This is a genomic window from Pannonibacter sp. XCT-53, assembly GCF_009915765.1.
Taxonomy (GTDB): domain Bacteria; phylum Pseudomonadota; class Alphaproteobacteria; order Rhizobiales; family Stappiaceae; genus Pannonibacter; species Pannonibacter tanglangensis.
Window position 1 is genome coordinate 113,464 of sequence record NZ_JAABLQ010000003.1, and the last position, 223,061, is coordinate 336,524.

General features: G+C 67.5%; 211 protein-coding genes (1 of these 211 running past the window's edge). 111 read left to right on the forward strand and 100 right to left on the reverse strand.

The window, feature by feature from the left end; all coding sequences use genetic code 11:
* A protein-coding gene (coaBC, locus tag GWI72_RS17520) for a bifunctional phosphopantothenoylcysteine decarboxylase/phosphopantothenate--cysteine ligase CoaBC (RefSeq protein ID WP_161709498.1) crosses the window boundary here: on the forward strand, positions 1–408 show its final stretch. 798 nt of this gene lie to the left of the window's left edge; 408 of the gene's 1,206 nt are visible here — the last part of the coding sequence; the start codon falls outside the window, past its left edge; its stop codon occupies positions 406–408.
* 9 nt (positions 409–417) lie between these two features.
* Here coaBC and GWI72_RS17525 read toward each other — a convergent pair whose 3' ends face one another.
* The 10 genes from GWI72_RS17525 to GWI72_RS17570 form a co-directional block, all read right to left on the reverse strand.
* The gene (locus tag GWI72_RS17525) at positions 418–600 is read right to left on the reverse strand and encodes a DUF2256 domain-containing protein (protein WP_209000182.1); all 183 of its coding nucleotides are present in this window, start codon (positions 598–600) and stop codon (positions 418–420) included.
* Between the two features lie 2 nt (positions 601–602).
* Positions 603–2,249: an FAD-binding domain-containing protein gene (locus tag GWI72_RS17530; RefSeq protein ID WP_161709500.1), complete on the reverse strand. Its 1,647-nt coding sequence runs from the start codon at positions 2,247–2,249 to the stop codon at positions 603–605.
* A 108-nt stretch (positions 2,250–2,357) separates the two neighbouring features.
* Positions 2,358–2,867, reverse strand: coding sequence for an MmcB family DNA repair protein (locus GWI72_RS17535; RefSeq protein ID WP_161709501.1), 510 nt, complete (start codon positions 2,865–2,867; stop codon positions 2,358–2,360).
* A gap of 107 nt (positions 2,868–2,974) precedes the next feature.
* The gene (locus GWI72_RS17540; RefSeq protein WP_161709502.1) at positions 2,975–4,075 is read right to left on the reverse strand and encodes a hypothetical protein; all 1,101 of its coding nucleotides are present in this window, start codon (positions 4,073–4,075) and stop codon (positions 2,975–2,977) included.
* Positions 4,076–4,201: 126 nt separating this feature from the next.
* A complete protein-coding gene (locus GWI72_RS17545) occupies positions 4,202–5,986 on the reverse strand; it encodes a SulP family inorganic anion transporter (protein ID WP_161709503.1) in 1,785 nt (594 codons plus the stop codon).
* Positions 5,987–6,154: 168 nt separating this feature from the next.
* Entirely contained in the window at positions 6,155–7,048 is an 894-nt protein-coding gene (locus tag GWI72_RS17550; RefSeq protein ID WP_161709504.1) for an MBL fold metallo-hydrolase, read from the reverse strand.
* Positions 7,049–7,058: 10 nt separating this feature from the next.
* Positions 7,059–7,508, reverse strand: a complete 450-nt coding sequence (locus GWI72_RS17555; RefSeq protein ID WP_161677668.1) for a DUF6691 family protein — start codon at positions 7,506–7,508, stop codon at positions 7,059–7,061.
* Positions 7,509–7,511: 3 nt separating this feature from the next.
* Positions 7,512–7,943, reverse strand: a complete 432-nt coding sequence (locus GWI72_RS17560; protein ID WP_161709505.1) for a YeeE/YedE family protein — start codon at positions 7,941–7,943, stop codon at positions 7,512–7,514.
* 108 nt (positions 7,944–8,051) lie between these two features.
* Entirely contained in the window at positions 8,052–10,073 is a 2,022-nt protein-coding gene (locus GWI72_RS17565; protein WP_161709506.1) for a bifunctional DedA family/phosphatase PAP2 family protein, read from the reverse strand.
* A 184-nt stretch (positions 10,074–10,257) separates the two neighbouring features.
* Complete coding sequence (locus tag GWI72_RS17570) at positions 10,258–10,704, reverse strand: arsenate-mycothiol transferase ArsC (RefSeq protein ID WP_161677665.1); 447 nt, start codon at positions 10,702–10,704, stop codon at positions 10,258–10,260.
* 229 nt (positions 10,705–10,933) lie between these two features.
* Between GWI72_RS17570 and GWI72_RS17575 the strand changes: the two genes are divergently transcribed.
* Positions 10,934–11,311, forward strand: coding sequence for a rhodanese-like domain-containing protein (locus GWI72_RS17575; RefSeq protein ID WP_161709507.1), 378 nt, complete (start codon positions 10,934–10,936; stop codon positions 11,309–11,311).
* 100 nt (positions 11,312–11,411) lie between these two features.
* Here the strand turns inward: GWI72_RS17575 and GWI72_RS17580 are convergent, their stop codons facing one another.
* The 6 genes from GWI72_RS17580 to GWI72_RS17605 all read right to left on the reverse strand — a co-directional run bounded on the left by GWI72_RS17580 (position 11,412) and on the right by GWI72_RS17605 (position 16,648).
* Positions 11,412–12,050, reverse strand: coding sequence for an HAD family hydrolase (locus GWI72_RS17580; protein ID WP_161709508.1), 639 nt, complete (start codon positions 12,048–12,050; stop codon positions 11,412–11,414).
* An 87-nt stretch (positions 12,051–12,137) separates the two neighbouring features.
* Positions 12,138–12,497, reverse strand: coding sequence for a carboxymuconolactone decarboxylase family protein (locus GWI72_RS17585; protein WP_161709509.1), 360 nt, complete (start codon positions 12,495–12,497; stop codon positions 12,138–12,140).
* A 103-nt stretch (positions 12,498–12,600) separates the two neighbouring features.
* Positions 12,601–14,190, reverse strand: coding sequence for a CHASE domain-containing protein (locus tag GWI72_RS17590; RefSeq protein ID WP_161709510.1), 1,590 nt, complete (start codon positions 14,188–14,190; stop codon positions 12,601–12,603).
* 283 nt (positions 14,191–14,473) lie between these two features.
* Positions 14,474–15,529: a sensor histidine kinase gene (locus GWI72_RS17595; protein WP_348272715.1), complete on the reverse strand. Its 1,056-nt coding sequence runs from the start codon at positions 15,527–15,529 to the stop codon at positions 14,474–14,476.
* 85 nt (positions 15,530–15,614) lie between these two features.
* Positions 15,615–15,779 carry a DUF1328 domain-containing protein gene (locus GWI72_RS17600; protein ID WP_161677660.1) on the reverse strand — a complete coding sequence of 55 codons (165 nt, stop codon included), beginning with the start codon at positions 15,777–15,779 and terminating at the stop codon, positions 15,615–15,617.
* Positions 15,780–15,853: 74 nt separating this feature from the next.
* Positions 15,854–16,648: a response regulator gene (locus GWI72_RS17605; RefSeq protein WP_161677659.1), complete on the reverse strand. Its 795-nt coding sequence runs from the start codon at positions 16,646–16,648 to the stop codon at positions 15,854–15,856.
* Between the two features lie 177 nt (positions 16,649–16,825).
* Between GWI72_RS17605 and GWI72_RS17610 the strand changes: the two genes are divergently transcribed.
* From GWI72_RS17610 to GWI72_RS17620, 3 genes are all read left to right on the forward strand, one after another.
* Positions 16,826–17,011 carry a NepR family anti-sigma factor gene (locus GWI72_RS17610; RefSeq protein ID WP_161677658.1) on the forward strand — a complete coding sequence of 62 codons (186 nt, stop codon included), beginning with the start codon at positions 16,826–16,828 and terminating at the stop codon, positions 17,009–17,011.
* Entirely contained in the window at positions 17,008–17,610 is a 603-nt protein-coding gene (locus GWI72_RS17615; RefSeq protein ID WP_161709511.1) for an RNA polymerase sigma factor, read from the forward strand. Before GWI72_RS17610 ends, GWI72_RS17615 begins: the two co-directional genes overlap by 4 nt.
* A gap of 165 nt (positions 17,611–17,775) precedes the next feature.
* A complete protein-coding gene (locus GWI72_RS17620) occupies positions 17,776–19,971 on the forward strand; it encodes a PBP1A family penicillin-binding protein (protein WP_161709512.1) in 2,196 nt (731 codons plus the stop codon).
* 22 nt (positions 19,972–19,993) lie between these two features.
* Here GWI72_RS17620 and GWI72_RS17625 read toward each other — a convergent pair whose 3' ends face one another.
* From GWI72_RS17625 to rph, 7 genes are all read right to left on the reverse strand, one after another.
* Positions 19,994–20,728 (reverse strand): M48 family metallopeptidase, encoded by a 735-nt coding sequence (locus GWI72_RS17625; protein ID WP_161709513.1) that lies wholly within the window; start codon positions 20,726–20,728, stop codon positions 19,994–19,996.
* Between the two features lie 596 nt (positions 20,729–21,324).
* Positions 21,325–21,744: a DUF2852 domain-containing protein gene (locus tag GWI72_RS17630; RefSeq protein WP_161709514.1), complete on the reverse strand. Its 420-nt coding sequence runs from the start codon at positions 21,742–21,744 to the stop codon at positions 21,325–21,327.
* Positions 21,745–21,844: 100 nt separating this feature from the next.
* On the reverse strand, positions 21,845–22,750 hold the full coding sequence (locus GWI72_RS17635; protein ID WP_161677653.1) for a glutaminase: 906 nt from the start codon (positions 22,748–22,750) through the stop codon (positions 21,845–21,847).
* A 357-nt stretch (positions 22,751–23,107) separates the two neighbouring features.
* The gene (gene phaZ / locus GWI72_RS17640; RefSeq protein ID WP_244314416.1) at positions 23,108–24,697 is read right to left on the reverse strand and encodes a polyhydroxyalkanoate depolymerase; all 1,590 of its coding nucleotides are present in this window, start codon (positions 24,695–24,697) and stop codon (positions 23,108–23,110) included.
* Between the two features lie 345 nt (positions 24,698–25,042).
* Complete coding sequence (gene hemW / locus GWI72_RS17645) at positions 25,043–26,200, reverse strand: radical SAM family heme chaperone HemW (protein WP_161709516.1); 1,158 nt, start codon at positions 26,198–26,200, stop codon at positions 25,043–25,045.
* Positions 26,197–26,838 carry an RdgB/HAM1 family non-canonical purine NTP pyrophosphatase gene (rdgB, locus tag GWI72_RS17650; protein WP_161709517.1) on the reverse strand — a complete coding sequence of 214 codons (642 nt, stop codon included), beginning with the start codon at positions 26,836–26,838 and terminating at the stop codon, positions 26,197–26,199. The genes hemW and rdgB overlap by 4 nt, the downstream gene beginning before the upstream one ends.
* A gap of 10 nt (positions 26,839–26,848) precedes the next feature.
* On the reverse strand, positions 26,849–27,562 hold the full coding sequence (gene rph, locus GWI72_RS17655; protein WP_161677649.1) for a ribonuclease PH: 714 nt from the start codon (positions 27,560–27,562) through the stop codon (positions 26,849–26,851).
* Positions 27,563–27,781: 219 nt separating this feature from the next.
* Between rph and hrcA the strand changes: the two genes are divergently transcribed.
* Both hrcA and GWI72_RS17665 read left to right on the forward strand, forming a co-directional pair.
* Positions 27,782–28,828 (forward strand): heat-inducible transcriptional repressor HrcA, encoded by a 1,047-nt coding sequence (gene hrcA / locus GWI72_RS17660; RefSeq protein WP_161677648.1) that lies wholly within the window; start codon positions 27,782–27,784, stop codon positions 28,826–28,828.
* Positions 28,829–28,919: 91 nt separating this feature from the next.
* Positions 28,920–29,729: a molybdopterin-synthase adenylyltransferase MoeB gene (locus tag GWI72_RS17665; RefSeq protein ID WP_161677647.1), complete on the forward strand. Its 810-nt coding sequence runs from the start codon at positions 28,920–28,922 to the stop codon at positions 29,727–29,729.
* A gap of 103 nt (positions 29,730–29,832) precedes the next feature.
* Here GWI72_RS17665 and secB read toward each other — a convergent pair whose 3' ends face one another.
* Positions 29,833–30,318: a protein-export chaperone SecB gene (secB, locus tag GWI72_RS17670; RefSeq protein ID WP_161677646.1), complete on the reverse strand. Its 486-nt coding sequence runs from the start codon at positions 30,316–30,318 to the stop codon at positions 29,833–29,835.
* Between the two features lie 166 nt (positions 30,319–30,484).
* On the opposite strand from secB, the gene GWI72_RS17675 reads away from it, so the two are divergent.
* The 4 genes from GWI72_RS17675 (at position 30,485) to GWI72_RS17690 (ending at position 36,341) form a co-directional block, all read left to right on the forward strand.
* Positions 30,485–31,852, forward strand: a complete 1,368-nt coding sequence (locus GWI72_RS17675; RefSeq protein WP_161677645.1) for an ActS/PrrB/RegB family redox-sensitive histidine kinase — start codon at positions 30,485–30,487, stop codon at positions 31,850–31,852.
* Between the two features lie 49 nt (positions 31,853–31,901).
* Positions 31,902–32,459 (forward strand): ActR/PrrA/RegA family redox response regulator transcription factor, encoded by a 558-nt coding sequence (locus tag GWI72_RS17680; protein WP_161677644.1) that lies wholly within the window; start codon positions 31,902–31,904, stop codon positions 32,457–32,459.
* A 277-nt stretch (positions 32,460–32,736) separates the two neighbouring features.
* On the forward strand, positions 32,737–34,527 hold the full coding sequence (locus tag GWI72_RS17685) for an MliC family protein (protein WP_161709518.1): 1,791 nt from the start codon (positions 32,737–32,739) through the stop codon (positions 34,525–34,527).
* Positions 34,528–34,655: 128 nt separating this feature from the next.
* On the forward strand, positions 34,656–36,341 hold the full coding sequence (locus GWI72_RS17690; RefSeq protein WP_161709519.1) for a methyl-accepting chemotaxis protein: 1,686 nt from the start codon (positions 34,656–34,658) through the stop codon (positions 36,339–36,341).
* An 81-nt stretch (positions 36,342–36,422) separates the two neighbouring features.
* Here GWI72_RS17690 and coaA read toward each other — a convergent pair whose 3' ends face one another.
* From coaA to hisB, 7 genes are all read right to left on the reverse strand, one after another.
* The gene (gene coaA / locus GWI72_RS17695) at positions 36,423–37,388 is read right to left on the reverse strand and encodes a type I pantothenate kinase (RefSeq protein WP_161677776.1); all 966 of its coding nucleotides are present in this window, start codon (positions 37,386–37,388) and stop codon (positions 36,423–36,425) included.
* A 100-nt stretch (positions 37,389–37,488) separates the two neighbouring features.
* On the reverse strand, positions 37,489–37,812 hold the full coding sequence (locus tag GWI72_RS17700; protein ID WP_161677641.1) for a phosphoribosyl-ATP diphosphatase: 324 nt from the start codon (positions 37,810–37,812) through the stop codon (positions 37,489–37,491).
* A gap of 54 nt (positions 37,813–37,866) precedes the next feature.
* Positions 37,867–38,646: an imidazole glycerol phosphate synthase subunit HisF gene (hisF, locus tag GWI72_RS17705; RefSeq protein ID WP_161677640.1), complete on the reverse strand. Its 780-nt coding sequence runs from the start codon at positions 38,644–38,646 to the stop codon at positions 37,867–37,869.
* On the reverse strand, positions 38,643–39,386 hold the full coding sequence (hisA, locus tag GWI72_RS17710) for a 1-(5-phosphoribosyl)-5-[(5-phosphoribosylamino)methylideneamino]imidazole-4-carboxamide isomerase (protein ID WP_161677639.1): 744 nt from the start codon (positions 39,384–39,386) through the stop codon (positions 38,643–38,645). The genes hisF and hisA overlap by 4 nt, the downstream gene beginning before the upstream one ends.
* Before the next feature lie 21 nt (positions 39,387–39,407).
* Positions 39,408–40,061: an imidazole glycerol phosphate synthase subunit HisH gene (gene hisH, locus GWI72_RS17715; protein WP_161709520.1), complete on the reverse strand. Its 654-nt coding sequence runs from the start codon at positions 40,059–40,061 to the stop codon at positions 39,408–39,410.
* Positions 40,058–40,558 (reverse strand): DUF2628 domain-containing protein, encoded by a 501-nt coding sequence (locus GWI72_RS17720; RefSeq protein WP_161709521.1) that lies wholly within the window; start codon positions 40,556–40,558, stop codon positions 40,058–40,060. The genes hisH and GWI72_RS17720 overlap by 4 nt, the downstream gene beginning before the upstream one ends.
* A gap of 12 nt (positions 40,559–40,570) precedes the next feature.
* Positions 40,571–41,164: an imidazoleglycerol-phosphate dehydratase HisB gene (gene hisB / locus GWI72_RS17725; RefSeq protein WP_161709522.1), complete on the reverse strand. Its 594-nt coding sequence runs from the start codon at positions 41,162–41,164 to the stop codon at positions 40,571–40,573.
* 233 nt (positions 41,165–41,397) lie between these two features.
* Here hisB and pyrF point away from each other — a divergent pair, with 233 nt between their 5' ends.
* Complete coding sequence (gene pyrF, locus GWI72_RS17730; RefSeq protein WP_161677635.1) at positions 41,398–42,126, forward strand: orotidine-5'-phosphate decarboxylase; 729 nt, start codon at positions 41,398–41,400, stop codon at positions 42,124–42,126.
* A gap of 43 nt (positions 42,127–42,169) precedes the next feature.
* On the opposite strand, the gene GWI72_RS17735 is transcribed toward pyrF, so the two are convergent.
* Positions 42,170–42,640: an Lrp/AsnC family transcriptional regulator gene (locus tag GWI72_RS17735; protein ID WP_161677634.1), complete on the reverse strand. Its 471-nt coding sequence runs from the start codon at positions 42,638–42,640 to the stop codon at positions 42,170–42,172.
* 119 nt (positions 42,641–42,759) lie between these two features.
* Here GWI72_RS17735 and GWI72_RS17740 point away from each other — a divergent pair, with 119 nt between their 5' ends.
* Together GWI72_RS17740 and GWI72_RS17745 are read left to right on the forward strand one after the other, a co-directional pair.
* Positions 42,760–44,208, forward strand: coding sequence for an aminotransferase class V-fold PLP-dependent enzyme (locus GWI72_RS17740; protein WP_390806909.1), 1,449 nt, complete (start codon positions 42,760–42,762; stop codon positions 44,206–44,208).
* Positions 44,209–44,293: 85 nt separating this feature from the next.
* Positions 44,294–45,253, forward strand: coding sequence for a methylated-DNA--[protein]-cysteine S-methyltransferase (locus GWI72_RS17745; RefSeq protein WP_161709523.1), 960 nt, complete (start codon positions 44,294–44,296; stop codon positions 45,251–45,253).
* Positions 45,254–45,271: 18 nt separating this feature from the next.
* Here GWI72_RS17745 and polA read toward each other — a convergent pair whose 3' ends face one another.
* The 3 genes from polA to GWI72_RS17760 form a co-directional block, all read right to left on the reverse strand.
* Positions 45,272–48,274, reverse strand: a complete 3,003-nt coding sequence (gene polA / locus GWI72_RS17750; RefSeq protein ID WP_161709524.1) for a DNA polymerase I — start codon at positions 48,272–48,274, stop codon at positions 45,272–45,274.
* Positions 48,275–48,430: 156 nt separating this feature from the next.
* On the reverse strand, positions 48,431–49,459 hold the full coding sequence (locus GWI72_RS17755; RefSeq protein ID WP_161709525.1) for an acyltransferase family protein: 1,029 nt from the start codon (positions 49,457–49,459) through the stop codon (positions 48,431–48,433).
* A gap of 104 nt (positions 49,460–49,563) precedes the next feature.
* Positions 49,564–50,076, reverse strand: coding sequence for an FxsA family protein (locus GWI72_RS17760; protein WP_161709526.1), 513 nt, complete (start codon positions 50,074–50,076; stop codon positions 49,564–49,566).
* A 214-nt stretch (positions 50,077–50,290) separates the two neighbouring features.
* Between GWI72_RS17760 and GWI72_RS17765 the strand changes: the two genes are divergently transcribed.
* The 16 genes from GWI72_RS17765 to GWI72_RS17840 all read left to right on the forward strand — a co-directional run bounded on the left by GWI72_RS17765 (position 50,291) and on the right by GWI72_RS17840 (position 66,284).
* The gene (locus GWI72_RS17765; RefSeq protein WP_161677629.1) at positions 50,291–51,004 is read left to right on the forward strand and encodes a Tim44/TimA family putative adaptor protein; all 714 of its coding nucleotides are present in this window, start codon (positions 50,291–50,293) and stop codon (positions 51,002–51,004) included.
* Positions 51,001–52,224 (forward strand): murein transglycosylase A, encoded by a 1,224-nt coding sequence (gene mltA / locus GWI72_RS17770; RefSeq protein WP_161709527.1) that lies wholly within the window; start codon positions 51,001–51,003, stop codon positions 52,222–52,224. Before GWI72_RS17765 ends, mltA begins: the two co-directional genes overlap by 4 nt.
* On the forward strand, positions 52,221–52,802 hold the full coding sequence (locus GWI72_RS17775) for a Smr/MutS family protein (protein ID WP_161709528.1): 582 nt from the start codon (positions 52,221–52,223) through the stop codon (positions 52,800–52,802). The genes mltA and GWI72_RS17775 overlap by 4 nt, the downstream gene beginning before the upstream one ends.
* A 124-nt stretch (positions 52,803–52,926) precedes the next feature.
* Entirely contained in the window at positions 52,927–53,298 is a 372-nt protein-coding gene (locus tag GWI72_RS17780; RefSeq protein ID WP_161677626.1) for a helix-turn-helix domain-containing protein, read from the forward strand.
* A gap of 119 nt (positions 53,299–53,417) precedes the next feature.
* Complete coding sequence (locus GWI72_RS17785; protein ID WP_161709529.1) at positions 53,418–56,228, forward strand: [protein-PII] uridylyltransferase; 2,811 nt, start codon at positions 53,418–53,420, stop codon at positions 56,226–56,228.
* 13 nt (positions 56,229–56,241) lie between these two features.
* The gene (gene murJ / locus GWI72_RS17790) at positions 56,242–57,813 is read left to right on the forward strand and encodes a murein biosynthesis integral membrane protein MurJ (protein WP_161709530.1); all 1,572 of its coding nucleotides are present in this window, start codon (positions 56,242–56,244) and stop codon (positions 57,811–57,813) included.
* 155 nt (positions 57,814–57,968) lie between these two features.
* Positions 57,969–59,048 (forward strand): tryptophan--tRNA ligase, encoded by a 1,080-nt coding sequence (gene trpS / locus GWI72_RS17795; RefSeq protein WP_161709531.1) that lies wholly within the window; start codon positions 57,969–57,971, stop codon positions 59,046–59,048.
* A gap of 57 nt (positions 59,049–59,105) precedes the next feature.
* A complete protein-coding gene (locus GWI72_RS17800) occupies positions 59,106–59,426 on the forward strand; it encodes a YbaB/EbfC family nucleoid-associated protein (RefSeq protein ID WP_161677622.1) in 321 nt (106 codons plus the stop codon).
* A 118-nt stretch (positions 59,427–59,544) separates the two neighbouring features.
* Positions 59,545–60,153 carry a recombination mediator RecR gene (gene recR, locus GWI72_RS17805; protein WP_161709532.1) on the forward strand — a complete coding sequence of 203 codons (609 nt, stop codon included), beginning with the start codon at positions 59,545–59,547 and terminating at the stop codon, positions 60,151–60,153.
* A gap of 72 nt (positions 60,154–60,225) precedes the next feature.
* Positions 60,226–60,894, forward strand: coding sequence for a sulfate transporter family protein (locus tag GWI72_RS17810; RefSeq protein WP_161709533.1), 669 nt, complete (start codon positions 60,226–60,228; stop codon positions 60,892–60,894).
* A gap of 222 nt (positions 60,895–61,116) precedes the next feature.
* Positions 61,117–61,515: a succinate dehydrogenase, cytochrome b556 subunit gene (sdhC, locus tag GWI72_RS17815; protein WP_161677619.1), complete on the forward strand. Its 399-nt coding sequence runs from the start codon at positions 61,117–61,119 to the stop codon at positions 61,513–61,515.
* A gap of 10 nt (positions 61,516–61,525) precedes the next feature.
* Positions 61,526–61,909 (forward strand): succinate dehydrogenase, hydrophobic membrane anchor protein, encoded by a 384-nt coding sequence (gene sdhD / locus GWI72_RS17820; RefSeq protein ID WP_161677618.1) that lies wholly within the window; start codon positions 61,526–61,528, stop codon positions 61,907–61,909.
* A 5-nt stretch (positions 61,910–61,914) separates the two neighbouring features.
* Positions 61,915–63,741 carry a succinate dehydrogenase flavoprotein subunit gene (gene sdhA, locus GWI72_RS17825; RefSeq protein WP_161677617.1) on the forward strand — a complete coding sequence of 609 codons (1,827 nt, stop codon included), beginning with the start codon at positions 61,915–61,917 and terminating at the stop codon, positions 63,739–63,741.
* A gap of 9 nt (positions 63,742–63,750) precedes the next feature.
* Positions 63,751–64,596: an FkbM family methyltransferase gene (locus tag GWI72_RS17830; RefSeq protein ID WP_161709534.1), complete on the forward strand. Its 846-nt coding sequence runs from the start codon at positions 63,751–63,753 to the stop codon at positions 64,594–64,596.
* Between the two features lie 55 nt (positions 64,597–64,651).
* Complete coding sequence (locus GWI72_RS17835) at positions 64,652–65,434, forward strand: succinate dehydrogenase iron-sulfur subunit (RefSeq protein WP_161677615.1); 783 nt, start codon at positions 64,652–64,654, stop codon at positions 65,432–65,434.
* A 28-nt stretch (positions 65,435–65,462) separates the two neighbouring features.
* A complete protein-coding gene (locus GWI72_RS17840) occupies positions 65,463–66,284 on the forward strand; it encodes a nucleotidyltransferase domain-containing protein (protein ID WP_161709535.1) in 822 nt (273 codons plus the stop codon).
* Positions 66,285–66,374: 90 nt separating this feature from the next.
* Here GWI72_RS17840 and cysK read toward each other — a convergent pair whose 3' ends face one another.
* Positions 66,375–67,340: a cysteine synthase A gene (gene cysK, locus GWI72_RS17845; RefSeq protein ID WP_179956229.1), complete on the reverse strand. Its 966-nt coding sequence runs from the start codon at positions 67,338–67,340 to the stop codon at positions 66,375–66,377.
* Positions 67,341–67,594: 254 nt separating this feature from the next.
* On the reverse strand, positions 67,595–68,044 hold the full coding sequence (gene dut, locus GWI72_RS17850; RefSeq protein WP_161677612.1) for a dUTP diphosphatase: 450 nt from the start codon (positions 68,042–68,044) through the stop codon (positions 67,595–67,597).
* 170 nt (positions 68,045–68,214) lie between these two features.
* Here dut and GWI72_RS17855 point away from each other — a divergent pair, with 170 nt between their 5' ends.
* Positions 68,215–68,994 carry a dioxygenase family protein gene (locus GWI72_RS17855; RefSeq protein WP_161709536.1) on the forward strand — a complete coding sequence of 260 codons (780 nt, stop codon included), beginning with the start codon at positions 68,215–68,217 and terminating at the stop codon, positions 68,992–68,994.
* Positions 68,995–69,047: 53 nt separating this feature from the next.
* Here the strand turns inward: GWI72_RS17855 and GWI72_RS17860 are convergent, their stop codons facing one another.
* From GWI72_RS17860 to GWI72_RS17885, 6 genes are all read right to left on the reverse strand, one after another.
* A complete protein-coding gene (locus tag GWI72_RS17860; protein WP_161709537.1) occupies positions 69,048–70,364 on the reverse strand; it encodes a bifunctional folylpolyglutamate synthase/dihydrofolate synthase in 1,317 nt (438 codons plus the stop codon).
* Positions 70,365–70,531: 167 nt separating this feature from the next.
* Complete coding sequence (gene accD / locus GWI72_RS17865) at positions 70,532–71,428, reverse strand: acetyl-CoA carboxylase, carboxyltransferase subunit beta (RefSeq protein WP_161677609.1); 897 nt, start codon at positions 71,426–71,428, stop codon at positions 70,532–70,534.
* Positions 71,429–71,469: 41 nt separating this feature from the next.
* Positions 71,470–72,297: a tryptophan synthase subunit alpha gene (gene trpA / locus GWI72_RS17870; RefSeq protein ID WP_161709538.1), complete on the reverse strand. Its 828-nt coding sequence runs from the start codon at positions 72,295–72,297 to the stop codon at positions 71,470–71,472.
* 447 nt (positions 72,298–72,744) lie between these two features.
* Complete coding sequence (gene trpB / locus GWI72_RS17875) at positions 72,745–73,980, reverse strand: tryptophan synthase subunit beta (protein ID WP_161677774.1); 1,236 nt, start codon at positions 73,978–73,980, stop codon at positions 72,745–72,747.
* A gap of 14 nt (positions 73,981–73,994) precedes the next feature.
* On the reverse strand, positions 73,995–74,654 hold the full coding sequence (locus GWI72_RS17880) for a phosphoribosylanthranilate isomerase (RefSeq protein WP_161709539.1): 660 nt from the start codon (positions 74,652–74,654) through the stop codon (positions 73,995–73,997).
* 200 nt (positions 74,655–74,854) lie between these two features.
* The gene (locus GWI72_RS17885) at positions 74,855–77,137 is read right to left on the reverse strand and encodes an NADP-dependent malic enzyme (RefSeq protein WP_161677606.1); all 2,283 of its coding nucleotides are present in this window, start codon (positions 77,135–77,137) and stop codon (positions 74,855–74,857) included.
* Between the two features lie 155 nt (positions 77,138–77,292).
* Between GWI72_RS17885 and mutS the strand changes: the two genes are divergently transcribed.
* Both mutS and GWI72_RS17895 read left to right on the forward strand, forming a co-directional pair.
* Positions 77,293–80,058, forward strand: coding sequence for a DNA mismatch repair protein MutS (gene mutS, locus GWI72_RS17890; RefSeq protein WP_390806922.1), 2,766 nt, complete (start codon positions 77,293–77,295; stop codon positions 80,056–80,058).
* 206 nt (positions 80,059–80,264) lie between these two features.
* Positions 80,265–81,434 (forward strand): MFS transporter, encoded by a 1,170-nt coding sequence (locus tag GWI72_RS17895; RefSeq protein WP_161677605.1) that lies wholly within the window; start codon positions 80,265–80,267, stop codon positions 81,432–81,434.
* Positions 81,435–81,508: 74 nt separating this feature from the next.
* Here GWI72_RS17895 and GWI72_RS17900 read toward each other — a convergent pair whose 3' ends face one another.
* Both GWI72_RS17900 and GWI72_RS17905 read right to left on the reverse strand, forming a co-directional pair.
* Entirely contained in the window at positions 81,509–82,153 is a 645-nt protein-coding gene (locus GWI72_RS17900; protein WP_208995955.1) for a DUF2799 domain-containing protein, read from the reverse strand.
* 106 nt (positions 82,154–82,259) lie between these two features.
* On the reverse strand, positions 82,260–82,793 hold the full coding sequence (locus GWI72_RS17905) for a DUF2244 domain-containing protein (protein WP_161677604.1): 534 nt from the start codon (positions 82,791–82,793) through the stop codon (positions 82,260–82,262).
* Between the two features lie 22 nt (positions 82,794–82,815).
* Between GWI72_RS17905 and nth the strand changes: the two genes are divergently transcribed.
* Positions 82,816–83,709: an endonuclease III gene (nth, locus tag GWI72_RS17910; protein ID WP_161709540.1), complete on the forward strand. Its 894-nt coding sequence runs from the start codon at positions 82,816–82,818 to the stop codon at positions 83,707–83,709.
* Positions 83,706–84,272: a GNAT family N-acetyltransferase gene (locus GWI72_RS17915; RefSeq protein ID WP_161709541.1), complete on the forward strand. Its 567-nt coding sequence runs from the start codon at positions 83,706–83,708 to the stop codon at positions 84,270–84,272. Before nth ends, GWI72_RS17915 begins: the two co-directional genes overlap by 4 nt.
* A 40-nt stretch (positions 84,273–84,312) precedes the next feature.
* Here the strand turns inward: GWI72_RS17915 and irrA are convergent, their stop codons facing one another.
* On the reverse strand, positions 84,313–84,750 hold the full coding sequence (gene irrA / locus GWI72_RS17920) for an iron response transcriptional regulator IrrA (RefSeq protein WP_244314404.1): 438 nt from the start codon (positions 84,748–84,750) through the stop codon (positions 84,313–84,315).
* 372 nt (positions 84,751–85,122) lie between these two features.
* Between irrA and fabA the strand changes: the two genes are divergently transcribed.
* From fabA to fabI, 3 genes are all read left to right on the forward strand, one after another.
* On the forward strand, positions 85,123–85,629 hold the full coding sequence (gene fabA / locus GWI72_RS17925) for a 3-hydroxyacyl-[acyl-carrier-protein] dehydratase FabA (RefSeq protein WP_161677601.1): 507 nt from the start codon (positions 85,123–85,125) through the stop codon (positions 85,627–85,629).
* Between the two features lie 117 nt (positions 85,630–85,746).
* Positions 85,747–86,964: a beta-ketoacyl-ACP synthase I gene (fabB, locus tag GWI72_RS17930; RefSeq protein WP_161677600.1), complete on the forward strand. Its 1,218-nt coding sequence runs from the start codon at positions 85,747–85,749 to the stop codon at positions 86,962–86,964.
* A gap of 58 nt (positions 86,965–87,022) precedes the next feature.
* On the forward strand, positions 87,023–87,835 hold the full coding sequence (gene fabI / locus GWI72_RS17935) for an enoyl-ACP reductase FabI (RefSeq protein ID WP_161677599.1): 813 nt from the start codon (positions 87,023–87,025) through the stop codon (positions 87,833–87,835).
* Between the two features lie 170 nt (positions 87,836–88,005).
* Here the strand turns inward: fabI and GWI72_RS17940 are convergent, their stop codons facing one another.
* Positions 88,006–88,584: an SH3 domain-containing protein gene (locus GWI72_RS17940; RefSeq protein WP_161709542.1), complete on the reverse strand. Its 579-nt coding sequence runs from the start codon at positions 88,582–88,584 to the stop codon at positions 88,006–88,008.
* A 372-nt stretch (positions 88,585–88,956) separates the two neighbouring features.
* Between GWI72_RS17940 and GWI72_RS17945 the strand changes: the two genes are divergently transcribed.
* Positions 88,957–89,943 carry a 2-hydroxyacid dehydrogenase gene (locus GWI72_RS17945; protein ID WP_161677597.1) on the forward strand — a complete coding sequence of 329 codons (987 nt, stop codon included), beginning with the start codon at positions 88,957–88,959 and terminating at the stop codon, positions 89,941–89,943.
* Positions 89,944–90,356: 413 nt separating this feature from the next.
* Here the strand turns inward: GWI72_RS17945 and dnaQ are convergent, their stop codons facing one another.
* From dnaQ to GWI72_RS17970, 5 genes are all read right to left on the reverse strand, one after another.
* The gene (dnaQ, locus tag GWI72_RS17950; RefSeq protein WP_161677596.1) at positions 90,357–91,079 is read right to left on the reverse strand and encodes a DNA polymerase III subunit epsilon; all 723 of its coding nucleotides are present in this window, start codon (positions 91,077–91,079) and stop codon (positions 90,357–90,359) included.
* Positions 91,080–91,290: 211 nt separating this feature from the next.
* Positions 91,291–91,878 (reverse strand): dephospho-CoA kinase, encoded by a 588-nt coding sequence (gene coaE, locus GWI72_RS17955; RefSeq protein WP_161677595.1) that lies wholly within the window; start codon positions 91,876–91,878, stop codon positions 91,291–91,293.
* Complete coding sequence (locus GWI72_RS17960; RefSeq protein ID WP_161709543.1) at positions 91,875–92,717, reverse strand: shikimate dehydrogenase; 843 nt, start codon at positions 92,715–92,717, stop codon at positions 91,875–91,877. The genes coaE and GWI72_RS17960 overlap by 4 nt, the downstream gene beginning before the upstream one ends.
* Positions 92,714–93,307 (reverse strand): Maf family protein, encoded by a 594-nt coding sequence (locus tag GWI72_RS17965; RefSeq protein WP_161677593.1) that lies wholly within the window; start codon positions 93,305–93,307, stop codon positions 92,714–92,716. The genes GWI72_RS17960 and GWI72_RS17965 overlap by 4 nt, the downstream gene beginning before the upstream one ends.
* A 25-nt stretch (positions 93,308–93,332) precedes the next feature.
* Positions 93,333–94,181, reverse strand: coding sequence for a pyruvate, water dikinase regulatory protein (locus GWI72_RS17970; protein ID WP_348272717.1), 849 nt, complete (start codon positions 94,179–94,181; stop codon positions 93,333–93,335).
* A 421-nt stretch (positions 94,182–94,602) separates the two neighbouring features.
* Here GWI72_RS17970 and hemE point away from each other — a divergent pair, with 421 nt between their 5' ends.
* The 9 genes from hemE to GWI72_RS18015 all read left to right on the forward strand — a co-directional run bounded on the left by hemE (position 94,603) and on the right by GWI72_RS18015 (position 104,820).
* The gene (hemE, locus tag GWI72_RS17975; protein WP_161677591.1) at positions 94,603–95,631 is read left to right on the forward strand and encodes a uroporphyrinogen decarboxylase; all 1,029 of its coding nucleotides are present in this window, start codon (positions 94,603–94,605) and stop codon (positions 95,629–95,631) included.
* Positions 95,632–95,641: 10 nt separating this feature from the next.
* Positions 95,642–96,070 carry a protoporphyrinogen oxidase HemJ gene (gene hemJ / locus GWI72_RS17980; RefSeq protein WP_161709545.1) on the forward strand — a complete coding sequence of 143 codons (429 nt, stop codon included), beginning with the start codon at positions 95,642–95,644 and terminating at the stop codon, positions 96,068–96,070.
* A gap of 269 nt (positions 96,071–96,339) precedes the next feature.
* A complete protein-coding gene (gene rho / locus GWI72_RS17985) occupies positions 96,340–97,605 on the forward strand; it encodes a transcription termination factor Rho (protein ID WP_161677589.1) in 1,266 nt (421 codons plus the stop codon).
* A gap of 119 nt (positions 97,606–97,724) precedes the next feature.
* On the forward strand, positions 97,725–98,279 hold the full coding sequence (locus GWI72_RS17990) for a GNAT family N-acetyltransferase (protein WP_161709546.1): 555 nt from the start codon (positions 97,725–97,727) through the stop codon (positions 98,277–98,279).
* A gap of 410 nt (positions 98,280–98,689) precedes the next feature.
* Positions 98,690–100,042: a tRNA uridine-5-carboxymethylaminomethyl(34) synthesis GTPase MnmE gene (gene mnmE / locus GWI72_RS17995; RefSeq protein WP_161709601.1), complete on the forward strand. Its 1,353-nt coding sequence runs from the start codon at positions 98,690–98,692 to the stop codon at positions 100,040–100,042.
* A 378-nt stretch (positions 100,043–100,420) separates the two neighbouring features.
* Positions 100,421–102,295, forward strand: coding sequence for a tRNA uridine-5-carboxymethylaminomethyl(34) synthesis enzyme MnmG (mnmG, locus tag GWI72_RS18000; protein WP_161709547.1), 1,875 nt, complete (start codon positions 100,421–100,423; stop codon positions 102,293–102,295).
* A 13-nt stretch (positions 102,296–102,308) separates the two neighbouring features.
* The gene (gene rsmG, locus GWI72_RS18005) at positions 102,309–102,977 is read left to right on the forward strand and encodes a 16S rRNA (guanine(527)-N(7))-methyltransferase RsmG (RefSeq protein ID WP_161677586.1); all 669 of its coding nucleotides are present in this window, start codon (positions 102,309–102,311) and stop codon (positions 102,975–102,977) included.
* On the forward strand, positions 102,977–103,801 hold the full coding sequence (locus GWI72_RS18010) for a ParA family protein (RefSeq protein WP_161677585.1): 825 nt from the start codon (positions 102,977–102,979) through the stop codon (positions 103,799–103,801). The genes rsmG and GWI72_RS18010 overlap by 1 nt, the downstream gene beginning before the upstream one ends.
* Before the next feature lie 92 nt (positions 103,802–103,893).
* A complete protein-coding gene (locus GWI72_RS18015) occupies positions 103,894–104,820 on the forward strand; it encodes a ParB/RepB/Spo0J family partition protein (RefSeq protein ID WP_161677584.1) in 927 nt (308 codons plus the stop codon).
* A gap of 163 nt (positions 104,821–104,983) precedes the next feature.
* On the opposite strand, the gene holA is transcribed toward GWI72_RS18015, so the two are convergent.
* The 3 genes from holA to leuS are packed head-to-tail and all read right to left on the reverse strand — an operon-like array spanning position 104,984 to position 109,216.
* Positions 104,984–106,027: a DNA polymerase III subunit delta gene (gene holA, locus GWI72_RS18020; RefSeq protein ID WP_161677583.1), complete on the reverse strand. Its 1,044-nt coding sequence runs from the start codon at positions 106,025–106,027 to the stop codon at positions 104,984–104,986.
* Between the two features lie 14 nt (positions 106,028–106,041).
* Complete coding sequence (locus GWI72_RS18025) at positions 106,042–106,617, reverse strand: LPS assembly lipoprotein LptE (protein ID WP_161709548.1); 576 nt, start codon at positions 106,615–106,617, stop codon at positions 106,042–106,044.
* Positions 106,604–109,216, reverse strand: a complete 2,613-nt coding sequence (gene leuS / locus GWI72_RS18030; RefSeq protein WP_161709549.1) for a leucine--tRNA ligase — start codon at positions 109,214–109,216, stop codon at positions 106,604–106,606. The genes GWI72_RS18025 and leuS overlap by 14 nt, the downstream gene beginning before the upstream one ends.
* A gap of 226 nt (positions 109,217–109,442) precedes the next feature.
* On the opposite strand from leuS, the gene GWI72_RS18035 reads away from it, so the two are divergent.
* The 3 genes from GWI72_RS18035 (at position 109,443) to acs (ending at position 112,606) form a co-directional block, all read left to right on the forward strand.
* The gene (locus tag GWI72_RS18035; protein WP_161709550.1) at positions 109,443–110,111 is read left to right on the forward strand and encodes a YggS family pyridoxal phosphate-dependent enzyme; all 669 of its coding nucleotides are present in this window, start codon (positions 109,443–109,445) and stop codon (positions 110,109–110,111) included.
* A gap of 28 nt (positions 110,112–110,139) precedes the next feature.
* Complete coding sequence (locus GWI72_RS18040; RefSeq protein WP_161709551.1) at positions 110,140–110,538, forward strand: DUF1761 domain-containing protein; 399 nt, start codon at positions 110,140–110,142, stop codon at positions 110,536–110,538.
* Between the two features lie 130 nt (positions 110,539–110,668).
* A complete protein-coding gene (gene acs, locus GWI72_RS18045) occupies positions 110,669–112,606 on the forward strand; it encodes an acetate--CoA ligase (RefSeq protein WP_161677578.1) in 1,938 nt (645 codons plus the stop codon).
* A gap of 367 nt (positions 112,607–112,973) precedes the next feature.
* On the opposite strand, the gene GWI72_RS18050 is transcribed toward acs, so the two are convergent.
* From GWI72_RS18050 to trmD, 5 genes are all read right to left on the reverse strand, one after another.
* On the reverse strand, positions 112,974–114,422 hold the full coding sequence (locus tag GWI72_RS18050; protein WP_161709552.1) for a pilus assembly protein TadG-related protein: 1,449 nt from the start codon (positions 114,420–114,422) through the stop codon (positions 112,974–112,976).
* 142 nt (positions 114,423–114,564) lie between these two features.
* A complete protein-coding gene (locus GWI72_RS18055; RefSeq protein ID WP_161677576.1) occupies positions 114,565–115,122 on the reverse strand; it encodes an HNH endonuclease in 558 nt (185 codons plus the stop codon).
* A 413-nt stretch (positions 115,123–115,535) separates the two neighbouring features.
* Positions 115,536–116,948 (reverse strand): 3-isopropylmalate dehydratase large subunit, encoded by a 1,413-nt coding sequence (gene leuC, locus GWI72_RS18060; protein WP_161677575.1) that lies wholly within the window; start codon positions 116,946–116,948, stop codon positions 115,536–115,538.
* Positions 116,949–117,257: 309 nt separating this feature from the next.
* The gene (gene rplS / locus GWI72_RS18065) at positions 117,258–117,719 is read right to left on the reverse strand and encodes a 50S ribosomal protein L19 (RefSeq protein ID WP_161677574.1); all 462 of its coding nucleotides are present in this window, start codon (positions 117,717–117,719) and stop codon (positions 117,258–117,260) included.
* A gap of 275 nt (positions 117,720–117,994) precedes the next feature.
* Positions 117,995–118,747: a tRNA (guanosine(37)-N1)-methyltransferase TrmD gene (trmD, locus tag GWI72_RS18070; protein WP_161709553.1), complete on the reverse strand. Its 753-nt coding sequence runs from the start codon at positions 118,745–118,747 to the stop codon at positions 117,995–117,997.
* A 211-nt stretch (positions 118,748–118,958) separates the two neighbouring features.
* On the opposite strand from trmD, the gene GWI72_RS18075 reads away from it, so the two are divergent.
* On the forward strand, positions 118,959–119,477 hold the full coding sequence (locus GWI72_RS18075; protein ID WP_161677572.1) for a VanZ family protein: 519 nt from the start codon (positions 118,959–118,961) through the stop codon (positions 119,475–119,477).
* On the opposite strand, the gene rimM is transcribed toward GWI72_RS18075, so the two are convergent.
* The 4 genes from rimM to ffh are packed head-to-tail and all read right to left on the reverse strand — an operon-like array spanning position 119,423 to position 122,347.
* On the reverse strand, positions 119,423–119,980 hold the full coding sequence (rimM, locus tag GWI72_RS18080; protein WP_161709554.1) for a ribosome maturation factor RimM: 558 nt from the start codon (positions 119,978–119,980) through the stop codon (positions 119,423–119,425). The genes GWI72_RS18075 and rimM overlap by 55 nt on opposite strands.
* A gap of 60 nt (positions 119,981–120,040) precedes the next feature.
* Positions 120,041–120,409 (reverse strand): 30S ribosomal protein S16, encoded by a 369-nt coding sequence (gene rpsP, locus GWI72_RS18085; protein WP_161677570.1) that lies wholly within the window; start codon positions 120,407–120,409, stop codon positions 120,041–120,043.
* Between the two features lie 19 nt (positions 120,410–120,428).
* Complete coding sequence (locus GWI72_RS18090) at positions 120,429–120,713, reverse strand: chorismate mutase (RefSeq protein WP_208995966.1); 285 nt, start codon at positions 120,711–120,713, stop codon at positions 120,429–120,431.
* Positions 120,714–120,766: 53 nt separating this feature from the next.
* A complete protein-coding gene (ffh, locus tag GWI72_RS18095; protein WP_161677568.1) occupies positions 120,767–122,347 on the reverse strand; it encodes a signal recognition particle protein in 1,581 nt (526 codons plus the stop codon).
* A 484-nt stretch (positions 122,348–122,831) separates the two neighbouring features.
* Here ffh and GWI72_RS18100 point away from each other — a divergent pair, with 484 nt between their 5' ends.
* Together GWI72_RS18100 and GWI72_RS18105 are read left to right on the forward strand one after the other, a co-directional pair.
* Positions 122,832–123,215: a VOC family protein gene (locus GWI72_RS18100; protein ID WP_161709556.1), complete on the forward strand. Its 384-nt coding sequence runs from the start codon at positions 122,832–122,834 to the stop codon at positions 123,213–123,215.
* A gap of 259 nt (positions 123,216–123,474) precedes the next feature.
* Positions 123,475–124,917, forward strand: a complete 1,443-nt coding sequence (locus tag GWI72_RS18105; protein WP_161709557.1) for a TrkH family potassium uptake protein — start codon at positions 123,475–123,477, stop codon at positions 124,915–124,917.
* Between the two features lie 9 nt (positions 124,918–124,926).
* Here GWI72_RS18105 and ureG read toward each other — a convergent pair whose 3' ends face one another.
* From ureG to GWI72_RS18155, 10 genes are read right to left on the reverse strand one after another with little or no spacing between them, the layout of a single operon-like run.
* The gene (gene ureG / locus GWI72_RS18110) at positions 124,927–125,544 is read right to left on the reverse strand and encodes an urease accessory protein UreG (protein WP_161677565.1); all 618 of its coding nucleotides are present in this window, start codon (positions 125,542–125,544) and stop codon (positions 124,927–124,929) included.
* A complete protein-coding gene (locus GWI72_RS18115) occupies positions 125,541–126,311 on the reverse strand; it encodes an urease accessory protein UreF (protein ID WP_161677564.1) in 771 nt (256 codons plus the stop codon). The genes ureG and GWI72_RS18115 overlap by 4 nt, the downstream gene beginning before the upstream one ends.
* An 8-nt stretch (positions 126,312–126,319) precedes the next feature.
* Positions 126,320–126,937, reverse strand: coding sequence for an urease accessory protein UreE (locus GWI72_RS18120; protein WP_348272718.1), 618 nt, complete (start codon positions 126,935–126,937; stop codon positions 126,320–126,322).
* Positions 126,934–127,536: a glutathione S-transferase family protein gene (locus tag GWI72_RS18125; RefSeq protein ID WP_161677563.1), complete on the reverse strand. Its 603-nt coding sequence runs from the start codon at positions 127,534–127,536 to the stop codon at positions 126,934–126,936. Before GWI72_RS18125 ends, GWI72_RS18120 begins: the two co-directional genes overlap by 4 nt.
* A gap of 54 nt (positions 127,537–127,590) precedes the next feature.
* Positions 127,591–129,303, reverse strand: a complete 1,713-nt coding sequence (gene ureC, locus GWI72_RS18130) for an urease subunit alpha (RefSeq protein ID WP_161709558.1) — start codon at positions 129,301–129,303, stop codon at positions 127,591–127,593.
* A 49-nt stretch (positions 129,304–129,352) separates the two neighbouring features.
* Entirely contained in the window at positions 129,353–129,754 is a 402-nt protein-coding gene (locus tag GWI72_RS18135; RefSeq protein WP_244314406.1) for a lysozyme inhibitor LprI family protein, read from the reverse strand.
* 59 nt (positions 129,755–129,813) lie between these two features.
* The gene (locus GWI72_RS18140; protein WP_161677560.1) at positions 129,814–130,119 is read right to left on the reverse strand and encodes an urease subunit beta; all 306 of its coding nucleotides are present in this window, start codon (positions 130,117–130,119) and stop codon (positions 129,814–129,816) included.
* On the reverse strand, positions 130,116–130,304 hold the full coding sequence (locus tag GWI72_RS18145; protein WP_161709560.1) for an LPXTG cell wall anchor domain-containing protein: 189 nt from the start codon (positions 130,302–130,304) through the stop codon (positions 130,116–130,118). Before GWI72_RS18145 ends, GWI72_RS18140 begins: the two co-directional genes overlap by 4 nt.
* A gap of 8 nt (positions 130,305–130,312) precedes the next feature.
* Positions 130,313–130,615: an urease subunit gamma gene (locus tag GWI72_RS18150; RefSeq protein ID WP_161677558.1), complete on the reverse strand. Its 303-nt coding sequence runs from the start codon at positions 130,613–130,615 to the stop codon at positions 130,313–130,315.
* Positions 130,616–130,644: 29 nt separating this feature from the next.
* Positions 130,645–131,598, reverse strand: coding sequence for an urease accessory protein UreD (locus tag GWI72_RS18155; protein ID WP_209000173.1), 954 nt, complete (start codon positions 131,596–131,598; stop codon positions 130,645–130,647).
* Positions 131,599–131,961: 363 nt separating this feature from the next.
* Here GWI72_RS18155 and GWI72_RS18160 point away from each other — a divergent pair, with 363 nt between their 5' ends.
* Positions 131,962–133,353: a serine hydrolase gene (locus GWI72_RS18160; RefSeq protein WP_161709562.1), complete on the forward strand. Its 1,392-nt coding sequence runs from the start codon at positions 131,962–131,964 to the stop codon at positions 133,351–133,353.
* 33 nt (positions 133,354–133,386) lie between these two features.
* Positions 133,387–134,694: a CobW family GTP-binding protein gene (locus tag GWI72_RS18165; RefSeq protein ID WP_161709563.1), complete on the forward strand. Its 1,308-nt coding sequence runs from the start codon at positions 133,387–133,389 to the stop codon at positions 134,692–134,694.
* Positions 134,695–134,698: 4 nt separating this feature from the next.
* On the opposite strand, the gene tesB is transcribed toward GWI72_RS18165, so the two are convergent.
* Positions 134,699–135,562: an acyl-CoA thioesterase II gene (gene tesB, locus GWI72_RS18170; RefSeq protein ID WP_161709564.1), complete on the reverse strand. Its 864-nt coding sequence runs from the start codon at positions 135,560–135,562 to the stop codon at positions 134,699–134,701.
* Between the two features lie 199 nt (positions 135,563–135,761).
* Here tesB and GWI72_RS18175 point away from each other — a divergent pair, with 199 nt between their 5' ends.
* The 12 genes from GWI72_RS18175 to GWI72_RS18230 all read left to right on the forward strand — a co-directional run bounded on the left by GWI72_RS18175 (position 135,762) and on the right by GWI72_RS18230 (position 145,249).
* Positions 135,762–137,006, forward strand: a complete 1,245-nt coding sequence (locus GWI72_RS18175; protein WP_161677553.1) for a ubiquinone biosynthesis hydroxylase — start codon at positions 135,762–135,764, stop codon at positions 137,004–137,006.
* A gap of 55 nt (positions 137,007–137,061) precedes the next feature.
* A complete protein-coding gene (locus GWI72_RS18180; RefSeq protein WP_161709565.1) occupies positions 137,062–137,940 on the forward strand; it encodes an SDR family oxidoreductase in 879 nt (292 codons plus the stop codon).
* A gap of 100 nt (positions 137,941–138,040) precedes the next feature.
* Entirely contained in the window at positions 138,041–138,238 is a 198-nt protein-coding gene (locus tag GWI72_RS18185) for a twin transmembrane helix small protein (protein ID WP_161677551.1), read from the forward strand.
* 90 nt (positions 138,239–138,328) lie between these two features.
* A complete protein-coding gene (locus GWI72_RS18190) occupies positions 138,329–138,904 on the forward strand; it encodes a cob(I)yrinic acid a,c-diamide adenosyltransferase (RefSeq protein ID WP_161677550.1) in 576 nt (191 codons plus the stop codon).
* A 31-nt stretch (positions 138,905–138,935) separates the two neighbouring features.
* Entirely contained in the window at positions 138,936–139,640 is a 705-nt protein-coding gene (locus tag GWI72_RS18195; protein WP_161709566.1) for a rhomboid family intramembrane serine protease, read from the forward strand.
* Between the two features lie 216 nt (positions 139,641–139,856).
* Entirely contained in the window at positions 139,857–140,606 is a 750-nt protein-coding gene (locus GWI72_RS18200; protein ID WP_161677548.1) for an electron transfer flavoprotein subunit beta/FixA family protein, read from the forward strand.
* Positions 140,607–140,633: 27 nt separating this feature from the next.
* Entirely contained in the window at positions 140,634–141,572 is a 939-nt protein-coding gene (locus GWI72_RS18205; RefSeq protein ID WP_161677547.1) for an electron transfer flavoprotein subunit alpha/FixB family protein, read from the forward strand.
* A gap of 239 nt (positions 141,573–141,811) precedes the next feature.
* Entirely contained in the window at positions 141,812–142,693 is an 882-nt protein-coding gene (locus GWI72_RS18210; protein WP_161677546.1) for a 3-hydroxybutyryl-CoA dehydrogenase, read from the forward strand.
* Between the two features lie 21 nt (positions 142,694–142,714).
* Positions 142,715–144,223 carry a class I adenylate-forming enzyme family protein gene (locus tag GWI72_RS18215; RefSeq protein ID WP_161709567.1) on the forward strand — a complete coding sequence of 503 codons (1,509 nt, stop codon included), beginning with the start codon at positions 142,715–142,717 and terminating at the stop codon, positions 144,221–144,223.
* A gap of 57 nt (positions 144,224–144,280) precedes the next feature.
* On the forward strand, positions 144,281–144,478 hold the full coding sequence (locus tag GWI72_RS18220) for a hypothetical protein (protein WP_161677544.1): 198 nt from the start codon (positions 144,281–144,283) through the stop codon (positions 144,476–144,478).
* 268 nt (positions 144,479–144,746) lie between these two features.
* Positions 144,747–144,986: a hypothetical protein gene (locus GWI72_RS18225; protein WP_161677543.1), complete on the forward strand. Its 240-nt coding sequence runs from the start codon at positions 144,747–144,749 to the stop codon at positions 144,984–144,986.
* A gap of 59 nt (positions 144,987–145,045) precedes the next feature.
* The gene (locus tag GWI72_RS18230) at positions 145,046–145,249 is read left to right on the forward strand and encodes a hypothetical protein (protein WP_161677542.1); all 204 of its coding nucleotides are present in this window, start codon (positions 145,046–145,048) and stop codon (positions 145,247–145,249) included.
* A 69-nt stretch (positions 145,250–145,318) separates the two neighbouring features.
* Here GWI72_RS18230 and tlpA read toward each other — a convergent pair whose 3' ends face one another.
* Positions 145,319–145,984, reverse strand: a complete 666-nt coding sequence (gene tlpA / locus GWI72_RS18235; protein WP_161677541.1) for a thiol:disulfide interchange protein TlpA — start codon at positions 145,982–145,984, stop codon at positions 145,319–145,321.
* 57 nt (positions 145,985–146,041) lie between these two features.
* Here tlpA and argH point away from each other — a divergent pair, with 57 nt between their 5' ends.
* From argH to GWI72_RS18255, 4 genes are all read left to right on the forward strand, one after another.
* Complete coding sequence (argH, locus tag GWI72_RS18240) at positions 146,042–147,427, forward strand: argininosuccinate lyase (RefSeq protein WP_161677540.1); 1,386 nt, start codon at positions 146,042–146,044, stop codon at positions 147,425–147,427.
* Between the two features lie 126 nt (positions 147,428–147,553).
* Positions 147,554–147,787, forward strand: coding sequence for an LPS translocon maturation chaperone LptM (gene lptM, locus GWI72_RS18245; RefSeq protein WP_161677539.1), 234 nt, complete (start codon positions 147,554–147,556; stop codon positions 147,785–147,787).
* A 37-nt stretch (positions 147,788–147,824) separates the two neighbouring features.
* Positions 147,825–149,099 (forward strand): diaminopimelate decarboxylase, encoded by a 1,275-nt coding sequence (lysA, locus tag GWI72_RS18250; RefSeq protein ID WP_161677538.1) that lies wholly within the window; start codon positions 147,825–147,827, stop codon positions 149,097–149,099.
* Between the two features lie 100 nt (positions 149,100–149,199).
* Positions 149,200–151,830 carry a TIGR02302 family protein gene (locus GWI72_RS18255; protein WP_209000174.1) on the forward strand — a complete coding sequence of 877 codons (2,631 nt, stop codon included), beginning with the start codon at positions 149,200–149,202 and terminating at the stop codon, positions 151,828–151,830.
* Between the two features lie 149 nt (positions 151,831–151,979).
* On the opposite strand, the gene GWI72_RS18260 is transcribed toward GWI72_RS18255, so the two are convergent.
* From GWI72_RS18260 to GWI72_RS20230, 3 genes are read right to left on the reverse strand one after another with little or no spacing between them, the layout of a single operon-like run.
* Positions 151,980–152,375: a response regulator gene (locus tag GWI72_RS18260; protein WP_161677536.1), complete on the reverse strand. Its 396-nt coding sequence runs from the start codon at positions 152,373–152,375 to the stop codon at positions 151,980–151,982.
* Between the two features lie 2 nt (positions 152,376–152,377).
* Positions 152,378–152,938, reverse strand: coding sequence for a hypoxanthine phosphoribosyltransferase (gene hpt, locus GWI72_RS18265; RefSeq protein ID WP_161677535.1), 561 nt, complete (start codon positions 152,936–152,938; stop codon positions 152,378–152,380).
* Positions 152,935–154,182: a zinc-ribbon domain-containing protein gene (locus GWI72_RS20230; protein WP_244314407.1), complete on the reverse strand. Its 1,248-nt coding sequence runs from the start codon at positions 154,180–154,182 to the stop codon at positions 152,935–152,937. Before GWI72_RS20230 ends, hpt begins: the two co-directional genes overlap by 4 nt.
* Before the next feature lie 183 nt (positions 154,183–154,365).
* On the opposite strand from GWI72_RS20230, the gene ftsE reads away from it, so the two are divergent.
* The 4 genes from ftsE (at position 154,366) to GWI72_RS18295 (ending at position 157,923) form a co-directional block, all read left to right on the forward strand.
* Positions 154,366–155,025 carry a cell division ATP-binding protein FtsE gene (gene ftsE, locus GWI72_RS18280; protein ID WP_161677534.1) on the forward strand — a complete coding sequence of 220 codons (660 nt, stop codon included), beginning with the start codon at positions 154,366–154,368 and terminating at the stop codon, positions 155,023–155,025.
* 25 nt (positions 155,026–155,050) lie between these two features.
* A complete protein-coding gene (locus GWI72_RS18285; protein ID WP_244314408.1) occupies positions 155,051–156,262 on the forward strand; it encodes a cell division protein FtsX in 1,212 nt (403 codons plus the stop codon).
* A 133-nt stretch (positions 156,263–156,395) separates the two neighbouring features.
* The gene (locus GWI72_RS18290; RefSeq protein ID WP_209000175.1) at positions 156,396–157,028 is read left to right on the forward strand and encodes a YdcF family protein; all 633 of its coding nucleotides are present in this window, start codon (positions 156,396–156,398) and stop codon (positions 157,026–157,028) included.
* 124 nt (positions 157,029–157,152) lie between these two features.
* Positions 157,153–157,923, forward strand: a complete 771-nt coding sequence (locus GWI72_RS18295; RefSeq protein ID WP_161677532.1) for a lysophospholipid acyltransferase family protein — start codon at positions 157,153–157,155, stop codon at positions 157,921–157,923.
* 8 nt (positions 157,924–157,931) lie between these two features.
* Here GWI72_RS18295 and GWI72_RS18300 read toward each other — a convergent pair whose 3' ends face one another.
* Positions 157,932–158,450, reverse strand: a complete 519-nt coding sequence (locus tag GWI72_RS18300; protein WP_161677766.1) for a gamma-glutamylcyclotransferase — start codon at positions 158,448–158,450, stop codon at positions 157,932–157,934.
* Positions 158,451–158,692: 242 nt separating this feature from the next.
* Between GWI72_RS18300 and GWI72_RS18305 the strand changes: the two genes are divergently transcribed.
* Positions 158,693–159,730 (forward strand): DUF2125 domain-containing protein, encoded by a 1,038-nt coding sequence (locus tag GWI72_RS18305; protein ID WP_161709570.1) that lies wholly within the window; start codon positions 158,693–158,695, stop codon positions 159,728–159,730.
* Between the two features lie 147 nt (positions 159,731–159,877).
* Here the strand turns inward: GWI72_RS18305 and GWI72_RS18310 are convergent, their stop codons facing one another.
* Together GWI72_RS18310 and GWI72_RS18315 are read right to left on the reverse strand one after the other, a co-directional pair.
* On the reverse strand, positions 159,878–160,381 hold the full coding sequence (locus tag GWI72_RS18310) for a Crp/Fnr family transcriptional regulator (protein WP_161677530.1): 504 nt from the start codon (positions 160,379–160,381) through the stop codon (positions 159,878–159,880).
* A gap of 26 nt (positions 160,382–160,407) precedes the next feature.
* Positions 160,408–161,091 carry a response regulator transcription factor gene (locus GWI72_RS18315; protein ID WP_161677529.1) on the reverse strand — a complete coding sequence of 228 codons (684 nt, stop codon included), beginning with the start codon at positions 161,089–161,091 and terminating at the stop codon, positions 160,408–160,410.
* Between the two features lie 154 nt (positions 161,092–161,245).
* Here GWI72_RS18315 and GWI72_RS18320 point away from each other — a divergent pair, with 154 nt between their 5' ends.
* From GWI72_RS18320 to ftsY, 5 genes are all read left to right on the forward strand, one after another.
* Positions 161,246–161,797 (forward strand): L,D-transpeptidase family protein, encoded by a 552-nt coding sequence (locus GWI72_RS18320; RefSeq protein ID WP_161709571.1) that lies wholly within the window; start codon positions 161,246–161,248, stop codon positions 161,795–161,797.
* A gap of 96 nt (positions 161,798–161,893) precedes the next feature.
* A complete protein-coding gene (gene ypfJ / locus GWI72_RS18325) occupies positions 161,894–162,778 on the forward strand; it encodes a KPN_02809 family neutral zinc metallopeptidase (RefSeq protein WP_161677527.1) in 885 nt (294 codons plus the stop codon).
* A 135-nt stretch (positions 162,779–162,913) separates the two neighbouring features.
* The gene (gene dapF / locus GWI72_RS20235) at positions 162,914–163,825 is read left to right on the forward strand and encodes a diaminopimelate epimerase (RefSeq protein WP_161709572.1); all 912 of its coding nucleotides are present in this window, start codon (positions 162,914–162,916) and stop codon (positions 163,823–163,825) included.
* A complete protein-coding gene (gene mtaB, locus GWI72_RS20240) occupies positions 163,822–165,090 on the forward strand; it encodes a tRNA (N(6)-L-threonylcarbamoyladenosine(37)-C(2))-methylthiotransferase MtaB (RefSeq protein ID WP_161677525.1) in 1,269 nt (422 codons plus the stop codon). The genes dapF and mtaB overlap by 4 nt, the downstream gene beginning before the upstream one ends.
* A gap of 47 nt (positions 165,091–165,137) precedes the next feature.
* Positions 165,138–166,331 carry a signal recognition particle-docking protein FtsY gene (gene ftsY, locus GWI72_RS18340; protein ID WP_161709573.1) on the forward strand — a complete coding sequence of 398 codons (1,194 nt, stop codon included), beginning with the start codon at positions 165,138–165,140 and terminating at the stop codon, positions 166,329–166,331.
* Between the two features lie 117 nt (positions 166,332–166,448).
* On the opposite strand, the gene GWI72_RS18345 is transcribed toward ftsY, so the two are convergent.
* Complete coding sequence (locus GWI72_RS18345) at positions 166,449–166,835, reverse strand: hypothetical protein (protein WP_161677523.1); 387 nt, start codon at positions 166,833–166,835, stop codon at positions 166,449–166,451.
* 307 nt (positions 166,836–167,142) lie between these two features.
* Positions 167,143–167,646 (reverse strand): GNAT family N-acetyltransferase, encoded by a 504-nt coding sequence (locus tag GWI72_RS18350; protein ID WP_208995964.1) that lies wholly within the window; start codon positions 167,644–167,646, stop codon positions 167,143–167,145.
* Between the two features lie 214 nt (positions 167,647–167,860).
* Here GWI72_RS18350 and yddG point away from each other — a divergent pair, with 214 nt between their 5' ends.
* The 3 genes from yddG to GWI72_RS18365 all read left to right on the forward strand — a co-directional run bounded on the left by yddG (position 167,861) and on the right by GWI72_RS18365 (position 170,062).
* Positions 167,861–168,760, forward strand: coding sequence for an aromatic amino acid exporter YddG (yddG, locus tag GWI72_RS18355; RefSeq protein ID WP_244314409.1), 900 nt, complete (start codon positions 167,861–167,863; stop codon positions 168,758–168,760).
* Between the two features lie 78 nt (positions 168,761–168,838).
* Entirely contained in the window at positions 168,839–169,723 is an 885-nt protein-coding gene (locus tag GWI72_RS18360; protein ID WP_161677521.1) for an HpcH/HpaI aldolase/citrate lyase family protein, read from the forward strand.
* Between the two features lie 135 nt (positions 169,724–169,858).
* Positions 169,859–170,062, forward strand: a complete 204-nt coding sequence (locus GWI72_RS18365) for a DUF1737 domain-containing protein (protein WP_106754526.1) — start codon at positions 169,859–169,861, stop codon at positions 170,060–170,062.
* Positions 170,063–170,185: 123 nt separating this feature from the next.
* Here GWI72_RS18365 and leuD read toward each other — a convergent pair whose 3' ends face one another.
* The 3 genes from leuD to GWI72_RS18380 form a co-directional block, all read right to left on the reverse strand.
* Positions 170,186–170,791, reverse strand: coding sequence for a 3-isopropylmalate dehydratase small subunit (gene leuD, locus GWI72_RS18370; RefSeq protein ID WP_161709574.1), 606 nt, complete (start codon positions 170,789–170,791; stop codon positions 170,186–170,188).
* Between the two features lie 50 nt (positions 170,792–170,841).
* On the reverse strand, positions 170,842–171,792 hold the full coding sequence (argC, locus tag GWI72_RS18375; RefSeq protein ID WP_161677519.1) for an N-acetyl-gamma-glutamyl-phosphate reductase: 951 nt from the start codon (positions 171,790–171,792) through the stop codon (positions 170,842–170,844).
* Positions 171,793–171,936: 144 nt separating this feature from the next.
* Complete coding sequence (locus GWI72_RS18380; RefSeq protein WP_161709575.1) at positions 171,937–172,506, reverse strand: peroxidase-related enzyme; 570 nt, start codon at positions 172,504–172,506, stop codon at positions 171,937–171,939.
* Positions 172,507–172,594: 88 nt separating this feature from the next.
* Here GWI72_RS18380 and GWI72_RS18385 point away from each other — a divergent pair, with 88 nt between their 5' ends.
* Both GWI72_RS18385 and GWI72_RS18390 read left to right on the forward strand, forming a co-directional pair.
* A complete protein-coding gene (locus tag GWI72_RS18385) occupies positions 172,595–177,397 on the forward strand; it encodes an NAD-glutamate dehydrogenase (protein ID WP_161709576.1) in 4,803 nt (1,600 codons plus the stop codon).
* A 147-nt stretch (positions 177,398–177,544) separates the two neighbouring features.
* A complete protein-coding gene (locus GWI72_RS18390) occupies positions 177,545–178,900 on the forward strand; it encodes an MFS transporter (RefSeq protein WP_244314410.1) in 1,356 nt (451 codons plus the stop codon).
* A 65-nt stretch (positions 178,901–178,965) separates the two neighbouring features.
* On the opposite strand, the gene GWI72_RS18395 is transcribed toward GWI72_RS18390, so the two are convergent.
* The 5 genes from GWI72_RS18395 to htpX all read right to left on the reverse strand — a co-directional run bounded on the left by GWI72_RS18395 (position 178,966) and on the right by htpX (position 187,625).
* Positions 178,966–181,068, reverse strand: a complete 2,103-nt coding sequence (locus tag GWI72_RS18395; RefSeq protein ID WP_161709578.1) for a methyl-accepting chemotaxis protein — start codon at positions 181,066–181,068, stop codon at positions 178,966–178,968.
* 173 nt (positions 181,069–181,241) lie between these two features.
* The gene (gene purH / locus GWI72_RS18400) at positions 181,242–182,858 is read right to left on the reverse strand and encodes a bifunctional phosphoribosylaminoimidazolecarboxamide formyltransferase/IMP cyclohydrolase (RefSeq protein ID WP_161709579.1); all 1,617 of its coding nucleotides are present in this window, start codon (positions 182,856–182,858) and stop codon (positions 181,242–181,244) included.
* A 116-nt stretch (positions 182,859–182,974) separates the two neighbouring features.
* Positions 182,975–184,729, reverse strand: coding sequence for a heparinase II/III family protein (locus GWI72_RS18405; RefSeq protein ID WP_161677513.1), 1,755 nt, complete (start codon positions 184,727–184,729; stop codon positions 182,975–182,977).
* Positions 184,730–184,857: 128 nt separating this feature from the next.
* The gene (gene rsmB / locus GWI72_RS18410; RefSeq protein WP_161709605.1) at positions 184,858–186,210 is read right to left on the reverse strand and encodes a 16S rRNA (cytosine(967)-C(5))-methyltransferase RsmB; all 1,353 of its coding nucleotides are present in this window, start codon (positions 186,208–186,210) and stop codon (positions 184,858–184,860) included.
* Between the two features lie 386 nt (positions 186,211–186,596).
* Positions 186,597–187,625, reverse strand: a complete 1,029-nt coding sequence (htpX, locus tag GWI72_RS18415; RefSeq protein ID WP_161709580.1) for a zinc metalloprotease HtpX — start codon at positions 187,623–187,625, stop codon at positions 186,597–186,599.
* 357 nt (positions 187,626–187,982) lie between these two features.
* Here htpX and GWI72_RS20245 point away from each other — a divergent pair, with 357 nt between their 5' ends.
* The 6 genes from GWI72_RS20245 to GWI72_RS18445 all read left to right on the forward strand — a co-directional run bounded on the left by GWI72_RS20245 (position 187,983) and on the right by GWI72_RS18445 (position 195,603).
* The gene (locus tag GWI72_RS20245) at positions 187,983–188,207 is read left to right on the forward strand and encodes a DUF1674 domain-containing protein (protein ID WP_179956246.1); all 225 of its coding nucleotides are present in this window, start codon (positions 187,983–187,985) and stop codon (positions 188,205–188,207) included.
* 95 nt (positions 188,208–188,302) lie between these two features.
* Entirely contained in the window at positions 188,303–189,532 is a 1,230-nt protein-coding gene (locus tag GWI72_RS18425) for an aminotransferase class I/II-fold pyridoxal phosphate-dependent enzyme (protein WP_161677511.1), read from the forward strand.
* Complete coding sequence (locus GWI72_RS18430; RefSeq protein WP_161709581.1) at positions 189,529–192,558, forward strand: DNA translocase FtsK; 3,030 nt, start codon at positions 189,529–189,531, stop codon at positions 192,556–192,558. The genes GWI72_RS18425 and GWI72_RS18430 overlap by 4 nt, the downstream gene beginning before the upstream one ends.
* 125 nt (positions 192,559–192,683) lie before the next feature.
* Positions 192,684–193,391, forward strand: coding sequence for a LolA family protein (locus GWI72_RS18435; protein ID WP_161677509.1), 708 nt, complete (start codon positions 192,684–192,686; stop codon positions 193,389–193,391).
* Positions 193,392–193,411: 20 nt separating this feature from the next.
* Complete coding sequence (locus GWI72_RS18440; protein WP_179956230.1) at positions 193,412–194,506, forward strand: ATP-dependent carboxylate-amine ligase; 1,095 nt, start codon at positions 193,412–193,414, stop codon at positions 194,504–194,506.
* A 212-nt stretch (positions 194,507–194,718) separates the two neighbouring features.
* Positions 194,719–195,603, forward strand: coding sequence for a protein-methionine-sulfoxide reductase heme-binding subunit MsrQ (locus GWI72_RS18445; RefSeq protein WP_161709582.1), 885 nt, complete (start codon positions 194,719–194,721; stop codon positions 195,601–195,603).
* A 45-nt stretch (positions 195,604–195,648) separates the two neighbouring features.
* On the opposite strand, the gene acnA is transcribed toward GWI72_RS18445, so the two are convergent.
* Complete coding sequence (acnA, locus tag GWI72_RS18450) at positions 195,649–198,327, reverse strand: aconitate hydratase AcnA (protein WP_161709583.1); 2,679 nt, start codon at positions 198,325–198,327, stop codon at positions 195,649–195,651.
* A 547-nt stretch (positions 198,328–198,874) separates the two neighbouring features.
* Between acnA and GWI72_RS18455 the strand changes: the two genes are divergently transcribed.
* From GWI72_RS18455 to GWI72_RS18490, 8 genes are all read left to right on the forward strand, one after another.
* The gene (locus GWI72_RS18455) at positions 198,875–201,667 is read left to right on the forward strand and encodes a bifunctional aconitate hydratase 2/2-methylisocitrate dehydratase (protein ID WP_161709584.1); all 2,793 of its coding nucleotides are present in this window, start codon (positions 198,875–198,877) and stop codon (positions 201,665–201,667) included.
* Between the two features lie 279 nt (positions 201,668–201,946).
* Entirely contained in the window at positions 201,947–202,630 is a 684-nt protein-coding gene (gene ccmA, locus GWI72_RS18460) for a heme ABC exporter ATP-binding protein CcmA (RefSeq protein ID WP_161709607.1), read from the forward strand.
* On the forward strand, positions 202,627–203,298 hold the full coding sequence (ccmB, locus tag GWI72_RS18465; RefSeq protein ID WP_161677505.1) for a heme exporter protein CcmB: 672 nt from the start codon (positions 202,627–202,629) through the stop codon (positions 203,296–203,298). Before ccmA ends, ccmB begins: the two co-directional genes overlap by 4 nt.
* A gap of 128 nt (positions 203,299–203,426) precedes the next feature.
* A complete protein-coding gene (locus tag GWI72_RS18470) occupies positions 203,427–204,197 on the forward strand; it encodes a heme ABC transporter permease (protein ID WP_161677504.1) in 771 nt (256 codons plus the stop codon).
* Between the two features lie 4 nt (positions 204,198–204,201).
* Positions 204,202–204,441: a heme exporter protein CcmD gene (gene ccmD, locus GWI72_RS18475; protein WP_161709585.1), complete on the forward strand. Its 240-nt coding sequence runs from the start codon at positions 204,202–204,204 to the stop codon at positions 204,439–204,441.
* A 194-nt stretch (positions 204,442–204,635) separates the two neighbouring features.
* Positions 204,636–205,250, forward strand: coding sequence for a DsbE family thiol:disulfide interchange protein (locus tag GWI72_RS18480; RefSeq protein ID WP_161677502.1), 615 nt, complete (start codon positions 204,636–204,638; stop codon positions 205,248–205,250).
* A 109-nt stretch (positions 205,251–205,359) separates the two neighbouring features.
* Positions 205,360–206,169, forward strand: coding sequence for a DUF1223 domain-containing protein (locus GWI72_RS18485; RefSeq protein ID WP_209000179.1), 810 nt, complete (start codon positions 205,360–205,362; stop codon positions 206,167–206,169).
* 126 nt (positions 206,170–206,295) lie between these two features.
* Positions 206,296–207,183 carry a cation diffusion facilitator family transporter gene (locus GWI72_RS18490; RefSeq protein WP_161677501.1) on the forward strand — a complete coding sequence of 296 codons (888 nt, stop codon included), beginning with the start codon at positions 206,296–206,298 and terminating at the stop codon, positions 207,181–207,183.
* 413 nt (positions 207,184–207,596) lie between these two features.
* On the opposite strand, the gene GWI72_RS18495 is transcribed toward GWI72_RS18490, so the two are convergent.
* The 3 genes from GWI72_RS18495 to GWI72_RS18505 all read right to left on the reverse strand — a co-directional run bounded on the left by GWI72_RS18495 (position 207,597) and on the right by GWI72_RS18505 (position 210,348).
* The gene (locus GWI72_RS18495; RefSeq protein WP_161677500.1) at positions 207,597–208,994 is read right to left on the reverse strand and encodes an ammonium transporter; all 1,398 of its coding nucleotides are present in this window, start codon (positions 208,992–208,994) and stop codon (positions 207,597–207,599) included.
* Between the two features lie 105 nt (positions 208,995–209,099).
* Entirely contained in the window at positions 209,100–209,438 is a 339-nt protein-coding gene (locus GWI72_RS18500) for a P-II family nitrogen regulator (protein ID WP_161677499.1), read from the reverse strand.
* Positions 209,439–209,790: 352 nt separating this feature from the next.
* On the reverse strand, positions 209,791–210,348 hold the full coding sequence (locus GWI72_RS18505; protein WP_161709586.1) for a DUF924 family protein: 558 nt from the start codon (positions 210,346–210,348) through the stop codon (positions 209,791–209,793).
* A gap of 102 nt (positions 210,349–210,450) precedes the next feature.
* On the opposite strand from GWI72_RS18505, the gene GWI72_RS18510 reads away from it, so the two are divergent.
* Positions 210,451–210,687 (forward strand): sulfurtransferase TusA family protein, encoded by a 237-nt coding sequence (locus tag GWI72_RS18510; RefSeq protein ID WP_161709587.1) that lies wholly within the window; start codon positions 210,451–210,453, stop codon positions 210,685–210,687.
* A gap of 36 nt (positions 210,688–210,723) precedes the next feature.
* Here the strand turns inward: GWI72_RS18510 and GWI72_RS18515 are convergent, their stop codons facing one another.
* Complete coding sequence (locus GWI72_RS18515; protein WP_348272719.1) at positions 210,724–211,194, reverse strand: 4a-hydroxytetrahydrobiopterin dehydratase; 471 nt, start codon at positions 211,192–211,194, stop codon at positions 210,724–210,726.
* Between GWI72_RS18515 and GWI72_RS18520 the strand changes: the two genes are divergently transcribed.
* Complete coding sequence (locus GWI72_RS18520) at positions 211,160–211,618, forward strand: low molecular weight protein-tyrosine-phosphatase (protein ID WP_161709589.1); 459 nt, start codon at positions 211,160–211,162, stop codon at positions 211,616–211,618. The genes GWI72_RS18515 and GWI72_RS18520 overlap by 35 nt on opposite strands.
* Positions 211,619–211,629: 11 nt before the next feature.
* Here GWI72_RS18520 and GWI72_RS18525 read toward each other — a convergent pair whose 3' ends face one another.
* Positions 211,630–212,484 (reverse strand): phosphatase PAP2 family protein, encoded by an 855-nt coding sequence (locus GWI72_RS18525; RefSeq protein ID WP_161709590.1) that lies wholly within the window; start codon positions 212,482–212,484, stop codon positions 211,630–211,632.
* A gap of 62 nt (positions 212,485–212,546) precedes the next feature.
* On the opposite strand from GWI72_RS18525, the gene GWI72_RS18530 reads away from it, so the two are divergent.
* Positions 212,547–213,161 (forward strand): 2-hydroxychromene-2-carboxylate isomerase, encoded by a 615-nt coding sequence (locus GWI72_RS18530; protein WP_161677493.1) that lies wholly within the window; start codon positions 212,547–212,549, stop codon positions 213,159–213,161.
* Positions 213,162–213,247: 86 nt separating this feature from the next.
* Here GWI72_RS18530 and GWI72_RS18535 read toward each other — a convergent pair whose 3' ends face one another.
* Positions 213,248–214,402: a hybrid sensor histidine kinase/response regulator gene (locus tag GWI72_RS18535; RefSeq protein ID WP_161677492.1), complete on the reverse strand. Its 1,155-nt coding sequence runs from the start codon at positions 214,400–214,402 to the stop codon at positions 213,248–213,250.
* 176 nt (positions 214,403–214,578) lie between these two features.
* Here GWI72_RS18535 and GWI72_RS18540 point away from each other — a divergent pair, with 176 nt between their 5' ends.
* Positions 214,579–215,559: an AEC family transporter gene (locus tag GWI72_RS18540; protein WP_161709591.1), complete on the forward strand. Its 981-nt coding sequence runs from the start codon at positions 214,579–214,581 to the stop codon at positions 215,557–215,559.
* Positions 215,560–215,564: 5 nt separating this feature from the next.
* On the opposite strand, the gene gluQRS is transcribed toward GWI72_RS18540, so the two are convergent.
* A complete protein-coding gene (gene gluQRS, locus GWI72_RS18545) occupies positions 215,565–216,473 on the reverse strand; it encodes a tRNA glutamyl-Q(34) synthetase GluQRS (protein WP_161709592.1) in 909 nt (302 codons plus the stop codon).
* 366 nt (positions 216,474–216,839) lie between these two features.
* On the opposite strand from gluQRS, the gene GWI72_RS18550 reads away from it, so the two are divergent.
* The 6 genes from GWI72_RS18550 (at position 216,840) to GWI72_RS18575 (ending at position 222,485) form a co-directional block, all read left to right on the forward strand.
* Positions 216,840–217,490 carry a DNA-3-methyladenine glycosylase family protein gene (locus GWI72_RS18550; RefSeq protein WP_161709593.1) on the forward strand — a complete coding sequence of 217 codons (651 nt, stop codon included), beginning with the start codon at positions 216,840–216,842 and terminating at the stop codon, positions 217,488–217,490.
* A 135-nt stretch (positions 217,491–217,625) separates the two neighbouring features.
* On the forward strand, positions 217,626–218,393 hold the full coding sequence (locus GWI72_RS18555; protein WP_161677488.1) for an energy-coupling factor ABC transporter ATP-binding protein: 768 nt from the start codon (positions 217,626–217,628) through the stop codon (positions 218,391–218,393).
* Between the two features lie 7 nt (positions 218,394–218,400).
* Positions 218,401–219,039 carry an energy-coupling factor transporter transmembrane component T family protein gene (locus GWI72_RS18560; protein WP_161677487.1) on the forward strand — a complete coding sequence of 213 codons (639 nt, stop codon included), beginning with the start codon at positions 218,401–218,403 and terminating at the stop codon, positions 219,037–219,039.
* A gap of 160 nt (positions 219,040–219,199) precedes the next feature.
* Positions 219,200–219,763 (forward strand): biotin transporter BioY, encoded by a 564-nt coding sequence (locus GWI72_RS18565; protein WP_161709594.1) that lies wholly within the window; start codon positions 219,200–219,202, stop codon positions 219,761–219,763.
* Positions 219,760–221,349 (forward strand): AMP-binding protein, encoded by a 1,590-nt coding sequence (locus GWI72_RS18570; RefSeq protein WP_161709595.1) that lies wholly within the window; start codon positions 219,760–219,762, stop codon positions 221,347–221,349. The genes GWI72_RS18565 and GWI72_RS18570 overlap by 4 nt, the downstream gene beginning before the upstream one ends.
* Positions 221,346–222,485: a thiolase family protein gene (locus tag GWI72_RS18575; protein WP_161677484.1), complete on the forward strand. Its 1,140-nt coding sequence runs from the start codon at positions 221,346–221,348 to the stop codon at positions 222,483–222,485. The genes GWI72_RS18570 and GWI72_RS18575 overlap by 4 nt, the downstream gene beginning before the upstream one ends.
* Positions 222,486–223,061 lie beyond the last annotated feature (576 nt).

The following is a 223,061-nucleotide window of genomic DNA, read 5'->3' on the forward strand; positions in this document are numbered from 1 at the left end:
CCGGCGGATGCCGCCGTCATGGCCGCCGCCGTCGCCGACTGGCGGGTGGCCGCGGAAGGGGCGGAAAAGATCAAGAAGGACGGCTCCGGCCGGCCGCCCGCGCTGGCCCTGACGGAAAATCCCGACATCCTGGCAACCGTCGGTCATCTGGGCGACCGGCGGCCGAGGCTCGTCGTCGGCTTTGCGGCAGAAACCGAAAACCTCATTGCCAATGCGCAGGCCAAGCTGGCGCGCAAGGGCGCGGACTGGATCGTCGCCAACGATGTCAGCCCGGAAACCGGCGTGATGGGCGGCGACGCCAACACGGTGCGCATCGTCTCGGCAGCCGGCGTGGAAGACTGGCCGACGCTGGACAAGGGCGAGGTCGCGCGTCGTCTCGCCGCGCGGATTGCCGCCGCTTTGGCCTGAGACGACGGTTTAAGCGCCGGGCGTGGCCTGCTTCCGCTCCTTGCTGCCACGCTCCTTGCTGCCACGCTCGTTGCGGCAGCGGTCGGAGCAGTAGCGAACCTCGTCCCACACCTTTTCCCATTTCTTGCGCCAGGTGAAGGGGCGGCCACAGGTGACACAGGTCTTCTGCGGCAGATCGGATTTCTTGCGCATCTTCATGTGATCTGGCCTGCCTGAGCGGGGTCGAGATGGGGCTCCGGGTCGGATCCGGCGGAGGCAGGTTCGGCACCGGTTGCAAACAGGCTGAGCTGTCCATCCGGAGCCGCCTTCGTCCGCCCCTTGCGCGCGGCCGGGACCCCTTCGCTGCGCTGACCGCGGTTGGCGATGCCGGCCTTGCGGCTGCCGTGGCGGTCCTGGATCCGGTCCGCCTCGCGGTGGAACTCGCGCTCCTTGCGCAGGCCCCAGACCCGGTCGCGGGCCGCGCGGGCGGCCGCCAGTGGATCGACGATGGGCTCGGGATAACGTCGGCCCAGCAGCGCCGCCGCGCCGCCCCAGGTCCAGGGTGCATGAAGGAAGGCATCCGGCACCTCGGACAGTTCCGGCACCCAGCGGCGGATGAAGACGCCCTGCGGATCCTGGTCCTGCCCCTGCTTGACCGGGTTGTAGATGCGGATGGTGTTGATGCCGGTGGTTCCGGACTGCATCTGCACCTGTGGCCAGTGGATGCCCGGCTCGTAGTCGGTGAAGGCCCGCGCGAGATGTTCGCCCGGGGCCCGCCAGTCCAGCCAGAGATGATAGGCGGCCACGGCCATCAGCATCGCACGCATGCGGAAGTTCATCCAGCCGGTGGCATTGAGCGCGCGCATGGTCGCGTCGACGAAGGGCAGGCCGGTCTCGCCCGCGCACCAGGCCGCGAGCCGGGCGGCGTCGGGTTCGCGCGGGCGCAGGCCGTCGTGGGCGCGGTGGAGATTGCGGAACTCCAGCTCGGGCGCATCCTCCAGCTTCTGCATGAAGTGGCAATGCCAGTGCAGGCGGGACAGGAACGATCCGACCGCGCCTTGCCACTGGCGCGCGGCGCCGCTATCGCCACTCTCGACCAGGGCGCGCAGCCGGTCCTCGGCCCGCTGCGTGACCTCGCGCAGCGACAGGGTGCCGAAGGCCAGGTGCGGCGACAGCCGCGAACAGGCATCGAAGCCGGTGACCGGGCTGGACATGGCGGCACGATAGGTGCGGCCGCGCTGGGTCAGGAAGCTGTCGAGGCAGGCAAGGCCGGCCCGGCGGCCGCCGCGCTGGCGGCCGGGGCAGGGGTCGGAGGCAAGGCCCAGGTCCTGCGCCGTCGGCAGGGGACCGGGTTCGATGCCGGGCAGCGGCGTCAGCGCCGGCTCGGGCAGCAGCGGCTGGCGCATGTCGCGGTCCCAGCGCTGCGCCCAGCCGTTTCGGCTCTTCAGGCGGCGGATGACGCCGGTCTGGCGGGGCTCCTCCCAGGGAATGCCGGCCTCGCGGCAGAAGGCCTTCACCGCCAGGTCGCGGGCATAGGTGAAGCTGTTGCCGGTTTCCTCGTGCGACCAGAGGGTGGCGATGCCACGCCGGGCGTGCAGGGCGCGCAGAACCTCCACCGCAGCCCCCTTGCGGATGATCAGCGGCTGGCCAAGGCGGGCCAGATCCTGCCGCAGCTCGTGCAGGCACTCGGCAAGGAAGGCGTGATGCCGGCCGGAGGCATCCGGTTGCCGCCAGAGATCGGGCTCGACGATATAGAGCGGCAGCACCGGGCCCCGCCGCGCGGCCTCGACCAGCGGCTGGTGATCAAAGCTGCGCAGATCGCGCTTGAACCAGACGACCTGCAGGGGCGGAAACTCGGTCATGGTACCGGCTACGGAACACCAGGGAGGCGGCACAGCCGCAAGGATGGAGATACAACCAGCTCTCGCGCGTCTACGCAGGCCGGCCCGCGGAGGATTACCGGGCGTGCCTCAGACTGACCCGGTGTGGAAACGGGCATCCGGATCGATCAGGTCATGCAGCCGCTGGGCTGCGTGCCGGGCAAAGCGCAGGGTCACTGCCTTGCGGGTGGCCGCCGGCAACGGATGGCTTGGCGCCTCGCGCAGGATGTCGGCCGAAAAGCCGTCGGACAGGATCAGGCCCGCGTCTTCCGGGAAAATCTCCTGCGGCACGTCGGGATGGGTGGCGAAATAGAGCCGGTCGCAATGGGCGCGGTAATCCGGCCATTTGCCGTCGGCGCGGAAGTCGGCGATGGACGACTTCACCTCGACGATGACCAGCTCCTGCTTCTGGCCGAGCGCGATGAGGTCTGCCCGGCGGCCGGAGGCCAGCGTCAGTTCGGGCAGGCAGACAAAGCCCTGCAGGCGCAGGAGCCGGGCGGTGCCGCGCCAGACCTTCAGGGCGGTCTCGGACTGGCGTCCGTCCGTTAAGGGGTCGTCGAGGGCAATGCGATTGCCGGAAGAGGGGACCGTCAGACTCATTCCCTATTTGTTCCCTTCCCGTTCGCAAAAAGCAAGCGCTGTTCCCGGCAATTCTTATCAAGCTTGTTCGGATTTTTCCGGTTTCGGCAAGAGATGCCCGGCGTGGTTCAGCCGCGCCCCGTCTCGGCCGCCGCGCGCAAGGCGTCGATGCGCTCGTCCGGCCCGAAGGTCTCGCGGCAGTCGGCCAGCAGCGCAAGGGCTGCCTCCGTCCGGCCGAGCGCCAGCATCCATCCGGCCCGGGCCAGCGGCAGATCCTTGCGCCAGCGCTTCGGCAGGCCGTGCAAGGCCGGATCGCGGGCGATGGCCGCTTCCGCTGCCTGCATCAGGTCAACAGCGAGGGCAAGATCGCCGGTGCCAGCGGCCGCCTCGGCCCGCAGCCGCAGCAGGCCGGCGTGGCCCGGTGCGAGCGCGGCCAGCGCGTCAAGCTGCTCAGGCGTCAGCCGTTCGCCGGCCGCCAGCGCCTCGCCGGCGGCCGCAAAGCCCGCGTGAAAGGCACGCGGCAACGGCCGGATCAGGCCCCGCGCCGCCAGCTCGTCCTCCGGATCGCGGTCGAAGGTGCGGGTGATCTTGCGAATGACGTTCAGCGTGTAGAGGTGGTCATGGCTGGCGTGGCAGGAGGCGAGATCGAACAGCCGGCCGCCCAGTCCCTGCGCCAGGACCCGCGCGACCCCGGCGCTGTCGACCGGATCGAGGTGCCCGAAGTAAAGATGAACGGGATGGACAAGCTCCCGCCGCAACCCGTCAAGGGCTGGGTCCAGCGCCAGCGCCCCGGCCGGGGTGCCGGGATGGGGCAGGCCATAGAGCGCGCTCTGGCTGCCGGACCGGCCCAGCTCCAGCTCAGGGCCGAAGGCATGGATCGCCCCGTCACCCCGGCGCAGGCCGGTGACCAGCGCGGCGTATCCGCCCATCGAGGCGCCGTAGTGAAGGATGCGCTTGGGGCGGACCACGTCGATGGCCGCCGCGATGGCGGCGTCGATGGCCTCCTCCTGGCCCAGATACCAGCCGTTGCGCGTGTCGTTGAGGAACAGGCAGGCGTGGCGGGTGGCGGAGAACATCCGCTCCAGACCGAACTTGCCGTCCGGCACCCGCACCTGCGAATAGACCACGACAAGCAGGCCGCTGCTGCCGCCGGACACGAGGCGATGGCGCAGCCCGGGCGCAGGCTCTGCGCCGCCGGCGGAGGGAGATCGTGGGTCGCGGACGGTCATGATCTTCCCTTGCCCGCCGACGCCGGGAAAAGCAAGCCGGGCGGCATCGGCCGGCGCGGCCCGGACGTCGGACGAGGGGGATGGGGACGAGAGGGATGGGAACCGGGGGATGGGCAACGGACCGGATCAGATTTCCGGACCGCTCCAGAGATCGCTCGTGGCCGCCTGTTTCGGATTGCGCGATTCCGCCACATGCGCCGTCTGCGGATCGAGGGTGCAGAAGGCCTGATACTGGGTCAGGAAGACCTGACCGGTCAGGTGCTGCAGAAAGTCGGTGCGCTGCAGGCGGTCCATGACCGGCCCCTTCACTTCCGACAGATGCAGGCTGACGCCGGAATCCTTCAGCCGCTGGTTCAGCTCCTCGAGCGTCTCGAACGCGCTGGCGTCGATGACATTGACGGCCGGGCACATCAGCACGACATGCCGGATCTCCGGCCGCTCCGCGACCAGGCCGAGGATGCGATCCTCCAGATAGCGGCTGTTGGCGAAGTACAGGCTTTCATCGACACGCACGCTCAGCACGGTGCGGCCGGTCAGGACCTTGTGCCGCTGCACGTTGCGGAAATGCTCGGTGCCGGGAACGATGCCGACCACGGCCATGTGCGGCCGGCTGGTGCGGAAGAGATAGAGCAGCACCGACAGGACCACGCCCGAGGTGATGCCAGCCTCGACACCGACGCCGAGCGTGACCAGGATGGTGGCCGCCATGGCCGCAAAGTCACTGCGGGAATAGATGTAGGTCCGGCGGATGGCCTTGAAGTCCACCAGCGACAGCACCGCGACGATGATGGTGGCCGCCAGCGTCGCCTGCGGCAGGTTGGCCAGCAGCGGGGTCAGGAACAGGGTTGCCAGCGCGATGCCGACGGCGGTGAAGGCTCCGGCGGCAGGGGTCGCGGCGCCCGCGTCGAAGTTCACCACCGAGCGGGCGAAGCCACCGGTCACCGGATAGCCGCCGGAGACCGCCGAGGCGATGTTGGCTGCTCCGAGGCCGATCAGTTCCTGGTCCGGGACGATGCGCTGGCGCTTCTTGGCCGCCAGGGTCTGCGCCACGGAAACGGATTCCACGAAGCCGACGACCGAGATGAGCAGCGCCGGGCCCGCCAGCTGCAGCCACAGCGCGGGATCGAGCGGCGGCAGGGTCGGCATCGGCAACCCGGTCGGGATGTCGCCGACAAGCTTCACGCCCTGCGCGCCGAGACTGAAAAGCGTCGCAGCCAGGGTGGTGGCCGCCACGGCGACGACCGGACCGGCCTTGGCCAGACTGTCGGCGAGGCGCGGGTGCAGGCCCGCCGAGAGAAGCAGGGGCTTGAGGCCCTTGCGGACCCAGAAGAGGAAGGCGGTTGCCGTCACGCCGATCGCCAGCGTGATCAGGTTGGTCTCGCCGATGTGGCGAACCAGCGCGACGGCGATCTCCACCAGCGTCTGGCCGTCGGCCTTGATGCCGAGGATGTGCTTCAGCTGGCTGGCGGCGATGAGCAGGCCGGAGGCAGTGATGAAGCCCGAGATCACCGGATGGGAGAGGAGATTGGCGAGAAACCCGAGCCGGAACAGGCCCATGGCCACCAGCATCAGGCCCGAGAGCAGGGCGAGGGCGATGGCCGCGCCGAGATACTCCGGCGTGCCCTGGGCGGCGAGCTCGCCGACAGCTGAGGCCGTCATGAGCGACACCACGGCGACCGGGCCGACCGCCAGCGCCCGGCTGGTGCCGAAGATGGCATAGGCGACGAGCGGCAGGATGGAGGCATAGAGCCCGACTTCCGCCGGCAGGCCCGCCAGAAGCGCATAGGCCAGCGACTGCGGGATCAGCATGATGGTGACGATGACCGCAGCGATCAGGTCGTTGGCCGCCGTGTCCCGGCTGTAGGTGCCGGCCCAGTCGAGGATCGGAAAGAAGCGCCGCAGCGACGTCATGATGGGGAAGGCCTTCCTGGAACCGGATCTGCGCCACCGGCAGGCTGAGCAGAACGGCACCCGCCCGCTGGCCGCCGCCCTCCGAAGGGGAGACGCGGCCCGGCGGGCGAAGCCGGTCCTTTCGGGATCGTGCAGCTTTTGCGCGGCGCCGCAAGCGGGCGGCGCAGGTCAGAGACCGTTGATCGGCACCTTGAGGAACGTGCGGCCGCTCTCGTCCTTGGGCGGAAGCTGGCCGGCACGCATGTTCACCTGCAGCGACGGGATGATCAGCTTGGGCATGTCGAGCGTGGCATCCCGGGCGGTGCGGAAGGCGATGAACTCCTCGCGCGTCTTGCCGCCGCCGACATGGATGTTGTGCGCCTTCTCCTCGCCAACCGTCGTCTCCCACTGGATGTCGCGACCGTTCGGGCCGTAGTCGTGGCACATGAACAGGCGCATGTCGTCCGGCAGGGACAGGACCTTCTGGATCGAGTCATACAGCGTGCCGGCATCGCCGCCGGGAAAATCGGCGCGGGCCGAGCCGCCATCCGGCATGAACAGCGTGTCGCCGACAAAGGCGGCATTGCCCATGACATGGGTCATGCACGCCGGCGTGTGGCCGGGCGTGTAGAGAACAAAGCAGGACATGCCGCCGATGCTGTAGGTGTCGCCATCGGCAAACAGGCGGTCGAACTGGCTGCCGTCGCGCTGGAACTCGGTGCCTTCATTGAAGATCTTGCCGAAGGTCTCCTGCACGACCGTGATGCGGTCGCCGATGCCGATCCTGCCGCCGAGCTTGCCCTGGATGTAGGGGGCTCCGGACAGGTGGTCGGCATGGACATGGGTCTCGATGAGCCACTCGAGGCTGAGGCCCTGCTCGCGGATGAAGGCGATGATCCGGTCGGCGGAGTCGTAGGTGATGCGGCCGGCGGCATAGTCGATGTCCATGACGCTGTCGACGACGGCGCAGGCATTGGACCCGGGATCCTTGACGACATAGCTGATCGTGTTGGTGGCCGGGTCGAAGAAGGCGGTGACCTCGGGTGTCACCGCCATGTTCACGGGAAAGAACTGCGTGCTCATGCGGGTCTCCTCAGGAGGGGCGGGCGTCGGGAGCCAGTTTCTGGCGGGCCTGCAGCATGCCGATCAGGCGCGCCGCCAGCATGCCCGCGACGACGGCCGCAAAGGCGATCAGCGGTGCGGTCTCGCCGGTGCCCAGCGCCGGGACCAGCCCGCCCGGGCAGAAGCCGGACAGGCCCCAGCCGATGCCGAACACGGCCGCTCCGCCGATCAGGCGCAGGTCGAGATCCTTGCGCGTCGGCACCAGGAAGCGCGGCGCCAGCAGCGGCTGGCCGGTGCGGAAGACCAGCCGGTAGCCGATGGCGGTCACCATCAGGGCGCCCCCCATGACGAAGGCGAGGCTCGGATCCCAGGTGCCGGCGATGTCGAAGAAGTTCAGCACCTTGGCCGGATTGGCCATGCCGGCCAGCAGGATGCCGAGGCCGAAGAGCAGACCGATGAGGAACGCGGACAGACTGCGCATGGCTCAACCTCCGAACACGTGACGGACAAGAAAGACGGTGATGCCACCGGTGGCCATGAAGGTCAGGGTGGCGGCGATCGAGCGGGCGGACAGCCGCGACAGGCCGCAGACGCCGTGACCGCTGGTGCAGCCGGAGCCGAAGGTCGCCCCGAGGCCGACCAGGAAGCCGCCGGCGACAAGGGCGAGCGTGGAAACGGGAACCTCGACCGCCGGCATGGCGCCGGTGGCGAGCAGCAGGACGGACGGCGCGGCGATCATGCCGAGCAGGAAGCCGGCCCGCCAGCCCTGATCGGCCTCGCCGGAGCCTGGCAGCAGGCCTCCGAGAATGCCGGTAATCCCGGCAATGCGGCCATGCACGGCCATCAGCAGAACGGCGGCGAGACCGATGAGCAGACCGCCTGCCAGGGACAGCAGCGGGGTGAATTCGGTTGGCATCGTGGCACCCTCGTCAGACGCGTGGCAAGCCTGCCGGGCAGGCTTTCATGGATCTGAATATACGAAGCGCGCAGCCGGTCGCCAAGGCTTATTTTCAAAAAAGTGAAACTATTGTCCGGACACGGCCGGCAGGTCGCGCAGCAGGACCGTCTGGGTTCCGTCCGGGCGCGTGCGCACCTCGGCTCCGGGCAGCGTTGCCACCGGATTGTCGGCCAGCGTGGGCGCCTGCAGGTCGATCTTCGGGCTGGAGAACTCGCCGAGCGGATGCAGGATCTCCTCGCGCAGCAGACTGCCGGTGTAGAGCGTGCGCTGCTGGCCATCCGCCTCGATGACGTAGCTGGTGGGCCACAGACGCAGCACCCAGCGCTTGCCGGTCGCGTCGGCCTCCGGCTCGTCCCGCATCAGCGCCAGGGCGGCATAGCGGCCGTTGTGGGTGCGCGGCAAGGTGGGAAGATCCTCCGGACCGGTCTTGCCCTCCACGAACCCGGCGGCAGACTTGACCGACCAGCCCGGGGGGCGGCTCCAGCCCTGCGCCTCGAGCGTCGCGGCAAGGCGGTCGAGCTGACCGGCATATTGCAGCACCAGCGGTTCGGAGAACTCGCCGTTGAGGCCGATGCGGCGGCCGGAGACGACGGACCAGCCACGGGCCAGCCAGTCGGCCTCGGACAGGGTCTCTTCCTGCGACACGGGGCTGTAGCGGACGAGCTGGGCCGGCAGGTTCTGCGTGATGTGCCAGGTGCCGATGCCGGTGAGGGCAAGAGCGACAATGCCGGCCAGCACGCCGCGCCCCACCTTCTCGTTGCGGATCGAGCCGAAGACGAAGGCAAAGACGGAGACCATGGCGGTGCCGAACAGCAGGCCCGCGACCACGTCCGTGGTCCAGTGAACCCCGAGATAGACCCGCGAGAAGCCCATGGTCAGGACATAGATCGCCGTGACCGTGAACACGCCCGCCTTGGCCCAGGCCGGGCGGTCATGGGCAATCAGCACCGCGATGATGCCGAAGAGCACGGTCGTCAGCGTGGCATGGCCGGAGGGGAAGGCGTAGCCATGCACGCCGTCTCCCAGTTCCATCGGCCGGGACCGCAGCACGATCGACTTCATCAGCGGCACGAACAGCGCCGTGCCTGCCATGGCGATCAGGAACCCGGTGGCGCGGCGCCACGCCTTGCGGAAGAACAGGTAGCCGGCCACCACCACGCTGAGCAGGAAGATGATGAAGCCATCGCCCAGCATCGTGACCGGAACGAGGATCTGGTCACCGATCGGTGTGCGCAGGGTGTCGAACAGGTTGCGGATCGCCACGTCGGCCTGGACGAAGCTGTCGCCGGGGCCGACCTCGCTCACCAGCCAGAAGAAGCTCGGCATGGTGACCAGCAGGATGGCCACCGAAGCCAGCATGCCGACCGACCGGGGATGCTCCGGATCGAAGGTGCGCGCCACCCACTGGGACAGGCGGTCGGGCCGGCGGGCGAACCAGCCGACCACCGCCGCATGGGTGCCCGGGAACAGCGGCATGACGATCTGGATGAGCCAGCGGCCGAGCATGACGATGACGAACAGGATGACGCAGAGCCCGCCCAGCACCATCGCCAGACGGCCGGAGACCTCGCCGATCGCGCTCAGGACCGTTCCCGCCAGGAACCCGGGACCGAGATGGACGATGGACCAGGCAATGGCCGAGGTGACGTTGACGAAGGTGAAGTACCAGACATTCATGCCGGCCATGCCGGCGATGCCCGGCACGATCGACTTCACGCCCGGCACGAAACGTCCGATGAAGACGCTCTTGCCGCCATGCTTGCGGAAAAAGGCTTCGCCCTGCTCCATCAGGGCTGGATAGCGCGACAATGGCCAGAGCCCGCGCAGCCTGTCCTTGTAGATGCTGCCCACCCAGTAGGAGATCGCATCGCCGGCAATGGCGCCGAGGGTCGTCCAGATGAAGATGGTCCAGGCGTCAAGCTTGCCGAGACCCACCAGCGCGCCGGCGCCGACCAGCACGACCGTGCTCGGAACGAACAGGCCGACGATGAACAGGGCTTCGCCCATCGCGATCAGGAACACGATGAAGCCTGCGAGCTCCGGGTTTTCTCCCAGGAACGTCACGATCTGGTTCAGATACTCGGTCAAGTCCTGTGTCCATGCGTAGGCCGGGCGCAGGAACGTCCTGCAACACGCTCAGAAACTGCGCGTCCAGGCCGGTCCTCTCCTGTCGCTGCCTGCATATAGGCAGCCCGGCGGGGGCTCAACAGGTATGTAGCACACGAAGGTTTCACTAAAGTGCATGGTGGCCGGTCCCGGTCGGGCCCGGCCATCAGGCGCGTCGCAGCAGCGCGTCGCCGGGCAGGGCCGGATCCTGCACGATGCGGTCGATGCACTGGCGGATGCGCCGGAAATACTCTGCACAGGCCGCAGGACTGGCGGTCAGGGCCCCCGAGGTGATTTCCCACAGGGTCTGACGCGGGCTGCCGCGCCAGTGCGGCTGCGCCGAGGCAACCGACGTGGTGAGCGCCACCACGCGGTCCGGCTGCGGCGCATGCGGCAGCAGGAAGATGTCCCAGCTCTTCGGCATCAGGCCGCCATGCGCCAGCCCGTGGTCCGAGAGCAGGCGGAGGGCCGCCGGATGCAGGCTCTCGGTGGGCGCGGGACCAGCCGAAAAGGCCCTGATCCGGTTGCCCCCGATGGCATTGAGATAGGCTTCCGCCAGCGGACCCAGCAGGGCATTGTCCGGGCAGACGAAGAGGACCGTGGCAGTGCGCATCTGAAGCGTCTCGAATCGGGGTTCCACGCGCGGTCTGTTTACGGGCAGGCGGCAACGCGCATGTGACAGCAGGTTGACGTAAGGGCGTTTTTTCGCGGCTGGCGGGAAAGGCCGCCGCCTCGGGCCGGCCGACCGGCGGCGGGGCCCCGGCGCACGGCTGCGGTCGACGGCTTGCATCCCTATTGGTTTCAAGTATATGAAATAATGAAACCAGACCCGGAGAGCCTGCATGTCCACCCGCGAAACCATCGGAACCGCCGTCCTCGAAACGCTTGATGTCGAGGAAGCGCATGCGCTGCATCTCGCCAATGCAATCGTGCTGATCGACGTGCGAACCCCGGCGGAATACGGGTTCGAGCATGTGGCCGGCGCGCTTCTGGCACCGGTCTCGGATTTCGATCCGGCCCGCCTGCCGGAGGGCGGGGCGCGACCCGTCGTGCTGATCTGCGGCTCGGGCATGCGCTCGCGGCGCATGGCGGAGCGCTGCATCGAGGCAGGGTTCTCCCATGTCCGCCATGTCGGCGGCGGGTTCAGTGCATGGAAGGCAGCGGGATACGGCTATCTCGGCACGGACACGGCAACGGGCGCGCACGTCCCCCGCCCCTAGTCCTTCAGGCCCTGACGCCCGGCAACCGGCCCCGGCAGCCCGGCCGCGCCGGGCCACGGGAGGTGTCTGCGGTCGGCTCAGGGGCCGGGCAGGGCCGGTGTCAGATGAGGCCTGCCTTGCGCGCGCCGGTCCAGATGTCGTCTGCGAGGTGATGCGCGAAGTGCCCGTCGGACGGCAGGAGATCCGGCACCTGGACGACCACCATGCCGGCCAGCATGGCGGCCTCGGCGCCGGTCTCGCTGTCCTCGAAGGCGACACAGCGGCGCGGGTCGACGCCGAGCAGCTCGGCAGCACGCAGGTAGGGATCGGGAGCCGGCTTGCGCCGTGCCACATCTTCAAAGCAGACAACCGAGGCAAAGCGGGTGTCGAGGCCCGCGTGTTTCAGCTTGGTCCGCGCGCTGTCGCGCCGGCTGGAGGTGGCGATGGCGCGCGGCAGTCCGGTCGTGTCGAGCGCGTCCAGCAGGTCGTTGACCCGTGGCCGCAAGGGAACGCCCTCCTCCGCAAAGATCCGCCGGCACTCGGCGCTCCAGGTCGGGATCAGCGCCGCCGCCAGGTCGGCGCCGAGATGATCGCTGAGGATTGCGAAGCTGGCCGTATCGTCCTTGCCGACAAGGGCGTGGAACAGGGCCTCGTCAGCGGAATGCCCCAGCGTCTCGAGGGCCCGGAGCCCGCCGCGCAGCGACACCTGCTCGGTGGAGAGAAGCGTGCCGTCCAGATCGAAGATCACCGCGTCATACATGCCGTTCGCCCTGCGGGCCCTCTTGCTGGCCCCGGAGGTGGGCGGGCCGAGAGGCGCGCGGCGGGCGAGATGCGGGCCAGGCGGCTGTCAGCCCGTCGGGGCGGAGGGTGCGAAGGCGTCAAAGGCCGCCAGCGCTTCGGCACCATAGATCATGGACGGCCCGCCCCCCATGTATACCGCCACCGCGATGGTCTCCAGAACTTCTTCCCGGCTGGCCCCGTATTTCGCAGCCGCCTTGGCGTGATAGGCGAGGCACCCGTCGCAGCGGGCGGTGATGCCGATGGCGAGCGCGATCAGTTCCTTGGTCTTGGAATCGAGCGCCCCGGCGCCGATGGCGGCCCGGGCGGTCTCGGCAAAGCCCTTTGCGACGCCCGGAATGCCCGTGCGCAACCGGGCCATGCGGCTGTCGGTCTCGGCGATGAAGGACTGCCAGTCGCTGACGGACATGCAAACTCTCCCCTGCAGTGCCGGCGGCCGGCGGCCGCGCTGTCCGGTCAGGGCTAGCAGGTTTGGCGTCAGGGCGGATTGACCTGCCTCAAGACGCAACCGTTCAGGCAAGCGGGAAGCGGACCTCGACCGTCAGACCCCGTTCGCCGAAGCGGCGCTCGATCGTGCCGTTCAGTTCGCCGCGCACGGTCGCGTCGATAAGACGGGTTCCGAAGCCCGAGCGTCCGCCCGCCGGCAGCGGGTCGGGTCCGTCTTCCGACCACAGCAGGCAGAGGACATCGGCGGGCCGTGCAGCCTCGATGCGCCAGCGCACCTCCAGCCGGGCGCGGCCCTCGCCGATGCGGGCATATTTCAGGGCGTTGGTGGCCAGCTCGTGAACCACCAGACCGAGCGCATGGGTGGCCTTCTCGCCGAGAACGACGGCGGGTCCGTCGATCTGCGCGCCCTCAAGGCCAGCCCCGAAGACCTGTTCCAGCTCCTGGGTGAGAAGATCCGCGAGAGCCGCCTTCTGCCATCGGGACCGGGTCAGCAGGTCCTGCGCATTGGCCATGGCCTGCAGCCGGGCGGAGAAGGAGGCCGAGAAGGCGTCGAGCGTGTCGGAATGGGCCGCCGTCTGACGCGCCATCGCCAGGATGCGGGCGATGGAGTTCTTGATCCGGTGCTTCATCTCCTGCAGCAGGAGGTCCTTGTCAGCAATCGCCTGCTGCGAGACGCGCTGGACCTCGCGCCTGGCCTCGACGGCCCGCATCTGGTTGCGGATGGACACGGCCAGCGCCGCGGCAAACAGCAGCGACACCGTGCCGAGGATGAAGGAGCGCCAGTGGGCAAGCGTGCGTGTGGCCGGCACCGCCTCGACGACGGAAATGGCCCAGGTGCGCCCGCCGACGTCGATCTGCCGCGTCACCGGTGTCTGCAGACGACCCGCCACCTGATCGTAGCCGTCCGACCGGTAGAGCGGGACCGGCTGGCCGCCCGTGACATCCCAGCTGTCGACCAGGACACCAAGCCCGGTCGGATGGTCGAGCGCCATCCGGTGCAGGTTGCCGATCCGGAACGGGGCATAGACGAAGCCGAGGGTCTGACCTTGCGCATCGCGGTACGGCACGTAGAGCAGGAAGCCGGTCTGCGGATCGACGCCGTTTTCCTGCACCAGCTCGACGGGGGCCGAGGCCTGCAACGTGCCCGTGTCGAGCGCCCGGCGCATAGCCTGGCGGCGCTTGTCCTCGCTGTACATGTCGAAGCCCAGCGCCCGGGCGTTGCGCTCGTCCTGGGGCTCCAGGAGAACGATCGGCGCGCGCCAGTCCTCTGCGGTGTCGGGCCAGACCTGCTGCGCGCGTCCGTAGTTGCGGAGCAGCTCCGCGCTGGCGGCGGCCTCCTCCCCGGTATGCAGCAGCCGGGCAAAGCCGATGCCCTGCATGCCGCGGCCCTCGTCCGTCAGGTCGAGGCCCTGCACGAAGATCTGGAACTCCGGCCGGTTGAGCGGACCGCCATTGGCCTCGAAATAGGACAGGGTCGCGGTCAGGAGGGCCTTGCGCTGCTCCACGCGGGCGCGAATGCGGTCCACCGCCTCATGGGCGAGAACGTCGAAGCGGCGCTGGTCGGCGATCCGCTCGGTCTGGAACAGCACGAGGGTCAGGACAAGACCGATCAGGGATGTGGCCACAAAGGCTGCGGCGGGCAAGTAACGCTTCATTTCGAGGACGGGGCCCCCACACCCGAGAGTTGGATCACCCTAGACCGAAGCCCTTCGGCGACAAAGGGCGTTCCGGGCGATGATGGCCGGGCGATGGCCCGCCGGGAACCTTCTGCCGCCCCGAACGTTGTGCCTGCGAGCGGTCCGCCGCTCGCGCGGGATCCACCGCCCCACCCGGATCTCGCGCAAGCACCCCGACCCCGCTGCCCGACCGGGCGCGGGCGGGGTGCGGTTGCCGCGGCTGCGGCGGGTGACGGGAGCCCCCGGGCTCAGCCGGCAGCCGTCAGGGCGCAAGGTCGTCATGGCCGTTCGCCGCCTGCGCCGGAAACACGAGACGATAGGACACGAGGCGCGGCGTGAGATGATACTCCGCGCGACCATCGACCGCGGCCGGCACCACCCGTTGCAGCACGGTGCTGCCGAAATGGGCCTCGGCGCGCGGCTCGGCCTGATCGGCACCCCGGGAAGCGGGCTGGGACAGGCCATGGCCGGGCGCCGGCGTGATGCTCTCCAGCCAGACGATCTCCAGCTTCTCGGTGCCGTCCTCCTGCACGCGACCGCAGCGGAGCGCGATCGGCGGACCGGACGACACCGCCGTGCCGAAGCTCACCGCATTGACCATCAGCTCATGCAGGGCAAGGCCGACATGCAGCGCCGCATTGGGATCAAGCAGCACATCCTCGCCGAGGATCTCCACGGCTGCACCGTTCTGCGGCATGTAGCGGTCGACCTGATGGCGCACCAGGTCGCGGAAGCGGGCTCCGTGCCAGTTGGACTGGGTCACCAGATCCTGCGACTGCGCCAGTGAATAGAGCCGCCCCCGGAACCGGGCGAGAAACTGGTCCAGCGTGGTGGAGTGACGGGCGGTCTGCGCCGCCAGGCTCTGGATGATGGCAAGCAGGTTCTTCGAGCGGTGGCTGACCTCGCGCAAGAGGGCGCGCAGAACCTTCTCGCGCCGGGTCTTTTCCGTCAGGTCGGTGATCGTGGTCAGCAGATGCCGGTCGCTGCCGAAGCCGTCGACCGGCTCGACGCGGAAGCCGAACAGCCCGTCCTCGCCCACGGCGGCCTCGAGACTGCGGGTCTCGCCGGATGCCAGAACATCCAGTTTCAGCAGGCGCAGGCGCGTCGCCAGGTCGTCGCCGAACAGGGCCGCATCGCTCGGCGCCCCATCCGACGGGTCGAAGGACCAGCAGGGGGGAAGGTTGGCAAGATACAGGTAATCCTGGGTGGCGGACTGCAGCAGGACACAGACGCCGGACCGCTCGAGCGCCAGCAGGAGATACTCCCTGAGCTGCGCCTCCGGCTGTCCGGCGCCCTGCCAGGTCAAGCGGTGGGTCACCTCGAAACTCCGGTTTCACGGCGATGAGGGCGGCACCGTCACGGGCCGCGCCCGGACCGCTGCCGCCCGGAGGCCGGTCGATGGATCAGGCCTTGCGGATCACGCCCATGACAAGGGAAATGACCAGGAAGACCAGAAACAGAAAGAAGAGGATCTGGGCGATGCCGGCCGAAGCACCGGCAATCCCGCCAAATCCGAGAACGCCGGCAACAATGGCAACGATGAAGAAGACAAGGGCATAGTACAGCATGGGGCTCTCCGTTGATGTCGATGCCGTGACAACGCGCTTGCCGCCTGGTTGTTCCCTTGACCGGCGCCGCGATGTCAGGCGCTGGCCCGGGCGCCCTGGTCGAAGAACAGCGCCTGACCGATCAGGGCCTTGACCATGTCCGGGTTGAACGGCTTGGTGACCAGGAAGGCCGGCTCGGGCCTTTCGCCGGTCAGAAGCCGTTCCGGGAAGGCCGTGATGAAGATCACCGGCAGGGCGACCTCGCCGAGGATCTCGTTGACGGCGTCAATGCCGGAGCTGCCGTCGGCCAGCTGGATGTCCGCGAGGATCATGCGCGGGCTGGTGCTGCGGAACAGCTCGACGGCCTCCCTGTGGGTCCGCGCGATGCCGCTGACGCGGTGGCCGAGCTGCTCGACCATCTGCTCGATGTCCATGGCAATCAGCGGCTCGTCCTCGATGATGAGGATGTCGGTGGAGACCTGACGGGAGATCTCCGCCCCGGCTTCCGCAACCATCGCCTCCAGCTCGGACGGCTCGACCGACAGGATCTCGGCCGCCTCCGCTCGGCTGAAGGCTTCCACCGACACCAGCAGGAAGGCAAGGCGGTTCTTCGGCGGAATTGCGGCCAGATACTCGGCCGCCCGCCGCTCCCAGACATAGGGCGAAGCGGTCGGCTCGACCTGGATCAGGGTGGAACCAAACAGCCCCGCAAAGAGTTTGTAGAGCGCGACCCGGTCACTGCTGGCCTCCGGCAGGATCCCGACATCGGCGATCAGCGCCTCGAGCGTGGCCGCGACATAGGCATCGCCGGATGTCTGCGACCCGGTGACCGCGCGCGCATAGCGGCGCAGATAGCCCAGATGAGGTGCGATGCGGGTGGAAAGCGACATGCGTTGGCTCCCTCTGCCTGCCGGGCGCGGCAGGATCGTGCAGGTCATGGTCCGGCCCGGCTGGCCGGGCGATCAGGGGTTCAACGGAGTCCGGCCAAAAAAGTTCCGGCGCCGCGGAACTTTTTTTGCGACCTTGCGTTTGTACCTCCAGATGAAGAACACGGATGCACGACACCCATGACCGAACGGACAGCGCTCGACGGCCAGAACACGGGTCAGCCCCCGGCAACCGAGGCCGCACAGCAGATCACCGACCGCTTGCGCCAGCTCTATGACACGGTGCAGGCCGAAGGAATTCCGGACAAGTTCCTCGACCTTCTGGAGCGGCTCGACGAGGCCGAGCAGAGGAGCCTCAGGAAATGAGCGCCGCCGACCCCAGCCGGGGCCAGTGCCCTGACCAGACCGTCGACCAGGGCACAATCCGGGCCTTCAAGCGCGACCTGCTGGCTTGCCTGCCAAGCCTGCGCGCCTTTGCCGTCTCCCTCGCCGGCAAGGCCGACCGGGCGGATGACCTGGTGCAGGACACCATCCTGAAGGCCTGGGCGAAGCAGGACAGTTTCGAGCCGGGCACCAACATGAAGGCCTGGCTGTTCACGATCCTGCGCAACGAGTTCTACAGCCAGATGCGCAAGCGCGGCCGCGAAGTGCAGGACTCCGACGGGCTGTTCACCGAACGGCTGGCCGTGCATCCCGCCCAGCACGGCACCCTCGACATGGCCGACTTCCGCCGTGCCCTGGAACGGCTGCCCGACGACCAGCGCGAGGCGATCATCCTGGTCGGCGCCTCCGGCTTCTCCTACGAGGAGGCGGCGGCGATTTGCGGCTGCGCGCTCGGAACCATCAAGAGCCGCGTGAACCGGGCCCGCAACCGCCTGCAGGACCTGCTGCAGGCCGGTGGCGAACAGGACTACGGGCCGGATGCCGGCACTGCCGCCATCACCCAGCGGGCCTTTGCCGGCTGAGGCTGGCGGCCCTGACGGCCAGCCGGGCCGGCCCGAAGCTCTGGCCAGCGCTCCACAGGGCCGGAACGCCACGAAGCCAACACCTTAACGCCGCCTTAAACCGCCGCTTCTAGTTTGAGCAAACGGGTGCAACAGAACCCAAGTCCTCAGGAACCGGCCGGAACCATGGCGCAGGGGCGCAAGAACGGAACGCGAATCGAGCCGACCTTCGACGGCAGCGATGCAGCCATCCTCGAGCTGCGTCCGTCGCCGCGCGACCGGGTCAGCGTCGGGGCGCCCGCACGCCGGCGTCCGCGCCAGGCCGAGCCGGAGCTGCCGGACGACGACGACAACGAGGTGGACGAGACACCGCGCAAGCCGAAGCGCGGCAGCAGCCGGCGCGGACGCAAGAAGGACCCGAAGCCCCGCCGGCGCGGCAGCTTTCTCGGCTGGCTGATCCGGCGGACGATCTACTGGGGCTTCGTGCTGTCGATCTGGGGCGTGATCGCGGTCGTCGGCATTCTCGGCTATTACGCCGCCCACCTGCCGCCGACGTCGGAATGGCGCGTGCCGGAGCGGCCGCCCAACGTGCAGATCGTGGCCGCCAACGGCGAGCTCCTGGCAAACCGGGGAGACACCGGCGGCGAGGCGGTGCGGCTGGAACAGCTGCCTCCCTATCTGCCGCAGGCCGTGATCGCCATCGAGGATCGCCGCTTCTACAGCCATTTCGGTCTGGACCCGATCGGCCTTGCGCGCGCCATGGCGGTGAACCTGTCGAGCGGACAGCTGGTGCAGGGCGGCTCGACGCTGACCCAGCAGCTGGCCAAGAACCTCTTCCTCGAACCGGACCGGACGCTGGGCCGGAAGGTGCAGGAGCTGGTGCTGGCGCTGTGGCTGGAGGCGACGTTCACCAAGGACGAGATCCTCGAAATGTATCTCAACCGCGTCTATCTCGGCGCGGGTGCCTATGGCGTCGATGCGGCGGCACGGCGCTACTACGGCAAGTCGGCGCGGATGGTGACGCTTGCGGAGGCCGCGACGCTGGCCGGCCTGCTCAAGGCTCCATCGCGCTATGCCCCGTCGCGCAACCCGAGGCTGGCCGCCGAGCGGGCGCAAGTGGTGCTCGCCGCCATGCGCGACACCGGCTTCATCGACGCGGCCGCTGCCCGCACCGCCATGAGCGAGCCGGCGGTGGTGGTGTCGATCCAGAACAGTTCCAGCGCCAACTACGTCGCCGACTGGGTGATGGACATGCTGCCGCAATATGTCGGCGCCATCGACACCGACATCATCGTCGACACGACCATCGACAGCACGATGCAGGACTCGGCCGAGATGGCGCTGCGCGGCAACCTCTCGACCCAGGGCAAGACGCTCGGGGTCAGCCAGGGCGCCGTCGTGGTGATGGACACGGCCGGTGCCGTGAAGGCGCTGGTGGGCGGGGCCGACTATGGCCAGAGCCAGTTCAACCGCGCGGTGTCGGCCCGCCGTCAGCCAGGCTCGGCGTTCAAGCCCTTCGTCTATCTGTCCGCGCTCGAAGCCGGCATGGCACCGGACACGCTCCGCCGCGACGAACCCTTCACCGTGAAGGGCTGGTCGCCGCAGAACTACACCAAGAAATTCTACGGCGACGTGACGCTCACCGATGCGCTGGCGATGTCGCTCAACACCGTCGCCGCGCGGCTGATGTCGGAGGTGGGGACGAAAACCGTCATCCGCACCGCGCAGCGCATGGGCATCTCGTCGCCGCTCGCGCCGAACCTGTCGCTGTCGCTGGGTACCTCGGAAGTCACGCCGCTGGAGATGACGGCCGCTTTCGTCCCGTTCTCGAACGGCGGTTTCGGCGTGGTGGCGCATGTGATCGACCGCATCCGCACGCCCGAAGGCCGCACGCTCTATGCCCGGCAGGGCAACGGCCCGGGGCGGGTGGTGGACCCGGGCGTCCTGGCGCAGATGAACTACATGCTGGCGCAGACCCTGATCACCGGCACCGGCAAGAAGGCGGTGCTCTACGACAAGCGTCCGGCCGCCGGCAAGACAGGCACCAGCCAGGAATTCCGCGACGCCTGGTTCATCGGCTACACGGCCAACCTGACCGCCGCCGTCTGGCTCGGCAACGACGACAACAGCCCGACGAAGAAGGCAACCGGCGGCTCGATGCCGGCGGATGTCTGGCGCGAGACCATGGAAGCGGCGCATCTCGGGCTGCCGGTGGCGGCGCTGCCGGGCGTGGCGGAGCAGATGATCCTCGAGGAGGGCCCCGCTCTCAGCGACGACGCCCCGCTGCCGCCGGGCGACGTCGGCTCGGGCAGCCAGCTGGTTCCCCCGCAGGACAACGCACCCGGCCCGCTCGATCTCATCGGACGCATCTTCGGCAACTGACCCGGCGCGAGGGGAGGTCTGCTCAGCCGTAGGTGTGCAAGGCGGCGCCTTCGGTGCGCAGCCACTGCCGCGCCGACGGCGTCTGCGGGGCCAGCCTGCGGCAGACCGCCCAGAACCGGTCGGAATGGTTCATCTCGACGAGATGCGCCACCTCGTGGGCCGCCACGTAGTCGAGGATCTCCGGCGGGGCGAGGATAAGGCGCCAGGAAAACGACAGTCGACCGTTGGAGGCGCAGGAGCCCCAGCGGCTGCGCGTGTCGCGCACGGAGATCGCCGTGGCCCGGCGACCGATCGTTGCCGTGTGCCGCTCGACCGCCGCCGTCAGGTCGGCGCGGGCCTGCCGCCGCAGCCAGTCCCCCACCTTGCGCGGGACATGGATCTCATCCCCGGGAACCAGCAGCTCAGCCCCGTCGGCGCCCGTCCCGGTCGCCACCAGCCCGCGCAGGCGGCCCGTGGCGACAATGCGATGCATGACCCCGCGCACCGGCACGCGCGAGCCGGGCAGGAACGGCGTGACGGCCGGCCGGGCGGCCATCTGCCCTTCGAGCCAGTCACGATGCCGGTTGGCGAAATCAAGCGCCGTCTCCAGCGACCCGCCACGCGGAATGGTCAGCACCGGTCCGGACGCATCGGCCGGCAGGCGCAGCAGGTAGCGGCGGGCGCGCGGATCCTGGCGCAGGCGGAGACTGACCTCGCCGCTGGGCAGCGCCAGGGTCACGGCCTCCGGAAGCTTGGCGCGGCGGGAACGGAAGAACATCGGGCTCCAGGGTTTCGGTGGGCTTGTCGAGAGGCGCAGGGAAGCCGGTGCGTCGGGGCATTCCCGGTGCCGTCCCAGAACATGCGTCAGTGCCGGCCCGGTGCAAGAGGGACGAGGATGAAAGGAAGACCAAAGGGGAAAGTTTGTGGGGACAGACGGGAGGAGCCGTCACCGGACACGCTCACGTCAGGCGCGGGCCCGTCCGGGGCCCGTTTCCGGACCGCTTCTGCCGTACGTCTGGCCGGCTCGGTAACGACGAAAGCGGCGCCTGGGGCGCCGCTTCAGACTGCCGACAAACCCTCGATCGTCATCCCGGCCCAGCTGAGCGTGAGCGAAGCGCCGAGCCGGGATCCAGATATCAGCCGCGCGAAGCGCGACACACCTGTCGGTCGCAAGTCGTCTCGAGGTGACGTGGTTTTGGGCTCGCTTGCGCTCGCACAGACATGCTGGATTCCGGATCTGCGGTTCGCGAAACGCTCACCTTGTCCGGAATGACGGAAAACTTTCGAAACTCCGAAATTTGACAGTCGTCTGAAGCGGCGCCGGGGGCGCCGCTTCCGGTCAGATCGGGTCTTCGCCGTGCGAGGACGAAGCCGTCAGCTCTTGTGCACGTCAACCTGGGTCTGGGTCGCGCGCGAGGCCATGAAGCGGTCGAACTCTTCCTGGTCCTTGGCCCGGCGCAGCTCGCGCAGGTAGCTGTCGAACTCGGCGCGCATGGCGTCAAGCTTGGCGCGCTCTTCCTCGATGCGCTTGATCTCGCGCTCGCGGTAGTCGTCAAAGGCGACGTTGCCGGTGCGGCCGAAGCCGGTGGTGGTGTTCATGCTGTTGAAGGTTCCCTTCATCGGACTTGCGTTCCACTGGGCCTTCGCGTCCCGGGCCATGGCCTGGAACCGGTCACCCCAGAGAATGTAGGCGAGCATCGCCAGGCCGAGCGGCCAGAAGACGATGAAGCCCAGAACCATCAGAGCGATGGTCGCCGGGGACCAGCCCGGGCGGATGACGGAAGATGCGGTCATGTCAGTTCCCTATCGGTTGCCTCGATGGCGAATCACGTGGGGGGCAGGGGGGCCGACTTCAAGAGCCGTTCCACTTGGGCAGGGATCTGCGGCCGTCACGTCAGCCGAACACCGACCATCCGGTGCGCCGGGCGAGGATCTCCATGGCCTCGGTGCCGAGACTTGAATTGCCGTAGCGGTTGAGCCCGGGCGACCAGACCGCGATCGAGGCACGGCCGGGTGCGATCGCGAGAATGCCGCCGCCGACGCCGCTCTTGCCCGGCAGGCCGACACGGAAGGCGAAGTCGCCCGAGCCGTCGTAGTGGCCGCAGGTCATCATCAGCGCATTGATGCGCCGCTGCCGCTCGCGGGTGAGCAGGCGGGGAAAGCCCTTGCCCTCGATGAGGAAGCGGCCCGCAAGCGCCAGCTGCCGGCAGCTCATGTCGATGGCGCACTGGTGGCAGTAGGTGCCGAGCACCTTGTCCGGGCCGTTCTGCAGATTGCCGAAGGAGGCCAGATAATGGGCGAGGGCAAAGTTGCGGTGGGCCGTCTCCAGTTCCGACCGGGCCACGGCCTGGTTGATGTGGATGGCCTCGTCATCCGCCGCCGCGCGGACGAAGCGCAGCAGATGGCCCAGCGCCTCGCGTGGCGTGGACCCGGCAAGATAGGTGTCCGTCGTCACGAGAGCGCCGGCATTGATGAAGGGATTGCGCGGAATGCCCTCCTCGCGCTCCAGCAGGAGCATGCTGTTGAAGCTCTGGCCGGATGGCTCGCGGCCGACACGCCGCCACAGCTGGTCGCCGACGCGCCCGAGCGCCAGCGCGAGCGCGAAGACCTTCGAGACGGACTGGATCGAGAAGGGCGTCTCGGCGTCGCCGGCCAGATGCAGGCTGCCATCGGCCATGGCGATGGCAATCCCGAACTGGTCGGGATCGACCTTGGCAAGCTCCGGGATGTAGTCGGCAACCGCGCCCCGATCGGTGCGGGTCGACAAGGTGGCGGCAATCTCGTCAATGAGGTCCTGCATGACGGCGGGCGCTCCTGGGGTCCGGGGGGCGGACAAGAGCACAAAGGATGCCGCTGGGGAAGCCTCACCAAAGGCAGACCGCCCCGAAATGCAAAACGGGCCGCCGTGAGGCGGTCCTCAGTCTGTTGACAAGCTCCGGCCTCACCTCCGGCATTCCGGCCAAGCGCAGCGCCGAGCCGGGACCGGAGAGAGGGCATCTATGTTTCAACCAGCTAACCCGGGAGAGACCCAGGCTCTCCGGTCCCGGATCTCCGCTTCGCTCTCGTCCGGGATGACCATCAACGGTTTGTCAGCAGTCTGGAAGGGCCGCCTTGTGGCGGCCCATCAAAGGGACAAGCTTGCGTCCGCGCAGAGCGGTCAGCCGACGGTTTCGGCCAGCCGGCGGGCCTGCTCGATCCAGTTGTCCCGGGCGATCCGGCCACGGAAGTCGAGCCGTGCGTCGAGTTCCTCGATCTGTGCTGCCGTGAGGCCGGCGATCTGCCAGTAGTGGAAGATCCCGGCGCCGTTCAGCGCCTTCTCCAGCTTCGGGCCGACGCCGGTGATGGCCTTGAGGTCATCGGCAACACCCTGCGGGCTGGCGAGCAGGATCCGGTCCAGCGGGTCGCCCTTGGCCGCGCGCGCCGGCCGCGCCGGCTGGTCCGGAGCCGCAGCTGCGGGCGCGGTGGTCGCCGGGGCCGGTGCCGGGGCTGGTGCCAGAGCGGCGGGGCCGGAGGGGCTTGCGGCGGCGGCGGCGGCACGGGCGACGCGGGCGCGGTTGTCCTGCGAATGGGTCAGGATGAAGTCGATCATCCGCGGCGCGATCTCGGCGCGGAAGCGGGATCCGTTGAAGACACCGTAGTGACCGACGTTCGGCTGCTCGTAATGGGCCTTCATGTCCTCCGGCAGGCTGGTGCAGAGATCATGGGCGGCGCGCGTCTGGCCGCGACCGGTGATGTCGTCCTTCTCGCCCTCGACCGTCAGCAGCGCCGTGTTGCGGATGGCGGAACAGTCGACCGGCGTGTCGCCATGGCGCATCGTCCCGCGCGGCAGGGAATGGTCGATGAACACCGTCTCGACGGTCTGGAGATAGAACTCCGCCGTCAGGTCCATGACGGCGAGATACTCGTCGTAGAACTCGCGGTGCTTCTCGGCGCTGTCGCCATCGCCCTTGACCAGATGCTGGAAGAAGTCGCGGTGGGCGATCAGATGCCGGTCGAGGTTCATCGACATGAAGCCGGAGAGCTGCAGGAAGCCCGGGTAGACCTCGCGCATCACGCCCGGATGCGGGAAGGGAACGGTCATGATCACGTTGCGGCGGAACCAGTCGATGCCCTTCGACATCGCCAGATCGTTGACCGCCGTGGGGGCGACACGGGTGTCGATCGGGCCCCCCATCAGCGTCATGGTCGACGGTGCGTAAGGGTCGTTGCGCGTTTCCATCACGGCAACGGCGGCAAGCACGGGCACCGACGGCTGGCAGACGGCCACCACATGGGTGTCCGGCCCGAGGAAATGGATCATCGAGATGATGTAGTCGATGTAGTCATCGAGATCGAACTTGCCCTCGGCCAGCGGCACCATGCGGGCATCGATCCAGTCGGTGATGTAGACATCGGCGCGCGGCATCATCGCCTCGACCGTGCCGCGCAGCAGGGTGGCATAGTGGCCGGACATCGGGGCGACGATCAGAACCTTGGGATCCCGGCGCGGACGCTCGAGGGCGCGCTCGAAATGGATCAGGTTGCAGAAGGGCCGACCCCAGACCACGCGTTCCCGGACCGGGACGCGCACGCCGCCGACCACCGTGTCGGGCAGGCCGAACTCCGGCTTGCCGTAGCGCCGGGTTGTGCGCTCCATCACCTCGCAGGCAGCGGCGATCTGGCGTCCCATCTGGGTGTGGGTGAGCGGGTTGAAGGGGTTCTGGAAATAGAGCCGGGTCGCATCGGCTGCGGCGCGGAAGGGCGCCATGGCCGCGTGATTGAACTCGTAAAGATGATAGAACGGCACCAATTCCGATCCTCTTTCGCTGGCCGGGAACGTTGGACGCTCCGCAGGCTCTGGCATCGCAGCAGGATAGGCCGAAGATTCACGTATCTTCAATAGCCGGTTTGTCGACAGCTTGCGCCCAGCCTGTTGATTATTCGTGAAGTTCAAGTCTGAAAGAGGAATACATCGGCTTCTATTTTGGCCGGAAAGTATGCCGCGCTGCAGCATGGCGCCTGGGCTAAAGTCGTTTTGATTGAGGCGCTTAGCCGGGTAATGTGACAGCCCGCCCGCCGTCACGAGGACAGGTGGTGGGCGGGTTGCAGGCGCTCAGGCGGCGAGATCGGCAACGACGGCGTCGAGCACAAAAAATCCGTCGCGGGTCGCGCGGAGGCGGTGGTTTCCGAGCATTTCAACCATGCCGTGTTCGAGGAGCGCATCGAGACGGCGCGGGTCGATGCGACGCCCGGCGAGTTTCTCGTAGCGCAGCAGGTCCACGCCTTCGAGCAGGCGAAGCCCCATCAACAGGTACTCGTCGCCCTGTTCCTCGTCGTTGAGCGGCAGGTCCTCGACCATGCCGTGGCCCCGCGCCTCGACATGCGCGAGCCAGGTCTCCGGATGGCGCTCGATGGCGGTCGCGCGCTTGGTGATGCCGAGCGACAGTCGGCCATGGGCACCGGGACCAACGCCGACATAATCGCCATAGCGCCAGTAGACCAGATTGTGCCGGCATTCGGCACCGGGACGGGCGTGGTTGGAGACCTCGTAGGCGGGCAGCCCGTGCGCCTCGGTCACCGCCTGGGTGACCGCATAGAACTCGGCCCCGAGATCCGGATCCGGCACGACAAGCTTGCCGGCCTGATGCAGGGCGAAGAAGGGCGTGCCCTCCTCGATCGTCAGCTGGTAGAGCGAGAGGTGATCGGCGGCCAGCGCGATCGCGTCGGCCAGCTCGCGCTCCCAGGCGGCCACCGTCTGGCCGGGCCGGGCATAGATCAGGTCGAAGGAAAGGCGGGGGAACGTCTCGCGGGCGGTCTCGATGGCGCGCCGCGCCCCGGCCACGTCATGCAGCCGCCCGAGCAGGCGCAGGTCCGCATCGTTGAGCGCCTGCACCCCGAGGGAGACCCGGTTGACGCCGGCCGCGCGATAGCCGCGGAAGCGCTCGGCCTCGACCGATGACGGATTGGCCTCCAGCGAGATTTCCGCATCCGGATCCAGCGACCAGTGGCGCGCGATTGCCTCGAGAATGCGCTCGACCGTGCGCGGCAGCATCAGCGACGGCGTACCGCCACCGAAAAAGATCGACTGGACGGTGCGGCCGGGGGTCCAGGCGGCGAAATGCGCCAGCTCGCGCTCGAAGGCGGCGACATAGCGGTCCTGATCCACCGCCTGGTGGCGGACATGGGAGTTGAAGTCGCAATACGGGCACTTGGCCGCGCAGAACGGCCAGTGCACGTAAATGCCAAATCCACCATCCGGCGCGCTGGTCATTCTTGCTCCAGGCAGGCGCGGGAAAAGGCCGCAAAGGCCCGGGCGCGGTGCGACAGGCCGGGCTTGTCCTTCGACCAGCCGTGCTTTTCCTCGGACGTCATCTCGCCGAAGGTGCGGGCGTGGCCATCCGGCTGGAACATCGGGTCGTAACCGAAGCCCTTCTCGCCGCGCGGGGGCCAGACGATCTGGCCCTCGACCTCGCCCCGGAAGAACTCCGTGTGACCATCCGGCCAGGCCAGGCAGAGCACGGCCACGAAGGAGCCACGCCGGCGCTCGGGCGTGGTTGCCCCGCGCTGCTGCAGCTGCTCCTCGACATTGCGCATGGCCAGCGCGAAGTCCTTGTCCGGACCGGCCCAGCGCGCGGAATAGATGCCCGGCGCCCCGTCGAGGGCGGCGGCGCAGAAGCCGCTGTCATCCGAGAGCGAGGGCAGGCCGGAGGCGCTGGCTGCCGCCACGGCCTTCAGCTCCGCATTGGCCTCGAAGGTGGTTCCGGTCTCGTCCGGCTCGGGCAGGTCCAGCTCGCCGGCCGAGATGACCTCATAGCCATAGGGGGCCAGCAGCTCGCGGAACTCGCGCAGCTTGCCGGCATTGTGGCTGGCCAGGACGAGCCGGCCGGGCTGCAGCTTGCGATGCGTCATGTCGGGCTCCTCAGAGGATCGCCAGCTTCTGCAGGTCGACGAGCCGGGTGATGCCCGCCTTGGCAAGGCCCATCAGCGCCGCCAGGTCGTCCTCGGAGAAGGGCTCGCCCTCGGCCGTGCCCTGGATCTCGACGATGCCGCCCTTGCCGGTCAGGACGAAGTTGGCATCGGTCTGGGCGGTGGAATCCTCGGCGTAATCGAGGTCGAGCACCGGGGCGCCGTTGTAGATGCCGCAGGAGATCGCGGCGACATGATCCTTCAGCACCTGCTTCTTGACCATTTCGCGGGCGCGCATCCACTCGATGCAGTCATGCAGCGCGACCCAGGCACCGGTGATGGATGCGGTGCGCGTGCCGCCATCGGCCTGGATGACGTCGCAGTCGATGGTGATCTGGTTCTCGCCGAGGGCCTCCAGATCGACCACGGCGCGCAGGGAGCGGCCGATCAGACGCTGGATTTCCTGGGTGCGGCCGGACTGCTTGCCGGCAGAGGCCTCGCGGCGCATGCGCTCGCCCGTGGCGCGCGGCAGCATGCCGTATTCGGCGGTCACCCAGCCACGGTTCTGGCCGCGCAACCAGGGCGGAACCCGATCTTCGAGGCTGGCGGTGCACAGGACATGCGTGTCGCCGAACTTCACCAGACAGGAGCCTTCGGCATGCTTGGCGACGCCGCGCTCCAGCGTGACGGGTCTCAGTTCGTCGGCAGCTCGCCGGGAGGGGCGCATGGTCAGCTCCATGGTTCGTGCAAGTTCGGGCCGAGGTCGGTCCGGCGTGGCCGGGCTGACTGCGGTGCCTGTCGCGCGCTTGTAGCCGCTGGCGCTTGCCGACGCAAAGGTCTGCTTGCGCTTGACGGCCGATTTGATCCTATATCTTTAACCGGAACGGACCGGGTGCGTGGTGCGCCCGGACCGGTGTCAGGAGACCCACGTGCACGAGAGGCTGGAATGGTGAGCTTGAGCGAGCTGGACAAGCGGTCTCGCGAGATCTTCCGCTCCATCGTGGAAAGCTATCTGGACACGGGCGAGCCGGTCGGGTCGCGCAATGTGGCGCGCGGCCTCGGCATGTCGCTCTCGCCCGCGTCGGTGCGCAACGTGATGGCGGATCTGGAACATCTCGGACTGCTCTATTCCCCGCACACCAGCGCCGGGCGGCTGCCGACCGAGACGGGGCTGCGCTTCTTCATCGACGCGCTGCTGGAAGTCGGCGACCTGTCGCGCGAGGAACGCGAGCGGATCGACGTGCAGGTGCGCGCCTCGGGCGGACGCAATTCCGAGCAGGTGCTGACGGAAGCCACCCAGCTCCTGTCGGGCCTGACCAGCGGCGCGGCCGTGGTGCTGACCCACAAGCAGGACATCCGCCTGAAGCATGTCGAATTCATCCGCATCGAGCCCCTGCGGGCGCTGGCGGTGCTGGTGGGCGAGGATGGATCGGTGGAAAACCGCATCGTCGACCTGCCCCCGAACCTGCCCTCCTCGGCGCTGGTGCAGGCGTCCAACTACCTCAACGCCCAGATCCAGGGCCGGACGCTGGCCGACGTGCGCCGCGAGCTGGAGCGCCTGCGGGAGGCCGACCAGGCAGAGCTGGACCTCTTGACGCAGAAGATCGTCGAGACCGGGCTTGCGGTCTGGGGCGGAGATTCCGGCGATGGCGACACGCTGATCGTGCGCGGGCAGTCGAACCTGCTCACCGACGTGGGGGCCGCCGAGGATCTCGAGCGGGTGCGGCTGCTGTTCGACGATCTGGAGAACAAGCGCGACCTGATCCAGCTTCTCGGGCTTGCCGAGAAGGGCGACGGCGTGCGCATCTTCATCGGGTCGGAGAACAAGCTGTTCTCCCTGTCCGGCTCCTCGCTGGTGGTGTCGCCCTACCGTGACCGCGAGCAGCGGATCATCGGCGTGCTCGGCGTGATCGGACCGACGCGCCTGAACTACGCCCGCGTCATCCCGATGGTGGACTACACGGCCCGTCTGGTCAGCCGTCTGGTGGGCTGACCGGCCGTCCCGCTGCCCCCTTCCGCTTTCCGCTTCCCCTTGTCCCCGATGGCCCGCCGCACGGCGACGGGCCAGTCCCCCAGGATCTCCGATGCTGTCGCCTGCCGAACTGGAACGCTACGCCCGCCACATCGTCCTGCGCGAGATCGGAGGGCCGGGACAGCAGAAGCTGAAGGCCGCGCGGGTGCTTGTGGTGGGGGCCGGCGGCCTTGGCGCGCCGGTGCTGCAGTATCTGGCGGCGGCCGGTGTCGGCACGCTCGGGATCGTCGACAACGACACGGTGTCGTTGTCCAACCTGCAGCGCCAGGTGATCCATGACACGGACCACCTCGGGGAACCGAAGGTGGCGAGCGCGGCCGAGGCGATTGCGCGGCTCAATCCTTATGTCACCGTCGAACCGCATCCCGAGCGGCTGGCCGGACACAACGCGCTGTCGGTCGTCGGCCGCTACGACCTGGTGATCGACGGTTCGGACAATTTCGCCACGCGCTACCTGGTCTCGGACGCCTGTTTCTTCCGGCAGAAGCCGCTGATCACGGCGGCGGTTGGCCGGTTCGACGGGTCACTGACGCTGCTGAAGCCGCATGAGCGGGGCGCGGACGGGTCGCCCAATCCGACCTATCGCTGCCTGTTCCCGGCGCCGCCGCGTCCGGGCACCGTGCCGGCCTGTGCCGAGGCCGGCGTGGTCGGCGCGCTGACCGGCATCCTCGGAACGCTGCAGGCCATGGAGGCGATCAAGGCCATCACCGGCGCCGGTGCGGGTCCGGTCGGACGGCTGATCCTGTTCGACGCGCTGGCGCTGCGGATGGAGGAGATCGCCTACCGCTGGTCGCCGCGCAACCCGCTGAACGGCGCGACAGCGCTCGGCTGGGCCGAGCTGCGCGCCGGGGATCCGGCCTGACCGGCGCATGCAAAACGGCCTCCCGGACAAAGCCTGGGAGGCCGCAAATGCCAGAAGGCAGGCCACTCATCCGGGCCGGCCTGTCAGGATGGTCGCCGCCGCCTCAGTTGGCGCGTTCGGCGAGATCCTGGTTCATCATGTTCTGACGATAGAGCTGGGCGAAGTCGATCGGATCCAGCATCAGCGGGGGGAACCCGCCGTTGCGGGTGGCGTCCGCCAGGATCTGGCGCGCGAAGGGGAACAGCATGCGCGGGCACTCGATCATGACGAACGGGTGCAGGTGCTCCTGCGGCACGCCGGTGACGCGGAAGAAGCCGCCATAGACCAGCTCGACGTTGAACATCAGGAAGTCGTCGCGCTGCGCGCGGGCGTTCAGCGAAAGGACGACATCGAACTGGCCGTCGCCCATCGGCTGCGCGCTGACGTTGACGGAGATGTCCAGCTTCGGCTGCTCGCCCTGCGCGAGCGAACGCGGCGCATTCGGGTTCTCGAAGGACAGATCCTTGATGTACTGGGCCAGGATGTTCATGCCCGGCATGGCGCCGTTTTCTTCCGGCGCTGCGGCGCCGCCTTCGTTGATGTCGGTCATCGTCACGGGTTCCGTCTTCTGCCACCCCTCGGGGCGGAATGTCGCGGGGCGTCCGCCGGGCCCCCTGGCCTGACGGTTCCTCGGAGGGCTGGCTAGCACGTTAAAGACCAGCGGCACAAGAGGACAGGCCTTGCCTTGGCCGGGAATCCGGCACAGGTATTGCCCCATGACAGACGAAGCAGAACCCGGATTTCTCCTCACCCACCGGCGGCTCAAGCTCGACACGCTGGTGCGCCTGCGCTGGCTGGCCGTCGGCGGGCAGACCATGGCGCTGCTGGTGGTCCATCTCGGCCTCGGCTATCCGCTGCCCGTGGCGCCGGCCTTCGCGCTGGTGGCGCTCTCGGCCTGGGTGAACGTGTTCCTGAAGATCCGCTCGCCCTCGACGCTGCGCCTGTCGGACCGGTCGGCCGCCATGCAGCTCGGCTACGACATCCTGCAGATGTGTGGTCTGCTCTATCTGACCGGCGGCCTCGGCAACCCCTTCGCCTTCCTGCTGCTGGCGCCGGTCATGGTGTCGGCGACGGGCCTGTCGGGCCGGCTGACCCTGGCGCTGGGCACGCTGGCCACCGTCTGCGCCACGCTGCTTGCCTTCTTCCACCTGCCGCTGCCCTGGCCGGTGGGCGCGGACTTCAGCCTGCCGCCGGTCTATTCCATCGGCATCTGGATCGCGCTGGTCTGTTCCCTGGCCTTCATGGCCGCCTATGCCTACCGGGTGGCCGAGGAGGCGCGCCAGCTGGCCGACGCGCTGGCCGCAAGCGAGCTGGTGCTCGCCCGCGAGCACCACCTGAACGCCCTCGACGGACTGGCCGCCGCGGCGGCGCATGAGCTGGGCACGCCGCTCGCGACCATCTTCCTCACGGCCAAGGAACTCACGCGTGAATTCGACAGCGGCGACCCGCGCGCCGAGGATGTGGCGCTGATCCGCTCCCAGGCGGAACGCTGCCGCGACATCCTGCGCCAGCTGACGACGCTGTCGAGCGACCGGGACATGCATTTCCAGCGCATGTCGATGGCGCAGCTCATCGAGGAAGTCTCGGAACCGCATCGCGGTTTCGGCATCGCGATCAAGGTCTCGATGGCCGGGGAGGGGGCCGAGCCGATCGGCTCGCGCAATCCCGCCATCCGCTACGGGCTCGGCAACCTGCTCGAGAATGCGGTCGACTTCGCCCGCAAGGAGGTCCAGATCAGCTGCACCTGGGACAGCCGCACCGCCCGCATCACCATCAGCGACGATGGTCCGGGGTTTTCCGCAGACGTATTGTCGCGGATCGGCGAGCCCTATGTCTCGGCGCGCGGGCCGCGCAGCGGCGCCGGCGCGACCGGCGGCGGGCTGGGTCTCGGCTTCTTCATCGCCAAAACCCTGCTGGAACGCACCGGGGCCCGGGTGAGCTTCGAGAACCGGACACCGCCCGAAACCGGCGCGATCGTACGCATCTCCTGGCCGCGCGCCAGCATCGAGGCCGCCGGCAATATGGACCCGGCGCGGGATTCCGGCCATAACTCGCGGATTGTTTCCGGCAGTCTGCTGCCCTGAACCGGGCAGATGTGTTGCGCGTATATCCAGAAACAGGAACTCGAGGACCATGACCGAACCCGAGCTTCGCCAGATCGAGGCCGACGACAAGAGCCTCCTGATCGTTGATGACGACAAGGCCTTCCAGACACGCCTGGCGCGCGCGATGGAAAAACGCGGCTTCGCCACCGAGACGGCAGAGAACGTGCGCGAGGCAGTGGCCAAGATCGCCGCGTCGGCCCCCGCCTTTGCCGTGGTCGACATGCGCCTTGGCGACGGCAGCGGGCTGGACGTGATCGAGGCCCTGCGCCAGCACCGGCCCGACGCGCGTGCCGTCATCCTGACCGGCTACGGCAACATCGCCACCGCCGTGACGGCCGTGAAGCTCGGTGCCATCGACTATCTTGCCAAGCCGGCCGATGCGGACGACGTGTTCATGGCGCTGACCCAGGACGGCGGCGAAAAGGCGATCCCGCCGGAAAACCCGATGTCGGCCGACCGGGTGCGCTGGGAACATATCCAGCGCGTCTACGAACTGTGCGAGCGCAACGTCTCGGAGACGGCACGGCGGCTCAACATGCACCGCCGCACGCTGCAGCGCATCCTCGCCAAGCGCGCGCCCCGCTGAGCCCACTCGACGTGGCCGTTTCGACGTGGCCCTCTCGACGTGGCTAGGTCGACGTGGCTCGGCGGAGGTGTATGGGCGACAGGTTCGGGCCAGCTTGCCGTGGCAGGTTCGCCCAAAGCTCGCCATGATCTGTTTCTACAGCGCGGCGACGGGCGCCTTTTTCTCCTGCCTGGTGCCTGTGGCATTGCCTGCGGCGATGCCGGGCGGCTAAATGCCGCCAACGAGGGGTGCGATCTCCTGCCGGGCCCGCCCCGGCGGGGCAAGTTGCGAGGGGCGCATGCGGTCGACGAAATGCGGCATCGGACCGGGTCTGGGGGCAATCGCTCTGGCGGGTCTTGCCGGAGCTGTTCTGCCTGTCACCGCCGGCGCCCAGTCGCTGCCGCAGCAGATCCAGGTCCAGGTCGTGCCGGCCGAACCGGGCATCCGCTCCATTCTCGTCAACAAGCGCTACCGGCCGATCATCTCGCGTGGCATCGAAGGCGCCGTCGTCGAGACGGTGACAGGCAATGTCGACGCCGGCTCGGTCGGCTGTGATGTCGAGCTGGAAGTCACGCTCGAGAACAGCCGGGTGCTGCGGCGCAATGCCGACATCTGCGGTTCCGGCGGCAAGGTCGTGGTGGATGTCAACCGGGACCCCGGTCCGGCCCGCCCCCGCGTGGTCGGCACGGAGGCCGCGACCCCGGCACGACCGGCCGGCTCCGCTCCTGCACAGGGCGGTGGCGCTTCGGGCACCCAGACGACAGGTCAGGGGAGTGGCCAGACCAGCGGCCAGACAGGTGGCCAGACAACGCCCCAGACCGTTCCCCAGCCGACCGGTCAGGCAGCGCCCGCAGCGCCGGCCGCGCCGCTGTCAGGGACCCAGACCGGCACGGCGGCAACCGCCCCGGCAGGGTCACAGCCGGCGACGGCGCTCCCCGGGGCCGCGCCCGTTGCGACCCCGCAGACCCCGGCCGGAGCGCCTGGCACCTTGCCGGCCACCATCACGGATGCGCTGGCCGGACAGCCCCCGCTGGCCCCCGCGCCGGTCGAGCGCGACTGGAGCGTCAGCGGCGTGCAATATGGCTCCCAGAGCGCCACGCTGCTGCACGCGGGACCGCAGGGCGTCGATCCGGATTTCCAGGCGACCTGCACGCTGCAGTCGGGAGTGGCCACGGTGCGGCTCATGCGCCCCTCGCCCGGCGTCACGCCGGGCGCCCGTGTCCCGGTGATCGTCAAGGCGGACGAGTTCTACGCCACCTATGATGCCGTCGGCAGCCAGGGCAGCCCGTCGCTGCCGGAATTCACCGTCAGCATGACGGATCCGCTCTGGGACACGATGGCGCGGAAGTCCCAGCTCGAGGTCATCCTCGACAACCTGCCGCAGGCGGTGTCGCTGCGGGGCAGTGCCCAGCCGGTGCGCCAGTTCGCGGCCGGCTGCGCCGAAGCCCAGCAGATCGTCGAGGAGAGCCGCGACCCGGCCCTTGCCAATGCGGGCGAGCTGTCCTGCTCCGAGTTCGGGGCGGTGCGGTCGCTGGACGGCGGTTTCCGGGGGCGCATGGTGTTCCGCAATGCCCGCAACGAGCCCGTGGACGTGTTCTGGATCGACTACTCCGGCAGCCAGCGTTTCTACGCAAGGCTGATGCCGGGTCAGGTGCTGGACCAGGAATCGATCCTGTCCAATGCCTGGCTGGTGACGAATGCCTCCGGCCAGTGCCTTGGCCTGCATGTCAGCCGCGCTCCGCGGCAGGACGTGGTGATCGGAAACCGGGCGGCCGGAACCCCGGGCAGCCCGGCAGCAGCCCCGGCCCAGCTGCCGATGCCGGCCGGCCCGCTGCCTCCGGCACCGGTCGGCGGCCTTGATACGGTCAATTACCTCTGCACGGCCGGAATTGATCTGCAGGTTGTATTCGACGCTGCGCGAGACGTGGCGGTGGTCACGGAGTTTGGGCAAATTTCGGTGACATTGCCCAGAGTTGCGTCAGGATCAGGGTTCCGCTACGCAAGCGGCGGATACACGTTTGCCGGGCAGAGAGACAATGCAACGTGGTCGCGCCCCGGCCTCTACGACGCTTTTTGCGGGCGAAACTGAAATATATTTCATTCCTTTCGCTATAACCCATTAAAATCTCTGAACTTGGCACCAGTACTATGGTCTATACGTAATTTCCCGTTAAGGGGTGACACGTAATACTCCCAGGCAGGAGCTGGGAGGAAATCATGGCTTTCAACAGACTGCCCCTCGTTTGGAAGATTGCGCTGCCGGTCACCGCCGGTTTTGTCCTGACCCTTGTTGTCGGCATTGTCAGCATGCTCGACATGCGGGCGTCGATGATCGGCCAGCGCGTGGAAACGGTGAAACACATCACGCAGGCGTCGCTGGCGACGATCAAGGGCTATCATGACCGGGCTCAGGCCGGGCAGATGAGCATGGACGAGGCCAAGGCCGCGGCCATCGCGGCCGTCGGCGGGCTGCGCTACGAGGGTGACAACTACGTCTTCGTCTTCGACTACAACGGCAACGTGATGTCCCATGCCAAGGCGTCGCTGGTTGGCACCAACATGATCGGCATGACCGATCAGAACGGCGTCAAGGTGATCGCGGGGCTGATCGACGTGGCCCGCAAGGGTGGCGGCGAATTCGCCTATCTCTGGCCGCGGGCCAGCGGCGATGTCCCGCTGCCGAAGCTGTCCTGGGCCGAAGGCTTCGCTCCCTGGGGCTGGATGATCGGCACCGGCGTCTACACTGATGATGTCGAGGCACAGTTCTGGCGCGAGGCTTCCATGATGATCGCCGTGACCGTCGGCGGCGCGCTGCTGCTGGTGGCCCTGGCAACGGCGGTCATCCGCAGCATCGGGCGTCCGATCACCAGCCTGACCCAGAACATGCGCAAGCTGGCTGATGGCGAGAGCAACATTTCCGTGGAGGGCGCCGGCCGGGGCGACGAGATCGGCCAGATGGCAGCTGCCATGGAGGTCTTCGTGCGCAACGAACAGGCCCGCAAGGCGCTGGAAGCCGACCAGCAGGCCCGGCAGGAAGATGCGGCGCGGCGCGGCGCGGAGGTGCAGCGCCTGAGTGGCGACTTCGACAGCCAGATCACCGCCATGATGGGCGTGATCGAGCAGTCGGTGAAGAAGCTGCAGGATGCCTCGCAGGAGATGATCCGCGGGGCCGAGCAGACCACCCGCCAGACCGGCTCGGTGACGTCTGCCTCCGAGCAGGCCGCCCGCAATGTCGAGACCGTCGCCGCCGCCGCCGAGGAGCTGTCGGCCTCCGTCGCAGAGATCCGCCGCCAGGTGCAGCAGTCGACCCAGATCGCCTCGAAGGCGGCTGCGGAAGCCAGCTCCACCAACAAGCGCATGAACGGCCTGTCGGAAGCCGCCGGCCGCATCGGCGAAGTTGTCAACCTGATCCAGGCGATCGCCGAGCAGACCAACCTGCTCGCCCTCAACGCAACGATCGAGGCCGCGCGCGCCGGCGAAGCGGGCCGTGGTTTCGCCGTCGTTGCTGCGGAGGTGAAGGAACTGGCCACCCAGACGTCCAAGGCGACCGAGGAGATCTCCAGCCAGATCTCGGCGATCCAGTCGGAAACCGAGAAGGCGGCGCAGGCCATCTCGTCGGTGACGCAGATCATCGACCAGATGAACGAGATCGCCGGCTCCATTGCCTCGTCGGTGGAGGAGCAGGGGTCCGCCACCTCGGAAATCGCCCGCAACGCCACCGAGGCCTCGCGCGGCACGATGGAGGTGACCTCGAACATCTCGGCCGTCTCGCGCGCCGCGGAGACCACCCGCGCCACCGCCGGCACCGTCGACGCGGCCGCCCAGCAGCTGGAGCAGAACGCCGGCCAGCTCCGCCGCCAGGTCGCCGACTTCCTCGGGGGGGTCCGCCGCCAGGCGTCCTGAGGCCCCTGACGCCATCTGCAGAAAGCCCCGCCGGTGCGACACCGGCGGGGCTTTCCTGCCTTTTGGGGGGCAGGTCCGTCGTCAGATCTTGCGCAGGGCGACCTTGGCGATGGTGTGGCTGGCGTCCTTGGTGAGGATCAGGTCGGCGCGCGGGCGGGTCGGGAAAATGTTCTCGCGCAGGTTCTGGAGATTGATGTTCGTCCAGATGCTCTTTGCCTTGGCGACGGCTTCCGCGTCGGTGATGCGCGAGTAGCGGTGGAAGTAGGAGTTCGGGTCGCGGAACGCCGTCTCGCGCAGCCGCATGAAGCGGTCGACGTACCACTTTTCCAGCAGGCTTTCGGGCGCGTCGATGTAGACGGAAAAGTCGAAGAAGTCGGAGACGAAGGGCACGGCACGGCCATCCTTCGGCAGCTCGCGGGTCTGCAGGACGTTGAGCCCTTCGACGATCAGGATGTCGGGCTTGTCGACGGTCACCGTCTGACCCGGCATGACATCATAGTAGAAGTGGGAATAGACCGGAGCCTGGACGTTGCGCTTGCCGGCCTTGATGTCGGACAGGAACTTCAGCAGCGCCGGCCGGTCGAAGCTCTCCGGGAAGCCCTTGCGCTGCATGAGGCCCTCGGCCTCCAGCACCGCGTTGGGAAACAGGAAGCCGTCGGTGGTGATCAGGTCCACCTTGGGGCTGGCCGGCCAGCGGGCAAGCAGCGCGCGCAGGATGCGCGACGTGGTGGACTTGCCCACCGCAACCGATCCGGCAATGCCGATGATGAAGGGCGTCTTGCCCTCCTCCACGCCCAGGAAGCGCTTGGTCGCCTGATGCAGGATCAGGGTGGCCTCGGCGTAATAGGCGAGGAGCCGCGACAGCGGCAGATAGACGCTCTCGACATCGGCCATGGAGATCGGATCGTTGAGGCCGCGCAGCTCGTTGACCTCGACGGCCGTCAGCGTCATCGGCGTGTCGGCGCGCAGATGGGACCATTCGTCCCGGCTGAAGACCCGATAGGGCGAGAGGTCCATGCTGTCGGCACGGGGGGCGGTCTGGTCCATCGCTTGTCCCGGGTTCATGCGTTCATCCGCGCATGGTCATGGTTGGCAGGCAGGACCCCGGGCCGCTGGTCCGGGGCGCGGCGGGTGCCGTCGGATGTCATCAGTCCGCCGGCCGCGACGCCTTTTCCTCGAGGCCCGTCCGCCCGGTCCGCGATGCCAGCTCCGCCATGACGGCAGACAGCGGCACGTCGCAGACCCGCAGCACGACGAGCAGGTGATACAGCAGGTCGGCCGCCTCGCCGGTCAGGCCGTCACGGTCGCCCTGCACGGCGGCGATGGCTGCCTCGACAGCCTCCTCGCCCAGCTTCTGGGCACATTTGCCGACGCCCTTGCCGACCAGCTTGCGGGTGTAGGATGTCTCGTCCTCGCTGGCCGCACGGGCGGCGACGATGGCATCGAGATCGGCCAGGGTGAAGGCGGTCATCTGATCAGCGTCTTTTCTCGTTCCTGAACGTCTTATACCGGATCCTGCGCGAGATCAGGTATCCATTCGCATAGGTATCCCGGCGGCAGCCATGTGTGCCTTGGCCTCGGCTATGGTGTAGGTGCCGAAGTGGAAGATCGAGGCGGCCAGCACGGCGGTGGCGTGACCGTCGCGCACGCCCTCCACCAGATGGTCGAGCGTCCCGACACCGCCCGAGGCGATCACCGGAACCGGAACCGCATCGGCAATCGCGCGGGTCAGCGGGATGTTGTAGCCGGCCTTGGTGCCGTCGCGGTCCATCGAGGTCACCAGCAGCTCGCCGGCGCCCAGCTCCACGACCTTGCGGGCAAACTCGACCGCGTCGATGCCGGTGGCGTTGCGCCCGCCGTGAGTGAAGATCTCGAAGCGATACGGCTCGCCCTCGGCGCTGACCTGCTTGGCATCGATGGAGACGACGATGCACTGGGAGCCGAACTTCTCCGCCGCCTCGCGCACGAAGTCCGGATTGGTGACGGCTGCGGTGTTGATCGACACCTTGTCCGCACCGGCGTTGAGCAGCTTGCGGATGTCTTCCACCTTGCGCACGCCACCGCCCACGGTCACCGGCATGAAGCAGGCCTCCGCGGTGCGGCGGACCACGTCATAGATCGTGTCGCGGCCGTCGCTGCTCGCCGTGATGTCGAGGAAGCAGAGCTCGTCGGCGCCGGCGGCGTCATAGGCCTTGGCGGCCTCCACCGGATCGCCGGCATCGACCAGATCGACGAAGTTGACGCCCTTGACCACACGGCCGTCCTTGACGTCGAGACAGGGGATGATGCGGGCCTTGAGGGTCATGCGCGGGCCTCCCTTGCCGCCCGGATCAGCCGCATCGCCTCGGCCGGGTCGAGCCGGCCGTCATAGAGCGCGCGGCCCGAGATCGCGCCCTCGAGGATCGCGCAATCGGGCTCCAGCAGGCGGTGGATGTCGTCGATGGAGGCAAGCCCGCCCGACGCGATCACCGGGATCGAGACTGCGCGGGCGAGTTCCAGCGTCGAGGGGATGTTGAGCCCCTTCAGCACGCCGTCACGGTCGATGTCGGTGTAGATGATCGCCGACACGCCAGCGTCCTCGAAGCGGCGGGCGAGATCGACGGCGGTGAGTTCCGACGTCTCGGCCCAGCCCTCGACGGCCACATGACCGCCGCGGGCGTCGATGCCGACGGCAACCTTGCCCGGAAAGGCCTTGCAGGCCGCCTTGACCAGCTCCGGATCCCGCACCGCGACCGTGCCGAGGATGACGCGGGCGATGCCCTTGGCAAGCCAGGCCTCGACATGGGCCAGCGTGCGGATGCCGCCACCCAGCTGCACCGGGTTTTTCGTTGAAGCCAGAATGGCGTCCACGGCGTCGCCGTTGCGGCTCTCGCCGGCAAAGGCGCCGTTGAGGTCGACCACATGCAGCCACTCGAAGCCCTGGTCCTCAAAGGTCTTGGCCTGGGCGCCGGGGTTGTCGTTGAAGACGGTGGCCTCGTTCATGTCGCCGAGCTTCAGGCGAACACACTGGCCGTCCTTGAGGTCAATGGCGGGGAAGAGAATCATACTGTCGTGCTCCCGCGCCGCTCAGGGCGCCCAGTCCAGGAAATTGGCGATCAGGCCGAGGCCAAGCCGCTGGCTCTTTTCCGGGTGGAACTGCGTGCCCACCATGTTGTCGCGTGCCACCATGGCGGTGAAGGTTCCGGCGTAGTCGAAGGTGGCCAGCCGGTGCTCGTCCTTCGTGCAGGCGAAATGGAAGGAGTGGACGAAATAGGCGTGCAGGCCATCGGGGCCAACATCGAGACCCTTGAGAACCGGATGGCTCTCCGGACGGACGGAAATCGTGTTCCAGCCCATGTGCGGGATCTTGAGCGCCGGGTCTGCGGGCTGCATGGCCGTCACGTCGCCGGCGATCCAGTCGAGGCCGGCCACGGTCTCGAACTCGAGCCCGCGCGAGGCCATCAGCTGCATGCCGACACAGATGCCGAGGAACGGCCGTCCCTTGCCGCGGACGGCGTCTTCCAGCGCCTCGGTCATGCCGGAGACCGCGTCAAGGCCACGGCGGCAGTCGGCATAGGCGCCGACGCCCGGCAGCACGATGCGGTCCGCCTTCGCCACCCGGTCGGGATCGGCGGTGACGAACACATTTGGCACCTGCGCGTGCTCGCGGGCCGCGCGCTCGAAGGCCTTGGCGGCGGAGCGCAGGTTGCCGGACCCGTAATCGATGATGGCGACGCTCAACGGATGCCTCCCTGGCCAAGCGTGAGACCGACAACCGGCTGGGTGCCGATGCGCGGAACGATGCCGCCCGCCGGCGCGGACGGACGGGGAGAAACCGGGCGCGGCGCCTGCGACCCCAGGAAATAGCGGATCTCGGCTTCCGGGAGGCTGCCGGCCTCGACCACAGCGACGAACCGGTAGCCGCGCCGCTCCAGCTGCCAGCGGCGCAGGGTGCCGGCCTCCAGGCCGATCAGCAGGCTGGCGCAGAAGGCCGCGACGCCGGGAACGGACGTGCCGAGCGCCAGCGTGCCGAGTTCCAGGCCCAGCGTCAGGACAAGATAGCCAAGAAACGGCAGCCAGAGCCGGTTCCACAGCATCCACAGCCCGGACAGAACGAAGGCCGGGGCGGAAAACCCGTCGCGCACGAACACGACCCGCTCTGCCGCACGCGGCGACGGCAGGCCGGACGGCGCGGCCGCATCCGCCTCGGGCGGAAGCATCACCATGTAAACGCTCATGTCTCGCCTCGTTCAGCCGCCGAGCTGGCCCTTGGTGGTGGGAACGCGGCCGGCCTGGCGCGGATCGACCTCGATGGCCTTGCGCAGGGTCCGGGCCACCGCCTTGAAGCAGGTTTCGGCAATGTGGTGGCAGTTGGAACCGTAGAGATTGGCGATGTGCAGGGTGATCCCGGCATTCATGGCGAAGGCGCGGAAGAATTCCTCGAACAGCTCCGTGTCGAAGTCCCCGACCTTCGGGCGCGGGAACTCCACCTGCCAGACCAGGAAGGGCCGGCCGGACACGTCGAGCGCGCAGCGGGTCAGCGCCTCGTCCATGGCCAGATGGGTGTCGGCGTAGCGGGTGATGCCGGACATGTCGCCCAGCGCCCGTGACAGCGCCTGACCGAGCGCGATGCCGACATCCTCGACCGTGTGGTGGAAGTCGATATGCGTGTCGCCCTCGGCGCGGATCTTGATGTCGATCAGCGAATGTCGCGCAAGCTGTTCCAGCATGTGGTCGAAGAAACCGACGCCCGTCGCCACGTCATAGGCGCCGGTGCCGTCCAGGTTGATCTCCACCTCGATGCGGGTTTCCTTGGTGTTGCGCGAGATCGTCGCTGTGCGCATCTGTTGTCCTTCCCTCTTCCGGTGCAAGGGCACCGGCGAAAACGGCGGTGTTTTAGCAGGGGTGGCAGGGCATTGAAACAAAAATGGACTGACCGGTCCATTGACCGCAAGAACCGGAAAGCTCCGGCTCGGTTTCCTTGCCGCCGCACGCAAACGACTGGCGGAAGCGCGGGGCTGCTGGTACTAGACCGCCACACCCGACGTTCCCTTCGCCCTGCCAGATGGAGCCTCCCATGACGCGCCGCAGCCGCTTTGCCCCGCAGTCTGCCACCGGACGCCTCGTGCTGCCTCTGGACGTGCCGACGGTGGCCGAGGCGCGGGACCTGATTGCGGCGACCAGAGGCGCGGTCGGCGTGTACAAGATCGGCATGGAGCTGCAGTTTGCCGGCGGCCTCGAGCTGGCCCGCGAGCTGGCGGGCGAGGGCATCGACGTGTTTCTCGACGTGAAGCTGCTCGACATCGACAACACCATCGCCAGCGCCGTGCGCAACATCGCCCGCATGGGCGTGCGTTTCGTCACGCTGCATGCCTATCCCAAGACCATGCGCGCCGCCGTGACCGCCCTTGAGGACACCGGCGTGACCGATCTCTGCCTGCTCGGCGTCACCGTGCTCACCTCGATGGACGAGGCGGACCTGGCGGCGGCCGGCTATGGCAAGCCGGTGCGCGATCTCGTCACCAGCCGGGCCGCGGATGCCCGGGCCGCCGGAATGGGCGGCCTCGTCTGTTCGCCGCTGGAAGCACCGCTGGTGCGGCCGCTGGTTGGCGAGGAGCTGGTGATCGTGACGCCAGGCGTGCGCCCCGCCGGCAGCGACCACGGCGACCAGAAGCGCGTGATGACCCCGGCAGACGCGATCCGCGCAGGGTCCGACTATCTCGTCATCGGCCGGCCGATCAGCCGGGCTGCCGATCCGCGCCGGGCCGCCGAAGCCATCGTCGAAGAGATTGCCTCGGCGCTGTGACCCTCTTGGACAGGTGGGACCGGGATCACGATTTCTGCCCGGTTTACCGTTCGCGCGTTTCCTGGATCGGCAGGGGCCGCTGTTCCTCGATGGCTTCCATCGCGAAATAGGACGTCACGCTGTCCAGTTCGACGCCTGCAATCAGGCGGCGATAGACCGCGTCGTAACTGGCCATGTCCCGGGTGACGACCTTGAGCAGGTAGTCATAGTCCCCGCCGATGCGGAAGAAGTCGATGACCTCGGGGATCGCCTGCACATGGCGGCGGAAGGTCTCGAGCCATTCGGCCGAGTGATGCCGGGTGCGGATCATGGCAAAGACCACCAGATCAAGCCCCAGCCGGGTGCGGTCGAGCTGCACGGTCTGGCCGGTGATCACCCCGTCCTTCTTCATCGTCTGGATGCGGTTCCAGCAGGCGTTGGGCGACAGGTGAACCTTTTCCGACAGCTCGCGCTGGGTCAGGCTGCCATCCTGCTGCAGCGCCTTCAGGATGGCCTTGTTGAACTGGTCAATCATTTCCGGGTTCCATCGAACAAATTTCAGGTCAATGATCTCCAGAGTGTGAAATTTTGGAATTCATCTCAAGAGGCATCGCATAAATTCTTGCGCATTCGCACTTTCGCAGGATACCCGCCATGCCGATGTCCCTCGCCGATTTCCGTGATCACCTGGCCGCAAACCCGTCGCTCGTTGACACGTTGCGCGCGGGCCTGATCGGCGAAGGCATGATGATCGAAGGGGCTTTCGGCCCGCGCAAGCTTGTCTATGCGGATTACACCGCCTCCGGCCGGGCCCTGCGGCAGGTGGAGGAGTTCATCCTCGCCGAGGTGCTGCCCTACTACGCCAACAGCCACACGGAAGCGTCCTGGTGCGGTGCGCGCATGACGCAGCTGCGGCGCGAGGCGCGGGCGCTGATCGCCGAGGTTACGGGCGCGGGCGAGGACTGCACCGTCATCTTCACCGGCTCGGGCGCGACGGCGGCAATCAACCGGGCGGCCAACCTGTTCGGCGTCGCGGGCCTTCATGGCACGACAGGTGACGACCGGGCGGCGGTCCTGATCGGCCCCTACGAGCATCATTCCAACATCCTGCCCTGGCGCGAGAGCGGTGCCGAGGTGATCGAGATCGCCGAGGCGGCCGAGGGCGGCCCCGACATGGCGCAGCTTCAGGCCGAGCTGATCCGTCTGGCCGGCCGCCCCCTCGTCATCGGCGCCTTCTCCGCCGCCTCCAATGTCACCGGTCTCCTGACCGATGTGGACGCAGTGACGCGGCTGCTCAAGGCACACGGGGCGCTGGCGCTGTGGGACTATGCCGGCGGCGGCCCCTATCTGCCGATCCGCATGAACTCCGGCAGCGACTGCGCCAGGGATGCAATCGTCGTCTCGCCGCACAAGTTCCCCGGCGGACCGGGGGCCTCGGGCGTCCTGATCATCCGCAATTCGGCCGTCCGGGCGGTGAAGCCGACCTGGCCGGGCGGCGGCACCGTTGCCTTCGTCTCGCCCTGGGCGCATGACTATTCCGCCTCGCTGGCGGCCCGTGAGGAAGCCGGCACGCCGAATGTCGTCGGCGACATCCGCGCCGGCCTTGCCTTCCTGATCAAGGATACGGTCGGCGAGGACTTCATCCTCTCCCGGGACAAGGCCCTTGCCCGGATGGCCTTCGCGGCCTGGGCCGGACACCCGAGCCTGAAGATCCTCGCGGGCGACAGGCAGGACCGGCTGCCGATCTTCGCCTTCCAGATCGAGGACGCGGCCGGCAACCGGGTGCATCCGCAGCTGTTCACGCGGATGCTGTCGGATTTCCACGGCATCCAGGCACGTGGCGGCTGCGCCTGTGCAGGCCCCTACGCGCACCGGCTGCTCGGCATCGACCAGACGCGCTCGGAAGAGCTTCGCGCCTCGATCCAGGCGGGCGAGGAGATGGAGAAGCCGGGCTGGACACGGCTCAACTTCAGCTACCTGATGGATGACGCCACCGCGCGCTTCATTCATGAGAGCGTGGCGCAGCTCGCCCGCGACGGCCAGGAACTGGCCAAGCTCTATGTCGGCGATCCGCGCACCGCGCGGTTCCGCAAGGCTGGCTGAGCCCTCGCATATCGGGTGGCTCAACCGGGGCAGGGCGGGGTAAGGTCGGCCAACATTCCGAACCTGACCCTGCCGAGTGCTCCAGATGGCCAATGCCTCCCAGTCCGACCTGTTTGCCGCCCCTGATCTGGCGACCGCCCGCGCCAATGCGGTCGGCGCCGAGCTGATCCCCGCCATCGCCACCGGCGAGGATGCGGCGCGGGACTATCAGGTCGTGCGCGAGACGCTGGAGCGCATCACCGAGACCTGGCGCGACCAGCCGCAGCTCGATGATCTGGCACGGCAGGTGGGCCTGCAGCCCATCCAGCTGCAGCGCGTGTTCTCGCGCTGGGCCGGGCTGACACCGAAGCAGTTCGTCCAGGCGATCACGCTCGACCACGCCCGCGCGCTCCTGCGCGATGCGGCCAGCATCCTCGACACGTCCTACGAGGTTGGCCTGTCCGGACCCGCCCGGCTGCACGACCTGTTCGTGACGCATGAGGCGATGACACCGGGCGACTACCGCGGCCGCGGTGCCGGCGTCACCATCCGCTACGGCTTCCACCCCTGCCCCTTTGGCCAGGTGCTGCTGATGATCACCGAGCGGGGACTGGCAGGCCTTGCCTTTGCCGATCCGGGCGAGGAAACGTCAGCCTTCGAGGACATGAGCAGCCGCTGGCCGGCCGCCAGTTTCGTCGCCGACCAGGAGGCAACGCTGCCCTATGCCGTGCGGGTGTTTGATCCCTCGGCCTGGGCGTCCGACACGCCGCTCAACGTCGTCTTCATCGGCACCGATTTCGAGATCCGGGTGTGGCAGACGCTGCTGAAGATCCCGATGGGCCGGGCCACCACCTATTCCGACATCGCCCGCAGCCTCGGCAAGCCCAGCGCGGCGCGGGCGGTGGGCACGGCGGTCGGGCGCAACCCGATCTCCTTCGTCGTGCCCTGCCACCGGGTTCTCGGCCGCACCGGCGGCCTCTGCGGCTACCACTGGGGCCTGACCCGCAAGCGCGCGATCCTCGGCTGGGAAGCCGGACTGACGGGGCCGGTGCTGCAGATGGGCTGAGCACAGGCCCCGGTCGGTTCAGTGTGCTTCGTCCCAGGTGTCGGCCGCGCGGGCATCGACCTGCAGCGGTACCGTGAGGCGGAGGGAGGGCTCGCAGGCCGTCTCCATGACCTGACGGATGACGGGGATGGCGCGGTCGACGCCGTCCTCCGCCACCTCGAAGATCAGCTCGTCATGGACCTGCAGCAGCATCTCTGCCGTGGATCCGGCCGCGGCGAGCGCGCCCTCCATCCGCACCATCGCCCGGCGAAGGATATCGGCCGCCGATCCCTGGATCGGTGCGTTGATCGCCGCGCGCTCGAAGAAGGCGCGCATGGACGGGTTGGACGTGTTCACGTCCGGATAATGCGCCTTGCGGCCGAAGATGGTGGTGACATAGCCCTTGTCGTGCACCTCCCGCTTCACCGCTTCCATGTAGTCGCGGATGCCGGGGAAGCGCTGGAAATACATCTTGATGTAGTCGCCCGCCTCGCCGCGCGAAATGCCGAGCTGGGCAGCAAGACCAAAGGCCGAGATGCCATAGATGATGCCGAAGTTGATGGCCTTGGCGCGGCGGCGGACCATCGGATCCATGTCCTTCACCGGCACGCCGAACATCTCGCTTGCGGTCATGGCGTGGATGTCGAGACCATCCGCAAATGCCTTCTTCAGCTGCGGAATGTCGGCGATATGCGCCAGCACGCGCAACTCGATCTGGCTGTAGTCGGCCGAGATCAGCTTGCGGCCCTTGTCGGCCACAAACGCCTTGCGGATCTTGCGGCCGGCTTCAGTGCGGACCGGAATGTTCTGCAGGTTCGGTTCCGACGAGGACAGCCGGCCCGTGGTCGTCGCGGCCAGCGAATAGGAGGTATGGACCCGCCGGGTCTCCGGGTTGATGAAGCCGGGCAGCGCATCGGTATAGGTGGACTTCAGCTTGGCCAGCTGACGCCACTCGACGATCCTGACCGGCAGCTCGTGTCCTTCCGCTGCCAGATCGTCGAGCACGGAGACCGAGGTGGACCAGGCTCCGGTCTTCGTCTTCTTGCCGCCGGGCAGGCCCATCTTGCCGAACAGGATGTCGCCCAGCTGCTTCGGCGAGCCGATGTTGAAGGTCTCGCCGGCCAGTGCGTAGATATCCGCCTCGACGGCCGCCATGCCTTGCGCGAAATCGCCCGAGAGGCGCGACAGCATCTGCCGGTCGATGGAAATGCCGCGCCGCTCCATGCGGGCCAGCACCGGAACCATCGGCCGCTCCAGCGTCTCGTAAACCGTGGTCATGGCCTCAGATGCCAGACGCGGCTTCAGCACGCGCCAGAGCCGAAGGGTCACGTCCGCATCTTCGGCGGCATAGGCCGTCGCCTTGTCGATCGCCACCTTGTCGAAGGTGATCATCGACTTGCCCGAGCCGGCCACGTCCTTGAAGGAAATCGGCGCGTGCCCGAGCCAGCGCTCCGACAGCTCGTCCATGCCGTTGCCGCCCTTGCCCGCGTCCAGCGCGTAGGACAGCAGCATGGTGTCGTCGAGCGGGCCGATGGCAACGCCGTAGCGCAGCATCAGGAGATAGTCATACTTGAGGTTCTGGCCGATCTTGAGGACGCCCGCGTCCTCCAGCAGCGGCTTGAGGACGTCTAGCGCCTCGCGCAGCGGGATCTGGCCGGGAACCAGACCGCCGCCGCCAAGCAGGTCGCCTTCGCCGTCGACATGGCCAAGCGGCACGTAGCAGGCCCGGCCGGGCCGTGTTGCCAGCGACACGCCGACGAGGTTCGCCTGCATGGCATCCAGCGAGGTGGTTTCCGTGTCGAAGGCAACGAGGCCAGCTTCGGTCGCCTCGGCGACCCAGGCCTTCAGCCGGTCGAGGTCACGCACGGTCTCATAGGCTGCGTGGTCGATCTTGAGGCTGCGGGCTTCGTCCTGCCGCGCTTCCGCGAGCGCGCGGGCCGTCATCAATCCGGCAGGAACGTCGGCCGCGACGGCTGCCGAACGCGGGCTTGCCGAGGCGTCCGGGAGATCGACGGATGCTGCGGCGTCGCCGCGTTCCATCTGGCGGCCCTTTGCATCAGGTGTGTGCCAGCCGGCGATCTCGAACTCGGACGGCTCGATATTGGCAACCTCGGCCCCGGTCGCATCGGCGACACGGCGGGTGAGGGTGGTGAACTGCATCGCCTTGAGGAACCCGACAGCCTGGGGCCCGTTCACCGGCTCCACGGCCAGGTCCGTCACGGGGATCAGGACCGGGACATCGGTCTTCAGCGTCACCAGCTGTTTGGAAATGCGGGCCTGTTCGGCGAATTCGATCAGGTTTTCGCGGCGCTTGGTCTGCTTGATGGTGTGCGCGTTGGCCAGCAGCGTTTCCAGATCGCCGAACTCGAGAATGAGCTGCGCCGCCGTCTTGAGCCCGATGCCGGGCACACCCGGCACATTGTCGACGCTGTCGCCGGCCAGCGACTGGACTTCGATCACCTTGTCCGGACCGACGCCGAATTTCTCGAACACCTCCGGTTCGCCGATGATCTTGTTCTTCATCGTGTCGATCATGCCGACGCGGGGACCGATCAGCTGCATCAGGTCCTTGTCGCCGGAGACGATGGTGACGCGCGCGCCCATCTCCGCCGCCTGGCGGGCATAGGTGGCGATCAGGTCGTCGGCTTCAAAGCCTTCCTGCTCGATGCAGGCCACGTTGAAGGCGCGGGTGGCGGTTCGGATCAGGCCGAACTGCGGGATCAGATCTTCCGGCGGTTCGGGGCGCTGGGCCTTGTAGGCGGGGTAAATGTCACTCCGGAACGTCTTGGACGAATGGTCGAAGATGACCGCAAAATGGGTCGGCTCGTCGCCCTTTTCCGGCGTCAGGCCTTCGGTCAGGAGCTTCCACAGCATGTTGCAGAAGCCGGAGACCGCGCCGACCGGCAGCCCGTCCGACTTGCGCGTCAGCGGCGGCAGCGCGTGATAGGCGCGGAAAATGAAGGTGGAACCGTCGACCAGAATGAGGTGGTCGTCAGCGGTGAGCGCGGGGGGGGAAGCATCGTTCGACATGGCGCGGATCATGCCCGCTTGGCCCGGAGGAAGAAAGACCGAATTGCGCGGGCATGGGGGCGCGGATCAGGCCCGCTTGGCCCAAGGCACGAAAGACCGAATTGCGCGGGCATGGGGGCGCGGATCAGGCCCGCTTGGCCCAAGGCACGAAAGACCGGATGCGCCGGGTCAGGGGACAAGGCGCGCCCAGGCGGGCCGCTCGAACAGGAACCGGCCGAGGCCGGTGCGCTCGACCAGCAGGAAAAGGATCACCGGTCCGGTCACGGCGGCAATCGTGACCAGCAGCGACAGCGTGCCGGTGTCGAACAGGCCAAGCTTCGGCAACAGCACCCGTGACGCCGCCATCGGGAAGAAGAAGGCCAGATAGATCACGATCGAATGCGCGCCGACCCAGGCAAGGGCAGCGGCCCGGCCGGAGGCCGCCAGCAGGCTGGACACCAGCACGATGGCGCCGCCCCCGGCAAGGCCGAGCAGCAGCGACAGGCCCGGCGCCTCGTGCAGCCCCGCCAGCACCGCCGCGCCGTTGAGCCCGGCCCAGAGCAGGATGCCGGCCAGCGACAGGCCGACGTGGCGCACCGCCAGATCGGCCAGCGCGAAGAGCCGCGGCGCCAGGATGTAGCCCGCGAAGAAATAGACGAAGCGCTCGCAAAAATAGTCGACGACATGGACGCCGGTCTCGACCGGGGCGATCTGCAGGAGCGCCGCGACGGCCAGTGTCAGCTGCCAGGGCACCCGCGCGTCATGCAGAAGCCGGGTCACGACGAAGAAGATGGCGAGGAGATAGATGAACCAGAGCGTGCCGAAGGGCTGGACGAGGGCGACGACAAAGCCGGCCAGCGTCGCCGCCGCTCCCTGTTCGGCGATGAAGACCGGGGCCTTCACGGCATACTGGATCGCCAGCCAGAGCAGATAGAAATAGAGATAGTGCAGGACCTTGCGGTCCAGATAGAGCCGCCAGTCCCGGTCCAGAACCTGGGCGACGAACAGACCGGAAATGAGGAAAAAGTCCGGCATGCGGAACGGCGCGGCGAACTGCACCAGCGGGTTCATCCAGCCGGTCTCGCCCTCGGCCGCCTCGACCCCGAGCACGGCGTGCATCATCACGACCAGGATGATGCAGATGCCCTTGGCGTGGTCGACCCAGGCGATCCGGTCCGGGACCGGCCTATCAGGACCATGTGTTGCAGGGATGATCATGCGCGCAACCTAACGCGAGCCTGTCGGCCTGTCTGTCGCCAGCTGCCGCGGGGCCGATCAAAACAGGCGCGCGCGGATCACAAGCCGGTGATCGACAGGCCCCGTCACGGCTGCGGGCCGTCGGGGCGCCAGGGGCTGTCGAGCGCCGGCCGCGCCGGCTGGCCGGCGGGTGCGTCGCCCGCCGGGCCCGGGCTCCGCTGCCACTCGTCCTGGTCGAGATCGACCACGGTGGGCCCGCTGCGGCCGGCCCGACGTGCGGCGATGATCGTCGCGCGGCTGGCCATCCGGCGCACCAGCAGGTCGCGCAGCGGCGGGATCAGCAGCAGCAGACCGACGGTATCGGTGATGAACCCGGGCAGGAGCAGCAGGATGCTGCCGGTCACCAGGAGCACCCCATGCAGCATTTCCGCGCCCGGAACGCGGCCGGCGTCCAGCTCCGCCTGCATGCGCCGGACCAGGGACAGGCCCTGATGGCGCAGCATCGCCGTGCCGGCAATCGCGGTGGCGACCGTCAGCAGGATGGTCGGCAGGACGCCGATGGCGCCGCCGACCCAGATGAAGACGGCAATTTCCGAAAGCGGAAGCAGGATCAAACCTGCGAGAACGAGAAAGGCCACGGATTACCCGACGTTGACTGTTGGCTAACCCGCACAAGATAGGGTGGCCGGGACGCGATTGCGAGCATCTCGCCGGGGCGGCCCAACAATGGTCTTGCTCTTGGCACTGGATGCTGGTTCAAGAGCCCCTACATTTAGAGGAACCCTGCCGGTGCGCCGGACACGCCGGAGCGCGTCGGAGCATGAGGCAGGGGATCAACAGCCGGTAGCAACCATGAGCGACGTTCTGGACATCTACAACATCATCCTCCTGGCACTGGCTGTCTTCGTCTTCTTCAAGCTCCGTTCGGTGCTGGGCAAGCGGACAGGCAACGAACGGCCGCCGTTCGATCCCTACTCCAAGCCGGCCCCCGACCAGCGCCAGCAGCAACAGCAGCGTGACAACGTCATCCCGCTGCCGGGCGCGGCGACGCCGGAGGCCAGCCAGGCCGAGACCGGCGAAGTGGTACTCGACAAGGTCGCGCCGACGGGCACGGCTCTCAATGCAGCCCTGCGCCAGATCCTGTCTGCGGACCGCAGCTTCGAGCCGGAGCAGTTCCTGCAGGGCGCGCGTGGCGCCTACGAGATGATCGTCACCGCCTTTGCCGAGGGTGACCGCAAGACGCTGAAGCAGCTCCTGTCGAAGGACGTGTTCGACGGCTTCGTCACCGCGATCAACGAGCGCGAGGCCCGCGGCGAGGTGATCGAATCCACCTTCGTCGGCATCAACAAGGCCGAGATCGTCGAAGCGGCACTGAAGGGCACAACCGCGCAGGTGACCGTGCGGCTGCAGAGCGAGCTGATTTCCGCGACCCGCGACCGCGATGGTCATGTCATCGACGGTGATCCGGCCAAGGTCAGCGAAGTCATCGACATCTGGACCTTTGCCCGCGAAACCAACACGCGCGATCCGAACTGGAAGCTGGTGGCGACCGAATCGGCGGAATGACGCCGCTCGCCCTGCGCCTCGGCGCCCTGTTCATCCTTCTGACCGCCGCCCTGGGCCACGCTCCGGGCGGCGCATTTGCGAAGCCGGGGAAGGCAGCACCCGTGTCCGACGAGCTGACATCACGCCTTGCTGCCATCGCCTTTTCCGACATTCCGGGCTGGACCCGGGACGACCATGCGGCTGCCCTCGCGGCCTTCCGGCGCCTCTGCGACCTGCGTGACGACGCCCAGCCGGGGGCACCCGCGACCGGTGCGCTGCAGGCAACATTGCTGGCCGAGCTGAAGCGCATCTGCGACCGGGCTCCGGCACCGGGCTCCTCCGCCGCCACCGCCCGGGCCTTCTTCGAGGACGCCTTCGTTCCGGCCCGGATCGCGGCGGAAGGCTTCGTCACCGGCTATTACGAACCGGAAGTCGCCGGCTCGCGGACGCGGACAGCACCCCATGCGACGCCGCTCTACCGGGCCCCCGAAGGATTGACGCTGGTGACCGACCGGAACCGTCCGGCGGGCTGGCCCGACGGGGTGACGCATGGCGTCCTGCGCCAGGGACGGCTGCAGGTCCTGCCCGACCGGCCGGCGATCATGACGGGTGCGCTGGCGGGTCAGGATCTGGAACTGATCTGGCTGAAGAGCCCGGTTGACGCGTTCTTCGTCCATGTCCAGGGCTCTGCCCGCGTGCGGCTGGATGACGGATCGGTGCTTCGGGTCGGCTATGCCGGCAAGACCGGCCATCCCTACACGGCCATTGGCCGGGTGCTGGTGCAGGCCGGCGAGGGCACGCCGGAAGACTTCACGATGACCGGGCTCCGGGCCTGGCTGGCGCGCAACCCGGATCGCATGGACTGGCTGTTCGCCCACAACCGCTCCTTCATCTTCTTCCGGATCCTCGAGGACATCGACCCGTCCGAGGGGCCGATCGGAGCGGCGGGTGTGCCGCTGGTGGCCGGACGCAGCATCGCCATGGACCGGACGCTGCACACGTACGGCATGCCCGTCTTCGTCGATGCCGATCTTGCCGGATCCGGACTTGCCGATCCGCGCTGGCAACGGCTGATGATTGCCGACGATACCGGCACCGCCATCCGCGGTCCGGCGCGGGGTGACCTGTTCATCGGCTCCGGCGAGGCGGCAGGCGCAATCGCGGGGGCCGTGCGGCATCCGGCCGACATGGTGCTGCTGTGGCCGCGACGGCTGGCGCACCTCATGGGGCGAGGCTCGTGAGCGGCGGACGGCGCAAGGGTCCGCGCAACCTCTCGGGCGAGGAACGCGAGCTCTGGACCCGGGTGGCCTCGACCGCGACCCCGCTGAAGACGACCGCCTGGCCGCCACCGGATCTCGTCCTGCCGCCGCCGACAGAGCCGCCGGCCTCGCCTGCTGCCGCTGCCCCCCCGCCGCAGACCGAGACCGCCATGCGGCCGGCTCCGGCACCGAAGGGACCGCCGCCGCTGGCGCCGATCGAGCGCCGGGTGCGGCAGAAGGTGGTGCGTGGCCAGCGTCGCATCGACGCGCGCATCGACCTGCATGGCCTGACCCAGCACCAGGCGCATGACCGGTTGCGCGGCTTCTTGCGTCTGGCGCAGCAGCAGGGCCATACATTCGTGCTGGTGATCACCGGCAAGGGCGGCAGCGGCGCCATGGCAGCCTACATGGACGAACGCGGCATCCTGCGCCGGGTGGTGCCGCAGTGGCTGGCGATGGCCGACCTGCGCGGCATCGTGCTGGGCTTCGAGGAAGCGCATCTGACACATGGTGGCGCCGGCGCGCTCTACGTGCGGCTGCGCAAGCTGAAGGACAGCTGACGGCGGCCGCCCGCGGGAGGCCATCGGTCTGGCCCGGGACCAGGCAAAGGGGCAGGATCAGGCAAAAGGTCGGGCCAGACGTCGGGCAAGCGTCACCGGGGACCGGGGGAATCAGGGAAGAAGCATGACACCGCTGGGGGCAAAACTGCGGGAGATGCGGGCGAAACGGGGCATCTCGCTGAAGGAGATGGCAGCAGGGCTTGCCGTCTCGAGTGCCTATCTGTCCGCGCTGGAACATGGCAAGCGGGGGAAGCCGACCTGGTTCCTCGTTCAGCGCATCATAACCTATTTCAATGTCATCTGGGATGAGGCGGAGGAAATCCAGCGCCTGGCCGAAATGTCCGATCCCAAGGTGACCATCGACACCTCGGGGCTGGATCCGCGGGCCACCGAGCTGACCAATCTGCTGGAACGCAAGATCGGCGGCCTGTCGCCGGACTCCCTCGACCATCTGCTGCACCAGCTGCGGGTCGTGGCTGCCCGCGACGGCGTGTAGACCGCAACGGCCCGAAGCCGCCTTGCCCCGTCCGGCGGCGGGGCTATTGTCGCGCTGACATGACCCTTGTCCCGTGCTGCCAGGCGGCACGGTGGAACGAACAGGATCCGACCCGGACCATGAGCCATCCCCTCGACACTTCCGACCTGATCGACGCCGATGCCCTGCGCGAACGGCTGACGGCCCTGACGGCGCCGCATGACGGGCTGGGCACGGACCGGAAGGTGCGCAGCGCCGTGCTGGCGGAGCTGAAGGCAGCCATGCGGGCAGGGCGCGAGGTGGCGCAGGCGCATCTGCGACGCGAAGGCGGCGGGCTTGCCTGTGCCCGCCGGCTCAGCCATCTGCAGGACGAGCTGATCCGGGTCATCTACGATTTCGCGCTGGCGCATGTGTACCGGATCACCAACCCGTCCTCGGCCGAGCGCATGGCCGTCGTGGCCGTGGGGGGCTATGGCCGCGGCACGCTGGCCCCGGGCTCGGACGTGGATCTGCTGTTCCTGCTGCCCTACAAGCAGACCCCCTGGGGCGAGCAGGTGGTCGAGTACATCCTTTACATGCTGTGGGACCTCGGCCTGAAGGTCGGCCACGCGACGCGCAACATCGAGGAATGCGTGCGGCTGTCACGCTCCGACATGACCATCCGCACGGCGATCCTGGAGGCGCGCTTCATCTGGGGCGAGGAAACCCTGTTCCAGGAGCTGCAGACGCGGTTCGATGCGGATGTGGTCGCCGGCACCAGTTCGGAGTTCATTGCGGCCAAGCTCGCCGAGCGGGACGATCGGCACAAGCGGCAGGGCATGTCGCGCTATCTGGTCGAGCCGAACATCAAGGAGGGCAAGGGCGGCCTGCGCGATCTCAACACCCTGTTCTGGATCGCCAAGTATCACTACCGCGTCCGACGCCAGTCCGAGCTCGTGTCGAAGGGCGTGCTGTCGCGCTCGGAGTACAAGCTCTTCGTCAAGTGCGAGGACTTCCTCTGGGCCGTGCGCTGCCACCTGCATTTCCTCACCGGCCGGCCGGAGGAGCGGCTGTCCTTCGACGTGCAGCGCGAGATCGCGATCCGGCTCGGCTACACCCAGCATCCGGGCCTGAAGGATGTCGAGCGCTTCATGAAGCACTACTTCCTGGTCGCCAAGGACGTGGGCGACCTGACGCGCATCCTGTGTTCGGCGCTCGAGGCGCAGCACGTGAAGTCGCCGCACAGCACCGGCTTCACCGGCCTGATGCTGCGGCTGAAGAGCCCGCGCGGCCCCTCGGCGCAGCCGATCCGCGAAGCCCCCGGCTTCATCGTCGAGAACGGACGCATCAACGCCGCCAGCGACATGGTGTTCCGCGAGGACCCCGTGAACCTGATCCGGGTTTTCCAGGTGGCCGACCGGCTGAACTACATCCTGCACCCGGAGCTGATGCAGCTGATCCACCGGTCCCTGTCGCTGATCAATGCGGCGCTGCGCGACAATCCGGAAGCCAACCGGCTGTTCCTGTCGATCCTGACGTCCCGCAATCAACCGGAGGCGACGCTGCGGGCCATGAACGAGGCCGGCGTGCTGGGGCGGTTCGTGCCGGACTTCGGCAAGGTCGTGGCGATGATGCAGTTCAACATGTACCACCACTACACGGTGGACGAGCATCTCATCCGCTCCATCGGCGTGCTGGCCGAGATCGAACGCGGCGGCGCCGAGGGCGAGAACCCGCTGGCAAGCCAGCTCATCAAGTCGATCCAGAACCGCCGCGTGCTCTACGTCGCCATGTTCCTGCACGACATCGCCAAGGGCCGGCCGGAAGACCATTCGATCGCCGGGGCGAAGATTGCCCGGAAGGTGTGCCCGCGGTTCGGCCTCAGCGCGGCGGAGACGGATACCGTGGCCTGGCTGATCGAGCATCACCTCGACATGAGCACTTACGCCCAGTCGCGCGACCTGTCGGACCGCAAGACCATCACCGACTTTGCCCAGATCGTGCAGAGCCTCGAGCGGCTGCGGTTGCTGCTGATCCTGACCGTCGCCGACATCCGCGCCGTTGGTCCGGGCGTCTTCAACGGCTGGAAGGGCCAGCTCCTGCGCACGCTCTACTACGAGTGCGAACCCCACCTGACCGGGGGCCACAGCCAGCTCACCCGCAAGGAAGTCGTTGCCGACGCCAAGGAACGGCTCCTGGAAAAGCTGACGCACTGGACGACGGTCGAACGCCAGTCCTACGTCGGCCGGCATTATCCCGCCTACTGGATGCGGGCGGAAATCGACCGGGCGGTCTCGCATGCGGAGCTGATCCGCCGGGCGGATGCGCGCAACGAGAAATTCGCCGCTGAAGTGCGCACCCACGCCTTCGAGGGCGTCACCGAGATCACCATCCTGGCGCCGGACCATCCGCGCCTGCTGTCGTCGATCGCCGGCGCCTGCTTCGTGACGGGTGCCAACATCGTCGATGCGCAGATCGACACGACGACCGACGGATTCGCGCTGGATTCGATCTTCGTCGGACGCGAGCTGCCCGATGATGCCGACGAGCGCCGACGCGGCGAGCGCATCACCGACCTCATCCTGAAGACCCTGCGCGGCGAGACACCCTTGCCGGAACATATCGCCAAGAAGGCGACCATGAAGGGCCGCATGAAGGCGTTCCGCGTGGCGGCCGAGGTGCTGGTCAACAATTCCTGGTCGGACAACTACACGGTCATCGAGGTCAGCGGACTTGACCGGCCGGGCCTGCTCTACGAGCTGACCCGCGCCATTGCCGGCCTCAACCTCAACATTGCCTCCGCCCATATCTCGACCTTCGGCGAGCGGGTGGTGGACGTGTTCTATGTCACCGACCTGACCGGCCAGAAGATCGCCAACATCAGCCGGCAGGAGACGATCCGCGAACGGCTGACGGAAGCCGTGGAGGGCAAGCCGGAGCCTGCGGCGGCGGCTGTCCCCGCGTCGGCGTGAGGATCCGTCTCCGATGAGCCTGCTGCGCCATTTCGCAACCGTCGGGGCGGCCACGCTGGCCAGCCGCGTGCTCGGCTTCGTGCGCGACGCCATGATGGCCGCCGTGCTGGGCGCCGGCCCGGTGGCCGATGCCTTCGTCGTGGCCTTCCGGCTGCCGAACCTGTTCCGCCGCCTGTTTGCGGAAGGGGCCTTCAACTCGGCCTTCGTGCCGCTGTTCGGACGGGCGCTGGAGGAGGACGGCGAGGCGCGGGCGCGGCAGGTGGCCGGCGAGATCGCCTCGGGCATGCTGTTCGTGCTGGTGATCCTGCTGGCCCTGGCCGAGATTGCCATGCCGGCCGTGGTCTGGCTGCTCGCACCGGGGTTCCTCGAGGACCCGGCGAAGTTCGACCTGACGGTGCTGATGTCGCGGATCACCTTTCCGTACCTGCTGTTCATGTCCATGCTGGCGCTGGTCGCCGGCATCCTGAACACCTATCACCGCTTCGCGGCGGCAGCCTTCGCCCCGGTGATGCTCAATGTGGTGATGATTGCCGCGCTGGCGGGCATCGTTATGTCCGGCGTGGTCGAGGAACGGCAGATCGGCCTCATCCTCTGCATCGGCGTGTCGGTGGCCGGTGTGGTGCAGCTGGCCGTGGTGCTGTGGGACCTGAAGCGGCTGGGCTTCCGCCTCAGCCTGCCACGACCGCGGCTGACGCCGGCGGTGCGGCGGCTCGTGGTGCTCGGCATTCCCGGCCTGATCGCCGGCGGCATCACCCAGATCAACATCGTTGTCGGCCAGGTGATCGCCTCGGCCCAGGCGAGCGCCAACGCGCTGCTCTACTACGCCGACCGGCTGTACCAGCTGCCGCTCGGCGTCATCGGCATCGCCATCGGCGTGGTGCTGCTGCCGAGCCTGACCCGCCAGCTGCGGGCCGGCGAGGATGCGCAGTTCCAGAAGACGCTGAACGGGGCGATGGAACTGTCCTTCGCCCTGACCCTGCCGGCCTCCGTTGCCCTGGTCGTGATCCCGGACGAGATCGTCTCGGTGCTGTTCGGGCGCGGGGCCTTCGATGCTGCTGCCGTAAGCGGCACGGCGGCCGCGCTGGCGGCGTTTTCCTTCGGCCTGCCGGCCTATGTGCTCAACAAGGTGTTCTCGCCCGGCTACTTCGCCCGGGAAGACACGAAGACGCCGATGTGGTTTGCCGGGCTCAGCGCCGCGGTGAACGTGGTCCTGTCGCTCGTGCTGTTCCCGACGCTTGCCCATGTGGGCATCGCGCTGGCGACCACCGTGGCCGGCTGGGTGAATGCGCTGGCCCTCGGCCTCGTGCTGTGGCGGCGCGGGCATTTCGAGCCGGATCTGGGGGTCCTGCGCAAGATCGGGCTGCTGGCGCTGGCCAGCCTGGTGATGGGGGTCGGGGTCCATCTGGCCGCCGGGCTGCTGTCCGGGGTGCTGGCCGGCCCCTCGCTCGCCGTCCGCGTGGGGGCGCTGGGCGTGCTGGTGGCGGGCGGCGTCGGCCTGTTCGCGCTGCTCGCCCAGGTGACCGGTGCAGCCGATCTTCTCGGTCTGGTGCGCCAGATCCGGCAGCGCCGCCGTCGCGCGGGCTGAGGCCCGGTTGCGGTCGCCGGCGGGGTCGGGCGACCCGGCCGGCCGGCTGCGGCGAACGCTTGCCTTGCGCCGAGGGCCGCGCCATAAGTCCTGCGGCATCCTGCCTTTCCCACCTTCAGGCCCTTCCAACCGGCCGACCGTTTCAGGGACTTCACATGACGGCGTTCCAGCCCCGCTGCTTCTCCGGTGTCCAACCCACCGGCAACCTTCACCTCGGCAACTACCTCGGCGCCGTGTCGCGCTGGGTGCCGATGCAGGACCAGATGCCGTCGATCTTCTGCGTGGTCGACCTGCACGCGATCACCGCCGGCTTTCCGGATGCCGGCGAGCTGACCAACGCGACGCGGGAGGTGACGGCGGCCTATATCGCGGCCGGGATCGATCCGAAGCGCTCGGTGATCTTCAACCAGAGCCAGGTGAAGGAACATGCCGAGCTGGCCTGGATCTTCAACTGCGTGGCGCGCATGGGCTGGCTGAACCGCATGACGCAGTTCAAGGACAAGGCGGGCAAGAACAGCGAGAACGCCTCGGTGGGCCTGTTCGCCTATCCGAACCTGATGGCCGCCGACATCCTCGCCTACCGGGCCACCCATGTGCCGGTGGGCGATGACCAGAAGCAGCACCTCGAGCTGACGCGCGACATCGCGCAGAAGTTCAACAACGATTTCGCGCCGCGAATCAAGGAGCTGGGCCTCGGCGTCGCCAATCCCTCGCCCTCGCCGGAGAGCCCGGACGAGATCTACCTGCCGCTGCCGGAGCCGATGATCGCCGGTCCGGCGACGCGCGTGATGAGCCTGCGCGACGGCACGAAGAAGATGTCGAAGTCGGACCCGTCCGACCTGTCGCGCATCAACCTGTCCGACGATGCCGACACGATCGCCAAGAAGATCAAGAAGGCCAAGACCGATCCGGAGCCGCTGCCGTCCGAGCTGGACGGGCTCAAGGGCCGGCCGGAGGCCGACAACCTGGTCGGCATCTATGCGGCCCTTGCCGGCAAGGCCAAGGAGGCGGTGATCGCCGACTTCGGCGGTCAGCCCTTCTCCGTGTTCAAGCCGGCGCTGGCCGAGCTGGCGGTGGAGAGGATCGCGCCGATGAACGGCGAGATGCGTCGCCTGATGGCTGATCCGGCGGAAATCGACCGGATCCTGCGCAACGGCGCAGAGCAGGCATCGGCCATCGCCGAGCCGGTGCTGCGCGACATGCGCAGGATCATCGGCTTCCTGGATGTACGCTAAGCCCGCCGACCCCATATGGGTCCGGTCGCTGTCGCGAACCGGACAAGGAGACGTACCATGGACTTCATGAAGATGATGAAGCAGGCGAAGCAGCTGCAGGAGAAGATGGGCTCCCTGCAGGAAGCCGTGGCCAACATCGAGACCGAGGGAAGTTCCGGCGGCGGCATGGTGAAGATCACCATCGCCGGCAAGGGTGAGATCCGGTCGATCAAGATCGACCCGTCGCTGCTGAAGGAAGACGAGGTCGAGATCCTCGAGGACCTGATCATCGCCGCCCACAACGAGGCCCGCGCCAAGGCCGAGGCCCTCATGCAGCAGAAGACCCAGGAGCTGATGGGCGGTCTGGGTCTGCCGCCCGGCATGAAGATGCCGTTCTGAGGTCCCGACAGGGAGCGAACGGGAGCATGAGCGAGCGCAGGGGCGGGAACCGGGACCGGATGGAGGTCCCGGCGGGTCTGCCCCGGCGGGGGACGAGGACGGGCAACGAGGACGCGCGATGGCGAACCGCAAGGTGGCAGGTCCCGAGATCGAGCGGCTGATCCAGCTGCTGGCGCGTCTGCCGGGCCTCGGGCCGCGGTCGGCGCGGCGGGCGGCGCTGCACCTCATCAAGAAGAAGGACCAGCTTCTGGTCCCGCTCGCCGACGCCATGGGCGTGGCGGTGGAGAAGGTCGGCGTGTGCTCGGTCTGCGGCACCGTCGACACCAGTGACCCCTGCACGATCTGCTGCGACGATGGCCGCGACCCCTCCCTTCTGGTGGTGGTGGAGGATGTTGCCGATCTGTGGGCACTGGAGCGCGCCGGCGTGCTCAATGCCCGCTATCACGTGCTCGGCGGCACCCTGTCCCCGCTCGACGGCATCGGGCCGGAGGATCTCAACATCGCCAGCCTGGTCGAGCGGGTGCGCAACGGAGCCATCGGCGAGGTCATCCTGGCGGTCAATGCGACGGTCGAGGGCCAGACGACCGCGCTCTATGTCACCGACCAGCTGGCCGGGCTCGACGTCACCGTGACGCGGCTCGCGCATGGTGTTCCCGTTGGCGGCGAACTGGACCACCTGGATGAAGGCACGCTGGCGCAGGCCCTCAAGGCCCGCACCCGGTTCTGAGCCGCCATTGCGCGGTGGCCGGGCCCTGCCTATGTGAAGCGCAGCGTTTTGGACGAGAAGGCTTCCGGACTGATGTTCACCGATGCTCTGCGCGCCTTTGGCCAGGTGTTTGAACCGCCGTTCCGGGCCATTCTCGGCAAGTCGCTCGCCTTCACGCTCGCGGTGCTGCTGGTGATCTGGATCGGCCTGCAGGCGCTGGTCGCCGGCTATGTCGACCTGCCCTATCCCTGGCTCGACGCCGTGCTGTCGATCCTCACCGGCATCGGGGCGATCTTCGCGCTCGGATTTCTGGTCGCCCCGGTCACGGCCCTGTTCGCCGGCCTGTTCCAGGACGACGTGGCGGAGATCGTCGAGCGGACCGACTATGCGGGCGAACAGCCAGGCCGGGCAATGCCGCTCGGCGCGTCGCTCGCCTCGACCGTCAAGTTCACTGGTATCGTCATCCTTGGCAACCTGCTGGCGCTGGTGCTGCTGCTGGTGCCGGGCGTCAACCTCATCGCCTTCCTGGTGGTGAATGCCTACCTGCTGGGCCGCGAGTTCTTCGAGTTCGCCGCAATGCGGTTCATGCCGCCGGCCGAGGCGCGTGCGCTGCGCAAGGCCAATTCCGGCACCGTGTTCTTCGGCGGACTGGTGATCGCGGGGCTTCTGGCCGTGCCGCTCGTCAATCTGGTGACCCCGGTCTTTGCGACGATCTTCATGGTGCACGTGATGAAGCGCGTCTCGTCCCGCAACAGGTTGTAATTTTTCCACTCTCCCGCATCGGTTTAAATCGATGGCAAATCTAATCGATTTTGTGCCGTAACCGGCCGGATCTATGCTGGCGGCGGTGAAAACCTTTTCAGATTTCGCCCTTAGGATACTTTGACGCGTCGGTTCGTTGGCGCTATTACGCCTCTAGACAACGCCAGCTGATGCTTACGTTTACGCAAACGTAAGGCTGGCGTCGGACGGGAGAGAAAGTCCATGCCGGATGTCGATATGAAGGGCAGCCGCCCTCTGTCGCCCCATCTTCAGATCTACAAGCCGATCCTGACGATGGTGATGTCGATCCTGCACCGCATCACCGGTGCAGCCCTGTACTTCGGGACGCTGCTTCTTGCCTGGTGGCTGATTGCCGCCGCCAGCGGCCCCGCCTACTTCGATTTCGTCAACGACCTGATGGGGTCGCTCCTCGGCCGTCTGGTGCTGTTCGGCTTCACCTGGGCCCTGGTGCATCACATGCTTGGCGGCATCCGCCACTTCATCTGGGACATGGGCGCGGGCTTTGGACGCGATGCCCGCGAGTGGCTGGCCCGGGCGACCATCATTGGCTCCGTTGCGCTGACGATCCTGCTCTGGGTCATCGGCTACATGGTCCGCTGAGGAGAGACGAATGACCGATATGCGCACCCCGCTCGGCAAGGTCCGCGGCCTCGGCTCGGCCAAGGAAGGCACCGAGCATTTCTGGCGCCAGCGCGTGACCGCGGTGGCCAACGTGTTCCTGATCTCGTTCTTCGTCGTGCTGGTGATCTCGCTGCAGGGCGGCAGCCATGCAGACGTGGTCGCGGCACTGAAGAACCCGCTGGTCTCGATCCTGCTGCTGCTCGTCATCCTGTCCGGCATCTATCACATGAAGCTCGGCATGCAGATCATCATCGAGGACTATGTCCACGGTGAAGGCGTGAAGTTCCTCGCACTGATGGCCAACATCTTCTTCTGTGCCGCAATCGGCCTCGGATCGGTGTTCGCGGTCGTCAAGATCGGCTTTGGAGGCTGACCCACATGGCCAAGACCTATGAATTCGTCGATCACACCTTCGACGTGGTGGTGGTCGGCGCCGGCGGCGCCGGACTGCGCGCCACGCTCGGCATGGCCGAGCAGGGCCTGCGCACGGCCTGCATCACCAAGGTGTTCCCGACCCGCTCCCACACCGTCGCGGCCCAGGGCGGCATTGCCGCCTCGCTGAAGAACATGACGCCGGACTGCTGGGAATGGCACATGTACGACACGGTGAAGGGCTCCGACTGGCTCGGTGACGCCGACGCCATGGAGTATCTCGCCCGCGAGGCCCCGAAGGCCGTGTACGAGCTGGAACATTATGGCGTTCCCTTCTCGCGCACCGAGGACGGCCGCATCTACCAGCGTCCCTTCGGCGGCCACATGCAGAACTACGGCGATGGCCCCCCGGTGCAGCGCACCTGCGCGGCGGCTGACCGCACCGGCCACGCCATCCTGCACACGCTCTATGGCCAGTCGCTGAAGAACAACGCCGAATTCTACATCGAGTATTTCGCGCTCGACCTGATCATGTCGGATGACGGCGTGTGCCAGGGCGTGATCGCCTGGAACCTCGATGACGGCACCATCCACCGCTTTGCCGCCAAGATGGTGGTGCTGGCGACGGGTGGCTACGGTCGCGCCTATTTCTCGGCCACTTCCGCCCACACCTGCACCGGCGACGGTGGCGGCATGGTCGCGCGTGCCGGCCTGCCGCTGCAGGACATGGAATTCGTGCAGTTCCATCCGACCGGCATCTACGGCTCGGGCTGCCTCATCACCGAGGGCGCCCGCGGCGAAGGCGGCTATCTGGTCAACTCCGAGGGCGAGCGCTTCATGGAGCGCTACGCGCCGTCGGCCAAGGACCTGGCCTCGCGCGATGTCGTGTCGCGCTGCATGACGATCGAGATCCGGGAAGGCCGCGGCGTCGGCAAGAACAAGGATCACATCTTCCTGCACCTCGACCACCTCGACCCGGCCCTTCTGGCCGAGCGCCTGCCGGGCATCTCGGAATCGGCGAAGATCTTCGCCGGTGTCGACGTGACCAAGGAGCCGATCCCGGTCCTGCCGACCGTGCACTACAACATGGGTGGCATTCCGACCAACTACTGGGGTGAGGTCCTCAACCCGACCGCCGGCGATCCGAACCGCATCCAGCCCGGCCTGATGGCCGTGGGCGAGGCCGGCTGCGCCTCGGTGCACGGTGCCAACCGCCTTGGCTCCAACTCGCTCATCGACCTCGTGGTCTTCGGTCGCGCCGCCGCGATCCGTGCCCGCGAGGTGGTGGATCCCAAGAGCCCGGTTCCGACGCCGAACGCGCGCTCCTGCGAGGAGATCATGGCCCGCTTCGACAAGACGCGGCATGCCAGCGGCGCGACGCCGACGGCCGTGCTGCGCGAGAAGATGCAGCGCGCCATGCAGGAAGACGCCGCCGTGTTCCGCACCCAGGAAAGCCTCGAGCAGGGCTGCAAGCGCCTGTCGGCGATCTGGGGCGAAATGGCCGACATCAAGGTCAGCGACCGGTCGATGATCTGGAACTCGGACCTTGTCGAGACCCTCGAGCTGCAGAACCTGATGGCCAATGCCATCACCACGGTCTACGGCGCCGAGGCCCGCAAGGAAAGCCGTGGTGCCCACGCCCGCGAGGACTACAAGGATGGTCCGCTGGGCGGCCGCGACGACGAGAACTGGCGCAAGCACACGCTGGCCTGGGTCGACGAGGCCGGCAAGGTGACGCTTGACTACCGTCCGGTGATCACCGAGCCGCTGACGCCCTATGAGCAGGGCGGCATCGACCCGAAGAAGATCGCCCCGAAGGCGCGCGTCTACTGAGGATCGGCCATGGCATCCGCGCTCGCCCGGCCCGACATCACCTCGCCCTTCGGCACCTACCGTGCCGAGGGACTGGTGAAGTTTGCCTGGGCGCTCGCGGATCGGCATGACCTGTCCGCAACCCTGCGCAAGATGATCCGTGCACGTGTCGCCCGGGTCTTTGCGGGGCCCTATGACGCGGTGGTGGAAGGCCTGCGGTTCCGTCTCTATCCGGGCGCCAACTACGACGACCGCAAGATGATGGCCAAGGGCCGGCTGCCGGAACAGGCGGAACACCGCCTGATCGCACCGCTGCTGCGCCCTGGCTGCGTCTTCGTCGACGTCGGCGCCAACATCGGCACCTACAGCCTGTTCGCCGCCGCCTGCGGCGCGGAGGTGCTGGCGGTGGAGGCCAGCCCGGACACCGCCGACAAGCTGGCCTTCAACCTCGCAGCCAACGACGCTGCGGGCGTCCGGCTGGTGCGCACGGCGGTCGGGGCCGAGGCGGGCGAGCTGTCCCTGTGGCGCGAGCCGTCGAACGCCGGCTTTGCCACGCTTGTCGAGGACCTGACCCGCGGCGAATGGGCCGGCAACTGGAGCGCCTTCCGCGTTCCGGTGCGCCCCCTGGCCGATGTGGTGACGGAAGCGGGCCTGACCGGCATCGACGTTCTGAAGATCGACGTGGAGGGGTTCGAGGACCGGGTCCTCGTGCCCTATCTCACGACCACAAGCCGGAGCCTCTGGCCCCGTGCCATCCTGATTGAAACAAACTGCCGGCCGCATTGGACCGAGGACTGCCTGAGCCTGCTCACGCACCTCGGCTATGAACAGGCCGGCGAAACCAGAGACAACATCCTGTTCAGCCTGAAGGACTGACGGGGAACCCTTTGGCCCGGACATCCATCCGGTGCCGTAACGCGGAGCGACGAGAATGGTTCAGCTGACGCTTCCCAAGAACTCCAAGGTGACCGAGGGCAAGGTCTGGGACAAGCCGAAGGGCGCCACCAACCTGCGCGAATACCGGATCTACCGCTGGAGCCCGGATGACGGCCGCAACCCGCGCGTGGACACCTATTTCGTCGATCTCGACGATTGCGGTCCGATGATCCTGGACGGGCTCATCTACATCAAGAACAAGATCGACCCGACGCTGACCTTCCGCCGCTCGTGCCGCGAGGGCATCTGCGGCTCCTGCGCGATGAACATCGACGGCACCAACACCCTCGCCTGCACCAAGGGCATGGACGAGGTGGGCAAGGGCGCGATCGCGATCTACCCGCTGCCGCACATGCCGGTGATCAAGGACCTGGTTCCGGACCTGACCCGCTTCTACGCCCAGCACCGCTCGATCGAGCCCTGGCTGAAGACCGTGTCGCCGGCGCCGGAAAAGGAATGGCGCCAGAGCCACGAGGACCGCGCCAAGCTGGATGGCCTCTATGAGTGCATCCTCTGCGCCTGCTGCTCGACCTCCTGCCCGTCCTACTGGTGGAACGGCGACCGTTACCTCGGCCCCGCCGTGCTGCTGCAGGCCTATCGCTGGCTGATCGACAGCCGCGACGAAGCCAAGGGCGAGCGCCTCGACAACCTCGAGGATCCGTTCCGCCTGTACCGCTGCCACACGATCATGAACTGCGCCCAGGCCTGCCCCAAGGGCCTGAACCCGGCCAAGGCCATCGCAGAGATCAAGAAGATGCTGGTCGAGCGTCGCGTCTGACCGCCAGCACGAAGGAAGGACCGGTATCTTGCAGGATGCCGTCGTCGCCGAGATCCGTTCGCGGCTGGAACAACTGGCCCGCCGCGAACGGGTGACCATCGCCTTCGCCATCGAAAGCGGCAGCCGGGCCTGGGGCTTTCCCTCGCCCGACAGCGACTATGACTGCCGCTTCGTGTTTGTCCGGCCGCTTGCCGAGACCTACACCCTGTTTCCCGCACGCGACGTGCTCGAGGAGCCGCTGACCGAGGTCTTCGACATCAACGGCTGGGAATTGTCAAAAGCCATCCGCCTGCTGCTGAAGGGCAACGCGGTCATCCTGGAGTGGCTGAACTCGCCGCATGCCTACGGGGAGGTCCCCGGGTTCCGCGACGCCATGCTGGCGCTCGCCGGTCAGGTTGGCGACCGCAACCTGATCGGCCGGCACTATTACTACCTGTGCCGCGAGCATGTCGGCCGCTGCTTCAGGGACCCGGAGACGACCGCGCTCAAGAAGCTGTTCTATCTGCTGCGTCCGCTCTTCGCCGTGCAGTGGCTCGACGCGCATCCGGATGCGGTCTACCCGCCGATGAACTTTCATGCGCTGCGGGCCGGCATCGATATCCCCGCCGCCGTGACCGACGAGATCGACACGCTGCTCGCCCGCAAGGCCGAGACCCGGGAACTGGGTGAGGGCCGCATTCCGCCGGTGCTGGCGAGCTACGCACTTCAGGCCTATGACCGGGCCGGGCACTGGCGACGCGCCGTTGCCGTCGATCAGGAGCGGCAGGTGCTGGCGGACCGCTTCTGGCGGGAGTGGACGGAACGCCTCGCGCCGTCCGGACTGGCCGTCCGGCCCGCCCGGGCCGACTGATCCCCGTCCCGCACCGCATCCCCCGACGCGCCGTCGCCGCTGACCGGGGCCCCCGTTGAGGCGCCCCGGCCGGGTGCGTGTCCGCCGCGCTTACTCCAGCCCCTCGAACAGGGCCGTCGAGAGATAGCGCTCGGCGAAGGACGGGATGATCACCACGATCGTCTTGCCGGCGAGCTCGTCGCGCTGGCCGACCTTGATCGCCGCCGTCAGCGCCGCACCGGACGAGATGCCGACCGGAACGCCTTCGATGCGCGCGACCTCGCGGGCCGTGGCAAAGGCCTCGTCATTGCTGACCTTGACGATCTCGTCGAAGACCGACGTGTCCAGCACGCCCGGGACGAAACCGGCGCCGATGCCCTGGATCTTGTGCGGGCCGGGGTTGCCACCCGACAGGACCGGGCTGTCGGCCGGCTCGACGGCCACCACATGCAGGCCCGGCTTGCGCGCCTTGAGCACCTGGCTGACACCCGTGATGGTGCCGCCCGTGCCGATGCCCGACACGAAGACGTCGACGCCGCCGTCGGTGTCGTTCCAGATCTCCTCGGCCGTGGTGCGGCGATGGATCTCCGGATTGGCGGCATTCTCGAACTGCTGCGGCATGACGGCACCGGGGATCTCGTCGACGAGTTCCTGCGCCCGGGCAATGGCGCCCTTCATGCCCTTCGGGCCCTCGGTCAGCTCGAGTTCCGCGCCGAGGATCTTGAACATCTTGCGCCGCTCGACCGACATGGTCTCGGGCATGACGAGGATCAGGCGATACCCCTTGGCGGCCGCGACGAAGGCGAGGGCGATGCCGGTGTTGCCGGAGGTCGGCTCGACCAGCGTGGTCTTGCCGGGCTGGATCCGGCCATCGGCTTCCATCGCCTCGATCATGGCGACGCCGATGCGGTCCTTGACGCTGGAGATCGGGTTGAAGAACTCGAGCTTGGCCAGAAGGTTGGCCTTTACACCATGCTTCTTGGCGAGGCGGTCGAGGCGCACGATCGGCGTGTCGCCGATGGTTTCGGTGATCGAGCCATAGATCCGGCCGCGACCGGGCTTCCTGTCGGTCATCATAGTCTCCTGATGCGGGCTGCGTGGCACCGGACATCCGGCAGGCGGCGTCTCCGCCAGCAGCTCAAGCGCTATGATCCAAGCCTAGGCCCGTCGGCGAGGCAAGACGAGATGCGGCATTTCCAAACCGGGAAACCCGGGAAAATGTTTATCCAGCCGGGGCCTGTCGCGGCGAATGGCTTGCCTGTCGCCGCGCGGACCCGGGATCGCACCAGCACCTGTATCGGCACCGGTATCGGCACCGGTACCGGCATCAGTCAGGCCGTTCCGGTCGAGCCGAACCCGCCCGCCCCGCGCGCGGTCGCCTCCAGGCTGTCGACGTCCACCAGCACCGCCTGCTGCACGGGGGCAATCAGCATCTGCGCGATGCGCATGCCGCGGCTGATCGTGAAGGGATCGTGGCCGAGGTTGATCAGGATGACCTTCACCTCGCCCCTGTAGTCGGCGTCGATGGTGCCGGGCGTGTTGAGCACGGTGACACCATTCTTGGCCGCGAGACCCGAACGCGGTCGCACCTGGCCTTCAAAACCCCGCGGGATCGCCATGGAGAGGCCTGTCGGCACGAGGGCGCGTGCCCCCGGCGCAAGAACGAGATCGCTTTCCACGGCCGCCTGAAGGTCGAATCCGGCCGCATCCGCGCTCTGGTACGCGGGCAGGGGAAGGTCGGCGGCATGGGTCAGGCGCTGGATCTGAACCGTCACGGTCATCGGAAACTCCGGTCTAGCAGGAAGCGCCTTGCTGGCAGGTCTGGCGCGCCGAGGCAAGACCGTTCTTCTGTTTCCATTTCGTGAACGAACTGTCGGAACCAAGGCGGCTTTATTCACGCGCTGACGAGGATTAGGCTCTCCGGCATGTTCGTCAGCTTGTGAGGCTCGCCATGACCGCGACCCAACCCGCCCTGTTCCTTGCCCATGGATCGCCGATGCTGGCGATCGAGGACAGCGCCGCGCACCGGTTCCTCAGGACCCTCGGCAGCAGCCTGCCGCGCCCGAAGGCCATCGTCATCCTGTCGCCGCACTGGGAAACCGAGGGGCTGCGGGTGTCGGCGCCGGGACATCTGCGCACGATCCACGACTTCGGCGGCTTCCCGCGCGCCCTGTTCGAGATCCGCTATCCGGCGGAAGCGCCCGAGACGCTGGTGGACGCGGTGATGGCGCGGCTGGGCGACGCCGGGATTGCCGCCAGCGTCGATGCCTCCTGGGGCCTCGATCATGGTGCCTGGGTGCCGCTGTCACTGGCCTTTCCCGAGGCCGACATCCCGGTCGTGGCGCTGTCCCTGCCGCTCGACTACGGGCCGGCCGAGCTCCTTGCCCTTGGTGCAGCCCTGAGCTCGCTGAGGGACGACGGCATCCTGCTGGTCGCCACCGGCAGCACCACGCACAACCTGCGCCTGATCCAGCCGAAGACGGCCCCGGCGGCCGACTGGGCCAAGGCGTTCGATGCCTGGCTCGACCAGGGCCTGCTGCCCGGCGAGCCCGGGCGGATCAGCCGGCTGGAGACCGCGCCGCAGTTCCGTCTGGCGCATCCGACCGAGGAGCATCTGCTGCCGGTCTTCTTCGCGCTCGGTGCGGGAGGAACAGGGGCCAGAGGCGAGCTGCTGCATCGCAGCTACGAATACGGCACCCTGTCGATGTCCTACTACCGCTTCGCGGCCTGATCCGGCCCGCCCTGATCCGACGGAGCCAAAGCCTGCGGGGCTTCGGCCCGCCGTCAGCGCGGCAGGGTGCCGTTTGCCGACAGAACGTCGCCCACCAGATAGAGCGAACCGCAGATCAGGATGCGCGGCGGCTCCCCGTCCCGCGCCGCACAGGCCCGGATGTCGGCCAGGGCCTGGTCAAGACTGTCGAACGGCGTGGCTTCCAGCCCGGCTGTCCGGGCAAAGTCGGCCAGCTCGAACGGATCGCGGGCGGAATTGGTGGAGTTGATCGGCACGGTCGCCACATGACGGACCAGGCCCTGGAAGGCACGGAAGAAGCCGATCGGATCCTTGGTCGTCAGCATGGCCGAGACCATGTACAGCGGCCGGGGGCTTTTCTCCTCCAGTTCGCCCATATAGGCGGCGATGGTGAGCGCAGCGCCCGGATTGTGTCCGCCGTCAACCCAGACCTCGGCCCCGGCGGGGCATTTCTCGAACAGCGCGCCGTGGCGCAGCAGCTCGAGCCGGCCCGGCCAGCGCACGGAGCGGAGCCCGCGGGCAATCACCTCCGGCCCGGGCAGCAGGCCGGCCGCCTTCAGCGCCGCGATGGCGAGGCCCGCGTTGCCGATCTGGTGCGCGCCGGGCAGGGCCGGAAGCGGCAGGTCGATCAGCCCGTCCTCGTCCTGGAACACCATGCGGCCGTTGTCGGCGCTGGCGGTGAACTCCTGACCGAAGCGCCCATGGGCGGAGCGGGCGCGGGCCGCCGCCCGGTCGATGACCCGCGTGACCTCGTCCACCTGCGCGGCGGAGACGGAGGGACGGCCGGGCTTGATGATCGCCGCCTTCTCGCCGGCGATCTCCGTCAGCGTGTTGCCGAGGAATTTCTCGTGGTCATGCGAGATGGAGGTGATGACCGAAACCAGCGGCGCGTCGATGACATTGGTCGCATCCAGCCGGCCGCCCAGCCCCACTTCCAGCAGGAGCACGTCGGCCGGCTCCTCCGAAAACAGCAGCAGGGCCGCTGCCGTGGTGATCTCGAAGAACGTGATCGGGTGGCCGTCATTCGCCCGCTCGCAGCGATCGAGCGCAGCCATCAGCTGCGGATCCTCCACGAAGGCACCGGTGCTGCCCAGCCGGATCCGCTCGTTGAACCGCACGAGATGCGGCGAGGTGTAGACATGACAGCGCTTGCCATCCGCCTCCAGGATCGCCCGCAGGGTCGCCGTGACAGAGCCCTTGCCGTTGGTGCCGGCCACGTGGATCACCGGCGGCAGGCGACGCTCCGGATTGCCCAGCGCGGCAAGCAGCCGGTGCATGCGGTCAAGGGACAGGTCGATCTGCAGCGGGTGCAGCGCGAGAAGACGGTCGAGGATGGCGGTAATCTGGTCCATGGCGCCCTTGAGGCTTCTGTGTCCGGCCCGGCCGGTCGGTCCGGATCGGGCCTGATATAGGTGTCACATAGAGAGGCGCACAGGGGCTGGCACGCCGCAGGAACGGGAACGGCCCGCCGTGTTCCATTCACGACGGGCCGCTCGGAATGTCTGGCCGTCCGGCAGTCTCAGGCCGCGACGGTGGGCAGCGGCGCGTCCAGCTCCGGCAACTCGATCTGCCGCTTCATCAGGATGCCGGCGAGGCGGGCAATGGTGGCCTTCATGTCGTGCCGCTTGACGACCATGTCGACCATGCCGTGGTCGAGCAGGTATTCGGCGCTCTGGAAGTCCTCCGGCAGCTTCTCGCGGATCGTCTGCTCGATCACGCGGCGGCCGGCGAAGCCGATGACGGCGCCCGGCTCGGCAATGTGCACGTCGCCCAGCATGGCGTAGGAGGCCGACACGCCGCCGGTGGTCGGGTTGGTGAGCACGACGATGTAGGGCAGGCGCGCCTCGCGCAGCATCTGGACCCCGACCGTGGTGCGCGGCATCTGCATCAGCGACAGGATGCCTTCCTGCATGCGCGCGCCGCCGGAGGCGACGAACAGCACGAACGGCGTCCTGGCCTGCACGGCGGCCTGCATGCCGGTCAGGATCGCCTCACCGGCGGCCATGCCGAGCGAGCCGCCCATGAAGTCGAAGTCCTGCACGGCGGCAGTGAAGTCCATGCCCTCGACCTTGCCGCGGCCGACATAGACGCAGTCGTCCTCGCCGGACCGGGTGCGGTACTCCTTGAGGCGATCGACATACTTCTTGGTGTCGCGGAACTTCAGCGGATCGATGGTGACGCCCGGCGTCGCGATGCGCTCGTAGCTGCCACCGTCGAAGAAGCTCTCGAGCCGCTTGCGCGCCGGCATGCGCATGTGGAAGCCGGAGTTCGGCACCACCCAGAGATTGGCCTCCAGATCGCGGTGGAACACCATCTCGCCCGTTTCCGGGCACTTGATCCAGAGGTTTTCCGGCATCTCGCGGCGCGACAGGAAGCTGCGCAGTTTCGGCCGAACGACAGTGTTGATCCAGTTCACGGCAAAATCCGTCCGTTGTTGATCGGTCTTTGGGTCCTGCCTCAGCGGGCGCGAGCCACGCCGCCGGCAAGCGACGACACGAGGTCGGTGACGGCTGCAACGGTGCGGTCCGTCGCCTTGCCGCTGGCATCCAGGCTTTCGCGGATGGCCTCGACCAGCACCGAGCCGACCACGACGCCATCGGCGTTGCGGCCGATCTCGGCAGCCTGATCCGCCGTCTTCACGCCGAAGCCGACGGCGACCGGCAGGTCGGTGTGCGCCTTGATGCGGCCGACGGCCGCCGCGACGCGCTCCGGATCCGCCGAGGCGGTGCCGGTGATGCCGGTGATCGAGACATAATACACGAAACCGGAGGTGTTCTTCAAAACCGCCGGCAGGCGGCGGTCATCGGTGGTCGGCGTGGCCAGGCGGATGAAGTTCAGCCCGCCCTTCATCGCCGGAATGCAGAGCTCGTCATCGGCTTCCGGCGGAATGTCGACGATGATGAGACCGTCGACGCCGGCGTCCCTCGCTTCCGCCACGAAGGCTTCCGGGCCACGGACATAGATCGGGTTGTAATAGCCCATCAGGATGATCGGCGTGTCCTGGTCCGACTGGCGGAACTTGCGGACCATGTCGAGGGTCCTGTTCATGGTCTGGCCGCCGGCCAGGGCGCGCTGGGTGGCGCGCTGGATCGGAACGCCTTCCGCCATGGGATCGGAGAAGGGCATGCCCAGTTCGATCACGTCCGCACCGGCAGCCGGCAGGGCTTCCAGAATGGCCTGGGAGGTGGCGAGATCGGGGTCACCGGCGGTGATGAAGGTCACCAGGGCCGGGCGGCCCTTCTCGGCGCAGGCCTTGAAGCGGCGGTCGATGCGCGTCTCGGTCATACGGCTTTCCATCCTGTGGCGGGTCACCCGGTGTGGGGCAGGCCCGTTCTGAGCGTGTGCGCGGCCGGAACGGCACCGGGTCTCGCGCAGGGTCCGGGGGTTGGATGTAGGGGGCGGGCAGGCCCTCTGTCAACGCGAGTCCGCCCTGGTGCTGAAGAAATGGCGAAGCCGGCACAGCACCGGCCCGGCGCTCTGGCCCTGCGGTCAGGCGGCCGGCGCGGACCAGAACCCGCACCGGCAGGGGAATAGGCGCACTCAGTGCACGCCTGGACGTGACATGAGGTCGGCCGCATCCTGCCTCGCCTTGCCGGCCCATGAAAAACCCCGCAGCGGGGTGCGCCGCTGCGGGGGTCCTGGATCGGAAGGCCAATCGACGGGCAAGTTGAAGGGCCAGTCGAAAGGTCAGACAAAAGGCAAGTCAGGCCGCCCTCGCAACGCGATGCGGCGTCAGAGATCGAAGCCCAGCATCTTGCCGACGGTGAAGACGTCCTTGTCGCCACGGCCGCAGAGGTTCATGACCACGATCTGGTCCTTGCGCATCTTCGGCGCGATCTTCATCACCTGGGCCAGCGCATGGGCCGGCTCCAGCGCCGGAATGATGCCCTCGACGCGGGTCAGGAGCTTGAAGGCTTCCATCGCCTCGTCATCGGTGATCGGGACATACTTCGCCCGGCCGATCTCCTTCAGCCAGGAGTGCTCCGGTCCGATGCCGGGATAGTCGAGACCGGCCGAGATCGAGTGTCCCTCGAGGATCTGGCCGTCGTCATCCTGCAGCAGATAGGTGCGGTTGCCATGCAGCACGCCCGGCTTGCCGGCGTTGAGCGAGGCGCAGTGCTCGTTGCCCTGCAGCCCGCGACCGCCCGCCTCGACGCCCCAGATTTCCACGCCGGCGTCATCGAGGAACGGATGGAACAGGCCGATGGCGTTGGAGCCGCCGCCGACGGCCGCGACGATGGCATCCGGAAGACGGCCTTCTGCTGCCAGCATCTGCTCGCGCGTTTCCTTGCCGATGACCGACTGGAAATCGCGCACCAGCTCCGGATAGGGGTGCGGACCGGCGGCGGTGCCGATCAGGTAGTAGGTGCTGTCGACATTGGTGACCCAGTCGCGCAGCGCCTCGTTCATGGCGTCCTTCAGCGTGCCGGCTCCGGCGGTGACCGGAACGATCTCGGCACCCAGCAGCTTCATGCGGAACACGTTCGGCTTTTGGCGCTCCACGTCGGTGGCGCCCATGTAGACGACGCAGGGCAGGCCGAAGCGGGCGCAGACGGTGGCCGTGGCCACGCCGTGCTGGCCGGCGCCGGTTTCCGCGATGATGCGGGTCTTGCCCATGCGCATGGCCAGCAGGATCTGGCCGAGGCAGTTGTTGATCTTGTGGCTGCCGGTGTGGTTCAGCTCGTCGCGCTTGAAGTAGATCTTGGCGCCACCCCCGAGGCCGGAGGCCTCAGAAACTTCACGAAGATGCTGGGTCAGGCGCTCGGCGTAGTAGAGCGGCGACGGCCGGCCGGTGTAATGGGTGTTGAGGTCATCCAGCTGCGCCCGGAAGGACGGATCCGCCTTGGCGTCATTGTAGGCCTGTTCCAGATCGAGGATCAGCGGCATCAGCGTCTCGGCGACATAGCGGCCGCCGAAGATCCCGAAATGGCCCCGCTCGTCCGGTCCCGAGCGCAGGGTGTTCGCCATGGTGGTCACTGTCGTCACTCCTTCACATCTTCCGCCGATCGAACGGCTGCCACAAAGGCGCGGATCAGTTCGCTGTCCTTGACGCCCTTCGCGCGCTCCACGCCCGAGGACACATCCACGGCCCTGGCCCCGCTCGTTGCGATGGCCGTGGCCACATTCGCCGGATCCAGCCCTCCGGAAAGCATGAAGGGGCGCGGAAGGTCAAGCGCCTTGAGGAGGCTCCAGTCATAGGCGACGCCATGGCCGCCGGGGACATCGGAGTCCTTCGGCGGCTTGGCGTCGAAGAGGATGTGCTCGGACACGGTGACATAGGGCAGGGCGGCGTCGAGGTCAGCCGCCTCGCGCACGCCGATCGCCTTGATGATGCGCGTGCGCAACATCACGCGCGCGGCGGCGCAGGCTTCCGGCGTTTCCTGGCCGTGGAACTGGAACAGGTCCGGCCGCACCAGCTCGTTGATGCGCTGCAGGCTGGGCAGGTCCATGTCGACCGACAGCGCCACGATCTGGCTGCGCCCGCGCGCGATGTCGGCAAGCCGGCAGGCGTCGCTCAGGGACACATGGCGCGGGCTCTTGGGAAAGAACACCAGGCCAACCATGTCCGCCCCGGCATCAACCGCCGCTTCCATGGTCTCGGGCGTCGACAGGCCGCAGATCTTGATGAGGATGCGGGACATGGGGCGCTTTCGTGCTGGGCGCCCTGACGGGCGCGACGGGTGACGCCGCAGGGACTGCGGCAGTCCCGCGGGCGGAGGCAAGATCTAGCCGGGGTCGGGCCAGTGTCGCAACCCTGCTGTCGCAACGCTGCTGCCGCATCCCGGCGCAGGATCGCGCCTGACCGGGTGCGGCCCAGGGTGCGGCAGCGGGTCGCGGCCCGTCAGGTGACGTTGTAGGCCGCGACAGCCGCCATGTTGACGATGTCGCTGTCCTTGGCGCCCATCGGCACGATCTGCACGGGCTTGTCGAAGCCGACGAGCAGCGGGCCGATCACCGTCGAGCCGCCCAGTTCCTGCAGCATCTTGGTCGAGATGGACGCAGAGTGGAACGCGGGCATGATCAGCACGTTGGCCGGGCCGGTCAGGCGGCAGAACGGATAGGGCGCCATCTTGTCCATGTTCAGCGCCACGTCGGCGGCCATTTCCCCGTCATACTCGAAGTCCACGCGGCGACGGTCGAGGATGCGCACGGCTTCCTGCACCCGCTCGGCACGCTCGCCCTTCGGGTGACCGAAGGTGGAATAGGCCAGCATAGCCACGCGCGGCTCGTAGCCGAGGCGACGGGCCACATGGGCCGCTTCCTCGGCGATGTCCGCCAGCTCCTCGGAATTCGGCATGTCGTGCACGGTGGTGTCGGCCACGAGCACCGTGCGGCCGCGGGCCAGAACCAGCGACACGCCGATGACGCGGTGGCCGGGCTTGGTGTCGATGCACTGGCGCACGGTGTCGAGGGCGACCGAGTAGTTGCGGGTGATGCCGGTCACCATGGCGTCGGCATCGCCGCGCGCCACCATGATGGCCCCCCAGTAGTTGCGGTCGTTGTTGACCATGCGCTGGCAGTCGCGCAGCAGGTAACCCTTCCGCTGCAGGCGGCCGTAGAGATACTGCGCGTAATCGGCGTTGCGGGTGGAATTGCGCGCGTTCTGCAGGCGGATGCCGGGCCGGTCGATGTCGATGCCCGCGCCCTGGGCCGCCGCCCGGATCTCGTCCTCACGGCCGATCAGGATGGCCTCGCCGAGGCTCTGGTTCACGAAGCTGACGGCCGCGCGGATCATCGGCTCCTCTTCGCCCTCGGCAAAGACGACGCGCTTCGGCATCTGGCGGACGCGGGTGAAGATGCGCTGCAGCGTGCCGGCCACCGGATCGCGCCGGGCCGACAGCTGGTGCCGGTACTGCACCATGTCGATGATCGGCTTGCGCGCCACGCCCGAGTCCATGGCCGCCTGGGCCACGGCCGGCGGGATGGTCGAGATGAGCCGGGGATCGAAGGGCACCGGAATGATGTATTCCGGCCCGAACTTCGGCCGGTTGCCGCGATAGGCGGCTGCCACCTCGTCCGGCACTTCCTCGCGGGCGAGTTCGGCCAGAGCCCGGGCGCAGGCCACCTTCATCTCCTCGTTGATCGTGGTGGCACGCACGTCCAGCGCGCCACGGAAGATGTAGGGGAAGCCGAGGACGTTGTTCACCTGGTTCGGATAGTCCGAGCGGCCGGTGGCGACGATGGCGTCATCGCGGATGGCGGCAACCTCCTCCGGGGTGATCTCCGGATCCGGGTTGGCCATGGCGAAGATGATCGGGTTCGGTGCCATGGCGCGGACCATGTCCTCGGTCAGCGCGCCCTTGACGGAGACGCCGAGGAACACGTCGGCCCCCTTCATCGCCTCGTAGAGGGTGCGGGCATCGGTGCGCACCGCATGGGCCGACTTCCACTGGTTCATGCCTTCGGTGCGGCCCTGGTAGATGACGCCCTTGGTGTCGCAGAGGATGATGTTCTCGTGCGGCACGCCCATCGCCTTGACGAGCTCGATGCAGGCGATGCCGGCAGCGCCGGCGCCGTTGCAGACCACCTTGACGGTCTTCATGTCGCGACCGGTCAGATGCAGCGCGTTGATCATGCCGGCGGCGGCGATGATGGCCGTGCCGTGCTGGTCGTCGTGGAAGACCGGGATATCCATCAGCTCGCGCAGGCGCTGCTCGATGATGAAGCAGTCGGGCGCCTTGATGTCCTCCAGGTTGATGCCGCCGAAGGAGGGGCCGAGATACCGGACCGAATTGATGAAGGCGTCGACCTCCTCGGTGTCGACTTCCAGGTCGATGGAATCGACATCGGCGAAGCGCTTGAACAGCACCGACTTGCCTTCCATCACCGGCTTGGAGGCGAGCGCGCCAAGGTTGCCGAGACCAAGGATGGCGGTGCCGTTGGAGATCACCGCGACCAGGTTGCCGCGGGTGGTGTAGTCGAAGGCACGGCTCGGATCCTCGGCAATGGCGCGGACGGGAACCGCGACGCCGGGGGAATAGGCCAGCGACAGGTCGCGCTGGGTGGCCATCGGCTTGGTCGGCGTGATCTCGAGCTTGCCGGGCTTGCCTTCCTGATGGAACAGAAGCGCTTCCTGCTCGGTGAAACTGATGCCGGTCTTGGGTGTCTTCTTGTTGTCGGACATGGTCGGGCGATCCTCTGGCAGGGCTGACGCGATCGCGTCGGCCGGGCAGAGCGACGCGGGGGACGCAAACCTTATCCCCTGAAAATTGCGGGCTCAAGGCAGCACAAGGCAGTAGGCGCCATGAAAGGACGCAGCCGCTTTGCTACGGTCCGGCCATGTCGCTTGAACCCAGCCAGGACACCCGCGCCGAGACTTCCGGGCCCGACGCCGCAGGGGCGGACCTGCGCGTGACGCCGATGATGGCGCAATACATCGAGATCAAGACCGCCAATCCGGACAGCCTGCTGTTCTACCGGATGGGGGATTTCTACGAGCTGTTCTTCGAGGATGCCGAAGTTGCCTCGCGCACGCTCGGCATCACGCTGACCAAGCGCGGCAAGCACCTCGGCGAGGACATTCCGATGTGCGGCGTGCCCGTGCATGCCGCTGATGACTATCTGCAGAAACTGATAGCCTACGGACACCGGGTGGCGGTCTGCGAGCAGATGGAAGACCCGGCCGAGGCCAAGAAGCGCGGCTCCAAGTCCGTCGTCCGGCGCGATGTCATCCGTCTGGTGACCCCCGGCACGCTGACGGAGGAACGGCTTCTCGAGGCTGCGGCGAACAACTTCCTGCTGGCGCTCAACCGCCTGCGCACGGGCTCCGGTCCCGACGACGCGGTCTATGGGCTCGCATGGATCGACATGTCGACCGGAAGCTTCCAGGTCGGCGAGAGCGACCTGCCTCGCCTGGCCGCGGACCTGGCCCGGATCGACCCGCGCGAGATCCTCGTTCCGGATGCCCTGTTGCAGGAAGCGGACCTGCGCCAGATCGTCGAAGGGCAGGGCGCGGCCCTGTCGCCCGTTCCGCGCGCCTTCTTCGACAGCGCCACGGCGGCCGACCGGTTGGCGGGCTATTTCGGCGTGCGCACCCTCGACGGCTTCGGCACCTTCTCGCGGGCGGAACTGTCGGCGGCGGCCGGCGTGCTTGCCTATGTCGAGAAGACGCAGCTGGGCGAACGCCCGCCGCTGGACCCGCCGGTGCGCGAGGCCGCGCGGGGCCGGATGCTCATCGACCCGGCAACCCGGGCCAATCTCGAGCTGATGCGGACCCTCGGCGGCGAGCGCCAGGGCAGCCTGCTGTCGGCCATCGACCGGACCGTGACCGGCGCGGGCGGGCGCCTTCTGGCCAGCCGGCTGGCCGGACCGCTGACGGATCCGGAGGCGATCAACGCCCGGCTGGACTCCGTTGCCTACTTCCTCGAGGAGGAAATCCTGCGCGAGGGCTTGCGGCGCGAACTGGCAGCCGCGCCGGACCTTGCCCGCGCGCTGTCGCGCATTGCCCTGCAGCGCGGCGGACCGCGAGACCTCGCCAGCATTGCCCAGGGACTGGAGGCGACGCGCGCCATCCTTGCGCTGCTCGACCGCGGCGGCGAGACGCCGGCGGAACTGACGGCCGCCCGGCGGGATCTGGCCGTCGCCCCCCACGCCCTCGGTGACGAGCTGACGCGGGCGCTGTCGGACGAGCCGCCCCTGCTGAAGCGGGACGGCGGCTTTGTCGCCTCAGGCTACAACGCGGATCTCGACGAGCTGCGCGACCTTCGCGATGCGTCGCGCAAGGTGATCGCACGGCTGCAGGCCGAGTATGCCGACGAGCTGGGCCTGCGCTCGCTGAAGATCAAGCACAACAACGTGCTCGGCTGGTTCATCGAGGCGCCGAGCGGCCAGTCGGAGCGGATGACGGCCGATCCGGCGCGCTTCATCCACCGCCAGACGATGGCCGGCGCGATGCGCTTCACGACAACGGAGCTGGCGGACCTGGAATCGCGGATTGCCAGTGCCGGCGAGCGGGCGCTGGCCATCGAGCTGGAGATCTTCGACCGTCTCGCCGCCGCTGTCGTCGCAGCCGGCGAGGCGATCAAGGCGGCCGCGCGGGCGCTTTCCGTGCTGGATGTCTCGGCCGCGCTCGCCAAGCTGGCGCAGGAGGACGGCTACTGCCGGCCTCAGGTGGACACGAGCCTCGCCTTCAGCATCGAGGGGGGCCGCCATCCGGTGGTCGAACAGGCGCTGCGGCGCTCGGGCGGCGACAGTTTTGTCGCGAATGACAGCAACCTCGGCCCGGCTGACGAGAGCATGGCGCATGGCCGCATCTGGCTGATCACCGGTCCGAACATGGCCGGCAAGTCGACCTTCCTGCGCCAGAACGCGCTGATTGCCGTGCTGGCGCAGACGGGCGCCTATGTGCCCGCGCGCTCCGCGCATATCGGCATGGTCGACCGGCTGTTCTCCCGGGTCGGAGCCGCCGATGATCTCGCCCGCGGCCGCTCGACCTTCATGGTGGAGATGGTCGAAACCGCCGCCATCCTCAACCAGGCCGGCGACCGCTCGCTGGTGATCCTGGACGAGATCGGCCGGGGCACCGCGACCTTCGACGGCCTGTCGATCGCCTGGGCGGCCATCGAGCATCTGCACGAGGTCAACCGGGCGCGTGCCCTGTTCGCCACGCATTATCACGAGCTGACGGCCCTGGCCCAGCGCCTGCCGCGACTGACCAATGCCACCGTGTCGGTCAAGGAGTGGAACGGCGACGTCATCTTCCTGCACGAGATCGTCCCCGGTGCGGCCGACCGGTCCTACGGCATCCAGGTGGCCAAGCTGGCCGGCCTGCCGCCGAGTGTGGTCGAACGGGCGAAGGCGGTTCTGTCGCAGCTGGAAGAAAAGGACCGCCGTGCGCCGGCCGAGACGCTGATCGACGACCTGCCGCTGTTTGCCGCACTCGCGCCCGCGCCCCGGCGGCCGGCTTCCCGCGCGGCGCAGTCCCCTGTTCCAGCCGCGCCCGTGCCGGATGTGCTGCAGGAGGCGCTGGACGGGCTGAACCCGGACGACATGAGCCCCCGCGAGGCACTCGAGGCCCTGTATCGTCTGAAGGCATTGAAGCCGTAACGGCAGCATCGAAAGACCGGCGCAGGCATCCGACGGACACGCCCTCCGGCTGATTGCATACCCATGTGCACGCTGCATGGGGCGCATTTAAATCCATTCAAAAAACGCACGTGCAAAGCCGGCAAATGGGGCTATCCTTTTTGTCCAGTCCCTGATTTGCAGCCTGCCGCCCCCGCCGGGCTGCCCCGCCTGAAACCGGTTTCCAGATGTCCTTCGTGCTGCAGCTCCCGCGTCAGGCGGTGCTGATCCTCCTGCTCGTGTTCTTCGGCGCGATGTGCACCTCGTCGCTCATTCCGGTGATGGGGTTCTTCATCGTCGAGGGCCTGGGTCAGCAGCCCTGGCAGATCGCGCTGTACTCCGGCATCGTCGCGCCGCTGACCATCGTGGTGAACCGGCTGCTGGGCGAGCGGCTGGACCGGATGGTCGCCGTGAAGCCGCTGCTCCTCATCTCGATCATCGCCTATCTGCTGATGGCGCTGCTCCTGTCCAGCCTGCCGCCCTTCTGGCTGCTGGTGGCGGTCGGTGCGCCGGTCATGGCGGTGGCCAATGGGGCCACCTCCACGGAATTCACCTACGGGCGCCTTTATGCCGAGCGGCACGGCATCGAGATCACCCAGTACAATGCCTGGCTGCGCATGGGCGTGTCACTGGCCTGGGTGGTCGGGCCGGCGATGTCCTTCATCACGATCGATCTGGTCGGCTTCCGGGTTGCCTACATGATCTCGGCCGGCCTGGCGGGGATCTGGTTCGTGCTCTGGCATCTGGCCGTGCCGAACGACTTCCGGGCGCCACAGCGGCCGCCCCGCCCGGTCGAGCTCGACGGCATCGACTGGTGGCTGCTGCTGGCGGCGCTGGTCTGCACGCTGATCGCCATCGGCAACGTGCTGTTCACGGCCGCAATGCCGCTGTTCTTCGTGCGGGAAGTGGGGCTGCCCGGCTACACGCCCGGCCTTGCCATCTCGGCGAAATGCGTCGTCGAGGTGATCGCGATCTTCAGCGCGGCCCGGCTGGCCGAGCGCTTCGGTCCGCGCGCCGTGCTGGCAGGCGCGGCCATCCTTGCCATCCTGACGTTCGCAGCCTTCGCCCAGGTCTCCAGCGTGCTGCAGGTGGTGATCCTCGGGGCAATCGAGGGCTACTATTACGGGCTCTTCGCCGGTGTGGCGATCTCGTTCGTGCAGAGCTACGCGCCGGACAAGCCCGGACGGGCCACGGCGCTGTTCATGAACTCGCTCTATCTCGGCGGCTTCATCGGCAATGTCTCGATGGGTTTCATCGCCGACGCCTTCAGCTTCCAGGCCGTGATCTACGTGGCGGCGGCCAGCGGCGTGCCGGTGCTGCTGGCGCTGGCGGTGCTGCGACCACCCCGCAGCACCTGATCATCCGGCCATCCGGCAGGACAGGCATGCGGGCATCCGGACGGCTGTGCGCCCGAAGGCCCGTCCGGATGACGTCAGCGGCCGTAGCCGGGGATGACGCGTGCCGCCTCGGCGTTCACCGCGATCTCGGTGGCCTGCAACTCCTGCTGCTTCTGCATGATCCGCCAGCGCAGGTCCTGGATCTCGAACCGGGCATCCTCGATGCGGTCGCGGGTGCGCTCCCGCGTGTTGCGGCAATTGTCGCGGTCTTCCGGCCGCACGCCGTTGCAGTCGGTGGTGTTGAGGGTGAAGCGGTCGCGGTCGATCTGGCTTTCCAGCGAGCGGACCCGCCCCTCGAGCTGCTGCACCTCGTTGCGGGCCGACCAGAGGCGGAAGCCGAGCTGATAGGCATAGTCGAAGGGACCGACCAGCGCCGGAGGGCAGATGTTGGACTTGGTGGTGCCGTTGCGGCCGAGATTGTAGCCGTTCATCGGCGTGCAGTAGATCTGCACGCCCTCCTGCCAGCCGGCGTAATAGGCCTGGGGATCTGGCGTGATGCCATGGCGGCCGCAGTCCTTCATGATGTTCTCGATGCGGGCGGCGGGGTGTCCGACGGACCCGTCCGCCCGCCCGAGCGCCACCCAGTCGCCCGCCTGACACTGTTCCTTCGAGACGGTCTCGCACCCGGCCAGGGCAAGCGCCAGCAGCGCGCCTCCGGCCATTGCCATCCAGAGCTTCATGGATCCCCCCAGGGTCTTGTTCTTGGCCGGCATCGTAAGGCAAGCGACCGTCGCCAGACCAGAGGCACGCTGGCATTTTTGGGGCGGATTGGGGGTGTGCCGCGGCTCAGCCGGCGAGAACCGGTCGACCGGCCTTGGCAGCCGCCAGCGCTGCGGTGAGCGCGCTGGCAAAGCTGGTGCGGTCGGGCGGATTGAGGAAGTCGCCAACCGGAACCGCCTGGCCCCGCGACGTCAGCAGGATGCGGGTCACGCCCTCATCCTCGAGCCGGTCCACCGTCAGCCGGACCCAGAAGGTGTTGAAGCGGAATTCCTGCCGTCGCTTGCCGGGACCGATCTTCCGGATCACAATCTCGTGAGCGTAGATGCTGACCTCCTCGCTTGCACGGGCTGCGGCGTAATTGAGCCGGAAGGCCAGCCAGACCAGAGCGATGTCGAGGCCGAAGAAGATGACGATCGGCCAGGCGCCGACGATCAGGAAGACCACCGCATGGCCAATGCAAAGCGCGCCGGTGCACAGCATCAGCGCGAGAAAGCCGTTGGGTCCGAGGGATCTGTACGGTGTCAGGACGGCCGAGAAGAACGGCCGCTCCTCCGTCACGTCGCCCCCGTCCGGCGCGTGTTTCGGATTGTCGCTCGTCATGAGCTCCCTTTATAGAGGAAGCATGAGCGAAGCAAAGACCTCCCGCCCCCGCCGCAAGACCGCCGATCCGGACCGCGCCGCCGCGCAGGGGGACAAGCCTCCCCGCACCAGGGCGTCCGCGCCGGCTGCCGGACGCCGCCGGGTGGCCCGGCCGCGCTACACCCGGGCCGAGGTGGAGGCGATCTTCGCCAGGTTCCACGCCGACAATCCCGAACCGAAAGGGGAGCTGGACCACGTCAACGCCTTCACGCTGCTGGTCGCCGTCGTGCTGTCCGCGCAGGCGACGGACGTGGGCGTCAACCGGGCAACGCGGACCCTGTTCCGGATCGCCGACACGCCGGAGAAGATGCTGGCCCTCGGGGAGGACCGGGTGCGGGAAGAGATCCGCACCATCGGTCTCTACAAGACCAAGGCGAAGAACGTCATCCTGCTGTGCGAGCAGCTCCTGCGCGACCATGGCGGCGAGGTGCCCGAAAACCGGGAAGCCCTCGAGGCGCTGCCCGGCGTCGGGCGCAAGACGGCGAATGTGGTCCTCAACATGGCCTTCGGGCATCCGACCATCGCCGTCGACACGCATCTGTTCCGGCTGGGCAACCGCATCGGCATCGCTCCGGGCAAGACGCCGCTGGCCGTGGAGCTGGCGATGGAAAAGGTCGTGCCCGCGCGCTTCGGCCTTCATGCCCATCACTGGCTCATCCTGCATGGCCGCTACATCTGCAAGGCCCGCAAGCCGGAGTGCCATCGCTGCGTGATCTATGACCTGTGCAAGAGCCCGGAACGCCAGGAGCTGGCCGAGATCCCCGACATCGCGCGGCGGACGGCGGCAGCCCAGCATGCGGATCAGGGTGTGGATCGGGACGTGGCCCAGGACGCGGACCTGGACGTGGACCGGCAGCTGGACCCGGACCGCGCATGAGCGGATCGCGGCCTTCCGCCTTGCCTCGCCTGGTGCCGCCGCGCAGCGCTCAGCTTGCCTTCCGGATGATCCTGCCGGCCGACGCGGCCTTTCTCCTGACGCTGATGACCGATCCAGCCTATTGCCGCTACATCGGCGACCGCGGCCTGAAGACGGTCGAGGATGCCCGCCGCTACATCCGCGAACACATCGCCACGCATCACACGCGCCACGGGTTCGGTCTCTGGATGGCCTCCACCCATGCCGGACGCCCGGTGGGCATTGCCGGTCTCCTGCAGCGCGAGCAGCTTGACGCACCGGACATCGGCTATGCCTTGCTGGCGGAGGCGCGCGGCCGGGGTCTTGGCCGCGAGGCGGCCTCGGCCATGGTCGCCCACGGGTTCGATGCGCTTGGCGCACCCCATCTCCATGCCGTCACCCACCCGGACAATCTGGCATCAAACCGGCTGCTTGCCGGTCTCGGCTTTCGTCTTGTCGAGGCTTCGTTCCGGATGACGCCGGAGGCTGCGCCCAGCCTGCTGCACCAACTGAAAAGGCCGGCCCCGCACGGGAACCGGCCCTGATCCAGTCGGATGGACGGGAAGGGGGTGCTGGCGTCCGGCGTCAGCGCTTCGGACGGACCCGCACCACCACGTCGATGCGCACGATCTCCATGCCCTCGGGGGCCTGCGGGATGCGGCCAATGCCGACGCCGTCATGGGGAATGTCGACGACGCGGTTCTCGCCCTCGATGAAGAAGTGGTGGTGATCGTGGACGTTGGTGTCGAAATAGGTCTTGGTGCCGTCGATGGCGACTTCCCGCAGCAGGCCGGCTTCGGTGAACTGGTGCAGGGTGTTGTAGACGGTTGCCAGCGACACGGGCACCCGCGCACGAACGGCTTCCTCGTGCAGGATTTCGGCGGAGATGTGCCGGTTGCCCTTGGAATAGAGCAGCTCCGCGAGGGCAACGCGCTGCCGGGTCGGGCGCAGGCCGGCGCCACGCAGCATTTCCGTCACGTCGTGACTGTGGTCGTCGGCCTCGTAGAAGTGATGCTCAATCATCTGCCTGTTCTGATCCGGGTTCGGTCCGTGACCTGTCGCGGCTCCCGTCCGGTCCGCAGGCGCCACCGGAGACGGATGCGCAGGCAGGGGACGTGAAACGGTGCGCAGCAGGCCGGCTGACGCGGGACTTTCACTACCTTTGCCATTTCTTGGGCCCCGAATGCAAGTTTTTCATGACCCAGCGGGATCAGCCCCCCGGTTTGCCCGGCGCGATGCAAGGCGGACGCGAGGTTCTCTCGGCAAAGCGACGATCTTTCGGAGCGGGGACCACTGTGTTAGGAAGGCCGTCGAACCTCTGAAGGAAAACCCCTCCGGGCGGATCAGCCGGCAAAAGACTGCCGGCACGCCGGAACAAGAACAAACGGGAACGGAATGACCGAGCGGCGCTCCAGCTACGATTATGAAGACCTCCTCGCCTGTGCACGCGGGGAGCTGTTCGGACCCGGCAATGCGCAGCTTCCGCTGCCGCCGATGCTGATGTTCAACCGGATCACCGAGATCTCCGAGACCGGCGGCGCCTTCGACAAGGGCTATGCCCGCGCTGAATTCGACATTCACCCCGACCTCTGGTTCTTCCCCTGCCACTTCCAGGGCAATCCGATCATGCCGGGCTGCCTCGGCCTGGACGCCCTGTGGCAGCTGACCGGCTTCTACCTCGGCTGGCTCGGCCTCGAGGGCAAGGGCATGGCGCTGTCGACCGGCGAGGTGAAGTTCAAGGGCATGGTGACGCCGACCGTGAAAAAGGTCGAGTATGGCGTCGACTTCAAGCGCATCATGCGCGGCAAGCTCGTGCTCGGCATCGCCGACGGCTGGCTGAAGGCTGACGGCGAGCAGATCTACTGGGCGACCGACCTGCGGGTTGGCCTGGCCAAGAGCTGACCCCATATCGGGCCTGCGCGCGTCCTCACGGAGGGCGCGCCTTCATTTTTCTGACGAATTAACATGGCTATGCTCCGGCCCCTGCCGGGTGATGGCTTGGAAAGACAGGAGACCCCAATGAGGCGGGTTGTTGTTACGGGCATGGGCATCGTGTCGTCGATCGGCGACACGGCGCAGGAAGTGCTGGAAAGCCTCAAGGCCGGCCGGTCCGGCATCGTCCGGGCGCAGGAATATGCCGACCTCGGCTTCCGCTGCCAGGTCCATGGCGCCCCGAAGGTCAACCCCTTCGAGGTTCTCGACCGGCGCACGACCCGCTTCATGGGACAGGGTGCGGCGTGGAACTACATCGCCATGCAGCAGGCCATCGCCGACTCGGGTCTCGAGGACAGCGACATCACCAACGAGCGCACGGGCATCATCATGGGCTCGGGCGGCCCGTCCACCCACGCCATCGTGGAAGCGGCCGACATCACCCGCGAGAAGGGCCCGAAGCGCATCGGCCCGACGGCCGTGCCGAAGGCCATGTCCTCGACCAATTCGGCGACGCTCGCGACGCCGTTCAAGATCCACGGCGTGAACTACTCGATCTCGGCCGCCTGCGCGACCACCAACATCTGCATCGGCAACGCGGCCGAGCTGATCCAGTGGGGCAAGCAGGACATCATCTTCGCCGGCGGCGGCGAGGAGCTGGACTGGACCCTGTCGGTGCTGTTCGACGCCATGGGCGCCATGTCGTCGAAGTACAACGAGACGCCGGCGACGGCCTCGCGCCCCTATGACGCCAACCGCGACGGCTTCGTCATTGCCGGCGGTGCCGGCGTGCTGGTGCTCGAGGAGCTGGAACATGCCAAGGCCCGCGGCGCCAAGATCTATGCCGAGATCGTCGGCTATGGTGCCACGTCGGACGGCCACGACATGGTGGCCCCGTCGGGCGAGGGTGCCGAGCGCTGCATGCGCCTCGCGCTGAAGACCGTCGATTGCGACGTGGACTACATCAACCCGCATGCCACCTCGACGCCGGTCGGTGACATCAAGGAAATCGAGGCGATCCGTGCCGTGTTCGGCAACAAGATCCCGCCGATTTCCGCCACCAAGGCGCTGTCCGGCCATTCGCTGGGCGCTGCCGGCGTTCAGGAAGCGATCTATTCGATCCTGATGATGCAGAACAACTTCATTGCCGCATCGGCCCATATCGAAACGCTCGACCCCGCCTTTGCCGACATTCCGATCGTGCGCGAGCGCATCGACAACGCCGACCTGAACTGCGTGCTGTCCAACGGCTTCGGCTTCGGCGGCACCAATGCGTCGGTGGTTTTCAAGAAGTATCACGGTTAACAGGTTGACGGGCCCTGCTGCCGAAAGGCAGGGCCCGGCAGTCCCACAGGAGTTTTTCATGAACGGGCTGATGAAGGGCAAGCGCGGGCTTGTCATGGGTGTCGCCAACGACCATTCGATCGCTTGGGGCATTGCCAAGACCCTTGCCGAGCACGGCGCCGAACTGGCGTTCACCTATCAGGGCGACGCCTTCGGCAAGCGGATCAAGCCGCTGGCGGAATCGGTCGGTTCCCGGATCCTCATGCCCTGCGACGTCGAGGACATCGCCTCGGTCGATGCCGTCTTCGACACCCTGAAGCAGGAATGGGGCACCATCGACTTCCTGGTGCATGCCATCGCCTATGCGGACAAGACCGAGCTGCGCGGCCGCTATGCCGACACCTCGCGCGAGAACTTCAGCCGGGCCCTGCTCATCTCCTGCTTCTCCTTCACCGAAATCGTGAAGCGGGCGGCCGAGATCATGCCGGACGGCGGCTCGATCGTGACGCTCACCTATGGCGGCTCGACGCGCGTGATGCCGAACTACAACGTCATGGGCGTGGCCAAGGCGGCGCTGGAATCCTCCGTGCGCTACCTGGCCATGGATTACGGCGAGCAGGGGATCCGCGTGAACGCGATTTCCGCTGGTCCGGTGCGCACGCTCGCCGGCTCCGTCATCTCGGATTCGCGCCTGATGTACAATTTCCAGAAGCGGCACTCGCCGCTGGCGCGGACCGTCACCCTGGACGAGATCGGTGGCTCCGGCCTCTACCTGCTGTCGCATCTGTCCGGGGGCGTCACCGGCGAGGTGCATTTCGTCGACAGCGGCTACAACATCGTCTCGATGCCGCGTCTGGACGAGCTGAAGCGCCAGGATCGCAACGACGACTGATCCGGACCTGCCGGACCGCCTCTCATGCAAAGGGCCGCGCGAGCGGCCCTTTTTCATGGCTGGCGACAGGGGATCGATCAATCGCCGCAGCGTTTGCAGCGTCTGCCCTGCACGGGCGGCGCAGGCCGGAGCGGGGCTGGGCTGGGCCGGCCAAGGCAGGGCCGGGCGGCCTATTCGATGACCTCGTCGGGATAGACGCCGAACAGGCGGGTCTGGTCGATCCAGCCGTCGTAGTCGCGGCCCTCGATCCGGCACCAGCCCTTGGCGCAGGATTTCACGTTGGCCAGCACCTTGGGTGCCAGATAGGCCACCACACCCGAATCGACATCCGGCTGGGCGTAGAGCGGCGTGGTCGTCGTGGTGCCCTGTTCCCACGGGGTCACCAGAACGGTGCGCCGGCCCGACAGGAGCGAGTGGAACAGCCAGCCTTCCTTGCCTTCCCAGTCACGCACCCGCCGCCAGTTCTCGAACTCCTGCGTGATCTCGATCGGCAGGCCGGACTTGACGTAGGTCCAGGCGACCTCATGCCCGTCGGAGGGCCCGAGGCGCACGTTCGAGCGGTCCGATTTCAGGCTGACGAAACGGGGGATGGACTGACCGCTGGCGCCGGTGCGGGTCTGGGCATCGGCGGCCGGTGTGGTGACAGCAACAAGGGTGAAAGCGAGAAATGCGCTGGAGATGCAGGAGAGCGTCCGGCCGCGCCGGGGCGCCGACGGGTGCTCGGGCTGGGGCTTGGTGTGCCTGGTCATGCCGTCCTCGTGTTTGCCATGTCCCCATGTAACGGGTTCGCCGGGCCGTTTCCAGTTGCCCGGTCCGCAGTTTGCACCGTTCTGCCCCTTCGCGCTGCCGGCCGGGCCCCCGCCGGACCGGCAGTCCCGTCGCAGCTGTTGCCCTGGCCCGTCGTCCCGACGCGCCAGCCGTGGCAAAAAGCCGCCGGGATCCGGTCTTGGCGGCCGTGTACCCGACCAAGGTCGGGGCCATGGGCCATTTGGCTCCCCTTGTATCTCTCCGACCATCTGGTAAGGAGAACGTCAGGAGCGGCGGGGCAGCGACGCCACGCCCCTTGATCGTAGGTCCGTTAGGGTTAAGGCGCCCTCAACGCAACGCAGAAGGCAAGTGGCATGGCGAAGAAGAAGCCTGTGGTTGTCGTTACGCGCAAGCTTCCGGATGTCGTCGAGACCCGGATGCGGGAGCTGTTCGAGACGCGCCTGAACGACAGTGACCGCCCCTTTACCCAGGCCGAGCTGGTCGAGGCGGTGAAGAGCGCCGATGTGCTGGTGCCGACCGTGACCGACCGGATCGACGCGGCCGTGCTGTCGCAGGCCGGTCCGAACCTGAAGCTCATCGCCAACTTCGGCAATGGCGTCGACAACATCGACGTGGTCACCGCCAACAACCGCGGCATCAACGTGACCAACACGCCGGGCGTGCTCACCGAGGACACGGCGGACATGACCATGGCGCTGATACTGGCCGTGCCGCGGCGGCTTGCCGAAGGCATCAAGGTCATGAACACCGGCGAGTGGTCCGGCTGGTCGCCGACCTGGATGCTCGGTCACCGCATCTGGGGCAAGCGCCTCGGCATCATCGGCATGGGCCGCATCGGTCAGGCCGTGGCGCGGCGCGCCAAGGCCTTCGGCATGTCGATCCACTATCACAACCGCCGCCGGCTCCACACCGACATCGAGGAAGCGCTCGAGGCCACCTATTGGGAGAGCCTCGACCAGATGCTGGCCCGCATGGATGTGGTGTCGATCCACTGCCCGCATACGCCCGGCACCTATCATCTGCTCTCGGCGCGCCGCCTCAAGCTCCTGAAGAAGGACGCCTATGTGGTCAACACGGCGCGCGGCGAGGTCATCGACGAAGGCGCCCTGATCCGTCAGCTGGAAGCCGGCGAACTGGCCGGGGCCGGCCTCGACGTGTTCGAGCATGAGCCTGCCGTCAACCCCAAGCTCACGCAGATGGACAAGGTGCTCCTGCTGCCGCACATGGGGTCCGCCACGCTCGAAGGCCGTATCGAGATGGGTGAGAAGGTCATCATCAACATCAAGACCTTCATGGACGGACACCGCCCGCCGGATCGCGTCCTGCCGTCGATGCTCTGAACCAGGGCCCCGGCAGCTCCGTCCGGCATGTTGGTCTGACACACGGAAAACCCCGGCCCTTCGCCGGGGTTCAGACGACTGACAAACTCCGGAGTTTCGTCAGTTTGCCGTCATTCCGGACAAGGTGAGCGTTCCGCGAACCGCAGATCCGGAATCCAGCATGTCTGTGCGAGCGCAAGCGAGCCCAAAACCAAGTCACCTTGATACGACTTGCGACCGACAGGTATGGCGCGCTTCGCGCGGCTGATGTCTGGATCCCGGCTCGGCGCTTCGCTGACGCTCAGCTGGGCCGGGATGACTGTGAGCAGGTTTGTCAGCAGTCTGAACCCGGCCCTTTGCCGGGGTTCTTTTTTGCCGCTGCCGGCTGCCTGTGGTCCGGCCTGCTTGCGGCAGATCGCAAGCCTTGCGGCGGATCACGTCTCGCTTGCCGCGTATTTCTTCCAGAGCGCGCCGTCGCCCATGCCCTTGATGAAGGCGGCGTGGCGCTCGAGGTCGGCTGAGGTCAGGAGCGGGGCGAGCGGCTGCGGGCGCTGGCGCGCCGGAGCGGTTGCCGCAAGCCCCTCGTCGGCGCCGCCGCTCCGGCCCGAGGCTGCTCCTGAGTCCATGTCGAAGCCAAGCGCGGTCTGTCGGCCGCCGATCAGCTCGAGATAGACTTCGGCGAGAAGCTCGCTGTCGAGCAGCGCGCCGTGCTTCGTCCGGCGCGAGTTGTCGATGCCGTAGCGCGAGCACAGGGCATCGAGCGAGTTGGGGCCCATCGGATGCTTGCGGCGGGCCAGTTCCAGCGTGTCGAGCACCTGGGTGCGCGGGATCGGCGGCCGTCCGACGCGGCCAAGCTCCATGTTGATGAAGCCCATGTCGAAGGAGGCGTTGTGGATCACCAGCGTCGCCTCGCCGACAAAGGCGAGGAAATCGTCGACCACCTCGGCAAACTTGGGCTTGTCCGCCAGAAACTCCGTCGACAGCCCGTGCACCGCAAACGCGCCTTCGGGCACGTCGCGTTCCGGGTTGATGTAGACGTGGAAGGTGCGACCGGTCGGAACGTGGTTGAGCATCTCCACGCCGCCGATCTCGACAAGCCGGTCCCCGTTGCGGGGATCAAGGCCGGTGGTTTCCGTATCGAAGGCTATCTCGCGCATGGGTCAGTCCGGTTGGTTCCGCCACAGGCTGGCAGGCGAAGGGGTGACCCAGACTCGCCCGCAGGCCGCAGCGGCGCAACGCCAAATCTCGGGTTATCCCGGCCCCAGTCGGCGCCTGTCAGTCGGCGCCTGCCAGGCAACGCATGCCCGTCAGCTCGTCATGCCGGCACCCACCGGGCCTCAGGCCCGAAGAGACCGGGATTGCCGGGCTTTATGCCCGGCCGGCCACCGCCCGCAGCAGGGCGGCAACCGCACGGCGGGCGCTTTCGGGACCGAGCCCGGTGTCGATGAGGAAATGCGCGCGACGCCGCTTTTCGGCATCGGGCATCTGCCGGGCGACAATCGCCTCGAAGCGCTCCGGCGTCATGCCGGGCCGGGCAAGGGCGCGGGCGCGCTGGACCTCGGGGCTGGCCGTCACCACGGCCACCGCGTCGACCCGGCGCTCGCCGCCTGTCTCGAACAGCAACGGGATGTCGAGCACGACGATGCGCCGGCCCTCCGCTCTGGCGCGGGCGAGGAAGGCCAGTTCCTCCTCGCGCACCAGCGGATGGACGATGGCCTCGAGACGGGCGATCGCCTCCGGCTTGCCGAGCACCGCCTCCCCGAGCCGCAGCCGGTTGACCGTGCCGCCCTCCACCGTCCCGGGGAAGGCCGCCTCGATCAGCGGGGCGGCCCGCCCGGCGTAGAGCGCATGCACGGTCGCATCCGCGTCATGCACGGGCACGCCGGCCTCGGCAAAGAGCTTCGCCGTGGTCGACTTGCCCATGGCAATCGAGCCGGTGAGACCGAGACGGATCATGCGCTGCGGTCCAGATCGGCGAGGATCAGCGCCCGCAGGTCCTCGTCCACCGTCGGGCGCACGCCGAACCAGCGTTCAAACCCGTTCACGGCCTGATGCAGGAGCATTCCGAGCCCGTCGACGGTCCTGTTGCCCCGCGCCCGTGCCGCGCGCAGGAGGCCCGTTTCCAGCGGAACGTAGACGGCATCGGTCACCAGGGCTGTCGCGGGCAGGCCGGAGAGGTCGATGTCCAGCTCCGGCTTGCCGGTCATCCCGAGCGAGGTCGTGTTGACCAGAACCCGCGCCTGTCCAAGCACTGTCCCCAGCTTGTCCCAGCCATGAGGCACAACATCCGTGCCGAAATGATCCGCAATGGCCCTGGCCTTGTCCTCGGTCCTGTTGACGACATGCACCGGCGTGAAGCCGCGCGACAGCAGGGCCCAGACAATCGCGCGGGCGGCGCCGCCGGCCCCCAGGACGACGGCCGGTCCGGGATCTGCGTCCCAGCCCGGGGCGCCCTCGTCGAGATTGCCGAGAAAGCCGAGCCCGTCGGTGTTGGCGCCGCACAGACGGCCCCCGTCCAGCCACAGCGTGTTGGCCGCGCCCATGGCGGTTGCTGCCGGATCGAGCCAGTCGCAGAGGCTTGCCGCGATCTCCTTGTGCGGAACCGTGACGTTGCAGCCGGTGAGCCCGGCGGCCGCGAGGTCGCGATAGAAGGTCTCGGCGTCTTCGGGGGCCACGGGAACGCGACCGTAGTCTCCGTCAATGCCGTGTTTCCTCAGCCAGTATCCGTGGATGAGCGGCGAGCGCGACTGGGCGACGGGCCATCCCGTGATGGCGGCGCGGCGGGTCGTGGTCACGGCGCGATCTCCCCGAGGCGGCGGAGTTCGCCCAGCAGCGGCAACAGGGGCAGACCGAGAATGGTGAAGTAGTCGCCCTCGATGCGGTCGAACAGGCGGATGCCGACATTCTCGAGCTGGTAGCAACCGACGCTGGACAGGATCGCCTCGCCGGCGAGGTCGAGATAGGCGTCGATCTCGTCCGGCGACAGGGAACGCATGGTCAGCCGTGCGGTCGAGACGGTCTGCCACAGCGGCGTGCCGCCTCGGGCCAGGACGACGGCCGAGTGCAGGTCATGCGTCTGGCCGGCCAGGGTCTGGAGCTGACGCCGGGCCGCGTCCCTGTCGGCCGGCTTGGTGAAGCGGGTGTTGCCAAGGCCGAGCACCTGATCGGCGCCGATCACGAGATCCTGCGGCCGGCGGGCGGCGACGTCGAGCGCCTTGGCCTCGGCCAGAACGCGGGCAATCTCCTCGGGGGCGACGCCGGCATCGAGCAGCGGCAGCTCGACGGCACGTTCATCGACGGTGGCCGGGTCGACCGTGAAGTCGAGCCGGGCATTCGACAGCAGCGTCGCGCGGATGCGGCTGCCGCTGGCCAGCACAAGTCCCATGTGTCCTGTCTTTCTGCTGGTCCGGTCAGGCGAGGTCGGGGGCCCGGCCGGCATTCTTGAAATGGCGGAAGAGTTCCATGATCTCCGCCGCTGTCTCTTCAATGGAGCGGCGGGTCACGTCGATCAAGGGCCAACCCTGCTCGACGCAGAGCCGGCGGGTGGCGGCAATCTCGCGGGCAATCTCGCGGCGATCGACATAGAGGTCGTTGTACCCCTCCGAGTTGAGGGAGAGCACCCGGTTCTGGCGGATCTGCTGGATGCGTTCGGGCGAGGCGACGAGCCCGACGACGAGCGGATGCGACAGGCGCGTCAGTTCGGCGGGAAGGGGGATGTCGGGCACAATCGGCACATTGGCACACTTGATGCCGCGATTGGCGAGATAGATGCAGGTCGGCGTCTTGGACGTCCGGCTGATTCCGACCAGCACGATGTCGGCCTGGTTGAGGTTTTCCGCGATCTGCCCGTCGTCATGCATCATCGTGTAGTTCAGCGCGTCGATGCGCTTGAAATACTCCGCATCGAGGGCGTGCTGCCCGCCGGGCCGGCGCGTGAAGGGGACGTTCAGGTAGGACTGGAACACCGCGAAGACGGGATCGAGGATGTTAACGAAAGGGATACCAATTTCGCGGCAAAATCGTTCGAGGCGTTCGGCAATTTCCTTGTCGACCAGCGTGTAGAGCACGATGCCCGGTGCCTGCTCGATCTGGCCGATGACCCTGTCGAGCTGCTTGTGGGTCCGGACGAGGGGGTACATGTGCTCGATCGCGCGGACCGCCTCATACTGGACGGTCGCGGCACGCGCCACGGTCATCAACGTCTCGCCGGTCGAATCGGACACGAGATGGAGGTGGAAGTAGTGTCTCGATTTTCCCACAGCAAACCCTCGCCCATGTTGATGGCCGGGGACAACCGGTCCGCGCCGGCAAATCCATCCCCGCTTGCCCGATTTCATTAACAGATCGTAAAATGCGGGCAATCGTTGCCGAAACGGTCCGTGGCATCTGTGGATCAACAGGTCCGCTTTCGGCCACCCTCAGTTTATCCACGCAGGCCACAAGTCTTAAGCAAGCCTTAACGGATCGTCAAATCCTTGATCTGGCTCGGTTTTCGGAACCAGCCGGATTCCTTCCCCGGAGTTTGTCCAGACCGCGCGACGATTCATCCCGGCGCGAAAAGTCAGAGGACGGATTGTGGACAACGAATGATCCCGGTAATCCACTCACAAGAATAAGAAACAGATTCAAATCTACATCAGACTCCCTTTTTAGGGCCCTGACGGGGAAAAGGACCGATCCATGAAATCAGGCGACCGGGCCGTCATGCGTGTGCTGGCTGGAGAACGTCTCTGGCCGCCTCCAATCTGGATGATGCGGCAGGCAGGGAGATATCTGCCGGAGTATCGGGAGACACGGGCGAAGGCGAAGAACTTCCTCGACTTCTGCTACAATCCGGACCTGGCAACGGAGGTCACCCTCCAGCCGATCCGGCGCTACGGCTTCGACGCGTCGATCCTCTTTTCCGACATCTTCGTCGTCCCGGATGCGATCGGCTATCCGGTTCGCTTTGAAGAGGGCCGTGGTCCTGTTCTCGAACCGCTGACGCACGGCGTGCTGGACCGCCTGGAGCAGGGACGAGCAGAGGCTCACCTGGAACCGGTGATCGAGACAGTCCGACGCCTGCGCCGCGAGCTGCCGGCGGAAACCACGCTCCTCGGCTTCTGCGGTGCACCCTGGACCGTTGCCTGCTACTCGGTCGCCGGCCATACGACGCAGGACCAGACTGCGGCCCGGGTCGGCGCCTACCGTGACCCGGCGCTGATGCAGCGGTTCATCGACGAGCTGGTGACGGCCTCGATCCGCTATCTGATCCGCCAGCTGGATGCCGGCGCGGATGCCGTGCAGATCTTCGACACCTGGGCCGGGGTCCTCGACGAGGAGGGGTTCCAGCGCTGGTCCATCGAGCCCACCCGCCGCATCGTTGCCGGCGTGAAGGCCGAACGGCCGGAGGCCCGGATCATCGGCTTCCCGAAGGCCTCGTCCGCCCGCCTTGCCGCCTATGTGGCCGGAACCGGCGTCGATGCGGTCGGGCTTGACTGGACCGCGCCAGACCACGTCGCCCAGGCGATCCAGAAGACCGTGCCGGTGCAGGGCAATCTCGATCCGATGCGGCTGGTGGCCGGCGGTGCGGCTCTGGATGAGGGCATTGCCCATGTCCTGAAGGCGCTCGGGCAGGGTCCGCTGATCTTCAACCTTGGCCATGGCGTCACGCCAGAGACCGATCCTGCCCACGTGGCCCGGATGATCGAGCGCGTGCGGCAGGGATGAGGGCCGGCAAATGGATCTCTACCTCTGGCTCAAGTCCCTGCATGTGATTGCCATCATTGCCTGGATGGCCGGACTGCTCTACCTGCCGCGGCTGTTCGTCTATCATGTCGACGCCCCGGCCGGCTCGCAGCAGTCCGAGACCTTCAAGGTGATGGAACGGCGCCTGCTCAAGGCAATCATGACGCCGGCCATGCTCGTGTCCTGGGGGCTTGGCCTCTGGCTTGCCTATGACATCGGTGCCTTCAGCCAGGGCTGGTTCCACGCCAAGCTGACGCTGGTGCTCGTGATGTCCGGGATGCACGGATACCTCGCCGGCTGCGTCAAGGTGTTTGCCCGCGATGCAAACACGCGTCCGACGCGCTTCTACCGGATGCTGAACGAAGTACCGACAGTCCTGATGATCGGAATTGTCATCCTGGTCATTGGCAAGCCGTTCTAAGTGACGTTGCGTTCACAGTACAATCCCTGATCCCGCGAGAGCCATTACGCTCTTGCGGGACAGAAGCGAAGCAGCTATGTTCGCTGCCAACTTCACGAAAGGCGCACGGGGCGCACCCCCCAAATGCCCAAGGGCGAAGCAGACCGGCTGTCCCAAGGCCGGTGACGCCACGTGTTAACTTCTGTAGCCGATTTCACCAGCGTTTCGGATTTCAGAAGCGGCTCGCCGCCGGACGATCCCCCCCACCCAAGAGAGAACGACCCCAGTTTATGCGGGAAATGAAACTCAAAGACCTGAAAGAGAAAACGCCCACCGAGCTTCTCGCCTTCGCCGAAGAGCTCGAGGTCGAAAACGCCAGCACCATGCGCAAGCAGGAACTGATGTTCGCGATCCTGAAACGCCTGGCGGCGCAGGATGTCGAGATCATCGGCGAGGGCGTTGTGGAAGTGCTTCAGGACGGCTTCGGCTTCCTGCGTTCGCCCGATGCGAACTATCTCCCCGGACCTGACGACATCTACGTTTCCCCGTCCCAGATCCGTCGTTTCTCTCTGCGCACCGGCGATACGGTCGAAGGCCAGATCCGCAGCCCCAAGGAAGGCGAACGCTACTTCGCGCTGCTGAAGGTCAACACGATCAATTTCGAGGACCCGGAAAAGACCCGTCACAAGGTCCATTTCGACAACCTCACCCCGCTCTATCCGGACGAGCGGTTCAAGATGGAAATCGGCGATCCGACCTCCAAGGACCTGTCCTCCCGGATCATCGATCTGGTCGCCCCGCTCGGCAAGGGCCAGCGTGCGCTCATCACCGCGCCGCCGCGCACCGGCAAGACGGTGTTCCTGCAGAACATCGCCAAGTCGATCACGACCAACCACCCCGAGTGCTACCTGATCGTCCTGCTCATCGACGAACGTCCGGAAGAAGTGACGGACATGCAGCGGACGGTGAAGGGCGAGGTCGTTTCCTCCACCTTCGACGAGCCGGCGGCCCGGCACGTGCAGGTGGCCGAGATGGTCATCGAAAAGGCCAAGCGCCTTGTCGAGCATGGCCGCGACGTGGTCATCCTGCTCGATTCCATCACCCGCCTCGGCCGCGCCTACAACACCGTTGTTCCGTCCTCGGGCAAGGTGCTGACCGGTGGTGTGGATGCCAACGCGCTGCAGCGCCCGAAGCGCTTCTTCGGTGCCGCACGCAACATCGAGGAAGGCGGGTCCCTGACCATCATCGCGACCGCGCTGATCGACACCGGCAGCCGCATGGATGAAGTGATCTTTGAAGAGTTCAAGGGGACGGGTAACTCCGAAATCATCCTCGACCGCAAGATCTCCGACAAGCGCGTCTACCCGGCGATCGACATCCAGCGCTCCGGCACCCGCAAGGAAGAGCTGCTCGTGCCGCAGGAACGTCTCAAGAAGACCTTCGTCCTGCGCCGCATCCTCAACCCGATGGGCACGGTCGACGCGATCGAGTTCCTGCTCGACAAGCTCAAGCAGACCAAGTCGAACGACGACTTCTTCGACAGCATGAACACCTGATCCGATTCGGATCCGGTTCAGGCTCGGACCAGACGGGCGCCGGCGGGGAGACCTTCCGGCGCCTTTTGCTGTCTGCTAAGGCTTGCGCATCTGAATCGGCTCCGGATCGACCGCCTCCCATGTTCAGCCTGGAAACAGATCGCCTGCTGCTGCGTCCCTGGGAGGATGCGGATCTTGACGCCTTTGCGGCCATGAATGCCGATCCGGAGGTCATGCGCCACTTTCCGGCCGTGATGAGCCCGGCGGAAACGGCGGCCATGATGGCGCGGATGCGCAGCAAGCTCGCAACGGACGGCTTTGGTGTGTTTCCCGTGATCCGAAAGGCGGACGGGCGATTTGTCGGCTTTGTCGGCCTCAATCGTCCGGCTTACCCCGTGTCGCTGCCCTTCGATCCTTGCGTCGAGTTCGCCTGGCGGCTTGTCCGCGATGCCTGGGGGCAGGGCTATGCCACCGAGGCAGCCCGGGCCTGGATGCGATTCGGTTTTGAAACGCTTGATCTCGACGAGATTGTCGCCTTCACGGCTGCCGGCAATCGTGCCTCCCGACGCGTGATGGAGCGGCTCGGCATGGCCCGGTCAGAGGCCGATGATTTCCTGCACCCGGTTTTGCCCGCAGATCATCCGCTCGCGCCGCATGTGCTCTATCGCCTGCCGAGAGCGGTCGCAGGCTTCTGAGCACAGGTGGGCCTGGCTCCGGCCCGATTCACGTGAAACAGGCCGTGAAACAGTCCGTCGGCGCCGGACCGCCCGGCGCCGGATCGAATCGGATCCGCACCGGTTCCCCCCCTTGCGGCAGGGCGCGCCTGACCCGCGGCCGGGGCAGGGGGTGGCCGACGCCCGGTCAGGCCAGGAGATCGAATCGGCTCCGCATCAATCCTCTCGCGTGGATCGCTCCCCGACCTGCCTTGCCAGTGCCCGCTTCCCTGTCGGGGCCATCCTGCGCCCCTGACCCTGTGCGGCCGACCCTGTGCTGCCGACCTTGGCCGCGCTGTCCTGTCCTGACAGTCCGGGTCTAGGCACCGGCAGCGGAAGCCTGTATGGGCGTCGGGGAGCTGTCCCGTTTTCACGCCCGGATCACCGTCATGATGACCGACACCATCTATGCCCTCTCGAGTGGGTCCCTCCCGTCCGGCGTTGCCGTCATTCGCCTCAGCGGCCCGGCGGCTCTCGCGGCAGCCGGGCAGCTGACCGGACGCAGCCTTCCCCCACGCAAGGCGACGCTCTGCCGTCTGCGGCATCCGGCGACGGGGGATGTGCTCGACCAGGCGCTGGTGCTGTGCTTTCCGGCCCCGCAGAGCTTCACCGGCGAGGATGTGGTGGAGTTGCAGTGCCACGGGGGCCGCGCGGTGGTCGCTGCCGTCCTCGGGGCTCTGGCAGCGTTGCCGGGGTTGCGTCCGGCCGAGGCTGGCGAGTTCACCCGCCGCGCCTTCGATCGTGGCCGCATGGACCTGACCGAGGTGGAAGGGCTGGCTGATCTCATCGCCGCCGAGACCGAGGCGCAGAGGCGGCAGGCGGTGCGGCAGATGGAGGGAGCGCTCGGCCGGCTCTATGAGGGCTGGCGCAAGCGGCTTGTGCACATGCGGGCGATGATCGAGGCGGACTTCGATTTCGCCGACGAGGACGATGTGCCCGGAAGCGTTGCCGATGAGGTCTGGATCGAGGCCGCCCGTCTGCGGGACGAGGTGGCAGACCATGTTGCCGCCGCTCCGCGCGGGGAACGTCTGCGGGACGGGCTGCAGGTCGTGCTGATGGGAGCGCCCAATGCGGGCAAGTCGAGCCTGCTGAACGCCATGGCCGGGCGTGACGTTGCCATCGTCACCGAGGAGGCGGGCACCACGCGTGACGTGCTCGAGGTGCATCTCGACCTCGGTGGGTACCCGGTGACACTGGCGGACACCGCCGGGCTCCGCACCGGTGCGGGACGGGTGGAGCAGGAAGGGATTCGGCGCGCGACAGAACGCGGCCGACGGGCGGATCTCGTGCTCTGGCTGCAAGAGCCGGGCGGGGTGGCGCCGGAGGACCCGGCCAGCGGTCTGCCGGAGGTGGTCCGGATCGAGTCGGTTCCGGTCTGGTTGGTTCGGACAAAGACTGATCTTGAGACTCATCCGAAACAAGACTCATCCGAAACAGCACAGGATTTCCCTGTCTCGGTGGCAACAGGCGTGGGGCTTGCGGCGCTTCTCGAGGCGCTTGCCCGTTTTGCGGGCGACACGTTTGGTCGGGGCGAAGCCCTCGTGGCGACCCGGGAGCGGCACCGCCATCATCTCCAGTCCTGCCTGGCCGGCCTCGACCGGGCGCTGCAGCTGTCGCATCTGCCGGCAGAGCTGCGCGCCGAGGAGCTGCGGAGTGCCGGCGACAGCCTCGGGCGGATCACCGGGCGGATCGACGTGGAGGACCTGCTGGATGTCATCTTCCGTGAGTTCTGCATCGGCAAGTGATGTTTCACGTGAATCCGGACCGTGTCCGAACCGAGCCTTGTTTCACGTGAATCAGGGCTCGTTTCGGTTTCGGATGTTTCACGTGAATCCGGGGGGGCGTGTCTGCCGGTTCCGGGTCTGCGTTCCGCCTCGACCAGAGGGGAGGGGTGTTGGCCCGGGTGCTGTTTCACGTGAATCCGGTCCATCGGACATCTACCGGGTTGGGGGTGATTCACGTGAAATCGTTTTGACCGACGGGGGTGTCATTCCCTATAAGAAGCATCGAACAGGGCCGGCGGGACTTGAGTCCCGGAGCGTGCTGCATCCGGCCCCTTCAATTCCTGTCCATGTCAGATGAGGCCTTCGCCAGGGGTGGAGGCGCAAGCGGGTGCGGTGCCGATGGCTGAGGCGTTGCGATTTGATGTTGTCGTGATTGGTGGCGGTCATGCCGGCTGCGAGGCGGCGGCGGCCTCGGCGCGGCTTGGCGCCCGGACGGCGCTGGTCACCCATCGCTTCGAGACCATCGGGGTCATGTCCTGCAATCCGGCCATCGGCGGTCTCGGCAAGGGTCATCTCGTGCGCGAGATCGACGCTCTTGACGGATTGATGGGTCGCGTCGCCGACCGGGCTGGCATCCAGTTCCGGCTGCTCAACCGGCGCAAGGGTCCGGCCGTGCGGGGGCCGCGGGCCCAGGCGGACCGAAAGCTCTACCGGGAGGCGATGCAGGCCGAGATCCGGTCCACCGCCAACCTCGAGGTTGTCGAGGGTGAGGCGGACCGCCTGCTGCATCGGGATGGTGCCGTCTCCGGTCTCCGGCTCGCGGATGGACGCGAGATTGCCTGCGCTGCCGTCGTGCTGACCACGGGCACCTTCCTGCGCGGGTTGATCCACATCGGTGATCGCAAGATCCCGGCTGGCCGCGTGGGGGAGGGGCCGGCGCTTGGTCTCTCGGCTTCGCTGGAGGAGATCGGCTTCGCGCTGGGGCGGCTGAAGACAGGCACGCCGGCCCGGCTGGATGGCCGGACGATCGACTGGGCGCGGCTGGAGGAGCAGCCGGGCGACGAGGAACCCGTGCCCTTCTCGACGCTGACCGCCGCGATCACCACGCCGCAGATTTCCTGCCACATCACCCGCACGACCGACGAGACGCACCGGATCATCCGCGAGAACCTGTCGCGCTCCGCGATGTATTCGGGCGAGATCAAGGGCCGCGGTCCGCGCTACTGCCCGTCGATCGAGGACAAGATCGTCCGCTTCGGCGACCGCGAAGGCCACCAGATCTTTCTCGAGCCGGAGGGTCTCGACGATCACACGGTCTATCCCAACGGCATCTCGACCTCGCTGCCGGAGGATGCGCAACTCGCGTTCCTGCGGACGATCCCCGGGCTTGAGGCCGTGTCGGTGCTGCAGGTCGGCTACGCCATCGAGTATGACCATGTTGATCCGCGCGAGCTGACGACCACTCTGGAGGCGCGGCGATGCAAGGGCCTGTTCCTTGCGGGGCAGATCAACGGCACGACCGGCTATGAGGAGGCCGGTGCGCAGGGGCTCGTGGCCGGCCTGAATGCCGCGCTCCGCGCCGGGGGAGGCGCGCACGACTTCGTTGTCGATCGCGGTCAGGGCTACATCGGCGTGATGATTGACGATCTGGTCACGCGGGGCATCACCGAGCCCTATCGCATGTTTACCTCCCGGGCGGAGTATCGTCTGTCGCTGCGTGCCGACAATGCCGACCAGCGCCTGACGCCTGCCGGTCTGGCGCTTGGCTGCGTTGGTCCCGTGCGTCGCGCCGCCTTTGAAACGAAGGTCGCGGCGCTCGAGGCGGCGCGGGATCTCATGCAGGGGCTCAGCATCACGCCGGCCCAGGCGGCGCGTCAGGGGCTGCCCGTCAACCAGGACGGCATCCGTCGCAGCGCCTTTGATCTCCTGTCCTATCCCGACATGACGCTCGACCGTCTCTATCCGATCTGGCCGGAGCTTGCCGGCATCGCGGCCCCCGTTGCCGAGCAGGTGGCCACCGATGCGCTCTATGCGGTCTATCTGGATCGCCAGGCCGCCGACATCGCCGCCCTGCGCCGCGATGAGGCTCTTGCCATTCCTGAAGACTTCGATTTTGCCGCGCTGTCGGGCCTGTCGAACGAGGTGCGGCAAAAGCTGGAAACGGTTCGGCCCGAAACGATTGGCCAGGCGTCCCGCATGGACGGCATGACGCCGGCGGCGCTGACCTTGCTCCTGTCGCAGGTGAAGCGGCTCGACCGGCGCGGCGCGGCGTGAGGGGCTTGTGAATATGGTTGGGAAAACCCCCAAGGACGGACCGCATATCCTCAAGGATTTCGCCTCTGTTTCACGTGAAACTGAGGAGCGGTTGAAAACTTACGTGGATCTGGTCTTGCGCTGGCAGCCGGCCCAGAACCTGATCTCGCCGGCGACCATCCCGGAAATCTGGCGCCGGCATGTGGCCGACAGCCTGCAGCCGCATCTGGTCCGGCCGGAGGCGAAACGGTGGGTTGATCTTGGCAGCGGGGCAGGGTTCCCGGGGATCGTGACAGCGATCCTCCTCGCCGATACGCCAGGTGCCCATGTCTATTTCGTTGAAAGCAACCAGCGGAAGGCGGCCTTCCTGCGCACAGCCCTGCGCGAGACCGGGTCCAGCGGCACGGTGCTCCCTGTACGGATCGAGTCGGCGGCGGAACAATGGACCCATGGTCCGGTCGATGCCGTCTCGGCCCGGGCGCTCGCCTCGCTGGATGCGCTGCTGCACTATTGCCGGCGGTTCATGGAGGAGGGCGCTGTTGCCGTTTTCCACAAAGGCCGCGATTTTCAGCGGGAGGTTAACGAAGCGTCTCACGCCTGGGGCTTCGATCTGGTAGAAAAGGTCAGTCTCATTGATCCAGAGAGCCGCATGTTGATCCTCTCCAACCTGGCGGCCCGATCTGTCGAGGAAGGTTCCCGGTGATGAACAAGCTTCCGGATTCTCCGCGCGTGCTCGCGCTTGCCAACCAGAAGGGTGGCGTCGGCAAGACCACCACTGCCATCAATCTCGGCACCGCACTGGCCGCCATCGGCGAGCGCGTCCTGGTCGTCGACCTCGACCCGCAGGGCAACGCGTCCACCGGGCTCGGCATCGACCGGCGTGATCGCGCCCTTTCGACCTATGACATTCTCTGCGGGGACTGTTCCATGGAGGAGGCCGTGAAGGAAACGGCGGTGCCGCGCCTCTGGGTGGCTCCCTCGACGATGGACCTGCTCGGCCTCGAACTGGAAATCGCCTCCAGCGCCGACCGTGCCTATCGTCTGCGCAAGGCCATCGACCAGTTCGCCACCTCGCGGCTGTTCCGGGAGATCGGCTTCACCTATGTGCTGGTCGACTGCCCGCCCTCGCTCAACCTGCTGACCATCAATGCGCTGTCGGCGTCGCACTCGATCCTGGTGCCGCTGCAGTGCGAGTTCTTCGCGCTGGAAGGTCTCTCGCAGCTGCTGTCGACCGTGGAGCAGGTTCGCACCGCGCTCAACAACGAGCTGACGATCCATGGCATCGTCCTGACCATGTATGACAGCCGCAACAATCTCTCGAGCCAGGTCGTCGCCGACGTGCGCGAGACGATGGGCGATGCGGTCTACGAGACCATCATCCCGCGCAACGTGCGTATTTCGGAAGCCCCGTCCTACGGCAAGCCGGCCCTGCTTTATGACCTGAAATGCGCCGGCAGCCAGGCCTATCTGCGGCTGGCCTCCGAGATCATCCAGCGGGAACGTGAGCTGCGCCGCGTGGCGGCCTGACGGCGGCCGGTCCCTGTCTCGCTCGGAACGCGGCGGATGCGCCGCGTTTTCCATTCCTGATCCAAGACCAATCGCGCAAGCGGAGAAAAACCATGGCTGAAGACGGTGGACGCAACAAGCGGCTGGGCAGGGGCCTTGCCGCGCTGATCGGCGATGCGGGCATTGTTCCGGCCTCGCAGGAGCAGGCGGCCGCCCAGGCGGACAAGGCCCCGCCGCGCGACACCCGCAAGGTGCCCGTCGAGTTCCTCGAGCCCAACCCGCGCAACCCGCGCAAGACCTTCCACGAGAAGGACCTGACGGAGCTGACCGAGTCGATCCGGGAGAAGGGCATCATCCAGCCCATTCTCGTGCGTCCTGCGGCCGGCAAGCCCAATCATTACGAGATCATCGCCGGCGAGCGGCGCTGGCGGGCGGCCCAGCGGGCCGGCCTGCATGACGTGCCCGTGCTGATCCGCGAGATCACCGACCAGGAAGCGCTCGAGCTGGCGATCATCGAGAACGTCCAGCGCGCCGACCTGAACCCGATCGAAGAGGCGCTCGGCTACGAGCAGCTGACGGCCGAGTTCGCCTACAGCCAGAACGATCTGGCCCGGCTAATCGGCAAGAGCCGCAGTCACGTCGCCAACACCATGCGTCTGCTGAAGCTGCCGAACGCCGTGAAGGACTATCTGGCCGAGGGGCTGATCACGGCCGGCCACGCGCGCGCGCTGATCACGCTGGAGGATCCGTCGGCGCTGGCCGAGCTGATCGTCGAGAAGGGTCTTTCGGTGCGCGAGGCCGAGAAGCTTGCCCAGGATCCGGAAATCCTGTCCAAGCTCTCCGGCAGCAAGGACACGGCGGCCAAGGCCGAGAAGGATGCGGACACCCGTGCGCTGGAAAAGCGGCTGACCGACAGCCTTGGCCTCAAGGTCGCCATCGGGCACAAGCCCGGCAAGGAATCCGGCGAGATGAAGATCAAGTATGCCTCGCTGGAGCAGCTCGACGAGCTGTGCCGCAAGCTCGGCATCGAAACCCGCTAACGGGTCATCAGGATGGTCGAATCGGAAGCGGTCCGGCTTGTCCGGGCCGCTTTTGTTTTAGCAACGCCGTTACATCTCAGGCGTCATCCCGGACGAGCGTCAGCTCGAGCCGGGATGACGATGGAGAGACTGTTCTCGGTTCGCCACTTTCTGGCCGCGTTGTTTATCGGCGGGACCGGCTTCGCGCGCCGGCGACCCGGGCGAGGGTCAGAAGGGCTTCGGACAGGACCGGCATGCCGATGCGGTCGTTCAGCCGGGCAATGCGCATTGCCTCCGACAGCCTGTCCATGGCCTTCTCCAGATCCGGTGCCGTCCAGATGGTCAGCTGGCGGGTGAGGGCGGTCTTGCGCTTGAAGAACACCGGCGGCCGCACGTTTTCGATCACCTGTGCGGCCGGGGTGCCGCTGTCCACATCCGCGCGCAGGCGGTGAAGCCACTGGAAATGCGCCAGCGTCTGCCCGGCGATGACGGAGGCGTTGCTGCCGGCCGCATCCAGCCGTTCCAGCCCGTGGTCGAGGGCGGGCAGGTCTCCGCCGGCGGCCGCGTCGATCAGTTCGGAAAGCTCGAAGGCCGAGGCATCGCCGATGATCGCCTCGATGTCGTCGGTGTCGATCCGGCCCTTGCCATGGGCATAGAGGCAGAGCTTGCGCAGTTCGCCGCGGCTGGCCATGCGGTCGGCGCCGAGCAGCCCGTGCAGGCTGGCGCGGGCCTCGCGGGTGATGGTCAGCCCGGCGGCGCGGGTCTCCTCGTCAATGAGCGTTTCCAGGTCTCTGGCCGTGTCCGCGTAGCAGGGAACGGCGACGGCGCGCTTGTCGGTCTCGAACAGCTTGCGCAGGCCCGTGCCCTTCTTGAGGTCGCCCGCCTCGATCACCACGACAGCCGGGCAATCGAGCAGGTTGACCACAGGCGTGACGGCCGGCAAGAGGTTGCGGCCGCCGGCATCCTTGACCCAGATGGTGCGGCGACCACCGAACAGCGGGATGGTCAGGGCCTCGTCGATCAGCCGATTCGGATCTGAAACGACATCCGCCGCATCCAGTTTGGCGAGGCTGAAGGGGTCGTCGTTGCCGGCGCTGTAGGCGGCAACAAGGGCCTGTGCCCGTTCGGACACAAGCCCCGTGTCGGGTCCATAGACCAGGATCGCGTGGACATTCGCCGGCGGCTTGGCGACAAAACGATCAATGTCGCCGGCTTTCAGCGCGACCACGGCATCACCTCATCTCACCGGGCCGTGGCGAAGTAGCCGGCAATGCGGGCCTGGACATCCTGAGCCACCTGCTTGGCTGCACGTTCTTCCGCGTCGCGGCGGGCGCGCAGGTTGGCAAAGCGCTGGCTGGAGAAGTCATAGGACGCCGTGGCGAAGGACTTGCCCGTCATCAGCGTCCGGTCGGTGGTGATGTCGGACAGGACGAAGGAGACGTTCATCGTCGTGGTGTAGGCCGAGGGCACGTCGGCGAGCCGCTCGACACCCACTTCCGACACGCCGATGTTCATGACCATCTTCAGCCGGTACTTCTTGGCCGGCGGATAGGCGCCGCGCTCGAAGCCGAACAGAAGCTCATTGTAGAGCACGCGCCGGGCGTCGGACAGCCGCATCTCGGTGACCGTGTCGATCCGGTCGATCTCGATGGCGGCCAGTTCCGTCTGCACGCTTTCGCCGGCCGTACCGGAGACGCTCGGGAGCTGGCCATAGAGCGGCCGCACCTGACAGCCGGCCAGCAGCACGCCGCTGGCCAGGATCAGGGCAAGCCCGAGGGAGGTGCGGCGCCCGCGCGCCCAAGCATCAGCCAACGACATTCACGATCCTCTGCGGCACCACGATGATCTTGCGCGGAGCGCGGCCTTCCAGCGCCCGCTGGACGAAATCCTGGGCCAGTGTGGCTGCTTCGACGTCGGCCGTCGAGGCGTCGCGTGCCACGGTGATCTCGCCCTTCTTCTTGCCGTTGACCTGAACCGGCAGGACGACGCTGTCCTCGACCAGCAGGCTCTCGTCGAGCGCCGGCCAGGCGGCTTCCGCCACCAGCGTGTCATGTCCGAGTTCGGACCAGCATTCCTCTGCAAGATGCGGCATCATCGGTGCCATCATCATGACGAGGTATTCGCAGGCCTCGCGCGCGGCCCAGGCGGCATCCGCCGCGCCGAGACCGGCGTGGACCGTCTTGCCGATCTGGTTCACGAGTTCATAGATGCGGGCGACCGCCCGGTTGAAGCCGAGGCCTTCGATGTCGCGGGAGACGGCGGCCAGCGTCTTGTGCGTGGCACGGCGCAGCTCCAGCGCCGCTTCGCCCATTTGCGGGGCCTCGACGCCGCGCTTCGGCGTGGCCGCCACTTCGCCGACCAGGCGCCAGACGCGCTGCACGAAGCGCCAGGAGCCCTGAACGCCTTCCTCGGTCCAGATGACGTCGCGCTCCGGCGGGCTGTCGGACAGCACGAACCAGCGGGCCGTGTCGGCACCATAGGTCTCGATGATGTCCGTCGGGTCGACCGTGTTCTTCTTCGACTTGGACATCTTCTCGATGGAGCCGATGGTCACCGGTGCGCCGGTGGCGATCTCGACTGCCTGGCGCGTCTCGCCCTCGACGAAACGGATCTCGGTCGGGCTCAGCCACTTGCCCTCCACGCTCTTGTAGGTCTCGTGCGTGACCATGCCCTGCGTGAACAGGCCCTTGAACGGCTCCTTCAGGTCCAGCGCGCCCACCTTCTGCATCGCGCGGGTGAAGAAGCGCGAGTAGAGCAGGTGCAGGATCGCGTGCTCGATGCCGCCGATGTACTGGTCGACCGGCAGCCAGCCATTGGCCGCCTGCGGATCGGTCGGTTCGTCATGGTGCGGAGCGGTGAACCGGGCGAAATACCAGGAACTGTCCACGAAGGTGTCCATGGTGTCGGTTTCCCGGCGCGCCGGCTTGCCGCATTTCGGGCAGGCGCAATGGCGCCAGGTGGCGTGCCGGTCGAGCGGGTTGCCGGGCTTGTCGAAGGTGATGTCGTCCGGCAGCTTGACCGGCAGGTTCTCGTCCTTCTCCGGCACCACGCCGCAGTCGTCGCAATGGATGACCGGGATCGGGCAGCCCCAGTAGCGCTGGCGCGAGATGCCCCAGTCACGCAGGCGGTAGTTCACCTGGCGGGTGGCCTGCGGCGCACCGTGGAGCGTTACCGCTTCCAGCTTGCGCGCGACCGCCTCCTTGGCTTCGGCGATGCCGAGGCCGTCGAGGAAGCCGGAGTTGAAGAGGGTGCCATCCTCCGTGTAGGCCACGTCGGCGACGGTGAAGGCGGCCGGATCGGCGTCCTTCGGCAGCACGACGGGCTTCACCGGCAGGCCATACTTGCGGGCGAAGTCGAGGTCGCGCTGGTCATGCGCCGGGCAGGCGAAGATCGCGCCGGTGCCGTAATCCATCAGGATGAAGTTGGCGATGTAGACGGGCAACTCGATGGAGGCATCCAGCGGGTGCCTCACGCGCAGGCCCGTGTCGATGCCCTTCTTCTCGGCCGTCTCGATGGCCTCGGCCGAGGTGCCGATGCGGCGGCAGTCCTCGATGAAGGCCGCGATGGCCGGATTGCTCTCCGCGAGCTTCCCCGAGATCGGGTGATCCGGCGACAGGCCCATGAACGAGGCACCGAACAGCGTGTCGGGGCGCGTGGTGAAGATCTCGAGCGTCGTGTCGCCCGTCGGGGCCGGAGCGGTGAACTCGAAGCGGACGCGCAGGCCTTCCGACTTGCCGATCCAGTTCTTCTGCATCAGGCGGACCTTTTCCGGCCAGCGGTCGAGCGTGTCGATCGCCTCCAGCAGGTCCTCGGAATAGTCGGTGATCTTGAAGAACCACTGGGTCAGCTCGCGCTGCTCGACGAGGGCGCCGGAGCGCCAGCCGCGGCCGTCGATCACCTGCTCGTTGGCGAGCACGGTCATGTCGACCGGGTCCCAGTTGACCTTGGACTTCTTGCGATAGACGAGGCCGGCTTCCAGGAACTTCAGGAACAGGCGCTGCTGCTGCGTGTAGTATTCCACGTCGCAGGTCGCGAACTCGCGGCTCCAGTCCAGCGACAGGCCCATGATCTTGAGCTGGCCGCGCATGAAGGCGATGTTCTCGTAGGTCCAGTCCTTCGGATGGACGTTGTTCTGCATGGCCGCGTTCTCGGCGGGCATGCCGAACGCGTCCCAGCCCATCGGATGCAGCACGTTGAAGCCGCGGGCGCGCTTGTAGCGGGCCACGACGTCACCCATCGCGTAGTTGCGGACGTGTCCCATGTGGATGCGGCCGGACGGGTAGGGGAACATCTCCAGCACGTAGTATTTCTCGCGCGGATCGTCGTTGGACGTCTTGAACACGTCCTTCTCGTCCCACAGCTTCTGCCAGCGCGCCTCGACATCGCGCGCGTTGTAACGTTCCCGTTCCGTAGCCATCAATTTCGCCATTTCATCGGCGCCCGCAAACAGGCGCGCATCACACACAGGTCTGCCGGACTGTCACCAGAATTTCCCGCAAGGGTCAACATGATTGGCTGAAATTGCGGCGCATTTCGCGCCGGGAAGAGGGCTGCGGGAAGCAGTGGCTTGAACCGGAGAGGCTTGCCACCGTATCAGAGGCACACGCCGCCCGCCACGGGCGCCTGATGCTGGAGATCCTGCCATGGCCGACACCGCCACCGACCGTCTTGCCGCGGTCCTTGCCGACATCCGCAGCGCCGAGGCCGAACAGGGTCGCGCCGCCGGCGCCGTCACCCTGATCGCCGTGTCGAAGACCTTCGAGGCCGACGACATCCGCCCCGTGCTGCAGGCCGGGCAGCGCGTCTTCGGCGAGAACCGGGTGCAGGAGGCGATGGGCAAGTGGCCCGGCCTGCGGCAGGAGTTCTCCGGCATCGAGCTGCATCTGATCGGGCCGCTGCAGTCCAACAAGGCCAGGGAGGCGGTCGCCACCTTCGACGTGATCCACACCATCGACCGGGAGAAGATCGCCCGGGCCCTGAAGGTGGAGATGCTGGCGCAGGGCCGGGACCTGCCGTGCTTCATCCAGGTGAACACCGGCGAGGAACCGCAGAAGGCCGGCATCGCGCCGAAGGAGGCCGACGCTTTCATCCGCCTGTGCCGCGAGGACATCGGCCTGACCGTGATCGGCCTGATGTGCATTCCGCCGGTCGAGGAGGCGCCGGGGCCGCATTTTGCCCTGCTGCAGAAGATTGCCACCCGCAACGGACTTGCGCAGCTCTCGATGGGCATGTCGGCCGACTACGGCATTGCCGTTTCCTTTGGCGCCACCCATGTGAGGGTCGGTTCCGCCATTTTCGGCGGCCGGGGCTGATCTGCAAGGGCCGGGGAGGGCCGGGGCGATGATGTTCGACGGGATCAACCTGATCGGTGTGGCGGTGGCCGGGCTGGTCAGCTTCTGCTTCAGCCTGGCCTGGCATCTGGTGCTGGGGTCACGCTGGCAGCGCCTTGCCGGTGTTGCCCCCGGAACGCCGCAGCGCGATCCGCTGACGCTGGTCGTCTCGCTCGTCGCGCATCTGCTGATGGCCTTCATCTTCGCCGGCGTGATCTACCATGCCGGGGGTCTCAGCATGAAAAGCGGCCTGATTTCCGCAGGAATGATCTGGACCGGCTTTTTCCTCACATCGCTCGTCGTGACCCATCGGCATCAACGGTCAAGCCCCCTTCTGACGCTGGTCGAGAGCCTGCACTGGCTCGGCGTGGTGGGTCTCCAGGGCCTCGCCATCGGAATTGTCGGGTGACCTAACCACCGAATCCGCCTACGAAAGTTCGACTTATCCCTAATGGACGCGACCGGGGCTGCCCAGCATAATGCCGCCGAACCGGGGGTGTCCCAAGGGAAGCCAGCCGGAAAGCAGTTGGGAGGAAGGCATGTCGGACAACGTGTTCCCGGTGTCGGCGGAGGTGGCGGCACACGCCCTCGTCGACAACGCAAAATACCTGGAAATGTATCACCAGTCTGTCGAGAACCCGGATGCCTTCTGGGGCGAGCACGGCAAGCGCGTCGACTGGATCAAGCCGTTCACCCGGGTCAAGAACACGTCCTATGATCCGCACAATGTCTCGATCAAGTGGTTCGAGGACGGCACGCTGAACGTCTCGGCCAACTGCATCGACCGTCATCTCGCCCGCCGTGGCGACCAGCCGGCCATCATCTGGGAAGGCGACGACCCGTCCGAGCACAAGATCATCACCTACCGCGACCTGTCGCGCGAGGTGAACCGCTTCGCCAATGTCCTGCATGCCAAGGGCGTGAAGAAGGGCGACCGGGTCACGATCTATCTGCCGATGATCCCCGAGGCGGCCTATGCCATGCTGGCCTGTGCCCGCATTGGTGCCGTGCATTCCATCGTTTTCGGCGGCTTTTCTCCGGACAGCCTGGCGCAGCGCATTGCCGACTGCAAGTCCACCTGCCTGATCACGGCAGACGAGGGCCTGCGCGGCGGCCGCAGCGTGCCGCTCAAGGCCAATGCCGACAAGGCCGTCGAGAAGGCACCGGTCGAGACCATGATCGTGGTCAAGCGCACCGGCGGTGCCGTGACCATGACCCCCGGCCGCGATGTCTGGTATCACGACGAGGCCGAGCGCGTGTCCGACCACTGCGAGCCGGTCGAGATGAACGCGGAAGACCCGCTGTTCATCCTCTACACGTCCGGCTCCACGGGCAGCCCCAAGGGCGTGCTGCACACCACCGGCGGCTATCTGGTCTATGCGTCGATGACGCACCAGTATGTCTTCGACTATCACGACGGCGACATCTACTGGTGCACCGCCGATGTGGGCTGGGTCACCGGCCACAGCTACATCGTCTACGGGCCGCTCGCGAACGGCGCCACCACGCTGATGTTTGAGGGCGTTCCGACCTACCCGAACGCCGGCCGCTTCTGGGATGTGGTCGACAAGCACAAGGTCAACATCTTCTACACCGCGCCGACGGCCATCCGCTCGCTGATGGGCGCCGGCGACGAGCATGTGACCCGCACCTCGCGCAAGAGCCTGCGCCTGCTCGGCTCCGTCGGGGAGCCGATCAATCCGGAAGCCTGGCTGTGGTACCACAACGTGGTCGGCGAGAAGCGCTGCCCGATCGTTGACACCTGGTGGCAGACCGAGACCGGCGGCATCCTGATCACGCCGCTGCCGGGAGCCACGGCGCTGAAGCCGGGTTCTGCCACGCGGCCGTTCTTCGGTGTCCAGCCTGCCGTCGTCGATGCCGAGGGCAAGATCCTCGAGGGTGCGACCGAAGGCAACCTGGTGATCCTCGACAGCTGGCCCGGCCAGATGCGCACGGTCTATGGCGATCATGACCGCTTCGTGCAGACCTACTTCTCCACCTACAAGGGCATGTATTTCACCGGCGATGGCTGCCGCCGCGACGCGGATGGCTATTACTGGATCACGGGCCGCGTCGACGACGTGATCAACGTGTCCGGTCACCGCATGGGAACCGCCGAGGTGGAAAGCGCGCTCGTGGCGCATCCGAAGGTCTCGGAGGCCGCTGTCGTGGGCTATCCGCATGACATCAAGGGGCAGGGCATCTACGCCTATGTCACGCTGATGGCCGGCGAGGAGCCGAGCGAGGCCCTGCGCAAGGAGCTCGTCGCCCATGTCCGCAAGGAAATCGGCCCGATCGCCTCGCCGGACCTCATCCAGTTCGCGCCCGGCCTGCCGAAGACCCGCTCCGGCAAGATCATGCGCCGCATCCTGCGCAAGATCGCCGAGGACAGCTTCGACAGCCTTGGCGACACCTCGACGCTGGCCGATCCGGCCGTGGTCGACGATCTGATCGAGAACCGCCAGAACCGCACCTGATCCTTCGGCCCGCCGCCGAAACACGAAGGCCCGCCGGCGAACCGGCGGGCCTCAGACTGCTGACAAACTTCGGGTTTCGTCAGTTTGCCGTCATTCCGGACAAGGTGAGCGTTCAGCGAACCGCAGATCCGGAATCCAGCATGTCTGTGCGAGCGCAAGCGAGCCCAAAACCAAGTCAACTCGATACGACTCGCGACCGACAGGTGTGTCGCGCTTCGCGCGGCTGATGTCTGGATCCCGGCTCGGCGCTTCGCTCACGCTCAGCTGGGCCGGGATGACGATAGAGGGTTTGTCATCAATCTCAGGCCCGCCGGCGAACCGGCGGGCCTTTTTCCTGCGGTGGCTTGCGCTGCCGCCGTTCCGGCGGTCATTTTGAAAGGTAGATCGACTGGATCTGGTTGGCGATCTTCTGGAAGGCCGAGATCAGGGCCTGTGAATTCGTCGCCTTGAAGTAGCTCGTGTTCGGATCAGTCGCGCAGTACTGCATGAGGGTTTCAGCATTGGAACTGGGTCCATTTGATCCCGCAAACAGAACTGTATAGATGTGAATGTCTTTTTCTTTCATCGCATCGCAAAGTCTGCGTGCTCTGACAGAGGGCTGATCATTGTATCCGGCATCGTGGAAGTACTGGCCTTGCCAATAGCTGTTGGTGCCGTTCAGACAGCCGCCGCCGAGCCAGCGATCTGGCAACCAGTAGAAACCATTCCTGCTGTCATGGAAGTTCCAGCCAGCCTCGGTTGAGTCAGACCTTTGCCCCCTGAAGTTGCAGGTGTTCCGGTTCATGGCGACGAGATCGTAGAAGTCGTTGAAGTCACCGTCAGTCATGATCAAGGCGACCTTCTTCAGCTTGTCCTTGCCGTAGCTTTCCGGATCGGAGGCTGAAGGCCAGAGGTTGGACCAGTTCGGAGACAAGGTGTACCAACCCCAGGCGATCCCGATCTGGCCGGCTGTTCCGCCCATCGCGACGAGCCCGTTGATTGCCGTTTTCAGGGCAGGCGCGTTTGCGGACAAGGGGCGCAGGGGCGATTGCGACGGGCATTTGGTCGTCCCGCCGCCAAAGAAGTTCGAGCTTTGGCCATTGAAGTTGTAGGTCGCGTCCGTGAACTTCTGCGGGCCCATGCGTTCTGTCACACAGGGGGTGTAGGGCGAATTGCCATTCTTCACGAGGGGGGCATACGTGCCGAGATTGACGCCCTGGCTGTAGGGGACGAGCGAAATCTTCACTCTCGAGTCCGACTCGCTCGTTTCCGGCGGAATGAGGATGTCGACCACGGAGGTTGCCGCAGTTCGCAGGGAGGCGATGTTGTTGTTCGTGTTCATCGACCCGGTGATGTCGAGAACCATCGCCAGCTCGACGTCGAACAGCGAGTAGGTCGACTGGGCCGTGACCGACACGGGGATGGTCTTGGGGCCGATGCCGCCCATGAAGATGAAGGTGGTCGGCACGTTTGCCGTTGCTGTCGCCTCGACGGTGCCTTCGACCGGGTCGATGGTGTAGACGAGGTTGCCCATGCTGACCCCTTCGAGGTTGAGCGAGGTCAGGTTGGACTGGAAGCTCTTGTTCAGGACATCGGAAATCTCCGCGTCCGTCATGATCTTCACCGACAGGTCGCGCGCCACCGCCAGCACCGCCGCATCGACGGCCGCAGCCACCCGGGCCCGGATCAGGATGGCCCGGCCGAAGTCCGTGCCGGCGCCGGCGACGACGATGAGGATCAGCAGCATGAAGCCGGCAATCGGCAGGAAGACACCGCGCGTTTCCACCGCGAACGCGTGTACAGTCTTCGCCAGGCGCGTCAGGGCAGGGGGAACCATTGCGTCACTCCAGACAGTCATCTGCGAGTGATAATCGTCAATTCCTCTTCCGAAACACTAAAATTCGACGCAAATGCCGACGACATCTGCGGCGTTGGTTGATGGCTGTTTAAGGAGATTTCATGCGGCCGGTTAAAGTCTGTTAAGGCTCCAGTTCCGTGTCCCAGTACAGGAAGTCAAGCCAGCTTTCGTGCAGGTAATTGGGCGGAAAGGCGCGGCCGTTGTTGTGCAGATCCTGGATCGTCGGCTGGAACGGCATGTGCATCGGCCACATGTCGAGCTGTTCGCAGCTCTTGTTGGCCTTGCGCAGGTTGCAGGGAGAGCAGGCGGTGATGACGTTGTCCCAGGTGGTCTGTCCGCCGCGGGAGCGGGGGATGAGATGGTCGAAGGTCAGGTCGTCCTTCGAGCCGCAATACTGGCACTGGAACTTGTCGCGCAGGAACACGTTGAAGCGGGTGAAGGCCGGGTAGCGCGAGGGTTTGACGAAGGTCTTGAGCGACACCACGCTCGGCAGCTTGAACTCGAAGGTCGGACTTCGGACCGCCGTGTCATAGACGGAGACGATGTTCACCCGGTCGAGAAAGACCGCCTTGACCGCGTCCTGCCATGACCAGAGGGACAGCGGGTAGTAACTGAGGGGCCTGTAATCCGCATTCAGCACCAGGGCCGGATGGGCGCCCGAGGGTACGGCAATCGTCACCTGCGGCTCCTTGCCATCGCAAACAGAACCGGCACCGGTACCCCGATACCGGGTACTACCTTAACTCGCTATTCATATAGTAGTGCCGAGGTGACAGTCTTGTGAAGCCCGTAAAACACATGCGGAATCGCGGAAAACCGCGCATGTCTCCTAGGGTAAAATCGATATCCATCTTATTGAATTAAGGGATGAATCAATCATTCCCGGCAAATGGTCGGGAGAAGTCGCTGCGGCATTTTTTCCACCGGCTTGCGTGCCTTGTCCGGCGTGCGGTCGGGGATTGCCGGGTCCCCGTGCCCGACCGGGTGCCACACCCGGTGCCTGACCGCGTATCTGATCCAGAGACTTGAAAACAAAGCAAAAGCCCCCGGCGATGCCGGGGGCCTGGGTGGTTCTGCGTCGGAGGCCGCGAATCAGGCCGTCTGCCACTCGCGAATGTCGACGAAGCGGCCAGCGATCGCGGCGGCGGCGGCCATGGCCGGCGAGACCAGATGCGTGCGGCCCTTGAAGCCCTGACGGCCCTCGAAGTTGCGGTTCGAGGTCGAGGCGCAGCGTTCGCCCGGCTTCAGCTTGTCCGCATTCATGGCCAGGCACATCGAGCAGCCCGGCTCGCGCCACTCGAAGCCGGCCGCCTTGAAGATCTTGTCCAGGCCCTCGGCTTCCGCCTGTTCCTTGACCAGACCGGAGCCCGGCACGACCATGGCCTTGACGCCGTCCTTCACCTTGCCGGTGCCGATGGCGGCGGCGGCGGCGCGCAGGTCCTCGATGCGGCCGTTGGTGCAGGAGCCGATGAACACGACATCGATCGGAATGTCGGTGATCTTCGTGCCCGGCGTCAGGCCCATGTAGTCCAGCGCGCGCCACTTGGACTTGCGGGTGTTCTCGTCGGCGATCTCGTCCGGGTTCGGCACGACGCCGGTCACGGAGACCACGTCCTCCGGCGACGAGCCCCAGGTCACGATCGGCGGCAGGTTGGCGGCGTCGAGCTTCACCACCTTGTCGAAATGTGCGCCCTCATCGGTGTGCAGCGTCTTCCAGTAGGCAATCGCCTGCTCAAGCGCTGCGCCCTTCGGAGCCTTCGGGCGGCCCTTGATGTAGGCGAAGGTGGTCTCGTCGGGGGCGATCAGCCCGGCGCGGGCGCCGCCCTCGATCGACATGTTGCAGATGGTCATGCGGCCTTCCATGGACAGCGAGCGGATGGCCTCGCCCGCGTATTCCATGACGTAGCCGGTGCCGCCGGCCGTGCCGATCTCGCCGATGATGGCGAGGATAATGTCCTTGGCGGTCACGCCGGCCGGGATCTTGCCGTCCACCTGGACCAGCATGTTCTTGGCCTTCTTCTGGATCAGCGTCTGGGTGGCCAGAACGTGTTCCACTTCGGAGGTGCCGATGCCATGTGCCAGCGCGCCGAAGGCGCCGTGGGTCGAGGTGTGGCTGTCGCCGCAGACAATGGTCATGCCCGGCAGGGTGAAGCCCTGCTCCGGGCCGACGATGTGCACGACGCCCTGGCGGTTGTCGAGCTCGCTGTAGTACTCGACGCCGAACTCCGCCGCGTTGGCGGCAAGGGTCTGCACCTGCAGCGCCGATTCCGGATCGTCGATGCCCTGGCTGCGGTCGGTGGTCGGCACGTTGTGGTCGACGACGGCGAGGGTCTTCTCCGGCTGGCGCACCTTGCGGCCGGTCATGCGCAGACCTTCAAAGGCCTGCGGGCTGGTGACTTCATGCACCAGATGCCGGTCGATGTAGAGCAGGGCGGTGCCGTCTTCCTGCATGTCGACGACGTGATCATCCCAGATCTTGTCGTAGAGGGTCCGCGCTTTCGTCATGGGAAACTCCTGAAACCTGGCCCGGGCTGCTCCTTGACCGCCCGAGGCGGCCGGTGCCCTTGTCGCGCTGCCGGACGGCGGTTGTTTGCCGCCTCCGGTCTTGCCCGATTCAATGCCTTGAACGCAGGGCAGGGGTCAAGTCTCAAGCGCGCCGTCATTCTTGAGCTTTGTTCAAGTCAGGCCGCACGGCCCGTCCCGGCGCGGCCTTCCGGCTTTGCGCGTCTGGTCCGGGCTTTTGGCCGGCGTTCCCGGCCCAAAAGAAAAGGGCGGCCGCGAGGCCGCCCTTCCGGATCGGGAATGCCGGTCCGATCACTCGGCCGAAGCGGCAGCCGCAGCAGCCTTTTCCGCAGCCGCGGCAGCCTTGGCGGCTGCGGCGTCGGCGCGGGCTTCCTCGTTGAGGCGCTTGGCGCGGGCGTTGGTGGCCTCGACGATACGGGCCGACTTGCCGCGACGGTCACGCAGGTAATACAGCTTGGCGCGGCGCACCTTGCCGCGGCGCACGACCTCGACGCTCTCGATCAGCGGAGAGCAGGTCGGGAACACGCGCTCGACGCCTTCGCCGTAGGAAATCTTGCGAACGGTGAAGCTCTCGTTGATGCCGCCACCCGAACGGGCAATGCAGACGCCTTCGTAGGCCTGCGTGCGGGTGCGGTTGCCTTCAACCACCTTCACGTTGACCTTGACGGTGTCGCCCGGGGAGAATTCCGGCAGCTTGCGGACGGCTTCGACCTTGGCCTGCTCTTCGGCGTTGATCTGTTCGATGATGTTCATGGCAGTTTTTCCTTGTCAGTTGCGCGGGCAGAGCGTCCGCTGGTCTCCGGTCAGGAAACCGCCGGACGGTAACACCGTCTTGGCCATGGCCTTGGATTTGGGCCCTGCATGGGGGCCTTTGACTTGGGCCGTGCGACGCCCGGCTGGCCCGGTTTCCCGGATCGCTGAACGTCTCGTTGGGTCGCGTCCGGCATGCACGAAGGCACACCATTGGCGAGGATCCAATTAATGCGTGCGCGGAGATACAGCATCCGCCGCGCGTTGTCATGCAGATTCTACGTCGAAGCGGGTGGATCCTGCCGTTTGCGCCGCGGCGGTCTGGGCGGTTTCGGCGGATGGGCGGCCAGATAGGCGTCCCAGAGATCCGGGCGTCGGGCCTGCGTCAGCGCCATGGCCTCGGCCAGGCGCCAGTCCGCGATCTTGCGATGATTGCCCGATGTCAGCACCTCGGGGATGCCGCGGCCCTCGAAATCGGCCGGGCGGGTGTAGTGCGGGTGCTCCAGCAGGCCGGTCTCGAAGCTTTCCGTCTCGCCGCTTTCCTGGTTGCCCATCACGCCCGGCAGCAGCCGCACGACCGCATCCAGCAGCGTGATGGCTGCAATCTCGCCGCCCGAGAGGATGTAGTCGCCGATGGAGACCTCTTCCAGCGCCCGTGCCTCGATCACCCGCTGGTCCACGCCCTCGAACCGGCCGCAGACGATGAGCGCCCCCGGACCGGCGGCCAGCTCCCGCACGCGCGCCTGGGTCAGCGGCCGTCCGCGCGGGCTCATCAGCAGGCGCGGACGGTCGTCGTCGGGGCGGGTCGCCGCGTCGATGGCGGCGGCGAGAATGTCGGCGCGCAGCACCATGCCCGCCCCGCCGCCCGCCGGCGTGTCGTCCACCGAGCGGTGGCGGTCGCTGGCATGGTCGCGGATCTGGCGCGTCTCGAGGGACCACTTGCCCTCCGACAGCGCGCGCCCGGACAGGCTCTGGCCGAGAGGGCCGGGAAACATGTCCGGGTAAAGGGTCAGGATCGTTGCGGCAAACATGGGTCGGTTCCGGGATCTGCTGCCGTTGCATAGGCGAGCCGCGGGAAAAAGGAAAGCGCGGGCGAATTGCAGACAATTTTACCGATTCTGGTCGGTATGATTTAACTATATGAAATCAAATGTGTTTTTCTGATACCGACGCTCCTTGCGCCTAACCTCGACTTAACCGCCGGCCGCCACTGTCGGGCCACGTTCAAGGAGACAGACCGCCGTGCCGTCCATCCGCTTCCCGCTTCCCGCCTTCATCCGCCGTCATGTCGAGGCCCATTACATCGACATTTCGCTGAGCCGCGTGCTGCCGCTCGGCGTGCTGATCGTGTTCGGACTGATGGTGGGGCTGGTGTTCAACCACGGCCTGCCGCATCCCTATGACAAGCTGCTGCATGTCACCTTCTACGGGCTGCTGACCTTCGCCATTCATGCCTTCTTCTGTTGCCGGCTGCGCATTTCCGCGCTGGTGGCCTTCGCCTTCGGCGTTGGCGGCGAGATCGCCCAGGCCTTCATCCCCGGCCGCGAGCCGTCGATGCTGGATGCGATTGCCAATGGCATCGGCGTGGCGCTGGTGGTGTTCGGGATCGCGCTGTGGCGCTCGGAACAGCGCCGGGCGGCCGCAGAGGCGGAAAACTATCAGCGCCTGATGGCGCGGGTCGAGCCTGTGCTCAACCGCAGCCGCTCTCAGTCGGCCCCGGCGTCCTCGTCGCCGTCGTCCCTGGCGCTGTCGGACAGGTAATCCGGCGGCAGGACGCAGGTAACCGTGCCGCCGTCCAGATCGACGGACGGCACGAAGGCCTGCGTGAAGGGCAGGAAATAGGACTTGCCGCTCGACGGGCGGATTTCCAGCAGGTCGCCTGCACCGAAATTCTGCACCGTGACGACGCGGCCAAGCGGTTCGCCGCTGTCGGTGACGGCCGTCAGGCCGATCAGGTCGGTGTGGTAGAATTCGTCTTCGTCCGGCTCCGGCAGGCGGTCGCGCGGCACGTAGAGCTCAAGGCCGTTCAGCGCCTCGGCGGCGTTGCGGTCGTTGATGCCCTTGAACTTGGTGATCACCACGGTCTTCTGCACGCGGGCTGTTGCCACCGTGAGGCGCCGGGTCCCGTCCGCCGTTTCCAGCGGTCCGTAGTCGGTAAAGGAGAGCGGGTCGTCGCCATAGGGCTTCACCCGCACCTCGCCGCGTATGCCGTGGGCGGCTCCCACGACGGCCATCAGGATCTTGTCCTGCGGAGCGCCGGTCATGCCGGGGCTCCTGTCCGGTCAGACCGGGAGGCCGATCGGGAAACCGCCCGCGCCATGGAATTACTCCGCGCCGGCAGCTGCAGCAGCAGCTTCTTCAGCCTTCTTCTTGGCGGCAGCGGCCTTCTCGGCAGCCTTCTTGCCCATCTCGCCCTTCTTCGGGTTGTTGCGGGCGTCGCGGGTCAGCAGGCCGGCGTCGTTCAGGAAGCGGTGCACGCGGTCGGTCGGGGTGGCGCCGTTCGCCAGCCAGTGCTTGATGCGCTCGATGTCGAGCACGACGCGCTCCGGCGACTCCTTGGCAACCATCGGGTTGTAGGAGCCGACCTTCTCGATGAAGCGGCCGTCGCGCGGGGCGCGGACGTCGGTGACGACGATGCGGTAGTACGGACGCTTCTTGGCGCCACCACGGGCGAGACGGATTTTCGTAGCCATTTTCAGTTTCTCCAGTCGTTCAGTTGCCGGTCTTCGCGGCAATGGCTTCATGATGCCGGATCACTTCCTTGACGATGAACGCCAGGAACTTCTCGGCAAAGTCAGGATCGAGGTTGGCGTCGACGGCCAGCCGGCGCAGACGCTCGATCTGAATCTGTTCGCGCGCCGGATCGGCCGGCGGCAGGTCGTGGGTGGCCTTCAGGTGGCCAACCTTCTGGGTGCACTTGAAGCGTTCCGCCAGCATGTGCACCAGAGCTGCGTCGATGTTGTCGATGGACGCGCGCAGGGCGCGCAGCTCCACCATCGCGGGGCTGTCGCCGAGCTGGGTGTCGGCGCCTGTCTTGTGGGTCTCGGACATCACTTCTTGCCCTTTCCAAAGCCGGGGAAGCCCGGGAAGCCACCGAGGCCCGGAAGCTTCGGTCCGCCCAGTCCGGGCAGGCCGGGAACGCCGCCGGGCAGGCCCTTGGCGGCGCCGGGCGCACCGGTTGCACCCGCGTCGGTCAGGCCCTTGAGCAGGTCACCGGCGCCCGGCACCTGGCCCGACTTCGCCAGCTGCTCCAGCTGCTTGGGATCGATGCTGGGCATCCCGCCGGCCATGCCGCCGCCGAGCATGCCCATCATCTTGCCGAGCATGCCCTTGTTCTTGCCCATCATCTTCATGACGTCGGCCATCTGGCGGTGCATCTTGAGGAGCTTGTTGACCTCGGCCACATCGACGCCGGAACCGGCAGCGATGCGCTTCTTGCGGCTGGCCTTGAGCAGGTCCGGCTTGCGCCGCTCGGTCGGGGTCATCGACTGGATGATCGCGACCTGGCGCTTGAACATCCGCTCGTCGATGTTCGCCGCTTCCATCTGCTTCTTCATCTTGCCGATACCCGGCAGCATGCTCATCATGCCGGACATGCCGCCCAGCTTTTCCATCTGCTTCAGCTGCTCGGCCAGGTCCTCCAGATCGAAGGTGCCCTTCTGCAGCTTGGCCGCCATCTTGGCCGCCTTTTCCGCGTCGATCGCTTCGGCCGCCTTCTCGACGAGGCTGACGATGTCGCCCATGCCGAGAATGCGGTCGGCGATGCGCCGCGGATGGAAGTCTTCCAGCGCATCGGCCTTTTCGCCGACACCGATCAGCTTCACCGGCTTGCCGGTGACCGCGCGCATCGACAGGGCCGCACCGCCGCGGCCGTCGCCGTCCATGCGGGTCAGGGCGATGCCGGTGATGCCGACGCGCTCGTCAAAGCTCTTCGCCAGGTTCACCGCGTCCTGACCGGTCAGCGAATCGGCGACCAGCAGGATTTCATGCGGGTTGGTCGCGGCCTTCACCTCGGCCATTTCCAGCATCAGCGCTTCGTCGATGTGGATGCGGCCGGCGGTGTCGAGCAGGACCACGTCATACCCGCCAAGACGGGCGGCCTGGATGGCGCGCTTGGCGATCTCCACCGGGCCCTGGCCGGCTACGATCGGCAGGGTGTCGACGCCGTTCTGCTCGCCGAGCACCTTCAGCTGCTCCTGCGCCGCCGGGCGGCGGGTGTCGAGCGAGGCCATCAGGACCTTGCGCTTGTCGCGGTTGGTCAGGCGGCGGGCGATCTTGGCCGTCGTCGTCGTCTTGCCCGAGCCCTGCAGGCCGACCATCATGATGGCGACCGGGGCGGGTGCGTTCAGGTCGATCGGCTCGGCTTCGGCGCCCAGCATGTCCACGAGCTGGTCGTGGACGATCTTGATGACCATCTGGCCCGGGGTGACCGACTTGACCACTTCGGCGCCAACGGCGCGGTTGCGCACCTTGTCGGTGAAGGAGCGGACGACCGGAAGGGCGACGTCGGCCTCGATCAGCGCGCGGCGGACTTCGCGCATCGCCTCGTTCACGTCGGCCTCGGACAGAGCACCACGCCCGGTGAGCTTGTCGAGAATGCCACTGAGGCGTTCGGACAGACTTTCAAACATGCGCGTGTCCTTCCGGGTTGCGACCTGACGTCCGGCACATGGGCCGGTGCCCCTCCATCTGGGGTGGCGCCGCGTCCTTCACCAGTCGCCCGCAGCGGGAAGACCCGCGCAAAGCAGTGTGGCACCCGAGGGCGCAACGCGCTGTCGGGTGTTGACCTCCGGGAGCTCTTTATACCTTTTCGGGTCCCGGTCGGCTGGCTGGAAGTGGCGTCACTTTCGTGAAGTTCGCGGGAAATACATCGGAATGCAGGCCGGAGTCAACAAAAGCCGTGGATCCTTCGCGGTCCGGGGGTGGCTGCCGTTGCCGGACGCCGCCTGATCTCCTCGGGCGATGTGAAATGTTCTGTTTTTGTTCGAGTTTCTGCGCTATGGTCCCCGACATCCGGAACGGAGAGCCGGGCAAGCCCGTGCGGCGGCTGACCCGCCCCCTGGTGGGGCATCATGCGTCGGCATCCTGGCGCCCAGGCATGACAGGGAGAATGAGATGGAGTTCTACGTGACGCTCGGGGCGCGGGATGTGGCCCTTTCGCATGCCTTCTATGACCGTGTGCTGGCCACCATCGGCTGGTCGTCGCATGCCAGCTTCCCCGGCTGGCGGGGCTATTCCGCCGCTGGAGCCGGCAAGGGCGCGACGGTGTGGATCTGTGAACCCCATGACGGTGCGCCCGCCACGGCCGGCAATGGCACCATGGTCGCCTTCCCGGCCGCGTCGCCGGCCGAGGTCGATGCCTTCTACCGCGAGGCCATGGCGCTGGGCGCCGCCGACGAGGGGGCTGCGGGTCCGCGTCCGCACTATGGTCCTGACTGGTATGCCGCCTATCTGCGCGATCCGACCGGCAACAAGATCGCCGTCGTCTTCAACGGTTGACCCGCCGTGCCCCGGCCAGGGGCCGGAAGCGATCCGGACGTGATGGGGCTGCAACGGTCGCCGGCTCACGATTTCCCGGGGCAGGGACCCCGGGGGAGGCGGGCGTTGCGGGGCTCAGGCTTGCATTTGCCGCCGGAACGGGGAACATGCGCGAAAGCAGGTGGGTGGGCGTCGCCGTCCGGACCTGTTTCCGATCTGATCCGCCTGGCCTCGCTCCGGCGCCGTGCTGCACGGTGCCGGATCTGGCGAAAGAGACACGATGGATTTTCGCGCCGTCATCCTGCCCATTGGCCGTCTGCTGATCATCATTGCCCTGTTCATGCTTCTGCCGGCCGGCGCCGATCTCATCGCGGGAGACGGTGACTGGACCGTCTTTGCCACCACGGCACTGCTGCTCGGGGTGGCCGGGGCGCTGATCTCCACCGCGCTGGAAGGGCACCAGTTCCAGTTCCGGCCGCGCGAGACTTTCCTGTTCGTCAATGCGGCCTGGCTCGTGTTCAGCTTCGCCGGCGCGATCCCCTTCTATCTGAGCGACGTCGGCCTGACCTTTGCCGAATCCTTCTTCGAGACCGCGTCCGGCCTGACGACCACCGGCTCGACGGTGATCACGGGGCTCGACAGCCAGCCGCCGGGCATCCTGCTCTGGCGGTCCCTGCTCAACTGGATCGGCGGCATCGGCATCGTCGTCATCGGCATCCTGCTGTTGCCAAGTCTGCGCATCGGCGGGTCGCAGCTGTTTGCCATCGAATCCTCGGAGAAGGTGAACAAGCCCTATGGCCGCGTCGAGCCCTTCGTTGCCCGCCTGCTGATGCTCTATCTCACGCTCAGCATCGCCTGTGCGCTTGCCTATTACGTGGCTGGAATGAGCGCCTTCGATGCGGTGAACTTCATGATGGGCACCGTCGCGACCGGCGGCTTCGCCACATCCGACAGTTCGATGGCCAAGTATGGCACCAACACCATGCTGTGGATCTCGATCGTCTTCATGATGATGTCGGCGATGCCCTTCCTCTTCTTTCTTTATCTCGCGGAAGGCCGACCGAATCCGCACAAGGGGCAGGTTTTTTTCTTCATCTGCCTGACAGCCCTGATCAGCTTCTGCGTCTTCCTCTCGATCAACGGCAGGGTCGAGGGCGATCCCTTCACGTTGCTGACGCGCGCCACGTTCAACATCGTCTCGGTCATCACCACGACCGGGTTTGCCGCCGGCGACTATCTGCTGTGGGGCAATTTCGCCATTGCGATGTTCTTCTTCACCACCTTCATCGGGGGCTGTTCCGGCTCGACCGCCGGTGGCTTCAAGATCTTCCGCATCCAGATCGTGCTGAGCGCCGTCCGTGTGATGCTGAAACGCGCGAGCCATCCGCACCGGGTCATCGAACCGCGTTACGCCGGCCGTCCCGTTCCGCCGGCGGTTCTTGAAGGCGTGCTCGTCTTTTCCGTGCTCTATACCGCCACCTTTGCGGTCTTTGCCATGATCTACATGTTGCTTGGCCTGGATCTGGAAACGGCGCTCAGCGCCTCGATCACCGCGCAGGCCAACGTGGGGCCGGGCATCGGGCCGATCATCGGCCCGGCCGGAACCTTTGCCTCGCTGCCGGACAGCGTCACCTGGCTGCTGGGCTTCCAGATGATCCTGGGCCGGCTCGAGCTGATGGGCGGGCTCTTGGTGTTCACGCCCTATTTCTGGTCGCAGCGCTGAGCGACCCGCTCAGGCTGCCAGTCCCCCCTTGCGCACGATGAAGTCGGCGATCTCGCCGACGCCCTTGCCCGCCTTGGTGTTGGCGAAGAGATAGGGCCGCTCCTTGCGCATGCGCTTCGCGTCCCGGTCCATCACCGACAGGTCCACCTCGACGTAAGGGGCCAGGTCCGTCTTGTTGATCACCAGCAGGTCGGAGCGGGTGATGCCGGGGCCACCCTTGCGCGGGATTTCCTCGCCGGCCGCCACATCGATCACGTAGATCGTCAGGTCTGCCAGTTCCGGCGAGAAGGTGGCGGCGAGGTTGTCGCCGCCCGATTCGATCAGGATCAGGTCCAGGTCCGGGAACGTCCGGGTCAGGTCATGCACGGCGGCCAGATTGATCGAGGCATCCTCGCGGATCGCCGTGTGCGGGCAGCCGCCCGTCTCCACGCCGCGGATGCGCTCGCTCGGCAGCGCCTGCGACCGCATCAGTGCCTCGGCATCCTCGCTGGTGTAGATGTCGTTGGTGATGACGGCGAGCGAGTAGCGGTCACGCAGCGCCTTGCAGAGCCGGTCGGTGAGTGTGGTCTTGCCGGCACCGACCGGGCCGCCGATGCCCACGCGCAGGGGGCCGTTGGGAGACGTCATGATCTGAACAACCTCGTGTACTGGGTTTCGTGGCGCATCGACGCGATGTCCGCGCCGAGCGCGGCGCTGCCGATGTCGGACAGGCCGCGTGTCCCGGCGTGCCGGGCCACCTCGGCCAGCACCGGTTCCAGCCGGTGCAGCACCCGCTGTCCGTCGGTCTGGCCAAGCGGAACGGCGCGGACGGTGGCCGAGATCAGGCTGGCGGCAAAGGCCTGAAGGTAGGCGGTGAGGGTGAGCGGGGCCGGGATGCCCCAGGCCGCTGCCGTCAGCCCCACCGCCACCGGGTAGGGCCAGGGCTCGACAGCGGCGTCCTGCGGCACCAGGCGGGCAAACACCGCGGCGCCGGCGCTGCCGGCCGTCGGGCACCAGGCCTTGCGGCAGGTGTCGAGGAATGCGGTGCCCTGCGCCGAGGTTTCGAGGAGCCGTTCCCGCGACGGTGCCAGCGCAAGGCCGAAATCGCGCGCCTCCAGCACGGCACTGTCGTCGCCGGCGCTGGCGGCCGCATGGGCCACCCGCAGCAGGATCGCGTCCGTCTGTCCGGATCCGTACCGGAACAGGGCGGTCAGATAGGCCTCCACATCGCCGGCCGAGCGCAGGTCGCCGTCCTCGATCACCTGTTCCAGTCCATGGCTGTAGGTGAAGGCGCCCACCGGGAACCCCGGCGAGAGCAGCGCCATCAGCCGGAAGAGGCTGGCGCTGGTCAGGCCAGCCTCCTCCGCGACCGGCTCGGCTGCCGGTCGGGATGTTTCACATGAATCAGGGGTCATCGGCCCGTTCACGATGCCTGTCCGTCCTTGTGCACCGGGTGCCCATGCCCGTGGTGATGGTCGTGCGCATGGTCATGATCGTGGTCGTGATGGCGGTGGTCCCGCCCATGCCCATGCCCGTGTCCATGGCTGTGCCCGTGCTCATGCCCGTGCTCATGGGCATGCGTGCGGCCGTGACCATAGGCGCCGCCCTCGGGATCGAAGGGGGCCGATCTGGCCTCCATCGTCCCGCCGAGCAGCTCGACCAGCGCCTCGATGACGTGATCGCGCCGGATGCGCAGGCCATTGTCCAGCAGCTGGGTCGGCAGATGCCGGTTGCCGAGATGCCAGGCGATGCGGACGAGCGCTGCCGGCGAGGCCGCCGTGATGTCCACCACATCCTCCGGCGCGGCCTGCACCTTGATCATGCGTCCGTCGTCCAGCTGCAGCCCGTCGCCATGGCGCAGCCAGGTCGCATCGGGCAGATCCAGCAGGAACTCCGTGCCGCCGTCCGTCGTCAGCACCGCCCGGCGGCGATGCCTGTCCTCGCCGTCGAGCGTGATCGTGTCCAGCGACCAGTCCGGCCAGGTGCCCGCCGGCCGCACCAGACCGGCGCGCAGCGGTCCCTTCGGTCCGCCCCCGGTCACTTCAGGGCCTCCGCCACCCGCTTGCCCATGGCACCATAGGCCGGGCGTTCGCGCAGCCGCTTGAAATAGTCGTAGAGCGGGCCGTCCTTCGGCATCGGGAACCTGGACATGGCCGCCCAGCCGCCGCAGTGGCCCAGGATCAGGTCGGGCACGGTGAAGGTGTCGCCCATGACATAGGGCTTGTCGCCCAGCCGCTGCGCCAGGGTCTCCATCGCCTTGCCGAATTCGCCCTGGCAGATCTCCTGCATCTGCGGGGCCCGGTTCTCGTAGAACATGCCCTGCTTGGCGGCGGTCCAGAGTGCGCCCTCGACCTCGTCGACGCAGAACTGGGTGAAGCTGTCCTGGATCGCCCGGTTCACGGTCCCGGCCGGGAATGTGCAGGCGCCGTGCTTGTCGGCCAGATACTGGACGATGGCGACGCTGTCGGTCAGCACCGCGTCGCCGTCAATCAGGATCGGGATCTTGCCGCCCGGATTGAGGGCCAGGACCTCCGGGCTGTGCGGCTTGGCCGGCACGATCTCGTAGGGCTGACCCAGTTCTTCCAGCATCCAGTAGATGCGCGCCGAGCGGCTGCGCGGATTGCCGATTACCTTGTACATGATGTGTCCGTCTCTCCCTGCGGGGTTGGCCCTGCGGCCAGGGTGTGCACCACCCTAGAACAGGAAGTAGCGCTGGGCCATGGGCAGGACATCCGCCGGCTCGCAGGTCAGCAGCTCCCCGTTCGCCCGCACCTCATAGGTTTCCGGATGCACCTCGATCACGGGCAGGGCGCTGTTGTGGATCATCGAGCGCTTGGAAATGCCCGACCGCGTGTTCTTCACCGGCAGCACGAGGCTGTCCAGGTCCAGCCGGTCCTTGATGCCATTCTCGTGCGCGGCCTTCGACACGAAGGTCACGCGGCTGGCCGTCATCGCCTTGCCGAAGGCACCGAACATCGGGCGATAGTGGACCGGCTGCGGCGTCGGGATCGAGGCATTCGGGTCGCCCATGGGCGCGGCGGCAATGGTGCCGAGCTTCAGGATCATGTCCGGCTTGACGCCGAAGAAGGCCGGTGACCACAGCACCAGGTCGGCCAGCTTGCCCACCTCGACCGAGCCGATGTGCTCGTCCAGTCCATGCGCGATGGCCGGGTTGATCGTCACCTTGGCGACGTAGCGCTTGACGCGCATGTTGTCGTTGTCGCCGGTTTCCTCGGGCAGGCGGCCGCGCTGGACGCGCATCTTGTGCGCGGTCTGGAAGGTGCGGATCAGGATCTCGCCGACACGGCCCATGGCCTGGCTGTCGGAGGAGATGATCGACATGGCGCCCATGTCGTGCAGGATGTCCTCGGCGGCGATGGTCTCGCGGCGGATGCGGCTCTCTGCGAAGGCCACGTCCTCGGGGATCGACGGATCGAGATGGTGGCAGACCATCAGCATGTCGAGATGCTCGTCGATGGTGTTGCGCGTGTAGGGCCGCGTCGGGTTGGTGGAGGAGGGGATCACATTGGCCTCGCCCACCACCTTGATGATGTCCGGCGCATGGCCGCCGCCCGCACCCTCGGTGTGGAAGGCGTGGATGGTGCGGCCGCGGAAGGCGGACTTGGTGTTTTCCACGAAGCCGCTCTCGTTCAGCGTGTCCGTGTGGATCATCACCTGCACGTCGTATTCGTCGGCCACCGCAAGGCAGGTGTCGATCGCGGCCGGCGTCGTGCCCCAGTCCTCATGCAGCTTGAGGGCGCAGGCCCCGGCGAGGATCTGTTCCTCCAGCGCGGCCGGCAGCGAGGCATTGCCCTTGCCGGCAAAGGCGAGGTTCATGGGGAAGCTGTCGGCGGCCTGCAGCATGCGCGCCAGGTGCCAGGGTCCGGGGGTGCAGGTGGTGGCGTTGGTGCCGGTTGCCGGGCCCGTGCCGCCGCCCAGCATGGTGGTGACACCCGACATCAGCGCCTCGTCGATCTGCTGCGGGCAGATGTAGTGGATGTGCACGTCCAGCGCGCCGGCCGTCAGGATGCGTCCTTCCCCGGCGATCACTTCCGTGCCCGGCCCGACGATGATCGTCACGCCCGGCTGCACGTCCGGATTGCCCGCCTTGCCGATCCCTGCGATCCGCCCGTCCTTGAGGCCGACATCGGCCTTCACGATGCCCCAGTGGTCGATGATCAGCACGTTGGTGATCACCGTGTCCACCGCGCCGGCCGAGCGCGGGTGCTGCGACTGGCCCATGCCGTCGCGGATCACCTTGCCGCCGCCGAACTTCACCTCCTCGCCATAGATGGTGAAATCCTTCTCCACCTCGATGATCAGGTCGGTGTCGGCCAGGCGCAGCCGGTCGCCGGTGGTGGGACCGAACATGTCGGCATAGGCAGCGCGGGACATCTTGAACGGCATCGGGGTTCCTCGCGTGTCGCGGTTCGGGTCGTCAGGGCGCCGGCGGGTGTCAGTTGGACCCGAGCGCGTCGGTCAGTTCGGTGAGCTCGGACATGCGCTGCCGCGTCATGTCAGCCCGGCAGGCATAGATCAGCATCGGTTCCAGCGTGCCGCCACGGGCCGTGAAGCCGTAGGCGTCGCAGGCCTTGTCGCGGTAGGCGACCCAGGTGCGCTGGGCGTCGCGCAGGGCCATCTCGGCACCCACGAGGTCCGGCGTCACCTCTTTCAGCGTGACGTCCGTCGCCTTCGCCGCAGTGATCGCCTTCTTGTAGATGGCGTTCAGGTCCTTGTCGGCTGCCATCCAGTCCTGTTCGGCGCAATAGGTCAGCTCGATCTGCGCCTCAGCCTTCGCGCAGTCGATGGTGTCCTGTGCGAAGGCCGGAGCAACGAAGAGGAAGGCGTGACCGGTCAACAGGCACGCTGCCGCGCCCGGCAGCCGGGAACCGGATAGGAAAAACTGGCGTATCCGCATCACAGCGGCCCCATGATCTTCTGATTGAAGCCGTAGACGATGCGGTCGCCGCGATAGGGCACCAGACGCACCCGCTTCGTCTGCCCCGGCTCGAACCGCACCGCGGTGCCCGCCGGAATGTCCAGCCGCAGGCCACGGGCGGCCTCCCGGTCGAAGCTCAGGCCGCCGTTGGTCTCGGCGAAATGGTAATGGCTGCCCACCTGGATCGGCCGGTCGCCGGTGTTGGCCACGTCCAGCTCGGTTGACGGCTGGCCCGCATTCAGTTCGATGTCACCATCGGCGGGGAAGAGTTCTCCCGGGATCATTTCTTCATCTCCTTGCGACGGCGGATGAAACCGACCACTCCGCCCAGAACGAGGCCGGCGATGGCGACGCCGATCACCGTCGGCGTAAACAGCGTTTCCCCCTGTCCGGTCGTCACCCCGGTCTCTTGCGCGAAGGCCGGAGTTGAGACGAGGGCGGCAAGAGAGAGGCTCTGCATCCGTGTCATGGGTGCCCCTATCGGATCGGCTGGTGCACGGTGACGAGCTTCGTTCCATCGGGGAACGTTGCCTCCACCTGCACGTCGTGGATCATCTCGGCGATGCCCGGCATGACCTGCTCGCGGGTCAGCACATGCGCGCCGGCCTCCATCAGCTCGGCCACGGTCCGCCCGTCGCGCGCACCCTCGACAACGAAGTCGGTGATCAGGGCAATGGCCTCGGGATGGTTCAGCTTCACGCCGCGGTCCAGCCGCCGTCGCGCCACCATGGCGGCCATGGCGATCAGCAGCTTGTCCTTCTCGCGCGGGGTCAGGTTCACCGGTGGTCTCCGTCTGTTCTTGTCATGGGTCAGCAATGCCAGACGCGGGGCAGGGGGCGCCCGCGATAGGCGTGAAGAAACTGCATCAGGCCGTCGCGCAGGACGCGGCTGCCGGAGCCGAGGAACCGGGCAAGAAGCCGGCCGTTCCAGGCACTGACGCCGGCGCGAAGCGGCAGGTCGGCGATCAGGGCCCGGGCAAGCGCCAGGTTGCCCTCTGCCTCCGGGCCGCAGTCGATGAAGGTCGCAAAGGCCCGGGCGCCGCCGAGCGTAGCGGCGGACTGAAGGCCGTCCGTCTGCGGACCGAAGCTGATCGTGTCGGCATAGACCAGGCGGCCGTCGCGGCGGATGGTCCAGGCATCCCGGAACGAGGTCGTGGCGACGGCTTCGCCCATGGCCTCGCGGCCCAGCACCACCATCTCCAGTCCCATGAAGCGGGCCGTGCCGGTCAGGTCCACCTGCAGGCTTCGGCGCAGGTGCGACCGGTCGAACAGCATGGTTTCTTGCGGCAGCCATTCCAGCGTCGCGCCGTCTCCGACCGTGACGCGGTTGCTCAGTTCGCCCGCCCCGCCGGGGCTGCGATAGGCGCGCTCCGCGGCCTGCGTCGTCACGACGGCGTGGCATCCGGTGCCGGCCTCGGCGGTGAAGGCGAGCCGGTCGCCGCCGGTGATGCCGCCGGCGGTGTTGAGCATCACCGCCACGGGGGTGCCGTCGTAGACCCGGGGGAGACGGATCTTGGCCGAGCCGGACTGGCCGAGCCGGTCCAGACCGGTCACGCCGGGACCGCTGCCGGCCTGTTGGTCGCGGCGCAGCACGAAGCGCACATGCGCCTCGCCGACCGCGCGCTGCAGGCGCGGCGACAGGGACGCAGCGGCGACCGGCCCGACCTCGACTCGTGTCGGGACCAGTGTCGGAGCAACTGACTGGGCCAGTGACGGGGCCAGTGTCGTGTCTCCTGCCGAAGGTGCCTGCGCGGTGCTCCTCACCCTGTCCGTGCTCCCGATTGTCCCGGATGGATCATGGGCCCCGGCCGGGCGTGCATGCAAGGGCCGTGTCATGTCCGTCGTACGTCGGGAGACCCTTAGCAAGCCCCGGGCCACGGCCGGTCGGGCGGGACCGCGGGCCGGGTGCAGGCGGGTGCAGCTGGCTCCCCTGCCTCAAGAACAGGCAGTCGCCGCCGTTTGAGGCATCCGCCGCCGGGCGTGCGGGACCTGCGGTCCGGCGTGTGTTCACGACCCCTTGTTGTGGGTCGGCCCGCTTAACCTTTGCATTCCTTAACCTCTATCGTTTATTGAATTTCGGGGTGTGGCCTCCGGGCCTTCGGGGCATTCTTTCTCGACGAGGGCATCGTGCTCGGTGGATTTGACAAGGCGCGTTCGCTGGGCCTTGCGGCCTTGGCTGGCCTCAGCGTTCTTTCGGCAACCCTGACCCCGGCGCGGGCGGACATCGGACCCTATCTGGTCATCGATGCGGCCACCGGTGCCGTGCTCGAGGAGCACGAGGCGACGCGGCAGTGGTATCCGGCCTCCCTCACCAAGATGATGACGGCCTATGTGGCCCTGCGCGCCGTGCGCGAGGGGCGCCTTACCTTCCAGTCCCCAGTCGTTCAGTCTGCCAATTCCCTCGCCCAGCCGCCCAGCAAGATGGGTTTCAAGGCCGGCACCCAGATGACGCTGCAGACCGCGCTGACCATGCTCATGGTCAAGTCGGCCAATGACGTTGCGGTCGCCATCGCGGAAGCCGTCGCGGGGTCGGAGCCCGCCTTCATCGACATGATGAACGCCGAGGCCCGCCGTCTCGGCATGCGGGATTCCATGTTCGTCAATCCGCACGGGCTGCCCGACAACCGGCAGATCTCCTCGGCGGCCGATCTGGCGCTGCTGGCCATGGCGCTGAAGCGGGATTTTCCCGAGGCACATCACTTCTACGCGCATCCCGGCATGAAGTTCGGCAAGAAGACCCTGCGCTCCGCCAACCGCGAGTTCCTGCAGCGGGTGCCTGGTGCTGACGGGCTGAAGACCGGCTACATCTGCAATTCGGGCTACAATGTCGCGGCCTCGGCGACGCGCAACGGCCGCACGGTGATCGCCATCGTGCTCGGTGCCGGATCGGGGCTGGAGCGCACCGCCTTCTCGCGCCAGGTCATCGACCGGGGCTTCCGCACCCGCGGCTCCGGCACCACGGTCACCATGTTGCCGCGGGCGGGCACGCCGCCTCCGGCCGACGGCTACTGCAAGCGCAACCGCAAGCCCGGGCCCGAGGAAATCCTTGCCCGCTTCGACATGGCCAATCCGCAGAAGACGCGCTCCGCCGCCATGGCGCTGAGCAATCTTGATGACAACCGGCCGGTGCTGCCCGGCGCGCCCCAGCAGGGCGGTGGCGAGCCCGGGGAGGACGGGGAGGATGTCCCGGCCGCCAAGGGCAAGGGCAAGGTCGACTGGAACATGATCCTCGACCGCACCGTCGGCGTCGAGCAGGTTGCCTATGCGCCCGTGACCGTCGCCATCGGCCTGCCCAAGGGCGCGCAGGCCGCTGCTGCCGCGCCGGTCGCTCCCGTGGCCCCGGCCGCTCCGGCCATGACCGAGGTTGCCGGTTCGCCGCAGGCGGGTGTCGGTCTGCCGCAGTCCAAGCCGCTGGACCTGCGCCCCGCCGGCATCGTGCCCGGCGCGGTTGCCGAACCGGCGCCCGGTGACATATTCCGGGCTCTGAACGCCCCGGCGACCCCGGCTCCCAAACCCTGAGGCCGGGCTCGTCGCCTGTCGAGGAACCACTGCATGTCCGTCGAACCGACCGCCGCGCAGCCGCGCGGACCGAAGCCGCCCATTCCGCTGTCGATCGTGACCGGCTTCCTCGGGGCCGGCAAGACGACCCTCCTGAACCGGATCCTCAAGGATCCCCTGATGGCGGACACGGCGGTGATCATCAACGAGTTCGGGGACATCGGGCTCGATCACCTGCTGGTCGACCGGGCCGATGACGGGGTGCTCGAGCTGTCCTCGGGCTGCCTCTGCTGCACCATTCGCGGCGATCTGATCAACACGCTGGAAGACCTGTTGCGGCGGCTGGACAACGGCCGGATGGAGAAGCTCGCCCGCGTGGTGATCGAGACCACCGGTCTGGCCGATCCGGCACCGATCCTGCACACGGTGATGCTGCATCCCTACCTGATGCTGCGCTACCGTCTCGACAGCGTGGTCACGCTGGTGGATGCGGTGAACGGCATGTCGACGCTGGACGAGCATGTCGAATCGGTGCGCCAGGCCGCCGTGGCCGACCGCCTCGTCCTGACCAAGACCGATCTTCTCGCCGGTGCCGAGGGGCAGGCCGCGCTTGCCGCGCTGCAGGCCCGGCTGCGCAGCCTCAATCCCGGTGCGCCGCAGCTGCTGGCGTCGCAGGGCGAGGCCGACGCGGCCCGGCTCTTCAACGCCGGGCTCTATGATCCGGCCAGCAAGATCCCCGATGTCGCCCGCTGGCTCAACGCCGAGGCCTACGAGCCGAAGCCGGCCCATGGCCATGCGCATGGCCACGATCACCATCACCATCACGATCACGGCAAGGGGCACGGGCATGCGCATGGTCACCACGATCATGATCATGACCATGACCATGACCACCACGGTCATGCGCATCACGGCCACCATGACCATCACCATCATGGGCATGACCATGATCACGGGCACCACCCTCATGACGTGAACCGTCACGACGACAAGATCCGGGCCTTCACGCTTGCAGCCAGCCGTCCGGTGCCGGCGGCGGCGCTGGAGATGTTCATCGACCTGCTGCGCTCGGCGCACGGGCCGAAGCTCCTGCGCGTCAAGGGCATCATCCGCATCGCCGAGGACCCGGAGCGTCCGGTGGTCATCCACGGGGTGCAGCACGTGTTCCACCCGCCCGTCACCCTGCCGGCCTGGCCGGATGCGGACCGCCGGTCCCGGCTGGTCTTCATCACCTCCGACCTGCCGGAAGGGTTCGTCCGCCGCCTGTTCGACGCCTTTACCGGGGCGCTTCAGCCGGACACGCCGGACGCGCAGGCCATGACCTCCAATCCGCTGGCCATCTCGGGCTTCTCGCCGCGCTGACCTCTCAGCTGCGCTTCAGCCGGATCAGGCCCTCCTGGGCGGTCGAGGCGATCAGCTGTCCGTCGCGGCTGTACAGCGTGCCGCGGTTCATGCCGCGGCCGCCGGACGATGACGGGCTGTCGGTGGAGTAGAGCAGCCACTCGTCCGCCCGGAACGGGCGGTGGAACCACATGGAGTGGTCGAGGCTGGCCGGCTGGATGTCCGGGCTGAAGACCGACTTGCCATGCGGGAACAGCGAGGTGTCGAGCAGCGTCATGTCGGAGGCATAGGCCAGCACGCACTGGTGGATGCGCTGGTCATCCGGCAGCCGGCTGGTCGCCCGCACCCAGACATGCTGCGTCGGTTCCAGCTTCTTGGCGCTGAAGTAATGCGTCAGGTCGACCGGGCGCAGCTCGATCGGCCGTTCCCGTTCCCAGTACTTGCGCACGTTGTCCGGCGCCACCTGCAGGAACTTCTCCTTCAGGTCCTTCTCGCTCGGCAGATCCTCCGGCATCGGCACGTCCGGCATGTCGACCTGGTGCTCCAGCCCGTCCTCCAGGGTCTGGAACGATGCCGACATGGAGAAGATCGCCTGGCCATGCTGGATGGCGACGACACGCCGCGTGGTGAAGCTGCCGCCGTCGCGGATGCGGTCGACATCATAGATGATCGGCACCGCCGGATCGCCGGGCCGCAGGAAATAGCCGTGCAGCGAGTGGATGTGCCGGTCCTCGCTCACCGTGCGCGAGGCGGCCACCAGGGCCTGGCCGATGACCTGTCCGCCATAGACGCGCTGCCAGCCCACCTGGGGGCTGCGACCTCTGAACAGATTGTGTTCCAGCGGTTCGAGGTCGAGAATGGACAAAAGTGTCTCGATGGCCGTGTTCATCGCCGCAATCCTTGCTACATGCTTCGGGCAACAGTGGCCCGGCAGGGATGGTCCCGTGTGCCGGACCGGCCGGTCCGGGCACGTCGGCTCGACTTGGACGCGGGCGCGGGCCGCAAGTCAATGCTGTCCCAAGGGAAGGGGCAGCCCTATATGCGGACAGGGTCCGGGTCACATCCCGTGCCCCTGTCGGGTGAAGGAGATGAGCATGGGCGTGTCAGCAACGCAGGGCCAGCACTTCGATGTGGCCATTGCCGGGGGCGGCTATGTCGGCCTGTCGCTGGCGCTGGCGCTGAAACAGGCGGATCCGGCCATGGCCGTCGCGGTCATCGACCCCAAGCCGATGGACACGCTCGGCAAGGATCCGCGCGCCTCGGCGATTGCCGCCGCCGCGTCCCGGATGCTGGACCAGCTCGGCATCTGGAGCGAGATCCGCGGCCGTGCCCAGCCGATCAACGAGATGATCGTCACCGACAGCCGCCTGCGCGATGCGGTGCGGCCGGTCTATCTCACCTTTTCGGGTGACCGCGAGGCTGGCGAGCCCTTTGCCCACATGGTGCCGAACGGCGTCATGCTGCCGGCGCTGCATGCGGCCGCCAGCGGACTGGGCGTGGAGTTCATCGCGCCCGACACGGCCCGCGACTTCAGCATCGGGCCCGACCGGGTCACGGTTCACACCGGGTCCGGCGCCACGCTGACCGCATCCCTGCTGGTCGCCGCCGACGGCGTGAAGTCGCGCCTGCGGGACCTTGCGGGCATCCGCACGGTCCATTGGGCCTATGGCCAGTCGGGCATCGTCACCACCGTGCGGCACGAGCGGCCGCACAATGGCCGCGCCGAGGAACATTTCCTGCCCGCCGGCCCCTTCGCCATCCTGCCGCTGCCGGGCAACCGCTCGTCGCTCGTCTGGACCGAGCGCACGGCGGATGCCGATCGGCTGGTGCGCGGCGACGATTTCACCTTCGAGATCGAACTGGAGCGCCGTTTCGGCCTGCATCTCGGCAAGGTGGAGCTCGACGGGCCGCGCCATGCCTATCCGCTCGGGCTGACGCTGGCGCGCGCCTATGTGCGTCCCCGCTTCGCGCTCGCCGGTGACGCCGCGCACGGCATCCATCCCATCGCGGGCCAGGGGCTGAACATGGGCTTCAAGGATGTGGCGGCGCTGGCGGAGGTTCTGGTGACGGCCCGCCGCCTCGGCCAGGATGTCGGCGCCCTCGACGTGCTCGAGCGCTATCAGGCCTGGCGCCGTTTCGACGCCTTCCAGATGGGCGTGGTGACGGACGTGCTCAATCGCCTGTTCTCGAATGATATCGACATCCTGCGCGGAATCCGCGACCTTGGCCTCGGCCTTGTCGACCGGATGCCGCGCCTGAAGGCGGGGTTCATCCGGGAGGCCGCAGGCTTTGCCGGTCCGGCCCCCAGGCTGCTCGCCGGCGAGCCGATCTGACACGGGACCGGCCTCAGGCAAGGCTGATCCGAGACAAGGACCGAGACCCGCCGCAATGACGGATCTGCATGTACCGGCGACCGCCACCGGAGCCCGTTCCATCCTCATCACCGGCTGTTCCAGCGGCATCGGTGCCTCGGCGGCGCGGCTGCTGCGCGGCCGGAACTGGCGCGTCTTTCCCACCGCCCGCACCGACGCGGACGTGGCGGAGCTGAAGGCCCAGGGGTTCGAGGCCTTCCGGCTCGACTACGAGAACGAGGCCAGCATCCATGACGCGCTGGGCGAGGTGCTGGCGCGGTCCGGCGGACGGCTCGATGCCCTGTTCAACAACGGCGCCTATGCCGTGCCCTGTGCGCTGGAGGATCTGCCGACCGACGCCATGCGGCAGCTGTTCCAGGCCAATTTCTTCGGCTGGCACACGCTGACGCGGCAGGTCGTGCCGGTGATGCGTGCGCAAGGGGCGGGGCGCATCGTCCAGTGCTCGTCGATCCTGGGCTTCATCGCGATGAAGTACCGCGGTGCCTACACCGCATCGAAGTTTGCGCTCGAGGCCTATTCCGACACGTTGCGGCACGAGCTGGCCGGCACGGGCATCCATGTGGTCCTGATCGAGCCCGGTCCGATCGACACGCGGTTCACGGCCAATGCCATGGCGAATTTCCATCGCTGGATCGGCGCCGAGGGCCTGGCTGCCTCGGCGCACCGGGCTGCCTACGAGCGCCGGCTGAAGCGGATGGAGAACGGCGAGCCCGGGCGCTTCAAGCTGCCGCCGGAGGCGGTCGTCGACCAGCTGATCCAGGCGATCGAATCACCCCGGCCGAAGGCCCGCTATCGCACCACCGTGCCGACCAAGGTGATGACCGTGCTGAAGCGCCTGCTGTCGACGCGGGCGCTCGACCGGATGCTGATCAACGCGGCCGACAAGGAAGAATGACAGCGGGAACCGGCCTGTCCGACAGGTCCGCTGCCGCGTGTGCGGCGTAGGAAGCTTCTGCCGCGCCGGGGGGGCCGGGCGGCACCAGATTGGAACCATCATGGGCAATATCCTCTACAACCTGATCCCCTTCGCGCTTGGCGCCGTGGCGCTGGTGCTGTTCCTGGGGCTCTGGAACATGTTCCGCGGCGGCTCGGCCAACCGGTCGCAGCAACTGATGCGCTGGCGTGTCGGCCTGCAGTTCCTCGCCATCGTCCTGATCATGGGCACGCTCTATTTCCTTGGCCCGAAGCCCTGAAGGCAGGTCCCGTAACCTGGCCGGCGATCCCCGTGGTCGCGGCCCATCGCGCCGGCAGCGGTCTGCCGGGTGCACACAACGAGGCAAGCAATGGTCGTCCTCAACAAGATCTACACCAAGACCGGCGACAACGGCACGACGGCGCTCGGCTCCGGCGAGCGGCGCCCGAAGTATGACCTGCGCATCGAGGCTTACGGCACCGTGGACGAGACCAATTCGGTCGTCGGTCTGGTCCGTCTGGCGCTGGGCGAGACGGACCCGCAGGTCGATGCCATCCTGTCGCGGATCCAGAATGACCTGTTCGATCTCGGCGCCGATCTCGCCACGCCGGAAACGGGCCAGGATCTCGGCTATGAGCCGCTGCGCATCACCGATCACCAGGTGACGGCGATCGAGGAGGCGATCGACCTGCTCAATGCCGATCTCAAGCCGCTGCGTTCCTTCGTCCTGCCGGGCGGGACGCCGGCGGCCACCTACCTGCATCTTGCCCGCACCGTGTCGCGCCGGGCCGAGCGCCTGATGGTGGAGCTGGCCGACCGCGAGCAGGTCAATCCGGCGGCAACGCGCTACATGAACCGCCTGTCCGACTTCTTCTTCGTCGCCTCGCGGTATCTCAACGACAAGGGCGCGCTTGACGTTCTGTGGGTGCCGGGCAAAAACCGGTAAGGTCTGGCCCCACGACGGAGCAGCGGCGGGCATGTTCATTCCCCTTCACGATCATAACCCGCTGCGCCACGTGCTGCGTCCGTATGTCACATGGGGTCTGATCCTGACGAATGTCTTCGCCTATGTGGTGCTGCAGGGGGCCGGGGTCGGCGAGGTCTACGAGGCGAGCGCCTATTCCTACGGGCTCATTCCGTCCGTGCTCTTCGACCTGCGCGACCTGTCGCCCGAGCTGATGGCCGTGCCGGAGAATGCCACGCTCGTCACCTATGCCTTCCTGCATGCCGATTTCTGGCATCTGGCGGGAAACATGCTGTTCCTCTGGGTGTTCGGCGACAATGTCGAGGATGCCATGGGCCATGTGAAGTACCTCGCCTTCTACCTGCTCTCCGCGGCGGCTGGCGGCCTTGCCTATGCCCTCCTGTCACCCGGATCGGATGTGCCGCTCGTCGGCGCGTCCGGGGCTGTTTCCGGCATCGTTGCGGCCTATGTCATGCTGCATCCGCGCGTCCGTGTCTGGGTGCTGGTGCTCGGCCGCATCCCGCTGCCGATCCCGGCGCTCTGGGCCCTGGGGGCCTGGATCGCGTTGCAGTTCTTCAATCTCGTGACCGACAGCGACGGCCAGGTGGCCTGGTCGGCCCATGTCGGTGGGATTGTGGCGGGTGCCGTTCTCGTGATGGTCCTGCGCCGGCGGGGCGTGCGATTGTTCGACAGGGGCCTCACGACGGGCACCCGATGACCTGGCCAAAGGGATGATGCCGGTTCGTGCAATGCAGCAAATAGCTGACCCGACTTCCCTTGCGCCATCGTTGACACCTGACGTGCGGGTGATTACCGTCGCCCGCCATACGCAGAGTTTGGCTGAAACCCGCCGTTTTCCGTGCCGGTTCCTAAGCCGGCTTGAACCATTGATGCGGTGCGGCAGAAACGCCGTCCGAGCGGGAGGATAGAACCGATGAAGATCCTTGTGCCCGTGAAGCGGGTGATCGACTACAACGTGAAGGTCCGCGTGAAGCCGGATGGCTCGGGCGTTGATCTGGCCAACGTGAAGATGTCGATGAACCCCTTCGACGAAATCTCCGTCGAGGAGGCCCTGCGCCTGAAGGAAGCCGGCAAGGCCACCGAAGTGGTTGTCGTTTCCGTCGGGCCGACCCAGGCGACCGAAACCCTGCGCACCGCGCTGGCGATGGGGGCCGACCGCGGCATCCTCGTCAAGACCGATGCGACCACCGAGCCGCTCGCCGTTGCCAAGATCCTGAAGAAGGTCGTCGAGGCGGAGGCCCCGGGCCTCGTCATCGTCGGCAAGCAGGCGATCGACGACGACTGCAACCAGACCGGCCAGATGCTGGCCGCGCTGCTCGGCTGGGGCCAGGGCACCTTCGCCTCGAAGGTCGATCTTGCCGCCGACACCGTTGACGTCACCCGCGAGGTCGATGGCGGCCTGCAGACCGTCAAGCTGAAGCTGCCGGCCGTGGTGACCACGGACCTGCGCCTCAACGAGCCGCGCTATGCGTCGCTGCCGAACATCATGAAGGCCAAGAAGAAGCCGATCGACGAAAAGACCCCGGAAGAGCTTGGCGTGGACATCGCCCCGCGTCTGACGGTGCTGAAGACCGTCGAGCCGGCGTCGCGCCAGGCCGGCGTCAAGGTCGGCTCCGCCGCCGAACTGGTCGCCAAGCTGAAGAACGAGGCCGGCGTCCTCTGAGGGACCCGTCGCAGGAGGAACTGATCCATGACCACCCTTCTCGTGGCCGAACATGCCGGTGGCGCGCTCAATGACGCCACGGCAAAGGCCCTGACCGCTGCCGCCAGGCTCGGCGGTGATGTGCATGTGCTCGTCGCCGGCACCGGCGCCCGCGCCGCTGCCGCCGAAGCTGCCAGGCTGTCCGGCGTTGCCAAGGTTCTCGTGGCCGAAAGCGACGCGCTGGCGCATCAGCTTGCCGAGCCGATGGCCGACCTGATCGTCTCGCTCGCCGGCGGCTACTCCGCCATCGTCGCGCCGGCCACCGCCAACGGCAAGAACACCCTGCCGCGCGTTGCCGCCCTGCTCGACGTGATGCAGATCTCCGACGTCACCGCCGTGATCGACGCCGACACGTTCGAGCGTCCGATCTACGCCGGCAACGCCATCCAGACCGTCAAGTCCGGCGATGCCAAGAAGGTCCTGACCGTTCGCACGGCCTCCTTCGCGGCCGCCGCCCAGGGCGGTTCGGCCGCCATCGAGGACGTCGCTGCCGGCGCGGCTGCCGGCCTGTCGTCCTTCGTCGGCGAGGAGCTGTCCAAGTCCGACCGCCCCGAGCTGGCTTCGGCCAAGATCATCATTTCCGGTGGTCGCGCGCTCGGGTCTGCCGAGAAGTTCCAGGAGGTCATCCTGCCGGTGGCGGATGCGCTGGGTGCAGCCGTTGGCGCCTCCCGCGCCGCCGTCGATGCCGGCTATGCCCCGAACGACTGGCAGGTGGGCCAGACCGGCAAGGTCGTCGCCCCGCAGCTTTACATCGCCTGCGGCATTTCCGGTGCGATCCAGCATCTGGCCGGCATGAAGGATTCCAAGGTCATCGTCGCCATCAACAAGGACGAGGAAGCCCCGATCTTCCAGGTGGCGGACTATGGCCTCGTCGGCGACCTGTTCGACATCCTGCCACAGCTCAAGTCCGAGCTGGAAAAGGCCTGATCACGCGTCTGCGCCCGCGGCCCCGGGGTCGCGGGTGTTTTTGCCTGCGGGGGCCGGATCCGGCGCATCTGCCACGGGCCTGACACAGGTTTTCATGAAAACTCCGGGGCGGGCAGCTTTTCCGCCCGGAGTTCTTGCCGCGACGCGCCAGTCTTGTAAAGAATAGCGCGGTTCGAGTGGGGGTCCGCCAGCGGCCGTTGCCCGAGTCACCGTGGCCTGCAACAGAATCGGATTGAACGATGGTGGTCGAGATCAAGAAAGTCGGTGTGATCGGATCGGGCCAGATGGGCAGCGGCATCGCCCATGTGTGCGCCCTCGCAGGGTACCAGGTTCTGCTCAACGACCTGTCCCGGGACCGGATCGAGTCCGGCCTTGCCTCGATCAATGGCAACATGGCGCGGCAGGTCAGCAAGGGGCAGATCGCCGAGGACGAACGCTCCGCCGCTCTCGACCGGATTTCCGGTGCCGAGAACCTCGACATGCTGGCCGACGTGGATCTTGTCATCGAATCGGCCACCGAGAACGAGCAGGTGAAGCGCAAGATCTTCGCCCAGCTCTGCCCCGTGCTGAAGCCGGAGGCGATGCTGGCGACCAACACCTCGTCGATCTCGATCACGCGTCTGGCCGCCACCACCGACCGGCCGGAACGCTTCATCGGCATCCACTTCATGAACCCGGTTCCGGTGATGGAACTGGTCGAGCTGGTGCGCGGCATCGCCACCGAGGACGAGACCTTCGAGGCTGCCAAGGGCTTCGTCGCCCGCATCGGCAAGACGGTTGCCGTGGCCGAGGACTTCCCGGCCTTCATGGTCAACCGCATCCTGCTGCCGATGATCAACGAGGCGATCTACACCCTGTACGAGGGCGTCGGCTCGGTCGAGGCCATCGACACCGCCATGCGTCTGGGTGCCAACCACCCGATGGGCCCGCTGCAGCTGGCCGATTTCATCGGTCTGGACACCTGCCTGTCGATCATGCAGGTCCTCTATGAGGGGCTGGCCGACAGCAAGTACCGTCCGTGCCCGCTGCTGGTGAAATACGTCGAGGCCGGCTGGCTCGGTCGCAAGACCCGCCGTGGCTTCTACGACTATCGCGGTGACACGCCCGTTCCGACCCGCTGACGCGGCGCGGACACCGGGCGCATGAACCTCACCCACTACTGCCTGTCCAACGCCGCGCCCGCTCCGGGTGACGTGGCGCTGGAGCTGGTGGGGCCCGGGGGCGCCGCTCTCAAGACCTGGACCTATGGCCGCCTGGAAGACACGATCCTGCGTGTCGCCGGCGGCCTTCGTCGTCTTGGCCTGTCGCAGGGCGACCGCATCCTGGTGCGCATCGGCCATTCCTGCGATTTTCCGCTCGTCTTCTTCGGCGCCATGGCCGGCGGTTTCGTGCCGGTGCCAAGCTCGTCCCTGCTGACCCCTGCCGAATGCGACCTGATCCTGGCCGACAGTGGCGCGGTGCTCGTCGTCCATGACGGGGCGACGGCGCTGCCGGCTGACCGGCCGGGCGTCCGCTTCCTTGGTCCGGACGGGCTGGCGGCGCTGCGGCAGGGGCCGCCTGCGGCCTATGCGCAGACGGGGGCGGAGGATCCCGCCTTCCTGATCTACACGTCCGGCACCTCGGGCTATCCGAAGGGCGTGCTGCACGCCCACCGCGCCGCGCGCGGGCGCCGGCCGATGGACCGGGGCTGGTATGGCCTGCAGCGGCAGGACCGCCTGCTGCATGCCGGGGCCTTCAACTGGACCTACACGCTGGGTGTGGGTCTGATGGACCCCTGGGCCAACGGGGCCACCAGTCTTGTCTATGACGGGCCGCGTGACCCGCAGGTCTGGCCGGATGTGCTGGCCGGCAGCCGCGCGACCCTGTTTGCCGCCGTTCCGAGCCTCTACCGGCGCATCCTCAAGTATGGCGAGGTCACGCCGGCGGCCTTTCCGGCGCTGCGTCACGGGCTCACGGCCGGCGAGGCCTTGCCGGCCGCGCTGCACGGCGAGTGGCTGAGGCGCAGCGGCCGTCCGCTCTACGAGGCGCTCGGCATGAGCGAGATTTCAACCTATGTCTCGAGCGGTCCCGAGGTCTCCACCCGGCCGGGCAGTCCCGGCAAGCCGCAGGCCGGCCGCCGCGTCGCCGTGCTGGCGGAGGACGGGGAGGGGAGTGCGCCGCTGCCGCCCGGGTCGACCGGCCTGCTGGCGGTGCACCGCTCCGACCCGGGGCTGATGCTGGGCTATTTCGGTCGGCCGGCCGAGACGGCGGCGGCGTTCCGTGGCGACTGGTTCCTGACCGGCGACCGGGCCCGCTTCGACGCGGAGGGCTATCTCTGGTACGAGGGCCGGGCCGATGACGTCATGAACGCCTTCGGCTACCGCGTGGCGCCCGAGGAGGTCGAACGGGTTCTCGCAGCCCATCCGGCGGTTGCCGAGGTTGCGGTGACCACGGTCCGGCCGGCGTCTGACGCATCTGCCGGAACCGGGGTCGAGCTGATTGCCGCCTTCGTTGTGCTGCGCGACGGCATGACCGTCGGCGAAGCGGAGCTCGCCGACCATGCCGCGCGCGGGCTGGCCGAGTACAAGCGGCCGAAGCTCTGGCGCCTCGTCGCCGAGCTGCCCCGCACGGCCTCCGGCAAGATCCAGCGGCGGCGCCTGCAAGACAGTTAACCGGATGTTAACCTGGCCGGGTGAAATTGAGGCAACTCGCAACCACCCGGTGGTCCCATGGACAGCGTATCGATTGCAACCTCGCTCGTGTCGGCCCAGCAGGCCCAGACCCGCGACCAGTTGCAGACCAAGATGACCAAGATGGCGCTCCAGTCCGACCAGGCCATCGTCGCCCTGCTCGACCAGGCGGCCCAGAGCGGCGCTGCCCGCTCCGCGCCGGCCGGCATGGGCGGCGCCGTCGACGTCACGGTCTGACCGTTTCCCAGATCCCCCGCTGCCCGACCCTCGCTGGGCAGCCCCTTGAACCCGCGCTCCCGGCGCGGGTTTTTTGTTTGTCCGCTCGCGTCTGCCGCTGCGGCATGACTTCAATTTTTAATCAAATGATCGACGAATTTTACTTCGCACCTTTCCATATTGATTTCTGCATTTTTTGAAACTTCCCCGCGTTTACACATTTCAACTGTCAGCGTCTTATCTTCTTCCTGTGATCTTCCGGAACTTTGCCACGGAAAGGGGGCCAGACATGGGGGAAATCACGACCTATCGCACCGGCGCTCCCGCGGCGCGCGACATGGACATGGCGCTGTCCGAGCGGCGCAACGCACGCCTTGCCGAGATGAACGAGAACCGTGCGGCCGCCCAGGCCGATGCCGTCCGGCAGCAGGCCGAGCTGAAGGCCAACCGCGCCGAGGAACTGTCCCGCAATGCCGAGCGGATCGCCACCCAGGGCGGGCTCGGCCGGCGGGTTGACGTGTCGGTCTGACCGGCCACACCGGATCCGTCCAGCCGACGGCATCCGGCCTTTGATGAAAGGACGCAAGCATGACAGCCATTTCCGGAACCTCGGCCGCCGACTATTCCGTCGCGACCCGCCGGGCAGAAGTGGAAGCCAAGGTCCAGCGCAACGAGGAGGTGGAAACCCGCCGCACGGCGGATTTCGAGCGGGCGCAGCCGCCGGCCGAGGCCGAGCGGCGCGAGGCCCGCAAGATCCCCGGTCTCGGCAACGCGGTCGACATCAGCGTCTGAGCCGACCGGCGAGGCCGTGCCGTCCCCGGGGCCGGCCGTCAGGTCCGCCTTTCCGTCCGCGGGTGCCGTTTACCGCGTCGGGGCCGCTGCCATGCTGGCGCGGATCAGTGCCTTGGCCTCCGGCGAGTCCCACTCGGCCGGGCCATACATCGTGCCCACCTCGCAGCCCTCGGGGCTGATCAGGATCGTCGTCGGTAGTCCCGTGGCCCGCGCCTTGGCGCGCAGGTCATGGAACACCCGGTTGGTCTCGTCCGAGTAATAGGCGAGCTTGCTGACGCCGATCTCCTGCAGGAAGGCCTGCGGCTTGTCCGGGCCGCCCCGATCCAGGTTGATCGCCACCACCTCGAAGGCGTCGCTGCCGAGTTCGGCCTGCAGCCGGTCGAGAGCCGGCATTTCCTTTCGGCACGGGGCGCACCAGGTCGCCCAGAGATTGACGAGGATGGTCCGGCCCTCGAAGGCGTCGATCGTCGTCGGGCTGCCGTCCGGTGCCTTGAACCCCAGCTCGGCAAGAGCAAGCGGCTTCTGCGCCGGCAGGAAGGCTGCCACCTCGCCGGTGGCCAGCGGTTTCGTAGCGGCAGCAGAGGCCAGCGCGCCGGCGCAGCTTTCGCCGGATGGCGAGTTGCCACCGGGCACGCCAATCACGTATACCGCCCCGATGGCGGCCAGAATTCCGGCAAGACCGGCAAGCACGACAGGCTTGCGGGGGATGCGCTGCGGATCTTTCGGCGTCGTCATGTCGTCAATACCTGCCAAGAGCACCTCGTCCTGGGGCGTCTACCAAGGGGCAATCCAATGAGCAACCGCATGTGGGGCGGCCGGTTCGCCGAAGGTCCGGACGCGATCATGGAAGAGATCAACGCGTCCATCGGCTTCGACCAGAAGCTATATAGACAGGACATCGAGGGTTCCAAAGCCCACGTCCGCATGCTGGCCGCGCAACAGATCGTCGCGGGCGAGGACGCCGAGAAGATCGCCGCCGGTCTCGACACCATCCTTGCCGAGATCGAGAGCGGCACCTTCACCTTCTCGCGCGCGCTGGAAGACATTCACATGAATGTCGAGGCGCGCCTTGCCGAGCTGATCGGTGCGCCGGCTGGCCGGCTGCACACCGCCCGCTCGCGCAACGACCAGGTTGCCACCGACTTCCGCCTCTGGGTGCGCGACACGCTGGACACGCTGGACGGTCAGCTGGCCGAGCTGCTGGTGGCGCTGGCCGAGAAGGCCGAGGCCCATGCCGGTGACGTGATGCCGGGCTTCACGCACCTGCAGTCGGCCCAGCCGGTCACCTTCGGCCACCACATGATGGCCTATGTCGAGATGTTTGCCCGCGACCGCAGCCGTTTCGCCGATGCCCGCAAGCGCATGAACGAATGCCCGCTCGGGTCTGCCGCGCTCGCCGGCACCTCCTTCCCGATTGACCGGATGATGACGGCGCGCGCGCTTGGCTTCGACCGGCCGATGGCCAATTCGCTCGACGGCGTGTCCGACCGCGACTTCGTCATCGAGGCGCTGGCGGCTGCGTCGATCTGCTCGATGCACCTGTCGCGCTTTGCCGAGGAGATCGTGCTCTGGTGCTCGGCGCAGTTCGGCTTCATCAAGCTGTCGGACAAGTTCTCCACCGGCTCCTCGATCATGCCGCAGAAGAAGAACCCGGATGCGGCCGAGCTGGTGCGTGCCAAGACGGGCCGCATCTACGGGGGCATGATGGCGCTGCTGGTGATGATGAAGGGCCTGCCGCTCGCCTATTCCAAGGACATGCAGGAAGACAAGGAACAGGCCTTCGATGCCCTGCCGTCCCTGTCGCTGGCCCTTGCTGCCATGACCGGCATGGTGCGGGACATGGACCCGCAGGTGAAGCGCCTGAAGAAGGCGGCCGGGTCCGGCTATGCCACCGCAACCGATCTCGCCGACTGGCTCGTGCGTGTGCTCGGCATGCCCTTCCGCGATGCCCACCACGTGACCGGCAAGATCGTCGGCTATGCCGTCACCGAGGGCGTCGAGCTGGACAAGGTGCCGCTGGCGGTCATGCAGGAGATCGAGCCGCGCATCACGCGCGAGGTGTATTCGGTGCTGTCCGTCGACAAGTCGGTGAAGAGCCGCGTCAGCTACGGCGGAACCGCGCCGGCCAACGTGCGCAAGCAGGCGCGCCGCTGGCTGAAGACCCTCGGCAAGGGCTGAGGGGAGAGGGCGCCGCCCGGGCCCGTCCCGGGCGGGGTCCACGGCACAGGCCGCATCCGCCCTTGCCCGAAACCGTGGCTCATGCGAGGAGAGAGCAGCCGCGCCGCGAACAGGGGTTCTGCCGGAATGAAACTGTCCAATCGTCACAAGGCCAACCGTCATCTGGCCACGCTGGCCCTCGGTCTGTGCGTCGCGCTCGCTGTGGCGGGTTGCGGGCGTCGCGGGCCGCTCGAGGCGCCGTCTGCGGCCGCCGGCCCCGTGGCGGCAGCCACGCCGGCCGTTTCGGCTCCGGCCGGCACCGCAACCGCCGAGGCCAGGCCGATGACCGACCGCTTCTTCCTCGACGCGCTCATCCAGTAACCAGTCCGATCGGGGCTGCCAGTCCGGGGTTTCCGCCGTGCATCACTTTGCCTTCAGGGACGGCATCCTGCATGCCGAGGACGTCAATGTCGCCGCCATCGCGCGGTCGGTCGGAACGCCGTTCTACTGCTACTCCACGGCGACGCTGACCCGGCATTTCAACGTCTTCTCCTCGGCCTTCGGCGACATTCCCGCGCTGGTCTGCTACGCGATGAAGGCCAACTCGAACCAGGCCGTCCTGACCACGCTGGCACGCCTTGGCGCGGGCATGGATGTCGTGTCGGAGGGCGAGCTGCGCCGCGCGCGCGCGGCCGGTGTTCCCGGTGAGCGGATCATGTTCTCCGGTGTCGGCAAGACCCGTGCCGAGCAGGCTCTGGGGCTGTCCGAGGACATCCTGTGCTTCAACGTCGAATCGGAGCCGGAACTGGTCCAGCTCTCGGCCGTGGCCCAGGCCATGGGCAAGACGGCCCGCGTCTCCATCCGCATCAACCCGGATGTCGATGCCAAGACCCATGCCAAGATCTCGACCGGCAAGTCCGAGAACAAGTTCGGCATTCCGTGGAAGCGGGCGCGGGAGGTCTATGCCGAGGCGGCGAAGCTTCCGAACATCGCGGTGACCGGCATCGACATGCACATCGGCTCCCAGATCACCGAACTGGCGCCCTTCGACGCGGCCTTTTCGCGGCTGGGCGAGCTGATCCGTGACCTGCGCGCCGACGGCCACCACATCGAGCATGTCGATCTCGGCGGCGGCCTCGGCATTCCCTATGTCACCAACAATACGCCGCCGCCCCATCCCGATGCCTATGCGGATGTGGTCAAGCGGCACGTGCGCGAGCTGGATTGCCGGATCATCTTCGAGCCGGGTCGCCTGATTGCCGGCAATGCCGGCATCCTCGTGACCGAGGTCGTCTACGTGAAGCAAGGCGAGGGCAAGACCTTCGTCATCGTCGACGCGGCCATGAACGACCTGATCCGTCCGACGCTCTACGAGGCCCATCACGAGGTTGGTCCGGTTGTCGAGCCGGCGCCCGACGCGCCGCGAATCGTTGCCGATGTGGTCGGTCCGGTCTGCGAAACCGGTGACTATCTCGCCCTGTCGCGGGAGATCCCGGCCGTGCAGGCCGGCGACCTGATGGCGGTCTACTCTGCCGGAGCCTATGGCGCCGTGCAGGCCGGGACCTACAACACGCGCCGTCTGATCCCGGAAGTCCTTGTAAACGGGCCGGATTATGCGGTCGTGCGGCCGCGCCCGAGCTATGATGACCTCATCGGTCTGGACCGTCTGCCGGGCTGGCTCTCCAAAGAGTGACCGGCTGCGCCGTGCTTTGTTGGTTTCGACAGCTTGCCGGAACCGGCCTCTTGCCCCACCCTGAAGCATGTTGGGCTGGCTTAGAGCGGAGGCATGGAGCTTGGCAGACCCGATCAGGGCGGCAGGAACAGCCGCTGATCTCTCATCCGGATCGCGTGCGCCCGACAAGACCGAGGCGGAACGGCGGCTGAAGTCCGTCGTCGGCCGCAGCCGTCTGGCTCTGGTCTGGGAACGGCTGTGGCCAGAGCTGTATCAGGCCCTCACCCTCGTGGCGCTGTTCGTCGGTGTCTCCTGGCTCGGCTTCTGGCTGCTTTTGCCCGGCTGGGCGCGGCTGGTCGGCGTGGCAGCCTTTGCCCTGGCGCTCCTCTACAGCCTGCGCGGCCTGCGCCACGTGCGCCTGCCGAGTGACTCCGAGGCCCTGCACCGGGTCGAGCTGGCCAGCGGCCACAGCCATCGTCCGCTGACGGCGCTCATCGACGATCTTCCGGCCCGTCCCACCGATCCGGTCACGCTGGCGCTGTGGCAGGTGCACAAGGACCGCATGGCGGCCGCGTTGCGCAGCCTGCGCGCCGGCTTCGCCCATCCGCAGGCGTTCCGCCGCGACCCTTACGCGCTGCGGGTCGTGGCCTTTCTCAGCCTCATCGTCGGGGCTGCCGTCGCCTCCGGCGACCGCATGGACCGGTTGACCTCGGCCTTCCGGGCGCCGCTGGAGACGACCGAGATCGCCACGCGGCTCGATGCCTGGGTGACGCCGCCCGTCTACACTGGCCGCCCGCCCGTCTATCTGACCGGCGAGACTGCGGCGCTGCGTGATCCGGGCGCGCCGATCCGCGTTCCGGCCGGCAGCGAACTCATCATCCGCGCCCAGGGCCTGTCCGGCTTTGCCGTCACCGCACCGGCGGCAACGCCGGCCGAGCCCGAGACCGCGGCTGCCGCCACGGGCGCCGCCGGCACCGGCACCGGCGCGACCGCACCCGCGTCTGCGGGCGGTGTGGCCGAGACCCGTCTCGTCCTCACGGCCACCGGGCCGGTCGATCTCTCCGACAGCAGCGGCAAGGTCGCCAGCTGGATGTTCGAGGTCGAGCCGGACACCCCGCCGACGATCCGTCTGCTGGACGATCCGGAGACGCAGCTGAGCGGGGCGCTCAAGCTCTCCTATCTGGCTTCCGACGACTATCGTGTCCTGTCTGCCGAGGCGGCCATTTCCCCGGCCCCGCGCAGCGACCAGCCGTCCGGGCCGCAGCCGCGTCCGCTGGTGGAGGCGCCGCAGTTTCCCCTGTCCTTGCCGCCGCGCGCCGCCGCCACCCAGAATGCGGAGACCATCCGCGATCTGACGTCGCATCCCTGGGCCGGATCGGATGTCGATCTCGTGCTGACCGCCCGCGACGAGGCCGGCCAGACCGGCCAGTCCGAGCCGCATCGCTTCACCCTGCCGCAGCGCGGATTCTCCAACCCGCTGGCCCGTGCCGTCGTCGAGCAGCGGCGCGAACTGGCGCTGGACGCACATGCGCAGGTCCGGGTCATCGGTGCCTTCGACGCGCTGATGCTGGCGCCGGACGTGTTCGAGGTGCGGCCGAAGGCGTATCTCGGCCTGACCTTCGCCTATCGCAATCTCGTCGCGGCCCGCAGCGATGACGAGCTGCGCGCCTTGCTGCCGCTGTTGTGGGATCTGGCGCTGACCATCGAGGACGGCGATCTCTCGCTGGCCGAACGGGCCTTGCGCGAGGCGCAGGAGAACCTGCGCAAGGCGCTCGAGGAAGGGGCGTCCGACGAGGAAATCGCCCGTCTCACCGAGGAGCTGCGCAAGGCGCTGCAGGACTACATGCAGGCGCTGGCCGAGCAGTTGCGGCAGAACCCGCAGGCCATGCAGCCGTTCAACCCGAACCAGCAGACCATGCGGCCGCAGGATCTCGAGGAAATGCTCAAGCGCATCGAGGAGCTGGCCCGGACCGGATCGCGTGATGCCGCGCGCGAGCTTCTCGCCCAGATGCAGCGCATGCTGGAAAATCTCCAGACCGGCCGGCCGCAGATGGCACCGGACGGGCTCAACAACGAGATGATGGAGATGCTCAACCAGCTCGGGCAGATGATCCAGCGCCAGCAGGAGCTGATGGATCAGACCAACCGCATGAACCGCGACCAGCGGCAGCAGCAGCAAGGCCAGCAAGGCCAGCCGGGTGAGCCCGGCCAGCCGGGGCAGCCGGGGCAGCCGGGCGAAGGCGGCCAGCAGCAGCCGATGACGGCCGAGCAGCTGCGCGAGCTGCTGCGGCAGCTGGAGCAGGGGCAGGGCGATCTGGCCCAGCAGCTGCAGCAGCTGATGGAACAGATGGGTCGCAACGGCATGGGCGAGAACGAAGGCCTCGGCGAGGCCGGCGATGCCATGGGTCAGGCGCAGCAGTCGCTTGGTCAGGGCGCCGGCGAGCAGGCGGCCGGCCAGCAGGGCAACGCGCTCGATGCCCTGCGGCGCGGCGCGCAGCAGCTCGGCGAGCAGATGATGGGCGAGGGCGAGGGACCCGGCATGGCGCAGCAGCGCTCGCCGCTTAACGAGGATCCCCTTGGCCGGCCCCGCCGCACCGAGGGTCCGGATCTCGGCAGCCAGGTCAAGGTGCCGGACGAGATCGACGTCCAGCGGGCCCGCCGCATCCTCGAGGAGCTGCGTCGCCGCTTCTCCGATCCGAGCCGTCCGCGGCTGGAGCTCGACTATCTGGAACGGCTGCTGCGGAACTACTGAGCCGCCCGGCCGGTGCGCCGGGATCTGCAGCGGCATTCCAACGAAAAAGGCGCGGAGATCCGCGCCTTTTTTCATGTCCGGAAAGAGGACGAGGGGGGGGGAGAGGACGAGGCGGGACAGGGGCGCGGCGCCCTCGTGTCCGCCTGACGTCAGGCCGAGAGGCGTTTCGGCTCGCGCACCGTGCCGGTGAGCGCGTCGCGCACGGCCTGGCGGATATCGGCGAGGGAGAAGGGCTTCGTCACCACGTCGTGGACCAGGGCGTCGAGGCCGTTGGCGCGTTCGCGCTGGTCGGCGAAGCCGGTCATCAGCAGGATCGGCAGGTTCGGCCAGTCGCGCGCGGTGGCAAGCGCCAGGGCAATCCCGTCCATCACCGGCATCTTGATGTCGGAGAGCAGCAGGTCGAAGCGTCCCTGTTCGCGCGTCAGCACTTCGAGGGCCTCGCCGCCGTCCTCGGCCGCCTGCACCTCGTGCCCGTCCAGCTCCAGGGCGCGCTTCACGAACGTGCGGACGGCGTCGTCATCTTCGGTGAGAAGAATGCGGGCCATGGTCACCCTCCTGTTCCCTTGTCCTGCCGCGGCGCTTCGTCCACGACCACGTAACCGATATAGGGCAGCTGCCGCCAGGCATGGCCCATGTCCATCCCGAATCCGACCACGAACCTGTCCGGACAGACGAAGCCCACGTAGTCGGCCTCGATCGCGGCCTTTCTGTGGTCCGGCTTGTCCAGCAGCGCTGCAATCTTTACCGATTTTGCGCCGCGCGCCAGCAGCCGGTCGCGCGCAAACGACAGGGTCCGCCCCGATTCCAGGATGTCATCCACAAGGATGATGTCGCGTCCGGACACGTCGCTTTCCACGTCCCTGAGCACCTTCACCTCGGTGCTGGTGGTGCCGGCGCCGTAGCTGGACAGGTGCATGAATTCCATCTCGAGCTGCTGGCCGACGCGGTGCAGCGCCCGCACCAGGTCGGCGGCGAAGATGAAGCTGCCTTTCAGCACGGCCACGACGAGCAGACGGTGGGGCGCGTCCGCCGCAATCTCCTCGGCCAGCGTGTGCACGCGGCCAGCGATCTCGGCTTCGTCGAAGAGGGTGTGGATCTGGGGCGTCATTGCGTCTGTAGTCCGGCCTGTTGTCGGGCCCGGTCGATAAACCGGACCTGGATGTCGGCGGCCGTTTCCGGGGGATCCGCCAGTCGTGTGCGAAACCGGGTGCTGGACAGCGGTTCGAGCCCGACGGCCCGGGGCACCAGTGTCCAGGCGTAAATCTCCTGCTGGTCCTCGCCCCGCAGCGCCAGGCGCACGGCGGGCACAGCCACGGGGTCCTCGGTGACGTTCTGGATCGTTCCTTCGACCACCAGAACCGCCGATCCCCCCTCGATTTCCCGGAAGGTTCTCAAATCACGGAACTCAAGTCCGCGCAAGTTCACCTCGTAGCCGATCACCTCGAACAGGCTGGCCAGATCAGGTGCCTGACGCACGACCAGAGACCGGTTGAAGAAGAGCCAGGCACCAAGACCGACAGACAGACACAGGATCATTACGCCACCGGCGCGGCGCATCGTCTGAAGATTGAAGTACCGCCGCAGCTTCGACCAGTCGCGCGGCTTGCGCATCTTTTTCGGGTTAACCTTGATCTTCTTCCGCTTGGCCAGCGACTCGATGTCGATGGTGCGCGGCTTGCGCTCGCCGTCCTCGCCGTCGCCGCCTTCCGCTTCGTCGCCTTCGCTGCGGTCGCGGTCTGCTCCGAAGCCTGCGCCGCCCCCCCGGGCGCCCCCGCTATCCCCAGCCTCGCCCCCGTCGTTGCCCCCGTCGTTGCCCTCGTCGGCGTTGCTCCAGGTGCCGTCGGCGTCTGCCTCGCTGCCGCCCGCGCGTCTCAGTTCGGCTTCCCGGGCCCGCGCGGCGCGTGCCCGCTCATCCGATTCCCGCTCCTGATCGGACCAGGCATCGGTATCCTTTTCCTCAACCTCGGCGGTCGCCCAGTCCTCGTCCTTCAGCTTTTCGCTCTTGGGCGGGGCCAGGCCCCAATCATCGGCCCCATCATCAGCCCCGTCATCAGCCCCTTTGTCGGCGCCGGACTTTTCACCGGTCCTTGCCGCGGTCTCGGCCGCGTCGCCGTCGCCGGCTGCCCTGGTGCGTGCGGCGGCTGGTGCTGCCTTGCCGCTGCGCTCCGCCGCCTTGGCGGGGGCGTCGGCCTTGAAGCCGGCGGCCGGCTTGGGCTCGACCAGCGTCTCCTTGCGCGGGCTGATGAACCAGCGATTGCCGCAGCGGGCGCATTTCACGCTCCGGCCTTCGGCGCCGACCAGCTCCGCCTTGATCTCGTAGGACGTGTCGCAGTCCGGACAGGTGATCTTCATGGGACGATGCTCTCGCTCCACGGTCATTGGGCCGCGTCAGGCGTCTAGGATATCAGTCCGGCATTCTTTTGCGGGGAACAAAGAGCGCGCGCATTTCCCCATGCTGGTTATGAGGACAGTCATATGTTTAATGAAGCGTTAACGGGGCGGGGGTAGGGTGGCCACCGTCCACGGAGGTTTTGCGTGATCCGCTTCGAGAACGTCGGACTGCGTTACGGCATGGGGCCGGAGATCCTGCGCGATGTCAGTTTCAGCATCGAGCGGCAGTCGTTCCAGTTCCTCACCGGGCCGTCCGGTGCCGGCAAGACCAGTCTCATCCGCCTGCTGTTCATGTCGCTGCGCCCGACGCGCGGGCTCATCCGCGTGTTCGACCGGGACATGGCGACGATCAACAAGAAGGAACTCCCCGAGCTGCGCCGCCGCATCGGCGTGGTGTTCCAGGATTTCCGCCTGCTCGATCACCTGACCACCTACGAGAATGTCGCCTTGCCCCTGCGCGTCCTCGGCAAGGACGAGGGCGACTACCGGTCCGACGTCATCGAGCTGCTCAAATGGGTCGGTCTCGGCGAGCGCATGCATGTGCTGCCTCCGGTGCTGTCGGGCGGAGAGAAGCAGCGGGCGGCGATTGCGCGCGCGCTCATCACCCGTCCGGATCTGCTGCTGGCGGACGAGCCGACCGGCAACGTCGATCCGCCGCTGGCCCGGCGGCTGCTCAGGCTCTTCATCGAGCTGAACCGGCTCGGTACCTCGGTGGTGATCGCCACCCACGACATCACGCTGCTCGAGCAGGTCGAGGCGCGCCGCATGGTGCTGGCCGACGGCCGTCTCAGCGTGTTCGACTAAGCCGCGCCGAGGGAAGGCTGAACCGATGGCCCCGAAGACCCCGCCCCGCCCGCCGCACGACGGCCCCGAAGCCCCGAAGGCATCGCCGCGCGCGCCGGCCGTCGAGCTGCCGCCGGTCGATGCCCCGGATGCACGGTCGGCCGGCAAGACGCGCCCGTCGTCTGCCCCCGCCGGCAAGCGTCCGGCCTCAGGTCCGACCGCCGCCGCGCGGATGGCCGGCGTCGCCAAGGCCGGTGTCGCAAGGGCCGCCGGCGGTCTCGCCTCGCGCCTCTCGGTGCCGCGCCCGCGTCTGCCGGGTCGCCGCCGCAACAAGGCCAGCGGCGCTGGCGACGAGCGCATCCGCAGCAGCGCGCCGATCGTGCCGCCGCAGTCGGTCGCCGGACGCGCGCTGACCCTTGTCGTTGCGATCATGAGCTTTCTTGCCTGCCTCACGGTCGGGTCGGTGTCCGTGGTCTGGGATGCCGCCCAGGACTGGAGCAACGATCTGGTGCGGGAGGTGACGATCCAGATCCGCCCCGCCGATGGCGTCGACATGCTGCAGCAGATCGAGCGCGCCGTGACCATCACCGAGCGCTACGAGGGCATCGGCACCGTCCGGGCCCTTTCGGACGAGGAAACCCGGGCCCTGCTGCAGCCCTGGCTGGGGTCGGGGCTCGATCTCGAGACGCTGCCGGTGCCGCGTCTGGTGCAGGTCACCGTGTCGGATCCCTCGGCGCTGAAGCTTGCCGATCTCAAGCAGGAGATCGAGCGCGAGGTGCGCGGCGCCAGTCTCGACGATCATTCGGTCTGGACCTCGCGTCTGGCGGCCATGGCCGGGGCCGTGGTGGCGGTCGGCTTCGGCATCCTGGCGCTGGTGCTGTTCTCGATGGTTCTCAGCGTGGTCTTTGCCACCCGGGCCGCGGTGGCCGGCAACCGCGACGTCGTGTCGGTGCTGCATTTCGTCGGTGCGGAGGACGGGTTCATCGCGCGGGAGTTCCAGCGGCATTTCCTCGTGCTCGGCCTGCGTGGGGGCATTGCCGGCGGTGTCATCGCGGTTGGCTGTTTCCTCGTGCTCGAAGTCTTCACGCGGGAGACCGCAGGTCACGCCGGCGCCGACCAGATGTCGGCGTTGTTCGGTCCGGTCGCGGTCAGCACGCCGGGGTATTTCGGAGTTGTCGGCGTGGTGTTTCTTGTCGCTGTCCTTACGGCCCTGACGTCCGGACTTGCCGTCAAGTCGCAGCTGGCCCGGATCGAGTGACGACCTGCCACGCCCAAAAAACATCCGAATCGGCTACTATCCTGTCGGCATGACGTTTCTGACTTCCCATCAACGGCCCGGGGCCGAACCGGAGCCCTGCCTGGAGGCGCAGCCTGGCGGGGTCGGGGAGGAAGTGTCCGTCGCACCGGTGCGCCGGCGCCGGCGCCTGCGCAAGCGCTGGTGGATCCCGGGGTGCCTGCTGGCGCTGTCGCTGGTGTGGCTGGTGGTGTCGTTCCTGTCCTTTGCCGAGCGGGTGTCGCAGATGCGGCCGCCGGCGGATCCGCGCGCGGATGCCATCGTCGTTCTCACGGGCGGTCAGGCGCGCATCGAAAGCGCGGTTGCCCTGCTCAGCGAGCAGCGGGCCCGGCGGCTCCTGATCTCCGGTGTCAATCCGGGCACGACCGACAAGCAGATCATCGCCCGCACCACCACGCCGCAGGATCTCTTTGCCTGCTGCGTCGATCTTGACCGCAAGGCCCTCAACACCATCGGCAACGCCAGCGAGGCGGCGCTCTGGGCCAAGGAGCACGGCTTCACGTCTCTGGTTCTGGTCACCAGCGCCTATCACCTGCCGCGGGCCAGCATGGAGCTGAATGCGGCCATGCCCGATCTGCGTCTCGTTGCCTATCCGGTGGTGGCCGAGGAGCTGCAGCTGGATGACTGGTATCTGCGGCCGCGGACAATCCGCCTTCTCTTGCGGGAGTTTGTGAAGTATACCGTCGCCCGGGTCCGGGTCAGCACCATCGGTCTGCCGGACGGGGAGTAACCCCCGGATCCGCTGCTGCTGCCGGTGTCGGGCGCAAGGGCCGGTGCCCCGCCCGCCGGTGTGACGGGCAGGTGCTGCTCGTCCGGTTCACCTTTCTTGCCCACACATTCGGCTGTCGCGTTCCATGCTTTTCCTGCGCTCGCTGCTCTTCCAGACCGCCTTCTACCTGGGCACGCTGATCATGATGATCGTGTTCGCGCCCTTCGTCTTCCTGACGCCGCGCCGCGTGGCCTGGATCGTCGTGCCGTTCTGGGCGCGGGCCAACCTCCTGTTCCTGCGCTGGTTTGCCGGCGTGACGCTGGAGGTGCGCGGGGCGCAGCACATTCCGCAAGGTGGCTTCATCGTCGCCTCGAAGCACCAGTCGGTGTGGGAGACCTTCGCTCTCATCCCGCATTTCCGTGACCCCACCTACATCCTGAAGCGCGAGCTGCGCTGGATCCCGATCTTCGGCTGGTACACGGCCAAGATGAAGCAGATCCCGATCAACCGGGGCAAGCGGGCCGCCGCGCTGGCGGCCATGATGGATGCGGCGAAGGAAGCCATCGGCGAGGGCCGCCAGATCCTGATCTTCCCCGAAGGCACGCGCCGGCCGGCGGGGGGCGAGCCGAAGTACAAGTTCGGCATCTCGCATCTCTACCGCGAGCTGGAGTGCCCGGTGCTGCCGGTCGCGCTCAATGCCGGTGTCTACTGGCCGCGCCAGAGCTTCTTCATCTATCCGGGCAAGGTCATCCTGGAGTTCCTGCCGCCGATCGCGCCGGGTCTGGACCAGCAGGCGTTTTTCGACCGTCTGACTGGCGACATCGAAACCGCGTCCGACCGGCTGCTCGAGGAGGCCCGGGCCGAGGCCCGTCCCTCGCCGGTGCTGCGCGACATCCCCGTCCGGGCAGCGTCCTGAGCGGGGCCTCAGCCCTTCAGCTGCCCCGCCAGCCAGCTTACCCGCTGGTCGTGGATGCCGAGTTCGTCCAGATGCGCGGCGGTGTTCAGCACATACTCCGGGTTTGCGCCCGACTGGCCGACCGCGCCGCGCACCAGATCCAGTTGCCGGTCCAGCGGCAGCAGTCCGGCATATTGCGGGTGGGAGCGGTCGACCACGTAGGTCACGGCCGTCGCCGTCGTGCCATCGGCAAAGGCGATGCGCCGGTGGGCCTCCAGATAGACCATCGTCACCTGCTCGCGCTCGCGCAGATAGGCGATCGTGCTCTCGGCCTGTGCTGCCGGGACGCGAAAGGCCATGCCCCGGCAGGCGCCGCCCCGGTCCAGCCCGAACACCAGCCCGGGTCGTTCCTGCGTGCCGCGATGGACCCAGGAATAGACGCAAAGCGCGCGATGGGCGCCGCGCAGGAGCGCCTGACGCTTCTCGGCATAATCGAAACCCGGCTTCCACATCAGGGAGCCGTAGCCAAACACCCACAAATCGCCCATATCGGTGACGAAGCTCTGCTGCACGCGGATACCGGGCAATAGCAACGGGGCCGCCAACTTGCAATGCCCGCCGGCTCAGGACCGGCCGCGCCCCGGCGGCGACGGCGACGGCAACGGGTCCGGGGCAGTGCAGTCGTGGGGCCATGATCCCGGCGTGATGCCCGGGATCGGCGCACCGGGCCCGGGTGGGCGTCACCGGGCGAGCCCGGCCCGGCGTGCGGCAGACCAGGAAGAGGAAGTCGATGACGAGCGATCAGTCCAGTGCCGGTGCCCCGGCCTCCAAGCGTCCCCCCCGGAAGTATGTCCTTCTTGCCACCGCCGTGGCCGTCGTCATCGGTGGCTGGTCGGCGGCCTGGTTCGGCGGCCGCAGCTACCTCGATGGCGAGATCACCCGGATGATGGACGTCGCCATGGCCAACGGGGTCGAGGTGGCCTGCCTGGAGCGCAAGATCGGCGGCTTTCCCTTCCGCTTCGAGGTGTCGTGCAAGGACTTCGCCTTCCGGGATCCGCTCGGCGGCTTCTTTTCGGTGTCCGACCTCAGGGCCGTTGCGCTCGTCTACAATCCGATGCACCTGATCGTCGAGGCGGACAGCCCGATGGCGGCCTTCCGCCCGGACAGTCCGATCCAGGAGGCCAGCTGGACCTCCTTCCGGGCGAGCCTGCGCTACTCCACTGCCGGCGTGACGCGGCTTGACGCCGTGCTGCAGGAGCCCCGCTTCTTCTCCTCCGAAAACCCGACGCAGGGCGAGGTGGTCATGAAGAAGGCCGAGCTGCACCTGCGCGCCGATCCGGAGCGGCCGGCCAATCTCGATCTCGCCCTGTCCTTTGCCGGCCTGAAGACCGGTGATCCCGACCATCCGGGCACTGACGGGGCCTTCGTCGGCGAGGTGGCGGGCGCCGCGCCGCTGCTGGGCGGCACCGTTCCGCTCGATCTCTTTGCCAGCACGCAGGGCGTTCCGGCCGTCACCATCGACAGCCTGAGCCTCACCTCGGGCACGTCCGGGCTGTCCACGTCCGGGCTCCTCAAGCTGCCCAGCGACGGGTTCCTCACCGGCGAGCTGCCGCTGACGGCAATCGAGCCGGGCCAGATCCGGCAGGTGCTCGCGCCGCTGTTCCCGGTCGGCAGTCCGTTCCCGGAAGCCCTGCAGGGCGCGCTGGTCAGCTTTGGCAAGCCGGGCGAGAAGGATGGCCGGCCGGCCATCGACGCCACGCTCTCCCTCGCCGGCGGCACGGCACGCATCGGCATCCTGCCGATCGCGCAGATGCAGTCGGTCTACTAGGGCAGGGGCCCTGGGGCAGGGGGGCCTAGGGCAGGAGACTGGCACGGGCGGGAGCGGTCCTTCGGCCTGCACCTGCGTGCGGGGCGCCGGCAGCGGTCGGCGCTCCGGTCGCGTCAGGGGCTTGCGGCAGGCCGGGACGTCTCGGGTCTACTCGTCCTTGCTGCCGCGCAGGGCGGCGGCATTGGCGATGTCGCTCAGTTCGGCAAGCTTGTCGCCGATCGGCGCGAGGGCGGAGACCGTTGCCTGGTAGCGGGCGGCATGCACCTCGAACAGGCGACGGGCCAGCTCGGGGAACTCCTGGATCATGCGCTTGAACAGGGCGCGGCGGATGCGGATGACGCGCACCGGGCCGATGCAGACCGCCCGGGCCGGGCGGCGCGTGTCGACGAGCAGGGCAGTCTCGCCGAGCAGCACGCCTGCGCCGACACTGTCGACCTCCTTGAACCCGTGCGGACCGCGCACCTGCAGGCTGACATTGCCCTTGGCGATGACGATGCCGCTGTCGGCCCGTTCGCCCTCATCGAAGATGAAGGAGCCGGAGATCAGGTCCATTCCCTCGGCGCTGAAGGCAAGCAGCCGCAGCTGGTCGTCGGAGAAATCCGACAACATGGGGATCTGGCGCAGAATCGCGATGTCCTGGACGAGGCTCATGCCTCAAGTGTTAAGCTCCAAACCCCTCACGGCACAAGCTTGTATCCACCGGCTTCTGTCACAAGCAGCTCGGCATTGGACGGGTCGCGCTCGATTTTTTGCCGCAGGCGGTAAATGTGCGTCTCCAGCGTGTGGGTCGTGACACCGGAGTTGTAGCCCCAGACCTCGTGCAGCAGCACGTCCCGCGTCACCGGCTTCTCGCCCGCGCGGTACAGGTACTTCAGGATCGAGGTCTCCTTTTCCGTCAGCCGCACCTTGGCGCCGCGCTCGTCGAGCATCAGCTTGGCGGCGGGACGGAACGAATAGCGGCCGATGGCGAAGACCGCATCCTCGCTCTGCTCGTGCTGGCGCAGATGCGCCCGGACACGGGCCAGCAGCACCGCGAACTTGAACGGCTTGGTCACGTAGTCGTTCGCCCCGGCCTCCAGTCCCAGGATCGTGTCGCTGTCGGTGTCGTGGCCCGTCAGCATGATCACCGGTGACTTGAACCCGGCCTTGCGCAACAGCTTCACGGCCTCGCGCCCGTCGAGGTCAGGCAGGCCGACGTCCATCAGCAGCAGGTCGACATGCTCGGACTTGGCCTTGGCAATCCCGGCCGTGGCGCTGTCGGCCTGCAGGGTCGCGAACTCGTCATAGAGCGAGAGCTGTTCCACCAGGGCTTCGCGCAGGTCCTTGTCGTCATCGACGATCAGCAGCGTGCGGGCAGTCATGTCCTTGTCCTCGCCAGATCTTTTCCGCTCCGGTCATATAGGCCGGGTTGCGGCACATTGCAGGCTTACGCAATGCTGCGCGAGAGAAAATGATCACGATTCGACCGCACGCCTGTCAATTCTGCATCACGCGGCGGTTATCCGGGGGTGAGGCATGACAGTGGCGCGACGTGGTCCCTGGCGTGGCGGAGTGTCCCGGCTGGTGGTGCGGGCAAGACCTGGCACCCGCAGCCGCGGCCTCCTGAGCTTCGGGTCCTTCCTCCTGCCGTGTGCGCTCGGGCGCGGTGGCATCACCCGGCGCAAGCGCGAGGGCGACGGCGCCACGCCGGCGGGGCGCTTCGAGGTGCTGGACGTCTATTTCCGCGCCGATCGCGGCCGGCGGCCGGTGACCGCGCTGCCCGTCTCCGCGCTGCGTCCGGCTGACGGCTGGTGCGACGACCCGGCCCATCCGCGCTACAACCGGCCGGTCACGCTGCCCTTTGCCGCCAGCCACGAGGAGATGTGGCGGCAGGACCGGCTCTACGACATCGTCGTCGTGCTCGACTGCAACCTGCGTCCGGCGGTGCGCGGACGCGGCAGCGCCATCTTCTTCCACATCGCGCGCGAGGACTGGCGTCCGACGCTCGGCTGTGTCGCCATCCGCCCTGACCACATGCGGCGCCTGCTGGCGCGACTGAGGCCCGGTGCGGTGATGGAGATCCTGTAGAAACCGGGTAGACTGGCCGCTGGGTCCGGCGCCGGACCCGCACACAGGACGCGGGGAGGGCGGTCGGTCCGCCCGGATGTTCGAGGGGGCCGGGGCATGCGCTGGAAGGGTCGTGAGGAAAGCAGCAACGTCGATGACCGTCGCGGCGGTGGCGGGTCGCGGGTGCCCCGTGCGGGTGTGCGGGCAGGCGGCAGCCTCGGCATCGGCGGTGTGGTCGCCATCCTGCTCCTGTCCTGGGTGACCGGCATCAGCCCGCTGGAGCTGCTCGGCGCGCTGGAGGAGGGCGGCTCGCCTCCGGCCGGCCAGCACCAGACCACCGCCGAACGTCCCGCCGGGGAGGACGAGCTGGCCCGCTTCGTCTCCGTGGTCCTTGCCGATACCGAAAACACCTGGACGCAGCTGATGCAGGCGGAGGGCCGCGACTATCCCGAGCCCAGGCTCGTGCTCTTCACCGACTACGTCCCGTCCGCCTGTGGTCAGGCAAGTTCCGCCACCGGGCCGTTCTATTGTGGCGCTGACCAGCAGATCTACATCGACCTGTCATTCTATCGCCAGCTGTCCCGCGAGCTTGGCGCACCGGGCGATTTTGCCCAGGCCTATGTGCTGGCGCATGAGGTGGGTCACCACGTGCAGAACGTGCTCGGCATCCTGCCCGAATACCAGCGCGTCCGCCGGTCCCTCAGCGAGGCGGACGCCAATGCCCTGTCCGTGCGCGTGGAACTGCAGGCCGACTGTCTGGCCGGCGTCTGGGCCCATCACGCCGCCCGGCAGCAGGGCTTTGTCGAGGACGGCGATGTCGAAGAGGCGTTGAATGCCGCCTCCCGCATCGGCGACGACACGCTGCAGCGCGAGGCCCAGGGCTATGTGGTGCCGGAAAGCTTCAACCATGGCACCTCGGCACAGCGCGCGCGCTGGTTCCGCGAGGGCTTCCGCTCCGGCGACATGGGCAGCTGCGACACCTTCAACGCCCGCCGGCTGTGATGCCGACGGGCACCGGCGCGGGCTGAAACCATGTGTCAGGGTGACTGCTGGTATTTTGGCAGCATTTCCGCCATATAGTCCGGATGCGGGCAGCCGGCTGCCCCCGATTTTTCCTCAGCCCTCCGCGGATCCGACATGCGCAGATCGTTTTTGAAGATGAATGGCCTCGGCAATGACTTCGTCGTGTGGGACGCCCGCACGGAGAAACTTGCCCTGACGCCGGACGTCATCGCTGCGCTCGGCAACCGCGAGACCGGCATCGGCTTCGACCAGATGATCACGGTCGAGCGCTCGCCGTCCGGTGCGGACGTCTTCATGCGCATCCACAACTGCGATGGCAGCGAGGTGTCGGCCTGCGGCAACGCCACCCGCTGCATCGGCCGTCTGCTGATCGAGGAGACGGAGAAGGACGCCGTGTCCATCGAGACCCGCGCCGGCCTGCTGATCGCCCGCAAGGCCGAAGCGCCGCTCAGCGTCACCGTCGACATGGGCAAGCCGCGCTTTGCCTGGAACGAGATCCCGCTGGCGGAAGAGTTTGCCGATACCCGCGCGATCGAGCTGCAGATCGGCCCCATCGACGCGCCGATCCTGCACACGCCGGCTGCCGTCAGCATGGGCAATCCGCATGCGATCTTCTGGGTCAAGGATGTCGATGCCTATGATCTCGGCAAGATCGGGCCGCTGCTCGAACACCATCCGATCTTCCCGGAGGCCGCGAACATCTCGCTCGCCCATGTCTTTGCCCCGAACCAGATCCGCGTGCGGGTCTGGGAGCGTGGGGCCGGCCTGACGCGCGCCTGCGGCACCGCCGCCTGCGCCGTGGCCGTGGCTGCCGCGCGCGATGGCCGCGCCGGGCGCAGCTCGGTTATCCATCTGCCCGGTGGTCCCATCGCGATCACCTGGCGCGAGAGCGACGACCACGTCCTGATGACCGGCGCCACCGAAGTCGAGTTCGAGGGCGAGGTCGATTTTGACAGCCTCACCTTCGTCAGGACCGGGCCGGGTGACGCGGACCTGCAGGCAGCCTCGCTGGAGGTTGCCCAGTGAGCATCGACGTTGTGACCTTCGGTTGCCGGCTCAATTCCTACGAGTCGGAAGTGATGAAGCGCGAGGCGGAGGCCGCCGGCCTCACCGACGCGATCCTGATCAACACCTGTGCCGTCACGTCGGAAGCCGTGCGCCAGGCGCGTCAGGCCGTGCGCAAGGCCCGCCGCGACAATCCGAATGCCAGGATCATCGTCACGGGCTGCGCCGCCCAGACCGAGACCTCGAAATTCTCCGAAATGCCGGAGGTCGATCTCGTCCTCGGCAACTCGGAAAAGCTGGAGCGCGCCTCCTATGGCCGCATTGCCCAGTTCGGGCTTGAGGAGAGCGAGAAGGTCCGCGTCAACGACATCATGAGCGTGCGCGAGACCGCCAGCCATCTCATCGACGGGCTGGAGGGCCGCGCCCGCGCCTTCGTCCAGGTGCAGAACGGCTGCGACCACCGCTGCACCTTCTGCATCATCCCCTTCGGCCGCGGCAATTCCCGCTCGGTGCCGATGGGCGTTGTTGTCGATCAGGTCCGCCGGCTGGTGGAGAATGGCTACAACGAGATCGTCATCACCGGCGTCGACATCACCTCCTATGGCGCGGACCTGCCGGGCACGCCGAAGCTCGGCACGCTGGTCGCCAAGATCCTCAAGCTGGTGCCGGAGCTGAAGCGCCTGCGCCTGTCCTCCATCGATTCCATCGAGGCCGATCCTGAGCTGATGCGGGTCATTGCCGAGGACGAGCGCCTGATGCCGCATTTCCATCTGTCGCTGCAGGCCGGCGACGACATGATCCTGAAGCGCATGAAGCGGCGGCACCTGCGCGCCGACAGCATCCGCTTCTGCGAAGAGGTCCGCGCCATGCGCCCGGATGTGGTCTTCGGCGCCGACATCATCGCCGGCTTCCCGACCGAGACGGAAGAGATGTTCGCCAACACGCTGGCGATCGTCGATGACTGCGGCCTGACGCATCTGCACGTCTTCCCCTTCTCCCCGCGCCCGGGCACGCCGGCCGCGCGCATGCCGCAGCTCGGCAAGGCCGTGATCAAGGAGCGCGCCGCGCGCCTGCGCGCGAAGGGCGAAGCCGTTCTGGCGGCGCATCTGGGCTCCGAGGTCGGCCGCTTGCGGCCGATCCTGATGGAGCGCGAAGGCCTTGGCCGGACTGAACAATTCACCCAGGTCGAGGTGGAAGGCGGCGAAGCCGGCCAGATCCTCCAGACCCGGATCACCGGACACACCGGCCGCCATCTTCTCGGCGCGCTCGTCTCCCGGGCTGCCTGAGACCTGACGGCCCCGGGACCCGACACCCTTACGCAGGACGTGACACGATGAGCGAGAAGAAGCGCGGGTTTTTCGGCCGCCTGTTCGGTGGCAAGGACGCGGATGAGGCGCAGCCCGAGCGCATCGCCGACGCCGTGCCCGCCGGGCTGGAGACCCTCCCGGAGCCGCAGCCCGACGCTGCCGTCCCGGCCGGGGAGACCACGGCCGAGCCGGTCACGGCCGAACCGGAGGTCCCCGCCGCTGCGCCCGCCCGGGAGCCGGTCGCGGCCCCCGTTGCAGCGCGCGCTCCGGCCCCGGTCCCCGAGACACCTCAGCCGGCGGAAAAGCTCACCTGGTTCCAGCGCCTGCGCCGGGGTCTGGCCCGGTCGTCGTCGGCGCTGACCGAGGGCATTTCCTCGATCTTCACCAAGCGCAAGCTCGACCAGTCGATGCTGGACGAGCTGGAAGACATCCTGCTGCAGGCAGATCTCGGGCTCGACACCGCCAGCTCGATCACCGAGCGGCTGGGGTCCGGGCGCTTTGACAAGGAAATCTCGCCGGAGGAAGTCCGCGCCGTTCTGGCCGAAGAGGTCGAGAAGGTTCTGGCGCCGGTGGCAAGGCCTCTGGATCTCAACCGGGGCATCCGGCCGCATGTGGTGCTGATGGTCGGCGTCAACGGCACCGGCAAGACCACCACCATCGGCAAGCTCGCCTCGCGCCTCGCCGCCGATGGCAAGACGGTGATGCTGGCCGCCGGCGACACCTTCCGCGCCGCCGCTGTCGAACAGCTCAAGATCTGGGGCAGCCGCACGGGCGCGGATGTCGTTGCCCGCGATGCCGGAGCGGATGCGGCCGGGCTTGCCTTTGATGCCATGCAGGCGGCCAGGGACAAGAACGTCGACGTGCTGCTGATCGACACCGCTGGCCGGCTGCAGAACAAGGCCGAGCTGATGGCGGAGCTGGAAAAGGTCATCCGCGTCATCCGCAAGGTCGATCCGACCGCGCCGCATGACGTGCTCCTGACCCTCGATGCCACGACCGGCCAGAATGCCATGAACCAGGTGGAGATCTTCGGCAAGGTCGCCGGCGTCACCGGTCTGGTCATGACCAAGCTCGACGGCACCGCGCGCGGCGGCATCCTCGTCGCCATCGCCGCCAAGCATGGACTGCCGGTGCATTTCATCGGCGTCGGCGAAGGCATCGACGATCTTGAACCGTTCTCGGCGCGTGACTTTGCCGAGGCGATTGCCGGCCTCGCCTGACCGGCGCGTCTCTCTCGACCGGCCGGCCACGGCCGATGGCCGGGCCCGCACCGGCCCGGTCTGGCCCAGTCTGGCCCGGTCTGGCCCGGTCTGGCGTGGTCTGTCCCCGCCGCTCTCTCAGGTCGCCAGATTGACCGCGTGGGTCTCGATCCGGCCGCCATGGTCCTCATAGGCGTGGCGCACCACCTCCGCCGGCCGGCGGTCTGCCGTCACGCGCGCCGTCACCAGTGCGCCGCGGGTGATGGCCTGGCCGAGGGCTGCTTCCGCCGTCGCCTTGTAGGCGGCAACGCCGTCCAGCTCGTGCGTTTCGGGGTGGTGGGTGTCGAGAACGACCGCCGGTTCGTCCGCCTCGACCTTGAAGCCGGGGGCGGGCTGCCCGTGGCCGTGGCCGGGGCCGCCCTGTCCGCCGCCCGGATGTTCGCGGTCGCGGCGATTCTGTTCGCTGTACTCGTTTGCCGGGGCAATGCCCTGCGACGACAACACTCGATCGAGACCTGTTGCCATGGTGGCCTCCTGGCCAATGCCGGCCGGGCCTTCTGGTCCGGCACGCGGATGCCCGGACCATTCGATCCGGGATGGATCGAATCGTGACAAGGAATCATTAACAATTCTTTACGCTAGGTAAAGATGCTGAGCGAGGATGGCACAGCCAGACACCAGGTGGCCGCGAAGGCCACCCCGGACTGCTGACAGGCGCGACCTCGCCGAAGTCATCCCGGCCAGGCGTAACGCCGGGCCGGGACCGGAGAGTCTAGGCCTTGATGTTTCAATCCGGTACCCCCCGGAGAGACCCTGGCTCTCCGGCCCCGGATCAGCCCGCGACGCGGTCGATCCGGATGATGTAGCTCTTGTGGTCGTCCGGTTCCGCGATCCGGTCATAGAGCGCGAGGGCAGGGGTGTTCTTGCCCGGCACGATCCAGCGCAGCTGCAGCCAGCCGCGGCTCTGGCCTTCGGTCACCAGCGTCTCGATCATCTTGCGGGCGATGCCCTTCTGGCGCGACTGCGGGCGGACGTAGATGTGGTCCATCTGGCCGGCGCGCAGGCCGGTGATCAGTTCCGGCAGGTCGAAGAACACGGCAAAGCCGACCAGCTCGCCATCCTCGAAGGCGCCGATCACTTCGGCGCTGCGGTCGCCCAGGATCTTTTCCGCATAGAACTGGTCGGGACGGCGCGGCGCGCCGCGCTTGAGGGCCTGCGCATTTTCAGCGATCAGCGGGGCGAGGTGAAGGGCATCGTCAGGGCCGAGCGCCTTGATGTCGAGCTTGCTCAATTGGATCTCCGCGAAGCAGTCAGACCGGTACACGGGACGCACCATGTCCCGAAAAGCGCGCATCGACAAGCACCTCCTTGCGCGGCAAAGCGACCGGTTGCGGCTGCGCCTTGACCCGTATCGGGATCATGCCCGGCCGTCCGCAACGGGCTTGCCGGGCTCCGGCCATTCCGGCAGAAAGAAAGCCGCACCTTTCCCGCCTTCCCGGTCGGCCGCGCCCACCGCCGGCCGGCGACCTGTCTCTCCGGATCACCCGCCCATGACTGGCCAGATGTCCGCCGCTCCCCGCACCCGAACCCGCGCCACGCTTGTCGGCATGACCGCGATCCTGATGTGGGCAACCCTCGGGGTCTTCGGGGCCGGGTCGGGTGCGGTGCCGCCGTTCCTGCTCAATGCGCTCTGCTTTGGTCTGTCCGGGGGGCTGGCGCTGGCCTTTCTGGCCCTCCGGGGCGAGCTGTCCGTGCTGGCGCAGCCGCTGCGCGTCTGGGCCTTCGGCACCTTCGGCCTGTTCGGCTTCCACTTCTTCTATTTCACCGCTATCCGCAACGCGCCGCCGGTCGATGCCAATCTGATCAACTACACCTGGCCGCTGCTGATCGTGGTGTTCTCCGCGCTGCTGCCCGGCGAACGGCTGAAGCTGCACCACGTCATCGGTGCGGTCCTCGGCCTTGCCGGCGCGGCGCTGCTTGTCACGCGCGGAGGATCGGTGTCCTTCGATCCCGCCTATGCACTTGGCTATGGCGCCGCTGTCGCCTCGGCCCTGTTCTGGTCAATCTATTCCGTGATCTCGCGGCGTCTGGGCGCGGTGCCGACCGGTGCGGTCGCCGGTTTCTGCCTGATGACCGCAGGGCTGTCGCTCGCCTGCCATCTGGCGCTGGAGGAGACCGTCTGGCCGTCCGGCGCGATCCAGTGGGGCAGCGTCATCGCCCTCGGCCTCTTTCCCGTCGGCCTTGCCTTCTTCACCTGGGATGTCGGGGTGAAGCAGGGCGACATCCAGGTGCTGGGGGCAGCTGCCTATTCGGCGCCGCTCCTGTCCACCCTGCTGCTGATCGCCTTCGGCTTCGGGGCCTTCACGGTCACTGTCGCGCTGGCCTGCCTGCTGATCACCATCGGCGCGGTGGTTGCGGCGAAGGACATGATCCTGCGCAAGCCCGCCTGATCCTAAAGACGAGTGGAAAAACGGGGCGGTGGCCACTAGCCTTGCCGCACTGCACCCAATGCCTGCAAGGATCCCGTGATGAGCCAGACCTTCCGCCCGCGCCGCTCCGCCCTCTACATGCCCGGCTCCAACGCCCGCGCGCTTGAGAAGGCCCGCACGCTGGATGTCGACTGCCTGATCCTCGATCTGGAGGATGCCGTCGCCCCCGATGCCAAGGACGTCGCCCGGCAGCAGATCGTCGAGGCGGTGACCGCCGGCGGCTACGGCCCCCGCGAGGTCGTCATCCGGGTCAACGGCCTCGACACCCCCTGGGGCGAGGCCGACATTGCCGCTGCCGTCGCCGCCGGGCCCGACGCGATCCTGGTCCCGAAGGTCAACGGCCTTGCCGATCTCGAGCGGGTCGCGCACCGTCTGGCGCTGGCCAATGCGCCCGCGCGGCTGAAGCTCTGGGCGATGATGGAGACGCCGCAGGCCATGCTGGATGCAGCCGCCATCGCCTCGGCCGGCCGTGATCCCAACCTGCGCCTGTCCTGCTTCGTCATGGGCACCAACGATCTGGCCAAGGAAACCCGAGCCCGCCTCGTCAAGGGCCGCAGCGTGATGCTGCCGTGGCTGATGACCTGCGTTGCTGCCGCCCGCACCGGCGGCATCGACATTCTCGACGGCGTCTACAACGACTTCAACGATCTGGAGGGCTTTGCCGCCGAATGCGCGCAGGGTGCCGAGATGGGCATGGACGGCAAGACGCTGGTCCATCCGAAGCAGGTGGACGCCTGCCATGCCGCCTTCAGCCCCTCGGAGACCGAGATTGCCTGGGCCCGGCGCATCAACGACGCCTTTGCCCTGCCGGAAAACGCGGACAAGGGTGCAATCCAGATCGACGGGAAGATGGTGGAGCGGTTACATGCCGACATGGGCCGGCGCGTGCTGGCGATTGCCGAGGCGATCGCCGCGCGCGGCTAGAGCAGTTCCAGCAAGAGCGGATACCGGTTTTGCGTCCGGAATTGCGTGAAAACAGGGAGATGGACCATTTTGGGCGGCCCTTCGTCGCCGAAAGTGGTCCAGCCGGCCCCGACGCCTCATGAGGAACCGCAGACCATGAAACTCTACCGCTTCATCACCGGCCCCGATGACAGCCAGTTCTGCCACCGGGTCACCCAGGCCCTCAACAAGGGCTGGGAACTCGCCGGCGCGCCGCAGCTGACCTATGACGCGACCCGCGGCCTCACCATCTGCGGCCAGGCGGTCACCAAGGAAGTCCCGGGCGACTATTCCCCGGACATCAAGCTCGGCGACTACTGAGCCCCGGCGGGGTGCCAGGGTGCCCCGTCCTGCAGGATGCCCCCCGAAATGACGGAACCCCGGTGCGGTGGCACCGGGGTTCTGCGTTTCGTCGGCATCCCGTGCGGCCGGGGCCGCCGGGGGTCAGGCCCAGGGGCGCGACTGGCTGGCCTTGGCCTCGAAGCTGTCGATCGAGGCGGCCTTCTCCATGGTCAGGCCGATGTCGTCGAGGCCGTTCATCAGGCAGTGCTTGCGGAACGGGTCGATCTCGAAGCGGATCACGCCGCCGTCCGGGCCCTTGATTTCCTGGGTTTCCAGGTCAACGGTCAGGGTCGAGTTGGCGCCGCGCGAGGCGTCGTCCAAGAGCTTGTCCAGCTCCTCCTTGCTGACCACCACCGGCAGGATGCCGTTCTTGAAGCAGTTGTTGTAGAAGATGTCGGCGAAGGACGTGGAGATCACGCAGCGGATGCCGAAGTCGAGCAGTGCCCACGGGGCATGCTCGCGCGAGGAGCCGCAGCCGAAGTTGTCGCCGGCGACGAGGATCGAGGCCCCCTTGTAGGCCGGCTTGTTCAGCACGAAGTCCGGGTTGTCCGAGCCATCCTCGTTGTAGCGCATCTCCGAGAACAGCGCGGTGCCGAGGCCCGTGCGCTTGATCGTCTTCAGATACTGCTTCGGGATGATCATGTCGGTGTCGATGTTGATGATCGGCAGCGGCGCCGCGACACCCGTGAGCGTGGTGAACTTCTGCAAGGCGGTTACTCCAAGGTCTCTGGTCTTTTGTTCTTGTGGCCCCGCCGAGGTCAGGCGGCGAGGCTGGTTGCCGGGGCGACGCCCAGCAGGATGTTGAGGTTCTGCACGGCCGCGCCCGAGGCGCCCTTGCCGAGGTTGTCGTAGACGGCAATGATCGCGGCCTGGGCGCGCGCATCATTGGCGAAGACATAGAGCCGCATCGCATTGGTGCCGTTCAGCGCCTGCGGGTTCAGCTCGGATGCCCGGTCGAGCGGCGACAGCGGTGCCACCTCGACGAACCCGTCGGTCTGGGCCGCAAAGTGGTCGGCGATGGCGGCGTGGATCTCCGCGCCGGACGGCACCTTCGGCAGGCGGGCCAGGTTCAGCGGCACGCTGGTGATCATGCCCTTGTAATAGTTGCCGACCGAGGGCACGAACAGCGGCGCCGCCGCAAGGCCCGTGTAGCGCTGCATTTCCGGCAGGTGCTTGTGGTTGAAGGCAAGGCCATAGGGCAGGAACACGTTGGCCGCATCGCCCTTTGCCTCGTAGTCCTCGATCATCGACTTGCCACCGCCCGAATAGCCGGAGATGCCGTTGACGGCGACGGGGAAGTCGGCCGGAACAAGCCCGCCGGCGATCAGCGGCCGAAGTGCCGCGATCACGCCCTGCGGCCAGCAGCCCGGGTTGGACACGCGCCTGGAGGCCGCGATGGCCGCGGACTGCGCCTTGTCCATTTCGGCAAAGCCATAGGTCCAGCCCTCGGCCACGCGGAAGGCGGTCGAGGCGTCGATGACGGCGGTGGTGTCGTTGGTGATCAGCGCCACGCTTTCCTTTGCCGCCTCGTCGGGCAGGCAGAGGATCGCCACATCGGCGGCATTCAGCAGCTCGGCGCGGGCGCCAAGGTCCTTGCGGCGCTCGGGGGCGATGGACAGCAGCTCGATGTCGCGGCGTTCGGCAAGGCGCTCGCGGATCTGCAGACCCGTCGTTCCAGCCTCGCCATCAATGAATACCCGCGCCACCATGGGCCTGTCCCTTTCCCGCACCTGTCGTTCCGCCCCGCAGGGTCCGGCGCGGCAGGCGGCCGGATCCCGGGGCAATGTGGCGGGTTTTACACGCAATCGCCGGGGCTGTCACGGCGTGCGGCGGCCTGCGGGCGGGGCAGGATCTCAACGGGCCATTGAGTGATACTCATCATTCGGCCGCATGTCGGTGGCAGCCGCAACCCGGTTCGACATGTTGAAGAAGGCGGCGACGGAGGCGATGTCCCAGATGTCGCGGTCGCCGAACCCGGCCTCGCGCAGCGCCTGGCGGTCCTGCTCCTCGATCTCGGCCGGGCGCTCGGTCAGCTTGTGGGCGAAGTCGAGCATGGCCTTCTGGCGCGGCGAGAGGGGGGCAGCCCGATAGTTCATCACCAGCATCTCGCCGAGCTGCGGGTCGCCGGAGAGGTCGCGCACGGCAGCCCCGTGGGCCGTCAGGCAGTAGTAACAGCGGTTCACGGACGACACGACCACCGCGATCATCTCCCGCTCCAGCTTGCTCAGCGCCGAGGCCCCAAGCATCAAGTCGTTGTACATGTCGGTGAAGGCGCGCAACTTCGTGTCGTCAAACCCGTAGGCAATCAAAACATTCGGAACAAGGCCGAGCTTTTCCTGACATTTTGTGAAATACCGCTGCGTCGTTTCGCTGAATTCGCCGGCTCCTGGCAGGTTCAGGGCAATCACCGGTGCGTTCGACATTTTGTAATCCCTCCCCGATATCGTCATTTTTTAGGCTGGTTCTCTAAACTAGCATGCACGCCACTGAGTCGCGGGCGAGGAGGAAAAGATGCCGCAAGCCAGGGAACACCGGAAAGCCGAACTTGTTGCGGAGGTGCGTCAGGCCCTCGCGAGCGGTCATCCGGGCCTCGCAGACTTCGCCGAGGAACTCTACCTGCGCGGTGCGGCCGAGGATCTTGTCGCCTATTCCGCTGACGAGCTGGCCGGCTTTGCCCGCGCGGCCTTCGAGGACTTCGCGGTCCATACCCCCGGCACGCACCGGGTGACCGTTGCAAACCCGTCCTTCCGCGCCGCGGGCGCCATGGCGGGCGAGGTGACCGTCGTCGAGCTTGTCAACGACAACATGCCGTTCCTGGTCGATTCGGTGATGGCCGAACTGCAGGACAGCCGCCTCGAGGTGCATCTTGTGCTGCACCCGATCTACTCGGTCGAGCGCGACGCCGACGGCAAGCTGCTGTCCGTCGCCGGCCGCAAGAAGGCCAGCGCGCGCGAGGACAGCCAGGAAAGCCTGATCCACATCCACGTCAGCCGCATCGGCTCGGAGGAAGCCCGCAAGGCGCTGGCCGAGCGTCTCAGCCGGATCATGGACGACGTTCGCGCGGCCGTCGGCGACTGGAAGCCGATGCGCAAGCGTCTCGCCACGGCGATCAACACCTACAAGACCGCGGTCGTGAACGGCCGCGACGAGCTGTGGGAGGCGATTCACTTCCTCGAGTGGATGGCCAATGACAACTTCATCTTCCTCGGCATGCGGGAATACACCTTCAACGGCAGCGTCGAGGACGGCGAGCTGACGCCGATGGACGGCACCGGCCTCGGCACGCTCGCCGATCCGGAGGTCCGCGTCCTGCGGCGCGGCAGCGAGTTCGTCCAGATCACGCCGGAAATCCGCGAGTTCCTCAAGCGACCCGATCCGCTGATCATCGCCAAGGCCAACGTGAAGAGCCGCGTGCATCGCCGTGTCTACATGGATTATGTCGGCACCAAGCTGTTCGACGATACCGGCACGATGATCGGCGAGCTGCGCATCGTCGGCCTCTTCGCCTCCACCGCCTACAACGAGCCGACCAGCAAGATCCCGTTCCTGCGCCGCAAGGTCGCCAGCGTCCTGGCCAAGGGGGGGTTCGATCCCGACAGCCACTCCGGCCGCGCCCTCACCAACGTGATGGAGACCTTCCCGCGCGACGAGCTGTTCCAGATCGACCAGGAAACGCTCTACGACTTCGCCATGTCGATCCTGCAGCTCGACGAGCGGCCGCGCATCCGCGTGCTTGCCCGGGCCGAGAAGTTCGACCGCTACGTCTCCATTCTCTGCTACGTCCCGCGTGACCGCTACACCACCGAGGTGCGGCTCAACATCGGCACGTATTTCGCCTCCGTCTTCGATGGCCGCCTGTCGGCCTGGTACGTGACCTATCCGGAGGGGCCGCTGGCCCGCGTCCACTTCATCATCGGCCGTGACAAGGGCAAGACCCCGGTCGTGGCCCAGGAGGATCTGGAACAGGCGGTCTCCTCGATCGTCCGCACCTGGCCGGACGGCCTGCGCGATGCCTTCAAGGAACGGTTCGATCCGGAAACCGCGCATCGCCTGTCGGAGCGTTACTCGCTCGCCTTCCACGGCGGCTACAAGGAAGTCTATTCGGCCGAGATGGCGCTGGCCGATGTGGTCAAGATCGAGACGCTCTCCGAGGAGCGCAAGACCACGATCACCTTCGGCCGCTCGTCGGCGAGCCAGTCCGACCGGCTGTCGCTGAAGGTCTACAATCTCGGGGCTCCGATCCCGCTGTCGGCACGCGTGCCGCTGCTGGAAAACATGGGCTTCCGCGTCATCAACGAGCGCACCTACCGCATCACGCCGACGGACATGCCCCTGTCCTATCTGCACGAGATGACGCTCGAGGCGAGCCGCGGCGGCGACATCGACCTGACGCCCAACCTCAAGGACAGGCTTGAGGCGCTGTTCATGGCGGTCTGGCTCGGGCAGGCCGAGAACGACGGCTACAATGCGCTGGTCCTGTCGGCGAACCTCGCCTGGCGCGACATCGCCATGCTCCGGGCGCTGTCGAAGTACCTGCGCCAGGTCGGCATCCGCTACTCCGAAGACTACATGTGGACCACGCTCAACAACTATCCGGCCATTGCGGCCGCGCTGGTCGAGCTGTTCCACATCCGCTTCGATCCGGCCCTGTCCGACAACGACCGCACGCTGAAGACGGCCCGGCTCGAGGACGAGCTGGGCACGGCCTTTGATGCCGTGGTCAGTCTCGACGACGACCGCATCCTGCGCCGGTTCCAGAACGTGATTGCCGCGATCCTGCGCACCAACTTCTTCCAGCTTGGGGCCGATGGCCGGCCGAAGTCGACCTTTGCCTTCAAGATCAACTCCCGCGCCATCGAGGACATGCCGCAGCCGCGGCCGTTCCGCGAGATTTCGGTCTACAGCCCGCGCGTCGAGGGCATTCACCTGCGCTTCGGCAAGGTGGCGCGCGGCGGTCTGCGCTGGTCCGACCGTCCGCAGGACTTCCGCACCGAGGTGCTGGGTCTGGTGAAGGCGCAGCAGGTCAAGAACGCGGTGATCGTGCCGGTCGGCTCGAAGGGTGGTTTCGTGCCCAAGCGCCTGCCGGTCGGCGGTGACCGCGAGGCGGTCTTTGCCGAGGGCACCGAGGCCTACAAGATCTTCGTCGGCTCGCTGCTCGACGTGACCGACAACCTGAAGGGGGACCGCATCCTGCCGCCGGCCGAGGTCGTGCGGCATGACGAGGACGATCCCTATCTCGTCGTTGCCGCGGACAAGGGCACGGCGACCTTCTCCGACACCGCCAACGGCATTTCCACGAGCCGCAGCTTCTGGCTCGGCGATGCCTTCGCTTCGGGCGGCTCTGCCGGCTATGACCACAAGAAGATGGGCATCACCGCGCGCGGCGCCTGGGAAGCGGTGAAGCGTCACTTCCGCGAGATGAACCGCGACATCCAGAGCGAGCCCTTCACCGTTGCCGGCGTTGGCGACATGTCGGGCGACGTCTTCGGCAACGGCATGCTGCTGTCGAAGGAGATCCGGCTGGTGGCGGCCTTCGATCACCGCGACATCTTCCTTGACCCGACGCCGGATGCGGCCGTCAGCTTCGCCGAGCGGCAGCGGCTGTTCGGTCTCGGCCGCTCGTCCTGGGCCGACTACAATGCCGGGCTGATCTCGAAGGGCGGCGGCGTGTTCTCGCGCCAGCTCAAGTCGATCCCGCTCAGCGACGAGGTTCAGGCGCTGCTCGGCCTTGCCAAGGCCAAGGCGACGCCGCAGGAGGTGATGACCGCGATCCTGAAGCTCGATGTGGACCTGATGTGGTTCGGCGGCATCGGCACCTACATCCGCGCCTCCAGCGAGACGGATGCGGATGCGGGCGACCGCGCCAATGACGCGATCCGCGTCACGGCCAGGGATGTCCGCGCGAAGGTGATCGGCGAGGGCGCCAATCTCGGCATGACCCAGCGCGCCCGCATCGAGTTCGGGCGCAAGGGCGGCCGCTCCAACTCCGACGCCATCGACAACTCTGCCGGCGTGAACTCCTCCGACATGGAGGTGAACATCAAGATCGCCTTCGGCGCGGCGGTGCAGGCGGGCAAGCTCGACATCCCGGCGCGCAACGTGATCCTGGCCGAGATGACCGACGAGGTCGCGCATCTCGTGCTGCGCAACAACTACCTGCAGTCGCTCGCCATCTCCATGACCGAGCGGCGTGGCATCGAGGACTTCGGCTATCAGGTCCGCATGATGCGGCAGCTGGAACAGGCAGGCCTCCTGGACCGTCAGGTCGAGTTCCTGCCCGACGACGCCGCCATCGCCGAGCTGGAAAAGGCCGGGCTCGGCCTGACCCGCGCCGAGATCGGCGTGCTGCTCGCCTATGCCAAGATCACGCTCTACGACGCGCTCCTCGAAAGCGACGTGCCGGATGACGACTACCTGTCGCTGGAGCTGTTCCGCTACTTCCCGGACCGAATGGAAGCCGGCTTTGCCGAGGAGATCCGCGGTCACCGGCTGCGCCGCGAGATCATTGCCACGATGCTGGCCAACTCCATGGTCAACCGCGGCGGCCCGACCTTCGTGACCCGCATTGCCGACCAGACCGGGGCCAGCGAGGCCGACATTGCCCGCTGCTTCGTCGCCGTGCGCAATTCCTTCGGCCTGACCGCCCTCAACGAGGCGATCGACGCGCTGGATGCCCGGATCGACGGCACGCTGCAGCTCGAGCTTTATGCCGAGGTGCAGGACCTGTTCCTCGAGCAGGTGCTCTGGTTCAAGCGCCATGTCTCCTTCCGCGATGGCATTGCCGCCGTGGTCGACCGCTTCTCCGACGGCATCGCCACGCTCGGCCAGCGCCTGGCGGAGGCCGTGACGCCGGCGCAGGCCGAGTTCCTGCTCGGCCGGGCGGCGGGCTTCGCCGACCGGGGTGTCCCGGCCGATCTGGCGCGGCGCATTGCCTTCCTGCCGGTCGAGGCGACCATCCCGGACATCGTGCTGGCGGCCGGCGAGGTCGGCGCGCCGCTCGAGGCCGTCGCCCGCACCTTCTTCGAGGTTGCCCAGCACTTCCGCATCGGTTCGATGGACGCGCTCGCCCGTGACCTGTCGATTTCCGACTATTACGACGGTCTGGCCCTCGACCGGGCCCGGGCGACGCTGGCCAATGCCCACCGCGACCTGACGGCTGCGGCGGTCCGGGCCGGCGGCTTCGGCAACTGGCTCGGCACGCACGAGGCGGACGTCACCCGCACCACCCGGGCCGTTGGCGAGATCCTCGAAGGCGCGATCAGCGTCTCCAAGTTCTCCGTTGCCGCCAGCCTGCTTGCCGAGATCGCCCGCTGATCGGGACGACAGGATTGCCCCGCCCGTTCAGGGCGGGGCCGTCCGCTGAAAATGCCGCCGGCCCGACCGGGACCGTCTTGCGCAGCCTCCTGTTTTGCGAGCACCTTGGGCCGGTCTGGCCCGACGGCACATCAGGAGGAACGCGCCTTGCCCGATCATCAGCAAACGACAAGGCGCGGGCTGTTCGGCTGGGTGCTGTTCGACTGTGCCGCCCAGCCCTTCTTCACGCTGGTCACGACCTTCGTCTTCGCGCCCTTCTTTGCGGCGAGCCTCGCGGCGACGCCGGCCGAGGGACAGGAACTCTGGGGCTATGCGACGGCGGCCGCGGGACTGGTGACGGCGCTGCTGGCCCCTCTGCTCGGTGCCGTCGCCGATGCGACCGGCGCACGCAAGCCCTGGATTGCCGGCTTTGCCGTCCCCTATCTCCTCGCCTGCCTCGCCCTGTGGTTCACCGCGCCGGGCGATCCGTGGTCGGTGGCGATTGCGCTCACCGCCTTCGCCCTTGGCACTGTCGCCATCGAGTTCGCCTCCCTGTTCAACAACGCCATGATGGGGGATCTGGTGCCGCGCAGCCGGCTCGGCCGCCTCTCCGGCGCCGGCTGGGCCATGGGCTATGCCGGCGGGCTGGCCAGCCTGGTGCTGACGCTCGGCTTCCTCGCGGCCAGTCCTGACACCGGCCGCACCCTTCTGGGCTTCGAGCCGCTGTTCGGGCTCGATCCCGCGACCCGCGAGGGTGACCGCGCCGCCGGGCCGCTGTCGGCGCTCTGGTTCGTCGTCTTCGTGCTGCCCCTGTTCCTGTTCACGCCGGACGTGCCCCGGCGCCTGGCCTATGGGGCGGCGATCCGCCAGGGCCGCGCGCGTCTGGTCGCCGCCCTCGCGGAGGCTCGCCGTGCGCCCGGGGTGGTGCGGTTGCTGCTCGCCAACATGATCTTTGCCGATGGTCTCGTTGCGCTGTTTGCCTTTGGCGGCATCTATGCCGCCGGCGTTCTCGGCTGGACGACGATCCAGATCGGCACCTTCGGCATCCTGCTCACCATCACCGGCACGGCCGGGGCGCTGATCGGCGGCTGGCTGGACGACCGGATCGGCGCCAGACCGGTGATCCTCGGGGCGCTGGGCGGCCTGTTCCTCTGCGGTCTCGGCATCGTCTCGGTCGACCGCGACACGATCCTGTTCGTCGTGGAGGTCACGCCGGCCAGCCCCGGCACGCTGTTTTCCTCCGCCCCGGATCTGATGTTCCTGGTGCTGGGGGCGATCATCGGGGCCATGGCCGGCCCGCTGCAGGCCTCGGCCCGCAGCCTGCTGGTGCATCTGAGCCCGCCGGAGCGGGCAGGGGCCTTCTTCGGCCTCTTTGCCCTGTCCGGCAAGGTGACGAGTTTCCTTGCCCCCCTGTCCGTAGCTCTGGTGACGGCGGCGACCGGCAGCCAGGCGGCCGGCATGGCGGTGATCCTCGTCTTCTTCGCCCTCGGGGCGCTGGTCCTGTCGGGTGTGCGTCACCCGTGATCCGCACATCAGAAAAGCCGGCGCTGGGCCGGCTTTTCGCGTGTCACTGCCCGGTATGATGCAGATCAGGCGCTCTGGCGGATGCTCGACAGGAACACCTGCACCTCGGAGCGCAGCTGCTCGGCCTCGTGCTGCAGCACGGCGGCGGAGCTGCTGACCTTGCGGGCGGTGTCGCCGGTGTCATTGGCGGCGGCCGACACGGCGACGATGTTGCGCGCCACTTCCTGGGTGCCGTTGGAGGCTTCCTGGATGTTGCGGGCAATCTCGCGCGTGGCGATGCCCTGCTGGTCCACCGAGGTCTGGATGCCGCCCGAGATCTCGTTCATCCGCTCGATCGTCGCGGAGATGCTCTTGATCGCCTCGACGGCGCCGTCGGTTTCCGCCTGCACCGACTGGATCTGGGTCGAGATCTCCTCGGTCGCCTTGGCGGTCTGGTTGGCCAGCTCCTTGACCTCGGCCGCCACCACGGCGAAGCCGCGGCCGGCCTCGCCGGCACGGGCGGCCTCGATGGTGGCGTTCAGCGCCAGCAGGTTGGTCTGTTCGGCAATGGCCTGGATCAGGTTCACCACCTCGTTGATGCGGCTGGCCGCGCCGGCAAGCGCCTCGATCTTGGCGTTGGTCTGGTGCGCCTGGGCAACGGCCTGACGGGCGATTTCCGTCGACTGGCCCATCTGCCGGCCGATCTCGCCGACCGAGGCCAGCAGCTCCTCGGCGGCCGAGGCGACGGCTTCCACGTTGGAGGAGGCTTCCTCGGAGGCCGCGGCCACGGCCGTGCTCTTGGAGCTGGTGTCATCCGCGCCGCGTGTCAGCGTCACCGAGGCGGCATTGAGGTCGCCGACCAGCGTCGACACGGTGTCGGTCAGGCGCGAGATCTTGGCGTCGAAGTCCTGCGACACGGCGCGGACGGTCTCGGCCCGCGCAACGCGCTGGCGCTGCTGTTCGTCCTGCTCGGCCGCGAGCTGCTCGGCCTGACGGGCCTTGTCGCGGAACACCTCCAGCGCCTTGCTGATCTGGCCGATCTCGTCGCCGCGGTCCGTGTCGGTGATGCGCACGTCGTAGCGGCGCTCGATCAGTGCGTTGATGGTGCTGACGGCGCGCTCCAGCGGACGCCGCACGATGGCGTTGCCGACAAGCTGGATCGAGACGGCCACGACCAGCAGCAGCACGAGCCCGACGCCGACGATGGTGGTGATGATCTCGAACGAGGTGGCGTTCAGCGTCGAGGTCGGAACGGACACGACCACGCTCAGGCTGGACCCCGTCTCGCCGATCTTCACCGGCATGACGATGTTCATGACATCCTCGCCCGCCTGGGCCGAATAGGCGGTGTAGGTCAGCGGCTGGCCGGCCTTGACCGCGTTCATCACCCTGGCGACAACGTCGGGCGACTGGCCGTTGGCGGCTTCGGTCATCGGCTTGCCACGGGCCTCCGGATCGGCGTTTGCGACCCAGACGCCGGCCTGCGACAGCAGCGAGACGGTGCCGGTGCCCAGCGGGCGGTTTTTGGCCAGCGTTTCGGAGAGAGTGGTCAGGATGATGTCGGTGCCGGCGACGCCGATGACCTTGTTGCCATCCCGCAGCGGAATGCTGAAGGACACGCCGGTGATCGTCTTGCCCTCGACTTCCCAGCTGTAGGGTTCGGTCACGCGGTCGCGGCCGGACGTGTAGGCATCGAAGAACCAGGCATCGCCCGGAGCGCTGGGATTGACCTCGGCGATCGGGCGGAAGCCGATCTTGCCGTCCGGCAGGCGGTAGAAGTACGGGCGCCAGGCACCGCCGGCATCGTGCTTCTCGGCGTTGGCAAACTCGGCGTCGCGGCCGTCCAGCTGGTTGTCCAGCACCATGCCCCAGGCGCCGGACAGGTCCTTGTTCTTGATCGCGACATCCTCGACCACGTTGGTCCAGGCGAGGCGGTCGACCGGTCCGCTGCGCTTCAGCGCATTCAGCGAATTCGCCAGGCCCTGGGCCACGGTGAGACCCTGTTCAAGGGTTCGGTCGATGTATTCGGCCTGTTCGCGGGCCACGGCTTCCGCCTGCTCCAGCGCCAGCTTGTGCGTCGCGTTCGACGCGGTCCAGCCAATGAAGCCGATGCCTGCCAGCAGCACGGCGGCGAGGGCTGAGACGCTGACGGTCACCAGCTTGGTTGTTACCTTTGCATTTCTGAACATCCTGCGCGCTCCGATGATCCGGCCGAAAACGCCCCGCTGGTCGAGCGAAGGTTTTTTGCGTTGCACCCAAGTAAACCCGCAGTGTGTTAAAAAAAGCTTCCGGCCCGGCATGAAGATGCCGCGCCGGAAGCCACCTAATCAATCCAAAGTTGATTTTTTATCTTTTCTGCACGTCAGTGACGGAAATGCCGCATCCCCGTCAGCACCATCGCCAGGCCCGCTTCATCTGCGGCAGCAATGACTTCGTCGTCGCGCATGGAGCCACCGGGCTGGATAACCGCCGTGGCGCCGGCCTCGGCTGCCGACAGCAGGCCGTCGGCAAACGGGAAGAAGGCATCCGAGGCAACGACACAGCCCTTGGTCAGCGGCGTCGCCAGACCGGCGGCCTCGGTGGCGTCGAGCGCCTTGCGTGCGGCGATGCGGGCGCTGTCCACGCGGCTCATCTGGCCCGCACCGATGCCGACCGTCGCCCCGTCCCTGGCGTAGACGATGGCGTTGGACTTCACGTGCTTGGCAACGCGGAAGGCGAACTTCAGGTCGGCCAGTTCCTGGGCGCTCGGCGCGCGCCTGGTCACGACCTTCAGGTCAAGGTCATCGACCACGCCATTGTCGCGCGACTGCACCAGCAGGCCGCCGGCGACCGACTTGACGGCAAGGCCCGGAGCCCGCGGATCGGCGAGACCGCCGGTCACCAGCAGCCGCAGGTTCTTCTTCTTTGCCACGATCTCGACGGCCTCGTCGGTCGCGGCCGGGGCGATGATCACCTCGGTGAAGATCTTCACGATCTCTTCGGCTGCCTCGGCGTCCAGGATGTCGTTCAACGCGACGATGCCGCCGAAGGCCGAAACCGGGTCACAGCGCAGGGCCAGCTCGTAGGCCGCCCTGATCGACGCGCCTTCGGCAACGCCGCAGGGGTTGGCGTGCTTGATGATGGCGACGGCCTTGGTCCGTGCCGGATCAAATTCGCTCACCAGCTCGAAGGCCGCGTCGGTGTCGTTGATGTTGTTGTAGGACAGGGTCTTGCCCTGCAGCTGACGCGCGGTTGCCACCCCGAAGCGGCGTTCGCCGTTGGTGTAGAAGCCGGCCGACTGGTGCGGGTTCTCGCCGTAGCGCATCACTTCGGCGAGCTTGCCGCCCATCGCGCGGTAATCCGGAGCCTCATTGCCGATCTCGGCCGCGAGCCAGTTCGACACGGCAGCGTCATAGGCGGCGGTGCGGGCAAAGGCCTTCTGCGCCAGCCGCTTGCGCAGCGCGACCGGCGACTGGCCGTTGTTCTCGTCCAGGGCCGCAATGACGGCCGCATAGTCGGCCGGATCGACGACCACGGTCACATAGGCGTGGTTCTTGGCGGCTGCGCGGGTCATGGCCGGGCCGCCGATGTCGATGTTCTCGACGCCGGTGGCATAGTCGGCGCCGGAGGCAACCGTGTCCTCGAAGGGATAGAGGTTGACGCAGAGCAGGTCGATGCCGGCGATGCCGTGGGCCTGCATGGCCGCCGTGTGCTCCGCATCGTCGCGGATCGCCAGCAGGCCGCCGTGCACCATCGGGTGCAGCGTCTTGACGCGGCCATCCATGATTTCCGGGAAGCCGGTGACTTCGGAAATGTCCTTCACCGGCAGGCCGGCATCGGCCAGTGTCTTGCGGGTGCCGCCGGTGGAGATCAGCTCCACGCCGCGATCGGCAAGGTCCTTGGCGAATTGCAGCAGTCCGGTCTTGTCTGAGACGGAGAGAAGGGCGCGCTTGACGGAAACGAGCGGGGGAACGGGGACCCCCTTGGACACCACGGCCATGGCCTTGCCTCGCTGAACTGAGGTTGGGAAGTGGCCGTGCCCCTAACACGAATGGCGGCGCAACGGAAGGTCGCACGGCCCTGTGCCGGTGTTCTTGCGGGACTGTTTGCCGGCTTTCAGTCTTCGGCCGTCGGAAGGGCCGTGTCGTCGCCTTCCCACGAGCGTCGGTACGGACGGGGCAGGACTGTGCGGCGGAACTGCCAGGCGATCTGGCTGGCCTGGCTGATGCGGCCGTAGATGACCAGTTGCTGGCTGCGGCGGTGGCCGTAGACATCCGACAGATAGACCGATTCCTCGATCACCAGCTCGCCGGCACTGGCGTCGAACTCCCAGGTCTCCCCGTCCGGGCAGACAAGCTCGGCGCCGGTGCCGCCGCGCAGCAGGCCCGGCTTGACGGCCGGGTGCAGGTGGAAGCGCACGGTGTAATGGTCCTGGTCCGTCAGCGCGCCCGAGGTCGAGAAGATGTCGAGCCCGTCCAGCACGCTGCCGTCTGACGCCAGCCGCATGTCGCGCTCATGCACCACCCGGAACCGGGCCGCATAGCCGTTGTGGGAGGCCGTCACGCGGGTGCCCATGGCATCCTCGATGCGTTCGACGGGCACGCTGGTCGGACCGGCGATGACCGGGCTGCCGAGCCAGCGCCCGAAGGGCTTCTCGGCCAGGAAGCGGCAGGAGGAACTGTCCTCGATGCCGACCGTCGAATGGGCGGCGGTCGAGCGGGCCACCTGGCGCCAGGTCTCGCTGGCGCGGCTGGTGATGCCGCAGTTGACCACGAGGCGGTTGCGGCCGGAGGACAGCTCGAACGACAGGCAGCCCGCATGGGCCATCTCGCTCAGGTGCACGGGGGGCGGCAGGCCCGCGTCCATCAGCACCACCGTATCGCCGCCGGACAGCCGCTGGTACCCGGCGTGAGGCGCATTGCCGGGGGGCGCGCCGCGGGCGTCATCATAGGCAAGGATGGTCGCCACCAGGTCATTGGGCGTCGATCCCATGCCGTTGAACCGGGCAAAGGCACCGTCCGCGTGCCGGAAGAAGCGGACCATCGGCATCATCCGGTCGACGGCCTGCATCATGGCCGCCGGGGTTTCGAGGCCCTGCGTCACGAAGGCCTGACGGATCGGCAGCAGGTCGGTCAGGATGTCGAGGATGGCGCGCGGGTTGCGGCTGATGTGGCCGCCATCCGGAAGGATCTGCCGCTGCAGCTCGTACTCCAGCCGGCGCAGGCTCTGGCGCACGAAGCGGCCCTGACCGGCCATCGAGACGCTGGCGGCGGCGACAGCGAGCGCGGCCTGCAGGCGCGGTACGCCGTCCGGGGTTTCGTTGATCGTCCGCCGGAGGAAGCGCACCTGCCGGCCGAGCGAGCGCAGGAAGCGGCGGTAGAAATCGGCGTCGCCTTCCTCCAGCACCAGCGGCGACTGGGCCAGCCAGGACAGGACGCGGCGGGCGACCACGGCCTGTTCCCAGCCGATCGGGTGCCAGCGGCCGCAATGCTTGATCCAGTCGTCGACCAGCGCGCGCGCGTTCTGCCGCGCCACCTTGCTCTCGGCGGCGCGCAGGTCGCGCAGCCAGCCGAAGGAATGCAGCTCCCGTTGCCAGCCGGCATCCTGACCCTGCAGCTCGAACGGCGACTGGCCGCGCGCCTCCACCGCATGTCCGTTGAAGAGGAACCGGCCGCCATAGATGTCCATGGCGTTGGTCTGGTCGGCGGTGCGCAGGTCCTGCGGGGCAATCAGCAGACGTGACGGCGCTCCCGCGAAGGGCTGCAGCCGGAACAGGGGTCCGCCGTGCAGCCATCGCAGGCTCGTTTGCCACAGGTGGTGTGCCAGCAGGCGCCAGATGCGCCCCTGCTCGCCGACCGTCTTCAGGGCCATGCCGGGCTCCTGCCCTTGATGCGCCGTTGCCGACTGGAAATGGAACTGTCCTCGTCTTCTGGGACGTAACGATCTGTTAGGGTTATCGTCGTTGTGCTCAATTGCGCGGCAGAACGGTTACAGGGCCGTTAAAGCCGGCGCAGACGGGCTGCAAAAAAGCCGTCGAGACCGCCATCCGGGGTTGTTCCGCCGCCGAAATGGCAGGGCAGGCTGCGCAGGTAGCCCTCCGGGGTGATGCACTCGGCGAGGCCGCCGATCTCCTCTGCCTGCACCGGCACCAGGGCGTATCCCGGCGTGGCGGCGAGGAAGGCCGCGATCTGGGCCTCGCCTTCCTCCGGCTCGAGCGAGCAGGTGCAGTAGACGATCAGGCCGCCGGGCCGCAGCCATCCGGCCGCCCGGCCGAGCAGCTCGCCCTGCAGGGCGGCGAGCGTGGCGATGTCGGCCGGGCGCTTGGTCCAGGCCACGTCCGGGTGGCGGCGCATGGTGCCGGTGGCGCTGCAGGGCGCGTCCAGGAGGATCGCGTCATAGGGCTCGGCCGGCTCGTGCGCACGGATGTCGGCCGCGATGACATCGGCGGCGAGGCCGAGCCGGGCCAGGTTCTCGCGCACGCGCACCAGGCGCTTCTCGGAAATGTCGAGGGCGGTCACCTGCGCCCCGGCGGCGGCGAGCTGGGCGGTCTTGCCGCCGGGTGCCGCGCACAGGTCGATCACGCGCTGGCCGCTCACGTCGCCGAGCAGGCGGGCGGGCAGGGCGGCGGCGGCATCCTGCACCCACCAGCCACCGTCGTTGAAGCCGTCGAACTCCTCCACTGCGCCCTTGCGCTGCAGGCGGACCGACCGGTTGGCAACGACCCGGCCGCCGAGCCGTTCGGCCCAGCCTTCGGGATCGGACTTGACGCTGAGATCGAGTGCCGGTTCCTGCGCCTGCGCGGCGAGGATCGCATCGAAAGTCGCCGCGCCATAGGTGTCGCGCCAGCGGGTGGACAGCCACAGCGGCAGGCCGGCGGCCCCGTCGACGGGCAGGGCCAGGAGGGCGTCCTTTTCGCGGCCGAGCCGGCGCAGCACGCCGTTGACGAGACCCTTGTAGAGCCGGGCGCGCTTGTCCGCGGCGGCGAGATCCACCGCCAGCGACACGGCGGCGCGGTCGGGAATGTCGAGGAACAGCATCTGGGCGGCGGCCACATGCAGGATGTCCATCACCCGGCCGGTCTTCTCCGGCACCGGACGGTCCAGCAGGCTCTGCAGGATGGTCTCGATCTGGCTGCGGCGGCGGAGTGCGGCGCCGAGGATGGCCCGCACCAGCGCCCGGTCCTTGGCCTCCAGCGCCCGGAACCCGGGATGGCCGCCGGCGGGATCCAGTTCCAGGTCCAGTGGCCGGTGCTTGTGCACCACATGTCCCAGCACATCGACGGCCGCGCGCCGGGCCGCCAGACCCGGGGCCGGCGCGCCGGGTCCCAGGCCTTTTGCCGTGCCTTTTGCCATGCCCTTGGCCTGTCCCTTGGCTTGGCCCTTGGCCAGCCCCTTGGCCGGTGCTGGCGTCCGGGCCGGGCGCGGGGCCTTGCCGTCGGGATCGCTGCGGCGCTTCGGGGTCTCGGGATCTGCAGGCACGTTTGGCTTCCGATCTTGGTGTTGGGCGGTCAGCCGCCGGGAGCAGAAACGCCGCGAACCGTCCCCAGTCCGCGGCGCATCGTCCAAGTGTTAACTGTCATTTACCTTTGACGGAAGATCAATCAAGTCTCTTTGATCGGGGCCTCTGCGGCTGCCCACAGCCGTCTGGTGTGGCGGTTGCGGCGCGGTTGTGGCGGTGACGCAGGGGCGCCGCCGGGGCTCTGGTCCGGGGACACCGCGGTGACGCGGCGGTGTCGCGCTCAGCCCCAGGGACCGGTCGGTCCGGAGGCAGGACGCCCCGCCGCGCCCCGGTCGGGTGTGGCCGCAGGGCCGCCCGAAGCCCTGCTGCCGCCCCAGGGGCCTGCCCTGTCGCTGCCCGTGTGGCTGGCCGGGGCCTGCGGGCGGAAGCCGCCGCCTGCCGGACCGGACGGGCCGCGTCCACCGCCCATCTCCTGCTGCAGCTGGCGCAGGGCGTTGATGCGGTTGTCGGTGTTCGGGTGGGTGGAGAAGAGGTTGTCCATCCGTTCGCCCGACAGCGGGTTGATGATGAACATGTGGGCGGTCGCCGGGCTGCGTTCCGCGTCCGGATTGTGGATGTGCTGCACGCTGCCGGCAATCTTGGCCAGCGCCGAGGCCAGCCACATCGGCTGGCCGCAGATTTCCGCGCCCAGCCGGTCGGCGGCATATTCGCGCGTGCGGGAGATCGCCATCTGCACCAGCATCGCTGCCAGCGGCGCGACGATCATGGCCACGATGGTGCCGATCACGCCGAAGCCGTTGTTGTTCTCGCGGTTGCCGCCGAAGAAGAAGGCGAAGTTGCCGAGCATGGAGATCGCGCCGGCGATGGTCGCCGTCAGCGTCATGATCAGCGTGTCGTGGTTCTTGATGTGCGCCAGTTCATGCGCCATCACGCCGGCGACCTCCTCGCGCGTCAGCGTGTCGAGCAGGCCGGTGGTGGCGGCGACGGCCGCGTTCTGCGGGTTGCGGCCGGTGGCGAAGGCATTCGGCTGCGGGTTGTTGATGATGTAGACCTTCGGCATCGGCATCTGCGCATTCGCCGCCAGCTGCCGCACCATGCCGTAGAGCTCGGGGGCGCTGCGCTCGTCGACCTCCTGCGCATGGTGCATCGACAGCACCATCTTGTCGGAGTTCCAGTAGCTGAAGACATTCATCGCCGCGGCGATGACGAGGGCGATCATCATGCCGCTCTGTCCGCCGATGAGGAAACCGACGCCCATGAAAAGCGCCGTCAGGGCGGCCAGGAGCAGGGCGGTCCGGAAGTAGTTCATGCGGCAAGGCTCCAGTTGCGGCGGCTCGCCTGTTTTCACGCGGGCCCGCGCCTCTATATGATGGGGCGAGGAGCAGGCTGTCGCAAGACCCGGACCCTCAGCCCGCCGCCGTTTCTGCCGCAGCGGAAGCGGGTCGACGGTCTTGGTCCGGCCACGAGACGCGTTTCAGGAACCCCCATGTCGCACGACCACACCCCAGATCACGACAAAGATCACGACCACCACGACCACGATCACGATCACGGCCACGATCACGACCACGCGCATGGCGCCGCGCCGGACCGCGATCCGTCCGGTGATACGTCCGGCATCCGCGCGCCCGTGAGCGCCGTGGTGCTGCCCTTCCCCGAGCGCACGCTGCGCGAGGTGCAGGATCCGGCCGCTGCCGAGCCCGAGCCGCCGCGCCGCCGATTCGAGGACCTGCCGCCGGCCGCCCAGCGGGCGCTGCTGGAGGCCGAAGCCCGCCGCGCCGAGATCGACGCCCGCCAGACGGCCATGGAGGCCGAGGTGGCCGGCCGCGGCGGCCTTGAGCCGACGCGCTATGATGACTGGGAAATCAAGGGCCTGACGGTGGATTTCTAGGGCGGACCGGGCAGCCGGTGGCGCTTGGTTAATGAGCGCTTTACCACCGCCGGGCTAGGGTCGGGCACGAAGCTGTTTTCAGTCCGGATCGAACGATGACGTCCATTGATGCCACCGGGGCTCCTGCCCGCAGTCAGGCCCTGCCCGATGCGAACCCGTTCCAGCGCCTTGCCGCGCTGCTGGGAGACGCGCGCCCGGGGGCCGATCCGATCATCCTGACGATCGGCGAGCCGCAGCACGCGCTGCCCCCGTTCACGGGCGAGGTCCTGATGGAAAACCTCGCCGACTTCCGCCGGTATCCGCCGATCGAGGGCAGCCCGATGTTCCGGGCCGCCATCGCCAGCTGGCTCGACCGGCGCTACGGCCTTGCCGGCAGCATCGACAAGGATCGCGGCGTGCTGCCGCTCAACGGCTCGCGCGAGGGTCTGACCTTCGGCGCCATCGGCGCGCGCGACCAGCTTGCCAAGCCGGTCGCCCGACCGGCGGTCATCCTGCCCAATCCCTTCTACCAGACCTATGCGGCGGCGGCCCATGTTGCCGGCGCCGAGGCCATCCTGCTCGACAGCGATGCCTCCACCGGCTTCCTGCCCGATCTCGGCGCGCTGTCGCCGGAGCTTCTGGACCGCACCATCGCCTTTTACATTGCCTCTCCGGCCAATCCGCAGGGCGCGGTGGCGAGCCTTGCCTACTGGCAGCAGCTCATCGGCCTTGCCCGCAAGCATGACTTCTTCATCTTCGCCGACGAGTGCTATTCCGAGATCTACCGCGAGACGCCGCCGCCCGGCGTGCTGGAGGCGGCCCATGCGCTGGGCGCCGGCTATGCCCGCGTCATCAGTCTCAACTCCTTGTCCAAGCGGTCCAATCTCGCCGGCCTGCGCTGCGGCTTTGCTGCCGGTGATCCGGAGTTCCTGTCCCGCTGGGTGAAGTTCCGCGGCCTGGCCGCGCCGCAGGTGCCGCTGCCGGCCCAGGCAGTGGCCGCCCGGGCCTATTCCGACGAGACGCATGTGGCGGAGAACCGCCGCCTCTACAACGAGAAATACGCCATCGCCGAGCAGCTCCTGTCGCCGGTGCTCGGGCCGGTGACGCCGGCGGGCGGCTTCTTCCTCTGGCTTGACGTGACCCGCTGGGGCGGTGGACTGGAGGTCACCCGGCGGCTGTGGACGGAGGCCGGCCTGAAGGTCATCCCGGGGGCCTATCTGGCCATGACCGGTCCGGATGGCACCAACCCCGGCGATCCCTATATCCGCATCAGCCTGTGCGCCCCGGTGGGCCTGACACGTGACGCAATGGAGCGGCTTGCCAAGTGGCTCGGAGACAACGCATGAGACGCGCCACCGCAATGCGCGGCTCCGGACGCGGCGCCGCCCACATCCTGGATACCGAAAGCCCCCTGAAGCGGTTCCTGCGGCGCAATCTGGTGGGTCTCGCCGGGCTCTGCGTCATCGGCCTGGCCGCGGCGCTCGCCGCCGCGCTGGCCACCTGGTCGGTGACCGACCCGAGCCTGAACCACGCGACCGACGGGCCGGTGCGCAATGCGCTCGGCACGCCGGGGGCCATCATTGCCGACATGCTGATGCAGTCGATCGGCCTTGCCACCTCCGTCTTTCTCGTGCCGGTGGTGCTGTGGGGCTGGCGGCTCATCGCGGGCAAGCCGCTGCGCATAGCCGGCCGCCGCATCCTGTTCTGGTTCTCCGGCACCTTGCTTGCCTCCGGTGCGGTTGCCGCGCTGCCTGTGCCCGAAAGCTGGCCGCTGCCGACAGGCCTTGGCGGTTTCCTGGGCGATGCCGTTCACTATCTGCCGGGGCGTCTCACCGAGGCGATGGCCCCCGGCACCGCCATGATCATCGGCGCGATCGGACTGGGCCTGCCTGCGGTCCTGCTGCTCATTGCCGCCGGTGGCTGGTTCGGCCGTGCCCGCGCCGAGGACGACGACCTGCCGCTGCCGAAACAGGCGAAAGGCCGTCGGGGCCAGCCTGTCCAGCAGCAGATGTTCGACGACGAGGACGAGGATGACGCCGACGACACGTCGCGCTTCTCGGCCCTGCTCGGGGCCTTTGCCCACTGGCGCCTGCAGGCGACATCGTCGCTGCAGCGGGTCACGGGCGTGGGCCAGCGCAGCCGCGCGCCGCGCGAGCCCGACGAGGACGATTACGACGTCGAGATGGAGGATCCCGACCTCGAACCGGCGCCCCGCCGTCGGGGCTTTGGTGCGCTCGGGCGCGGTCTGGTCTCCCGGCTCATGCCCGGCGAGGACGATGACGGTCTCGACGAGCTCTATCCCGCCCAGGGCGGCGGGCGCCGCGAGCCTGCCCGTCAGGGCGGGCGTGACGTGGCCCGCGAGACGGGCAGGGACCCCGAGCGGGAGGCGTCCCGCTCTCTGGCGCGCCATCCGGCCACCGGTCCGCGCATCGGCGGCGGCCGCCATGACGAGGTCTACGAGGACGACGACGACACCGGTCTCGATCCCGACCATGATGCCGCGGCCTACGAGCGCGACCTCGACGACGACAGCTATGGCTACGACGAGCCGCCGTTCGATCTCGATGACGAGGACGAGGCGGATGCCCGTCTGGCCCGTGGCCGTGACGGTCGCCTGGCCGGCGACGGCATGGCGGCCGAGCGCGCGCCGCTCGACCGTGCGCCGCTGCCGCGCCCGGTCGGCATTGCCGGCCCGGCTGCTGCGCCGAGCCGCGGACCGGCCGCGCGGGCGGGGGGCGGTCAGCCTGCCCAGCCCGTCGTGCCGCAGGGGGGCGCCCGTGTGGTGCCCCAGGCGGCCCGTCCCCAGCCCGGCAAGCGTCTGCAGCAGGAAGCCCAGTCCTCCCTGCTCGGCGCTCCGGACGTCTATGAACTGCCGCCGCTGCGCCTTCTCGCCGAGCCCCGGCCGGCCGGCAAGACGCCGGGCCTGTCGCCGGACGCGCTGGAACAGAATGCCCGCATCCTTGAAGGCGTGCTGGAAGACTTCGGCGTGCGTGGCGAGATCATCGAGGTGCGCCCGGGCCCGGTCGTGACCCTCTACGAGCTGGAGCCGGCCCCCGGCATCAAGTCCTCCCGCGTCATCGGCCTGGCCGACGACATTGCCCGGTCCATGAGCGCCATCTCGGCGCGCGTGGCCGTCATTCCGGGCAAGAACGCCATCGGCATCGAGCTGCCCAACCAGAAGCGCGAGACCGTCTATCTGCGCGAGCTGCTGGCCGCGCAGGATTTCGAGAAGAGCAAGCACAAGCTGGCGATGGCGCTGGGCAAGACCATCAACGGCGAGAGCGTGATTGCCGACCTTGCCCGCATGCCGCATCTGCTCGTGGCCGGCACCACCGGCTCGGGCAAGTCGGTGTCGATCAACACCATGATCCTGTCGCTGCTGTACCGGCTGACGCCGGACCAGTGCAAGATGATCATGATCGACCCGAAGATGCTGGAACTCTCCATCTATGACGGCATTCCGCATCTGCTGACGCCGGTCGTCACCGATCCGAAGAAGGCCGTCGTGGCGCTCAAGTGGACCGTCCGCGAGATGGAAGAGCGCTACAAGAAGATGTCCAAGATGGGCGTCCGCAACATCGACGGCTACAATACCCGCGTGAAGCAGGCGCTGGAGAAGGGCGAAAGCTTCTCCCGCACCGTCCAGACCGGGTTTGACCGCGACACGGGCCAGCCGATCTATGAGGAAGAGGACCTGCCGCTCGAGCCGATGCCCTACATCGTCGTGATCGTCGACGAGATGGCCGACCTGATGATGGTCGCGGGCAAGGACATCGAAGGTGCGATCCAGCGCCTCGCCCAGATGGCGCGCGCCGCCGGCATCCACATCATCATGGCCACCCAGCGTCCCTCGGTGGACGTGATCACCGGCACGATCAAGGCGAACTTCCCGACCCGCATCTCGTTCCAGGTGACGTCGAAGATCGACAGCCGCACCATTCTGGGCGAGCAGGGGGCCGAGCAGCTCCTCGGCATGGGTGACATGCTCTACATGGCCGGCGGCGGGCGCATCCAGCGCGTGCACGGGCCTTTCGTCGCCGACGAGGAGGTCGAGCAGATCGTCGCCCATCTCAAGCTGCAGGGATCGCCGCAGTATCTTGAGGCGGTCACCGAGGAAGAGGACATGTCCGAGAACCCCTATGACGCCGTGTCGGGGGGGGACGAGGGCAATGATCTTTACGACAAGGCCGTTGCCGTGGTGCTGCGCGACAAGAAGGTCTCCACCTCCTACGTCCAGCGGCGTCTCGGCATCGGCTACAACCGGGCGGCCTCGCTGATCGAGCGGATGGAGAAGGAAGGCCTGATCAGTCCGGCCAACCACGCCGGCAAGCGCGAGATCCTGGTCAAGAACGGGGTCGACGAGGACTATTGAGCGGACGGACCCCTTGACCGGTGCCGCAACCTTGCCACAAGCAGGCACTAGATGAGATGCGATGAGGAAGACGGGCGCGCCGGTCAGGCTGTGCCGTCTTCCATGACTTGGAGCTGCGCCAGATCATGACGTACCCCCGTTTGCCTCGCCTGCGCACCCGCATCGCCGACCGGATCGTGGCCCCGCTGGCTGTCCCGCTCGCTGCCCTGGTGCTGGCCGTTGCGACCGCCCTTGCCGTTCCCGCGCCCGTCCAGGCAGCCGGCACCCCGGCCGCCCAGCTGACGCCGACCGAGCAGGAAACGCTCAACGAGATCAACACCTACTTCAATTCGGTCCGCACCATGCACGGCGAGTTCGTGCAGTTCGGCCCGGAGGGAGATCAGGTCGAGGGCAAGTTCTTCCTCGAGCGTCCGGGCAAGATCCGCTTCTACTACAATCCTCCCGTCCAGCTCGACATCATCGCCGACGGCAAGTCGGTGTCGGTGAAGGACCGCAAGCTGGCAACGCAGGACATCTGGCCGCTGAACGAGACGCCGCTGCGGTTCCTGCTCGCCGAGCAGATCGACCTGACCAAGGATGCCAATGTGGTCGGCGTGGTGGTGGAAAGCGATCTCGTGACCGTTGTCGTCGAGGACCGCACTACCTTCAACTCCGGCAAGCTGACCCTCATCTTCGACGCCCAGACCTTCGACCTGAAGCAGTGGACCGTAACCGACGCCCAGGGGCTCGACACGTCCGTGGCGATCTACAACATCACGGCCAACGGGCCCTCCAACCCGAAGCTGTTCGTGATCGACTATCTGGCCAACGCGCGCCAGAACAGCCCGAACTGACGCGACGGGCCGGCGCTGCCATGACCGGATCCGCCGCTTCCGGCCCGGCTGCCGCCGGTCTTTCTCCCTCCGCCGCTCCCGTGACGGCGGGCCGTCGCGAGCCGCTGGCGCTCGGGCTGCTCCGGCGCTTCTGTGCGGCCAACGGGCTTGCCGTGGTGGCGGAACCGGACTTCGGCTACGCCGGTTACATCGAGGCCGGCAACGGCCGGCGCCATTTCTTCAAGGGGGCGGGCTTCGATCTCAACGGGGCAGGGGCCTCCGCGATTGCCCGCGACAAGGGCTACAGCACGTCCTTTCTCGCCGGCGCCGGGCTGCAGGTGCCCCGCAGCCTCCTCATCTCGACGCCGCGCTATCTCGCCGACATCCGCATCAAGAACCCGGCCGTCGCGGCCCGTCTGTCGGGCCCGGCGGAGGCGCTGGCCTTTGCGGCGTCGGTCGGCTATCCGGTCTTCCTCAAGCCCAACGAGGAGTCCGAGGGGCGGGGGGTCCTGCGTGCCGCCGATGCGCTCCAGCTGTCCGCCGCGCTCGACCAGCTGGGTCCGGCCTATGACCGCCTGCTGCTTCAGGAAGAGGCGCAGGGGCGCGACTACCGCATCCTGATGCTGGACGGGGCCTGTCTTGCCGTCTTTGAACGCTGGCCGTTCCGCGTCACGGGCGATGGCCGGCAGACCCTGCGCGACCTCATCGAGCAGGAGACCGCCCGCTTTGCCGCCGACGGCAAGGGCCGCAAGATCCTGCCCGACGATCCGCGCATCCTCACCCATCTGGCCGCTGCCGGCCTGCACCTCGACAGCGTGCCGCCGGCAGGGCAGGCGGTGGCGCTGCTGCCCAATTCCAACCTGTCCTCCGGCGGCACGGCGCGCGACGTCACCGCCCGGATCGCCCCGGACCTGGTGCGGATCGCGGCCGAGGCCGGGCGGACCATCGGCCTGCGCTTCTTCGGTCTCGACCTGATCGCGCCCGACATCGCCTCGGCCGAAGGCTATCGCATCCTCGAGCTCAACGCGGCGCCCGGTCTCAGCCACTTCCACCGGCTCGGCCCCTCGGAGGCTGCGACGGTGGAAGAGATCTACGCCCGTGTCTTTGCCGCCATTGCCCGGGACCTCATGGCCTGAATTGCTGTTCTGGCCGGCTTATCTGGCCTGCTGATCTGGCCTTTTGATCCGGCGGGCTTGGCTGATCGCGGGCGTCCGGTGCGGGGTCTGCGGACACGGGGTGCTCACGGCGGCTTGATGAAACCTGACGACCGCGCGGACCGTAACTCGGCTATGCATGAGTTTGCCGGGCGGCCTGCGTCGCACCGGCCTGCCGAGAGACCGTTCGCCCCATGGCCGCCCCGCTGTCCGCCCGTCCGCCCCTGCTGCCGCTGCTGCCCTGGACCGACCGCCAGGGTCGCCTGTCGTGGCTGCGTCTGGCCGTCTTCCTGGCCCTGCTGGCACCGGCGGCCTGGTATCTCGGCCTGCTCCTTGCCGGCGGCCTGCGGCCCGATCCGGCCCGGCAGCTCACCTTCCTCAGCGGCGAGTGGGCCGTGTGGCTGCTGCTGGTCACGCTCGCGGTCACGCCGCTCCGGCGCATCACCGGCTGGAACCGGCTGGCGGGGCTGCGCCGGATGCTGGGGCTGTCGGCCCTGGCCTATGCGGGCGCGCATCTGCTGCTCTATGTCGTGCGCGAGCATTTCGACCTGCTCAAGGTCGGGAGCGAGATCCTGCTGCGGCCCTATCTGACCCTCGGGTTCGCGGCCCTTGCCGTGCTGGTCGCCCTCGGCGCGACCTCGACCGATGGCGCGATCCGCCGCCTGGGTCCGCGCTGGCACCGGCTGCACGGTCTCGTCCATGTGGCCGCCGCGCTGGCCCTCGTGCATTTCCACCTGCAGGCCAAGTCGGATGTCTTTGCCGCGACGCTGACCGGGGGCCTGTTCCTGCTGCTCATGGGCTATCGTCTGGCGGTCCGGCTCGGCCTGTCGCTGACGCGGCCGGCCGTCCTTGCGGCGCTGGCGCTCCTTGCCGGGCTGGCCACCGCCGGGCTCGAGCATCTCTGGTACGCGCTCGCCACCGGCCTGCCGGCCTGGCGGGTCAGTCTGGCCAGCCTCGACCCGGCGCAGCTGGGCGACCCGGGCCTGATCCGGCCGGCCTGGTGGGTGCTGCTGGCCGGCCTGTCCGTCACCCTGCTGCCGTTCGTCCGGGGTGTCTCCGGCCGCGCCCGTCCCCTCTGACGGATCAGGGCCGCCGCGCGTGCGGCGGCCCCCTCCGGCTTGCGCTCAGCTGCGGACGAGGTTGCGCAGGACGTAGTGCAGGATGCCGCCGGCGCGGATGTACTCCAGCTCGTCCAGCGTATCGACCCGGCAGAGGCACTCGATGACGAAGGACGTGCCATCGGCGCGGGTGACGTCGACAGGCATCATCTGGCGCGGCGTGATGTCGGCGATGCCCCTGATGGTCACGCGCTCCGTGCCGGTGATGCCGTGCGACTGCCAGCTCTCGCCGTCCTTGAAGGTCAGCGGGATGACGCCCATGCCGACCAGGTTGGAGCGGTGGATGCGCTCGAAGGACTGGGCGATGACCGCGCGGACACCAAGCAGGTTGGTGCCCTTGGCCGCCCAGTCGCGCGAGGAGCCGGTGCCATATTCCTTGCCGGCGAAGATCACCAGCGGCGTGCCCTCGGCCTGGTATTCCATGCAGGCGTCATAGATCCACTTCTGCTGGCCGTCCTTCAGGGTAACGCCGCCCTCGACGCCCGGCACCATCTGGTTCTTGATGCGGATGTTGGCGAAGGTGCCGCGCATCATGACTTCATGGTTGCCGCGGCGGGCGCCGTAGCTGTTGAAGTCGGCCACCGCCACCTGATGGTCGGCCAGGTACTTGCCAGCCGGGCTGCTCGCCTTGATGTTGCCGGCCGGCGAGATGTGGTCGGTGGTGATCGAATCGAGGAACAGGCCCATGACGGCCGCGTTCTCGATGTCGGTCAGCGGCTTCGGCTCCATGGTCATGCCCTCGAAATAGGGCGGGTTGGCCACATAGGTCGAGCCGGCCGGCCACTTGTAGGTCATGCCGCCTTCGACCTTGATCGCCTGCCAGTGGGCATCCCCCTTGAACACGTCCGAATAGCGGGCGCGGAACATGTCGTCGGTGATCGAGGTCCGGATCAGCCGGGTGATCTCCTCGGTCGTCGGCCAGATGTCCTTCAGATAGACCGGGTTGCCGTCCTGGTCCGTGCCAAGCGGATCGGTGGCGACATTGATGGTCATGCTGCCGGCAATGGCATAGGCCACCACCAGCGGCGGCGAGGCCAGATAGTTGGCGCGCACATCCGGGTTCACGCGGCCCTCGAAGTTGCGGTTGCCGGAGAGAACGGCGGCGACGACGAGGTCATTGTCGGAGATGGCCTTCGACAGTTCCGGCGCGAGCGGTCCCGAGTTGCCGATGCAGGTGGTGCAGCCATAGCCGGCGAGGTTGAAGCCGAGCGCGTCGAGATCCTCCTGCAGGCCGGCCTTGGCGAGGTAATCCGTCACCACCTGCGAGCCCGGTGCCAGCGAGGTCTTGACCCAGGGCTTGACGGTGAGGCCCTTGCGGCGGGCGTTGCGCGCGACCAGCCCCGCGCCGATCAGCACGCTCGGGTTGGAGGTGTTTGTGCAGGAGGTGATGGCCGCGATGACGACGTCGCCATGGCCGAGGTCATGCGTGCGGCCCTCGACGGCGACGCGCCGGCCCATCTCCTCCGCCTTCCTGAACTCGTCCGCCATGGTCCTGGCAAAACCGGCCGCAACGGCATCCAGATTGACCCGGTCCTGCGGCCGCTTCGGGCCCGAGAGCGCCGGGACGACGGTGGAGATGTCCAGTTCCAGCGTGTCGGTGAAAACCGGCTCCGGCGTGGCGGCGTCGCGGAACATGCCCTGCGCCTTCGCATAGGCTTCGACCAGGGCGACGCGCTGCGGATCGCGGCCGGTCGCCTTCAGATAGCCAAGCGTCTCCCGGTCCACGGGGAAGAAACCGCAGGTCGCGCCATATTCCGGCGCCATGTTGGCGATGGTGGCCGCATCTTCCAGGCTGAGAGTGTCGAGGCCGGGGCCGAAGAACTCGACGAACTTGCCGACCACGCCCTTCTTGCGCAGCATCTCGGTGACACGCAGCACCAGGTCCGTGGCGGTGATGCCCTCGTTCAGCTTGCCCGTCAGCTTGAAGCCGACGACTTCCGGAATGAGCATCGAGATGGGCTGGCCAAGCATGGCGGCTTCCGCCTCGATGCCGCCGACGCCCCAGCCAAGGACGGCGAGGCCGTTGACCATCGTGGTGTGCGAATCGGTGCCGACGAGCGTGTCGGGATAGGCGACGGTTTCGCCGTTCTCGTCCTTGGTCCAGACGGTCTGGGCCAGGTATTCCAGGTTGACCTGATGGCAGATGCCGGTGCCGGGCGGTACGGCGCGGAAGTTGTCGAAGGCGGACTGGCCCCAGCGCAGGAACTCGTAGCGCTCGCCGTTGCGCTGGTACTCCAGCTCGACGTTGCGGGTGAAGGCGTCACGCGTGCCGAAATAGTCGATCATCACCGAGTGGTCGATGACGAGATCGACGGGCACCAGCGGGTTCACCTTCTTCGGGTCGCCGCCGAGCTTCACGGCCGCATCGCGCATGGCAGCGAGATCCACAACGGCCGGCACGCCGGTAAAGTCCTGCATCAACACGCGGGCCGGGCGATAGGAAATCTCGTGCTCGGAGGTCCGGGTCTCCAGCCATTTCGCCACGGCGCGGATGTCGTCGGCGGTGACGGTGCGACCGTCCTCGAAGCGCAGCAGGTTTTCCAGCACCACCTTCAGCGACGCCGGCAGCCGGGACACGCCGGCAAGGCCGTTCCGTTCGGCATCGGGAATGGAGAAATAGGTGTAGGCCTTGCCATTGACCTCAAGGGTCTTCTTGCACTTGAAGCTGTCGAGGGACTGGGTCACGACGTGCGCTCTCCTCTCAAGGCCGGGCCGACGTCGGGAGTGTGCCTGCCCGGCAGATGACGATCTCTGGTTTCCCGGCCGTGGCCGGGCCATTCGGGCCTCTTGTCGGGCCTTGCGCCTGCTGCTGCCGTGCGTGCGGCCGGTCGCCGGATCTCCATGACCTCGGGGCGGACCGGTCCTGCGCCGGGGCAGTCCCGTCCATATAGCCAATTTCCGGCTTTCCGGCCAGAACAGCCGCTCGTGGCAGCCGTCTGGACGGGTGGCCCTGTGCCCTGGCGCGCCGGGCCGCATTCCCTGACCCGTTTCACCGCATCACCGTCACGCTTTGGCCAGATATTTGGGGATGCATGCGCCGGAACGGACACGATACGGACACGATTCGGCTGAGGGCCGGAACATTCGGGCAGGATCGACGACAAAAGGTCGAAACCATATTGCATACGACTGTATACGGTCTTAAAATCAGGCCCAACCAGCTTGCCTCGGCTCGCCAGACACAAGCGACTGGAGGACAGGCCTCAACAAGAAGCAGGACTCCAGGACCATCATGAGCTTGTACAACGACTATCTGAAAGAGATCGAATCGCGGAAGACCCAGGGCCTGCATCCCAAGCCCATCGAGGACGCCGCGCTGCTGGGCGAAGTGATCGCCCACATCAAGGATCTCGGCAGCGAGCACCGCGCCGACTGCCTCAAGTACTTCATCTACAACACCATCCCGGGCACCACGACCGCGGCTGGCGAGAAGGCGGAGTTCCTGAAGAAGATCATCCTCGGCACCGAGACCGTTGCCGAGATCTCGCGCGCCTTCGCCTTCGAGCTGCTGTCGCACATGAAGGGCGGCCCGTCGATCAAGGTGCTGCTGGATCTGGCGCTGGGCGAGGATGCCGCCATTGCCCGCGAGGCGGGCGACGTGCTGAAGACCCAGGTCTTCCTCTATGCCGCCGACACCGACCGCCTGAAGGCTGCCTATGATGCCGGCAACCCGGTCGCCCGCGACATTCTGGAAAGCTACGCCAAGGCCGAATTCTTCACCAAGCTTCCGGAGCTTGAGGAAGAGATCAAGGTCGTGACCTACATTGCCGCCGAAGGCGACATCTCCACCGACCTGCTGTCGCCGGGCAACCAGGCGCATTCCCGCTCCGACCGCGAGCTGCACGGCAAGTGCATGATCTCCGAGGCAGCGCAGGCCGAGATCCGCGCCCTGCAGGCGCAGCATCCCGACAAGCGCGTCATGATGATCGCCGAGAAGGGCACGATGGGCGTCGGCTCGTCGCGCATGTCCGGCGTCAACAACGTGGCGCTGTGGACCGGCAAGCAGGCCAGCCCCTATGTGCCTTTCGTCAACATCGCCCCGATCGTTGCCGGCACCAACGGCATCTCGCCGATCTTCCTGACCACCGTCGACGTGACGGGCGGCATCGGCATTGACCTGAAGAACTGGGTCAAGAAGCTGGACGAGAACGGCAATCCGGTGCTCGACAACGCCGGCAACCCGATCCTGGTGCAGAAGTACTCGGTCGACACCGGCACGGTGCTGACCATCAACACCAGGACGAAGAAGCTCCTGAACGAAGACGGCAGCGAGGAGCTGGCCGATGTCGCCGCCTCGTTCCGTCCGCAGAAGGTCGAATCGATGCGCGCTGGCGGCTCCTACGCCATCGTCTTCGGCAAGAAGCTGCAGACCTTTGCTGCCGAGACGCTCGGCATCGAGGCACCGGTCGTGTTCTCGCCGGCGCGCGAGGTCTCGCATGCGGGCCAGGGCCTGACGGCTGTCGAGAAGATCTTCAACCGCAATGCCGTCGGCGTCGCGCCGGGCAAGGTGCTGCATGCCGGTTCCGACGTGCGCGTGCGCGTCAACATCGTCGGTTCGCAGGACACCACCGGCCTGATGACGGCGCAGGAACTGGAGGCCATGGCCGCCACGGTCATCTCGCCGCTGGTGGATGGTGCCTATCAGTCCGGCTGCCACACGGCGTCGGTCTGGGATCTCAAGGCGCAGGCCAACATCCCGAAACTGATGAGCTTCATGCACAAGTTCGGCCTGATCACCGCGCGTGACCCGAAGGGTGCCTATCACTCCATGACGGACGTGATCCACAAGGTGCTCAACGACATCACCGTGGATGACTGGGACATCATCATCGGCGGCGACAGCCACACCCGCATGTCCAAGGGCGTTGCCTTCGGTGCGGACTCCGGCACCGTCGCGCTGGCTCTGGCCACGGGCGAAGCCACCATGCCGATCCCGGATTCCGTGAAGGTCACCTTCAAGGGCACGATGAAGGGCCATGTCGACTTCCGTGACGTGGTGCATGCCACCCAGGCGCAGATGCTGAAGCAGTTCGGCGACAACGTCTTCCAGGGCCGCGTCATCGAGGTGCACATCGGCACGCTGCTGGCCGACCAGGCCTTCACCTTCACCGACTGGACGGCCGAGATGAAGGCCAAGGCCTCCATCTGCATCTCCGACGACGAGACCCTGATCGGCTCGCTGGAGCTGGCCAAGTCGCGCATCCAGGTGATGATCGACAAGGGCATGGACAACGAGGCCGGCGTGCTCAAGGGCCTGATCGCCAAGGCGGATCGCCGCATTGCCGAGATCCGTTCCGGCGAGAAGCCGGCGCTGGCGCCGGATGCCAACGCCAAGTACTTCGCCGAAGTCGTCGTCGATCTCGACCAGATCGACGAGCCGATGATCGCCGACCCGGACGTCAACAACCCGGATGTGTCCAAGCGCTACACGCACGACACGATCCGTCCGGTGTCCTACTACGGCGGCGAGAAGAAGGTCGATCTCGGCTTCGTCGGCTCGTGCATGGTGCACAAGGGCGACATGAAGATCGTCGCGCAGATGCTGAAGAACCTCGAGAAGGCCAATGGCAAGGTCGAGTTCAAGGCTCCGCTCGTCGTGGCCGCGCCGACCTACAACATCATCGACGAGCTGAAGGCAGAGGGCGACTGGGAAGTTCTGCAGAAGTACTCCGGCTTCGAGTTCAACGACAACGCGCCGAAGAACAAGGCCCGCACCGAGTACGAGAACATCCTCTATCTCGAGCGCCCGGGCTGCAACCTCTGCATGGGCAACCAGGAAAAGGCCGAGAAGGGGGACACCGTGCTGGCCACCTCGACCCGCCTGTTCCAGGGCCGCGTCGTGGAAGACAGCGCGGAGAAGAAGGGCGAATCGCTGCTCGCCTCGACCCCGGTCGTGGTGCTGTCCGCCATCCTCGGCCGCACCCCGAGCATCGACGAGTACAAGGCCGCCGTGGAGGGCATCGACCTGACCAAGTTCGCCCCGCCGCGCGACGCGCTTGCATCGGGCCGGTCGATCCACTTCTGAGCCGGATGACAGTCTGATCGTGACTGCGGCCGCCCCCTCCGGGCGGCCGCAGGTGTTTTGGGGATGCATATGGCGGGTTTTCGGCTCTGCCTCTCAGCTCCCCGCGAGGGGCAGGGAGGCGGCAACGCCTTGTTCAAGAAACGGACCGCAGCTTGCCTGACTGGCTAGGGGCGTGAAGGCAGCTGAACGAGGCCGCAGTCCCCTCTACGCAATACTCGCTGCTTGCCATCGTCCGGGGCCGCCCCTAACAAGGATGGAACAAACCTGCGGAGCGCTCCCCTGAAGCTGATTGCCGAACATCTTGCCGTCGACCGGGGCGGACGACGCGTTTTCGCCGGCCTCGGCTTCGTGCTGCCGGCCGGCCGGGCGCTGGTCATCACCGGGGCCAATGGCGTCGGCAAGTCGACGCTGCTGCGCACGCTGGCCGGGCTGGTGCCGCCCTCGGAGGGTCTGCTGGCGCTCGAGGGGGGCGACGCGGACCGCAGCCTCGCCGAGCACGCGCATTACTTCGGCCACGACAGCGCCGTGAAGCGGGCGCTGACGGTCCTGGAAAATCTCGAGTTCTGGCGCGACTTCACCGCGCCGGTCCGGCTGCCGGGCTTCGTCGGCGCGACGCTGGCCCCGCGCGAGATCCTCGACCGGCTCGGCATCGGCCACACGGCCGACCTGCCTGCGGCCTACCTGTCGGCCGGGCAGACGCGGCGGCTGGCGCTCGCCCGCCTGTTCGTGTCGCCACGGCCGCTGTGGCTGATGGACGAGCCGACCTCGGCGCTCGACACCGCCTCGGAGGCGCAGCTTCTCGCCTTCATGAACGGCCATCTTGCCGACGGCGGCCTGATCATCACCGCGACCCATTCGGATCTGGCGCTGTCGCCGGCCGGCGTGCTGCATCTGGCGGCCCCCACTTTCCCGATTGCTGGGGACGAGGCGGAAAACATCACTGTCGAGGAGGGGCGCTCATGACCGGATGGTTTTCGTCCCTGGTGCTGCGCGAGCTCAGGCTTGCCGTCCGCGTCGGCGGCGGGGCGCTGATCGGCGTGCTGTTCTTCCTTGCCGTGGTGACCGTGGTGCCCTTCGGCATCGGGCCGGATCTCAACCTCCTGTCCCGCATCGGGCCGGCGATCCTGTGGATCGGTGCGCTCTTGTCCACGCTGCTCGGGCTCGACCGGCTGTTCCAGGCCGACCGGGACGATGGCGCGCTCGACCTCATCCTGATGGCCGGCCGGCCGCTGGAGCTGGTCGTGCTCGCCAAGTGCCTCGCGCACTGGCTTGCCACCGGCCTGCCGCTGGTCCTCGCCGCGCCGGTCCTGGCCGTCTTCCTCAACCTCGATCCGGTCGCCATCGGCGCGGTGACGCTGACGCTTCTGGTCGGCACGCCGGCGCTGACGCTGATCGGCGCCATCGGGGCAGCGCTGACCGTGCCGCTGCGGCGCGGCGGGCTGCTGCTGGCGGTGCTGGTGGTGCCGCTCGCCATTCCGGTGCTCATCTTCGGCGTCAGCGCCGCCGATGCGGCAATCAGCGAGCCGATGCCCTTCCTGACGCCGTTCCTGATCCTCTGCGCGCTGACGCTGATCTCGGCCGTGGTCGGGCCGGCCGCGTCGGCGGCGGCGCTGCGCTTTGCCGCAGATTGAGGGTCTGCCCGGGCCGGGCAATTGATTCAGGACAAGGCCTTCCTACATCGGATCTGCAACATGGGCCCTCTCACGAAGTGAACCGCGCCCCGATGGACGCGCGCCAGCTTCCAGTCTAGAACAGTTACATGGCACTGATCGATCTGGCGAACCCGACCCGCTTCCTGTCCCTGGCGCACCGGCTGCTGCCGTGGCTGACGGCGCTGTGCGCCGCGACCTTTGCCGTGGGGCTCTACATGAGCTTCTTCGTCGCGCCCGAGGATTACCAGCAGGGCGACACGGTGCGGATCATGTACATCCACGTGCCCTCCGCCTGGCTGGCCATGATGTGCTACTCGATCATGGCCATCGCGTCCCTCGGCACGCTGGTCTGGCGGCATCCGCTCGCCGACGTGGCGGCCAAGGCGGCCGCACCGCTGGGCGCCGCCTTCACCTTCATGTCGCTGATCACCGGCTCCCTGTGGGGCAAGCCGATGTGGGGCACCTACTGGGTCTGGGACGCGCGCCTGACCTCCGTGCTCGTGCTCTTCATCATGTATCTCGGCCTGATGGCCCTGTGGCGGACGATGGAGGACCCCATCAAGGCCGGCAAGGCCGCGGCGGTGCTGACCCTCGTCGGTGCGCTGAACCTGCCGATCATCAAGTTCTCCGTCGACTGGTGGAACACGCTGCACCAGCCGGCCAGCGTCATGCGGCTCGACGGGCCGACGATCCATCCCGACATCCTGTGGCCGCTGCTGGTGATGGCCCTGGCCTTCACGCTGCTGTTCCTGGTCCTGCACCTCATGGCGATGCGCAACGAGATCCTGCGCCGCCGCGTGCGGGCGCTGCGGCAGCGCGCCGCCGCCATCCGCCCTGCCACGGCCACGGCCGCCCCCCAATCTGCCGCTGCGGAGTGACCCGATGGACCTGATCGCGTTTCTCGACCTCGGCCCGCATGCGGCTTTCATCATCTGGTCCTACCTGATCTGCCTTGCGGTGGTGATCGGGCTCATCGCCTGGGTGCGCCTCGACCACGCGCGCCAGGTCGCCGATCTCGCCGGTCTGGAGGCCCAGGGCATCACCCGCCGGTCGGGAGCCGCCACCGGCAGCGGAGCGACCGTGGCCACAGGCAGCCCGGCCGCACCCGATCCGCGCGGCTAGGGTGGCCCGCCCGATCCGCGCATCCGATCCTGCCCGATGGACCCACGCAACCGGCCCATGCAACCGGGCGAGGCGCGGGCAGGGATGGTGCAGGCCCCATGGCGCGCCGGGGCGCAACCCCCGGCACGCCCCGCTGACGCAGCAAGCCCGCTGACCCAGCAAGTGCAGATGACCCAGCAAGCACGAGGTCCCGCATGAGTGCCGACACCGAGACCGGGCCGGATCCGGCCAAGCCCCGCCGCCGGCTGCCGCTGTTCGCGCTGTTGCCGCTGCTGATCTTCGCCGCCCTGGCCGGGCTGTTCCTGTTCCAGCTGGTGCTGGGACGCGATCCCGCGACGCTTCCCTCGGCCCTGCTTGACAAGCCCGCGCCAGAGATGGCGCTGGCGCCGGTGGAGGGGCTGACCCGGGACGGCCAGCCGGTCCCCGGCTTCTCGGGTGCGGATCTCAAGGGCGGCGTCACCGTCGTCAATGTCTTCGCGTCCTGGTGCGTGCCCTGTCGCCAGGAACATCCGCTGCTCGAGGAGCTCGGCAAGGACGAGCGCGTCCGGCTGATCGGCATCAACTACAAGGACAAGCCCGAGAACGCGCGCCGCTTCCTTGGCAGCCTCGGCAATCCCTATGACCGCATCGGGGCCGACGACACGGGCCGTGCCGCCATCGAATGGGGCGTCTACGGCGTGCCGGAAACCTACATCCTCGACAGCGCCGGCATCATCCGCTTCAAGTACATCGGCCCCCTGTCGCCGGAAAGCTACCGCGATGTCTTCCTGCCGCAGCTGGAGCGGGTCTTCGCGCTTCCTCCCGGCTGAGACAGCCGGGTGGTTTGCCGGACACGGCCGTCTCACCCCGTCGTGACTGGACAGACGCCGGCAAAACCGTAATTTCGTATCTGGCAGCGGTTGAGTGGATCAGACAGCAATGCAACGAGCCGAGCGCATGGAAATCGCCGCGCCGCGCAAGATCTCGCTTACGGGGTTTAATCTGGTGTCGGGTCTTGCCGGTCCTGTCCGGTCTGTGATGGCCGCCGTCCTGGTAAGCCTGCTCCCCGTCGCAGCGATGGCCGAACCGACCCGCGTGGTCGAGCTGTTCACCAGCCAGGGCTGTTCCTCCTGTCCGCCGGCCGACGAGCTGCTGACCGAACTGTCCACCGACCGCAGCATCCTGGCGCTCACCGTCCCCGTGGACTACTGGGATTACCTCGGCTGGAAGGACACGCTCGCCTCCACCGATCACTCCGACCGTCAGCGCTCCTATGCCACCCGTCGCGGCGACCGCTCGGTCTACACCCCGCAGATGGTCATCAACGGCGAGCAGCATGTCATTGGCTCCGACCGCAAGGCGGTGCAGGACGCGCTGGAGCGGGCCGGTCCGCTCACGGCCCGGGTGACGCTCGGCTACACTGCCGATGCGCTGGAAATCCGCGTCGATGGCGTCCTTCCCGAGGGCGCGCGCATGGCCACGGTGTCGATCCTCCAGGTCAGCCCGCGCGAGGAAATCCACATCGAACGCGGCGAGAACAGCGGCCGCACCATGGTCTACACCAACGTGGTTCGGCGCCTGCAGGCCGTCGGCATGTGGTCCGGTGGCCAGGAAACCTTCCGCATGCCGCGCGTCGAGCTGCGCAAGAAGGGGGGCGAGCGCTGCGTCGTGCTCGTCCAGATCGGCGGCGAGGAAGGTCACGGGCGCATCATCGGCGCGGCCGGGATGCTGTGGGATAACGGGATGTAATCCCGGCCTGTCGGTCGCCGCTTCTTGTTTCTTCACCGAAAGCTGCTAGGCCTGTCCCCGCCGGAAGGCAAGCCGGCGCATGTCCGACATGCGCCATCCTTTTCGCGGAGCCTGCAAGGGGGACCCATGAGCCTGCGGATGCGCATCGCCCTGGGCAGTGTCCTGGTCGGACTTGGCGTGCTGGCGCTGAAATACCTCGCCTATGTCATGACCGGGTCCATCGCGCTCTATTCGGACGCGCTTGAATCGATCGTCAACGTGGCCTCGTCGGTGGCGGCGCTCGTGGCGGTGTGGTTTGCGTCCAAGCCGGCGGATTCCAATCACCCCTATGGCCATGACAAGGCCGAGTATTTCGCCGCGGTTCTCGTCGGCGTGATGATCGTGCTGGCAGCCCTGTCCATCTTCGAGGCCGCCTGGCGTGGCTACACGGCTCCGGTTCCGGCCGATTACACCTGGCAGGGTCTGGCGGTGAACGGCCTGGCCGGGGTCATCAATGCCGTCTGGGCTTTCGTTCTGGTCAGCTTCGGTCGTCGCAACGGCTCGCCTGCGCTTGCGGCCGATGGCCGGCATCTCTTCACCGATGTGGCAACTTCTGCGGCGGTGCTGGTGGGTGTCGCGCTGGTCTGGTTCACCGGCTGGCAGCAGTTCGATGCGGTGCTGGCCGGGCTGGTCGGTCTCAACGTGCTGTGGTCCGGCTGGGTGCTGATGAAGGAGTCCGTCAGCGGCCTGATGGACGAGGCCGCCTCCGCCGATGTGCAGGAGCGTCTGCGCAGCCTCATTTCCGAGCATGGCGAGGGGGCAATCGAGGCGCATGACCTGCGCACCCGGCTTGCCGGCAAGCTGACCTTCGTGGACTTCCATCTCGTCGTTCCGGGAGACATGACCGTGCTGGCGGCCCATGACATCTGTGACCGGATCGAACAGGCGATCGGCAAGGCCATGCCCGGTGCGCGGGTGACGATTCACGTGGAACCGGAACACAAGGCCAAGCACTCCGGCATCGTCGTCCTCTGACGCCTGCCCGCCGGTGCCGTCAGGCCCTGGTGCAAGACCCGTCCCCAAATCTCCCCCAGTCCTCTTGCAGTCTTCTGCCCGGACCCCGCCCAGACCCCGCCCAGACCCTGCCCGAACCTCGCCCGTACCTCGCCCGTACCTCGCTTTTCAGACCCGGGGCATTGGTCCAGGTCCCCGAAACACGTCTGTTCCTGCCCGGGTCCTTGGCCCCGGGACCGGGAAAAGACGCGGATCGGTGGCCCCGAAGTCCAAAAAAGACCCGGGGCGTTAGCCCCATGACAAGAAAAGACCCGGGGCGTTGGCCCCGGGCTGGTGAGGTGTGGTCGCAAGCGACCCATTCGCTTGGGAGATGAAATCCTGTCCTCCGCTGCCGGAGGGGAGCGGGGGGCGACCGTCCGGTCGCCCCATGCCCGTCAGTTGTAGCCACGCTCGCCGTGGGTGGTGATGTCGAGGCCTTCGCGTTCGGCAGCCTCGGTCACGCGCAGGCCCATGGTTGCCTTGACGATCGTCAGGGCGACGAAGGACACGATGCCCGACCAGATCACGCAGACCAGAACCGCCCAGATCTGCTTGAACACCTGGCCGCCCATGTCGTAGGGCGCAACCACGGCCGGCACGACCGAGTAGTCCATGATGCCGTTGCCGCCGAGGGCCGGGGCCGCGAAGATGCCGGTCAGGACCGCGCCGACGATGCCGCCCACGCCGTGGACGCCGAAGACGTCGAGGCTGTCGTCATACTTCAGCTTGGCCTTCAGCCAGACCACGGCCCAGAGGCAGACCACGCCGGCGACGATGCCGATGACGATGGCGCCGAGGGGGCCGGCGAAGCCGGACGCAGGGGTGACGGCGACCAGGCCGGCGACTGCACCGGACGCGGCGCCGAGGGCCGAGGCATGACCACGGGTCAGCCACTCGACGAAGCACCAGGCCATGGCGGCGGCACCCGTTGCGACGATGGTGTTCAGGATCGCCTCACCGGCAATGCCGTTGGCTTCCAGGTTGGAGCCGGCGTTGAAGCCGAACCAGCCGACCCACAGCAGGCAGGCGCCGACCAGCGTCCAGACCAGGTTGTGCGGAGCCATGTTCTCCTTGCCGTAGCCGACGCGCGGGCCGACCATGATGGCTGCGACCAGACCGGCAATACCGGCATTGATGTGGACCACGGTGCCGCCGGCAAAGTCGATCGCGCCGACGCCGAACAGGTAGCCGGTCGGTGCGGAGTAGGCCGACGGGCCGCCCCACCACCAGACCATGTGGGCCATCGGCAGGTAGGAGAAGATGAACCAGATCACCAGGAACACCAGCGTGGACGAGAACTTCATGCGTTCCGCGGTCGCGCCGATGATGAGGGCCGGGGTGATGGCGGCGAAGGTCAGCTGGAAGATCACGAAGGTGATTTCCGGAATGACGACGCCCTGGGAGAAGGTCTCGACCACCTTGGTCTCGTCCACGCCCGCCAGGAAGGCCTTGGACAGGCCGCCGATGAAGGGGGTGAGGAAGCCGACTTCCTCGGAGGTGGCCGCGCCGGTGAAGGCGAGGGAGTAGCCGAAGGCGACCCAGAGGATCGAGATCATCGAGAAGCCGATGAACACCTGCATCAGCACGGACAGGATGTTCTTCGCGCGGACGAGACCGCCGTAGAACAGGGCAAGGCCCGGGATGGTCATCAGGATGACGAGGATCGTCGACACGAGCATCCAGGCCGTGTCGCCCTTGTCAGGAACGGGGGCGGCGGCGTCCTGTGCGATGGCCGCGCCGGCCATCAGCACCAGCGCCGGCGCTGCTGCAAGAAGGGGCTTCAAGTACTTCATGGACATCCTCTCGAAGATTGTTCGTTGCGTGGTTCGGTCCGGTTCGGCTCGTCCGGCGTCCCCGCCTCGAGCCACGTCGGGCGGTCGCCGGGCGACCGCCGCGGGTCACAGGGCCTCGTTCGACGTCTCGCCCGTGCGGATGCGCACGGCCTGTTCGATGGAGTAGACGAAGATCTTGCCGTCACCGATCTGGCCGGTCTTGGCCGCGGTCGAGATCGCCTCGACGACCTTGTCGACCGCCTCGCTGGCAACCGCGACCTCCACCTTCAGCTTCGGCAGGAAGCTCACGGCGTATTCCGCGCCGCGGTAGATCTCGGTGTGACCCTTCTGGCGGCCGTAGCCCTTGACCTCGGTGACAGTCAGACCCTGGATGCCGATGCTCGTGAGGGCGTCGCGCACCTCGTCGAGCTTGAACGGCTTGATGATGGCCATAACGATTTTCATGCTCGTTTCCCGTTTCCCCTCGTAGGCCGCGCCAGATGCGCGGCTTGGCCACCGGGCCCGGGGCGGGGGCTGTCAGCGGGCTTTTGCCTCTCGACAGCCACCCAGGGTCGGGCCGGCTTCACGATCTCTTAAACAAGGACCGTGCCACTTTGCCGGGAGGGGGCGCGAAACAGCGGAAACCGGCCATTTTGACAGGGAAGAGCAGGGGGTTGGGCAGCATCGCCGTGCTGCGCTGCAATAAATTCCGCAGCGTCTCTGCCGTTTTTTGCGGCAGTCGGACGATTCTGCCCAATGAAAGGGCAGAATCTGAATCTGTTTTGGGCGTGCCTCAAAATGAGGCAGGAATTTCCGATCAGGCGGCGAAGCCGCCGTCTGCCAGATAGGCAGCCTCCGCCTCGGTCGTCTGGCGGCCGAGGACGGCATTGCGGTGGGGGAAGCGGCCGAACCGCCGGATCACGTCCATGTGCAGCAGGGCGTAATGGAAATAGAGGTGCTCGCCGGTGCGGCGGCACAGGTCCACGGCCTTTTCCTGCAGCGCCATGTCTTCCGCGTGTTCATAGGGCAGGTAGAAGAACACCCGGACGGCCTTCGGGAACGCCCGGTCATGGCCTTGTGCCAGCGCCAGGTCGGCCAGGTCGCGGGCCTTGGCGTCCGAGGCGAAGGCGCGGGGGTCGTTGCGATAGACGTTGCGCGGGAACTGGTCGGTGAGCAGCAGCAGCGCCAGGCTGCCGTGCGGCGTCGTTGCCCAGGCGTCGAGCTGCCCGGTGCGGGCGGCTTCCATCAGGGTCAGGAAGCGGTCGCTGATCTCGGCGTCGAAGGCATCGCTGCGGGCGAACCACTTGTCCGGCCCGGCCTGCCACCAGAATTCGAGCACGTCGAGGGCGTCTGTGGTGTCGATGTCGCTTGGCATGCGGGCTGTCTCCCTGGTCTTGCGTCTTGCGGGGCGGCGTCCTGGTCCGGTCGTCGGTCCGGATGGCTTGACGGGCGCGGGGTCCTCGCCCAGAACAGGCACATGGCCTCCGATCCTGTCCTTGACCTGCGCGGTCTCAAATGTCCACTGCCCGTCCTGCGGACCCGTCAGGCGCTCCGGCAGCAGGCGGCCGGTGCCCGTCTGGTCGTCGAGGCGACCGATCCGATGTCGGCCATCGACATTCCGCACATGTGCAACGAGGACGGGCATCGTCTCGTCGCGCAGGTCCGGGACGGCGAGCTGATCCGCTTCACCATCGAGAAGCGCGCCGCCTCCTGAGTGGCGGCGCTCCCGTGCTGTCCGGACCGGTGGGCCTCAGTCCGCGCCGGCTGCGGTGGCGGCCCGGTCGACCTTGCGGGCCAGCTTCACGTCCAGCCCCGTCAGTCCGCCCGCGTCATGCGTTGCCAGCGTGATGTCGACGGTGCGGTAGACGTTGGTCCATTCCGGGTGATGGTCCATCTTCTCCGCCATCAGGGCCACCCGGGTCATGAAGCCGAAGGCTGCGGTGAAGTCGGCGAAGACGAATCGCCGGGTGATCGCCTCGCGGCCCTCGACCAGGCTCCAGCCGGTCAGTTCCGCCAGGGCTGCTGCCCGTTCGTTGTCCGTCAGCCGCGTTGCCATCCGTTGTCTCCCCTGGTGTCTGACCTGTCGTCTGCCGTTCGTCTTGCGTCGGTCCGCTGGCGGCTTGCCAGTCCGGGTCCTTGCCGTCGAGTATAGCGGCCAAGCGTGTTTGCGACAGCCGGGAACCGTCATGCCTGCCGTGCTCTTTGTCTGCCTTGGCAACATCTGCCGCTCGCCCCTTGCCGAAGGGGTCTTCCGTCACCTCACCCGCCACCATCGGGCCGGTGAGCCGCTCGTCATCGATTCGGCCGGGACGGGAGCCTGGCATCAGGGCGAGGCCCCGGACCCCCGCTCCGTGGCGATTGCGGCGCGGCATGGCATCGACATCAGCCGGCAGCGCGCGCGTCAGGTCGTGGGTGCGGATTTCTCCCGTTTTGACCTCATTCTGGCGATGGATGGCAGCAATTTGTCGGACTTGCGTCGCATGGCGCCGTCGGGGGCCACGGCGACGCTGCGCCTGTTTCTCGACACGCCGCCGCAGGATGTTCCCGATCCCTATTACGGTGGCCCGTCCGGTTTCGAGGCCGTGTTCCGCCTTGTCGAGGGCGGAGCCCGACGCGTCGCGGCGGAGCTGGGCGTCGCGGTCTGAGCGTCTGCCGGTCAGCGGAACATTGTCAGGAAGGTGCTGATCCGTCCGGTGATCCGTGTCGCGAGCCCGGCGACGGTCCGGTGCAGGGCGCGGCCGCCACGGGTCAGCGCCTCGTCCAGGCCCGCGTCGGTCAGCCAGCGGCCGGGCTTGCGGTACAGAACGTGGTAAGCCGCGAGAATCACGAGGAAAGTGACGCCCCAGGACAGCAGGGTATCGGACAGGAAATGGCCGCCGAAGGCAACCCGGTTGGCCGAGAGCGCGAGGATCAGCGGCACGGTGACCGCCAGGATTGCCGGGCGCCAGGCGCGCGGCGCGATGAAGGCCAGTGTCAGGAGCCAGACGCTCGCCGAGCCCTCGCCGGACACGAAGGAGCAGTTGGTCTCGCACCAGTTGCTGGGCAGCCAGACCGGAACATAGGGCATGTCGCCGCCGAACTGCTCGACCATCACCGGTCGCGGCCGGCCCCACATGTTCTTCAGGATCGCATTGACCACCAGCCCCGGCCCGACGATCAGCGTCGACAGCAGGAACACCGGCATCCGGAGCGGCAGCAGCGGCGCCCGCGCCGGCAGCAGCAGCTTCAGCAGCAGCACCAGCACGCTGGCGATCGCGATCACCTGCACGATGTGCGGACCAAGGTAGCGCAGTTGCCGCAGGAAGGGCTCGCTCTGGGCAAAGAAGCCCAGCGACGGATCATGGAACAGCTCGCTCGCGGCCAGGTCCAGTCCCGGAAAGATCAGGAAAATCAAGGAGACGACTGCGATGTAGAGCAGCGTCGCGTAGACGGGATGGCGAAACGCCCATCCGCCGAAGCGCACCATTTCGCGGCGCGCGGTTTCACGGTAAATCCGGATCCTGTCAGACATCGGGCTTCATTAGCTCAAATCCGCCGCCACGGCGACCCCGTCCGGCATGTGGGAGAGTGCACATGACATTGCAACGTCCGAAGCTCTCCTTCTGGTTCGACTTCGGCTCGACCTATTCCTACCTGACCGCCATGCGCATCGAAACCGTTGCCCGTGATCGCGGCCTGGATCTGGACTGGCGGCCGTTCCTGCTCGGACCGATCTTCAACCGTCAGGGCTGGTCCACCTCGCCCTTCAACCTCTATCCCGCCAAGGGCCGCTACATGTGGCGGGACATGGAACGGCTGTGCGAGGAGGCGGGCCTGCCGCTGGTGCAGCCCGACCCGTTTCCGCAGAACGGCCTGATTGCCGCCCGCATCGCCCATGCCAACCGCCGCGCGGAGTGGGTCGGCGCCTTCGTCCGGGCCGTCTTCATGGCGGAATTCGGCGAGGGCCGGGACATTTCCGACCCGGCGCTGCTCGCGGGCCTGCTGCTCGACCTCGGCGCCGATGCCAGGGCCTGCCTTGCGGAAGCCGACAGCATCGAGGTCAAGATCGGCCTGCGCGCGGCGGTGGCGGAGGCCGAGACGCTCGGCATCTTCGGTGCGCCGAGCATCGTGACCGAGGACGGAGAACTCTACTGGGGCAACGACCGGCTGGAAGATGCCGTCGAATGGGCGTTGCGCATCGTCACCTGATCCGGGCTCTCCGTTGATCCGGCCGGCGGCCCCGGCCGGCTCGTTCCCTCAAGGCATTGACGGAACAGCTGTTCTGACGGACGGGCTCAGGCGTCAAGGCTGGCTTCGGCCAGACGCTGTCGATGGCGCTCCCGGGCAAGGTCGAGGGCCTGATAGAGATGCGCCGGCGACAGGGGCTTCGCCAGCACCTCCTGGAACCCGGCCTGGCGCAGCCGGCGGTCGCCGACCGATTCCAGCGCGGCGGTAACGGCAATCAGCGGCAGGCGGTGACCGTCCGGGCCGTCGCGCAGGGCCTCCGCCGTCTCGATGCCGCTCATCCCCGGCATGTGCAGATCCATGAGCACGGCGTCATAGGCGGTCCGCGCGGCCATGGCGACGGCGATCGGCCCGTTCGGAGCCTGGTCGCTGGTCATGGAGAAGGATTCCAGCAGGGCGGACAGGAGCCTGCGGTTGGTGTCGTTGTCATCGACGATCAGCACATGAGCGGCGACCGCCGCTTCCGAAGTCCGGTGTCCCGGGGTCAGGCCATCAAGAGCCAGCGGCAGGCCGACCTCGAAGCGGCAGCCGCCGCTCGTGGCCGTGTGCAGGTCGAGGTGTCCGCCTGCATCCGCCGCCAGCGCCCGTGCACCCCACAGCCCCAGCCCGGCGCCACTGCCGCCCGCGCGGCCCGCCGCGCCGCGCGTGAAGGGACGGAACAACCGCGACCGCTCCAGAACGTCGATGCCGGGGCCGGTATCGGTGACTGCGAGTTGCAGCGCTGTGCCCCGAGGGGAGGGCGCGAGATCCAGGCGGACATGGCCGCGCTGGGTGTATTTCAGGGCGTTGTCGACCAGCGTGCTGGTGATCCGCCGAAAGGCGACAGCCGTGCCGGCGTCCAGCGGCAGGGGCTGTTCGGTCAGGGTCAGGATCAGGTCGAGACGCTTGCGCGAGGCCACGGCCGAAAACAGGTCATGCACGCTTTGCAGGATCAGTCTTGCGTCTTCCCGGGGCAGGGTTCGGTCCGTCGCCGGCCGGGTGCGACCGCGCTGGATCAGATCGCTGGTCATGGCCGTCAGCGCGTCGATCGCATCCAGAAGCACGCCAAGCCGTTCCTGCTGATCGGCCTGCAGCGGACCCTGGGCAATCATCTCGGCCGTGAGGCGCATGGCGTTGAGTGGCGTGCGCAGGTCATGGGCGACCAGCGCCAGCCCGGCCTCCGCCGCGCGCTCTGCCTGTGGGCCCTCGCTGTCCTTGTCTGCCATTCAGCGTCAGTTCCGGGTCGGCTCCGGCGGTCGGTTGACCCGACAGGGGAGCGCCTCTAAGGTTTTGCTGGCATGCAGCGCATGTCTCAAGTGTCGCATGGGGCCCTCCTCGGGTCCACGCCGGCAATGCGGCCATCGCACGATCCTCACAGCTTCTGCCCCTCGCGGGAGGCATCATGTTTTCCCAGGTCCTGACGATCGTCCTGCCGGTCTTCCTGCTGGTCGGGATCGGCTATGCCACGGCCCGGACCGGCATCCTGTCCCAGGCGGTCGGCGAAGCCCTGGGACAGTTCGTCTATGTCATCGCGATCCCGGTGCTGATCTTCAAGACGCTCGCCACCGTCTCGTCCGACACGGACGCGCCCTGGGCGATGTGGGCGGCCTATTTCGGCGGGGTCGCCCTGGCCTGGACTGCCGGCACGCTGATCATCCGCAAGCTGTTTGCCCGCGAAGCCCGTGCCGGTGTCATCGGGGGCATTTCCGCCGGTTTCGCCAACACGGTTATGGTCGGAATCCCGCTGGTCTCGGCGGTGCTGGGCAAGGACGGGCTGGTGCCGCTGATCCTGCTCATTTCCGTGCATCTGCCCGTCATGACCATCGTGACCGCGATCCTGATGGAGCGCGCGGCAGCGCTGGACGGCACGGCGGAGGCCCGTTCTGCACTTGTCGTGCTCCGCAGCATTCTCGCCAGTCTCGTCCGCAATCCGATCGTGATCGCCATCGTGTCGGCGATGGTGTGGCGACTGACCGGACTGCCGCTGACGGGCATCCTCGAGGATGTCCTCAGCCGCATCTCGGCCACCTCGCTGCCGCTCGCCCTGCTGTCGCTTGGCATGAGCATGGTGCTCTACGGGATCCGCGGCAATCTTCTTCCCGGCCTGCTGCTGAGCCTGATCAAGGTCGGTGTGATGCCGGGCATGGTCCTGCTTCTGGCCCTGCATGTCTTCCATCTGCCGCCGCTGTGGACCGCGGCAATGACCCTGACGGCGGCCTGCCCCACCGGCGTCAACGCCTTCATCTTTGCCAACCGCTACGGCACCGGCCACGCCATGTCGGCCAATTCGATCACCCTGACAACAGCAGCAGCCGTGCTGACCTGCGGCCTCTGGGTCATCCTGCTCGACCGGCTTGGGCTCATCGGCGTCCCCGGAGGCTGAGGCGGTCAAAGGCCGCAGCGGGCGCGAACATCGGCGGGGGTCCAGCCTGCCGCGCGCAACTCGTGCAGCGCGGTGTCGCCCGCGGACTTGGACAGCTTCCGGCCCGTCGCATCGGTGATCAGGCGGTGATGGTGATAGACCGGCGCCGGGAGGTCGAGTAGGGTCTGAAGCAGGCGGTGCACCGCCGTCGCCTGGAACAGGTCCTGCCCGCGCACGACATGGGTGACGCCTTGCAGAGCGTCGTCCAGCACCACCGACAGATGATAGGAGGTGGGCGTGTCCTTGCGCGCGAGGATCACATCGCCCCAGGCCTCGGGATGCGCGGTGATCTCGCCCGTTTCGCCAGCCGGCCCCGTTCCCGTTTCCTGCCAGGTCAGCGGACGGCCCGCGCGTCCCCCGACCTGTCCCCCGAGCCCTTCTCCGACCATTGCCAAGGCCTTTGCCATGTCCAGACGCAGCGCATGCGGCTCGCCGCGCCGGCGGCGTGCCGCGATCTCGTCCGGCGACAGGAGTGTCCGGTCCCCCGGATAGACAGGCGCGCCATCAGGATCGCGCGGCCAAGCGACCCCTTGTGCTTCCTTGCGGTGGACGACCTCCCGAATCTCGCCGCGCGTCAGATAGGCGTCATAGACGAGGCCAAGAGCCTGCAGCCGGTCGAGGGCCGCGGCATAATCCGCAAAATGCTCGGACTGTCGCCGATGCGGTGGCCGGGCCCGGAAGCCGAGCCAGTCGAGATCATCGAGCATGCCCGCCACCAGCTCCGGTGTGCAGCGCACCGTGTCGATGTCCTCGATGCGCAGAAGCACCGTCCCGCCGGCGGCTTCCGCCATCCGCTGGTTGAGCAGCGCGGAGAGCGCGTGTCCCAGGTGAAGTCGTCCATTCGGAGAGGGGGCAAAACGGAAAACGGCGGTCATGGCCGGCATTGTTTCCGTCTGCGCCGGCTTTGCAAGGTGCTTCGCTAAGCGCGTGTCCTGCCGACGAACGCCGGTGGGGAAGGTCCGGTCGACCGTCTGCAGGTAACTCGGGGGACGATCCGGGGGCAGGGTCTTTCCCGTTGCCCGCCGAAGCGGGATGTCGGATGCTGCCCGGGTCATCCTCCGGTGTCTGTGGCGGGCATTGCGCCGGGTGTTGGCCCGGTTCCTTGTCTGGTTGCCTGTCTGGTTGCTTGTCTGGTTTCTGGCGCGCCGATCCGACCGGTCCGGGCCGCCGGTGCGGCAAGGTTGGGCAAGGCCCGTCGAGGATCGGGACTGGACGCAAGACTGGAAGCAGGCGGAAGACGGATGCAGCCCATCGAAACGCTTGAGGACATTGCCGCAGGTCTTGCTGTCCTGCCGCGTCTTGATCCGCGCCTTGCCGGCGTGATTGCCGTCGCCGGCGAGGTTCCCCTGCGCCGCCGGGAGCCGAGCTTCGCCGCTCTGGTCGGCATTGTCGTGTCGCAACAGGTGTCGGTGGCCAGCGCCCGCGCCATCTACGGGCGTCTCGAGGCGCTGGTGTCACCGCTCGAGGCAGATAGTCTGTCCGCCTTCACCGACGAGCAGCTGGCGGGCGCGGGGCTGTCGCGGCCGAAGATCCGGACGCTCCGGGCCATGGCAGAGGCCGTGGGCGGTGGCCTCGATCTGGCCGGACTGGCGTCCGCGCCGGCCACCGAGGCGCATGAAAGGCTTTGTGCCATCAAGGGCATTGGCCGCTGGACATCCGACATCTTCCTGCTGTTCTGTGCCGGCCATCCGGACATCTTTCCCAGTGGCGACATCGCGCTGCAGAATGCGGTCCGGGATGCCTTCGGTCTGGACGGGCGACCGGATCCCCGGCAGCTTGATGTGATCGCAACGGACTGGGCGCCCTGGCGTGGCGTCGCGGCGCGGCTGTTCTGGGCCTATTACGCAGCAACCCGGGGCGGCAAGGACACGGTGCCGGTGCAGGAGGTCTGAGCGGCCGGCAGCGAGACGGGCGGTGCACGCCTTTGACAGGACCCCTTGCGGGCGGCCATAAGCGGGCCTGCTCGTTCCCTCGGCCGAGGGCCACCGGCCGGAGTGCGCCGGGCGCGGCCTGCAAACGGACACATGATGGCATTCTGGTCGACATCACGAACCCCTGACGCAGCGGTGGCCTGTGATCCGCGCCGGGCCGACTATGCCGTTTTCGACGACGTCTCGGTCACGCGCGGCGGCAAGACCGTTCTCTCCGGACTGACGCTGACGCTGAGCGAGCGCCGGGTTGCGGTGATCGGCCTCAACGGGTCCGGCAAGTCCAGCCTTGTCCGGCTGCTCAACGGGCTCCTGCTGCCGGAGACGGGGGTCGTCCGTGTCTATGGCGCCGACACCCGGCTCGTGCGCGCGGACCTGCCGCGGCATGTGGGCTTTGTCTTCCAGAACCCCGACCATCAGGCGATCTTCCCGACCGTTGCCGAGGAAGTGGCCTTCGGTCTCACCCAGCTGGGCGAGGAACGGCAGGCTGCGCGGGCCGGAGCGTCCCGCTTCCTGGCCGCGCATGGCTGCGGGGCGCTGGCCGACCGGCCCTTCCACGACCTTTCCGAGGGCCAGAAGCAACTGGTCTGCATTCTGGCGGTGCTGGTGATGCGGCCGGAGCTTCTGGTGCTGGACGAGCCCTTCGCCAGCCTGGATGGTCTGGCGACGCGGCAGCTGATGGGTCGGCTGGCCGGTCTGCCGCAGAAGCTCGTCATGGTCAGCCACGATCTGAAGCTGATCCAGGGCTTCGACCGGGTGCTGTGGATCGAGGACGGGGGACTGCGTATGGACGGGGAACCGGGCAGCGTACTGCCTGCCTATGTTGCCGACATCGAGCGCCGCGCGGCGGCCTCCGACCCCGGCTGAGGCGGCGATGCTCTCGCTTTTCGTTCCCGGCACCAGCTTCGCCCACAGGACGCCGGCGGGCGTGAAGATGATCCTGCTGGCTGCTGTCAGCGCGCTGCTGATGCCGGTAGGCAATGCCTTCATCCTGGCCGCGGCGCTGGCGGGTGCGGCCTCGCTTTATGCCGTGCTGGGGCGCGAGGGCTGGCGGCAGATGCGCCTCCTGCGGCCGCTGCTGCCGATGCTGCTGCTGATCGCCGGGCTGCATGGCCTGATGGGGACCCCGATGGAGGGGCTGACGGTGGTCCTGCGGCTTTTGACCATGGTGCTGCTTGCCAATTTCGTCACCCTGACCACCCGGATGGACGACATGATGGCGGCACTGCTGCCCCTGTTCCGGCCACTGGCGCTTGTGGGCCTCTCGCCCCGCCGCCCGGCGCTGGCCGTCTCGCTCGTGCTGCGCTTCATTCCGCTGCTCCTGGCCGTCTACGGGGCGCTGGGCGAGGCTTACCGTGCGCGCACCGGCCGGGCCGGGAGCTGGCGGCTGATCGCGCCGCTGGCGATCCAGGCGCTGAAGCTCTCCGATCATGTGGCCGAGGCCCTGATTGCACGCGGCGGTGCGGACGGGCTTTCCGGGACGCACGGCCGGACGAGGGTCACCCGGCGCTGACCGGCAAGGCCGACCCGGCCGCGCCCTTGGCCTCTTTGCCGAATTGCATCACCGGCGCCGAGGCCGTAAGAGGGGGCCATCCGGCCACACGCCTGGCGCCAGTGGCCCTGTCCTCAGCCGGCCCCGCCGGCGCTAGCGGATCGCCATCAAGGAGAGTTTCATGTCCGATACCCGGGACCACGGCCTCGTTCAGATCGCCTTCTATGCCGCGCTGATCGCGGTGCTCGGCCTGCTGCCGCCTTTCCCCATTCCCTTCCTCGGTGGCGTGCCGATCACCGCGCAGTCACTCGGCATCATGCTCGCAGGTGTCATGCTCGGGCCGGTGCGCGGCGCGCTGGCCGTCTGCCTGTTCCTGTTTCTCGTCGCCCTCGGGGCGCCGCTGCTGTCGGGTGGCCGTGGCGGCCTTGCCGTCTTTGCCGGGCCGTCGGCCGGGTTCCTGATCGGCTGGCCGGTGGGGGCCCTTGTCGCCGGTCTCGTCATGCAGCGCAGCCGCGCGCTCGCCGTCCTGCCCTCGGCGGCCCTTGCCTCCGTTCTCGGCGGCATCGGCGTCGTCTACCTGTTCGGCATCGTGGGTCTTGCCGTGATCGGCGGACTGCCGCTCGACAAGGCGTTCTTCGGCAGCGTCGTCTTCATTCCCGGTGACCTGATCAAGGTGGCAATCACTGCGGTCGTGGCGGAGACGGTGGCCCGCGGCTTCCCGCGCGCGCTGGTGTCGCGCACGTGAGCACGGTCGGGGCAGCGCTGGCCTCGCATGCGGCCGCCCGCCCCGACGCGCCTGCCGTCTTCTGCGGCTCCCGGTCGCTGACCTGGTCCGAGCTTGTTTCCCGCATCGAGGCGCGCGCCGGGCATCTGGCGCGCGCCTTGTCCGTTTCCGGGGCCTTCGACCGGGCAGCCCTCATCGCGGAGCCGGACGACGGGGAGGGCGGGATGCTGCGCGCCCAGCCACGTGTGGCCCTCGACCTGCCCGATCCGCTCGAGCTGCTGCTGTCGTTTTTCGCCGTGGCGCGTGTCGGCGCGGTGGCCCTGGTTCTTGATCCTGGCTGGCCACAGCACCGCAAGGCGGCAATCCTGGCCGCGACCGATCCCGCGCTGGTCTGGACACCGGCTGATCTTGCGGATCCGGACAGGGTTGATGGCTCGGGGGATGTGGCCTGCCTGCCGACGGTGCCCCTTGTCGTGCCCGCGCCACGGCCCGAGCAGCTCTTCTATGCCGGCTTCACCTCCGGCTCGACCGGAGTGCCCAAGGGCTATGCCCGCACGCACCGGTCCTGGACCGAGAGTTTCCGTCTCAGCCGTGCCGCCTTTGCCATCGGACCGCAGGATCACGTGCTGGTGCCCGGCGGCCTGTCGCATTCGCTGCATCTCTATGGCGCGGTCGAGGCGCTGGAGGCGGGCGCCTCCGTCACGCTGGCCCAGGGCCTCTCGCCCGGTCGCCTCGCCCGCCTGCTGGCCGAGGCCGCCGTCACGGTGCTCTACGGCACGCCGACCCAGCTCGTGCTGCTCACCCGTGACAGCCTCCGCCTCGGCGTGCAGGCCCCGGCACTGCGCCTTGCCCTCGTCAGCGGCGCCACCTGGGGCGAGGGCGAGAAGGCGGCGCTGCGCTTGGCCTTTCCTGGCCTGCGGCTGGCGGAGTTCTACGGCGCATCCGAGATGAGTTTCATCACGCTCAATGCAGACCCGGATCCTGCGCCCGCCGGCTCGGTCGGCCGCGCCTTTCCCGGGGTCGAGATCGAGATCCGTGATGTGGCGGGCTGCAGGCTTGCAGCCGGCGAGACGGGCACGATCCATGTGCGCAGTCCGCTGCTGTTTGCCGGCTACATCTGCGGCGGGGGCGAGGAGGTGCGCCGGGATGGCGGCTTCCTGACCGTCGGCGATCGCGGCCATCTCGATGCGGCCGGCAACCTGTTTCTCGCCGGGCGGGAACAGCGGATGTTTGTCTCCGCCGGTCTGAACCTGTTTCCCGAGGAGGCCGAGGCGCTCCTGCGCGCACTGCCCGAGATTGCCCTTGCGGCCGTCTTCGGGGCGCCGGACCGCCTGCGTGGCCGGGTGCCCGTGGCCGCGCTCCTGCCCGCGGCCGGCCTTGCCCCCACCGCCGATCGCGACGCGCAGCACGCCCTTTTGCGCCGGCGCTGTCTCGGCGTGCTGATGCCGTCGCTCGGCCGGGCGCGCTGTCCGCGACGCTTCCACCTCTTCGATGCCTTTCCGCTGACACCCGGCGGCAAGATCGACCTGCCCGCGCTCGAGCGCCATGTGCTCGAGCGCGAGGCGGAGCGGGCCGGAAAGCGACTGTCGCCGGAGGACCTGCCTTGACCGAGGTCGTGATTGTCGCGGCGCGCCGCTCGCCGGTCGCCCCCAGGGGCGGCGCCCTGTCGCGGCTGGATCTCGCCGGTCTCGCCGCGCCGGTGGTGCAGGCCGTGCTGCAGGACGCGGGCCTTGATGCCGCGCGCGTTGACGACATCGTGCTCGGCAATGCGCTCGGCGCCGGGGGCAATCCGGCCCGGCTGGTGGGGCTGGCGGCCGGTCTGCCCGATCACGTCTCCGGCCTCAGCATCGACCGCCAGTGCTGCAGCGGGCTTGATGCGGTGGTGCTTGCCGCGCGCAGCATCCGCGCCGGTGACTGTGACCTCGTGCTGGCCGGCGGGGTGGAGAGCTACAGCCGGTCGCCGATCCGGGCGCACCGGCCGCTCGACCCGGGCGGCCAGCCCGTGCCCTATGACCGGCCGGCCTTCGTCGCCGATCCGGCGCGCGATCCCGATCCGCTTGTGGCCGCTGCACATCTTGCGCAGTCCGACGGCTGGTTGCGCAGTGCGCAGGAGGACCATGCCATGGCCAGCCACAAAAAGGCGCTGATGGCGGAGACGGCAGGACATCTGGCCGGGGAACTGGTGCCGCTGGCCGGTTTGGCGCGCGACAGCTTTGCCCGCGCTCTCGATCCGGTCCTCCTGCGTCGGCTGAAGCCGCTGGCCGGGACGGCCGGACACGCGCTGACAGCGGCCACGGTGGCGGTGGAGGCCGACGCGGCTGCCCTCCTTCTCCTGGCCAGCCGGTCGAGGGCAGAGGCACTCGGGCTTCCGGTCCTGGCGGTCCAGGTGGGGGCGGTGCAGTCCGGAGGACGTCCGGAAGACCCGGCCCTGGTTCCACGGCAGGCGATTGCGGATCTTCTTGCCCGGCTGGGCTGGACGGCCCGATCGGTTGCCCGCGTCGAACTGATGGAGGCCTTTGCCGTGCAGGCACTGGCCTGCCTGAAGGACATGGACCTGCCGCCCGAGGCGGTCAACGCGGGCGGGGGTGCCCTCGCCCGGGGCCATCCCATCGGGGCGTCCGGCGCGATCCTGCTGGTGCGGCTCGTGCATGAGCTGCAGCGCCTGTCTGCCGGTGACAGGGGTCTTGCCGCAATTGCCGCGGTCGGCGGTCTGGCGACGGCGGTGGCCCTGCGCCGGCCTTGAGGCCGGGCGCGGATGCCAGGCGCACAGGTGCGCGCGTGGGGTCTGGCAACGGATCTCGCCCCGGATCTGGCCCCCGATCTGGCCGCAGTCAGGGCCATTTCGGCGCCGGGAACCAGCCCGAGGGGCCACCCCATGTTGCGTCGCACATTTCTTTTGCTCAGGATGTTGATAAGGGTCCTGCGAAATTTATTTATATATTTCAATGCTCTGGCCTGTTGATGGCGGGTGCCTGTCCACAGGCTGGGTGCAGAATTTTTTGCGATGCGCGAACTTTTTCAAAATTGTCGATTGACGGATTGGGGTTTGGCCCCCTATAAGCTGGCTCATCGACGGCGGCAACGTCGCTGGCGACGGGGCCTTGCGCTCCAAAATTTCTGAAAAATGCGGCTTGACTGCCGGCGTGAAAACCCGGATAAGGCGGCCTCGTTCTTCGGACGGCTAACCGAGAGATTGGTTAGGTTCTTTGACAATTAGGATTTTGAAGGAAGGGAAGCGTGGCCGGCGTTGTTCTTGCGCGGCTGGGTCTCGAGAGGGGCCTGGCGCGGAGCAAGAGTTACGGCAGGTACGCTACTTTCT

Coding starts and splice junctions, on each gene's coding strand:
- GWI72_RS17525 (WP_209000182.1), bottom strand. CDS start 600: ATGCGCAAGAAATCCGATCTGCCGCAGAAGACCTGTGTCACCTGTGGC.
- GWI72_RS17530 (WP_161709500.1), bottom strand. CDS start 2,249: ATGACCGAGTTTCCGCCCCTGCAGGTCGTCTGGTTCAAGCGCGATCTG.
- GWI72_RS17535 (WP_161709501.1), bottom strand. CDS start 2,867: ATGAGTCTGACGGTCCCCTCTTCCGGCAATCGCATTGCCCTCGACGAC.
- GWI72_RS17540 (WP_161709502.1), bottom strand. CDS start 4,075: ATGACCGTCCGCGACCCACGATCTCCCTCCGCCGGCGGCGCAGAGCCT.
- GWI72_RS17545 (WP_161709503.1), bottom strand. CDS start 5,986: ATGACGTCGCTGCGGCGCTTCTTTCCGATCCTCGACTGGGCCGGCACC.
- GWI72_RS17550 (WP_161709504.1), bottom strand. CDS start 7,048: ATGAGCACGCAGTTCTTTCCCGTGAACATGGCGGTGACACCCGAGGTC.
- GWI72_RS17555 (WP_161677668.1), bottom strand. CDS start 7,508: ATGCGCAGTCTGTCCGCGTTCCTCATCGGTCTGCTCTTCGGCCTCGGC.
- GWI72_RS17560 (WP_161709505.1), bottom strand. CDS start 7,943: ATGCCAACCGAATTCACCCCGCTGCTGTCCCTGGCAGGCGGTCTGCTC.
- GWI72_RS17570 (WP_161677665.1), bottom strand. CDS start 10,704: ATGCGCACTGCCACGGTCCTCTTCGTCTGCCCGGACAATGCCCTGCTG.
- GWI72_RS17575 (WP_161709507.1), top strand. CDS start 10,934: ATGTCCACCCGCGAAACCATCGGAACCGCCGTCCTCGAAACGCTTGAT.
- GWI72_RS17580 (WP_161709508.1), bottom strand. CDS start 12,050: ATGTATGACGCGGTGATCTTCGATCTGGACGGCACGCTTCTCTCCACC.
- GWI72_RS17585 (WP_161709509.1), bottom strand. CDS start 12,497: ATGTCCGTCAGCGACTGGCAGTCCTTCATCGCCGAGACCGACAGCCGC.
- GWI72_RS17590 (WP_161709510.1), bottom strand. CDS start 14,190: ATGAAGCGTTACTTGCCCGCCGCAGCCTTTGTGGCCACATCCCTGATC.
- GWI72_RS17600 (WP_161677660.1), bottom strand. CDS start 15,779: ATGCTGTACTATGCCCTTGTCTTCTTCATCGTTGCCATTGTTGCCGGC.
- GWI72_RS17605 (WP_161677659.1), bottom strand. CDS start 16,648: ATGTCGCTTTCCACCCGCATCGCACCTCATCTGGGCTATCTGCGCCGC.
- GWI72_RS17610 (WP_161677658.1), top strand. CDS start 16,826: ATGACCGAACGGACAGCGCTCGACGGCCAGAACACGGGTCAGCCCCCG.
- GWI72_RS17615 (WP_161709511.1), top strand. CDS start 17,008: ATGAGCGCCGCCGACCCCAGCCGGGGCCAGTGCCCTGACCAGACCGTC.
- GWI72_RS17620 (WP_161709512.1), top strand. CDS start 17,776: ATGGCGCAGGGGCGCAAGAACGGAACGCGAATCGAGCCGACCTTCGAC.
- GWI72_RS17625 (WP_161709513.1), bottom strand. CDS start 20,728: ATGTTCTTCCGTTCCCGCCGCGCCAAGCTTCCGGAGGCCGTGACCCTG.
- GWI72_RS17630 (WP_161709514.1), bottom strand. CDS start 21,744: ATGACCGCATCTTCCGTCATCCGCCCGGGCTGGTCCCCGGCGACCATC.
- GWI72_RS17635 (WP_161677653.1), bottom strand. CDS start 22,750: ATGCAGGACCTCATTGACGAGATTGCCGCCACCTTGTCGACCCGCACC.
- phaZ (WP_244314416.1), bottom strand. CDS start 24,697: ATGGCGCCCTTCCGCGCCGCAGCCGATGCGACCCGGCTCTATTTCCAG.
- hemW (WP_161709516.1), bottom strand. CDS start 26,200: ATGACCAGCGCGCCGGATGGTGGATTTGGCATTTACGTGCACTGGCCG.
- rdgB (WP_161709517.1), bottom strand. CDS start 26,838: ATGACGCATCGCAAGCTGCAGCCCGGCCGGCTCGTCCTGGCCAGCCAC.
- rph (WP_161677649.1), bottom strand. CDS start 27,562: ATGCGCCCCTCCCGGCGAGCTGCCGACGAACTGAGACCCGTCACGCTG.
- hrcA (WP_161677648.1), top strand. CDS start 27,782: ATGGTGAGCTTGAGCGAGCTGGACAAGCGGTCTCGCGAGATCTTCCGC.
- GWI72_RS17665 (WP_161677647.1), top strand. CDS start 28,920: ATGCTGTCGCCTGCCGAACTGGAACGCTACGCCCGCCACATCGTCCTG.
- secB (WP_161677646.1), bottom strand. CDS start 30,318: ATGACCGACATCAACGAAGGCGGCGCCGCAGCGCCGGAAGAAAACGGC.
- GWI72_RS17675 (WP_161677645.1), top strand. CDS start 30,485: ATGACAGACGAAGCAGAACCCGGATTTCTCCTCACCCACCGGCGGCTC.
- GWI72_RS17680 (WP_161677644.1), top strand. CDS start 31,902: ATGACCGAACCCGAGCTTCGCCAGATCGAGGCCGACGACAAGAGCCTC.
- GWI72_RS17685 (WP_161709518.1), top strand. CDS start 32,737: ATGCGGTCGACGAAATGCGGCATCGGACCGGGTCTGGGGGCAATCGCT.
- GWI72_RS17690 (WP_161709519.1), top strand. CDS start 34,656: ATGGCTTTCAACAGACTGCCCCTCGTTTGGAAGATTGCGCTGCCGGTC.
- coaA (WP_161677776.1), bottom strand. CDS start 37,388: ATGGACCAGACCGCCCCCCGTGCCGACAGCATGGACCTCTCGCCCTAT.
- GWI72_RS17700 (WP_161677641.1), bottom strand. CDS start 37,812: ATGACCGCCTTCACCCTGGCCGATCTCGATGCCATCGTCGCCGCCCGT.
- hisF (WP_161677640.1), bottom strand. CDS start 38,646: ATGACCCTCAAGGCCCGCATCATCCCCTGTCTCGACGTCAAGGACGGC.
- hisA (WP_161677639.1), bottom strand. CDS start 39,386: ATGATTCTCTTCCCCGCCATTGACCTCAAGGACGGCCAGTGTGTTCGC.
- GWI72_RS17720 (WP_161709521.1), bottom strand. CDS start 40,558: ATGAGCGTTTACATGGTGATGCTTCCGCCCGAGGCGGATGCGGCCGCG.
- hisB (WP_161709522.1), bottom strand. CDS start 41,164: ATGCGCACAGCGACGATCTCGCGCAACACCAAGGAAACCCGCATCGAG.
- pyrF (WP_161677635.1), top strand. CDS start 41,398: ATGACGCGCCGCAGCCGCTTTGCCCCGCAGTCTGCCACCGGACGCCTC.
- GWI72_RS17735 (WP_161677634.1), bottom strand. CDS start 42,640: ATGATTGACCAGTTCAACAAGGCCATCCTGAAGGCGCTGCAGCAGGAT.
- GWI72_RS17740 (WP_390806909.1), top strand. CDS start 42,760: ATGCCGATGTCCCTCGCCGATTTCCGTGATCACCTGGCCGCAAACCCG.
- GWI72_RS17745 (WP_161709523.1), top strand. CDS start 44,294: ATGGCCAATGCCTCCCAGTCCGACCTGTTTGCCGCCCCTGATCTGGCG.
- polA (WP_161709524.1), bottom strand. CDS start 48,274: ATGATCCGCGCCATGTCGAACGATGCTTCCCCCCCCGCGCTCACCGCT.
- GWI72_RS17755 (WP_161709525.1), bottom strand. CDS start 49,459: ATGATCATCCCTGCAACACATGGTCCTGATAGGCCGGTCCCGGACCGG.
- GWI72_RS17765 (WP_161677629.1), top strand. CDS start 50,291: ATGAGCGACGTTCTGGACATCTACAACATCATCCTCCTGGCACTGGCT.
- mltA (WP_161709527.1), top strand. CDS start 51,001: ATGACGCCGCTCGCCCTGCGCCTCGGCGCCCTGTTCATCCTTCTGACC.
- GWI72_RS17780 (WP_161677626.1), top strand. CDS start 52,927: ATGACACCGCTGGGGGCAAAACTGCGGGAGATGCGGGCGAAACGGGGC.
- GWI72_RS17785 (WP_161709529.1), top strand. CDS start 53,418: ATGAGCCATCCCCTCGACACTTCCGACCTGATCGACGCCGATGCCCTG.
- murJ (WP_161709530.1), top strand. CDS start 56,242: ATGAGCCTGCTGCGCCATTTCGCAACCGTCGGGGCGGCCACGCTGGCC.
- trpS (WP_161709531.1), top strand. CDS start 57,969: ATGACGGCGTTCCAGCCCCGCTGCTTCTCCGGTGTCCAACCCACCGGC.
- GWI72_RS17800 (WP_161677622.1), top strand. CDS start 59,106: ATGGACTTCATGAAGATGATGAAGCAGGCGAAGCAGCTGCAGGAGAAG.
- recR (WP_161709532.1), top strand. CDS start 59,545: ATGGCGAACCGCAAGGTGGCAGGTCCCGAGATCGAGCGGCTGATCCAG.
- GWI72_RS17810 (WP_161709533.1), top strand. CDS start 60,226: ATGTTCACCGATGCTCTGCGCGCCTTTGGCCAGGTGTTTGAACCGCCG.
- sdhC (WP_161677619.1), top strand. CDS start 61,117: ATGCCGGATGTCGATATGAAGGGCAGCCGCCCTCTGTCGCCCCATCTT.
- sdhD (WP_161677618.1), top strand. CDS start 61,526: ATGACCGATATGCGCACCCCGCTCGGCAAGGTCCGCGGCCTCGGCTCG.
- sdhA (WP_161677617.1), top strand. CDS start 61,915: ATGGCCAAGACCTATGAATTCGTCGATCACACCTTCGACGTGGTGGTG.
- GWI72_RS17830 (WP_161709534.1), top strand. CDS start 63,751: ATGGCATCCGCGCTCGCCCGGCCCGACATCACCTCGCCCTTCGGCACC.
- GWI72_RS17835 (WP_161677615.1), top strand. CDS start 64,652: ATGGTTCAGCTGACGCTTCCCAAGAACTCCAAGGTGACCGAGGGCAAG.
- cysK (WP_179956229.1), bottom strand. CDS start 67,340: ATGATGACCGACAGGAAGCCCGGTCGCGGCCGGATCTATGGCTCGATC.
- dut (WP_161677612.1), bottom strand. CDS start 68,044: ATGACCGTGACGGTTCAGATCCAGCGCCTGACCCATGCCGCCGACCTT.
- GWI72_RS17855 (WP_161709536.1), top strand. CDS start 68,215: ATGACCGCGACCCAACCCGCCCTGTTCCTTGCCCATGGATCGCCGATG.
- GWI72_RS17860 (WP_161709537.1), bottom strand. CDS start 70,364: ATGGACCAGATTACCGCCATCCTCGACCGTCTTCTCGCGCTGCACCCG.
- trpA (WP_161709538.1), bottom strand. CDS start 72,297: ATGACCGAGACGCGCATCGACCGCCGCTTCAAGGCCTGCGCCGAGAAG.
- trpB (WP_161677774.1), bottom strand. CDS start 73,980: ATGGCGAACACCCTGCGCTCGGGACCGGACGAGCGGGGCCATTTCGGG.
- GWI72_RS17880 (WP_161709539.1), bottom strand. CDS start 74,654: ATGTCCCGCATCCTCATCAAGATCTGCGGCCTGTCGACGCCCGAGACC.
- GWI72_RS17885 (WP_161677606.1), bottom strand. CDS start 77,137: ATGTCCGACAACAAGAAGACACCCAAGACCGGCATCAGTTTCACCGAG.
- mutS (WP_390806922.1), top strand. CDS start 77,293: ATGTCGCTTGAACCCAGCCAGGACACCCGCGCCGAGACTTCCGGGCCC.
- GWI72_RS17895 (WP_161677605.1), top strand. CDS start 80,265: ATGTCCTTCGTGCTGCAGCTCCCGCGTCAGGCGGTGCTGATCCTCCTG.
- GWI72_RS17900 (WP_208995955.1), bottom strand. CDS start 82,153: ATGAAGCTCTGGATGGCAATGGCCGGAGGCGCGCTGCTGGCGCTTGCC.
- GWI72_RS17905 (WP_161677604.1), bottom strand. CDS start 82,793: ATGACGAGCGACAATCCGAAACACGCGCCGGACGGGGGCGACGTGACG.
- nth (WP_161709540.1), top strand. CDS start 82,816: ATGAGCGAAGCAAAGACCTCCCGCCCCCGCCGCAAGACCGCCGATCCG.
- GWI72_RS17915 (WP_161709541.1), top strand. CDS start 83,706: ATGAGCGGATCGCGGCCTTCCGCCTTGCCTCGCCTGGTGCCGCCGCGC.
- irrA (WP_244314404.1), bottom strand. CDS start 84,750: ATGATTGAGCATCACTTCTACGAGGCCGACGACCACAGTCACGACGTG.
- fabA (WP_161677601.1), top strand. CDS start 85,123: ATGACCGAGCGGCGCTCCAGCTACGATTATGAAGACCTCCTCGCCTGT.
- fabB (WP_161677600.1), top strand. CDS start 85,747: ATGAGGCGGGTTGTTGTTACGGGCATGGGCATCGTGTCGTCGATCGGC.
- fabI (WP_161677599.1), top strand. CDS start 87,023: ATGAACGGGCTGATGAAGGGCAAGCGCGGGCTTGTCATGGGTGTCGCC.
- GWI72_RS17940 (WP_161709542.1), bottom strand. CDS start 88,584: ATGACCAGGCACACCAAGCCCCAGCCCGAGCACCCGTCGGCGCCCCGG.
- GWI72_RS17945 (WP_161677597.1), top strand. CDS start 88,957: ATGGCGAAGAAGAAGCCTGTGGTTGTCGTTACGCGCAAGCTTCCGGAT.
- dnaQ (WP_161677596.1), bottom strand. CDS start 91,079: ATGCGCGAGATAGCCTTCGATACGGAAACCACCGGCCTTGATCCCCGC.
- coaE (WP_161677595.1), bottom strand. CDS start 91,878: ATGATCCGTCTCGGTCTCACCGGCTCGATTGCCATGGGCAAGTCGACC.
- GWI72_RS17965 (WP_161677593.1), bottom strand. CDS start 93,307: ATGGGACTTGTGCTGGCCAGCGGCAGCCGCATCCGCGCGACGCTGCTG.
- hemE (WP_161677591.1), top strand. CDS start 94,603: ATGAAATCAGGCGACCGGGCCGTCATGCGTGTGCTGGCTGGAGAACGT.
- hemJ (WP_161709545.1), top strand. CDS start 95,642: ATGGATCTCTACCTCTGGCTCAAGTCCCTGCATGTGATTGCCATCATT.
- rho (WP_161677589.1), top strand. CDS start 96,340: ATGCGGGAAATGAAACTCAAAGACCTGAAAGAGAAAACGCCCACCGAG.
- GWI72_RS17990 (WP_161709546.1), top strand. CDS start 97,725: ATGTTCAGCCTGGAAACAGATCGCCTGCTGCTGCGTCCCTGGGAGGAT.
- mnmE (WP_161709601.1), top strand. CDS start 98,690: ATGACCGACACCATCTATGCCCTCTCGAGTGGGTCCCTCCCGTCCGGC.
- mnmG (WP_161709547.1), top strand. CDS start 100,421: ATGGCTGAGGCGTTGCGATTTGATGTTGTCGTGATTGGTGGCGGTCAT.
- rsmG (WP_161677586.1), top strand. CDS start 102,309: ATGGTTGGGAAAACCCCCAAGGACGGACCGCATATCCTCAAGGATTTC.
- GWI72_RS18010 (WP_161677585.1), top strand. CDS start 102,977: ATGAACAAGCTTCCGGATTCTCCGCGCGTGCTCGCGCTTGCCAACCAG.
- GWI72_RS18015 (WP_161677584.1), top strand. CDS start 103,894: ATGGCTGAAGACGGTGGACGCAACAAGCGGCTGGGCAGGGGCCTTGCC.
- GWI72_RS18025 (WP_161709548.1), bottom strand. CDS start 106,617: ATGTCGTTGGCTGATGCTTGGGCGCGCGGGCGCCGCACCTCCCTCGGG.
- leuS (WP_161709549.1), bottom strand. CDS start 109,216: ATGGCTACGGAACGGGAACGTTACAACGCGCGCGATGTCGAGGCGCGC.
- GWI72_RS18035 (WP_161709550.1), top strand. CDS start 109,443: ATGGCCGACACCGCCACCGACCGTCTTGCCGCGGTCCTTGCCGACATC.
- GWI72_RS18040 (WP_161709551.1), top strand. CDS start 110,140: ATGATGTTCGACGGGATCAACCTGATCGGTGTGGCGGTGGCCGGGCTG.
- acs (WP_161677578.1), top strand. CDS start 110,669: ATGTCGGACAACGTGTTCCCGGTGTCGGCGGAGGTGGCGGCACACGCC.
- GWI72_RS18050 (WP_161709552.1), bottom strand. CDS start 114,422: ATGGTTCCCCCTGCCCTGACGCGCCTGGCGAAGACTGTACACGCGTTC.
- leuC (WP_161677575.1), bottom strand. CDS start 116,948: ATGACGAAAGCGCGGACCCTCTACGACAAGATCTGGGATGATCACGTC.
- rplS (WP_161677574.1), bottom strand. CDS start 117,719: ATGAACATCATCGAACAGATCAACGCCGAAGAGCAGGCCAAGGTCGAA.
- trmD (WP_161709553.1), bottom strand. CDS start 118,747: ATGTTTGCCGCAACGATCCTGACCCTTTACCCGGACATGTTTCCCGGC.
- rimM (WP_161709554.1), bottom strand. CDS start 119,980: ATGACCGGCGCTCCGCAGGACAAGATCCTGATGGCCGTCGTGGGAGCC.
- rpsP (WP_161677570.1), bottom strand. CDS start 120,409: ATGGCTACGAAAATCCGTCTCGCCCGTGGTGGCGCCAAGAAGCGTCCG.
- GWI72_RS18090 (WP_208995966.1), bottom strand. CDS start 120,713: ATGGTGGAGCTGCGCGCCCTGCGCGCGTCCATCGACAACATCGACGCA.
- ffh (WP_161677568.1), bottom strand. CDS start 122,347: ATGTTTGAAAGTCTGTCCGAACGCCTCAGTGGCATTCTCGACAAGCTC.
- GWI72_RS18100 (WP_161709556.1), top strand. CDS start 122,832: ATGGAGTTCTACGTGACGCTCGGGGCGCGGGATGTGGCCCTTTCGCAT.
- GWI72_RS18105 (WP_161709557.1), top strand. CDS start 123,475: ATGGATTTTCGCGCCGTCATCCTGCCCATTGGCCGTCTGCTGATCATC.
- ureG (WP_161677565.1), bottom strand. CDS start 125,544: ATGACGTCTCCCAACGGCCCCCTGCGCGTGGGCATCGGCGGCCCGGTC.
- GWI72_RS18115 (WP_161677564.1), bottom strand. CDS start 126,311: ATGACCCCTGATTCATGTGAAACATCCCGACCGGCAGCCGAGCCGGTC.
- GWI72_RS18125 (WP_161677563.1), bottom strand. CDS start 127,536: ATGTACAAGGTAATCGGCAATCCGCGCAGCCGCTCGGCGCGCATCTAC.
- ureC (WP_161709558.1), bottom strand. CDS start 129,303: ATGCCGTTCAAGATGTCCCGCGCTGCCTATGCCGACATGTTCGGTCCC.
- GWI72_RS18140 (WP_161677560.1), bottom strand. CDS start 130,119: ATGATCCCGGGAGAACTCTTCCCCGCCGATGGTGACATCGAACTGAAT.
- GWI72_RS18145 (WP_161709560.1), bottom strand. CDS start 130,304: ATGACACGGATGCAGAGCCTCTCTCTTGCCGCCCTCGTCTCAACTCCG.
- GWI72_RS18165 (WP_161709563.1), top strand. CDS start 133,387: ATGTCCGTCGAACCGACCGCCGCGCAGCCGCGCGGACCGAAGCCGCCC.
- tesB (WP_161709564.1), bottom strand. CDS start 135,562: ATGAACACGGCCATCGAGACACTTTTGTCCATTCTCGACCTCGAACCG.
- GWI72_RS18175 (WP_161677553.1), top strand. CDS start 135,762: ATGAGCATGGGCGTGTCAGCAACGCAGGGCCAGCACTTCGATGTGGCC.
- GWI72_RS18180 (WP_161709565.1), top strand. CDS start 137,062: ATGACGGATCTGCATGTACCGGCGACCGCCACCGGAGCCCGTTCCATC.
- GWI72_RS18185 (WP_161677551.1), top strand. CDS start 138,041: ATGGGCAATATCCTCTACAACCTGATCCCCTTCGCGCTTGGCGCCGTG.
- GWI72_RS18190 (WP_161677550.1), top strand. CDS start 138,329: ATGGTCGTCCTCAACAAGATCTACACCAAGACCGGCGACAACGGCACG.
- GWI72_RS18195 (WP_161709566.1), top strand. CDS start 138,936: ATGTTCATTCCCCTTCACGATCATAACCCGCTGCGCCACGTGCTGCGT.
- GWI72_RS18200 (WP_161677548.1), top strand. CDS start 139,857: ATGAAGATCCTTGTGCCCGTGAAGCGGGTGATCGACTACAACGTGAAG.
- GWI72_RS18205 (WP_161677547.1), top strand. CDS start 140,634: ATGACCACCCTTCTCGTGGCCGAACATGCCGGTGGCGCGCTCAATGAC.
- GWI72_RS18210 (WP_161677546.1), top strand. CDS start 141,812: ATGGTGGTCGAGATCAAGAAAGTCGGTGTGATCGGATCGGGCCAGATG.
- GWI72_RS18215 (WP_161709567.1), top strand. CDS start 142,715: ATGAACCTCACCCACTACTGCCTGTCCAACGCCGCGCCCGCTCCGGGT.
- GWI72_RS18220 (WP_161677544.1), top strand. CDS start 144,281: ATGGACAGCGTATCGATTGCAACCTCGCTCGTGTCGGCCCAGCAGGCC.
- GWI72_RS18225 (WP_161677543.1), top strand. CDS start 144,747: ATGGGGGAAATCACGACCTATCGCACCGGCGCTCCCGCGGCGCGCGAC.
- GWI72_RS18230 (WP_161677542.1), top strand. CDS start 145,046: ATGACAGCCATTTCCGGAACCTCGGCCGCCGACTATTCCGTCGCGACC.
- tlpA (WP_161677541.1), bottom strand. CDS start 145,984: ATGACGACGCCGAAAGATCCGCAGCGCATCCCCCGCAAGCCTGTCGTG.
- argH (WP_161677540.1), top strand. CDS start 146,042: ATGAGCAACCGCATGTGGGGCGGCCGGTTCGCCGAAGGTCCGGACGCG.
- lptM (WP_161677539.1), top strand. CDS start 147,554: ATGAAACTGTCCAATCGTCACAAGGCCAACCGTCATCTGGCCACGCTG.
- GWI72_RS18260 (WP_161677536.1), bottom strand. CDS start 152,375: ATGGCCCGCATTCTTCTCACCGAAGATGACGACGCCGTCCGCACGTTC.
- hpt (WP_161677535.1), bottom strand. CDS start 152,938: ATGACGCCCCAGATCCACACCCTCTTCGACGAAGCCGAGATCGCTGGC.
- GWI72_RS20230 (WP_244314407.1), bottom strand. CDS start 154,182: ATGAAGATCACCTGTCCGGACTGCGACACGTCCTACGAGATCAAGGCG.
- GWI72_RS18285 (WP_244314408.1), top strand. CDS start 155,051: ATGGCCCCGAAGACCCCGCCCCGCCCGCCGCACGACGGCCCCGAAGCC.
- GWI72_RS18295 (WP_161677532.1), top strand. CDS start 157,153: ATGCTTTTCCTGCGCTCGCTGCTCTTCCAGACCGCCTTCTACCTGGGC.
- GWI72_RS18300 (WP_161677766.1), bottom strand. CDS start 158,450: ATGGGCGATTTGTGGGTGTTTGGCTACGGCTCCCTGATGTGGAAGCCG.
- GWI72_RS18305 (WP_161709570.1), top strand. CDS start 158,693: ATGACGAGCGATCAGTCCAGTGCCGGTGCCCCGGCCTCCAAGCGTCCC.
- GWI72_RS18310 (WP_161677530.1), bottom strand. CDS start 160,381: ATGAGCCTCGTCCAGGACATCGCGATTCTGCGCCAGATCCCCATGTTG.
- GWI72_RS18315 (WP_161677529.1), bottom strand. CDS start 161,091: ATGACTGCCCGCACGCTGCTGATCGTCGATGACGACAAGGACCTGCGC.
- GWI72_RS18320 (WP_161709571.1), top strand. CDS start 161,246: ATGACAGTGGCGCGACGTGGTCCCTGGCGTGGCGGAGTGTCCCGGCTG.
- ypfJ (WP_161677527.1), top strand. CDS start 161,894: ATGCGCTGGAAGGGTCGTGAGGAAAGCAGCAACGTCGATGACCGTCGC.
- dapF (WP_161709572.1), top strand. CDS start 162,914: ATGCGCAGATCGTTTTTGAAGATGAATGGCCTCGGCAATGACTTCGTC.
- ftsY (WP_161709573.1), top strand. CDS start 165,138: ATGAGCGAGAAGAAGCGCGGGTTTTTCGGCCGCCTGTTCGGTGGCAAG.
- GWI72_RS18345 (WP_161677523.1), bottom strand. CDS start 166,835: ATGGCAACAGGTCTCGATCGAGTGTTGTCGTCGCAGGGCATTGCCCCG.
- GWI72_RS18350 (WP_208995964.1), bottom strand. CDS start 167,646: ATGGTGCGTCCCGTGTACCGGTCTGACTGCTTCGCGGAGATCCAATTG.
- yddG (WP_244314409.1), top strand. CDS start 167,861: ATGACTGGCCAGATGTCCGCCGCTCCCCGCACCCGAACCCGCGCCACG.
- GWI72_RS18360 (WP_161677521.1), top strand. CDS start 168,839: ATGAGCCAGACCTTCCGCCCGCGCCGCTCCGCCCTCTACATGCCCGGC.
- GWI72_RS18365 (WP_106754526.1), top strand. CDS start 169,859: ATGAAACTCTACCGCTTCATCACCGGCCCCGATGACAGCCAGTTCTGC.
- argC (WP_161677519.1), bottom strand. CDS start 171,792: ATGGTGGCGCGGGTATTCATTGATGGCGAGGCTGGAACGACGGGTCTG.
- GWI72_RS18380 (WP_161709575.1), bottom strand. CDS start 172,506: ATGTCGAACGCACCGGTGATTGCCCTGAACCTGCCAGGAGCCGGCGAA.
- GWI72_RS18385 (WP_161709576.1), top strand. CDS start 172,595: ATGCCGCAAGCCAGGGAACACCGGAAAGCCGAACTTGTTGCGGAGGTG.
- GWI72_RS18395 (WP_161709578.1), bottom strand. CDS start 181,068: ATGTTCAGAAATGCAAAGGTAACAACCAAGCTGGTGACCGTCAGCGTC.
- purH (WP_161709579.1), bottom strand. CDS start 182,858: ATGGCCGTGGTGTCCAAGGGGGTCCCCGTTCCCCCGCTCGTTTCCGTC.
- GWI72_RS18405 (WP_161677513.1), bottom strand. CDS start 184,729: ATGGCCCTGAAGACGGTCGGCGAGCAGGGGCGCATCTGGCGCCTGCTG.
- rsmB (WP_161709605.1), bottom strand. CDS start 186,210: ATGGCAAAAGGCACGGCAAAAGGCCTGGGACCCGGCGCGCCGGCCCCG.
- htpX (WP_161709580.1), bottom strand. CDS start 187,625: ATGAACTACTTCCGGACCGCCCTGCTCCTGGCCGCCCTGACGGCGCTT.
- GWI72_RS18425 (WP_161677511.1), top strand. CDS start 188,303: ATGACGTCCATTGATGCCACCGGGGCTCCTGCCCGCAGTCAGGCCCTG.
- GWI72_RS18430 (WP_161709581.1), top strand. CDS start 189,529: ATGAGACGCGCCACCGCAATGCGCGGCTCCGGACGCGGCGCCGCCCAC.
- GWI72_RS18435 (WP_161677509.1), top strand. CDS start 192,684: ATGACGTACCCCCGTTTGCCTCGCCTGCGCACCCGCATCGCCGACCGG.
- GWI72_RS18440 (WP_179956230.1), top strand. CDS start 193,412: ATGACCGGATCCGCCGCTTCCGGCCCGGCTGCCGCCGGTCTTTCTCCC.
- GWI72_RS18445 (WP_161709582.1), top strand. CDS start 194,719: ATGGCCGCCCCGCTGTCCGCCCGTCCGCCCCTGCTGCCGCTGCTGCCC.
- GWI72_RS18455 (WP_161709584.1), top strand. CDS start 198,875: ATGAGCTTGTACAACGACTATCTGAAAGAGATCGAATCGCGGAAGACC.
- ccmB (WP_161677505.1), top strand. CDS start 202,627: ATGACCGGATGGTTTTCGTCCCTGGTGCTGCGCGAGCTCAGGCTTGCC.
- GWI72_RS18470 (WP_161677504.1), top strand. CDS start 203,427: ATGGCACTGATCGATCTGGCGAACCCGACCCGCTTCCTGTCCCTGGCG.
- ccmD (WP_161709585.1), top strand. CDS start 204,202: ATGGACCTGATCGCGTTTCTCGACCTCGGCCCGCATGCGGCTTTCATC.
- GWI72_RS18480 (WP_161677502.1), top strand. CDS start 204,636: ATGAGTGCCGACACCGAGACCGGGCCGGATCCGGCCAAGCCCCGCCGC.
- GWI72_RS18485 (WP_209000179.1), top strand. CDS start 205,360: ATGCAACGAGCCGAGCGCATGGAAATCGCCGCGCCGCGCAAGATCTCG.
- GWI72_RS18490 (WP_161677501.1), top strand. CDS start 206,296: ATGAGCCTGCGGATGCGCATCGCCCTGGGCAGTGTCCTGGTCGGACTT.
- GWI72_RS18495 (WP_161677500.1), bottom strand. CDS start 208,994: ATGAAGTACTTGAAGCCCCTTCTTGCAGCAGCGCCGGCGCTGGTGCTG.
- GWI72_RS18500 (WP_161677499.1), bottom strand. CDS start 209,438: ATGAAAATCGTTATGGCCATCATCAAGCCGTTCAAGCTCGACGAGGTG.
- GWI72_RS18505 (WP_161709586.1), bottom strand. CDS start 210,348: ATGCCAAGCGACATCGACACCACAGACGCCCTCGACGTGCTCGAATTC.
- GWI72_RS18510 (WP_161709587.1), top strand. CDS start 210,451: ATGGCCTCCGATCCTGTCCTTGACCTGCGCGGTCTCAAATGTCCACTG.
- GWI72_RS18520 (WP_161709589.1), top strand. CDS start 211,160: ATGCCTGCCGTGCTCTTTGTCTGCCTTGGCAACATCTGCCGCTCGCCC.
- GWI72_RS18515 (WP_348272719.1), bottom strand. CDS start 211,194: ATGTTGCCAAGGCAGACAAAGAGCACGGCAGGCATGACGGTTCCCGGC.
- GWI72_RS18525 (WP_161709590.1), bottom strand. CDS start 212,484: ATGTCTGACAGGATCCGGATTTACCGTGAAACCGCGCGCCGCGAAATG.
- GWI72_RS18530 (WP_161677493.1), top strand. CDS start 212,547: ATGACATTGCAACGTCCGAAGCTCTCCTTCTGGTTCGACTTCGGCTCG.
- GWI72_RS18535 (WP_161677492.1), bottom strand. CDS start 214,402: ATGGCAGACAAGGACAGCGAGGGCCCACAGGCAGAGCGCGCGGCGGAG.
- GWI72_RS18540 (WP_161709591.1), top strand. CDS start 214,579: ATGTTTTCCCAGGTCCTGACGATCGTCCTGCCGGTCTTCCTGCTGGTC.
- gluQRS (WP_161709592.1), bottom strand. CDS start 216,473: ATGACCGCCGTTTTCCGTTTTGCCCCCTCTCCGAATGGACGACTTCAC.
- GWI72_RS18550 (WP_161709593.1), top strand. CDS start 216,840: ATGCAGCCCATCGAAACGCTTGAGGACATTGCCGCAGGTCTTGCTGTC.
- GWI72_RS18555 (WP_161677488.1), top strand. CDS start 217,626: ATGGCATTCTGGTCGACATCACGAACCCCTGACGCAGCGGTGGCCTGT.
- GWI72_RS18560 (WP_161677487.1), top strand. CDS start 218,401: ATGCTCTCGCTTTTCGTTCCCGGCACCAGCTTCGCCCACAGGACGCCG.
- GWI72_RS18565 (WP_161709594.1), top strand. CDS start 219,200: ATGTCCGATACCCGGGACCACGGCCTCGTTCAGATCGCCTTCTATGCC.